A 230036-nucleotide genomic window follows, 5' to 3' on the forward strand; every position below is an offset into this window, starting at 1 on the left:
GGAGATGTAGGGACTTTGAGCAGCGCCGCGACCCGCACCACCGGCCAGGATCACCTCTGGTCGGTGGCCGACCACCTGGAGGACATCCTCACGACCGTCCGCCCCCTCGAACCCATCGAGCTGCAACTCCTCGACGCCCAGGGCTGTGTCCTGGTCGAGGACGTCACGGTGCCGGTCTCCCTGCCGCCGTTCGACAACAGCTCGATGGACGGGTACGCGGTCCGGGTCGCGGATGTGGCGGGCGCGAGCGAGGAATACCCGGCGGTCCTGACGGTCGTCGGCGATGTAGCGGCCGGCCAGGCCGAGCAACCCTACGTGGGCCCCGGCCAGGCCGCCCGCATCATGACCGGCGCCCCGCTGCCGCCCGGCGCCGAAGCCGTCGTCCCCGTCGAGTGGACGGACGGAGGCCTCGGCGAGGGCCCGGTCTCCAGGATGCGCGCGCACAGCGCGTCCCCCGAGGGCTCCTACGGACAGGTGCACGTCCACCGCCAGGCAGAGGCACGCGCGCACGTACGCGCGAAGGGCAGCGACGTGAAGGCGGGCGACCGCGCCCTCGAAGCGGGCACCGTCCTCGGCCCGCCCCAGATCGGCCTGCTCGCCGCGATCGGCCGCGGCACCGTACGGGTGCGCCCCCGCCCGCGCGTGGTCGTCCTGTCCACCGGCACCGAACTCGTCCAGCCCGAGGAGGAGTTGAGCACCGGCCAGATCTACGACTCCAACAGCTTCGCCCTGTGCGCGGCCGCCCGCGACGCGGGAGCCATCGCCTACCGGGTCGGCGCGGTCGCGGACGATGCCGAGACACTGCGCTCGACCATCGAGGACCAGCTCGTCCGCGCGGACCTGCTGGTCACGACCGGGGGAGTGAGCGTCGGCGCCTACGACGTCGTCAAGGAGGCGCTGTCCTCCGTCGGCGACGAGGACGAGGCGGGCGGCGGCATCGACTTCCGCACCCTCGCCATGCAGCCCGGCAAGCCCCAGGGCTTCGGCTCCATCGGCCCCGACCACACACCGCTGCTCGCGCTCCCGGGCAACCCCGTGTCGTCGTACGTCTCCTTCGAACTCTTCGTGCGTCCCGCGATCCGCACCCTGATGGGCCTGGAGGACGTCCACCGGCCCACGACCAGGGCGACCCTTTCCGCGGACAAGGCGCTGACCTCTCCGAGAGGCCGCCGGCAGTTCCTTCGCGGGACGTACACGGACGGCGCCGTGACGCCCGTCGGCGGCGCCGGATCCCACCTGGTCGCGGCCCTCGCGCATGCCGACGCGCTGATCGTCGTCCCCGAGGACGACACCTCGGTCGAGCCCGGCGCCGAGGTCGAGGTCGTACTGCTCGGCTGAGCCGCCGGGAGGGGGAGGACGCCCACCGCCCGACGCCCGGATCGCGCAAGGGGCGCACAGCTCCTTACGGAGGCGTAGCGGTGGACGGACGGGCGGTAACGTGTCGCGCACACCAGGCCCACGCGCCGCACCGCGACGGGCCCTGACCGGGAGCGCCCACGCACATGACTGTTCCGTCCCGGGGGGAGACCTCCGGACCCCCTGTGCAGGACCGACTGACGCACATCGACGAGGTCGGCGCCGCCCGCATGGTCGACGTGTCCGGGAAGGACGTGACCGCCCGCACCGCGCGCGCGAGCGGCCGTGTCCTGGTCTCGCCGCGTGTCGTGGAGCTGCTGCGCGGTGAAGGAGTCCCCAAGGGCGACGCCCTCGCCACCGCGCGCATCGCGGGGATCATGGGAGCCAAGCGCACCCCGGACCTGATCCCGCTGTGCCACCCCTTGTCGGTGTCCGGTGTCAAGATTGATCTGTCGGTCGCGGACGACGCCGTCGAGATCCTCGCCACCGTGAAGACGACCGACCGCACGGGTGTCGAGATGGAGGCCCTCACCGCGGTCAGCGTGGCGGCCCTCACCGTGATCGACATGGTCAAGGCTGTCGACAAGGGGGCGGTCATCACGGACGTACGGGTGGAAGAGAAGACAGGCGGAAAGTCGGGCCACTGGAGCCGGACATGAGCGGCGGCACCGTCACCGGCGAGGCCCTCCTGGCGCCCTACAGCGCCCTGGTGGTCACGGCCTCCAACCGCGCCGCCGCCGGCGTCTACGAGGACAAGGGCGGACCCCTGATCGCCGTGGGCCTCGCGGAGTTCGGCTTCGCGGTCGACGGGCCGTGGGTCGTCCCCGACGGAGACCCCGTGGAGGCGGCGCTGCGCGCCGGAGTCGAGGCGGGCTACGACGTCATCGTGACCACCGGCGGTACGGGGATCTCGCCCACCGACCGCACCCCCGAAGCGACGCTGCGGGTACTCGACCACGAGGTCCCGGGCATTCCGGAGGCCATCAGGGCGTTCGGAAGGGACAAGGTGCCGACGGCGGCGCTCTCGCGGGGGCTCGCCGGAGTCGCCGCAAGGACGCTGATCGTCAACCTGCCGGGCTCCACCGGCGGGGTGAAGGACGGACTGGCCGTTCTGGAACCCCTCCTGATCCACGCCGTCGACCAGATCCGCGGCGGCGACCACCCAAGACCCAGCGGCAGTGGGGGTGCGAGCTGAACAGCCCATCCTGGCCGGTCGAGCTGGTGGACGGCGATGTCGTCCTCCGGCCGATAAGGCTGCGCGACCAGCGGGCCTGGCGTGAGGTGAACCGGCGCAACCGTGACTGGCTGCGTCCCTGGGAGGCGACCATCCCGCCCCCCACCCCGAGCGGCCCGATCGCGCACCGGCCGACATACCGGCAGATGGTCCGCCACCTGCGCGCCGAGGCCAACGCGGGCCGGATGCTGCCCTTCGTGATCGAGTACCAGGGGCGGCTGGTCGGTCAGTTGACCGTGGCCGGGATCACCTGGGGCTCGATGTGCTCCGGGCACGTCGGCTACTGGGTGGACCAGTCGGTGGCGGGGCGCGGAGTGATGCCGACGGCCGTGGCGCTGGTGAGCGACCACTGCTTCCGTACCGTCGGACTGCACCGCATCGAAGTCTGTATTCGCCCCGAGAACGGACCCAGCCGCAGGGTCGTGGAAAAGCTCGGATTCCGCGAGGAAGGGCTGCGCCCGCGCTATCTCCACATCGACGGCGCCTGGCGGGACCATCTCGTCTTCGCGCTCACCGCGGAGGAAGTGCCCGAGGGGCTGCTCGCGCGCTGGCGCCGGAGGCGTTCGGCGCCGAACCGTTCGGGTCAGGTGGGATCGGAGCAGGCCGGCTCGCAGAACCCGAGCAAGCCCGGCAACAGTGGAAAATGAAATAGGTGTTCGAAAATGATCGGCAGGCGATCGCCTCAAGGCATTAAATTCGCGCTCGCGGCGCCCGGCTGATCGCATCGGTCACAAAAAAAGCTCGAAATATCAGCCGGATCGAGCGACACACCGACTCAATTGGCAGATGGCCTCACACAAACCCCTCTACCGTGTGAGGCGTGAGCAGCAGCGGCCTCATCTACGCAGTCATCGTCGGGGCCTGGGCCGCCTACTTGGTGCCGATGTGGCTCCGTAGGCAGGACGAGCTGAACGAAGCCCGTCCGACGGAACGCTTCAGCACTGCCATCCGGTTGCTGTCCGGACGGGCGGGCATGGAGCGTCGATACGCCAAGGACCTGCGCGCGCGCTCCACCGAGGAGGAGGAGCCCAGCGCCGACCCGGACGGCGTCACCGATTCGGTGGACGTCCGGGCCTTCGCCGTGCCTCCGGCCCGGCCCCAGGCGGCGGCCCAGCACCGTCCGCACGTACAGGAACGGGTTCAGGTGCCGGAGCCGGTCCAGGCGGAACAGAAGCCGGCCGTGCGAGCGGCCGGCAGGGAGAGCGGCACGTACGAGACCTCGGGCACCGCCCGGTCCGTACCGCACCAGTCGGGCACGTCCGCGTCCGCGCCGAGCCCCTCGGGCAAGTCCGTGCCCCAGCAGTCCGCGCCGTCCACGGTGGACCGCACGCCGGGCACGCGCCGGGCGGTCTCGGCGGAGGCTGCGGCGCGGGCCCGGCGTACGAAGGTCCTCGCGCGCCGTCGGCGTACGACGGTCCTGCTGTTCCTCGGCTTCACACTCGGCGCGGTCGTGGCGGCCGTCGGAGGGCTCGCGTTCCTGTGGGCGCCCGGCGTGCCGGCCGTGATGCTGAGCTCGTACATCGTGCACCTGCGCGCCCAGGAGCGACGCCGCTTCACCTACACCATGGACCGCCGCCGGGCCGAGGTCGCGGCGCAGCGGCTCCGGGAGCGACAGCCCCGCCGGCGTCCCTCCGTCGACCCCGGGGCGGACGAACAGGCGGAGGGCCACGGGTCCGACACCGATCCCGGCCTCTCGGCGCTCGCCGCCGACCGTCGCGCCCTCGTCGAGCAGACCGACCACGCCGAGTGGGTCGACCAGCAGCGCGAGCGGCAGTGCGGTCCCGCCCAGGGGGACAGCTGGGACCCGGTGCCGGTTCCCCTGCCGACCTATGTGACCGCACCGGTCGCGCCCCGGGCGACGTCCAGCGTCGATCTGGGGGCGCCGGACGCGTGGAGCTCCGCGCGGTCCAGCGCGGTCGAGCCGAGCGCGCCCGAGGCGGAGCCGGCCGACGAGGACCTCTCCGACGGTTCCGACAGCGCCGAGGCCGCGGACGATCCTCGCAGTGACGCCCGGCGTGCGGCGTCCGCGCGGCGCGCCCGTGAGCGCGGCCGTACGCCGTTGTTCGACCAGTACGAGGACGGGGAACGGCCGCGCGCGGCCAACGAGTGACGGGCGTGCCGACGGGTGCTCGCGAGGGCCTGGCTGACCAGCCCGGAACGGATTTCCAAGCACCTCGATCGGGATGCTAGAGTTTCACTCGTTGCAAGGGCCTGTGGCGCAGTCTGGTAGCGCACCTCGTTCGCATCGAGGGGGTCTGGGGTTCAAATCCCCACAGGTCCACCGCAGCCAAGAGGCCCGTTCCCACCCGTGGGAGCGGGCCTCTTGCCATGCCCTGGAGCCGACAGCGGCAACTCCCGTTGGCGGCCCCGGGGTCGGCGGTTCCTGCGGCCGCTGCCCGACGGCGAGCAAGCGCCCAGTGGGCTCCGCGGAGCCGCCCTGGCCGCCGGTGCGGGCCAGGGCCGGCGCGGCGGCGGCCAGTCCTCCCGCCGCCGTGCTCGCTCTCGGCCGTACGCTCCGCGAGGGTCGGGTCGTGGACATCGGTCGGCCTCCAGGCGCGCTCGGTCCGCCGGAGCGCTGCCGGATGGACACCGCCCAGATGGCTAGAGGGCTTTGGCGTAGCAGAGGCTCAGTTCGTGGAAGCGGTAGTAGCCGAATTTGACGCACGGTTCGTAGCCGCTCGACGTGTAGAGGGCTACCGCCTCGGGCTGCTTGGCGCCGGTCTCCAGGACCATGCGGACGCGGCCGGCCGCGCGGGCGTCGTCCTCCAGGGCGGCCAGGATGCGCCGGGCCAGGCCCAGACCGCGGGCCTCGGGTATCACGTACATGCGCTTGAGCTCGGCGTCGCCGTCCGAGTAGCCCTCGTCGTTCTGGTCCTGGGTGCGCCAGCCGCCCGTGGCCACCGGGCGGTCCCATTCGTCGTACGCGATCAGGTAGAGGCCGAGCGGCGGGGCGAACATCCGCGCGTCCAGATGCGTGGCGTCGCCGTCGTCGCCGTAGCGCACGGCGTATTCGGCCTGAACCTGGTCGTTGAGCTTGATGGCGTCGGGGTGGTCGAAGGGGACCGGACGGAAATTCATGCGATTTACCGTACATCTATGCGGTGAATGATCGAGTTCGGGCCGGAGGCACCGATTAAGTATTGTGCCCGGGTGCTGACTGTGACATCTGTGAATGTGAACGGGCTCCGGGCCGCCGCGAAGAAGGGTTTCGTGGAGTGGCTCGCGGAGACCTCCGCGGACGTGCTGTGCCTCCAGGAGGTGCGGGCCGAGCCGGACCAGCTCTCCGCGGAGGTGCGCGCGCCCGAGGGGTGGCATGTCGTGCACGCCCCCGCCGCCGCCAAGGGCCGCGCGGGTGTGTCCCTTTACACACGCCGCGAGCCCGACCGCGTCCGGATCGGCTTCGGCTCCGAGGAGTTCGACTCCGCCGGGCGGTACGTCGAGGCGGACCTGCCCGGTGTCACCGTCGCGAGCCTCTATCTGCCCTCGGGCGAGGTGGGGACCGAGCGGCAGGACGAGAAGATCCGCTTCATGGGGGAGTTCCTCGCCTACCTGAAGGGGCTCAGGGAGCGGGCCGCCGCGGACGGGCGTGAGGTCGTCGTCTGCGGCGACTGGAACATCGCCCACCAGGAGGCCGACCTCAAGAACTGGCGCGCCAACAAGAAGAACTCCGGCTTCCTGCCCGAGGAGCGCGAGTGGCTGGGGCGGGTCCTGGACGCGGACGACGGCGGGTACGTCGACGTCGTACGGGCGCTGCACCCGGACGCCGAGGGGCCGTACACGTGGTGGTCGTACCGGGGGCGGGCCTTCGACAATGATTCGGGATGGAGGATCGACCTTCAGATCGCCACGCCGGGGCTGGCGGGCAAGGCCGTCAAGGGATTCGTGGAGCGCGCGGCGACGCACGACGAGCGCTGGTCCGACCACGCACCGGTCACGGTGGTCTACGACCTCTGAGCAGCCCGTCGTTCACCACCACCTCCGGGAGACCCGGTCGCGGTGACGGGATTCCCTATGTCCGGGGGGCCTGGTGATCCCGGGGGTCCCGGAGCCTTCGGTCCAGGGCCATCGACAGTTCTGCCTCCACCACGCTCTTCGCGAGGGGGCGCAGGCGTTGGAGGTCTTCGGGGGTGCGGTTCTCGGTGAGGACCAGAGTGGTGAAGAGTTCGGCGAGTGCCTCGGTGTGGTCGCGTACGCGGCGGGCCGCCTTCAGGACGTCCGCGAGCGGTATGCCCTCGCGGACCAGGGCGGCCGAGACGTCGAGCAGGCGGCGGCTGATGTGCACGATCTCGCCGCCGTCCGTGCCGAGATAGCCGAGGTCGAGCGCCGCGGCGAGGTTCTCCGGGGTCGCCTGCCCGGCGAACACGTCGGCCAGTTCCTCGGGGGAGAGGCGGACCGGGGTCTCCTCGGTGGGTTCCCCCAGTCCGAGCAGTTCGCCCACGTCACGGCCGTGGTCGAAGGCCTCGGCCAGTTCGGCGATGCCGTTCAGGGTGTGGCCGCGTTCCAGCAGCGCCGAGATGGTGCGCAGGCGGGCCAGGTGGGTGTCGTCGTACCAGGCGATACGGCCCTCTCGCCGGGGCGGCGGTATGAGCTTGCGCTCCCGGTAGAAGCGCAGGGTGCGCACGGTGATGCCGGCTTCCTCGGCCAGTTCCTCCATGCGGTACTCGCGTCGGCCGGGCTCCGGCGTGGACCGGTCGGCGCTCGTGAGCGGGCCGGAGCCGGGCTCCCGGGCCTCGCGTATGCGCGCATCCGGCGGTCGCGTGCCGGTCCTTCGCGACTCGGCGCCCCGTGCTCGCGCTCCCGCGCCTCGCTTTCCTGATCCCTCGGCCACGTCCGCACCCTACGTCGTACCCCCGGTAACTTTCCCGGTCGCGACCCCTACCCATGAGTACGAAGCTGCTCTACCCTCCCGATTGTGCCAGTGTTCACTGGCAGGGTCGTGCGGGCTAGGGAGGCGTCGGGATGACCGAGCACGAGCATGTACGGGTGGCGGTGATCGGGTCCGGGTTCGGCGGGCTGGGGGCCGCTGCGCGGCTGCGCCGCGAAGGGATCACCGACTTCGTGGTCCTGGAGCGGGCCGGCAGTGTGGGCGGCACCTGGCGCGACAACAGCTATCCCGGGTGCGCCTGTGACGTCCCGTCGCACCTGTACTCGTTCTCGTTCGCGCCCAACCCCGAATGGCCGCGCACCTTTTCCGGGCAGGAGCACATCCGCGCGTACCTGGAGCATGTGGCGGACGTCTTCCGGCTGCGGCCGCATCTGCGGTTCGACTCCGAGGTCAGGATGATGACCTGGGACACGGAGAAGCTGCACTGGAGGATCGAGACCAGCAGCGGGTTCCTGACGGCGGATGTCGTGGTGTCCGCCACCGGGCCGCTCTCCGACCCCAAGATCCCGCGGATCCCGGGGATCGACACCTTCACCGGCAAGGTGTTCCACTCCGCCCGCTGGGACCACGACTACGACCTGCGCGGCAAGCGGGTGGCCATGGTCGGCACCGGGGCCTCGGCCATCCAGATCGTCCCGGAGATCCAGCCGGACGTCGCCCGGCTGACCCTCTTCCAGCGCACCCCGCCGTGGGTGATGCCACGGGTCGACCGGGCCATCGGCGGCGCAGAGCGGTGGGTGCACCGGCAGCTGCCGTTCACGACGCAGGCCAGGCGCGGGCTCCTGTGGGGCATCCGGGAACTCCAGGTGCAGGCGTTCACCAAGCGGCCCCATCAGCTGGGCGTGGTCGAGCGGCTGGCCAAGCGGAACATCGCGCGCGCCGTGAAGGATCCGGCGCTGCGGGAGAAGCTGACGCCCGACTACCGGATCGGCTGCAAGCGCATCCTGCTGTCGAACGCCTACTACCCGGCGCTCACCCGGCCGAACGTGGACGTGGTGGCCTCCGGACTCGCCGAGATCGACGGCTCCACGGTGGTCGCCGCCGACGGCACCAGGGCGGAGGTCGACGCGATCGTGTTCGGGACCGGCTTCCACGTCACCGACATGCCGATCGCCGATCGGGTCGTCGGGGCGGAGGGCAGGACGCTCGCGCAGGCGTGGGAGAACGGCATGAAGTCGCTCCGAGGCGCCACCGCGGCCGGCTTCCCCAACTGGATGACGATCATCGGACCGAACACCGGGCTCGGGAACTCCTCGATGATCCTGATGATCGAGTCCCAGCTGAACTACATGGCCGACTTCGTACGGCAGCTGGACGTCCTCGGGGGACGTGCGGCGCTCGACGCGCGACCCGCCGCCGTGGACGCCTGGAACGACCGGGTCCAGGAGCGCATGCAGCGCACGGTGTGGAACACCGGCGGCTGCACCAGCTGGTACCTCGACGCCAACGGCGTCAACACCACCGTGTGGCCCGGTACGACGACCGAGTTCCGGGGCGCCACACGTCGCGTCGACCTGGGGGAGTACGACGTGCTGCGCGCGCCGAAAACCGCACCCGGAGCTGAACCCGGAGCTGAACCCGGAGCTGAACCCGGAGCTGAACCCGGAGCTGAACCCGGAGCTGAGTCCGAGCCGCGTACGAAGGGCACCCGCAAGAAGAAGGTGGAGGCAGGAGCGTGAGCCGACTGACGCATGAGGCACACGGGGCTTACGCGCCTCCCGTGCCGGCGCGGGAACTGATCGCACACTCCGCCGACGGCGCGCGGCTGCACGTCGAGGTGCACGGCCCCGAGGACGCGCCCGCCGTCGTCCTCGCGCACGGCTGGACCTGCTCGACCGCCTTCTGGGCGGCCCAGATCCGGGACCTCGCCGCCGACCACCGGGTCATCGCGTACGACCAGCGCGGGCACGGGCGCAGTCCCGCGAGCGACACGTGCAGCACCGAGGCGCTCGCCGACGACCTGGAGGCGGTGCTCGCCGCCACCCTCGCGCCGGGCGAGAAGGCCGTGCTCGCGGGGCACTCCATGGGCGGTATGACATTGATGGCCGCCTCGACGCGACCCCGGTTCAGGGAGCACGCGGCGGCGGCGCTGTTGTGCAGCACGGGGAGCACGCGGCTGGTCGAGGAGTCGCGCGTGCTGCCGTTGCGCGCCGGGCGGCTCCGGACGCGTGTCACCGGGGCCGTGCTCGGCTCGCGCGCGCCGCTCGGGCCCGTCACGCCGGTCGCCAGGCGGATCCTCAAGTACGCGACCATGGGCCCCGGTTCGTCCCCGGTCATGGTGGAGGCGTGCGCGCGGATCGTGCACGCCTGTCCGCGGGCCGTGCGCCATGCCTGGTCGGCCGTGCTCGCCACCCTCGATCTCGAAGAGGGCGTCAGGGAGTTGCGGGTGCCGACGGCGGTGATCGCGGGCACCGTGGACCGGTTGACACCGGTCGTGCACGCGCGTGCTCTGGTGGCGGCACTGCCGAACTGCGTCGGCAGCACCGAGCTGCCGGGGCTCGGTCACATGACTCCGGTGGAAGCGCCGGAGCTGGTGACCGCCCGGATACGGGAACTCGTCTCCACGTACACGAGGACCGCCGAGACACAAAAGGCCGTAGAGAGCGGGGAGATCGTCGTAGAACACGCGGAGATCGCCGCAGTGACCGCAGAGATCGAGGAGGGCGCATGAGCAAGGTGAGCCTGGAAGGGCAGGTCGCCGTCGTCACGGGGGCCGCACGAGGTGTCGGCGAGCTCCTCGCGCGCAAGCTCTCCGCGCGCGGGGCGAAGGTCGCGCTGGTCGGGCTGGAGGCGGACGAGCTGAAGCGGGTCTCGGAGCGGCTGCACAGCGAGAGCGACCACTGGTACGCCGATGTCACCGACCACGAGGCGATGGCGCGGGTCGCCCAGGAGGTCAAGCAGCGGTTCGGCAAGGTGGACATCGTCGTCGCCAACGCCGGTGTCGCGAGCGGGGGGCCGTTCGTGGACTCCGACCCCGTCGCCTGGCGGCGGGTGATCGAGGTGAACCTGATCGGATCGGCGGTCACCGCGCGGGCGTTCCTGCCGGCGCTGATGGAGAGCCGGGGCTACCTGCTGCAGATCGCGTCGCTGGCCGCGATCACTCCCGCCCCCATGATGTCGGCCTACTGCGCCTCCAAGTCCGGTGTGGAGGCGTACGCGCACAGTCTGCGCGCCGAGGTCGGCCACCGGGGCGTACGGGTCGGCGTCGGGTATCTGTCGTGGACCGACACCGACATGGTGCGGGGCGCCGACCAGGACGAGGTGATGCGGGAGTTGCGGCAGCGGCTGCCGTGGCCGTCCAACAAGACGTATCCGCTGGGGCCGGCCGTCGACCGGATCGTGGCCGGGATCGAGCGCCGCTCCAGCCATGTGTACGCGCAGTGGTGGCTGCGCGGGATGCAGGGGATCCGCGGGTATCTGCCCGGGGTCATCGGGGCGGTCGGGCAGCGCGAGATGCGGCGGTTCGAACCGCGCCTCGGCGGTGTGCGGACGGGGCTGGTCGGGGCCGGCGGGGCGGCCGACGAGCAGGAGCGGAATTCGACGGCTCCGTGAGTCACCCGAGGTGTCTCTGACGCGTCCCAGGAGCGTCTCACCGGCGTGTCTCACGGTGAGTGACTGATCGAAATGCGTGCTCTGTCCCTGCGTGTAAGTCTGGTCGAGGCCCGAACCCCCTGGCTCGACAAGGGGGTCGAGGCCCGAATCCCTCACCCACTACGGGAGTGAATCGCATGAGCATGCAGGACCAGTTCAAGGACAAGGCCGAGCGGACGAAGCAGGGCAAGAAGAAGACGCGCCCCGAGGGCCGCCAGGACGAGGCGAGCCGCCGTGCCCCGGCCGGCCGCGACGGTGCCCCGGCCCGTGACGGTGCGATGCCGGACGCGGAGCGAGCTCAGCGGGAGGCTCAGGACCGCTTCGACCAGGACTACGACGCCTGATCGAAAGGCCTGCTCGGCCTGAACGGGGCGCCCTCTTCCGGGAGGGCGCCCCGTTCTCGTGCTCGTTTTCTTCCCGGAGGGCACCCTGTTCTCGTGCTCGTTTCCGGTCAGCCCGTTCTCGGGGGGAGCTTCGGTCGCGTTCTGTCCGGCACGTTCGAGTGGTCCGGTGGCGAGGCCGCGGGATGGCTGCGGAGCAGGTCCAGGGAGAGCTGGATGGCGTCGTCCAGCTGGGCGTGGCGGCCCTCCGCCCAGTCGAGCGGGGTGCGCAGGATCTCCAAGTCGGGGGCGACACCGTGGTTTTCGACGGACCAGCCGTACGCGTCGAACCACGCGGCGTTCATGGGCACCGTGATGACCGTGCCGTCGCCGAGACGATGGCGGCCGGTCATGCCGACCACACCGCCCCAGGTGCGCTGCCCCACCACCGGGCCCAGTTTGAGCAGTTTGAAGGCGGCGGTGATCATGTCGCCGTCGGACGACGTCGCCTCGTCGGCCAGGGCCACCACCGGGCCGCGCGGGGCGTTGGAGGCGTACGACACCGGCTGCGCGTCGCGGGTGAGGTCCCAGCCGAGAATCGTGCGCGTCAGCTTCTCGACGACCAGTTCGCTGATGTGGCCGCCCGCGTTGCCCCGCACGTCGACGATGAGGGCCGGACGTGAGACCTCCATCCGCAGGTCACGGTTGAACTGGGCCCATCCCGAGCCGCCCATGTCGGGGATGTGCAGATAGCCGCAGTGGCCGCCGCTCAACTCCCGTACGACCTGGCGGCGTTTGGCCACCCAGTCCTGGTAGCGCAGGGGGCGTTCGTCGATCAGCGGGACCACGGCCACCCGGCGCGAGCGGCCCTCGCCCTCCGCCGGGGTGAAGGTCAGCTCCACCGTCGTACCGCCCGCGCCCGCGAGCAGCGGATACGGGCCGGTGACCGGGTCCACCGGGCGCCCGTCGACATGGGTCAGGACCGCACCCTCGCGGATACCGGCGCCCGCCAGCGGTGAGCGCGCCTTGGAGTCGGACGAGTCGCCGGGCAGAATCCGCTTGAGCATCCAACTGTCTTCCCGGCAGACGAAGTTGGCACCCAGCAGGCCCTGCCAGCGCTGGTAGTGGGGCGGACCCTCGTTGCGGCGCGCGGCGGTGACGTACGCGTGCGAGGTGCCCAGTTCGCCGAGGACTTCGCGCAGCAGGTCCGCGAACTCGTCCGGGGAGGCGACCCGTTCGACCAGGGGACGGTACTGCTCCAGGATCGCGTCCCAGTCGAGACCGCACATGTTCGGGTCCCAGTAGTAGGCGCGGATGATGCGGCCGGCCTCCTCGTACGCCTGGCGCCATTCGGAGGGCGGGTCCACCTCGTGCAGGATGCGGCGCAGGTCGATCCAGACGGTCGAGTCGCTGTCGCCGGACTCGGTGGAGGGGACGGCGCGCAGGTCACCTTCGTCGACGACGACCAGCCGGGAACCGTCGCCGCTCACCGCGAACCAGTCCAGATGGTCGACGAGTTCGGACTTCTTCGCCTTGGTGATGTTGAAGAACTCCAGGGTCGGACGGCCGGTCGTGTCGTCCGGGTTGGCGAACGTCTCGCCCAGCGCGCCGGAGATCGGCCAGCGCAGCCAGACCAGGCCGCCGCCCGAGACCGGGCGCAGCGCCGAGTACTTGGAGGCGGTGACCGGGAAGGGCGTCACCCGGCTCTCCAGGCCTTCGAGTTCCACGGTCGTCGCGCTGCCGTCGCCAGGTCCCTCCTCGACCGGGTCGAGGCCGCCCGCGACCGGCCGCCCGTCCGGGTTCAGCGCGAAGGGGGAGGGGGTGGCGGAGGACAGCGGGACGAGGTAGGGGCGGCAGCCGAGGGGGAAGGACAGGTCCCCGGTGTGCACGTCGTACACCGGGTCGAAGCCGCGCCAGGACAGGAAGGCCAGATAGCGGCCGTCCCGCGTGAAGACCGGATTCTCGTCCTCGAAGCGGCCGTTGGTGACGTCGACGATCAGGCGGTCCTTTATGCGCGCCATCTTGATCTGCCGCAGGGAGCGTCCGATGCCGGGGTGCGACCACGCCAGCCAGGCGCCGTCCGGGGAGAAGGCGAGGTCCGTCACCGGGCCGTTGATGGAACGGATGAGCTCGGTGACCTCGCCCTCCCCGGACTCCGTTTCGGAGGTGTCCTCGGGCTCCACTTCGGAGGTGTCCCCAGGCTCCGTTTCGGAGGTGTCCCCGGACTCCGCGCCGGAGGTGTCCCCCGACTCCGCGCCGGAGGTGTCCCCGGACTCCGCGCCGGGGATGTCGGCGGACTCCTCCGTCGCGTCGAGCAGGAGCAACCGTCCGTCGTTGGAGGCGATGGCGAGACGTTCGCCCTGCGGGTCCGACACCAGTTCCTGTACGCGGCCCAGCCGGCCGGAGGCGAGGCGGCGCGGCTCGCGGGCGCCGGTCGCGCGCGGCAGGTAGGCGATCTCGACGGCGTCCTCGCCCTCGGCGTCGGTGACGTAGGCGACCTGTCCGCCCGAGCCGAGCATCTCCGGGAGCCGGACCCGCACGCCCGGGGTGTCCGCGATGGTGCGCGCGGGACCGTCGCGGTGGGTGAGCCAGTACAGGCTGCCGCGTACGACGACGGCGCTGGCCCGGCCCGTCTCGTCCACGGAGATGCTGTCGACGTGCTGGGCGGCGGGCACCGGGTACGTACGCCGTCCCGCGCGCGGACCGCCCAGGAGGACGTCGAGACGGCGTGGAACCGACTCGGGGGACAGGTTGTCGACGATCCACAGATCACCCGCGCACTGGTAGACGACCCGGGTGCCGTCCGAGGAGGCGTGCCGGGCGTAGAAGGCGTCGTGGTCGGTGTGCCGGCGCAGGTCGGAGCCGTCGTACGCGCACGAGTAGAGGTTCCCGACGCCCTCGTGGTCGGAGAGGAACGCGATTCGCCCGCCGACGAACATCGGGCAGGCCAGATGGCCTTCCAGGTCGGCGACCAGCTGTCGGCCGTGCAGCCAGATGCGGCCCATGGCCCCGCCCCGGTAGCGCTTCCAGGCTGCCGGTTCGTGCGGTGGGGTGCCGGTCAGCAGCAGGGTCTTTCGCTCGCCCTCGACGTCGGCGACGCCGATGTCCGAGACCGGGCCCCAGGGCAGCTTGCGGCCGGGGTCGCCGTCGGTGGCGACGTCGTAGGCCCAGGTGAAGTACGAGAACGGCTGGCCGTGCGAGGCGACGGCGAGGATGTCGCCGTCGGGGGACCAGCCGCACACCTGGGTGTCGGCGCTGCCCCAGTAGGTGAGCCGGCGGCCCGGTCCGCCGTCCACCGGTGCCAGATGGATCTCCGGGACGAAGCTGCGCCAGCTCGTGTACGCGATGTGCCGGCCGTCGGGGGAGAAGCGGGGGTGGCCGACCTTGGTGCGGTCGACGGTGAGCCGCCAGGCGCGCCCCCGGCCGTCGAGCGGGGCCAGCCACAGATCGTCCTCGGTGACGAAGCACAGCCGGTCGCCGCTCAGGTGCGGGAAACGCAGATAGCCGGGGGAGTTCTCGTCCGTGGTCGCGTTCTCGTACTCGTCGCTCACCTCCCCATGCTTTTCCGCTGGGCGGGCCCCGGCAACTTGTGGGACCGGGGGCGCGTTGTGGGGCGTGGGCGCGGGCGGGGATACGGGAGGTGCTCGCGGGGCGCGTTCGGGGATGTGTGCGCCCTGCATGTGCCGCCTGTCCCGGCCCTCGTCCAGCGACGTGACCCAACACACGTACGAAACGGTTTCGTTTCGCTGGAGCCGGGAGGTATCTTCAGAGGCATACGAATCCGTGTCGTTCGAAGCAGGAGAGGTGAGTGGGATGGCTGAAGCCGCAACGGTGCGTCGCAGTCGGATCACGCCCGAGCGCGAGGCCGAGCTGTACACGGCCGTGCTCGACCTGCTTCGGGAAGTCGGCTACGACGCCCTCACGATGGACGCCGTCGCGGCCCGTACCCGTTCCAGCAAGGCCACCCTCTACCGCCAGTGGGGCGGCAAGGCCGAGCTCGTCGTGAAAGCGCTGCGGCACCAGAAGCCGCTGAAGTTCTCCGACATGGACACCGGGAGCCTGCGGGGCGACTTCCACGCACTCGCCCTCCGGCAGGACGACTGCCAGATGGAACAGGACTCCGCGCTGATGCGGGGCCTGGCCATGGCGGCGCACGGGAACCCGGATTTGCTCAAGGCGTTCCGGGAGTGGCTGGTCGAGCCGGAGTTGGAAGAGCTGCGCCGGGTGCTCCAGCGTGGTGTCGACCGAGGTGAGATCCGTGCCGACAACCCGGCGATGCAGTACGTGATGCACATGCTCATCGGCGCCTTCGCGGCCCGCACCATGATCGACGAACTCCCGCCGACACAGGCCTTCCTGCATTCGTATGTCGACGCCGTGGTCCTCCCCGCTCTCGGCGCCTGACTTCCCACTCCCGCACCTCCTTCACCCCATACAGATCTCTGCAGTCGCACCTGACGCGCCGCTCACGTCGTCGGGCTGATCCCCCCTGCCCCCACTCGGGTGATCACACCAGCCCCTGCCCTTCCACGACCTGACCGGGAGTACGCCTTCGTGGCCACTTTCCTCTACAAACTCGGCCGACTCGCCTTCCGGCGACGGCACTTCGCCGCCCTGATCTGGGTGGCGCTGCTGACGCTCGCGGGCGTCGGCGCCGCCTCCGCACCCGTCGCGGGATCGTCCTCCTTCTCGATCCCCGGAACCGAGGCGCAGAAGGCCTTCGACCTGCTGGAGAACCGCTTCCCCGGTATGAGCGCCGACGGAGCGACCGCGCGGGTCGTCTTCAAGGCGCCCGCCGGCGAGAAGATGGCGGACAAGGACAACAAGGCGACGGTCAAGAACGCCGTCAAGGTGCTCGGCACCGGTTCCGAGGTCACCTCCGTCACCGACCCGTTCACGACCCACGCCGTGAGCAAGGACGGGTCGATCGCCTATGCCTCGGTGAAGTACGAGGTCTCCGGAATGGAGCTGAAGGACGCCTCGAAGGACGCCCTGAAGGCGGCCGCGCAGGACGCGCGGCACTCCGGACTGACCGTCGAGGTGGGTGGTGACGCGCTCCAGGCGACGCCCGAGACCGGTTCCAGCGAGGTCATCGGCATCGCGATAGCCGCGGTCGTCCTCGTCATCACCTTCGGATCCCTGATCGCGGCCGGGCTGCCACTGCTGACCGCGCTGGTCGGCGTCGGCATCGGCGTCTCGACGATCACCGCGCTCGCCAGCGTGCTCGACCTCGGCTCCACGACCTCCACCCTCGCGATGATGATCGGCCTCGCGGTCGGCATCGACTACGCCCTCTTCATCGTCTCCCGCTACCGGGCCGAGCTGGCCGAGGGCCGCGAACGTGAGGAAGCGGCCGGACGGGCCGTCGGCACGGCGGGCTCGGCGGTGGTCTTCGCCGGGCTGACCGTCGTGATCGCGCTGGTCGGACTGTCGGTCGTCAACATTCCGATGCTGACGAAGATGGGCGTCGCGGCGGCGGGCACGGTCGCCATCGCCGTACTCATCGCACTGACCATGATCCCCGCGCTGCTCGGATACGCGGGCCGCAGGGTCCAGCCGGCCGGCCAGAAGAGCAGGCTCCTCGGCGGCGGGCGCGCCGCGAAGAAGGCGGGCAAGCCGAACATGGGCACGCGCTGGGCGAGCTTCGTCGTCCGCCGCCCGCTCGCGGTCCTGCTGCTCGGCGTGGTCGGCCTCGGCGCGGCCGCTGTCCCGGCGGCCTCGCTCCAACTCGGCCTGCCCGACGACGGTTCGCAGCCGACGTCCACCACGCAGCGCCGCGCCTACGACCTGCTCTCCGACGGCTTCGGGCCCGGCTTCAACGGCCCGCTGATGGTCGTCGTCGACGCGAAGGCGAGCGACGCGCCCAAGACCGCGTTCAGCACGGTGCGCGACGAGATCAAGGATCTCAAGGGTGTCGTGAGCGTGAGCCCGGCGGTGCCCAACAAGGCCGGTGACACCGCGATGATCACGGTGATCCCCGACTCGAAGCCGTCCTCCGTCACGACCGAGGACCTGGTCCACACCATCCGCGGCGCGGGCGGCGGCATCAAGGCCGAGACGGACGCGACGGTGCTCGTCACCGGCTCCACGGCCATGAACATCGACTTCTCGCAGAAGCTCAACGACGCGCTGATCCCGTATCTCGCGCTCGTCGTCGGCCTCGCCTTCCTGCTGCTGATCGTGGTGTTCCGCTCGATCCTCGTCCCGCTGAAGGCGGCTCTCGGCTTCCTGCTCAGCGTGATGGCGGCCCTCGGCGCGGTCGTCGCGGTCTTCCAGTGGGGCTGGCTGTCCTCTCTGATGGGTGTCGAGGAGACCGGCCCGATCATGTCGATGATGCCGATCTTCATGGTGGGCGTCGTCTTCGGTCTGGCCATGGACTACGAGGTGTTCCTCGTGACGCGCATGCGGGAGGCCTACGTCCACGGGGAGAAGCCCGGTCAGGCGATCGTGACCGGGTTCAAGCACGGCGCACGGGTCGTCACGGCGGCCGCGGTGATCATGATCGCCGTGTTCTCCGGGTTCATCGGCTCCAGCGAGTCGATGATCAAGATGATCGGCTTCGGCCTCGCCATCGCCGTCTTCTTCGACGCGTTCGTCGTGCGGATGGCGCTCGTCCCGGCGGTGCTCGCGCTGCTGGGCAAGCGGGCCTGGTGGCTGCCGAAGTGGCTGGACCGCGCGCTGCCGAACGTGGACGTCGAGGGCGAGGGCCTGCGCGCGCTCGACGAGAAGCCGCGCGAAGGGAAGCACGACCGGGATCTCGCCGGCGTCTGAGCCCTGGCCCGGGCACCTTCGGGCCTCCGGGACACCTTCGGACCTCCGGGCCTTCAGGTCTCCGGGCCTCGGGGACCTACCTCGGAGGCCCGGAGTCGGAAGAGCCTCTACGAGGGCATCGGTGAGAGCCCGTCGGTCCCGTGGTGAGGTGCCACGAGCGATCAGTGAGCCACCGGGGTGGCGGCCGTGTACGTACGACGGAGAAAGCGCATGAGCGCCTTCGTGTCGAGCTGCACGACCGCCACCCCGTGCGTGGAGTGGAATTCCAGGACGGCCTGGACGCGGCCGCACGGCCAGATGCGGACGTCGCCGTTGCTGACGGGGACGCGCAGGCCCTGCTCGAGGAGTTCGCGGTCGAAGACCCACTCGTGGGGGCCGGGCAGCGTGATGTGCACCTGGCGGGGGTCGGTCTCCGGGTCGTATCGGAGGGCCACCGGGACGGCCCGGTGCTCGTCGTCGGCGGAGTCGGCGGTGTCGGTCACGATATGAGCGCGTGCGTATTGCTCGACGGCGTGCATGAACCGACTCCTTACGCTGCGTTACCTATGCGGAAGCTGTGAATTCCGTCACCATTCCAATGTCGCACATCTCGTGGAAACCGCTCTCCGGCCGCCTGCGACCACCTTCAGGGGACACCTGCCCAGTCGCGGCCGGTGCATGTGTGCGGCGATGGCCGTACCCGCCGCGAGCGCTTGACGCCGTCGCGTCCAGCGGCCTGCCCGCCGTCGCGCCCATGGGCTCGCTCGCCGCGAACGGTTCGCGCCGTCGCGTCCACCGGCTCGTCCCGGCGTGAACTGCTCGTGCGCTCACGCCTGTCGGGAGCTATTCGTGGGTATCTCGCTCTTGCAAGTCGTTCGCAACAAGGCATTATCATCGAACGGTGCATGTGCCTGACGGATTCATCAATGCCCCGGTCTCCGCCGCTACAGGCTTGGTCGCCGCCGGCGCCATCGCCGTGAGCCTGCGGGGTGCCCGCCGTGAACTCGACGAGCGGACCGCGCCGCTCGCCGGCCTGGTCGCCGCCTTCATCTTCGCCGTGCAGATGCTGAACTTCCCGGTCGCCGCCGGGACCAGCGGACATCTGCTCGGCGGTGCGCTGGCGGCCATCCTCGTCGGCCCCTACACAGGTGTCCTCTGCGTCTCCGTCGTCCTGCTCATGCAGGGCATCCTCTTCGCGGACGGCGGCCTCACCGCGCTCGGCGTGAACATCACCGACATGGCGATCGTCACCACGGTCGTCTCGTACGCCCTCTTCCGCGGGCTGGTGAAGGTGCTGCCCCGCAAGCGGCGCTCGGTCACCGTCGCGTCCTTCGTCGCCGCGCTGCTGTCCGTCCCGGCCGCGGCCGTCGCCTTCACCCTCATCTACGCGGTCGGCGGCACCACCGACGTCGCGGTCTCCAAGGTCGCCACGGCCATGGTCGGCGTCCATGTCCTCATCGGCATCGGCGAGGCGGTGATCACCGCGCTCACCGTCGGCGCCGTCATCGCCGTACGGCCCGATCTCGTGTACGGCGCCCGCGGCCTCCAGCAGCGGCTCAAGCTGCGGGTCGGCGGGGAACTGGTCGACGCCCCCGCGGTCGCCGTCCCGGTCGCGGCCCGCTCCTCGCACCGCAAGGTGTGGATCACCGGCCTGGTCACCTCCCTCGTCCTCGCCGGATTCGTCAGCTTCTACGCCTCCTCGAACCCCGACGGCCTGGAGAAGGTCGCCAAGGACAAGGGCATCGACACGCGGACCGGGAAGCATGCCACCGGGGACTCGCCGCTCGCCGGATACGGGGTCAGGGACATCTCCGACGCCCGTGTCTCCGGCGGTCTCGCGGGGGTGATCGGCGTCGGCGTCACCGTCGTCGCGGGCACCGGCGTCTTCTGGACGGTCCGCAGACGACGTACCTCCGACACCTCGCCCGCCTCCGTGCCGGAAGGCGTCTGACGTGGGGGCGGGGCACGCGCACCGGTTGTACCGCCACGGGCACTCGCCCGTGCACGCCCTTCCGCCGCACACCAAGCTCGCCGCGGCCTTCGCCTTCGTGGTCGTGGTCGTCTCCACCCCGCGCGAGGCGATGTGGGCGTTCGCGCTGTACGCCGTGCTGCTCGCGGTGGTCGCCCGTCAGGCCCGTGTACCGGCGGGTGTCCTGCTGAAGCGGCTGCTGATCGAGATCCCGTTCGTCGCGTTCGCGGTGCTGATGCCGTTCGTGGCGGAGGGCGAGCGGGTGGACGTGCTGGGACTGTCCCTGAGCGTCAACGGTCTGTGGGGCGCCTGGAACGTCCTCGCCAAGGGCACCCTCGGTGTCGCCGCCTCCGTCCTGCTCGCCTCCACCACCGAACTGCGGGAACTGCTCCTCGGCCTGCAACGGCTGAAGCTCCCGCCGCTCCTCGTGCAGATCGCCTCCTTCATGATCCGCTACGGCGATGTCATCACCGACGAGATGCGGCGCATGCGGATCGCGCGGGAGTCGCGCGGCTTCGAGGCGAGTGGAGTGCGGCACTGGGGAGTGCTCGCGAAGTCGGCGGGCGCGCTGTTCATCCGCTCCTACGAACGCGGGGAACGCGTGCATCTGGCCATGGTGAGCCGGGGGTACGCCGGTTCGATGCCCGTCATCGACGAGGTGACCGCGTCCCGGGCGCAGTGGTCGTACGCCCTCGCCCTTCCGTTCGCCGCCCTTGCCGTATGTCTGTTGGGATGGACGCTGTGATGCCTGCTGGAACGACCGGGGAGCTGTCTGTGGAGACGCCGGGAGGGAAGACCGGGGAGCTGTCTGCGGGGAAACACGGGGAGGCGACTGCGGGGGCGGCCGGCGGGACGGACGGCGTGCCGGTTTCGCTGGAGGTCTCCGGACTCGCGTTCGCCTACCCCGACGGGCACCAGGCCCTGTTCGGCGTCGACTTCGGCATCGGGCGCGGCGAGCGCGTCGCGCTGCTCGGCCCGAACGGCGCCGGCAAGACCACCCTCGTCCTGCACCTCAACGGCATCCTGACCGGCGGCGCCGGAACGGTGACGGTCGCCGGACTCCCGGTCGGCAAGCGGCACATGGCGGAGATCCGGCGCAAGGTCGGCATCGTCTTCCAGGACCCGGACGACCAGTTGTTCATGCCGACCGTGCGCGAGGACGTCGCCTTCGGCCCCGCCGCCGCGGGGATGAAGGGCGCCGAACTGGAGGAACGTGTCCATGCGGCGCTGGAGCAGGTCGGCATGGCAGCCTTCGCCGACCGTCCGCCGCACCACCTGTCCTTCGGGCAGCGGCGCCGGGTCGCCGTCGCGACGGTGCTGGCGATGGAGCCGGAGATCCTCGTCCTCGACGAGCCCTCCTCCAACCTCGACCCCGCCTCCCGGCGCGAACTCGCCGACATCCTGCGCTCGTTGGACGTCACCGTCCTGATGGTCACCCACGACCTGCCGTACGCCCTCGAACTGTGCCCCCGCTCCCTCGTCCTCAGCGACGGCGTGATCGTCGCCGACGGCCGCACCGGCGACCTCCTCTCCGACGAGGAGCTCATGCGCACCCACCGTCTGGAGCTGCCCTTCGGGTTCGACCCGCGCTCCGTGACAATGGGGGCGTGACGAAACAAGAGGACGTCGGGCCGCCGGCCGGATCGCTGCTGCTCGACGACCAGCTGTGCTTCGCGCTGTACGCCGCCCAGCGCGCCGTGACCGCCGCGTACCGCCCGCTGCTGGAGGAGCTCGGCCTCACCTACCCGCAGTACCTCGTCCTGCTGGTCCTCTGGGAGCGCGGCGAGACCACGGTCAAGGAACTGGGCACCGCCCTGCACCTCGACTACGGCACGATGTCGCCGCTGCTCAAGCGGCTGGAGGCGGCGGGGCTCGTACGCCGTGAGCGCTCGGCGCAGGACGAACGCTCGGTGCGCGTCGCCCTCACCGGGCGCGGCGAAGTGCTGAGGGATCGCGCGGAGGAGGTGCCGCAGGCGCTGCTGACGGCGACCGGCCTGAGCGAGGCCGACGTCACGCGCCTGCGCGAGGAACTGCGGCGGCTCACGGAGCGCGCGGAGGACGCGGCGGCACGGGGCCGCTGATCCTCGCCGAGGTCAGGGCCGCCGACCCCCGCCGCGGCCGGTTCGCCCGCGATTCCCACCCCTGGCATTCCGGGCTCCATACCACCCAGTACCTTGTGCACGATGTACTCGCACACTCCTGTGTTGCCCACCCTGGGGGAGGTCCTGCCGTGATCGACGGCGCCGTTGCCGACACCCGTCCGACGAAGATCATGTATGTCGCCGAGGCCACCGCGCACGGCGGCCGGAACGGCTATGTGACCAGCCAGGACGGGCAGCTCGAACTGAAGGTCGCGATGCCGCCGGCGCTCGGCGGCGACGGGAACGGGACGAACCCGGAGCAGCTGTTCGCGGCCGGGTACAGCGCCTGCTTCCACAACGCGCTGGTGCTGGTGGGCCGCCGCGCCGGCCTCGACCTCTCCGGCTCCACGGTCGCCGCGAAGGTCGGGATCGGCCCCAACAAACAGCGCGGCTACGGACTGGCGGTCGCCCTGAGCGTCTCGCTCCCCGTCGTCGACGAGGACGTGGCGACGAAGCTCGTGGACGCGGCGCACGAGGTCTGCCCGTACTCGAACGCCACCCGCGGCAACATCGAGGTCACGATCCTGCTGGGCTAGGAGACCTAGGAATCGAAGGCCGTGGATGCGTGTTGCACTCACTGCCGGAACTTTGGCAGCGGTGAGGCGACAGGGAGCGCGGGCGTGGACGTGAACGGCACAGTGGCCGAGGGCTTCGAGCCGGTCAGGGAGGCGTTCGCGGGCAACTTCGCGGCGCTCGGGGACCGGGGCGCCGCCGTCACCGTGTACCGCGACGGGCACAAGGTCGTCGACCTGTGGGGAGGCACCCGTGACGTCGACGGCACCGAGCCCTGGCAGCGCGGCACCGCGCAGGTCGTGCGCTCCGCGACGAAGGGTGTCGCCGCCGCCGTACTCCTGCTGCTCGCCCAGCGCGGCCACCTCGACCTGGACGCGCCCGTCGGCGCCTACTGGCCGGAGTACAAGGCGCACGGCAAGGAGCACACGCGGGTACGGCACCTGCTCGCGCACCGGGCCGGAGTGCCCGTCCTCGACCGTCCGCTCAGCCCCGCCGAGGCCGTGGACCTCGACCTCGCGGCCGCCGCGGTGGCCGCGCAGACGCCCGTGTGGCAGCCCGGGGCCGAGCACGGGTACCACGCGCAGACGTACAGCTGGCTGACGGGCGAGCTGGTCCGGCGGGTGACCGGGCGCACGATCGGCCGGTGGATCGCGGACGAGCTGGCCCGGCCGCTGGACCTGGACCTGTGGGTCGGGCTTCCGGAGGCGGTGGCCGGCCGGGTGGGGCGGGTCGCACAGGTCGAGGCGCCGTCGGCGCCCGGCGTCCTCAAGACCCGTCCGAAGCGGGCGGTCTCCGAGGCGTACGCCGACCCGGACAGCCTCACCCGGCGCGCCTTCGCCGCGATCACCCCGATGCCCGACGAGAACGATCCCGCCTACCGCGCGGCCGTCCTCCCCGCCTCGAACGGCATCGCCACGGCCGACGGCCTCGCCCGCTTCTACGCCGCGCTGATAGGGGAGGTGGACGGCGTACGGCTGTTCACGCCGGAGACGTTGTCGGCCGCGCGGACGGAACAGTCCGCGGGACCCGACCGGGTCCTGGTCGTCAACACCCGGTTCGGCCTCGGCTACATGCTCCACGGCGGAGCGTCGCCGCTGCTCTCCCCGGGCTCCTTCGGCCATCCCGGCCGCGGCGGTGCCCTCGGCTTCGCCGACCCCGAGTCGGGCATCGCGTTCGGATACGTCACCAACGGCTTCCGCAAGAGCGTGACGGCGGACGCGCGGGCGCAGGCGCTGGTACGAGCGGTACGGACGGCCGTCACCGCGTAACCGCCCGACCACGTCCGGCCGCCCGACCACGTCCGGCCGCTCAACCACGTCCGGCCGCCCACCGTCGGTCTGCCGCCCGGCCGCGGAAAGCCTTCTGCCGTGGACGGCCACCTCACCGCGGACCCGCTCGCCGTCCCCGTCCGCCGCGACGGCCTGCCCGGCCCCCGCCCGCAGCATCAGCCCGATCCCGACGAACGGGACATCCGGGGGGTGGACCGCGCCGCAGCCGAGGGGCCGCCCGTGTTCGCGGGTCCCGCCGTCGCGACGAGGATGGCACCGTTCTCGGGAGCGATGGACCGGGCCGAACGAGGGGCCTCCTGATGTCGTCGGCCCTCTCCCCGTCGTCTGCGTACCTGCCGTTCTTCTGCTCGGCCCCGGGCCGTGGTGATCCCTCGCAGGCCCAGGTCGGGGCTCAGGAGCAGAAGTCGGTGATGGTGGCGGCAAGGATGCTGGTGAGGCGGTCCAGCGAGGCGAGGCCGACGTACTCGGTTGCCGCGTGGGCACCTTCACCGTCGACACCGAAAAGCACGCAGGGGACACCCGCCCCTCCGGGTCGCCGAGCAGGTCAGCCTCGATCAGGCCCGCGAAGCCCGCCTGATCGCTGAAGAGGTCAGCGACCGCATCCGCGTTACGGCTCCGGCGGCCGGGTCGCCGGGGGAAGGCCGAGGACACGGCGAGGGTGGTTGTGACGGGAGCACAGTGGTCTGGCAGATGGCTGGAGGGCCCGGTCGGCTGCCGGCGTGAGGAAGCCGGTCGGGTCGCGCTCGGCACCGGCGAGCAGGTGGCGGAGCTCGGTGATCGACAGCTCGGTCACCGGACTGTCGCCCTGCTCGGCGTTGACAGTGAGCCGGACGGTTCGGCCGAGGCACTCCGCAACCGGTGACAACGGGTCGTGGCCGAATCCGAGCATGCTTTCGTCGTTGACGAACCGGTGCCGGTCGCGCCAGTCCTCCAGCCCGTCGCAGCAGGCGGGGAGGAAGGTGACGCCTGTGGACGTGTCGGTGACGCACAGGCCGTCGGCCGCGAAGAGGCTGTCGAAGGTCAGGGGTCCGTGAAGGAACGAGTCCGGTGCACCGGCCGGACAAGACGGGCGATCGCCGTCGCCGTCGACGCCGTTGCAGCCGGCGATGCGCGTCATCGCCCTACGACGGTTGGAAAGGCTGCAGGACAAACTGAGACGATCAGCTCTCGGAGCTTCTCGATATACAGACGTACGTTCTTGGAAGCGATGTCTGTGTCCGGGTGGCGGCATGCGATCCACAGTCCCTCGTGCAGCCGGTTGACCCAGGCGCACACCTGATCGCCGTACGACACACGGAGCAGCCCGTACGCTTTTTGTCCGCTCCAGCAGGCCGAACCAGGAGTGAGGCGGGCGTCCACATACGAGACGATCGAGTACAAGTCGGGTGATGTGGGGCGGAAGCCCTCGCCCAGGAGGCGTAGTACCCGGGCCAGAGGAATGCGCGCCAACGACCGATTGGCTTGCAACTGGGCCCGGACCGAGGCGAGCGCGGCGTCGAAGTCCAGTGCCGCAGGTACTTCGATCGGCGCGCCGCCGACATACCAGCCCACGGAGTCCGACCACGCGGACTTCAGCCGGGTGTGGAACGGCACGACCGTGCGGTAGACCGGTTGCCCGCCGAGTTCGTGGACGATCAGACTGGTTGCGGCCAGGACGCCCACCAGGCTGCCGCCGTAGGGCCGGCAGTACGTCTCGAACGCCGCGGCCGCGTCCGCATCGACGAGCGGCTCGCGCATGAGCTTTTGGACGGGCAGAGCGTCGCCGGGCTGCAGGCCCAGATCGACAGGGAACTCCGGAAGCCTTCCGTCGCACCGGCCGATGAACTCCCGCCAGCGCGTGACGATCGCGTGTGTGTCGTCGATGCCGTTCGCGTTCGCCCGCTCCTGCTCGCAGAAGTCCACATAGCTCGCGACCGGTGCGGCGGTGAGGGGCTGCCCTGCGACATGTGCCGTGTACAACTCCTGCACCTCGTACGGGATGCGCTGCAGCGAGTAGGCGTCGACGTTGGTGTGGTCAAATGCCAGATACACGCTGGTGGAGTCCTCGCGGACGACCGCCGCGTAGATGAGGTTGGGCCAGCCGAGAGCATCTGCCGCCTCGTCGAAACGGTCCTGCAAATGCTCGGCCAGCAGGTTCGCATCGGCGAAGTCGCCCACCACTTCGCGGTAGAGCGTGACATCGTCCTGGTCGAGAGTGAACCGGTGCATCTCGTCGCCCGCCCATCTGAACCCGCTGCGCAGCGTCTCGTGGCGCAGTGTCCAGCCGCGTAGGGCCTGTTCCAGCGCGTCGAGGTCGACTTGGCCGGGCAGGTCGAAAGCCGTACCGAGCCAGGTCGGCACGAACAGGCCCCCCTCGCGCACCGACCGCGCCGTTCTGATGTGCGACTCCTGGATGTACGCCGGCGGCCGCGGATCCGTCGGCAGCACCGTCGCGGCCGCGACGGTCGCAGGGCTGAACCCCCACTCCACAAGCCGTCCAGGCCGGACCTCGCAGCGCTGAATATCAGAAATTCGCACAGTGGCGTCTCCTTGTCGGAAAACACGGGCTTGATCAACGTGGAGTCACGTGCGAGCGCCGTCTGCCGTTTCGCCTGCAAATCAGCAGAAGGTGTGGCACGTCGAACGGTAAAGCGACCCGTCCATCGCCCCGCATTCAACGGCCGTTCATGCGCCTGCCTGTAGGGACTGCCGCGATGCCAGGGACGAGATGCTGCTGTCCGGCGCCGACCGGCTCGGGACCTGGCCTGCCGCGGCAACGGCTCGACGAGTGATCGCAGTTCGTCCGAGACGCCTCCACGGCCAACGGTCGCCTCTCCGCCGCGATCGGCATGACAAGAGCAACGAGCAACCAGACCGACAGTCACATGATCGACGGCATCTGTCGGGACCTTTTGGCCCAGCACGGCGACTTGGAAGGCGGCACGCCATAACCCCTGTTGCTTTTCCAGCGTTTGCAGATGTGCGGGTGAGTACCCGCAGTGATATTAGGAAGGTAAAGATCTATGAGACGGGCTACTCGAAACCGTGTGCTCGCTGTCGCCGCCGCATCCGGCGCGTTGGCCGTGGCTCTTCCCGCGTCCGCCGTCTTCGCAGCCGACGGTGCTGACGCCGGGGCTACGGCGGCCGGTTCACCCGGGGTGCTCTCCGGGAACAACATCCAGATTCCATTGTCCGGGGCGGTGAACCTCTGCGGCAACACGGTGGACGTCGTGGGGCTGCTCAACCCGGCCGTGGGCAACGTGTGCAAAAACAACAAGGACACGGCCAAGGCCGACGGTGCGGAAACCGACGGCGGATCGGACAGGTCAGGCGAAGCCTCGGCTGATGGCCGCGTCAAGGACTCGCCCGGGCTGATCTCAGGCAACGGTCTGCAGCTCCCGGTCGATCTGCCCGTGAACGTTTCTGGGAACAGTGTCAACGCGGTCGGCGTGGGTAACCCGGCGGTCGGCAACCAGTCGGTCAACGGCGGTGACCACTCTCACCGTCACGTCCCCCGAACAACTCCGGCCCCCAAGCCCTCGGCCCCGACGCCCCCAGCGTCGCGAGCCCCGGCCCCCCGGCATCAGGCCGTTCCGAACACCCCGGACACGGCGACGTCCACGCTGGCCCACACAGGAGCGGATCTGACTGTCCCAGCCCTCGCCGGCGGCGCCGTGTCCCTCTTTGCGGGTGCGGTCTTGTACCGCCGCTTCCGTCCAAGTCGCTGATACAGATGCCCGTACAGCCCCATCGAACGTGTTTGGTGGGGCCCAGGCGGGCTGCCGGTGCCTGTCCGCCCTCCGTGCCATGGCATCGACGTGAGCACCTCGCCACTGGAGCAGCTGGTGCCGCACGCAATGTGCGGTCGCTGCGGCTCCCTGACTGTTGATTGCCGGTCAGCTCGACCATCCCGGTCGGTTCGGCGGCCTCGGCGCCGGCGCGTAGCGAGCCGTCCTGGTCCGGAGCGGGATGCCGGCGATGGTCGGGCATGGCTCGGATCGCGTGGCGCACCGGCTCGGTGACCGCGTATCGGACCGAGAAGAAGGTGCGTCACGGACGTGGGTGAGGAGTGCCTCCGCGGATCCGGCCGCTGTCGGTGCGGACGAGGATGTCGGTGCCGTGCCGGTGTGTGTCGGGGATCTGCGCGAGATCGTCGTCCAGCACCGCTATGTGATCCGAGGCGATGTCGGCCTGGACCACCTGCCGACCCTTTCCGCCGGGGAGGAGATCGCCAGCCCCCGGTACGAGCGCCGTGACTGTACCCGGCTCGCAAGGCCCAGCGGGAGCTGTCCCACAAGGTCAGGGATGACGGAGTCAACCGGCCAAGGCGCGGTACAAGGTCGCCAGGGTCCACGCGAGGATCGCCGGCCGGCGCCGCGAGATGCTCCATCAGCCGACCACTCGGCTCGTGCGTGAAAATCAACGCTCGTGATCGAGGACGTGACCGTGCGCAGCATGGTCAAGAACGCGACCTGGGGCATGTTCCGCTCCATGCTGGAGTACAAAGCCCAGTGGTAGGGCGCGAGGTGATCGCCGTGGATCGGTGGTTCCCTCGTCCAGGCTGTGCTCCGTCTGCGGCACCGTCCAGGAGATGCCACTCAGTGTCCGCACCTGGACGTGCGCCTGCGGGGCCCATGACCGGGACGTGAACGCGGCGAAGATCCCTCTGGCCGCCGGGCCGGCGGAGTCTGTCCGTGGAGCTGGGGTAAGACCTCGACGGAGTTCTCCGGGCGGGCAGTCGGCGATGAAATAGGAAACCCCGAGGCGCGAGCCGTAGAAATCCCTCCCGCTCACGACGGGGAGGAAGCCAACCGCTGTTTCAGGTCGCGTGGGCTTCAGGCGTTCGGCGATCCGGCCAGGTTCGAAGCGGGCCCCGGGCATGGACGAGGCCGACGCGGTGAGTGAGTTCACGGCTCGCCATCGAGCCTGGGAGGACTGGCGAACTTCGGAGTGTGGGACACGGTCGGCGGGTCGGCGGCGGGCCCAAGGAAAACGGAGGCGGCGTGAACGCTTTATGCGTTCACGCCGCCTCCGTGCAAACCGATGCAGAGATGGCGCCGGCTAGATCGAAAAGGTATGCAGGTAAAAGACCTTGCGCCACGCGTAAAGCAGTGGCACTGCGCCGACGGGAACGGAGGGCGCGAGTGGGAGGCCGGTCAGAACGCCCGGCTGTTGCAACCCATGTCGGAACCGAGATGGCTCTTCTGCGCGCCCGCGGCCCCTTCTCCGTTCAGCAGGTTGCCGGCCAGGCCGGTGAGGGCGCCGACGCTGCCGAGCACCTCGATGTTCATGTCGTGCGAGCGGCACTCGACGCCCTGCGTGATGTCGATGCTGTCGGTGTCGTGGCCCTCGTCGCCGTATGCGAAAGCGGTGTTGGCACCAAAGGAGCCGACACTGCCGAGGAGGACGCTCAGAAGAACTACCTTGTGCAACTTGCGCATGTGAAGCTCCTTGGAGGAAGTGCGGGGATCCGACCTGTTGAGTCAGGACTGCGAATGTGCAGGGGGCGGGCTGTCAGCCGAGTCGGGGAAGTCCCAGTTGTCCGACGGGAGGGGCCGCGATCTGCCCGAGGGCGACCGGAGCCAGTTCCGGTGCGCTCGTGGGCGTGACCGTCGGGTCGACGAGCGGGTTCACCTGAGGGTTGAGCTGCGGGTTCACCTGGGGGGCGACCATCATCGGGCCCCCTGAGTCGAGTACCTGGGGTACCGCTACCTGCGGGGCCACTTGCGGCATGACCTGCGGCATGACCTGCGGCACGACCTGTGACGGTGCGGCCTGCGCCGGCTGTGCGGGTGCGGCCTGCGCGAACCGTGCGGGGGCGGCCTGTTGCGGGTTCGACGTGCTGGAGGCCTGGGCCGTTCCCTGTGATGAGGCCGAGGCCGAGGCGTATCCGGTCTGCTGTGGCCCCGACGGGGCGGCCTGTGGGGCTGGTTGGGGAGCCGCGGCCGGAGAGGCCGGCTGATCCGGAACCGATGCCGGGGTGGTACTGAGGCGCCCCTCCGGTGAGTCGGCATAGCTGCCGCTGGCGCCGATGCCGGCCAAACCACTGGCCGCCGCGACGACGAGCGCGGCCTTGTGAAGCTTCCGCATGAAACCCTCGGCCCTTCGTTACCTGAGATGTGAGTCCATTGCAATCAATGCGGTCACGCGTGCAGTTGGTGCGTCACTCGCATCGCGCCGGAGGCTACGGTTATCTCGAGGAGCACGCGGACTTCGTATCGGAGATGGCAGCGGATCCTCTACCTTTCAATGGTTTACGGTCGCTGCCCTCCCCTCCGAGGAACGAGATTTCGGCGCCGTGGTCACGGCACTCGACGGGCCGTCACCCATTTGCCGTCTGCCGGCCCGGGCGTCACGGCTCGCACGCCGCACCGAATGGGTGACCACACCCCCGCACCCGTTTCGAGCCCGTGTTTTTTTCGTTCCCCACGGGGCGATAGGGATGGCCCATCGCGGCCGAATGGAGCAGCGAGGACAGCGAAGACTGCGCTGCCGCATCGGCACATCAGCTTCCGTGTACAGGTCAATTGAAGAGCCGAGGAAACTCATGCGTATGCTTCACAAGATCGCGCTCGTCGCCGCAACAGCCGGCGGCCTGGCCGGCGTCGGCGCCGGCTCAAGCTTCGCCGTCACCCCGTCCGCACCCAACGGCGTTGCACCGCACCCGGTTTCGCAGCCCGACGCCCAGGCCGCATCGGCGTCCTCCGCTCAGGCGACCGCGCAGACCTATGGCTCGCCGGCTCCGCAACAGCTGGCACCGTCGCGTGGCACTCAGGTTTCCCCGCAGGTCAACCCGCAGCTGAATCCGCAGCTCAGCCCGCGGATCTCTCCTGAAGCGCCGCAGAAGCAACAGGGCGCTTCGGCGGGGCAGGCCAACCTGTTCCGTCCGTACCAGGAGTGCAGCCCGCAGACCCTGCTCGACGCGAACGTCCCGGTTGCCCTGCTCGCCTCATCCCAGACCCGGGGCGTCGAGTGCACCCAGGCCAACAGCCAGACGAACTCTTTCGCCAACGTGCAGCAGCACTGACGGACGATCACGTCGATGCCGGGCACGGGCGGCGGACGGACCGGGCTCGGCTCACCCTGCGATACGGATTTCGGTGCTTCCGTGGCGACATGAAGCCAGCGTGTCGTTGTCCATTTCAAGGCTTTTGTCGCTAATGTTCTGCCCTGTAACCGCGATCTACCCACAGATCGCAAAAACTCACCCCCACGGAGATGAAATGCGCAAGCTTCGCAACGTTGCCGTCCTGGTCGCTGCCATCGGCAGCATCGGACTCGTAGGCGGTACGGCCTACGCTGGCGGTCACGGCGAGGGCGGCGGCGACCAGTTCAGCGTCACGCAGAGCTCCAACTGCAAGTCGCACGACCTGAACCTCGACGTCCTCGGCCAGGTCGGCGTGCTGAACGGCCTGCTGGGCAACGCCCTCAACGGCGAAGGCAACCCGGGCGCCCAGTCCACCTCGCTCGGCTCCAGCATGGGCTGCAACAACAGCGCCTTCTGAAGTCCCCTCAGGCGTAAAGACGCCGAACCATGAACGGTCCCGGCACTGGGCCTCAGGCAAGTGCCGGGACCGTTCACGTGCGCCAAACCACTTCCGAGGCGGCGCAGCGTGGCGCTGGACGCTTCCGGGCACTCCGTTCTGGCGCCGTTGAACCCTTCGCGTCACATAGAGGCGATCCCTCGCGGATCGCATTTACCTCACTTCTTCTGGAGATGACATGCGCAAGCTCCGCACGGCCGCTGTCCTGATGGCCGTCCTCGGAAACGTCGGACTTCTGGGCGTCAGCGTCGCCCACGCAGATCAGGGCATGGGCGGCGGCGACCAGTTCAGCGTCACGCAGAGCAACACCTGTCAGTCGCACGACCTGAACCTCGACATCCTCGGTCAGGTCGGCATCGGCAACGGGCTGGGCGGCAACCTGCTGGGCGGCGAGGGCAGCCCGGGGGCCCAGAAGACGTCGCTGGGCTCAACCGTGGGCTGCAGCAACCATTTTGGCGGCTAAGAACTCACAGATGAACAACATGTGGGCGAGTGGCTCATCGACCTGCAAGGTCAAGTCCCGAAACCCACAGTTCAGCTGTCTGCAAGCCCTGAGCCCGGCGTTTCGGGCCTGCCGTCGAATCGGCCCCGAACATGCCGATGGGTTTGCCTGAGTTCCGAACACAGCAGCGGCCTTCGCCTGATCCTGTGCTCCGTCACGGAAGCATGGGATCAACGCGAAGGCCGTAGCTGTGTGGCTGTTGCACCAGGGCGTCCCGAGGGATGCGATTGCCGGACCGTCATGCTTTTCGACGAGACTCAGTGCCGGTCCGACCGGGCGGCGCGATGCGCTGTTCGAGCTGAGTGATGCCCTGCCATGTGCAGTCCGGTGAGGTCGTTGGCCGAGCCGTCGTCGGAGCCTGAGCACCCGCGCCTGCCCGCCGACTGGGGCGGAGACGGAAGTGCATGACTCGATCCGAACGCATCCGGCCCAGTAACTCCACGGGCAGGTCCGCGAGCAGGAAGACCAGGCGGGTCACGTCGTAGCCGGCATCAAAGACGACCAGGACGGGTGGATCGCCGATGTGCCACTGGCCTGCCCGTGCAACCGCTGGAGCGTCTCTGGGGCCTGGCCGGCCGTGACGGCATCCCGCCGCAGTCGGAGAACGTCCGGCACAGCCCTCCAGACGTCCGGCCCGGCTCCACAGCGGCAACGAAGCAGTAGGGCCTACCGGGGACGGGGAACTCCGGTCTGCTTCGGGTAGGAGACCTGCCTCTTCGAAAACGAAATGCTGGTCCGGGAACCCTTCCCCGGACCAGCATTTTCCGTGAGCGCTCAGATGCCGATGTGCGGCTTCTTGAACCCCTCAGGCAGCTTGGCCGTGTTGGAGCACTCCACAACCGGCCCCACTTTGGCAGGTTCGCTTCCCAGGAGTTGGTCCTGCTGCGTGACCACGTGCGGCCGGTCTGTTGTCGAGCACTGCTGGTCCTGCTTGATGACGTGCGTGCCGTCCTTGTCGACGTACGTCTCATTTTTCTGAACGCACACGACGTCCTTCTGTGCGCTGGTGGGGCAGGCGCCTGGATTTCCCTCGGCGTATGCATTAGTGCCGAGGCAGATGGCGGCGAGGCTTCCGGCGAATGCTGCGACGGCCGCAGTCTTCTGCGAAAAGAGCATGCGTTGCATTCCTTTGTGGTGAAGAATCGGACAGTCCTTTATTGGCCGGCGTTTCCTGCGCCGAGAAAGTAAAGCAATTAAATCTTTGTCCGCTGGCAGGATGGTTGTAGCCCGGACGCGAACTCAGCGTCCGGGCTACCTGCACCACGGGGTATCACTCAGCGCACCGCTCGGTCCGTATCCCCGACGCTGAGTGAGGCCGCGGCGGGCCTTGACTCGGAGCTCTGGCTCTTAGTCGTTGTCACCCTGCTCCTGCGGCTGGGCCGGAGCCTGCTCCTGCGCCGGAGCCTGGGCCTGGGCCTGCTCCTGCGCCGGAGCCTGCTCCTGGGCCTGCTCCTGCGGCTGGGCCGGAGCCTGCTCCTGCACCGGAGCCTGCGGCTGGGCCTGCTCCTGCGGCTGGGCCGGAGCCTGCTCCTGCGCCGGAGCCTGGGCCTGCTCCGGAGCCTGCTCCTGCGCCTGCGGCTGGGCCAGCTCCTGCGGCTGGGCCTGGGCCTGCTCCTGCACCGGAGCCTGCTCCTGCGCCTGGGCCAGCTCCTGCTTCTGCTCCTGCACCGGAGCCTGCGGCTGGACCTGCTCCTGCGGCTGGGCCTGGGCCTGCTCCTGCACCGGAGCCTGCTCCTGCGCCTGCGGCTGGGCCAGCTCCTGTGCCGGAGCCTGCTCCTGCGCCTGCGGCTGGGCCAGCTCCTGTGCCGGAGCCTGCTCCTGCGCCTGCGGCGGGAAGTAGTAACCGCCCCCGACGGCCACGGCGTTGACAGACGAGTTGGCGATGGCGGTGATCGGTACAGGCGCGCCGTCGTTGCCGTCGGCGAAGCTGATTCCGGCACCGAGGGCGGACAGCCCCGCAATGGCTGCCGCTACGACCATGGCGCGCTGAAACTTACGCATAGATGACCCTTTCCTGATCCAGGCCTACCCGCCTGGAATGACCACTTGCCGTAAACGTAAGCACGCTGGGTGTAATCAATCGGGGATTTATACCCCATGTCGCGCCGGAGCCCCGTATGGGGTAAAGCGACAAGTGAGGCCGTAGGGCGGGGTCAGCCGGCGTGCTCTCAGGGGAGGAGGCCGGGCAGTTCCCGCTTCCTGTCGATCGGGCGAGGTGCTCCGGACGTGGCAGGCGAACAGGTCACCCGAGGGCCGATTTGTGTCGTGCCGTTACCCATGGAGGAAGGCAGCGTTACGGACTGCACCGGCATGCAGGTCTCCTGATGAGGAATGGCGCCGCGCCCGGCGCTCTCACCTTCGATGTGCTGCACGGTCCCACCTTCGATGTGCTGCACACAGATGACGTCCCCCTGCGGGTTCCGAGTGCAAGATGCCGGGTCTCCCGCGGCGTGCGCATACGTGATGCCCGTGGACGCCACGGCGAGCCCGCCGATGAGCCCCGAGAGGGCTGCGATCTTTTTCCTGCTGAACATATGATGCGTGTCCTTAGTACGGGCGCCCCGGGCGCCGCTCCCTCACGATCGGCCGCGCCGCAGGCGTCGTCTGCGAAATTGAGCCTTTTCCAACTTTCCGCGTCGGCTGGACAGTTGGCCTGACAGGCGGATGAAGCTGCTGGTAATGGTGAACGGGCAGGGCGTCGACCCGAAAGGCCGTCTCCCCTGGGCTCCACCGGCCCTGGCCGGCGCCGTCATGACGCTGGGGCAGCACGTGAGCACGGCATCATCGACGCCCTCGCCAGGCCGGCATCACCTGCCGGTCGGACACGGGCACCACGGTGCGGGCGGCTCAGGCCATCTCCCCTTGCCGTGGTCGATGGGATGCTCTCTCGGCCGCTCGGCAGGCCGTCAACCGGTCCCGTGCGAGGCCCGGGCACTGGTCGAACGGGCCATCGCCACCCTCAAGTCCTGGCTTGCCTCTTTGCAGGCTCCGCTGCTCGACGACCGGGGTCACCGGCCTCGTCCAAGCGGTCCTCGCCCTCCATCCGGCCGGCTCGCACTGAGATCAAGGCAGCCGGCCGCCGGCATTCGATCCCTTCGGGTTAACCCGAAGGGATCCTGTACCGACCGTCGCGATGTTGACGTCGCTGACCTCAGCCGGTGAAGGCGCGGTTGTGCTGGCCGCAGGTGGTGTCCAGGGTCTGACCGAGACCGAGCACTCCGATCGGGATGTCGTTCTCCGACACCGTCTGCGGGCTGCACTCCTGGTAGGGGCGGTAAACGTCCACCGCCCGCGGTCCGTTGTCATGGGTGTCGGCGACAGCCGTTCCGGCACCGACGGCGGACAGGCCACCGGCCGCCGCCACTGCTGCGATCACGATCTGCTGAAACTTACGCATGGAACCCTCGGTTCTACATTGCTTGCACATGATGGCTAGTTGCCTAGCGTGACTGGATGAACACTAGCAGTAGCGTCTGGTGGGTCGGTACGCGGAGGTCGTACGTGTCCTACGGAGGAGCCGGACCCGGCGTGGACACCAACTGGCGCTACAGAAGGACGCTTTGCTGTTCGGCATACGGTATGGGCGCACCGCGGACGAGGGCCCGGCACGGGACCCCGTCGCATCAACCCAATTACCTGGAGCGAGAGTTACGGCTTGCAGGCTGTTAACTCGCTGTCTTGCATCTTTGGCGTCAGGGTGATGCCGAGGCGGGGGTTGCCAAACGAGCGGTGCAACTGGGGGTAGTTGGGGTTACTGACGGGCCGCTGAGAGGCGGCCGTCGAAAGTGATGTCGAAGGCGTTCAGCGCGGTCTTCCAGCGCATGGTCCAGCGAGCCCGGCCCTTGCCGGTGGGATCGCGCGACATGATCGCCATGTAGACACACTTCAACGCCGCTTGCTCGCTCGGAAAGTGCCCTCTGGCCCTGACCGCCCGGCGGATCCGCGCGTTCACCGACTCGATCGCGTTCATCGTGCGGACGATGCGGCGGATCGCGGTGTCGAACCGCAGGAACGGGGGTGAACTCTCCCCCGGACTCCGTCCGGAGGCACCCCCACCCGGGCGTTCTCCCAGAGTTTCACGATCGCCGGATACTTCCCGCTCCAGGCGTCGGCGAACTCGGCGAACCGGTCCAGGGCGGCCTCTTCGGTGGGGGAGGTGCAGACGGGTTTGAGAAGCTTGGCAATCTTGTCCCGGTCCTGGCGGGCGGCATAGCGGAACGAGTTCCGCAGCGGGTGGACCACGCAGGTCTGCACGATCGTCTGTGGCCAGACGGTCTCCACCGCCTCGGGCAGGGCCTTTCAGTGCTTTGTCGGTGATGGTGGAGATGGTCTGGCGGGAGACCTCGGCCAAGTGGGCCGGGACCTCGCCGGTGGTCAGGCCCTCGCGGCCGGCGAGATGGCGACCAGCGGAGCGGTGCCGCGCGCGACCGGATACGCCTGCCCGAAGTCCCCGGGCCGGAACGAGCGCATCAGCAGCACGTGGTACGCGATGTGCCCGAGGGCCGAGACGATCAGGTACGGCCACGCCCGGGGCGCCGGGAACGCCACGAACGGCACCATGGCCAGGCCGATCAGCGTGAAGCCGACGAGCTTGTCCTCGATGCGGTGCGCGAGCGCGTTCCGGCCGGTGTGGGTGACCGCGGCGAGCAGCACGGCCGCGGTGACGAGCGGTGTCACACGATCGGCTCGCGCACGTCCACCAGCGTGCCGTCCGCGTGGGCGATCAGGCTCTTCGGGTCCATCGGGAAGACGGTGTACGGGGTGCCCGCCGAGGTCCACACCGTGTCGTGGCCGAGCAGCGAACGGTCTACCAGGACGCGGGTCTTCGTACGGTGTCCGAAGGGCGGTACGGCGCCGGTCCCGTACCCGGTCGACTCCCGCACGAGGTGGGCCCCGGCCCGGGTGATCTTCTGGGCGCCCAGCTCCCGCCGTACGAGCTCCATGCCGACGTGTGCCGAGCCGTCCAGGAGCACCAGCACCGGGACCCCGTCCGCCGCGAAGAACAGCGACTTGCAGATCTGGCTCGGCTCGCAGCCGATCGCCGCGGCGGCCTCGGCGGTGGTGCGGGCCGTGTCGGGGAAGCGCCGGACCCGTCCGATCACCTCGTCGAGGCCCAGTTCCCGCAGGGCCTCGGCGAAACGGGGGTGGATGTCGTTCACGGCGGAGGACCGCTCCTCGCCGGTGTTCTCATCGGTGGCGTTCATGCACGGCACGCTAGCGGTCGGTGTAACCGCCACGCGACCGGGTACCCCCCCGGGGCCGCCCGGGGCCGGCCGTTCAGTCCCACCAGAAGCTCCACACCGGGGCGTCGATGAGGGAGGCCGCGTACCGGGGGAAGGGTGTCGTTGACGATGTTGTCGGCGGTGGTCAGGAGGTGTTCCAGGGCGACGAGGTCGGCCTGTTCCTGGGTCCGGGGCGGGCAGGCGACGGAGACGTACAGCGTCGCTCCGATCGCGGCGAGGACGCGCGCCCCGAAACGGTCCTCCCAGCTGCGCAGCAGCGCGCAGAACAGGGGGAGGGGCGCCTCCGCGCGCCAGCCGATGACGGCTGGGATGTCGGCGCTGCGCGCGGCGGCGGCGACGAGGCCGAGCGAGATTCCCGGCCAGCCTTCGCGCAGAAGGCGGGCGAAGGCTGCCCGGGCGGCCTCGTCCGGGTCGACGCCCGAGGCGGGGAGGGTGGCGGGGGCCAGTCCGGGCCAGCGGTCGTACGGTGCGCCGGGATCGTCCTCCCAGGGCTCGATGTCCTCGGGGCAGTCCATCGGTTCGGGCGGCGCCGCGAGCCAGGCGAGTTGGCGCTCGCGGTACTCGCGCCATCCCTGTTCGAGTTCGGCTTCGAGGTCGACGGCGGCTATCTCGGCGAGGTCGAGTGAGCGGGGGTGGTCGTCGTCCGCGTAGCAGAGGATCGGCCTGAGGCCGGTGGCGTCCTGCTGTCGCTGGGCGCGGGCCCACACGTCCAGCAGCGGGTCGTACGGGAGTCTGTCGGCGTACCACATGACCGGTGAGCCGGCGGGCACGCTGCGCCCGGACGGCAGACCTTCGGGAAGCGAGAACGTCATGCGCGGAGCGTAGAGGGACCCGCTGACATCGCCCGCGCGCCCCGACTCCCGCCCGCCCAGGGGCAGTTGTGGTGTCGGGAGTCGGGTTGGTCGGGTTCTCGGGAGCCGGGTGCGTGCCCGGGAGTCAGCTGCCGGCCTTCAGGAGGGCTGCCACGATCGGGCCCGCCGTGGTGCCGCCGTGGCCGCCCTCCTGGACTACACCCGCCCCGGCCAGGTCGCCCTTCCAGGCCGTGAACCAGCCGTTGGGCTGCTCCTGGTTGTCGACCTCGGCGGAGCCGGTCTTGGCGCCGAAGTCGGGGCCGAGGCCGGCCATGGCCGAGGCGGCGGTGCCGGCGGAGGCCGTGTACTGCATGACCTCGCGCAGCTGGGCGAGCGTGGTCGCGGACAGGGTGCGGGACGCCGTGGCCAGCGTGCGGTGGTCGACCGACGGGTCGACCAGGTACGGCTGGTGGAAGCTGCCGGACTGCACCGTGGAGGCGACGGACGCCATGTTCAGCGGGTTCATGCGGACCCCGCCCTGGCCCATCAGTGACGCGGCCATCTGCGCGGCGCTCTGTACCGGCACCGAACCGTCGAACGACGGAACACCGATGGCCCAGTTGTTCCGGCTCAGCCCGAAGACCTGCTGCGCCTGCTTGGTCAGGTCGTCGTTCTGCAGCTTCTTCGCCTGCGTGATGAAGGCCGTGTTGCAGGACCGCGCGAAGCTCGCCTTGAACGTGCCGTTCTTGATCTCGAAGTCGTCGTCGTTGTGGAACTTCCAGCCGCCGTACGTCACCGTCTTGGGGCAGGGGTGCGGCTTGTCGGGGGAGGCCAGGCCCTTTTCGAAGAGCATCGACGCCGTGATGACCTTCATGGTGGAGCCGGGCGCGAGGGAGCCCTGGAAGGCGGTGTTGAAGCCGTGGCTCGTGTTCGCGACGGCGATGATCTCGCCCGTCGAGGGCCGCATCAGGACCACCGACGCCTTCGGCTTGGCGGCCACCAGACGTTCGGCCTCCGCCTGGAGGGTCGGGCTGAGCGTCGTCTTCACGGTGCCCGGAGTACCCGCGCTGAGAGCCAGCAGGGTCTTGTCGGGGGTCTTCTGGGCCCCCTTCGCCGCGGCCTTGCGGACCACGCGCAGCTCGATGCCCGCCTTGCCGCCGGCCGTCTTGCCGTACTTCTCGCGCAGCCCGTCGAGGACCGTGCCCAGGGAGGGGTACTTGGCGGCGGTCAGCTCACCGCCGTGACGGTCGAGGGCGGTGATGGGCGGCGTCCCGGACTCGCCGGTCACCAGCCGGTCGCCGTCCTGGAGGTCCGGGTGGACGACCGAGGACTTCCAGCCGACCAGGGCCACGCCGTCCTTGGCCCTGCGTACGACCGTCATCTTCGACGTGTACGCCAGCGGCTTGGTCCTGTCCTTGTAGGTGACGGTGGCCTTGACGGTGAACGGGACGTCGGCGCCCGACGGCTTGCCGCGCGTCAGGGTGACGCCGCTGATGTGGGCGTCCTTGCCGAAGCCGGTCAGCGTGGTCGTGGCGGCCGCAGAGTCGTCCGTCGCCGCGGCCGCCCGGGTGACATCGCCGCTCTGCCAGGCGGTCAGGAAGGCGGTGGACGCCATGCTGACCTCGGCCGCCGACAACGGGCCCGTCTTGACGGCCTTGCGGGTGGTGGCCGTGGTGCCCTCGTCGGCCGCCGCGCCACTGCCGTAGAGGCTGTAGGCGCCGAACGCCCCGCCGACGACGGCCACGGCGATCACCCCGCCGAGGACGGCGGGCTGCTTGGTCTTCCGTCGCTCGGCGACGCGCCTTCTCTTGCCCACAGCTTCCTGTCCTCCGCCGTCCCCTGATGCCCCGTGATGCCCTCGCGCCTCTCGCTCCTCAACGAGGAGCACCACCCTAGGGTCCCGTTCTGTGAGGAGCGACTTCAGCCGCCCGTTCGTAGCACAGCTGCGACGATCGGGCCGGCGGCCTCTCCGCCGTGACCGCCCTCCTGGGTCATGGCGGCTGCCGCGATGTCGTTCCGGTATCCGGTGAACCAGCTGTTGGACCTGGCCTGGCCGTCGACCTCGGCGGAGCCGGTCTTGGCGCCGATCCTGCCGCCGAGCCCGGCCATCACCCGGGCCGCTGTGCCGCTGACGGCCGTGCGGTTCATCATCGAGCGGAGCTGCGCGACCGTACCGCCGGAGAGGCCCTTCGCGGTGGCCAGTTCACGGTCGTCGAGGGCGCGCGGCACGATGACCGGCTGCCGGAAGACGCCCGTCATCGCGGTCGCCGTCACCGACGCCATGTTCAGCGGGCTCATCTGGACCTGGCCCTGGCCGATCAGGTTGGCCGCCGTGTCCGGGCCGCCGGAGGCGGGCACCGAGCCGTCGAAGGACTCGATGCCGGTCTTCCAGTTGTTCTGCCCGAGCCCGAAGCGCTGCTGGGCCTCGTTGGTCAGCGAGTCGACCTTCACCGCGTCCGCGTACTTCACGAAGGCCGTGTTGCACGAGCGCGCGAAGCTGTCGGAGAGCGTGGCTTTCTCCTGCGGCTGCATGCCCGTGAGGTTGTGGAAGGTCTGGCTCTGCCAGACCGCGGTGGCCGTGCAGGGTGCGGGACCGTTCGCCGTCGTGATGCCGTTGTCGATGAGGGTCGCCGCGCTGATGATCTTCATCGTGGAACCGGGCGCGAGTTTGCCGAGGAAGGCCGCGTTGAAGCCGTCCGCGCGGTGGTTGGCGACGGCCAGCACCTCGCCGGTGCTCGGCTTCACCGCCACCACGGAGGACTCGGAGTACTGCGTGACCGCCTTCTCGGCGGCGGCCTGCGCGCTCGCGCTGAGTGTCGTACGGACCTTGCCCGTCCGCCCCTTGGCGAGGGTGACCAGGGTCGTGTCGCCGCTGCCCTCGCTGCCGTGCCGGATCGACAGCTCGATGCCGGGCGAGCCGCCCGCGGTGTCGCCGTACTTCTCGCGGAGCGCGTCCAGGATCGGCCCCAGGGACGGGTACTTCTCCTTCGTCAGGACAACGTTGTTCCGGTCCACGGCCTCGATCGCCGGGCTCGCCGACTCGCCAGTGACCAGGGTGTCCCCGTCCTTCAGGTCCGGGTGGACGACGGACGGCTTCCAGTCGACCAGGGCCTTCCCGGTGGTCTCCCCGCGGACGACGGTCAGTTCGGAGTCGTACGCGAAGGGCTTGCTCTTGCCGTCGTAGGACACCGTCGCCTTGACGGAGAACGGCACGGTCGCCCCGGACAGCGCGCCCGGCGTGATCTTCACGTCGGTCAGATGCGCGTCGTCGTGGTAGCCGGCGAGCAGCCCCTCGGCGTTCGACGCGTAGTTCGTGTACGAGGCCGCCTTGGCCGCGTCGCCCTTCTCCCAGGCCGCGAAGAACGCGCGGCTGGCTTCCTTGACCTCGGCGCCGCTCGGCGGCCCGGTCTTCACCGGAGCGGGTCCGGCGGCGCCGCCCCCGCCCCCGCCGTCCCCGCTGATCGAGGTCACCACGTTGTAGGCGCCGTACCCGGCACCGCCCACCATTACCGCGAAAACGCCGCCGATGACGGCAGCTCTTGCCCCCTTGCGCATCGCGCGAATCCCTCCCCGTGAACCCTCCTCCGAACTTCTGAACGCGTTCAGAAAAGCCGGTTCACCTCGCACTCTAGGCGCGGGTGGGGCTGATGGTGCAGACCTTCGCCGAATTGTTAGCCCCAAGCGACGAGACGCATCCATGAACAATGTTCATGGATGCGGACTTCGCAGCTCTATCAGCCCATCAGGTCGACGAGGAGATCGCAGTGCGGGTCGTCCGGGGCCGACCGGTGGTACTGCTCCTCCCCGAGGAGGGAGGGCACCGAAGCGATCAGCGCGGTGCGGGGCGTCTCGGCCAGGCGGAGGCCGACGCCGACGGGCCGGTCGGGACGTCGCACGTACAACCGCAACAGACCCTCGCCGTGCATCAGGAAGCCGATCAGGAAGGGGTCCTCGTCGCCCCCGGGGTCGGACAGGGCACGCCATGCCACTGGGCGGCGTGCCGGCCGCATCGGTACCCCGGGTCGGCTCGTTGCCGACCCGGGGTACCTCGTTTCAGTGGACGCGTCGCCGTGCGAGGGCGGACATGGCGGCGCCGACGGCCAGTGCCGCTCCCGCGGCGGCCGCGTACCAGGGCAGTGTGCCCGCGCCCGTGCCGGCCATGGAGCCGCCCTGCCTCTGAGAATGGAACGTCGAAGCCTGTCGAGCGCTCTGGCGGAACGGCTCGGCTGCTCCATCAAGTCCCTGAAGAAGAACCCCCGAAGCAGGGCGGGTAGCAGCGCCCCCCCCGCTCTGAGTAAGCCGAGCATGGGGGGTCTATGGACGAGACGTGGACGACGGTTGGCGACTCCGGTGCGGGCGCATCTGCTCCCGCAGGTCAGAGCCATTTATCTGCGTGTGATCACGGGGGACTGTAAAGCTGATGGCTGTCGGCGGAGACGGATCAGAACAGCGTGGCGGTCGGTTCGTGGCTCTCCCCGGCGCTGGGCGAGTCGGAGACCGCAGGCGGTGCACGACTGTCCATTGTTTCGCTGATCGGCACATGCTGAACTGGCTCACGTATGGACGCCGCAGAAGGGGCTGGCACATGACCGCGGTCCTCAGCACAGGGTGGGACAGCGTACGGCAGCGGGCCAAGTTGAGCGCCCAAGTGGCCGGCGCCGCCGCCCCAATGGAGCGGCTGACCGTGCTCGGGCGGGCGGAGCTGCTCGGGCGGCTGCGCTGGGAAGTCCTCCAGGGCGGCTCTCTGTTCCTGACCTATCCCCAACTGCTCGATGGCGCCGTCTTCGCTGCGCTCCGGCCCGCCGCACTCCTTGACGAGTTGGCGATCCGGGGGATCGGCGGTGGTGCCGTGTTACCGATCCGGGTGAACTCCCGGAACGCAGACCTGGCTGGGCAGCTGATTGCGATGCTCTCCACTGGGTTCCTCTTTTCTTCCCTTCCGATCCCCGATGACCAGTGCCTGCGACTCCAGCGGGAGCTGGCCGTGCGCGCAGACGTCGAGTCTGCGGTCGCGGCCCTGGCCACGGAGGGGCCGATCGGTATGGCGGACCGGTTGCTGGCGGCGACCGGTGTCCTTGAGATTCCGCTACGGCGGCGCACAGTTGCCCGGTGGGGTGACTGGCTGGAAGCCGCCGAGCGCGGCCTTTTGGACGTCAGCCCCCTGGTGCCGGCCGACTACGCGACCGCGTACGCGTTGCGGCCTCCGCCGCGCCCGGAGGATGCGGCCAGTGACGAGGGCCGGGCGGTGCTCGCTGCCTGGACCAGCGGGGAGTTCGACGTGAACGGGTTACCCAGCCGAAGCCGCCTGTACGAGAGGCTTGACCCCCTGCAGCGCTCCGGTGACCCCGCAGCGCACGCGGATGCGCAGATGCTGCGTGAGTCCTTCGACGAGACGTACTACAGAGCCATCGCAGCGAGCGAAGGTTGCCTGCTCGGGTTGGCTTCGCCTCGTCGCGGCATCCGGCGCCGAGAGGCAGCGACGCTGGGGGAGCAGACACCGGTCGTGATCTATCCGACCCGGTTCGAACTGCGGCTGGGCCTGATGAGCGGTGCTCAATGGCAGCGTTACACGGATGACGCCGCCGATGCCCTCACCAATTGGTGGCACCAGCGTGACCTTGCTGCTTTGCAGGAGGTGGGCGACCTGCTCGCGGAGCGTACGAAAGAGCCGCCGGCCGCTGACGTGGGCGAGGTGTCGGTGACCCGACTCCAGCGGTTCGCACCGAGCGCGCGTGGGGTCACTGCTCAGATGGTTGCGGGCGGTGGATTGAGCCTGGCGACCAGCCTGCTTGGCGAGGGGACGTCTGGAGTGTTCGCGGCTGGCGCAGGTGGAGCGCTCGCGCCGGTTGTCGTTGCGGCCGTAGCAGCGGGTGTGACCCGCTTGGGCGATTTCCGAGGGCGGTATGACGTGATAGAGCTCCCAGAGGTGCTGCGAGGAGGGCCTAATGGACACTGAGGCGCCACGTACGCACACCCACAAGGCCTACACCGATGCTGACGGCGGGCGATGGTGCGAGGTCTACCTGGACACCTATCGCCTGCCCTCCGGCACGGAGACCGTCCGGCACCGCATCCGCATTGGCGGTGGCCGTACAGGAGTCGTGGTGCTGGCACGACGAGGCGATGACATTCTGCTGGTCCACCAGTGGCGGCCGACGGTCGGTCGGTGGGCCTGGGAACTGCCACGCGGATTCGGCGAGACCGATCCTGTCTCGGACGCGCTGCGAGAACTGGTTGAGGAGGCGGGACTGGTGGGCTCCGCAGCGGTTGCAGTGGCGTACCTGGACATCGACTCTGGCTTGCTGGAGAACGAGGTTGCCGTCGTCGAGGTCTCGGTTCAGGGCGATGCCCCGCTGCGCCCCGGCACGGTTGACGACGGCGAGATCGCCGCCGCGCGCTGGTGGAGTCCACACGAAATCGCAAAGGCGATCCGTGCGGGAGAGCTACGGGATGGCTTCACCCTTGCCGCGCTTGGGGCAGTCGGCGCGGCCCGCGGCTAGGCGAGGTGCTGCTTAGCAGGCGTGGGTTCGTTCCCCCAGGCGTCGCCCGACAGGGCCAGGATTAAGGAATCCCGAAGGTTGCAGGGGGTAAGCCCGGCGCTTTCCCCCTGTGAGGGCCTTGCGGGGCAGGGGTGGGGCAAGATGCTGGCAACAATGCGTGTGTGCTGGTCAGGATGTTCCACGCGCGCGGTCTGCAAATCTCCCAGTGGGGCCGTCCTCGGGCCGTGCGAGGGCGACCCACGACGACCTCCAACGGCCAACAACGATCAAGAGGGCGCGACCGTCGGTCGCGCCCTCTTGATGTATTTACCCAGCTAGACCCAGGTGTCCAGCCACATCCGTGACCGCCACTGCTCGATCGGGATGGCGGTGCCGGTGTACAGGGGCCAGAAGTAGATGAAGTTCCAGACGATCAGGAGGACCAGGACGCCCGCTCCCGCCGCGCCGATGACGCGGCGGCGTTCTCCGGCGCCCGGTGGGCCGAGGATCGCGCCGATCATCATCGCGACGGCGAGGCAGAGGAACGGGACGAAGACGACGGCGTAGAAGAAGAAGATCGTCCGTTCCTGGTACATGAACCAGGGGAGGTAGCCGGCCGCGACGCCGCAGGCGATGGCGCCCGCCCGCCAGTCGCGGCGGAAGGCCCAGCGCCACAGCACGTAGGCGATCGCGAAGCAGGCGGCCCACCACAGCAGGGGCGTGCCGAGCGCCAGCACCTCACGGGCGCACTTGTCGCCCGCGTCGGCGGGGCAGCCGTCCTTGCCGGGCAGCGGGGACTCGTAGAAGTACGAGACCGGGCGGCCGAGGACGAGCCAGCTCCACGGGTTGGACTGGTAGGTGTGCGGCGAGGACAGCCCGACGTGGAACTTGTAGACCTCGTGCTCGTAGTGCCACAGGCTGCGGAGCCAGTCCGGGAGGAGGGTGAAGTTGCCGCCTCTGCCGTCCGTCACGGCCCAGTTGCGGAAGTAGCCGCCCTTGCCGTTGTCCGGCGACAGGATCCAGCCGGTCCAGGAGACCAGGTACACGGCCAGGGCGACCGGGACCGTCGCCAGGAACGTGATGCCCGTGTCGTGCTTGAGAGCCGCCAGGTAGGGCTGCCGGGCGCCCGCGACCCGGCGCGAGGCCGCGTCCCACAGGACCGCCATCACACAGAACGCGGCGAGGACGTACAGCCCGTTCCACTTGGTGCCGATGGCCAGGCCGAGCATCAGGCCCGCCGTCCAGCGCCAGGGCCGCCAGCCCAGACGGGTGGTCTCGGCGGCGTGCGCGTCGGGGTGGGCCATGCCGTCCGCGTCGACGGGCAGCGCCGCCGCCAGTCTCGCCCGCGCCTTGTCGCGGTCGACGACCAGGCAGCCGAAGGCCGCCAGCACGAAGAACATCAGCACCCCGTCGAGCAGCGAGGTGCGGCTCATCACGAAGTGCAGACCGTCCACCGCCATCAGCGTGCCCGCGAGGCAGCCGAGGAACGTCGAACGGAACAGCCGTCGCCCGATCCGGCACAGCAGCAGCACCGACAGCGTGCCGAGCAGCGCCGTCATGAAGCGCCAGCCGAAGGGGTTGAACCCGAACATCCATTCGCCGAGCCCGATGACGTACTTGCCGATCGGCGGGTGCACGACATAGGCGGCGTCGCTCGGCACCCGCACATGCCCGTTGCTCTGGAGGATCAGGTCGTTGGCGTCCTTGGCCCAGTTGACCTCGTAACCGCGGTGGAAGAGCGCCCAGGCGTCCTTCGCGTAATACGTCTCATCGAATATCACCGCCTTCGGGCTGCCCAGGTTCCAGAACCGCAGCAGTCCGGCGAGCAGGGTCACCAGGAGGGGGCCCACCCACCCCGACCAGCGGTTGAAACGGTCGGCGACCTCCTGACGCAGCCCGAGAGCGGCCCAGATTCCGGGGCCGGGCTCGGCGTACGGCGGTACGAGCCGGTCGCGCACATCACTTCTGGGCGGCGTCGTGTAGCCGAATCGGCGCAGCCGCTGCTGCCACGACGGCCGCTGCGCTGCGGCCTGGCCCTGCCGGGTGTCCGTGGAGGACGCGGTACTGGTCACCGCGCCATCGTAGGGAACAGGTCTGTGGGAGTCCCGTGCATGGGCCCCTTCCGGTCGGATGAGCTCGTCGGGCGGTGCCCCTGCGAGGATGGAACCGTGACAGGAATCCTTGTGTTGGCAGGTACCCCCATCGGCGACATCTCCGACGCGCCGCCACGGCTCGCCGCGGAACTGACCGGGGCCGATGTCGTCGCCGCCGAGGACACCCGCAGGCTGCGCAGGCTCACCCAGGCCCTCGGCGTCCAGACGACAGGGCGTGTCGTGTCGTACTTCGAGGGGAACGAGGCCGCCCGGACCCCGGAACTCGTCGAGGCGCTCGTCGGCGGGGCGCGGGTCCTGCTCGTGACCGACGCCGGGATGCCGTCCGTGTCGGACCCCGGCTACCGGCTGGTCGCGGCCGCGGTCGAGAAGGACATCAAGGTCACCGCGGTACCCGGCCCGTCCGCGGTGCTCACCGCGCTCGCGCTGTCCGGCCTGCCCGTCGACCGCTTCTGCTTCGAGGGTTTCCTGCCCAGGAAGGCGGGCGAGCGGCTGTCCCGGCTGCGGGAGGTCGCCGAGGAGCGCCGGACGCTGGTCTATTTCGAAGCGCCCCACCGGCTCGACGACACCCTCGCCGCCATGGCGGAGGTCTTCGGAACCCAGCGGCGCGCCGCCGTCTGCCGCGAACTGACCAAGACGTACGAGGAAGTCAAGCGCGGCCCGCTGGGCGAGCTGGCCGCCTGGGCCGCCGAGGGTGTCCGCGGCGAGATCACCGTCGTCGTCGAGGGTGCCCCCGAGAAGGGTGCCGAGGAACTGGACGCCGGCGAACTGGTGCGCAGGGTGCAGGTGCGCGAGGAGGCGGGGGAGCGGCGCAAGGAGGCCATCGCCGCCGTCGCCGCGGAGGCCGGAATTCCCAAGCGGGATGTCTTCGACGCGGTTGTCGCGGCGAAGAACGCCGCACGAAGCGGCCCATAGAAGGGCAAAGGACTATCGTCAAAAGCAAAGATCAGGCCGCGTAAAAGGAGCCTTGCGACAAGGAAAGGCCAAAACGCCTCCAACACTCGACAGGCCGGATGCGTTCGCGCCGGGAGAAGCGTCCACTGGACGAAGGGACGTACCCGTCCCTCGCCTTCGGCGATTCGATGGAATTCAGGGGGAATTCCGTCGACGGAGGTGCTTGTCCAGCGGACAAGAGGAGCTGGCATGAGTGAGATGGCAGGACGGACCGGCGGCATCGCCGCTGGTCAGGTCACCGAACAGACCGGGCATCGCGGGGCGGCGACGGCCGTGGTTCACGAATCCTATTCTTTCGCCTGCATGCGCTGCGGGCACGGCTGGGAACAGTCGTACGAGATCGAGCACCACCGCGACGCAGAGGGCGGCGAGTTCGTGATGTACGTGGCGAACGGCCACGTCGTGCCGTCGCCTCTCAGCCGGCCCACCTGCCTGAACTGCGACAGCCACGTGGTGCGCATCATGCGCGCCGGTCAGGTGTCCTCCGTTCTCGACTCCATGCACTCCATGACCCACCGCCAGCACCGCCAGCACCGTCCGGTGCCGCGACAGCCCGAGGACGGCCCGGAAGGGGAGATGCCGGGGGAGCCCTCCGACGCCCCGAAGGAACCGCACCACTGGCACCTGTCGGACCTGCTGCACCCGTTCCAGCACCGCCGGGCGGGCTGACCGGGCCGGGCGGGACCCACGGGACGGCCTCCCGGCTCCCCGCGAGGTGAGGCCGGGCATGCCCCCTTCGTAGGATCGGGGCATGCCTTCCTCCGCTTCCGGCGCCCCCGACAAGAACGCCGCGCCCCCGCTTCCCGAGCCCCTGCGCGTTCCCGTGGCCGACTCGCACACCCACCTCGACATGCAGTCCGGCACCGTCGAGGAGGGCCTCGCCAAGGCCGCGGCGGTCGGTGTGACGACGGTCGTCCAGGTCGGCTGTGACGTGAAGGGCTCGCGCTGGGCGGCCGAGACGGCGGCCGCGCACGACGCCGTCCACGCCACTGTCGCCCTGCACCCCAACGAAGCGCCCCGGATCGTGCACGGTGACCCCGACGGATGGTCCCGCCAGGGGGCCAGGCAGCCGGGCGGCGACGCCGCGCTGGACGAGGCACTCGCGGAGATCGACCGCCTCGCCGCCCTCCCGCACGTCAAGGGCGTCGGCGAGACCGGCCTGGACCACTTCCGCACCGGGCCCGAGGGCAAGGAGGCGCAGGAGCGCTCCTTCCGTGCCCACATCGAGATCGCCAAGCGGCACGGCAAGGCCCTGGTCATCCACGACCGCGACGCCCACGCCGACGTCCTGCGCATCCTCAAGGAGGAGGGCGCCCCGGAGCGGACCGTCTTCCACTGCTACTCCGGCGACGCCGACATGGCCGCGGTCTGCGCCCGCGCCGGCTACTTCATGTCCTTCGCCGGCAACATGACCTTCAAGAACGCCCAGCCGCTGCGCGACGCGCTGGCCGTGGCCCCGCTCGAACTCGTCCTCGTCGAGACCGACGCGCCCTTCCTGACCCCCGTCCCGTACCGCGGACGGCCCAACGCGCCGTATCTCATTCCGGTCACGGTGCGCGCCATGGCCGCGGTGCGTGGGATCGGCGAAGACACGCTGGCGACCTCGATCTCCGCCAATACGGCGCGCGCGTTCGATTACTGACCCATAACGGTCCCCGGGGTTTCCCCCGGCCGGACACGGGTCTTTCGCGAGGGAGTGTCGCGACACAGCGTAGTCGCGTTGCTTTGGAGAGTGACGACCGCTCCGCTAGGTTCTGGTCGCCCGATCCGGACCCTGGAGCGTGTCGTCGTGAGCAGCTCGCGGTACGAGCAGTACGAGACGTATGGACCGACCGGTGGCGACGAAGCCACCATCGTCGTCGTCGGCGTTGCCGGTGTCGCCGCCGCGGCCGGTGCGTCCGCCGCGGCGGACCCGCTCGGCGTGCATGGCGTGCCAGGTGTGCTCGGCATGTCCGGCGCGCCTGGCGTGTTCGACGTGCGTGACGCGTCCGAGGGGCCCGGCGCGGTCCGTGCGGCCGGTGCGCCCCACCCCGGCTACGAGGAGTACTCGGGCTCCGCGGAGTACCCGCGCTACGGGCCGTACGGCCAGGGCCGACCGGACCCTTACCGCCCGGCGTACGAGACGCGCGCGCCCGAGCCCGCGGCACCGAACGCGCCCCGTGTGCCCGGGGCGCCCGGGGTGCCCGGTGTGCCCGGGGTGCCTGGTGTACGGGGCGTATTCGGTGCGCCCGATGCGCCGACCGAGCCCAGCCTTCCGTGTCAGGCGGCGGACACCGTGGCCATCACGATCCCTGCGGCCCCTGTGACCCCTGCGGGCGGTACAGGCTGCACGGACGGCGCCGACGGGCGTGAGGGGGTGCGCGTGGCGGGTGGGCGGGCCGAGGCACGTCGCGCGGCCCGGCGCAGGCGCATCCCGGAACGCCCCGAATCCCTGCGCCGGCTGATCCCGCAGGCCCTGGTCGTGGCCTTCCTGGCCGGCGGCACCTCCGCGTTCGTCGCCGGCGACAAGGCGATCGACCTCAGCGTCGACGGCCGACCGCGCACCCTGCACACCTTCGCGGACGACGTGACGGAACTGCTCGCGGACGAAGGCGTGAAGGTCGGCGCGCACGACGTGGTCGCGCCCACCCCCGGCACCGGCCTCACCGACGGGGACGAGGTAGCGGTGCGCTACGGGCGCCCGGTGCACCTCACCCTCGACGGGGAGCGGCGCAGGGTGTGGACGACGGCGCACACCGTGGACGGGGCGCTCAGCCAGCTGGGGGTGCGCGCCGAGGGCGCGTACCTGTCGACCTCGCGCTCCCAGCGCATCGGGCGCCAGGGCCTCGCGCTCGACGTGCGGACCGAGCGCGCGGTCACGATCATGGCCGACGGCCGGGCACGGACGATCCGCACGAACGCCGCGAGCGTCGGGGAGGCCGTCCACGAGGCCGGGATCACCCTGCACGGACAGGACATGACCTCGGTGCCGGCCGGGAGCTTCCCGCGGGACGGGCAGACCGTCACGGTCCTGCGGGTCACCGGGGCCAAGGAGGTCCGCGAGGTACCGATTCCGTTCGATGTGCGGCGGGCGGACGACTCCTCGCTGTTCAAGGGCATCGAGGTCGTCGAACGTCCCGGTCGGTACGGAGCGCTGCGCGTCACGTACACCCTGCGCACCGTCAACGGCGTCAAGCAGAGGCCGCGCCCAGTCCGGTCCGAGGTGGTGCGGCAGCCGCAGAACCAGCTGGTCAGGGTCGGCACGAAGCCGCATCCCCCGTCCACCGGCGACGCCGACCACCTGAACTGGTCCGGCCTCGCAGCGTGCGAGTCCGGAGGCCGGCCCGGCGCCGTGGACCCGTCCGGCACCTACGGCGGCCTCTACCAGTTCGACACCCACACCTGGCACACGCTCGGCGGCAGGGGGCGCCCCCAGGACGCCCCGGCCGCGGAACAGACCCTCCGGGCGAAGAAGCTGTACGCGCGCCGGGGAACGAGTCCCTGGCCGCACTGCGGGCCACGGCTGCACGGCTGAGGCCGGAGCCCCCGTACCCTTGGCTCGTGACCAGCCCCACCTCCGACGCCCTCCTGGGCCCCGCCGAGATCCGCGAACTCGCGGCAGCCCTCGGCGTACGGCCCACCAAGCAGCGCGGCCAGAACTTCGTGATCGACGCCAACACGGTGCGCCGCATCGTGCGGACCGCCGAGGTGCGGCCCGACGACGTGGTCGTGGAGGTGGGTCCCGGCCTCGGTTCGCTGACGCTCGGCCTGCTGGAGACGGCGGACCGGGTCGTCGCCGTCGAGATCGACGACGTCCTCGCGGGCGCGCTCCCCGCGACGGTCGCGGCCCGCATGCCGGAGCGGGCCGACCGGTTCTCGCTGGTGCACTCGGACGCCATGCAGGTCCGGGAACTGCCGGGCCCGCCCCCGACCGCGCTGGTCGCGAACCTCCCGTACAACGTCGCCGTGCCCGTCCTGCTGCACATGCTCGACACCTTCCCGACGATCGAGCGCACGCTCGTGATGGTCCAGGCGGAGGTCGCCGACCGGCTCGCCGCCCCGCCCGGCTCGAAGGTGTACGGCGTGCCGTCCGTGAAGGCGAACTGGTACGCCGAGGTGAAGCGGGCCGGATCCATCGGACGCAATGTCTTCTGGCCGGCGCCCAACGTCGACAGCGGACTCGTGTCGCTCACCCGGCGTGCCGAGCCGATCTCCACGACCGCCCGGAAGAACGACGTGTTCGCGGCCGTCGACGCGGCCTTCGCGCAGCGACGCAAGACCCTGCGGGCCGCCCTCGCCGGATGGGCCGGTTCGGCCCCGGCCGCCGAGGCCGCGCTCGTCGCCGCCGGTGTCTCCCCGCAGGCCCGCGGCGAGTCCCTGACGGTCGAGGAGTTCGCCCGGATCGCGGAGAACCGCGGTGAGGCGAGCGGTGCGGACACCAGGAACGCCCGCCGCTACCGCCCCGAGAACGCCGAGAACGCCGAGAACGAGGAGTCGACCCAGCCGTGACGGAGACGGTGACGGTACGCGTCCCTGCCAAGGTCAACGTCCAGCTCGCGGTCGGCGGCGCACGCCCCGACGGCTTCCACGACCTGGCCAACGTGTTCCTCGCGGTCGGCCTGTACGACGAGGTGACGGTCACCGCCGCGGACGAACTGCGCGTCACCTGCGCGGGCCCGGACGCCGCACAGGTGCCCCTGGACCGCACGAACCTCGCGGCCCGCGCGGCCGTCGAACTCGCCCGCCGGTACGGCATCGACCCGGCCGTCCATCTCCACATCGACAAGGACATCCCCGTCGCCGGCGGCATGGCCGGCGGCAGCGCGGACGGAGCCGGCGCGCTGCTCGCCTGCGACGCGCTGTGGGGCACGAACGCCTCGCGCGACGAACTCCTCGGCATCTGCGCCGAGTTGGGCAGCGATGTGCCGTTCTCCCTGGTGGGCGGGGCGGCACTCGGCACCGGGCGCGGTGAGCAGTTGCGTGCACTGGAGGTCGGCGGGACCTTCCACTGGGTCTTCGCGATGGCCGAGCGCGGGCTGTCGACCCCGGCGGTCTTCCGGGAGTTCGACCGGATGAACCATGGCCTGCGCGTTCCGGAGCCGGTCGCCTCGCAGGACCTGCTGGACGCGCTGGCGAAGGGGGACGCCGGGGCGCTCGCGCGCACCGTCTCCAACGACCTCCAGCCCGCGGCCCTCTCCCTCTTCCCGGCCCTCGCCGACACCCTCGCGGCGGGCCGCGCGGCCGGTGCCCTGGCCGCGCTCGTCTCCGGCTCGGGCCCGACCACGGCCTTCCTCGCCCCCGACGCGGGGTCCGCGAAGACGATCGCCGGGGCCCTTCTCGCCTCGGGCACCTGCCGTTCGGCACGCGTCACCCAGAGCCCGGCGCCCGGCGCGACGGTGCTCTGACGTCCACCCGGGGTGCTCTGACGTCCACCCGGGGGTGGTCCGGCGTCGGCCCGGGGGTGGTCCGAGGTCGGTCCGACGGCGGCTCCGGAATCGGTCTGACGGCGCCACGGATCGGTCTGACGGCGTTCCGGAGGCGGCCCGTACGGCGGGGCTCGGACGGTGTGTGCGTCCTGCCGGACGGGGTGCGGCGGGCGGGCTGTCCCGCCCCCGGGAGGCGGGGCCGGGACGGGGCGGCGTACGGCACGGCTCGGCGCCCGCACCGCGCGGACTACTCTTGAGGGTCGATCGTCCCCCTTGTTCAGGAGAGAAATGGCCGTCAACCTGGTCAATGTCGAGTCCGTCAGCAAGGTGTACGGCACCCGTGCACTGCTCGACGGAGTCTCCCTCGGCGTCAGCGAGGGCGACCGGATCGGCGTGGTCGGCCGGAACGGGGACGGCAAGACCACCCTGATCCGCATGCTCGCCAAGCTGGAGGAGCCCGACACCGGCCGTGTCACCCACTCCGGCGGCCTGAATGTCGGCGTGCTCACCCAGCACGACTCGCTCGACCCCACGGCCACCGTCCGCCATGAGGTCATCCGTGACATGGCCGACCACGAGTGGGCGGGCAACGCCAAGATCAGGGACGTACTGACGGGGCTCTTCGGCGGTCTCGACCTGCCCGGGTTCCCGCAGGGGCTCGACACCGTGATCGCCCCGCTCTCCGGCGGTGAGCGGCGCCGTATCGCGCTGGCGAAGCTGCTCATCGAGGAGCAGGACCTGATCATCCTCGACGAGCCCACCAACCACCTCGACGTCGAGGGCATCGCCTGGCTCGCCAAGCACCTGCGCGAGCGCCGTTCCGCGCTGGTCTGCGTGACGCACGACCGGTGGTTCCTCGACCAGGTCTGCACCCAGATGTGGGACGTGCAGAAGGGCGCGGTGTACGAGTACGAGGGCGGCTACACCGACTACGTGTTCGCCCGGGCCGAACGCGAGCGCATCGCCGCGACCGAAGAGGTCAAGCGGCAGAACCTGGTCCGCAAGGAGCTGGCGTGGCTGCGGCGCGGAGCGCCCGCCCGTACCTCCAAGCCGCGCTTCCGCGTCGAGGCCGCCAACGAGCTGATCGCCGATGTGCCGCCGCCCCGCGACAAGAGCGAGCTCATGAAGTTCGCCAACTCGCGGCTCGGCAGGACCGTCTTCGAACTGGAGGACGTGACCGTGCAGGCCGGGCCCAAGGTGCTGCTCAAGCACCTGACCTGGCAGCTCGGCCCCGGTGACCGTGTCGGCCTGGTGGGTGTGAACGGCGCGGGCAAGACCTCCCTGCTGCGGGCCCTCGCCGAGGCCGCCCGCACCGAGGGCGAGAAGCAGCCCGCCGCCGGCCGGATCGTCACCGGCAAGACCGTCAAGCTCGCCTACCTCTCCCAGGAGGTCGGCGAACTCGACCCGAACTGGCGCGTGCTCCAGGCCGTCCAGGCCGTCCGCGACCGGGTCGACCTCGGCAAGGGCCGCGAGATGACCGCCGGGCAACTGTGCGAGACGTTCGGCTTCAACAAGGAGAAGCAGTGGACGCCGGTCGGGGACCTCAGCGGTGGTGAGCGCCGCCGGCTGCAGATCCTGCGCCTGCTGATGGACGAGCCCAACGTCCTCTTCCTCGACGAGCCGACGAACGACCTCGACATCGAGACCCTCACCCAGCTGGAGGACCTCCTCGACGGCTGGCCCGGCTCCATGATCGTGATCTCCCACGACCGCTTCTTCATCGAGCGCACCACGGACAACGTGTTCGCGCTCCTCGGCGACGCCACCCTGCGGATGCTCCCGCGCGGTATCGACGAGTACCTGGAGCGGCGCAAGAAGATCGAGGAGGTGGCCGCGGCCGCCGTGCTCGCCGCCGCCCCCGCCCCGGTCAAGGCAGCATCCGCCGCCGACGCCCGCGCCGCAAAGAAGGAACTCCAGAAGATCGAGCGCCAGCTGGACAAGATCTCCGAGAAGGAGACCAAGCTGCACGCCCAGATCGCCGACAACGCCACCGACTTCGGGAAGGTCGCCCAACTCGACTCCGAGCTGCGCGGGTTGGCGGGGGAGCGCGAGGAACTGGAGATGCGCTGGCTGGAGCTGGCCGAAGACGCGTGACACCGAGGGGCGCACGCCCTTCGGCGAGCTCGTGGTGCCTCCCGGGGCGCGGAGGCACCACGAGCAGGCGCGCTCGTCCGGCGTGCACAACCCGCCGATGGGCGTGGAATTCCCGTCAGGCGCCCCCGAGTTGCAGTATGCGCCCCTCCCCGCCGCGCCCCTCGCCCTCCTCGCTGTGCCCCTCGCGGCGTTGAACCCACCTTGCTCGCCCGGCGTGAAGGGCACGTGAAGGCGCGTAACGACGGCATCACAGCCCGGTTCTCCCTTGGGAACAGGGCGCGCACCGGCCCCCTGCCCGCGCCCCCCAAAGTGATAGAAAGAGCGGTCTGAGAACAGTCTGAGAACCACCGGACGAGGCGCGAATCCAGCGCCGCCGGTGGGGCGCCACATCAGTGAAGAGGGGGAAGCGCTGATGAGTCAGCCGCCGAGTCAGCCGCCGCAGGGTGGTTTCGGAGCACCGCAGGACCAGTCGCCGACGGGTGGGGCCGACGCTTCGCGGGACCCGCGGTCGCAGGGTGGTTTCGGTGCACCCCAGGGCGAACCGCAGGGCCCGCCGCACAGCGCACCGCAAGGTGCGCCGCAGGGCGTGTCACAGGACCCGCGTTCGCAGGGCGCGCCCCCCGGTCCGCCCGCCGCGCCACAGGGCACGCCCCCTCCCCCCGCGCAGCCGCCCCAGGCGCCCGCGCCCCAGTACGCTCCGCCGGCCGGGTCCCCGCAGCCCGGCTACGGATATCCCCAGCAGCCCGGCCCCCACACCCAGCCGGGCCCGTACGGCCAGCCCCAGCAGGCAGGTCCGTACGGCCAGCCTCAGCAGCCAGGTCCGTACGGCCAGCCCGGGCCCTACGGATACGGGCAGCAGCCGGGGTACGGGTACCCGCCCCAGGCGCCGTACCCGGGCGCGCCCGGCACCCCGCCGCCCGGTGGTCCGGGCGGGGGCTCGAAGAACCCGTTCAAGGGCAGGCCCGCGCTCGTCATCGCCGCCGCGGTGGCCGGGCTGCTCGTCGTCGGCGGCACCGTATGGGCCGTCGCCGCCGGTGGTGACGACGGGAAGAAGCCCGTCGCGCAGCAGAGCCCGAGCCACAGCCCGACCACGTCCGCGTCGGACGACCCGGTCAACCCCGGTGACGGCAGCGGCGACGGCGGCCAGGACGAGGACAACCTGAACGCGGGCCGCAAGGCGGGCGAGGCGAAGGTCCTCTGGTACAAGTCGGCACCCGACGCGCCCGGTTCGGGTGCCGACGCCCCAGGGATGTGGATCACCGGCAAGACGGCGGTGAAGGCGGCCTACAAGCAGCTCTTCGCGTTCAACGTCGGCGACGGCAAGCCCACTTGGGACGCGCTGACGTTCCCGCAGAAGATCTGCGCGGTCACCCCGCAGAAGACGGCCGACGACAAGGTCGTCATCGCCTACATGAGCGGTGCCGCCAGCAGCGCCAAGTGCAACCAGCTCCAGCAGATCGACCTGAACACCGGCGCCAAGGGCTGGAGCGGGAAGGTCGCGGACGGCACCCTTTTCGACAGCACGCTCACGGTCGAACTGTCCATCACCGGCCACACGTTGACGGTCGGCCGCTCGATGTCGGGAACGGCGTACGACGTCTCCAGCGGCAAGAAGCTGTGGGACAAGGAGAAGTACGGCGCCGGCTGCTACCCGGCGGGATTCGCGGGCGGCCCCAAGCTGCTCGCCGTCTCGTCCTGCGGGGCCGGCAGCGACACCGAACACGACGAGGTGCAGGAACTGGACCCGGCCACCGGCAAGGCCAGGTGGACGACGAAGATGCCCAAGGGCTGGCGGGTCCAACGCGCCTATTCCGTGGACCCGGTGGTGCTCTATCTGACCAACGACGCGAAGAAGACGGTGAACATCACCGTGCTGAAGGACAACGGCGATCTGCGCTCGCAGCTCAAGAGCGACGACGGCTTCGCGCCCGAGTGCGGCTTCGCGATCCTCAACCGCGACCTGACCGGCTGCTTCGGCGCCGTCGCCGACGCCGACACGCTCTATCTGCCGACCGAGGCGAAGAGCGGGCCCAACGAGGTCGTCGCGTTCAGCCTCGCGACCGGCAAGGAGAAGTGGCGCGTCAAGTCCCCGGCGGACGCGGCGATGATGCCGATGAAGACGGACGGTACGCATCTCATCGCCTACGTCGAGGCGTCGTACGACGGCGGCGGCCGCATCGTGTCGGTTCCGACGACCGGCGGCGGTCACGCCCTCACCGAGCTGCTCCGGAACCCGCAGGGCACCGCGAACATCGAGACCGGCTTCTACTCGAAGGCCGTCGACTACGTGGACGGACGCTTCTACATCTCCACCACCCGGCTGACGGGCAATGACCAGGCGAAGGAGAAGCTGATGCTGGCCTACGGCAAGTGACCGACGCCCACCCTCCGTTCCGTCGCGCCCCGCACGCGCACAGGCCCGCCGTCCCAACGCATCCCGAGGTACTCACGTCATGAGCCAGCCGCCCCCGCCACCGCCGAACGAGCCCCCGAAGGGCTTCGGCGCACCGCAGGACCCTTCCCCGGGCTCTCAGCAGAGTTCGAGCGGGGGAGACCCCGACCCCGGCGGCTTCGGCGCACCGCAGGACGCGCCGTCCGGCGGTTTCGGGGCCCCGCAGGACCCGCCTCCGGGCGGCTTCGGCGCGCCGACGCCTCCTCCGCCCGCCCCGGGCCCCGGCTACGGCTATCCGCAGACGGCGCCGCCCGCGGCCCCGCCGCAGCAGCCGTACGGCTACCCGCAGACGCAGCCCCCGGCCCAGCCGGGCTACGGCTACCCGGGCCAGCCGCAGCCCCCGTACGGCTACCCGGCCCAGCCGGGCTACGGCTACCCGCAGCCGCAGCCGCAGACCACGCCGATGCAGCCGCAGGTTCCGCAAGGGGGCGGCGGGCGGAAGGTCAACAGCCAGGTGGCCATCATCGTGGCGGCCGTGGTTGCCGTCGCACTGATCGTCGGCGGCGGCGTCCTGTACTCCCAGCACTCGAAGAGCGACAAGAACAACGCCGGGGGATCGAGCGGCGGCACCGGTGGCTCCGGCGGCAAGGGTGCCGACGGCAAGGGCGGCGACGCCAGCGGTTCCAACGGCAAGGAGAAGGCGTCGGCCGACACCGGCTCCACGCTGCTGTTCCAGATCCCCGCGCCGGCCGTGGCCAAGGACATCAACAGCGTGACCACGGCCGGCTCCTGGCTCACCGACAAGGTGTACGCCAAGACCGGCAACGCCGAGATCAACGGCTACGACCCGGACTCGGGCGCCAAGACCTGGACGATCAAGCTCCCCGGCCCGGTGTGCCAGGCCAGTCGGCACAGCACGGACGCCGACCGCACGGCGATCATCTACGAGCCGGCCATGCCCACCAAGGCCCAGCCCTCGCATGGATGCACTCAGCTCGCCGCCGTCGACCTCGACGCCGGCAAGAAGCTGTGGACCCGGACGATCAAGTCCGGTGACGAGTCGATCAACCTCGACAACGTGACGGTCAGCGGGAACACGGTCGCCGCGGGCAGCACCGGCGGTGGCGGCGCGTTCGACATCTCCACCGGCAAGGCCCTGTGGGCGCCGAAGTCCGGCGACAGCTGCTACGACTCGGGCTACGGCGGCGGCGACAAGCTGGTCGCGGTCCGCAAGTGCGGCGAGTACGGCAGTACGCGCCAGCTGCACATCCAGACCATCGACCCGAAGTCCGGGACGGTGATCTCCGAGTACAAGATGTCGCCCGGCATCGAGTACGCCAGTGTCGTCTCCACCGACCCGCTGGTGGTGGCCGCCGACGTCGGGGACTCCGCCGGTGACGGCAGCGGCATCTCGGACTTCTTCTCCATCGACAACAAGACCGGCAAGCTGCGGTCGAAGATCTCGGCGCCCGGCAAGTCGTACGCGGCCCGCTGCGACGGCATCACCAGGATCGAGTACTGCAACTCGCTCGCCGTAGGCAACGACAAGCTGTACATCCCGACGGAGGAGCACGACGGCACCAGCGACTACAGCCGGACCAACGAGATCGTCGCCTTCGACCTGGCGAACGGGAAGCAGACCGGACAGCGCGCGGACGCGGGCGACGGCTACACCATCACCCCGCTGCGCATGGACGGCACCAGCCTCCTCGCGTACAAGCGGCCGCCGTACGACAAGGGCGGGCAGATCGTCTCGGTCGACGGGACCTCCTTCAAGGAGACCGTGCTCATGGAGAACCCGGCGACCCAGGCGACGCGTGACGCGGAGTCGAGCATGCTCCCGGAGTACGCGGAGATCCTCTACCGTGACGGCCGGCTGTACATGTCCCAGGTCTACGCGAGCAAGCCGACCTCCTCGGACGACAAGGCGTACCTGGCGATCGCCTTCGGAACGAAGTAAGGCGATCATCTTCGAAAGAATGCGGTGATCGTTCTCCGAATGAATTCGTTCGGGCCGGAACATCGCGTGCGGCCCCGTCCCTGCTCAGGGGCGGGGCCGCACGCGTACCCCTCATCACTCCCTATTGGGAGGGATTTCGATATTCCGGGGCACTTCTCTCCAGTAGGGGAAGCGCAACGTCGAACAAGCGTGTAGCTTCCGGGGGATGGAGAGCCGGGGGGCTCCTAATCCACGGGGAACCAGTGGGGATGCTTGGGGGGACTGGGGGGTTGCCTGATGGGAGTCCGGCTCATGGTGGTCGACGACCACCGACTGCTCGCCGAGGCGTTGGCCTCGGCATTGAAGCTGCGCGGGCACCGGGTGCTCGCCGCGGCCGCGCCCGCCGCGGGGGCGGCGGAGCTGGTGATCACACGGGCACCCGAGGTGTGCCTGATCGGTACGGCGACACCCGCCGAGCCGGGGATCTTCGACCCGGTGGTGCGGATCAAACGGGAGCGCCCCCAGGTGGCGGTCCTGGTGCTCGGCCCGGTACCGAACCCGCGCGGGATCGCCGCCGCGTTCGCCGCCGGCGCCTCCGGCTACGTACGCCATGACGAACGCATAGAGGGCGTCGAGCGCGCGATCATGAAGGCGAGGGCGGGCGAGGCCGCCGTGGCCCCGCAACTGCTCCAGGGTGCCTTCAGTGAACTGCTCAACCCTGCCGCCCAGCCCGACGACGAGGGCCAGCGGCTGCTCCAGATGCTCACGCCCCGCGAGGTCGAGGTCCTGGTGCGGGTCGCCGACGGGGAGGACACCCGACTCATCGCGGCCGGCATGGGCATCGCGCCGTCCACGGCCCGCACCCATGTCCAGCGGGTCCTGATGAAACTGGGCGTGGGCTCCCGTCTAGAAGCGGCGGCACTCGCGGCCCGCACGGGACTCCTGGACCGGGCGGGCCCGCTCCCGCTCCCGGCACAGGCGCCGCACGGGGACATGGACAACTCCCCCTGAGGCGAAGGGGGTCAGCGGGGCCGCGAAGGGGCTACGAGGAGGGGGGCTTCCCCTCCTCGAAGCTCGCGAAGTACGCGGCGGCCATGTCCTCGTCCCCGTGGCCCAGGGCGCCGGCGCGGCCGAGGCGGTCGGCGGCGGCCTCGGCGACGTCCAGACGCACGCCGTGCCGCTGCCCCGCCCGCACGATCAGGCGGGCGTCCTTCTCGGCGGTGCTGACGGCGAAGCTCGCCGGGGACAGCCGGTCCTCCAGGACGAGGGCGGCCTTCGCGTGCAGATAGCCCATGTCGAGCGGGCCGCCGTCGATGAGGTCGAAGAAGTCCTGCGGGTCCACGCCGAGGCCCTTGGCCAGGGCGAGTGTCTCGCCGGTCGCGGCGGTGGCGGCGAGGACCCAGCTGTTGGCGACGAGCTTGAGCCGGGTGGCGCTGCCCGTCGAGCCGTCCTCGCCGGTCCACACGGTACGGGCGCCGACGGCGTCGAAGACGGGCGTCACGGTGTCCCGGGCCGCGCCCGGGCCGGCGGCGAGCACGGTCAGCTGCCCGGCCTCGGCGGGTGCGCGTGTTCCGAGGACGGGCGCGTCGAAGAAGACCAGCCCGTGCGCGTCGGCGAACCCGGTGAGCTCGCCGATCGCCTCGGTCCCGGCGGTCGTGGACTGAACCCAGACGGCCCCGGCGCGCAGCCCGGGTGCCGCCCGGCGCATGACGTCGAGGACCGCGGGGCCGTCGTGCAACATGGTCAGGACGACATCGGCGCCCCGCACGGCCTCCTCGGGGGTGTCCGCGATGTGCGCGCCGTCGGCGGCCAGCGGCTCGGCCTTGGCGCGGCTGCGGTTCCAGACGCGGACGCCGTGCCCGGCGCGCGCGAGGTTACGGGCCATCGCGGCCCCCATGATTCCGGTGCCGAGGACGCTGACGGTGAGTTTGTCGGTCATGACGTCAGCTTCCCCCTCCCGGTGAGGAGAACCCGGCATCACATGCGGACGTGGTGCTCGATGTCCTCCCTGAACTCGGTGAGCGCCTGGGCGGTGAGGGAGGGACGGGTGTCGGCGATGGCGGTGAGGTAGTCCTCGGTGTCGGCCGGTGCGCCCCGGCGGTCGGTGACTTCGCGTTCGAAGGCGGCCTGGGAGCCCTTGAGCGCGGCGAACTCGATGTCGGCGGGGGTGAACATCTCACTGGCCGCCACCAGCCGGCGCACCTCGACCCCGTCGGCGGCGGGGCCGAGGTAGCGCCGCCAGATCGCTTCCCTGGCGGCCGGATCTGGGGGACCGACCGGGATGACGTAGTCGAACCGGCCGGGGCGCAGGAACGCCGGATCGAGGGAGCGCACGGAGTTGGTGGCGCAGATCAGCAGGCGGTCGTCGTGATCGCGGAAGCCGGGGATCAGCTTGAGCAGTTCGTTGGTGACTCCGTGGCCCGGGTCGACGGCCACGCCGGACCGAACGCCGGCGATCTCCTCGACTTCGTCGATGAACAGGAGAACGGTCTCCAGTCCGGCCAGATCGGTGAACGTCTCCCGCAGTGAGGTGGCCAGGCTCCCGTCTCCCGCGGCGAGCCGGGACGGGAAGAGCTCCACGAACGGCCACTCCAGCCGGGAGGCGACGGCTCTGGCGAAGCTGGTCTTGCCGGTGCCCGGCGGGCCGAAGAGGATGACCGCCTTCGGTGGCCTCACCCCGTACCGGTCGGCCAGCGCGGGCTCGGCCAGCGGCAGCACGATCCGCCGCTCGATGGCTTCCTTCTCCCGCTCCATCCCGGCGAGGGAACCCCAGAGTCCCGGTGGCTGGACCCGCCCGCCGAGCTCCGCGAGGAGACCGGCGTCGCTCGCGCCGAGATGCTCGACCTTCTCGTAGAAGACCAGACCCTCGCGGGTCCGATAGCCGGAGTTCTCCAGGGCCGCGGTGCCGGTGGCCTCCGGGGCGAGCAGCGCGCCGATCCGGCGGATCCCCTGCTCGCGCAGCCGCCGCTCGAGCTCGGCGATCAGGGCGCTCCCGATCCCTCGGCTGCGCCAGTTCCCCGCGAGCGCCACCAGCGTGATCCAGGCCCGGTCGCCCTGGGCCTGCGCCACGGCCATGCCCACCAGGTCGTCACCGACGACCGCGACCACCGCGGGCCCGCCGGTCCGGGCGGCGGCCATGACCTCGGACACGGGGAAAACGGCAGGCGAATCGTCCCTCTGCCGGTCCTGGTCCCAGATCTGGATGGCACGGTCGAGATCGTCGTCGCGGAAGTCCCGCAGTCGCCACGTCGGCATCATCGCCACCTCGCCGAGTACCCATTCTCCGCGGAGATCGGATACGTGGCGACCGGACGGCCCGGTCGCCACCGGAGGCGTGATCAGCCTTGACTCCGCCGCTCAGACCACGGGTGCGTCGAGTCCGCCGGACTTTATGTGGTGGAGGAGTTGGGCGAGGGGGCCGGGAGCGGTCGAGAGGTGGGTCGCGGGGGTGTCGCTCTCGCGGAGTTGGACGGTGCGAGGGGTGGCGGCGACTTCGACGCAGTCGTTGCCCTCACCGCCGCCGGAGAAGGAGGACTTCTGCCAGTCGGCGGGGATGGTGGCGAGCTCGAGGCAAGCGTTGCCGTCACCGCTGCCGGAGAATGATGACTTCTGCCAGTTGAGGGTGGTGTTCATAACGCGCCTCGTAGCTCCTTCGCCAGCCTGTGGATGAAGTCGCGCGATCGTTCAGGGTCGAGTGACGCGGCCTCCATCCTACGGAAAAGTGTTCGAAATGTGCCGAGTTGGGCTTCGGAGTCGATGAAGCCCGCACCCTGAGGTGCGTCGCGTACGACTGTGTCCAGCTTGGGTACGGTGGCGCCCGCGTACACCATGGCGCTGTCGGCACCGGCGAATCCATCCAGGTCGAACGGGATGACCCGTACGGTCACATGGTCCGCTTCCGAGTACTCCAGGATGTGGGTGAGTTGAGCCCGTGCTGCGGAGCGGTCGCCGACCCGGATGCGGAGAGCCGACTCGTGAATCACGGCCTCGTACGGAGTTGGCTGCGAGCCTTCGAGGATGATGCGCCGTTCCAGTCGATGCTGGACACGCAGGTCGAGTTCGGTGTCGGGGAGTTCGGGCACCCGGTATCCGAGGATCCCGCGGGCGTAGTCCTCCGTCTGGAGCAGGCCCGGGATGTGCAGAAAGTCCACGTCCCATCGGTAGATGGAGTGGTGCTCCAGCTCGGACAGGTCCAGGAAGGACAGGGGCAGTAGACCTCGGTACTTCTCCCACCAGCCGCGCGTGCGATCGGCGGCCATCGCGACCAGTGCCTCGATCAACTCCTCGTCCGTGCAGGCGTAGTGAGCGGCCAGGCGACGTACGCGTGCCTCGCTCACACCCGCGATGGCGGACTCGATCTGGCTCATCTGGACGGAGTCGGCCCCAAGCAGCTCGGCGGCTTCTCGACTCTTCAAACCCGCCGCTTCGCGCAGTTTGCGCAGTTCAGAGCCCAGGCGTACCTGACGTGCGGTGGGCTGTCGCCGACGCGGCATCGCTTCCTCCTCGCCCCCAACTGCTGGGAGGCAGTGACTCGTTCAGGGGGAAGATTACGGCAACGGCTTGCATGGTCCTAATTTGAGGACCTACCGTCAGTGACGCGACGCATACGCTGCGGAACACCGGGACCCCGGAAGCGCACCACTCCGTCCTGCCATGACGGTCGTGGCATGCCACCGCCCGACGCCGCCGTGCGACCTCAACCTCTGACACCTGAACCGGAGTTCACGCATGCCCACAACCGAGCCCTGGAACTACGCGCTGCACATCCCCCAGGACGTCCGTGCAGTCACCGTCTGCCGCCGCACTGTCCGCCTGATCCTGACCCTGCACGGCCTGATCCGCCTCGCGGACGTCGCCGAGCTGCTGGCCGCGGAGCTGGTCTCAAATGCCGTACGGCATACGAAGGGGCCGGCGGCCCTGCGGCTGCACTGGCGGGCCGGGGTGCTGCGGATCGGTGCCTGGGACGCGAGCCCGGTGCCGCCGTACGACGTGGAGGCGGCCTCCGCCGAGGCGGAAGCGGGCCGGGGTCTCGTCCTCGTCCGGGCCTGCGCCGACGACTGGGGCTGGCATCCACTGCGCCAGGGCGGCGACACCGGCAAGTACGTGTGGTGCGACCTCGCTGCCGGTTAGGGGGCCTGTCGCTTGGATCAGGTCGGCCGCCCTCTCAGCCACGCCGCGATGCGCGGCGTGATCCGGACAACGGGTCCTGGGGTTTCCCAAGGGACTGATCCCGGAGAGCTGTTGCGCCGCACCTGTTGCAGGGGGTTGCCCGCGGCGGTACACAGCGGATGTGCGGGAGACCATCAGGATTCCATGGTTGGCGGCGGTGCAAGCGCTGGTGCTTCAGCTGCCGATGCTGGTGGGCATAGGGGGTTTCGAGTATGCGCCAGGGGTGATCAGACCGTGGCTGGACGGGGCCCTGATGGCAGGCACGGCGTTGCTGACCTGGCGGACCGCCGTGGCGCGGCTCCAGGTGTCCCCTGAAGGCATTCGCAGTCACGGGACATGGCGCACGCGGTTCGTGCCGTGGGAGGACCTTGTCTGGGTGAGCGTTGTCCCGTCGGGCGACCTGTGGGAGTTCCCCGTCGCCATCCTCTCGGATGGGCGTGAAGTGCCGCTCACCGGCGTGTACGGCTTGCGCAGCGACGTTGAGTCACGCGTGGACCGGATCGCGGAGCGACTCATCATGCTGAGCGACCAGGCCTGAGCGACCGGGTCGGGGAGGCGGACCGAACGCCTCGAAGAGCCGGAGTTCCCTGAGGAACCCCGGCCCCGGGTGCGGGTGTTACTCCGCCGTCGGCGGAGCGTGCTCCTCGGCCGGGGATTCCGGCATCGTCGGCGGCAGCGGCCGCAGCCACAGCCACGCCAGGAAGAACAGGCCGAGGGCGAGCATGCCGAGGCCGGTCCAGAGGTTGATGTTGATGCCGCCCGCCTTGTCGAGGTCGGCGTCGGAGGCCGTGATCCCGGCGATGGTGACGATGATGCCGTAGATCACGAACAGGCCGCCGATGATGCGGCGGATGTCGAACAGGCGAGCGGCGGTCGCGGACTTCTTCTCGAGTTCCGAGACCTCGCGCTGCGCGTCGCGTTCCGAATAGTCGGACATGGTTTCTTGATTCTCCCTCGTCGGAACGGGTCGGGACTCGTCAGAACGAGAACGGGATGTAGCAGGCGGTCGCCAGGATCAGCGCGCCCCAGCCCAGCAGAGCGGGCCTGCGGTACCAGGCGTCGTCGCCGGGGGCCGGCGGCTCGGCCATGCCGGGGGACACGGTGCCGTAGACCAGGCCCTGGAGCTCCTCCGCCGGCTTCGGGGCGGTGAAGAGCGAGACCCCCACCATCACCACGCCACCGGCCACGAAGGCGACGATCGCGGAGACGAAGTTGGCGCCCTGGTCGGAGGGGAAGCCGATCACGTCCTGCTTGTAGAGGACGAAGTAGTTCACCATCGCGGCCGTCGTGCCGGCCAGCAGCCCCCAGAAGCCCGACTTCACCGACGCCCGCTTCCAGAACATGCCGACGATGAAGACCGCGAACATCGGCACGTTGAAGAAGGAGAAGAGCGTCTGGAGGTAGCTCATGATGTTGGAGAAGGACGAGGCCAGGAAGGCCGTACCGATCGACGCCAGGACGCCGACGACCGTGATCAGGCGGCCGAAGCGCACGTAGTAGGAGTCCTCGCGGTCCGTCACCACGTACCTCGCCCAGATGTCGGTCGTGAAGACCGTGTTGAAGGACGAGACGTTGGCGGCCATGCCCGCCATGAAGGCGGCCAGCAGACCGGTCACCGCGATGCCGAGCACACCGTTCGGCAGCAACTCCTGCATCAGGTACGGGATCGCGTCGTTGTACTGGAGATCCGAGCCGCTCGTGCCGATCTTCGGGACCAGGACAGCCGCCACCAGACCCGGGATCATCACCAGGAAGACGATGAAGATCTTCGGGTAGGCCGCGATGAGCGGGGTGCGCTGGGCCGCGGAGAGGTTCTTCGCCGACAGCGCGCGCTGCACCTCGGCGAAGTTCGTCGTCCAGTAGCCGAAGGACAGCACGAAGCCGAGACCGAGCACGATGGTCAGCCAGTTGGCGCCGAGCGGGTTGTCGCTGCCGATGCCCGTGCCGCCCCAGGCCGTCGTGAAGTCGGCGCCGTGGGTCTTGTCGAGGGAGTCCGTCAGCCCTCCCCAGCCGCCCACCCGGTTCAGGCCGAGCACGGTGATCGGGATCAGTGCCGCCAGGATCACGAAGAACTGGAGCACCTCGTTGTAGATCGCGGAGGAGAGACCGCCGAGGGTGATGTAGGCGAGGACGAAGAAGCCGGCGACCACGATCGCCACCCACTGCGGCCAGCCGAGCAGGGCCTCGACGACGATCGCGAGCGAGTAGAGGTTGACGCCGGCGATGAGGACGGCGGCGAAGGCGAACAGGATCGAACTCAGCAGGTGCGCCCATTTGTCGAAACGCAGCAGCAGGAACTCGGGCACCGAGCGGACCTTGGAGCCGTAGTAGAACGGCATCATCACCAGGCCCAGGAAGACCATCGCCGGGATGGCGCCGATCCAGTACCAGTGCACGGTGTAGACGCCGTACTGCGCGCTGTTGGCGGCCATGCCGAGGATCTCGGTGGCGCCCAGGTTGGCCGAGATGAAGGCCAGGCCGGTGATCCAGGCGGGCAGTGAGCGCCCGGACAGGAAGAAGTCGAGGCTCGTCCTCACCGAGCGGCGGGCCGCGAAGCCGATGCCCAGGACGACCACGAAATAGATGCCGAGGATTGTGTAGTCGAGTGCGTTCGTGGGGAGTCGCAGCTCGGCGGCGAGCAGGGTGCCCGGTTGGGGCGGATATGTGGGGGACTGCATCAGAACTCGCTTCGTCTCATGAACCTATCGGACCGGAACCTATGCCTCCGCATGCAGGAAATGCACCTTCGGGTGGTGTCCTTTGTTTGATTGTGACGTTGACTGTGGTGGTGGCTTGTGGTTTGTTGTGTTCGGTTATGTTTGAAGGTTTGATCGGGTGCTGATGGGGAGTCCGACTGTGAAGAAGACCTCGACCCGGCTCGCCGACGGTCGTGAGCTCATCTATTACGACGCGGGCGACGACAAGGTGCGCGACGCGGTGGACCGGCGCCCGCTCGACCCGACGGTCACCACCTCGGAGGTGCGCCGCGACCCGCTGCTCGGCGACTCGGTGGCGATCGCCTCGCACCGCCAGGGGCGCATCTACCACCCGCCGGCGAACGAGTGCCCGCTGTGCCCGTCCTCCGGTGACCGGCTGAGCGAGATTCCCGACTCCTCGTACGACGTCGTGGTGTTCGAGAATCGTTTCCCCTCGCTGGCCGGCGACTCCGGCCGCTGCGAGGTCGTCTGTTTCACCTCCGACCACGACGCGTCCTTCGCGGATCTGACGGAGGCGCAGGCCGGCCTCGTCCTGGAGGCGTGGACGGACCGCACCGCCGAACTGTCGCATCTGCCCTCCGTCGAACAGGTCTTCTGCTTCGAGAACCGTGGCGCCGAGATCGGTGTGACACTCGGTCACCCGCACGGGCAGATCTACGGCTACCCCTTCACCACCCCTCGTACCGCACTGATGCTGCGCTCGCTCGCCGCGCACAAGGAGGCGACCGGCGGCGCGAACCTGTTCGACGAGGTCCTCGCACGGGAACTGGCGGACGGCTCACGGATCGTCCTGTCGGGCGAGCACTGGGTCGCCTTCGTCCCGTACGCCGCCCACTGGCCGTACGAGGTCCACCTCTACCCGCGCCGCCGTGTGCCGGACCTGCTCGGCCTCGACGAGGACGCGCGCACAGAGTTCCCCCAGGTCTATCTGGAACTCTTGAGGCGCTTCGACCGGATCTTCGACGGACCGGACGGTGGGAAGGAAGGGGCGGGCGAGCCGCAGACGCCGTACATCGCGGCGTGGCACCAGGCTCCCTTCGGCCCGCTGGAGGAGTTCGAAGGAGTCAACCGGGACGACTTCGCGCTCCACCTCGAGCTTTTCACCATCCGCCGCACTTCCGGCAAGCTGAAGTTCCTCGCGGGCTCCGAGTCCGGCATGAACGTGTTCATCAACGACGTGCCGCCGGAGACCGCGGCTCAGCGACTGCGAGAGGTAGCGAGTTCATGAGTGGGAAGTACCTGGTCACCGGTGGAGCCGGCTATGTGGGCAGCGTGGTCGCGCGCCACCTGCTCGAAGCGGGCCACGAGGTCACCGTTCTCGACAACCTCTCGACGGGATTCCGCGAGGGCGTTCCCGCCGGTGCCGCGTTCATCGAGGGCGACATCCGCGACGCCGCCAAGTGGCTGGACCGCTCGTACGACGCCGTCCTGCACTTCGCCGCGTTCTCGCAGGTCGGCGAGTCCGTGGTCAAGCCCGAGAAGTACTGGGACAACAACGTCGGCGGCACCATGGCGCTGCTCGCCGCGATGCGCGAGGCCGGCGTGCGCAAGCTGGTCTTCTCCTCCACGGCCGCGACGTACGGCGAGCCCGAGACCACCCCGATCGTCGAGTCCGCGCCCACCCGGCCCACCAACCCCTACGGCGCATCCAAGCTCGCCGTCGACCACATGATCACCGGTGAGGCCGCGGCGCACGGACTCGGTGCCGTCTCCCTGCGGTACTTCAACGTGGCCGGCGCGTACGGCGACAGCGGCGAGCGGCACGACCCCGAGTCGCACCTCATCCCGCTCGTCCTCCAGGTCGCGCAGGGCCGCCGCGACGCGATCTCCGTCTACGGCGACGACTACCCGACGCCGGACGGCACCTGCATCCGCGACTACATCCATGTCGCGGACCTCGCCGAGGCGCACCTGCTGGCGGTCGCCGCCGCCTCGCCCGGCGAGCACCTGATCTGCAACCTCGGCAACGGCAACGGCTTCTCGGTCCGCGAGGTCATCGAGACGGTGCGCCAGGTGACCGGGCACCCGATCCCCGAGGTCATGGCACCGCGCCGCGGCGGGGACCCGGCGGTCCTGGTCGCCTCGGCGGACACCGCCCGGGAACGGCTCGGATGGAACCCGTCCCGCGCGGATCTCGCGGGGATCGTCGCGGACGCGTGGGAGTTCGCACAGAACGTAGCGAAGGGGTAGCAGTGGACCAGGTGGGGGTACGTGAAGGCTTCGAGGAGCTGTACGGTGCCGCGCCCGAGGGCGTCTGGGCGGCGCCGGGCCGGGTCAACCTGATCGGCGAGTACACGGACTTCAACGAGGGGTTCGTGATGCCGCTCGCGCTGCCGCACACGGCGGTCGCGGCGGTGTCCCGCCGGTCCGACGGGGTGCTGCGGCTGCACTCGGCGGACATCGACGGACCGGTCGTCGAACTGCGCGTCGACGAACTGGTGCCCCGGTCGGACACCGGCTGGGCCGCGTATCCGGCGGGAGTGGTGTGGGCGCTGCGCGAGGCGGGCCACGACGTCGGTGGCGCGGACATCCATCTGGCGTCCACGGTCCCCACCGGCGCGGGGCTGTCCTCCTCGGCGGCCCTGGAGGTCGTCACGGCCCTCGCCCTCGACGACCTCTACGGACTCGGGCTCACCCGCCCCGAGCTGGCACTCCTCGCACAGCGCGCCGAGAACGACTTCGTCGGCGTGCCGTGCGGGGTGATGGACCAGACGGCGTCGGCGTGCTGCACCGAGGGCCACGCCCTGCACCTCGACTGCCGCGACCTGTCGATCCGCCAGGTCCCCTTCGACCTCGCCTCCCAGGGACTCGAACTCCTGGTCGTCGACACCCGGGTGAAGCACGCGCTCGGGGACGGGGCGTACGCCGAACGGCGCGCGGGCTGCGAGGAGGGGGCACGGCAGCTGGGCGTCTCCCATCTGCGTGATGTCGCCTACGAGGAGCTCGACGCGGCCCTCGCCCGTCTCTCCGACGAACGCGTCCGCCGCTATGTCCGCCACGTCGTCTCCGACGACCACCGGGTGGACCGGGTCATCGCCCTGCTGGACGCGGGCGACGTGCGGGCGATCGGGCCGGTCCTGACGGACGGTCACGCCTCGCTGCGCGACGATCTGCGGATCTCCTGCGCCGAGCTGGACCTCACGGTCTCCACCGCGAACGCCGCGGGTGCGCTGGGCGCCCGGATGACGGGCGGCGGCTTCGGCGGCTCCGCCGTCGTACTGGTGGAGTCCACCGACGTGGACAGCGTCACCAAGGCGGTCATGGAGGCCTTCGCCGCGGCGGGCTTCACGGCCCCCCGGGTGTTCCCGGCGGTCCCTTCGGCGGGCGCCCGCCGGCTGAGCTGACCCCTCGGACCGGACAGGGACTCGGGCACGCGTCACGCGCGCTCCCGGGCCCGCCGGAGTATCCGCCTCCGCGCGCCGCCGCCTCTCCGCCCGGCTGCCCCGCCGCCTCTCCGCCTCTGCGCCGAGCGGCGGGGCAGCGGCTGTGCGAGGAGTGCGCGGCGGTCCGGTGACGGCCGGACCCGACGCGGCGTCAGCCCCAGTGCTTCGTCAGGGTGTACTCCGTGGTGCCCGGCGGATAGTCGGGAATCACGCACACCACCTCGTACCCCTGCTTCCGGTAGAAGTCCGGGGCCTGGAAGTCCCAGGTCTCCAGGCGGGCGGCGCGGCAGCCGCGTCCGGTGGCGGCCGCTTCGGCCTCGGCGAGGAGCCGGCTGCCGAGGCCCGTGCCCCGGTACCGGTCGTCGACCCACAGATAGGTGACGTGCAGCCAGGTCGTCCAGGTGTGACCGGCCAGACCGCCGGCCAGGTCCCCGGCCTCGTCCATGGCCCAGACCTGGAGCGGGAATTCACGTTCGGCCGGGGTTCCGCGCAGAGCGCGCAGCACAGGGGACGCCGCCGTGTTCGTGTCCAGCAGTCGCCTGCGGAGCAGATCCCGACGGTCTTTGTCGTCTCCTGTCTCGATACGAAACATACGGCTCACCATAAACGGGCCGGCCAACCAGTTCTGCAAATTGCCTTCCGCTCCCCGCCCCCAGCCGTACCCTGATGAACAGTGCCGGTGGGGGCCGGTGCTGATCAGGGGGCGAGACAGTCGGGTACGACGCCCGAAGTGGGGGTAGCACTTCCAGCACGGCGGCGGCCGTGCGGCGGCGGCACCTCGTTTCGGGTCGCAAGCGGGCTCGGAATCTCTTCGGGCGCCGTACCCGTACGGACCGTCCCCCGACAGTGGGGGTTTCTGTGGTTCGCATCCGAGTACTGGTCGTCGACGACCATCGCATCTTCGCCGAGTCGCTCGCCGCCGCTCTCGCGGCCGAGCCCGATGTCGACGTGTCCGCGGCGGGCAGCGGTCCCGCCGCGCTGCGCTGCCTCGAGCGCGCGGCGGCGGAGGGCCGCCGCTTCGACGTGCTGCTCGTCGACGCGGACCTGGGCGGCAACCTGCCCGGCATGCGTCCGGCGGTGCCCGTCCAGGAGAGCAACGAGGACGGTCTGGTGGACGGCATCTCGCTCGTCGCCGGGGTGCGCTCCGGACAGCCGAGCGTACGGATCGTCGTGCTGGCCGAGAAGGACGATCCGCGCCGGGCCGCGCTCGCCCTGCAGGCCGGGGCCTCGGGGTGGGTCGCCAAGGACTGTTCGCTGTCACGGCTGCTCACCGTCATACGGGGTGTGCTGCGCGACGAGACGCATCTGCCGCCCGCCCTGCTCACCGGGGTGCTCCGGGAGCTCACCGCCGCGCGCAAGCACCGGACCGAGAGCGAGCGGCTCGTCGAGTCGCTGACGCCCCGGGAGCGCGAGGTGCTGCGGTGCATGGTCGCGGGGCTCGGGCGCAAGGCGGTGGCGGAGCGGCTCTTCCTCTCACCGCACACCGTCCGCACGCACATGCAGAACGTTCTCGGGAAGCTCGGTGTGCACTCCACCCTCGCCGCCGTGGCCCTGGCCAGGCGCGCCGGGGTCGGACCCGTCGACCTAACCGGGGATGTTGTCGAACGGGGCGGTCAACTGGCGTAGCAGTCCGGCCAGTTCACCGCGCTGCGCCCTGCTCAGCTCGGCGAGGATCGCGCGCTCCTGGTCGAGCAGACCGGCCAGTGCCTGGTCGGCGCGGTCGCACCCCTCGTCCGTGAGGCGGACGAGCACACCCCTGCGGTCGCTCGGGTCCGGGAGGCGCTCCACCAGACCCTTCTTGGTCAGACGGTCGATGCGGTTCGTCATCGTGCCCGAGGTGACGAGTGTCTGGGTGAGCAGCTGCCCGGGGGAGAGCTGATACGGGGACCCCGCGCGCCGCAGCGCCGTCAGGACGTCGAACTCCCAGGGCTCCAGGCTGTGCTCGGCGAACGCCAGCCGGCGCGCACGGTCCAGGTGCCGGGCCAGCCTGCTCACCCGGCTGAGCACCTCGAGCGGTTCCACGTCGAGGTCCGGGCGCTCCCGGCGCCACGCAGCGACCAGCCGATCGACCTCGTCCTCCATGACGATCAGTGTAGTGGTTGTGTCGACATGAAGTCTCTTGATGTGGAGTCTCTTGATGTAAAGCTTCTCGATATAGAGCCTCTTGTAGTGAAGTCTCTTGACGTCGAGAGACTTTTCCTGTGAGGCTGGAGGCCGAACGGTCCGGCCACCGCGGTCCCCTTCCGCTGTCCCCTTCCGCGGTCCGCGACCCCTGCGGCGACTTTCGAGGAGGCCACCCATGACTGCCCCCACCACCCCCGGCTGGGATCCGGGCCAGTATCTGCGCCACTCCCGGCATCGAGCCCGCCCCTTCGCCGACCTCCTCGCCCAGGTCCCGGCGATCCCCGGCGACCCGGCCCGCATCGCCGACCTCGGCTGCGGCCCCGGCAACGTCACCGTCCAGCTCACCGACCGCTGGCCCACCGCCCACGTCACCGGGTACGACAACTCGGCCGAGATGCTCGCCAGGACCGAGGAGCACGCCGGTCCCGTTCCCGGCGGCGGTCGGCTCGACTTCGCCCACGCCGACCTCACCGACTGGGTGCCCACCGAGACGTACGGCCTGATCACCTCGAACGCCGCACTCCAGTGGGTGCCGGGACACCTGGAGTCGTTCCCCGGCTGGCTCGACGCGCTCGCGCCCGGCGGCACCCTCGCCTTCCAGATGCCCCACAACACCGACGCCCCGCTGCACGTCCTGCTGCGCGGACTCGCCTCCTCCCCCCGCTGGAAGAGCCGCCTCGGCGACACCCCGCGTCCCACGGACTCGGTCCACGACCCGCTCGTCTACCTGGACCGCCTGGAAAGCCTCGGTTGTCGGACGGACGTCTGGGAGACGACGTACCTGCAACTGCTGACCGGGCCGGACCCGGTGCTCGACTGGGCGAAGGGGACCGCGCTGCGGCCCGTGCTGACCGCCCTCGCGGACGATCCCGAGGCCCTGGACGCCTTCGTCACCGCATACCGGGACCTGCTGCGCGACGCCTATCCCGCGCGGCCCTACGGCACGGTGCTGCCGTTTCGCCGGCTGTTCGCCGTGGCCCGGAAGGAGGCCTGATGCTCGCCGCCCTCGACCACGTCCAGCTCGCCGCCCCGCCGGGCTCCGAGGACCGCCTGCGCGCGTACTACGTCGACGCGCTCGGCATGGCCGAGATCCCCAAACCGCCCGTCCTCGCCGCCCGCGGGGGCTGCTGGTTCCAGGCGGGGGCCGTCCACCTGCACCTCGGGATCGAGGACCCCTTCCGTCCCGCGAAGAAGGCCCACCCCGGACTGCGCGTCACCGGCATCGACGCGTACGCCGCACGGATCGCGGCCACGGGCGCCCCCGTCACCTGGGACGAGGACCTGCCCGGCCACCGGCGCTTCTTCTCCGAGGACCCCGTCGGCAACCGCCTCGAATTCCTGGAACCGCTCGTCCGCACATGACGAGAGGCCCCCGGAGAGCTCAGCTCTCCGGGGGCCTCTCGTCGCCCTCGCGCGGGTCCGGAGCCGAGCCGGGAGAGTGCTCCCCGACTCCGCTCACCGGCCGCGCGCTAGGCCTTGCGATGCCCTATCAACCGCGGCTTCGGCTCCAGGCCGTCCAGACCGTGCCACGCCAGATTCACCAGATGCGCGGCCACCTCCGCCTTGCGCGGCTTGCGGACGTCCAGCCACCACTGGCCCGTCAGCGCGACCATGCCGACCAGGGCCTGGGCGTACAGGGGTGCCAGCTTCGAGTCGAAGCCGCGGCTCTTGAACTCGCGGCCCAGGATGTCCTCCACCTGGGTGGCGATGTCCGAGATCAGCGACGCGAACGATCCCGTCGACTGCGGAATGGGGGAGTCACGGACAAGGATGCGGAAGCCGTCCGTGTACTCCTCGATGTAGTCCAGGAGGGCGAACGCGGCCTGCTCGCACAGCTCGCGCGGATGGCCCGCCGTCAGCGAACTGGTCACCATGTCCAGCAGCCGGCGCATCTCGCGGTCCACCACCACCGCGTACAGGCCCTCCTTGCCGCCGAAGTGCTCATAGACCACCGGTTTGGAGACACCGGCCTTCGCCGCGATCTCCTCCACCGACGTGCCCTCGAAGCCCTTGGCCGCGAACAGGGTGCGGCCGATCTCCAGCAGCTGCTGACGGCGCTCGGCACCGGTCATGCGGGTGCGGCGCGCACGCCGCGGCTTTTCATTGCTGCTCGGGGTGCTGCTGGAGTCGGTCGCCACGCCGTCAATCATGCCGCTTCAGCGGTTTCCGTCTTGCGTCGGGAGCTGTTCCCGTCGTCGCTGCGGCGGGAATCGATACGCGAGCGTGACGGCCAGCGCACGTCGTACGCCCAGCCGAGCTGCTCGCACCAGCGGATGATCCGGGCCGAGGAGTCGACCTGGCCGCGGTCCACACCGTGCCGGGCGGATGTCGGTTCTGCATGGTGCAGGTTGTGCCAGGACTCGCCGCACGAAAGCACCGCCAGCCACCACACGTTGCCCGAGCGGTCACGCGACTTGAAGGGGCGCTTGCCGACCGCGTGGCAGATCGAGTTGATCGACCAGGTCACGTGGTGCAGCAGCGCCACCCGGACGAGGGAGCCCCAGAAGAATCCGGTGAACGCGCCCCACCACGACATCGTCGCCAGGCCGCCGATCAGCGGCGGCAGGCCCAGCGAAAGCAGGGTCCAGAGGAGGAACTGACGCGAGATCGCCCGGATCACCGGGTCCTTGACCAGATCCGGAGCGTACTTCTCCTGAGAAGTCCGCTCCTCGTCGAACATCCATCCGATGTGTGCCCACCACAGGCCCTTCATCAGCGCCGGAACCGTCTCGCCGTAACGCCACGGCGAGTGCGGGTCACCTTCCGCGTCGGAGAACTTGTGGTGCTTGCGGTGGTCGGCGACCCAGCGCACGAGAGGGCCCTCGACCGCCATGGATCCCGCGATCGCGATCGCGATCCGCAAGGGACGCTTCGCCTTGAAAGAGCCATGCGTGAAATAGCGGTGGTAACCGATCGTGACGCCGTGGCATCCCAGGTAGTAGAAGAAGACCATCAGGCCGAGATCCAGCCAGCTCACCCCCCACCCCCAGACCAGCGGCACCGCCGCGAGCAGCGCGAGGAACGGGACGGTGATGAAGAGAAGAAGGGTGATCTGTTCGAGTGACCCCTTCTTCTCGCCGCCGAGGGTGGCGGCGGGGAGCGAGGTGTCGTCGTTGTCCGCCTGCGGGGCGTCGTCGATCACATCGGAACTCGTGGTCATGGGGCGTCCCCTGTGGGGTTCGAGGGTGAGGAACGGCGGGGAAGGGTGTCCGGGTGTGAACCCAGGGTCCCCCCGTCGTCCGACGGGAATACCTACGGGTCCGTAACCTACGGCGTCGTAAGTATGTCAGCGCGTAGCCCGGCGGCAAGAGCCCGTGAGCCTGCGCGTCCGAGAGGACACCTATCCTTGGAGTCGGTCGGACAGCGCGGTCCGTTCTGATTTCTTCCCGGATGCCACCTCCCTAAGCGGCACCCGCCGCGCGCGGTCGCCACCCGGGTTCCCTCCCAGACGAGCTTCAGACGAGATTCCCCACTCTTCAGACGAGCTTCAACACTGCAAGGAGCCGCACCTGTGAGCAGTGCCGACGACCAGACCACGACGACCAGCAGCGAACTGCGCGCCGACATCCGCCGCCTGGGCGATCTGCTCGGCGAGACCCTCGTACGGCAGGAGGGCCCCGAGCTCCTGGAACTGGTCGAGAAGGTCCGCCGCCTGACCCGCGAGGACGGCGAGGCCGCCGCCGAGCTGCTGCGCGGCACCGAACTGGAGACCGCCGCCAAGCTGGTCCGCGCCTTCTCGACCTACTTCCACCTCGCCAACGTCACCGAGCAGGTGCACCGCGGCCGGGAGCTGCGCGCCAAGCGCGCCGCCGAGGGCGGCCTCCTCGCCCGTACGGCCGACCGGCTCAAGGACGCCGACCCCGAGCACCTGCGCCAGACGGTCAAGAACCTCAACGTGCGCCCGGTGTTCACCGCCCACCCCACGGAAGCGGCCCGGCGCTCGGTCCTCAACAAGCTGCGGCGCATCGCCGCGCTCCTGGAGACCCCGGTCATCGAGGCCGACCGCCGCCGCTACGACACCCGCCTCGCCGAGAACATCGACCTGGTCTGGCAGACGGACGAGCTCCGGGTCGTCCGCCCCGAGCCCGCCGACGAGGCACGCAACGCCATCTACTACCTGGACGAGCTGCACGCCGGCGCCGTCGGCGACGTCCTGGAGGACCTCACCGCCGAACTGGAGCGCGTCGGCGTCGTCCTCCCGGACGAGACCCGGCCCCTCACCTTCGGCACCTGGATCGGCGGCGACCGCGACGGCAACCCGAACGTCACCCCCGACGTCACCTGGGACGTCCTGATCCTCCAGCACGAGCACGGCATCAACGACGCCCTGGAACTCATCGACGAGCTCCGGGGCTTCCTGTCGAACTCCATCCGCTACACGGGCGCGACCGAGGAACTGCTGGAATCCCTCCAGACCGACCTGGAGCGCCTGCCGGAGATCAGCCCCCGCTACAAGCGCCTCAACGCCGAGGAGCCGTACCGCCTCAAGGCCACCTGCGTCCGGCAGAAGCTGGAGAACACCAAGCTCCGCCTGGCCAAGGGCACGCCCCACGAGGACGGCCGCGACTACCTCGGCACCGCCGAGCTGCTGCGCGACCTCAAGCTCGTCCAGACCTCGCTGCGCGAGCACCGCGGCGGCCTGATCGCCGACGGCCGCATGAACCGCACCATCCGCACACTGGCCGCCTTCGGCCTCCAGCTCGCCACCATGGACGTACGCGAGCACGCCGACGCCCACCACCACGCCCTCGGCCAGCTCTTCGACCGCCTCGGCGAGGAGTCCTGGCGCTATGTGGACATGCCGCGCGACTACCGCACCAAGCTCCTCGCCAAGGAGCTGCGGTCCCGGCGCCCGCTCGCCCCGACCCCCGCGCCGCTGGACGCCGCCGGCCACAAGACGCTCGGCGTCTTCGAGACCGTCAAGAGGGCCCTGAAGATCTTCGGGCCCGAGGTCATCGAGTCGTACATCATCTCGATGTGCCAGGGCGCCGACGACGTCTTCGCCGCCGCCGTCCTCGCCCGCGAGGCCGGACTGCTCGACCTGCACGCCGGCTGGGCCAAGATCGGCATCGTGCCGCTCCTGGAGACCACCGACGAGCTCAAGGCCGCGGACACGATCCTGGAGGACATGCTCTCCGACCCCTCGTACCGCCGTCTGGTGGCGCTGCGCGGGGACGTCCAGGAGGTCATGCTCGGCTACTCCGACTCCTCCAAGTTCGGCGGCATCACCACCTCGCAGTGGGAGATCCACCGCGCCCAGCGCCGGCTGCGCGACGTCGCCCACCGCTACGGCGTACGCCTGCGGCTCTTCCACGGCCGCGGCGGCACCGTCGGCCGCGGTGGCGGCCCCTCGCACGACGCGATCCTCGCGCAGCCCTGGGGCACCCTGGAGGGCGAGATCAAGGTGACCGAGCAGGGCGAGGTCATCTCCGACAAGTACCTGGTCCCCTCGCTGGCCCGCGAGAACCTCGAACTGACGGTCGCCGCCACCCTGCAGGCCTCCGCCCTGCACACCTCGCCCCGCCAGTCCGACGAGGCGCTGGCCCGCTGGGACGCGGCGATGGACGTCGTCTCCGACGCCGCCCACTCCGCCTACCGGCGGCTCGTCGAGGACCCGGACCTGCCGACGTACTTCCTCGCCTCCACGCCGGTCGACCAGCTCGCCGACCTGCACCTGGGCTCGCGGCCCTCCCGCCGCCCCGGCTCGGGCGTCTCGCTCGACGGACTGCGCGCCATCCCGTGGGTCTTCGGCTGGACCCAGTCCCGGCAGATCGTGCCCGGCTGGTTCGGCGTCGGCTCCGGTCTCAAGGCGCTTCGCGAGGCGGGCCTGGGCACCGTGCTCGACGAGATGCACGAGCAGTGGCACTTCTTCCAGAACTTCCTCTCGAACGTCGAGATGACCCTCGCGAAGACCGACCTGCGGATCGCCCGCCACTACGTCGACACCCTCGTCCCCGACGAGCTCAAGCACGTGTTCGACGTCATCGAGGCCGAACACGAGCTGACCGTGCGCGAGGTGCTGCGGGTCACCGGCGGGAAGGAACTGCTCGACACCAACCCGGTGCTCCAGCAGACCTTCGCCATCCGTGATGCCTACCTGGACCCGATCTCCTACCTCCAGGTCGCGCTCCTCAAGCGCCAGCGCGACGAGGCGACGGCGGGGCAGCACCCGGACCCGCTGCTCTCGCGGGCCCTGCTGCTGACGGTCAACGGTGTGGCGGCGGGACTGCGCAACACCGGCTGACCGGGCCACACCGGCTGGACCGGCCACACCGGCCGAGCAGACGAGAAGGCGCCCTCCGCGCTCGTACACGTACGAGCGCGGAGGGCGCCTTCATGTGTCCGCGTGGGCGGGGGGGGGTGTCCACAACAAGACCGGAAGACCGGTGAGGACGTGCCTACAGGACCAGGAACGTGGCCGTCAGCAGCGCGATCCCCGTGCCCGCCATCAGCCAGGCCACGCGGGTCAGCCGCAGACCGCCCGCGACCACCACCGAGGCGAGCAGCAGGGCGCCCGCCAGGGGTATCCAGGCGTAGAGCAGACCGGCCGGACCGCTGCGGACGACCTCATCGCTGCCGGGCTTCACCGTGACCGTGTACGTCCGGCCCTTCTTCACCGCCACCGACTGGTCGATGACGACGCGGGCCCGCGCCCGTGAACCCGGCGACACCGGCGTGTACGGCCCCGAGCACACCTCGCCCGAGCACGTCCGCACGGCGATCGTGCCCTGCTCCCGGCCCTTGCTCAGCATCACGTGCTGCGCGGTGCCCCAGGAGGCCCAGACACCCGCGATCAGGATGAGCCCGGTGACCACGCCCATCGCCGCGAGCTGCCCGATCCGCAGCGCCGCGTACGCGCTCTGACTGGAGGTGACGGCACGCATGGCGGGGATCATTGGCCATGGCCGCGCGCTCGGTCAACTCCGGTGGGGGACAAGTCGGCAGTTGTGCGAGTACATCGACCACCCGGCCGTCCCCCGCGGTCTCACCCAGCCGTCCCCCGCGGTCTCTCCCGGCCGTCCCCCCGCGGTTTCTTCCGGCCGTCCCCTCGGGTCTCTCTCCCGGCCGACCCCCACGGTTCCGTTCCGACCCGCGGTCTCTCCCGGCCGTCCGTCAGGAGTTGTACGTGCCCTGGGCCCGCTCCAGGCCCTCGATCACCAGACACTCCGCCGCGTCCGCCGCCCGGTCCACGAAGTAGTCCAGCTCCTTGCGCTCGGCCGACGAGAAGTCCTTCAGCACGAAGTCCGCGACCTGCATACGGCCCGGAGGGCGCCCGATGCCGAACCGCACCCGGTGATAGTCCGAGCCCATCGCCTTCGTCATGGACTTCAGCCCGTTGTGGCCGTTGTCCCCGCCGCCCAGCTTCAGCCGCAGCACGCCGTAGTCGATGTCCAGCTCGTCATGGACCGCCACGATGTTCGCCGTCGGAACCTTGTAGAAGTCCCGCAGCGCGGTCACCGGGCCACCCGACAGGTTCATGTACGACATCGGCTTGGCCAGGATCACCCGGCGGTTCGCCGGACCGGGCGGCCCGATCCGTCCCTCGATCACCTGGGCCTGCGCCTTGCCCGCCCGCTTGAACTTCCCGCCGATCCGCTCGGCCAGTAGATCGGCCACCATGAAGCCCACGTTGTGCCGGTTCATGGCGTACTCGGGGCCCGGGTTGCCGAGGCCCACGATCAGCCAGGGCGCGTTGGCGTCGGTCGTCACGTCCGTGTCTCCCATGTGTCCTTGATACGCGGCAGCCGCCGCTCCCGACAGGAGCGGCGGCTGACACAGATGAAGATTCCCGGGGGGATCAGGCCTCGGCGGCCGCGGTCTCGCTCTCGGCGGCCGGCTCCTCGGCCTGCGCCGACAGGACCTGGATGACGACCGCGTCCTCGTCGATCGCCAGCGTGGTGCCCTTGGGGAGCTTGATGTCCTTGGCGTGGATGGAGGCGCCGGCCTCCAGGCCCGCGATGGAGACGGTGACCGACTCCGGGATGTGGGTGGCCTCGGCCTCGACCGTCAGGGTGTTCAGCACGTTCTCGACGAGGAAGCTGCCCGGGGCCAGCTCGCCCTCGGTGTGCACGAAGACCTCGACGGTGACCTTCTCGCCGCGCTTCACGAGGATCAGGTCGACGTGGTCGAGGCTGCCCTTGATGGCGTCACGCTGGACGGCCTTCGGGATCGCGAGCTCGGTCTTGCCCTCGATGTCCAGGGTGAGCAGGACGTTCGGGGTACGCAGGGCGAGCTGCAGCGCGTGGCCCGGCAGCGTGATGTGGACCGGCTCGGTGCCGTGGCCGTAGACGACCGCGGGAACCTTGGCCTCACGGCGGATGCGGCGGGCGGCGCCCTTGCCGAACTCGGTGCGGGTCTCGGCGGCGAGCTTGATCTCGGACATGTCCACTCCTCGTAGATCTTGGGGAAAGAGGTCACCCGGCCAAACATCGGCCTGCTACGAAGAGCGCGTCGATAACGGACCGCCGTACCCGCTTCTGCAAGCGGTACGGCCTCCCTCGCCGAGCAACTGTGACAGCTTACGGGGCGGGGAGGCCGTACATGAAATCGATCTAGGCGACCGGTGGAGCCGAGGGTCAGTGCTCCTCGAACAGGCTCGTCACCGAGCCGTCCTCGAAGACCTCACGCACCGCGTTCGCGATCGTCGGCGCGATCGACAGCACCGTGATCTTGTCGAGCTCCAGCTCGCCCGGGGTCGGCAGGGTGTCCGTGAAGATGAACTCGCTGACCTTGGAGTTCTTCAGACGGTCGGCCGCCGGACCGGAGAGCACGCCGTGCGTGGCCGTCACGATGACGTCCTCCGCGCCGTGCGCGAACAGCGCGTCCGCCGCGGCGCAGATGGTGCCGCCCGTGTCGATCATGTCGTCGACGAGCACGCAGACGCGGCCCTTCACGTCACCGACCACCTCGTGGACGGTGACCTGGTTGGCGACGTCCTTGTCGCGGCGCTTGTGCACGATGGCCAGCGGAGCGTCGAGACGGTCGCACCAGCGGTCGGCCACCCGCACGCGGCCGGCGTCCGGGGAGACGACGGTGAGCTTGGACTTGTCGACCTTGGCGCCCACGTAGTCCGCGAGGATCGGCAGCGCGAACAGGTGGTCCACCGGGCCGTCGAAGAAGCCCTGGATCTGGTCCGTGTGCAGATCGACCGTGAGGATGCGGTCCGCGCCGGCCGTCGCCATCAGGTCGGCGATCAGACGCGCCGAGATCGGTTCACGTCCGCGGTGCTTCTTGTCCTGACGGGCGTAACCGTAGAAGGGCACGATCACGGTGATGCTCCGGGCGGAGGCCCGCTTGAGAGCGTCGATCATGATCAGCTGTTCCATGATCCACTTGTTGATGGGAGCCGTGTGGCTCTGCATCAGGAAGCAGTCGGCGCCGCGGGCGGACTCCTGGTAGCGGATGTAGATCTCGCCGTTCGCGAAGTCGAAGGCCTTCGTCGGGACGACCCCGACACCCAGCTTGTGGGCGACCTCCTGGGCAAGCTCGGGGTGGGCGCGGCCGGAGAAGAACATCATCTTCTTCTCGCCGGTCGTCGTCTTGATCCCGGTCACAGCACTGTCTCCTCAGAGGTCATCTCAGTGGGCGTGAGAGGCCTTCTCAGCTGGGTTGCGAGAGGGCTTCTCAGCAGGGGTGCGGGTGTGCACTTATCACGGTACGCCGTCCCGGACGTGCCGTTTTCCGGTCAGCCTTCGCCTTCCGGTTCCCGGGAGGCGGTCTCCGCGGCCTTCGCGGCGGCGCTTCCGGGACGCTTGCGAGCCACCCAGCCCTCGATATTGCGCTGCTGGCCACGGGCCACGGCCAGCGAACCGGGCGGCACGTCCTTGGTGATGACGGAGCCCGCCGCGGTGTACGCGCCGTCCCCGACCGTGACAGGAGCCACAAACATGTTGTCCGAACCCGTACGGCAGTGTGAGCCGATCGTCGTGTGGTGCTTGTCCTGCCCGTCGTAGTTCACGAACACACTCGCGGCACCGATGTTCGAGTACTCGCCGATCGTCGCGTCACCCACGTAGGACAGGTGCGGGATCTTCGTGCCTTCGCCGATCGTCGCGTTCTTCGTCTCGACGTACGTGCCGACCTTGGCCTTCAGGCCGATCCGCGTCCCCGGACGGAGATACGCGTACGGTCCCACGCTCGCCTGCGGACCCACCTCGGCGCTGACGGCCACGGTGTTGTCGACGCGGGCACCGGCGCCCACCCGGGTGTCCTTCAGGCGGCAGTTGGGCCCCACCTCGGCGCCTTCGGCGACATGCGTGGCGCCCTGGAGCTGCGTCCCGGGGTGCACGATCGCGTCCTGCTCGAAGGTGACCGTCACATCGACCCACGTCGTCGCGGGATCGATGACGCTGACGCCGGCCAGCATGGCCCCGGTGAGCAGCCGGTCGTTCAGGATGCGGCGCGCCTCGGCGAGCTGCACGCGGTTGTTGATGCCGGCGATCTCGCGGTGGTCGGCGGCGACGGCCGCGCCGACGCGGTGCCCGGCCTCGCGGAGGATCCCGAGGACGTCCGTCAGGTACTCCTCGCCCTGGCTGTTGTCCGTCCGCACCTTGCCGAGCGCGTCGGCGAGCAGCTGTCCGTCGAAGGCGAAGACGCCCGAGTTGATCTCACGGATCGCGCGCTGCGATTCGCTCGCGTCCTTGTGCTCGACGATCGCGGTGACCGCGCCGCTGGCGCCGTCCCGCACGATGCGGCCGTAGCCGGTGGCGTCGGGGACCTCGGCGGTCAGCACGGTGACGGCGTTGCCGTCGGCGCTGTGGGTCGAGGCGAGCGCGAGCAGGGTCTCGCCGCTGAGCAGGGGGGTGTCGCCGCAGACCACGACGACCGTGCCGTCCACGCCCTCGCCGAGCTCTTCGAGGCCCATCCGTACGGCGTGCCCGGTGCCGTTCTGCTCGGCCTGCACCGCGGTCCGGACGCCCGGGTCGATCTCCGCGAGGTGCGCGACGACCTTCTCGCGGGCGTGCCCCACGACGACGACCAGGTTCTCGGGATCCAACTCGCGTGCGGCAGCGAGCACATGGCCGACGAGGGAGCGTCCGCAGATGTCGTGCAGGACCTTGGGTGTGGCCGATTTCATACGGGTGCCCTCACCCGCTGCGAGAACGACGACGGCTGCCGGGCGATTGGCGCTCACGGGGTTGCCCTTCGGCTTCGGATGACTGGGGTGTGGACATCCGCAGGATACCGGGGCGAATCAGGAGGGATGTGGGAGAGGGCCCTGACAGAGCTGCCAGGGCCCTCTCCCGGAAGGCTCCCGGGGAAGGAATCGAACCCTCATTCAATGGACCAAAACCATTTGTCCTGCCATTAGACGACCCGGGATGGTCTATGCGCTATGTCCGATTTGATGGATCGGAGCTCTGCGCGGACAACACTATGCCGTACCAGGCGCCTTCAATGCGACGGTACAACTCTGCGCTCTGGCGAACTTTGATCGCCAGGCAACCCCGGTAGGACTCGCCCACGTTCTTGCGGACGGTCTTGGGATTGTGGCGTTTGAGCGTCGTCTTGTAGAACGCGGCGCGGTTGGAGCCGACCAGGTCCGCCCAGTACCTTTCGGCCTCCGCCACGTCGGCGGTTTCGTGGATCATGACGGTGAAACGCAGGCGACCGCGCTCCACCCCGAGCAGGTCGAGCCAGCGCAGGAAGACTTCGATCATCCCTGGATCGCTGTTGACGAAGGTGACGCACTCCCGGCGGTCGTACTTTTTGTCCTTGCTGCCCTCGGCCCAGTACAGGCCGACGCCCAACAGGAACAGCTCGCGATCGGACAGGGCGCCGATCGTCGCAGCCGCGGCCGCTTTGGTGCACTGCCGCTCGATGTCGCGTTGGGCCAGTTCGTGATCCCACCGCTTCCGTCCCGCGAGCTTCGCCTGCTCCGAAGCCGGGCGCGGCTCCGGCTTCGGCAGATCTCGGACCCAAAGCGAGATCGAACTCTTCGAGCAGCCCAGTTCCACCTGGATCTGGTCGTAGGTCCAGCCCTGGAGGCGCAGCTCACGGGCCCGGTCACGGAGTTCGTCCTTCGCGTTCGGGCGCCTCGTCCAGTCCGGAGGCGGCTCGCCCTCCAAGAGGCGGTTGAGGATGTCGTTGTTGTCGATGTGCAGTCGGTCACGGATCCGGCGGCGGCTGAGTCCCGCCCTGCGCAGAGAGATCGCCTGCTCTCGTAGCACTTCGAAATCCGCGTACTTGCTCAGTGAATGTGCCATAGGCATACCATCGCGCCGGAATGCAGGCCTCCGAGGTCGAATGGTGATCGATTCGGCAGTTCGAGGGATATCGGTCGGTTTCGCTTCTGTTCGATGGTGGGGTGTGGTGTAGGCCAGTAGCCAAAACTCACCGGAAATGGGCAGGGGGGCGACCGTAGGCTGGAGGCATGACCACGACGGGGGAAGAGCACACCGCGGCCGGGACCGGGCCGTGGTGGTGGGTCGGATGGCGTAGTGCGGTGTTGGACGCGGGGCTCGCTCTGGCGTCCGCGGTCGAGTGCGGCGGCGAGGGGGTCCGCTTCGCGCACGACGCGGGGCTGCCCGCTCCGGTGGGTGTCGCCTTCGGGGGGATCGCCGGGTCGGTGCTGCTGGTGCGGCGGAAGTGGCCGATCGCGGTCGTCCTGGTGTCCATCGCGATCACGCCCGCCCAGATGGGCTACCTGATGGGACTCGTCGGGCTGTACACGCTCGCCGCGTCCGAGCTCCCGCGGCGCATCATCGCGGCGCTGGCGGGGATGTCCTTCGCCGGCATGCTGATCGTCACGTTCGTCCGGGCGCACCAGGGTGTGGTGCGAGGGGACGTGGCGATGGGGGACTGGTTCGTCCCGTTCGCCTCCCTCACGACGGCGATCGGGATGACCGCGCCACCCGTGCTGCTCGGGCTGTACATGGGGGCCAGGCGGCGGCTGATGGAGAGCCTGCGGGAGCGGGCGGACTCGCTGGAGCGGGAGCTGCAGCTGCTGGCGGAGCGGGCCGAGGAGCGGGCGGAGTGGGCGCGCAACGAGGAGCGCACCCGGATCGCGCGTGAGATGCACGACGTGGTCGCGCATCGGGTCTCGCTGATGGTCGTGCACGCGGCGGCCCTTCAGGCGATCGCCCGGAAGGATCCCGAGAAGGCCGTGAAGAACGCCGCCCTGGTGGGGGACATGGGGCGTCAGGCGCTCACGGAGCTGCGGGAGATGCTGGGCGTGCTGCGTACGGGGAACGGGCTGGACGCGCGGGTGCCGTCGGTCCCGCTGGCGGCGGTGGGTGCAGCGGCGGCCGCCGCCGCGTCGCGGGCGGCGGACGACTCCGGGGCCGGCGAGGGGCCGAGTCTGGCCGAGATCGACGAGCTGATCGGGCAGTCGGCGGCGGCGGGGATGGTCGTGGCCCTGTCGGTCGAGGGGGACCTGCGTGCGTACGCCCGGGAGATCGAGCAGACCGCCTACCGGGTGGTGCAGGAGGCGTTGACGAACGTCCACAAGCACGCGGCGGGGGCGAAGACGTACGTCCGGCTGGCGCATCGGGTGTCCGAGATCGCGATGCAGGTGGAGAACGAGTGTCCGCCGGAGGTGGGGGTGGGATCGTCCGTGCGGTTGCCCAGCGGCGGGAACGGGTTGCTGGGCATGAAGGAGCGGGTGGCCGCCCTGGGGGGCGTGTTCGTGTCGGGGCCCACGGACGCGGGTGGGTTCCGGGTGTCGGCGGTGATCCCGGCGTAGCCCTCCGGGTGGTCACCGGGGTCGGGTGCGGTCCGGTGGGTGGGTCGGGGCCGTGCCGGTACATCCGCCCGCATCCGGACGGATCCCAGCGGTGTTTCGAGGTGTGGGTGGGTGCTGATCCGTCCGGTCTGCGGGCATTCGGTGTACCGGCACGTCCCCTCCCGCGCGCTCCCGGCTGCGGGTGCGCGGTGGCTTGGGTGCAGCCCCTCACGCGCGTGAAAATCCAGCCCCTCCGGTGTTTGAGGAGCGGGGTCCGGGGCGGAGCCCCAGCTTCGGGCCGGGTAGGGGCGGAGGGGGCGAAAAGACTGGCCGGGTCAGGTCGTGGTGAGGCGGGGTGGGGCTGTGCCGGTGAGGAGGGTGGTGAGGGCGGCGTCGATGTGGGGGCCTAGGTACCAGTCGCCGGTGTGGTCGAGGGTGTAGACCCGGCCCTCGGCGTCGATGGCGAGCAGGGCGTGGGAGTCGGACTCCTCGCCGAGGGGGCAGACCTCGGTGTCGAGCGCGCGGCCGAGGTCGCCGAGGGTGCGGGCCATGTGCAGCCCGTGCAGGGGGTCGAGATGGAGCAGGGCGGGGGCGAGTTGGCGCCCGGGTCCCTTGGCGCCGACGCGCAGACCTCCGAACTCCGCCCATGCCTCGACCGCCGCGGGAAACACGGCGTGCCGGTGTCCGGCCGGCGACGCGTGTCCGCGCAGCTCGTCGGCCCAGTACTCGGCCTGCTTTATGTCCCAGCGTCCCGGCTGCCATCCCGCCGAGCGCAGTGCGGCGTCCACGGGCCCGGGGAAACGCGATGAGGGTCCCCCCTGTCCGGGAGGGGAGAAGAGGCTGGAGGAGGAGCGGTCGGAGTGCATCTGCCCTTCGTTCGTCGAGGGATGGGACATCGGCGTCGCGGGACGCCGTCATGAGTACGTGTGCGGGAAATACGTGTGCGGGAGTGGGGGAGTTCAGGCGTCCGGTGCCGCCGGGTCGACGACGCGTACGCCGAAGTGGTCGCTGAGCGCCGTGCAGGAGCGGCAGGGCGCGGCGAAACTGCCGTGCAGCGGGTCGCCGTCCTCGCGGATGCGGCGCGCGGTGAGCTTGGCCCCCTTGAGGACCTTGCGGGCCTCGCCGTTGGTCATCGGCTTGCGGGTGGCTCGCCTGCTGCGTTCGGCGTCGGCGGATGCGATGTGCCGGGAGATCAGGATGGCCTCGGCGCAGCGGCCGGTGAAGCGGTCGCGTTGTGCGTTCGTGAGGGTGTCGAGGAAGTCCTGGACCAGCGGGTGAAGAGCGGGTGGCTGGTCGCCGCGGGCGGCCGTGCCGGTGAGGGTGGCGCCGCGCACGGAGAGAGCGGCGGCGACGGTGGGCAGTATGCCGTCGCGGCGGTAGAGCAGAGTGGGGGTGTGCAGTGCCTCGGCGCTGCTCCACCCGACCCGGGGATCCCCGGACGTGCCCGTATGCGTCGCATTCATGATCGTTTTTCCCTCCCGTGCATCCCCCGGTGCGGAGACAGACTGCCAAATGCGGTGGCGGGAGCGGTAGCTGGGGCGCCGCGACACGCCAGGTCTTCGGTTTACGGTCACGGCGAGGTGACGGCTGGTCACGGAACCGGAGGCCCGGTGACCGGTGTCGTACAACCGAATAGGCTGTCGACATCCGCGCTCCATCCAGCTACTGAGAACGCCGCAGGGGGCAACCGCCATGACGACAGGTCGGCTCGGGCAACAAGCCGCGCCGCCGAACGCGGCCTACGCCGGGCAAGTCGTGCACTTCCCGGATCCGGTCCGGGCCGCACGCCATCCCAGAGGTGTGCGGATCGACGAGCGCGGCTATCCCGACTTCTCGCTCTACGCGCGCGGCGCGGTGGAGATCGCCGAGCCCCCGGAGGGTTTCGGAGTCGACGAGTTGAGGCTGACGGACTACGTCTCCGCGAACGCCGCGCTCGCCGCGTCGGGCCACGATCTGTGGGACACGATTCCGTCGGTGGCGACGCCGCACGGCTGGACGTGGCATCACGTGGCGGGCACCCGGCGGCTGGAGTTGGTGCCTGTCGAGGTGAAGGCGCTGCTGCGGCATCACGGTGGTGTCGCGACCACGGCTGTCGACCATTCCAAGCGGGGGACGCGGCCGTTGCAGGAGACGCGGCCCGTGCACTTCGGGCTGCCGAAGTCGTCGGTCGCGGTGACCGAGCAGCAGGTACTGGGGGTCGAGGAGGACCTCGGCTACCGGCTGCCCGGCGCCTACCGGTCGTTCCTGAAGGCGGCGGGCGGGTGCGCGCCGGTCGGCGCCGCGCTCGACGCCGAGCTCGGACTGCTGGTGGACCAGCCGTTCTTCACCGTCCGCGACGAGGCCGCCGTCAATGACCTCGTGTATGTCAACAAGTGTCTGCGCGACCATCTGACCAAGGACTACCTGGGTGTCGGGTTCGTGCAGGGCGGTCTGCTGGCCGTGAAGGTGAAGGGCGACCGGATCGGTTCGGTCTGGTTCTGCGCGTTCGACGACGCCCGGGACCAGGATGCCTGGCCGCCGGCCGAGCGGGTGCAGCGGCTGCTGCTGCCGTGCGGTGACGACTTCGACCAGTTCCTGTCCCGGCTGGCCGGTGATCCGCCGGAGCTGGAGACGGTGGCGAATCTGATGGTGGACGGCGGTTTCGCGTACGCCGTGCCCGTCTCTTCGGTGTCTTCGGCGTCTTCGGTGGGGGAGTGACGTTGCGATGGTGACCTTTGCGCAGGCGCAGGAGCGCGCGGAAGAGTGGATCAACGGGGACGTGCCCGGATACCAGCACCGCGAGGTGCGGGTACGCGAGTTCGAACTCGGGTTTGTCGTATGGGCGGAGGACCGCGCCGAGGGTCCGCGTTCCGACGGGGGCGCGCAGCGGCTCGTCATCGCGCGGGACAGCGGGGAGGCCACGCTGTGGCCCGCGCTGCCGGTGGGTGAGGTCATCCGCCGGTACGAGGAGGAGTACGGGGCGCCGGACGCGTCCCCCGAACCGGCGCCGGCGCCCGCGGCCCGGGTCGACCTGAATCAGACGTCGTTCCTGCTGAGTCCCCCGGAGTGGCTGCAGGAGGCCGCGGACAGGATGGGGATTCCGGACCGGCGCACGGGGTCGGGATCGTCGGCCTCCGACGGGGCGGGGTCGCGTACGGCCGCCGCCGCGGGGGACGGGTCCATGAACGGGGCTTCCGGGGGCGGGAGTTCGCTGCCGGGTGCGCCGGGAGACTCCGGGGCGCACGGGGTGCCGGCCACGCCGGGAGGGCGTGCGGCTTCCTCGGCCGGGCCGCCTGGTTCGCCGTCCTCGCCCTACTCGGTTCCTCCCACCACGCCTGGCGTGCCGCCGGTTCCCGGTGGGGCTACGCCCTGGCCGGCCGCCGCGACCGACGACGAGGAGGTCCCCGCTCCGCAGGACGCGAGGCCGGACATTCCCGCCGACGCGACCCCGTGGGCGGGGACGGACACGAACGCCGATCCCGGGGAGGACCGTTCCGTACCGTTGCCGGCGACCGTGTTCGCGCCGCCGCTTTCCGATGTCGACGACTCCCGCACCCCGCCGCCCGCCGCGGCGTACGACCGGACCGCCATGATGTCCGGGGGCAGCCAACTTCCGCGTACGACACTGGCACCCGTGGCCGGCGACCCGAACTCCCCCGCGCCGTCCGGTTCTTCACCGGGCCATGGCGCGCCCGGCGGTCCGCCGCCCGGGGCGTCGTCGTACGGGTATCCGCAGGGGCCCGGGGCGCAGGGTCCGCCTCCCGGCGCCTCCGCGTACGGCTATCCGCAGGGCCCGGGGACCGGCCCGGGCACGCCGCCGCCCGGCGCCCCCGTCCCCGGTGGTCCGCAGGGGACGCCTCCGCCGGGTGCGCCCGCGTACGGCTTCCCCCAGGGTCCGGGCACACCGCCGCCCGGCACCCCGCCCGCTCCGGGCGCCGTCGGCACACCGCCGCCCGCCGCGCCGCCGCGACCGCTGCCTCCGAACGCCGGTGACATCGCCGACGCCGCGACCAGCAAGGCGCAGGCGCCGCCCCGCGGGGCGCGCGGTGGCGGGGCGAGCGCTCCGCATCCGCCGAGCGCCCCCGGGATGCCGGGTGCGCGGCCGGGCGGCACGCCTCCGCCGTCCGGGCCGGGCGCTCCGGGAGCGCCCGCGGGCGGGTATGTGCCGACGCAGCTTGTTTCGCAGCTCGGGCCGGACGGGCCCGAGATGGCTCCGGGGGCGCCCGGTGCGCCCCAGCCGCCCGGCGCCACGCCTCCGGGCGGTGGAGTCCACCATGCCGCGACGATGCTGGCGGGGCCCGCGGTGGGCGGGCCCGGGGCGCCGCAGCCTCCGGGTGCCCCTGGTGCGCCCGGAGTACCGGGCGCACCCTGGCAGCAGGCCGGTCCCGGTGTGCCGAACCCGCCGGGCGCCACGCCTCCGGGTGAAGTGCACCACGCCGCGACGATGCTGGCCGGGCCTCCGGTGGGCGGACCGGGTGCGCCGCCGCCACCCGGCGCCCCTGGTGCGCCCGGTGCGCCCGGTGCGCCCCAGCCTCACGGGGGCACGCCTCCCGGTGGGGTGCACCATGCCGCGACCATGTTCACCGGGCCTCCTGTCGGGGGCCCGGGTGCGCCGCCGCCTCCGCAGGCCCCCGGTATGCCGCAGGGTGTCCCTCAGCCGCTGCCCGGACAGCAGCCCATGCCGGGACAGCCGATGCCGGGGCAGCAGCCGCCCGCGTACGGCTATCCGCAGGCGGGGCAGCCGACCGTCGGGCCCGGCTATCAGGCCGTGCTGCGGTATCGGGCGCACGACGGGTCGGAGCAGCAGCTGATCCGGCGGTCCGCGCCGGGTACACCGCATCCGGAGTGGCAGATCCTGCACGAGTTGCGCGCGATGAACGTGCCGCCGCAGCAGGTGCTGGAGCTGCACACGGAGTTGGAGTCCTGTGAGCTGCCGGGCGCGTACTGCGCGCGGATGATCAGGGAGACCTTCCCGCAGGCGCGGATCACGAGCATCGCGCCGTACGGCACGGATCACGCGAGCCGGCAGCAGGGGATGCACCAACTCCTCGCGCATCAGGGCGAGTTGCATCAGGTCGCGGACGGACCGGCGCGGCCTGCGCCGGTACGGGCGCCGATTCCGCCGGTGCAGCCCGCGCCGCCGATCCCGCCGGAGGCGATCGGTCAGGAGCTGGCGGCGGCGTTCGGGCCGGGGATGTTCCGGTTCGACCAGGCGGCCGTGTCGCGGCAGGGCGTGCCCAACATCGTGGCGCACACCCTGGTCGTGGCCGGACTGCCGGTCGACATGGGGCCGTTCTTCTGGGCGCAGGCCCAGCCGGGCCGTCCGGTGCCGACACTCGCCGAACTGGCGCAGGAGCGCGGGGTGGCGGCGTCCCCGGACGCGGGCTCGTACCTCGTCATGGGCAGCGACTTCGGCAAGGCGATCTGCGTCCAGTACGGCACGGCGAACATCGTCGCCGTGCCGGTGGAGGCCGGTCCCGGGGGCGCTCCGGTGCCGCCGCAGTTCGTGAACACCGGTCTGCCCGAGTTCGCGCGCTGCCTCGCGCTGCTCGGCCGGATGTGGCGGCTGCGGTTCGGTCTCAACCAGGAGCAGGCGGGCCGCTGGACCGTCGACTTCCAGGCGCAGCTCGCCTCGCTCGACCCGGCGGCACTCGCCTCCCCGGAGAGCTGGTGGTCGGTCCTGCTGGAGGAGATGTGGGACGGACTGCTGTAGCCGCGGCCCGATAGGAGAGCGGCGGCACCACCAGGACAAAGGCAGTTACGGCAGTACGGATGAGGCGCTCGACCCGTGTGACGGGTCGGGCGCCTCATCCGTTCGTACGGGTGGTGCGCCGGCTCCGTACGGCGGGTGGAAGGCGTCGGCGCGTGGGGCCGTGCGAGGGCCGAACCGCTCGTCTTCGGGCGTCGTGCCGACGGCACGCCTCGGGCCGCTGACCTCAAATGACACGGGTGTGACCCGTCTCGGGCCGAATGGACGGGCGGAGTGTCGCGTTATGAACACTTCCGTGCGATCCATCAAGATGTGCGCGAAATCGTCTTTTCGTGTGTGTCGGGCGGAGAGGGGTCCAAGGATGAGCAGCACATCGGTGTCGCCGCACGGCTTCGTGGCCGTACGGGGACGTGGCTACCGTCCCGAACAGGTCGACGCGTACGCCGCGGCGCTCTCCCGGGGCCGCGACGCCGCGTGGGAGCGGGCCGCCCGGCTCACCGTGCTGGCGAAGGACATGGAGGCCGAGGCGGAGCGGATGCGGGAGGCCGTGACGCGGCTCGCCCCGCAGACGTACGAGGAGCTCGGCGAGCGGGCGCGGCGGATCTTCCAGCTCGCCGAGGAGGAGGCCGGGGCCCTGCGGGAGGAGGCACGGCGCGAAGCCCTGTCGGAGGCCGAGGAGGCCGAGGCCGCGGGGCGTGAAGTGCGGGAGGCCGCACAGGCGTACGCCGAAGAGGTGCGCGTCGAGGCGGAGGAGTGGGCTCTGCGGCGGCTCCTCGACGCGCGTGCCGAGGCCGACGAGGTGAGGATCTCCGCCCGGCGGGACGTCAAGGAGAACCGGGGGGAGATGCTGACCGTGCTGCGCGAGGTGCGCCGGCGGGCGGAGGTCCTGGTGACCGGGCAGGACGCGGAGCAGACCGCGCGGTGGGCGGAGGCCGAGCGGGCCGACGCCGAGCGCCAGGCCGCGTTCGAGGCGCACCACGTCGAACGCGCGGCGCGCGCCGAGGAGTCGCTCGCCCGGGCCACCCGGGCCCTGGCCGAGGCGGAGGAGTCGGACCGGCACCGGCAGGAGGACGCGGCGGCGCGGGCCGCCGAGCTGCTCGCCGAGGCCCGGGTCAGGGAGGAACGGATCGCCCGGGAGACCGACCGGGTGCTGCGCGAGCACGGGGAGCGGTGGGATCACGTACGGGCCCATATGGACCACGTACAGAGCAGTCTCACGTCCCTCACGGGGCGGGCTCCGGCGGAGTAGCCCCGTTGGGGCCTGTCTGACAATTCCCGCCGGGCCCGCGGCGCTCCCCCAGCTACCGCTGGGAGGTGCCCCCAGGCACCGCACTGCCCCGAGCTCTTCGAGCAGGGGGACCCCCACGCCGCGTTGTCGGGCACGCCCGAGTACGCCCGGTACGAGGGCCACCCTCCGCCTTGCGATGCACGGCACCGGACGCCGCGGTCCGATCCGACGTGAATTGTCAGACAGGCCCTAGGCGGGGGCCGGTCCCTCACGGGGCTCCCCAGCCGCTTCGCGGCCCTGGCGCTTTCCCCCGCTGCGCGGTGCCTCTCCGTCGCGCCGCGGCCCGGCCCTTCTCCGCTCCGCGGGGGGTCTCCACCGTCGCTACGCGGCGGTTTCCTAACCGGCCGCCCGTCTAGCCCGGTGGGGAAGGCGCCCCCTCGCACTCCCTCGCCCCCTGCCGTTCCCTCACCGCCCCCTCCGTATCGCCCCCGCCAGAATCCATCCCTCCACCGCCTCGTACTGCCTCCGCTGCTCCTCCGCCTTCCGGCGCCCCGAGGCCACCGTTCCGATCCACCCGTAGGCGAAGCCCAGCGGGATCGACACGAGGCCGGTCGTGGTGAACGGGAACCAGTTGAAGTCGGCGTCCGGGAACGCGGCGGTGGGGGAGCCGGAGACGAGGTTGGTGCCGGGCATGAGGACGAGGACGGTGAGGGTGCCGCCGATGAGGGTGGCGAGGAGGCCGGTGCGGGTGTAGCGGCGCCAGAAGAGGCTGTAGACCAGCGCGGGCGCGATCGCGGAGGCGCCGATGCAGAAGGACAGGGTGACCAGCGGCTGCAGACTGCGGTGCTGGGCGAGGGTGGCGAGCAGGATGGCCGGTGCCCCCACCGCCAGCGCCGAGATACGGGCGAGGAGCATCTCGCGGCGCGGGGAGAGTTCGTCGTCGTGGCGACGGCCCCGGAAGAGCCTGCTGTGCGCGAACACGTCGTGGGCGAGGGAGTTGGCGCAGGCCAGGATCATGCCGGCGACGGAGGCGAGCAGCGTCAGGAAGATCGCTGTCGTCACGGTGGTGAACAGGAGCGTCTCGGCGGTGGAGACGGATGTGCCGAAGACGGCTCTGGAGCCCAGCAGGTAGGCCGTGTTGCCCTGTGGATCGGCCCCGGCGATCACATCGCGGCCGATCATGGCCGTGGCGCCGAAGCCGATGACGCTGACGATCAGCACGAACAGGGCCACGCACGGCACCGCCCAGGACAGCGACCGGCGCACCTGACGGGCACTGTCCGCCGTGTACATGCGCATGGTGATGTGGGGGAGGCAGGCGCCGCCGAGGACGACCGTCAGCTCCGAGGTGATCATGTCCACGCGGGGGCTGGCGCCGCCGGTGAACTGGAGGCCGGAGTGCAGGAAGGCGTCGCCCACGCCGCTGTTCCCGGCGGCGGCGGCCAGCAGCGTGCCGGGGTTCCAGTCGAAGCGCTGCAGGACGAGTACGGCGACGACCGCGCCCGAGCCGAGCAGCATCACGATCTTCAGGATCTGGATGAGGGCGGTGCCCTTCATGCCGCCGATCGCCGCGTAGCTGATCATCAGCGCGCCGAGGCCGATGACGCAGCCGGTCTTGAGGGAGTCGCCGGAGAAGCCGAGGACGAACGCCAGCAGGTCGCCCGCGCCGGCCAGTTGGACCAGCATCAGGGGCAGCAGTGCCACGATGGTCACCGCGCAGGCCGTGTTGCGGACGGCACGGCCCGGCGTCCGGCGCGCGAGCGCGTCGCCCATGGTGAACCGGCCCGCGTTGCGCAGCGGTTCGGCCAGCAGGAACATCAGCAGCATCAGGGAGAGGGCCGTGCTCAGGGCGAGGACGACCCCGTCGTAGCCGGCCAGCGCGATGACGCCGCCGGTGCCGAGCACGCTCGCCGCGGAGATGTAGTCCCCGGCGATGGCGAGGCCGTTGCGCATCGGTGAGAGCGATCCGTAGCCGGTGTAGAACTCGTCCAGGTCGTCGCGGTCCGGGCCGGTCATCACGCACAGCAGCAGGGTGATCGTGGCGACGGCCGTGAACGCCACGAGCGACATGGCCTGCGCGGAACTGGTGAACCCCGTCATCGTGCCGCCTCCCGTTTCGCGTCCAGTTCGGTCTGCTTGCGGATCCGGTCCGCGATCGGGTCGACGCGTCGGCGCGCGGAGTGCTCGTACAGCCAGATGGCCAGGCAGGTGACGGGGACTTGGAGCAGGCCGAGCAGCAGGCCGGTCGACAGTCCGCCGGACACCGTGCTCGTCATCAGCGACGGAGCGAAGGCCGACAGGAGGAGGAAGAGGGTGAAGTAGCCGAGCGCGGTGAGGGTCGCGACACGCCGCTGCCGGCGGTAGGCGCCGCGCAGGAGCCTGATGTCGCTGTGCTGTCCGAGCGGCTGGTGGCGGGGCATCCGCCGCGGAGGGGGCTCGGGAGGCCGGGACTGTGGCTGCCAGGGGTAGGTCAGCTGGGCGGGAGCGGGAGCGGGAGCGGAAGTGGGGTCGGGGTCGGACACCGGATATCCGGAGTGCCGGGGCTGCTGAGGTTGCTGGGGTTGCTCGTCGTACGGCGGATACGGCTGGTACGGCTGTTGATACGGGGGGTTCCGTGGTGGCTGGGGCGGTGGGTACTGCCGTTGGTGCGGGCGCTGCTGACGTGGCCTTGGGTGCTCGGGGGACGAGAACGCGTCTGGCATCCCGGTTCTCCTTGCGTGGCTCGGGTCCGGTGCGGGACCGCAGGGAGCTGGGGGGTGAGCAGCGCACGCTACTCGTAGGTAGCGCGAGCGCGCGACCGTTTCACCGAACTGGTCGGTCGGTATGCGCTTACCGCGGCCGTGCCCGCCGAAGTGGTTCGAACCAGGCATCTCCTACCGGCCGATCGAGGAGACGCTGCCGGGCGCTACGAGGCATGGCGCCGTCTGCGGGAGCCGTGACACGGGGGCGCGGCGAGGCCGGCGCGGACCGTCAGGGCGAAACGCCCCGGCGGAGGCTCCGGCGGGGACCGTGCCCGTCCCATCGGGATCCGAACCCGACCAAAGCATTGCTGTTCATGTGTTCGACCCGTCCGGGATCATGATCTTCATGCCTCACACCTCTCGAAGAAGACTTCTCGCCGTTCTCGCGGCCTCCGCCGCCTCCGTGCCGCTCGCCGGAGCGGCGGCGGCACCGGCCCGTGCCGCCGGAGCGGCCGTTCCCGTTGATCCGTTCGCGGGTCCGGCCGGCCTCTCCTCGGCCCGCTCCTCGGTGACTCTGCCGCCGTTGGACGCCTCCTACTTCAGCTCGGTGACACTCGGCGCCCCGCTCACCGCGACCGTGCTGGCGGGAACCCCGGTGCGCACCGAGATCACCTCCGGCGGCCGGCGCGTCGCGTTGCTGACCCATGGGGCGCGGACTGTCGTGGTGCCGGGGCCGCAGCGCAGGTTCGCGGAGAACAAGCGGCCCTTCGTGGACGACTTCCAGCGCACCCTGCCCGACCCTTCGCTCGACCCGGCGGACCGGGCCTACTGGGGTACGTCTCCCGGTGGCGGCAGTTGGTCGACGCTCGGGCCGGTGGACACCGACTACTCCGTCGTGCCGGGCGGTGGCGTCGTCAGTCTCACCACCGAGAACTACAGCCGGCACGCCAGCCTGCGAGACGACGAGATCACGGACGTCGATGCCCGCTGCACGGCACGGTTCGACAAGATACCCACCGGTCAGGCGTGTTCGTTCGGGCTGACGTTCGGCTACCAGAGCACGCACAGCAACTACCGGGCCCGGTTGTCGTTCCTGACGTCGGGCGCGGTCGAGCTGCGCGTCGAGAAGGAGGTCGACGACACGGTGACGCAGTTGGCCGCCACCCTCACCCTCTCCACGAGTGTGCCCGCGGGAACCGACTGGACGATCCGGGTGCGCCGGGAGGGCACCCGGATCCAGGCCAAGGCATGGCGGTCGGCGTCGGCCGAGCCGTCCGCGTGGGCCGTCGACGTCACCGACTCCACCTTCGCCAAGGGCCGCGTGGGCCTGCGCGCCCTGGCCAACAAGGGCTGTACGAACCTGCCGGTCGCCCTGTCCGTCAGCCGCTACGAGGTGGACGCCGCGAACTGGCAGACCCCGCCCACCGTCACGCACGGCGACTGGGTGCGGGTGCTGCCCGAGCCGTTCGACGGGACCTGGACGCCCCAGCTGGAGCAGACGATCCGCGGCTGGGCCGGCTCCACGGTCCCCGATGTCCTCGCGTATGCCGCCATGTTCCTCGCGGACGCTCCGGCCGTGACGGCCGGAGCCGGGCCTGCCCAGGGCAAACAGGTGCTGGGCGAGGCCGGTTACGGCTATCTCGACCCGCAGGGCTACCGCTACGAGGGCGCCGACTTCCACGAGTACATGAACGTGGGCTGGACCTTCCCCGACGGGACCTACACCGGGCCGAGCAGCAAGCAGGTCGGCAACCTCGACTGCTCGGGTTACACACGGATGGTCTACGGCTATCACATGGGGGTGCCACTGGCCGCGGGGGAGGACACGTCCGGGAACCGGATTCCGCGCAAGTCGCGGGACATCGCCGACCACGCGCCCGGGGTTCTCGTCGACCGCACCGACGGCACCGCCCCGCCCGTCGCGGCCTTGCTCCAGCCCGGCGATCTGGTGCTGTTCAACGCGGACTCGAGCGACGACGGCACGGGTTCCGGCACCGTGACCGTCGACCATGTCGGTATCTACCTGGGCCAGGACGCGGCCGGCAAGCGGCGTTTCCTCTCCAGCCGTAAGACGGTCGACGGGCCCACCATGTCCGACCTGGGCGGGGCGTCGCTGCTCGACGGCACGGGCACGTACGCGACGAAGCTGCACACCGTGCGCCGTATCTGAACCCGCTGCTCTGAACCCGCCGCCCGGAAGCGGTCGCGCGGTTCCCGGCGGAGCTCGGTAGACGTCCCGGAGATACCGGCGGGTGTGGATCCCGAAGCACGGGAAGGACCGCACCTGCCGGACTCCGTCGATCGGTCCGACGACGTCGACGAAGTCCAGGGGTCCTTCGGACCGGGGGTGACCACCTCGGCGAACAGGTGGGGGGACGAGCCGTCGCGCCGCGGTCAGCCCGTGGAATCCGTGGGGTCCGTGGGGTCCGTGAGCACCGGGAAGCGGCGCGGCGCGACGAACAGCAGGACCAGGAAGGCGAGGGCGGCGGCACCGGCGGCGCCCAGATAGACGGCGTGGACCGCGTCGGCGACCGCGTGGCGCAGCTGTCCGGCCGGCGCGCCCGAGTCCAGTGCCCGGGTCACCGCGTCGAGATCCCCGGCGCCGCCGAGCCGCGCGGTCAGCACTCCGTTGGCGACGGCGCCGAACAGGGCGGCGCCCAGGGTCTGTCCGGTCTGCCGGCAGAAGAGGACGGAGGCGGTGGTCGTCCCGCGCTCGGCCCACCCGACGGTGGACTGGACGCCGATGATCAGGGGGAGCTGGAAGAGCCCGAGCGCGCCGCCCAGCAGCAGCATCAGCAGGGCGGGCTGCCACGGCTCGCCCGGATAGGGCAGGAAGGGGAAGGCGAGCAGGAGCAGGCTCGCCGTGCCGATGCCGAGCATCGCGGTGTTGCGGAAGCCGATGCGGCGGTAGACGTGCTGACTGAGCGCGGCGGACACCGGCCAGCTCAACGTCCATACGGAGAGCACGAATCCGGCGGCGACCGGGGCGAGGCCGAGGACCGCCTGCGCGTAGGTGGGCAGGAAGACCGTCGGCGCGACCATGAGCAGGCCCAGCGCCCCGAGCGCCAGGTTGACCGCGGCGATCGTCCGGCGGCGCCACACCCAGCCCGGGATGATCGGTTCGGCGGCCCGCCGTTCGACGGCCACGACGACCGCGACCAGACAGAGGCCCGTGCCGAACAGGGTGATCGAGGGAGCCGAGAGCCAGTCCCAGGCGACACCGCCCTGCACCAGCGCGGTCAGCAGGACACCGCCGCAGGCGAACACCGCGAGGGCGCCCGCCCAGTCGATCCGGGGCCGACGGGCCGGCTGCGCCCGCTGCGGTTCGTGCAGATGACGGACGATCAGCCACAGGGCGAGGGCGCCGATCGGCAGGTTGACGAGGAAGATCCACCGCCAGTCGGCGTACGCCGCGAGGACTCCGCCCAGGGCGGGACCCGCGATGGCCGAAGTCGCCCACACGGTGGACAGCTTGGCCTGGATCTTCGGGCGTTCCCTGAGCGGGTACAGATCGGCGGCGAGTGTCTGCACGGTGCCCTGGAGGGCGCCGCCGCCCAGACCCTGCACGACGCGGAAGGCGATGAGCGCGGCCATGTTCCAGGCGGTGGCGCAGAGCAGTGAGCCGAGGAGGAAGACGGCGGCGCCCGCCACGAGGACCGGCTTGCGGCCGAAGGTGTCGGAGAGTTTGCCGTAGACGGGCAGCGTGACCGTGACGGCCAGCAGATAGCCCGAGAACAGCCAGGAGAAGACGGAGAATCCGCCGAGGTCGCCGACGATCTGCGGAACGGCGGTCGACACGATGGTGGAGTCGAGCGCGGCAAGAGCCATCGCCAGCATGAGCGCGGCGACGACGGCGCGCCGCCGCCGGGTCCCGGCGCGGGTCGTGCGGGGAGGGCGCTCCCGTACGACCGGTATCTCGGTGTCGCCCTTGCCCACGGGATTCCTTCCCCCTGCATCTATCGGCCGGGACCAGCTTCCCACTTGAGCCTCACGCCGGGGGAGGGTGGAGGCTGTGTGGGCCCGGGGGTGGAACCGACCCCGAGGAGTTGTCCACCGACGGGTGGAGGACCCCTAGGGGGATCTCCGTACCAGGGGTCGGGGAGGGTTCGTCCCGCCGGAGGACGAGACGGGGCCATGGGCGTCCTTAACCTGGCTTTACGCCGTCGAGGGCGCGTTCAGGTCGTACGGACCGCACCCACGGGGGTGGGGTTTTCCCCAGCAGAAGACGGGGTCGTGCACCAGCGCGGCCGACCCCCTCCCGGCACCAGACTTACGGACGTGGCCGGCGCACCGCCTCTCGGTGGCGCGGACCTCCGCGGCCGTCGCACCCGCTCGCAGACTTTCGCAGCCCAGCAGTTTCCCCTGCTGGCCGACTTAGGAGACATACCGTGACATCGGCTGTAAGCATTCCCAGGCACGAGGGCACTGGAGGGCGTACGGCCGTCGCCGCGCGGGCGCGGCAGGTCGTCAAGGCGTACGGGTCGGGGGAGACCCGAGTCGTCGCCCTCGACCATGTCGACGTGGACATCGCGCGGGGCCGGTTCACCGCGATCATGGGACCCTCGGGCTCCGGAAAATCCACTCTGATGCACTGCCTCGCCGGACTGGACACCGTCACCTCCGGCCAGATCTTCCTCGACGAGACCGAGATCACCGGGCTCAAGGACAAGAAGCTGACGCAGCTGCGCCGGGACCGGATCGGCTTCATCTTCCAGGCGTTCAACCTGCTGCCGACGCTGAACGCCCTGGAGAACATCACGCTCCCGATGGACATCGCGGGCCGCAAGCCCGACAAGCGCTGGCTGGACCAGGTCGTGGAGACCGTCGGGCTCGCGGACCGGCTCAAGCACCGCCCGAACCAGCTCTCCGGCGGCCAGCAGCAGCGTGTCGCGGTGGCGCGGGCGCTGGCGGCCCGCCCCGAGATCATCTTCGGCGACGAACCGACCGGAAACCTCGACTCCCGGGCCGGCGCCGAGGTCCTGGGCTTCCTGCGCCGCTCGGTGGACGATCTGGGCCAGACCATCGTGATGGTCACGCACGACCCGGTGGCGGCCTCGTACGCGGACCGCGTGCTGTATCTCGCGGACGGCAGGATCGTCGACGAGATGCACCAGCCGACGGCCGACCAGGTCCTGGACCGCATGAAGGACTTCGACTCCCGCGGGCGGACGTCATGACCGTCCTCAAGACCTCGATGCGCAACTTCTTCGCGCACAAGGGGCGCATGGCCCTGTCCGCCGTGGCGGTCCTGCTGTCGGTGGCCTTCGTCTGCGGCACGCTCGTGTTCACCGACACGATGAACACGACGTTCGACAAACTCTTCGCGGCCACCTCCTCCGATGTGACGGTGCTGCCGAAGGCCGCCAAGAGCGACGACACCCCGCAGAACGGCAAGCCCGAGTCGGTGCCGGCCTCCGTGCTGGCGCGGGCGAAGCAGACGGACGGTGTCAAGTCCGCCGAGGGCGCGGTCAATTCGATGAACGTGACCGTCGTCGACAGCCACAACAAGAACATGGGCTCCACCACCGGCGCCCCGACCATCGCCGGCAACTGGACGCGCAACGACCTCCGTTCCACGGAGATCACCTCCGGCCGCGCCCCGCGCGGACCCACCGAGGCGATGGTCGACGTCGACACCGCGGACAAGCACCATCTCAAGATGGGCGACGAGCTGCGCACCATCGCGGTCACCGGTGACTTCAAGGCCAGGATCGTCGGGATCGCCACCTTCAAGGTGACCAACCCCGGTGCAGCCGTCGTCTGGTTCGACACCGCCACCGCCCAGCGTGAACTGCTCGGCTCCACCGGCCGGTTCACCCAGATCAACGTCACCGCCGCGTCGGGCGTCTCCGACGCGCGCCTCAAGCAGAACGTCTCCGCCGCGCTCCACGGGTCGTACAAGATCCAGACGCAGAAGGAGAACGCCGACGAGAGCCGCAAGGGCGTCGGCCAGTTCATGAACGTCATCAAGTACGCCATGCTCGGCTTCGCCGGGATCGCGTTCCTGGTCGGCATCTTCCTGATCATCAACACCTTCTCGATGCTGGTCGCCCAGCGCACCCGCGAGATCGGTCTGATGCGCGCCATCGGCTCCTCCCGCAAGCAGGTCAACCGCTCGGTGCTGGTCGAGGCGCTGCTGCTCGGCTTCGTCGGCTCGGTCCTCGGCGTCGCCGCGGGCGTCGGCCTCGCGGTCGGCCTGATGAAACTCATGTCGTCCATGGGCATGGACCTCTCCACCCGTGACCTGACCGTCAAGGCGGCCACCCCGGTCATCGGCATGATCCTCGGCGTCGTCGTCACGGTCCTGGCCGCCTATCTGCCCGCCCGGCGCGCCGGGAAGGTCTCCCCGATGGCAGCCCTGCGTGACGCCGGCACCCCGGCGGACGGCAGGGCGGGTCTCGTCCGAGGTCTGATCGGTCTGGCCCTGACGGGTGCCGGAGCGTTCGCGCTCTACACGGCGGCCACCGCCGACAAGGCGAGCGACGGCTCACTGGTCCTCGGCGCGGGCATCGTCCTCACCCTGATCGGCTTCGTGATCGTCGGCCCGCTGCTGGCGGGCGGTGTGGTCCGGGTGATCAGCGCCGTGCTGCTGCGGATGTTCGGACCCGTAGGCCGGCTCGCCGAGCGCAACGCGCTGCGCAACCCGCGCCGCACCGGTGCCACCGGCGCGGCCCTGATGATCGGCCTGGCGCTGGTCGCCTGCCTGTCGGTGGTCGGCTCCTCCATGGTGGCCTCGGCGACCGACGAGCTCGACAAGTCGGTCGGCGCGGACTTCATCGTCCAGGGCCAGCAGCGGATCGTCCCGCAGGCCGAGCAGGCCATGGAGAAGACCCCGGGCCTGGAACACGTCACCCGCTACAAGGACATCGAGGCGAAGACGACCTCGCCGGACGGCAAGGTCGACGACTCCGGCATCACCGCCGCCGACCCGTCCTACGCCCAGGACCTGCGGCGCAAGACGACCGCCGGTGACCTGGCGGCCGCCTACGGCAAGAACGCCATGTCGGTGGGCTCCAAGTACGCCGAGAAGCACGGCGTGCGGGTCGGCGACACCCTGAGCGTCGCCTTCAAGGGCGGTGCCACGGCCAAGCTCAAGGTCGCGGCCATCACGGACGACGACGTCGCCATCGACCACGAGGTCCGGTACACGAGCATCGAGACGATGAAGAAGTACCTGCCCGCGAACAGGATCCCGCCGAACGAGATCATGTTCGCCAAGGCCGAGCCCGGCCAGGAGAAGCAGGCGTACGCGGCCCTGAAGAAGTCCATGGAGCCGTACCCGCAGTACCAGGTCCGCGACCAGACGGACTACAAGCAGGAACTGAAGGACCAGGTGGGCCAGCTCCTGAACATGGTCTACGGCCTGCTGGGTCTGGCGATCGTGGTGGCGATCCTCGGGGTGGTGAACACCCTTGCGCTGTCGGTCGTCGAGCGCACCCGCGAGATCGGCCTGATGCGCGCCATCGGGCTCTCCCGCCGCCAGCTGCGCCGCATGATCCGCCTGGAGTCGGTCGTCATCGCCCTCTTCGGCGCCCTCCTCGGCCTGGGCCTCGGGATGAGCTGGGGCGCCACCGCCCAGAAACTCCTCGCCCTGGAGGGCCTGAAGGTTCTGGAGATCCCCTGGCCGACCATCATCGGGGTCTTCATCGGCTCGGCCTTCGTGGGCCTGTTCGCCGCCCTGATCCCGGCGTTCCGGGCGGGCCGGATGAACGTACTGAACGCGATCGCCACCGACTAGCCACCGGCGGACGGTCGAACCGAGCCACCGCGTACGGGGGTTGCGGGGGACGGGCCCGGCCCCGAGGGAGTCACTTCCTCGGGACCGGGCCCACGGCGTGTCCGGGACCGTTCCCGGAGCGCGCAGTTCCGGTCGGCGGCGGGCCGCCGAAGGGCGGTGGAACGGCGCCGGGGACGCGGCAGACCGGCGACGGGCCGGGCCGCCGACGTGTGCGGCGGGCTGCGCAGCGGGCAGGGCCCCTCGGTGGACGGTCACGCGCGAGCGGGCGCGGAGTCGTAGGCTGGTTACCCCCGGCCCGTCCCACGTGTCGGGCGTCTCGCGTTGCCCACTCCCCGGGATGGAAGCCCTTCATGAGCCTGCACGGTCTGCTCGACGCCGTCGTCAAGGACGCCGCCCTCACAGAGGCGGTGAAGGCAGCCGCCGACGGCAACCGGATGCACATCGACCTGGTCGGCCCACCGGCGGCGCGCCCGTTCGCCGTCGCCGCGCTCGCCCGCGAGAGCGGCCGTACGGTGCTGGCGGTGACGGCCACGGGCCGTGAGGCCGAGGACCTGGCCGCGGCCCTGCGCACCCTGCTCCCGCCGGACGGCGTCGCGGAGTACCCGTCGTGGGAGACGCTGCCGCACGAGCGGCTCTCGCCCAGGTCGGACACCGTCGGACGGCGCCTCGCCGTCCTGCGGCGCCTTTCCCACCCACGCCCCGACGACCCCGAGACCGGTCCGGTGTCCGTCGTCGTGGCTCCCATCCGCTCGGTCCTTCAGCCGCAGGTCAAGGGCCTGGGCGACCTGGAGCCCGTCATCCTGCGCACCGGCCTGACGGCCGACCTGGGCGACACCGTCGCGGCGCTCGCGGCAGCCGCGTACTCCCGCGTCGAACTGGTCGAGAAGCGCGGCGAGTTCGCCGTCCGCGGCGGCATCCTGGACGTCTTCCCGCCCACCGAGGAGCACCCGCTGCGGGTGGAGTTCTGGGGCGACGACATCGAGGAGATCCGCTACTTCAAGATCGCGGACCAGCGCTCCCTGGAGGTCGCCGAACACGGCCTGTGGGCTCCGCCCTGCCGCGAACTGCTGCTCACCGAGGACGTGCGGGCGAGGGCCGCGGCCCTCGCCGAGGCGCACCCGGAGCTGGGCGAACTCCTCGGCAAGATCGCCGAGGGTATCGCCGTCGAGGGCATGGAATCGCTCGCCCCGGTCCTCGTCGACGACATGGAACTGCTGCTCGACGTCCTGCCCGAGGGCGCGATGACCGTCGTGTGCGATCCGGAGCGGGTACGGACGCGGGCCACGGACCTGGTGGCGACCTCGCAGGAATTCCTGCAGGCGTCCTGGGCGGCCACGGCCGGGGGCGGCGAGGCGCCCATCGACGTCGGCGCGGCCTCCCTGTGGTCCATCGCGGACGTACGGGACCGGGCCCGCGAGCTGGACATGATGTGGTGGTCGGTGTCGCCCTTCGCCGCCGACGGGGAGCTCACGGACGCCTTCGCCGGCGGGGTGGGGGACACCCTCAAGCTGGGCATGCACGCCCCCGAGACCTACCGCGGCGACACCGCCCGCGCGCTCGCCGACACCAAGGGCTGGCTGGCCGACGGCTGGCACACGGTCTACGTCACCGAGGCGCACGGCCCGGCGGCACGCACCGTCGAGGTGCTGGGCGGAGAGGGCATCGCCGCCCGTCTGGACACCGACCTCACCGGGATCGGTCCCTCCGTCGTGCACGTGGCGTGCGGCTCCATCGACTACGGCTTCGTCGATCCGGCGCTGCGGCTCGCCGTCCTGACGGAGACCGACCTCTCCGGCCAGAAGGCGGCCGGCAAGGACGGCGCCCGGATGCCGGCTCGCCGACGCAAGACGATCGACCCGCTGACCCTGGAGACCGGCGACTACATCGTCCACGAACAGCACGGTGTCGGCCGCTACATCGAGATGGTGCAGCGCACGGTCCAGACCGCGACCCGCGAGTACCTGGTCGTCGAGTACGCCCCCGCCAAGCGCGGCCAGCCCGGCGACCGCCTCTACATCCCCACCGACCAGCTGGAGCAGATCACCAAGTACGTCGGCGGCGAGGCCCCGACGATGCACCGCCTGGGCGGCGCCGACTGGACCAAGACCAAGGCGCGCGCCAAGAAGGCGGTCAAGGAGATCGCCGCGGACCTGATCAAGCTGTACTCGGCGCGGATGGCGGCCCCGGGCCACGCCTTCGGCGCCGACACGCCCTGGCAGCGCGAGCTGGAGGACGCCTTCCCGTACGCGGAGACGCCCGACCAGCTGACGACGATCGCCGAGGTCAAGGAGGACATGGAGAAGACGGTCCCGATGGACCGCCTGATCTGCGGCGACGTCGGCTACGGCAAGACGGAGATCGCCGTCCGTGCCGCGTTCAAGGCGGTGCAGGACGGCAAGCAGGTGGCGGTCCTGGTCCCCACGACCCTGCTGGTGCAGCAGCACTTCGGCACGTTCTCCGAGCGCTACTCGCAGTTCCCGGTGAACGTCCGCGCCCTGTCCCGCTTCCAGACGGACACCGAGGCCAAGGCAGTCCTGGAGGGGCTGCGCGAGGGCTCGGTGGACCTCGTCATCGGCACCCACCGCCTGTTCTCCGCCGAGACCAGGTTCAAGGACCTGGGCCTGGTCATCGTCGACGAGGAGCAGCGCTTCGGCGTCGAGCACAAGGAGCAGCTGAAGAAGCTCCGCGCCAACGTCGACGTCCTCACGATGTCCGCGACCCCCATTCCCCGTACGCTCGAAATGGCGGTGACGGGCATCCGCGAGATGTCCACGATCACCACTCCGCCGGAGGAGCGGCACCCGGTACTGACCTTCGTCGGCCCGTACGAGGAGAAGCAGATCGGCGCGGCGATCCGCCGTGAACTCCTGCGCGAGGGCCAGGTCTTCTACATCCACAACCGGGTCGAGTCCATCGACCGGGCGGCCGCCCGCCTCAGGGAGATCGTGCCGGAGGCGCGGATCGCCACGGCCCACGGACAGATGGGGGAGCAGGCCCTGGAGCAGGTGGTCGTCGACTTCTGGGAGAAGAGGTTCGACGTGCTGGTCTCCACGACGATCGTCGAGTCCGGCATCGACATCTCGAACGCGAACACGCTGATCGTGGAGCGCGGCGACAACTTCGGCCTGTCGCAGCTGCACCAGCTGCGCGGCCGGGTCGGCCGCGGCCGGGAACGCGGCTACGCCTACTTCCTGTATCCGCCGGAGAAGCCCCTCACGGAGACGGCCCACGAGCGGCTCGCGACGATCGCCCAGCACACCGAGATGGGTGCGGGCATGTACGTGGCGATGAAGGACCTGGAGATCCGCGGCGCGGGCAATCTGCTCGGCGGTGAACAGTCGGGCCACATCGCCGGCGTCGGCTTCGACCTGTACGTACGCATGGTGGGCGAGGCGGTCGCGGACTACCGCGCCTCCCTGGAGGGCGGTGTGGAGGAGGAGCCGCCGCTGGAGGTCAAGATCGAGCTGCCGGTCGACGCGCACGTCCCGCACGAGTACGCGCCGGGCGAGCGGCTGCGCCTCGCCGCGTACCGGTCCATCGCCTCCGCGAACACGGAGGAGGACGTCAAGGCTGTACGCGAGGAACTCGTCGACCGCTACGGCAAGCTCCCGGAGCCGGTCGAGAACCTGCTCCTCGTGGCGGGCCTGCGGATGCTCGCGCGCGCCTGCGGGGTCGGCGAGATCGTCCTCCAGGGCAACAACATCCGTTTCGCGCCCGTGGAGTTGAGGGAGTCCCAGGAGCTGCGCCTGACGCGCCTGTATCCGGGCACCGTCATCAAGCCGACCGCCCACCAGGTCCTCGTCCCCCGCCCGAAGACGGCGAAGGTCGGCGGAAGGCCGCTGGTGGGACGGGAGTTGCTCGGCTGGACCGGGGAGTTCCTGGCTTCGATCCTGGGGTCTTAGCGGTACCGCGCACAGCAAACGGGCCGCCGGAGACTCCGGCGGCCCGTTTGCTGTGCGCGGCACATGACCGGCTCCGTGTTCGGCTCAGGACCGGATCAGGCATCCGGCTCAGGATCGGATCAGGGCTGCTGGGGGCGGAACAGCATTCCCGTCAGGGCGTGGAAGACCTCGTCGGGGTCCTCGTCGCCCACCTGACCGTCCAGGTTGTGGCTGATCAGGAGCGTGGCGAAGCCGTGGGCGAGGGACCAGGCCGCGATGCCGGCGAGGCGGGTGTCGGGGCCGCGGCCCTCCGAGGGGAGCGCGGAGACGGCGGCGCGCAGCCGCACGCCCGCGAGCGTCCGGGCCGTCGTGAGCTCCAGGTCGTTCTCGCGGAGCAGCTCCGGGGAGAACATGACCTGGAAGTGGGCGGGATTCTCCCGCGCGAAACGTACGTAGCGCACGCCCGCGTCGCGCAGGTCGTCGGCGGCGTCCAGTGCGGTCGCCAGGAGCCCGAAACCCTCCGCCGCGATGGCTGTGAGCAGGCCGACGCGGTCCTTGAAGTGGTGTGCCGGGGCGGCGTGCGAGACGCCCGCGCGGCGGGCCAGATCGCGCAGGCTCACCGCGGAGGGCCCCTCGGCGGCGATGACGTCGAGAGCGGCGCCGAGGATGGCGCGGCGCAGGTCCCCGTGGTGATAGGGGCGCTCGGAGCCGCTGGTCTTCGCGGGATTCATGACAGAAGCGTACGCCGGATCTAGGCATTGCCAAGTTCGGCGGCCAGGGGAGGCCGGGGCGGTCGGGGGTGGCCTGGGGCGGCGGGGGTCGGCAAAGGTCGCTCGGGGGGAGGGGCTGCCCGGGGCGGGCCGGGATCGGCCGGGATCGGTGAGGGCGGCCGAGAGGAATCTAGTCGTTGACAAGTTTGGCCGGCTCGGGCAATCTTGTCAGTGTCAAGTTGTGGAGCGTGTCGATACGTGACGAGGGGTGGAGTCATGTCCGGGAACGTGAGCGGGACGAGTGGGGCGGGCGAGGCGGGGGTCGCGGAGGAAGGGGTGCCGGAGGAGGGCGCGGGCGTCGACCTCGGCCGGGTGCGCCAGCTCTGGCATCTGCTGGAGCCCCTGCACGCCGTGCTGTACTACGCGCCGGAGGCCTTCGAGGAGGCGTCGGCGCTCGGATACGGGATCGAGGAGCGCTGGCCGAGCTACTTCCCCTACCGTGCGGCGCCGTTGGGGGCTGTCGGCAGTCGGCGAGCGGCCTCCGCCTTCTACAGTTTCAGCCCGCGCATGGTGGACGAGCACATCAAGTCGGCCTGGCGGACAGCGAGTCCGGAGCAGGTGCTTGCCGCGCGGGAGCGGGCCGTCGACCGGGCGTACCGCGCGATACTCGGCGACAGCGTCACCGGTCCCGAGCTCGCCGAAGCCGCCGCGCTGGCCCGCCGCGCCGCCGAGGCCGCGAACACCGCGGGGCGCCAACTCGCTGCGGCAAACGCCGAGTTGACCTGGCCCGAGGCGCCGCACCTCCAGCTGTGGCATGCGGCGACGATCCTGCGCGAGCACCGCGGCGACGGCCACCTCGCGGCCCTGCTCGTCGCCGGCCTCGACCCGGTCGAGTCGCTGGTCTCGTTCGCTGCGATAGGGGCGGCCTCCGTGGAGCGGTTCGAGAGTCGGGGCTGGAGCCCCGAGGAGTGGACCGCGGCCAGGGACCGTCTGATCGTCCGGGGTCTTGTGGACAAGGACGGCATCGCCACGGACGCCGGCCGTGAGCTGCGCCGCCAGGTCGAGCACCACACCGACCGCCTCGCCGCCGATCCCTGGCGGTCACTCGGCCCGGACGCCGTCACCCGCCTCGCCGACCTGCTCGGAGAGTTCTGGGTGGCGGTGCTGAGCTCCGGACTGCTGCCGTCGGAGACGACGCTGGGGATCGGAAAGGTCTGAAGCCCGCGACGGCGACCGGTACCTACCGGCAGGCGTAACGGTGCGGGGAAGGTGCGTCGGTCGGGAAGGGGTGTCAGCCGGGTAGGCGCGTCGGTCGGGAAGGTGCGTCGGCCGGGGAAGGCGCATCAGGGGAGGCGTGCCGGCCGGGAAGGTGCGTCGGTCGGGGAGGCGCGTCGGTCCAGAGGCGACGGTGTGGGGGCGACGGCGTGGGGTTCGGTCGCATCGGAACGACCCCGGCCCCACCCGGCGGGGGCGCCGCGATGGGGCTGGAAGGGGAAATGGTTCTCGAATCGCTCCGGCTACGACTGTCCTGGCCGGTCACGGTTGCGGTCCATACCCATCGCGCCTTCGGCCTTCTGTTGCGCGTCGTCGACCTTGTCCGTGTACTTGTCGCCGGTCTTCTTGTTGACCTGCTTCTCGGCGGCATCGGACATGTCCGCTGCTTTGTCCTGTGCCGCCCGGTTGCTCTTGAACCTGTCGAAGATGCCCATCCAGAGCTCCTTCCGGGGTGACTCACGATCGACGATACGCCCGGCGTGCGCCCATTGCCCATCGATGCCCGGTATGGCCGAGGAATGGTGGCCGTTACCGTGGGCAGACGGGAATCACGTCCGATCTGGGCGGACCCGGGGAGGCGAAGGGGAGGGCGTTGTGCTGCGTCTGAGGGGTGCGGCGGCGGCTGCCGCGTTGGTGGTGTTCGTCATCGGTGCCGGAGTCAGCGGCTGCAAGAAGGACGCCCTGGGTTCGGCGGAACCGCAGGAGACGGCGACCGGCGGCGGTGGCGCCGCTTACGCCGCCGTGGACTCGCTGGCCGTCAAGGGGCGCGCGCCCAAGACCGGGTACAGCAGGGAGCGGTTCGGTACGGCCTGGGCCGACACCGACGCGAATTCGTGCGACACCCGTGACGACATCCTCAAGCGGGACCTGAAAGAGGTGAAGTTCAGCGACGGCAGGTGCAGGGTGTCCCGCGGGGTCCTCGAACCCGATCCGTACGGCGGCGAGGACGTCACCTTCGTGCGCGGGCGCAGCCTGGTCGACATCGACCACCTCGTCGCGCTCTCGGACGCCTGGCAGACCGGCGCGAAGTACTGGGACGCGAGCAAGCGAATAGCGCTGGCCAACGATCCGCTCAATCTCCGTGCCGTCGGCGCGAGCGCCAACCGCAGCAAGGGCGACGGCGACACGGCGACCTGGCTCCCGCCCAACAAGGCGTACCGCTGCACATATGTCGCCGCGCAGGTGGCGGTGAAGAAGAAGTACGGACTGTGGGTCACCGGCGCCGAGAAGGCGGCCATGAAGAAGGTCCTGGGCGGATGCCCCGGCCAGAAACTTCCCGCGGGCGGCAATCCGACCGAGGCGCCGAAGAGGTTCCACGCGAATTGATGTGAAGGGGCGTCGGTTTGCCGGAGACAGGCCCATGACCGCCCCCTTCGTCCCGCGGCGGGACGGAAACGGAAGGGGCGGGCCGCCACCCGCCCCCTTGCGGCCGTCAGGCGGCCGGGTTGACCACCACCTCGGCCGAGTTGTTCGTGGTGTCCGGGTCGAAGGCCAGGTACGTGCCGCCGGAGTACGACCGTGCGACGACGCGTCCCGTCGGGGACGACCCGGTCGATGCGCAGCTGGAACGGGAAGCAGGCATCCAGGTCGGGCGTGGTCCAGGTCGGCAGGGTGCAGACGTAGTGGACGGCGTTCGGGGCGTCGCCCGGTGTCGTGGCGGTTCGGCAGGTGCGGGGCACGGACGTGGCGGTGGTGCCTTCCGGGAGATAGAAGTCGATCGCGACGAGCGGGTCGCCGGAGGTGACGTCGCCGACCAGGCCGGGCCGTTGTTGACGAAGTGGAAGGCGGTGGTGACGGTGTCACCGGCCGCGCCGCTCACCTTGGTGCCCTTCACGCTGAAGTCGGCTGTGTTGTCGGCGTTGATATGCCACGAGCGGCTGTTGTCCGAGCTGTCGAGGTCGGTGGCGTCGTCGGCGGGCTCGACGCCGTAGTCGAACCGCTCGTACAGCGCGTGGCCGGTGACGGCGAGCCGCAACGGCTCCGGCAGTTCCACGGTGGCGCCGGGCGGGACGTCGGTGTCGAAGGAGCAGGCCACGTACGTGAACCTGCTGTTGTCCGGTCCGGTGTAGGTGCACTGCGGTTGACATGCTCCTCGCTCTGAAGGGCGAGGATTCCGGCCTTCCTTGACTGGTTGCTGTGCCGCTACGCGGCACGGTTCCCGGTCGGGATTCCGTGGCTTCCTGTTTCTTCGCGCTGTGCCGGGATTGCTCCTGGTCTTACCGGCGCTCCGCAGGCCGTTGCCGCCAGTCCGGCGGCCGTCTTCACGTTGATCGCGGCGTTGTGGTCCCGGTCATGGGTGGTGTCGCAGGTGGCGCAGGTCCATTCCCGGACGTTGAGGGGTTTGGGTCCGTCCACGGTGCCGCAGGTGGAGCAGGTCTGGGAGGTCGGTGTGAACCGGCCGATCCTGACCAGGGTGCGTCCGTACCGTTCTGCTTTGTACTCCAGCATGCCGATGAACGATGCCCAGCCCGCGTCATGGACACTCTTGGCCAGCCTGGTACGCGCCAGTCCCTTGACCGCCAGGTCCTCCACGGCGATCGCTTGGTTGTCGCGGATCAGCTTGGTGGAGAGCTGGTGGTGGAACTCGCGGCGCGCGTCGGCGACCTTGGCGTGGGCGCGGGCGATCTTCAGGCGGGCCTTGGCGCGGTTGTTGCTTCCCTTCTGTTTGCGGGACAGCTCCCGCTGGGTCTTCTTCAGTTTCTTCTCCGCGCGGCGCAGGAAGCGCGGGGAGTCGATCTTCGTGCCGTCGGAGAGGACCGCGAAGTGGGTGAGGCCGAGGTCGATGCCGATGGCCTGATCGGTGTCGGGCATCCGGGCGGCATCGACGGCCTGGTCGGTATCGATGACGAAGGAGGCGAAGTACCGTCCGGCCGCGTCCTTGACCACGGTGACCGATGAGGGCTGTCCGGGCAGGGTGCGGGACCACTTCACCTTTACCGCGCCGATCTTCGGCAGGTTCAGCCGCCCGCCGCCGGTGATGTTCCAGCGGGCGTTGGCGGTGAACCGGATCGACTGACGGCTGTCTTTAAGGGACTTGAAGCGTGGTGCTCCTGCCTTCGGTCCCTTGCGGGTGCCTTTGAGGGAGGCGAAGAAGTTGCGGTAGGCAGCCTCGGCATCCCGCAGGGACTGCTGGAGCACCACTGCGGAGACCTCGCCCAGCCAGGACCGCTCGGGTGTCCGCTTGGCCTGGGTGATCAGGCGTGTGGACAGCTGGCCGGCCGTCGGGAACGGCTGCTGGGCCTTGCGGGCGTCCTCACGGGCGCGGACCGCGTCGTTGAACACGACACGGGCGCACCCGAATGCCCTGGCCAGCGCGGTCTGCTGAGCGGCATCGGGGTACAGCCTGAAGGCGTACCGGAGCTGCATGACGATCACCCTAGGTAAGTCGAACCCACATCGTCACCGGGAACATGTGAGCGACCCGTCACCGGTATGAAGCAGGGTCCGGCTCCGCCGGAACGCCACTGCGACGCTCCGCGTCGCGAACACAGGATCCGCTTCACCCCCGGTTTGAAGGCCGGAGCACTGCGAATGATCACCGGTAGCGGTTCGGCACGTCTCCGGTGTCGCACGGTGACGGTGCCGGAGTCGTCCGGTGTGCAGTTGTCGGGCCAGGCCACCTCGGCGACCCCGGTGAGCCCGGAGACGTCGACGGTCAGCCGCCCCTCGGTCACGGTGGTCTCGCGGTTGTAGTGGATCAGACCGATGGCCGGCGACCGGTACTGCGCCGTACCGCCCTCAGGAGCGGCGGTGACCGTCGCGTCCTGTGGTGCCTGGAGTCCCAGCCCGTCGCTCTGCGCCGCACTGTCGGTGAAGGCGACCCCACTCCCGAGCCCGGCGAGGACCGACGCCCCCACGGCTCCGGCACATAGCCCGCGACGCAGTACACGACCGACGGAGAGAGAATTCATTGCATCCCCCAGATGGGCAGAGGTGACCCCGGCGAAGTGATCATTTCCGGACGTCAGTTGGGCTCTCTGGTGAGGTGGAAGGTTGCGGAGGAGAGGGGTGGGGCGTGAGTTTTTCCGTCCCCTCGCTCTCAGCCGAGTCCGGCTGCGACTGATTCGTACCGGGCGGCCTGCTTCGGGGTGAGGTAGCGGGAGACGCGTACGAGTGCCGAGCCGTGGACGTAGTCGTACTCGGTGAAGGCCGGGGAGGACTTGGCGATGCCGCGGATGTACTCCGCGCGCGCCCTGGCGTCTGACGCGTCGGCGAACGCCTCGACGGCTCTGCCGCGCTCGACGACGCCGGGGTCCGCGCCGGTTACCTGGGAGGCCTGCACCCAACTGTCCGAGAACGTGACCTTGGACGTGTACTCGCCCGGGCGGCCGAGGAGGTGGTTCGGATCGTTCTCCGCGATGACGGTTCCTGTCAGGGCCGCCGTCCCGACCTGTGCGGACATGGTCCGGAACGCGGTGCTCGCGGTGGGCCGGGCGTCCGTGCGCGTGCTCGTCCTCGCCGGTTCGTGTGCGTCGGCCCGGGAGGTCGGGTGCGGCAGGACGGCGGAACCGGCAAGACTCCCGTGCCGGTGAGTTGGGGTGTCGGGCACCTCACCCGGTGGCACAGGAGCCTCGTCCGTTGCCGGCCCGGCCGGCGTCAACTGATCGAGGGCCGCCCGAAAAGACGTCGGTGAGCCGTGGGATGTGCTCAGGGCTGTCGGCGCCTGCGGGCCGTGGTGAACAGGACCGTGCCGACACCCGCGGTGAGGACGCCCGTCGTTCCGGCGATCCACGGGGTAGCTCCCGCTCCCGTGCTCGCCATGGATCCGGTCTGCCCGGAGGTGGACGATGTGTCGTGTGCACCCCAGGCGGACCCGGACCCGCCGCCGGAACCCGAGCCGGACGAGCCGCCCGCCGTTCCTCCGGAAGAGCCGTTTCCGCCGCCGGAGCCACCGGTGCCACCCGTCGAGCCCGGTACCTTCACGGTGATGGCGGCGGTGTCGTTCCTCGTGTTGCTGTCACTTTCGCGCAGCACCTCCAGCGACACCTTGCCGGGCTTGAGGGCCGACACCTTGTCGACGCGCAGGCCGAAGGACCACACGAGACGCTCGCCGGAACCGACCCACCAGTCGTTGCTCTCACCTCTGCAGGAGTAGACGCGGCCACCGGGCCCCTTCTTGCCGCCGTTTTCCGTCCAGCACCGCTCCGGAACTTTCACCGCGGTCGTGCCCGGGGGAATCGTGACCGTCGTCTCGACCGAGGGATCTTCGAGGGGCTCACCGCCCGTCCAGGTGGGCACGCCGCCGGGACCGTTGTTGCGGTACCCGACCTGCACCGTGACCACGTCACCCGGTCGTCCCTCCGCCGAGGCGCCGAGGGCTTCGGCGTCCGCCGTGGTGTCGACCGTGTAGCCCCCTCCGCGACTGGTGATCTGCGGCTCCCCCTGGGGTGCGCTGTCCGGGCGCGGCACGAGCTTCAGCTCGGGGCCCCCGCCGGGGTGGACGTCGGTCATCTCCTTCAACTGGTCCGCGCCGCCCAGCCGGCTGTACCACACCATGCGGCGCGCGTCGTCGTCGATCCTGAGCGGGCCCGGGGACACGTCGAAGGAGTCACCCACCTCGATCGTGTTGTCGAAGTGACAGACCGCCGCCGGGAACGCCAGGTCGGTGAGCTGCCCACTCGGATCGTCGTCCATGTGGATGGGCAGCTTGCCGTACTTGCAGTTGCTGAACTCCTGCTTGAACGAGCCGTGCGACGCATACATGGAGAAGTCGGTGCCCTTGAGCGTGTTCGCGCCGAAGTAGGTGAAGCCCGCCCCGGGATGCACCTCGACTTCGGGCTTCACCTTGCCCTTCACCGCTCCCGTCGCGACGTCCTGGACGAACCCCTTGTCCTTGATGTCGACCTTCCACACCCGTTCGGTGATCGCGGCTCCGTCGGCCTGTCCGCTGACCCGGATCTCGCCGGTGGTCCCGCCCCGCGCACCCTTCAGGCTCCGCACCCGGAAGCCGCCGAGCCGGGTCGTTCTGCCGGGTGCGGGAGCGTCCTTGCCCTGGCAGACCAGGACGCCCTCGGTCTTCTTCGCGCATCCGGAGAAGGGGGCGGCGACGTCCATGAATTTGCCGAGCGAGCTGTAGTCGACGGTGAGCGTGTACGACGTGATCCTCGTCGTACCCGTGTTGGCCAGCGTCACGTAATTCACCGAGTTCGGGTCCATGTCCGTATAGGGCATGGCCTCCAGGGTGTAGCCGCCGTAACCCGCGGCGGCGACCTCCAGTCCCGACCCGGCGGCGACGGCACGCTCGGACGGCACACCCACAGTCGCGGCGGCCACCGCCAGCACCCCGGCCGCGGCCCACACTCCTCGCGGCACCTGGCTCACCCTCATGGAACCCTTCCCAAGGCCAAGAAATACGCGCCGTGAACAACGCGATAACAATGACCTTCCAGACAGGGCGAGGCGTCGAAAGGTTGTACGGGCTTCGAGCTGCAGCGACGCGGGCCGAGGCCGCGGAGCGATTGGCCGGTGAGGTCGGGCAGGGCGGATCCGGTCAGCCGATCATGAGCAGCATCCTTGACAGCGTGCGGAGTTCGTCGTCCGGGTGGTCATTGCCCGAGAAGGGTGAGTCGGGGAGCAGGCGCTTCGGGGAGGAGACGTAGGAGCGGAGGGCGGGGTGGAGCTCCTTCGGGGAACGGCCCGTCGTGGCGAGGGCCTTGAGGGCACTGATGCCGACCGGGCTGGGGCCGACCAGGCCGGCGAGGACGGGGACCGCGCGGTCGGGGGATCCGGTGATCCAGTGGTGGGCCTCGGCGGCCGCCTTGCGAGTCCAGTCGTAGCCGGCTTCCAGCAGGGGCTCGATGAGAGGGAGCAGCGGAGCGGCGGCGCTGCCCATCGGCTCCAGGCCGCTCAGGTACCAGTGGGTCTGGCCCTTGGACGAGAGCAGTTCCTCGTAGGTGCGAAGCGCCGCAGCGGGGTCATCGGTCAACCGGTGGTGGGCCACGGCCGCCGCGGCCCTCAGCGAGAGGTCGCTGCTCTGTGTGGCGTCGAGCAGCAGGTCGGTGATCTCCGGCGTGCGTACGCCGATGGAGCCCAGTTGGCGGGCGGCGACGATGGCCGCGCGACGGGTCCTCAGGCAGTCGATCAGTTCGGGCCGGGTGGCGACGGCCGCGGCGGTGCCGAACGGGGTCAGGGCCTGGACCAGGGCGATGCCGTCGTTCCCGGTGGCGCCCGCGGCCAGCTCGTGGCGGATCACGGGGATCAGCCGGTCGGCCGCCTCCGGGAAGTGCCGGGCCGCCGCTTCGACCAGCCGGGCGGTGGGGCGCTTGAGTACCAGCCACAAGGCGCGGGGATCGCGGGAGTTCACCAGGGCGAGGAGTGCCGGTTCGGCGGTCTCGTCGTCGGCGCCGGCGTACCGGTGGAGCGTGTCCCGGAGGTCGGCTTCCGGGTCGGGCAGGTGGCCGATCCAGTGGCCGATCGTGCGGAGCAGGGCGGCGGGTTTGTCCTGGTGGGGCAGTGCGGCCAGCGACAGGTCCAGGACCTCGCACTCGCGGTCGCGCCACTTCTCGGCTATCCCCCCGGCCAGCCACGAACCGCGTGAGCCGATGTCCCCCGCCGCGATCCAGCGGGCGGCCACGGTGAGGGCGACGTCCGGCTCCTGGGCGAGCAGTTCGGTGAGCCGCTGCTCCTGGGTGGTGGTGTCCGACCACGGGAAGTCGTCCTCCCCGGGGTCCGGTTCGGCGCCGTCCTCGGCGAAGACCTCCACGAGCTCGGGCGCGTACGGCGGCCCGGACCGTTCGGCGGCCAGCTGGGCCGCGGCGAGCCTCACCTCGGGCAGCGGGCTGTCCAGGGGTTCCAGCACCCGGCCGAAACGGTTCAGGACGACCAGCGCGTCCGCCCGTACGGCCGGGACGGGATCGTCGGCGTAGAGCGCGTCGACCTGCTCGACGGCCAGAGCCCGCAACTCGTCCGGGAGCAGGTCGGCCACGGCCGCGACCGTCCGCAGCACCGCGCGGCGCACCCCGCGCTCGGGGTCCCCGAGACACGGCAGCAGCTCCGGGAGCACCTCGCAGAGTTCCGCGCAGATCGCGGCGATGTCGCTGCCGGGCCAGTGCGGTGATTCGACGAAGTCGGGGCTGTGATCGGCGAGGACGGCGAGCAGCATCAGCAGGTCCTCGCGCTTGCGCCGCGCGTGCAGCACGGCGTGGGCGAGGAAGGGGACGGCGGGGGCCGAGGCCTGGTAGATCGTGCCCTGGTGGTGGATGTTGCCGTAGAGCTCGTAGACCGCCTCGTCGGCGGCTTCCTCGTCGTCCTCGTAGAGCGCCCTGATCAGCTCGGGTACGTCCTCGGCGGGGCCGTAGGCGTGGGCCAGGTCGGACCACCGGACGTCGTCCAGCTCGGCCGGAGATCTCATGCGCACGCTCCTCGACTGATCAGGTGCGCCGACCATATCCACCGCCTCTGACAACGGTGTGGTGGAAGGAATCCGGCGACGGAACTCCTCCGGTTCGGAGCTGTTCCGTCGCCGGGCCGGTGGCCGACCCGCCCTCATCTCAGTGAGTCGCGGGACGTGTTCAGGACTGTCGGCGCCTGCGGGCCGTGGTGAACAGGACCGTGCCGAGGCCCGCGGCGAGGACGCCCGCCGCCCCGGCGATCCACGGAGTACCACCGGTGCCGCCCGTCGTGCCCGGTACCTTCACGGTGATGGCGGCGGTGTCGTTCTTCGGGTTGCTGTCATGCTCCGAGAGCACCTTCAGCGAGACCCTGCCGGGCTTGAGGGCGGATGCCTTGTCGATGCGCAGGCCGAAGGACCACACGAGGCGCTCTTTGGGGTCGACCCACCAGTCGTTGACCTTGTTCGTGCAGCTGTAGCTGTGGACGTCGGGATGCCTGCCGTCGTCGAACGACCGGCACTCTCTCGGCACCTTCACCGCGGTCGTGCCCGGGGGAACGATGAACGTCGTCCTCACTGAAAGCTCTTCGAGGGGCTCGCTGCCGTTCCAGGTGGTCATTCCGCCGGGACCGTTGTTGCGGTACCCGACGTCCACCGTGACCACGTCACCCGGCCGTCCCTTTGCCGAGGCGCCGAGGGCTTCGATGTCCGCCGTGTTGTCGACCTCGTAGCTCACTCCGAGACCGGAATCCTGCGGCTCCCCCTGGGGTGCGCTGTCCGGGCGCGGCACGAGCTTCAGTTCCGGGCCCTTGCCGGGGTGGACGTCGGTCAGCTTCTCCCGGTCGACCACGGGGTTCCTGGTGCCCAGTTGGGCGTGCCAGGACGCGCCGCGTGCGTCTTTGTTGATCTTGAGCGGGCCCGGGGGCACGTCGAAGGAGTCGCCTGCCTCGATCGTGTTGTCGAAGTGACAGATCGCCGCCGGGAACGTCAAGTCGGTGAGCTGCCCGTTGCCGTACACGTACTCCGGCATCGTGCCGTAGTCGCAGTTGCTGTACTCCTGCTCGAACGACGCGCCCCCGGCATGCATGGAGAACTCGGTGCCCTTGAGCGTGCTCGTGCCGAGGTAGGTGAAGCCTGCGCCGGGACGCACCTCGGCTCCGGGCTTCACCTTGCCCTTCACCTCTCCCGTCGCCCGGTCCTGGACGAACCCCTTGTCCAGGATGTCGACCTTCCACACCCGCTCGGTGATCGCGGCTCCGTCGGCCTGTCCGCTGACCCGGATCTCGCCGGTGGTCCCGCCCCGCGCACCCTTCAGGCTCTGCAGCTGGAAGTTGGTGAACCGGGTCGTCCCGCCGGGGGCGGGAGCGTCGTTGCCGTGACAGACCAGGACGCCCTCGGTCTTCTTCTTGCATCCGGGGAAGGGAGCGGTGACGTCCACGACTTTGCCGAGCGAGCTGTAGTCGACGGTGAGTGTGTAGGACGTGATGTCCGTCGTACCCGTGTTGGTCAGCGTCATGGAACCGCCCGAGGTCAGGTCGTAGTTCGCATAGGGATCGACCTCCAGGGTGTAGTCGCCGGAACCCGAGGCGACCTCCAGCCCCGCCCCGACAGCGACCGCGCGCTCGGACGGCACACCCACCGCCGCCGCGGCCACCGCCAGCACCCCGGCCGCGGCCCACACCCCTCGAGGCACCTGTCTCACCCTCATGGAACCCCTCCCAAGACCAAAAACACGTGCCATGAACAGCGCGAGAACAATGACCTTCCAGACAGGGCGAGGCATCGAAAGGTTGTACGGCTTCGACCTTCAACGGTGCGGGCCGGTGCCTGCGTCGGCTGCGTGGATCGCCGAGGAGAGACGGACTGTCCGCCGCCAGTACGACACACCTCCGGCGGAGCGTGTGTCGCAAGGGCACCCCGGAGCTCTTGCACGGCACGGCCGAAGTCCTGGCGGATCTTCCCCCAGGGCCCGTATCGGCCCCAACCGCACGACCGTCGTCGCCAAGGCTGTCCGCCCCGTGGGCCGGCCCTTCACACGGTCCCAAGTACCCTCCGGTCATGACCGGTGCCTTGGTGATCCCGGAGTACTACGAAGACGTCGAGCTGGTTGCCGGTGAGCAGCTCGCGGGCGACCCCGCATTTTGGCTCGCCCACGTTCTGCTGACCATGGGGGACCAGGGAGAGCAGCCGGACCGCTACGGCGTGGCGTCCTCGGCCTACGACGCCATGGAGGACCGCCTCGGGGACACCGAGCAGCCGTGGCCCGTCCTGCGCGTGCCCTTCGATGGCGGGCACACGGCCTACGTCGTGTACGCCAACTCCGAGGACATGAGCGACATCGAGTTCTTCGTCCGCCATCCCGCGTGGGGGCGGCTCGGATTCCTCGGGGACTGCGGCGGCGACCATGCCGGTCCCGGGCTGTCCTGGAACGAACTCACCACCCTCGCCGCGAGCACATCGGACGGCGGTGAAGGTCTCTCCGACCCCTCTCGGCGTCTGCTGCTCCTGCTTCCGATGCTCGGCGACGCCGACATGCCCGAGGAAGCGACCGACGTGGTGGCGCGGGCGCTGGTCCACTGCGGGATACGCGCCGACGCGGCCCACGAGTTGGCCGCCGCCGTGCTGCCCGATCCCGGTCAAGAGCCCCGGTGGACCGTCACCGACGACAGCCCGATCGCCGTCTGCTCGGCGCCCTACAGCGCCCGCCGTGTGCCGATCGCCCTGGGTATCACCTCCGAGCAGACCCAGGCCCTGGCCGATGCCCTCAGCGGATCCGGCCGCGGAGCTGCTGCCCTGTGAGGCCGGACATGACGAACCCGGTGGTGCGGCCCTTCGCCGGCTTCGGACCGCTCGACTTCGGTATGTCGCGGGCGGCGAGTCACGCGATTCTCGGACCGCCGGCACACCGTTATCGGAGGTCGGCGTGGGTCGGTCAACTCGCGGACGTCTACACGGAGCTCGGCCTGACCCTTGACTACGGCGACGACGGAAACCTCGAAGCGGTGGAGGCCATTTCTCCGGCTCGGCCCATCGTCGAAGCCATGGACGTGCTCGGTCGGCCGTCGAGCGCTGTGGTGGAGGGCTTGGCGGAGAAGTCCTGCGCATCGGATTGGGAACTCGGACTGCTCAGCGTTCCCCGCCTCGGCATTGCTCTCTTCACGCCTTCCGGGCAGGCTTCCAGTGGACCATTTCTGAGTATGTCCGCGTTCTGGCGAGGTGTGTCCGGCCACGAGGTTTTTGCGGGAAGCGGCCAGGAACGTCTCGCGGGTTCTCTGGAAGACCCTCTCGTGGTCGAGCCCGACCGTCTCGGGCCGGCCAGGCTCGGGATGACCGTTGACCAGTTGCGTCGGCTCCTCGGAGAAGGGATGTCGACGGTCTACTTCGGTCGACCGACGGACATCTTCTTCGGTGTGGGAATTGTTGCGCAGTACGACGCCGGAGTTGTCTGCCGGCTCGTAGCTGTTTCCCGGTCGAAGGCGACCGTCGGCGGATTGCCGACTCTTGGAGTGCCGTTCGGGGAATTCGTGACGGCTGCCGCAGGAGCGGGCCTGCAGTTCGAGGTGTCGGAAGGTGAAGTCCAGCTTCATCAAGGCCGTGTCAGGGTCTGGTCCTCCAGGCCGGAGAGTCCCGAACTTCGGGTGTCAGGTGTGTCCGTGACGGCTGGGAGCGCCGGCACCACGCCGGGCTGGGTGCGGCGCTGAATCTTGCGACGACAGCATGCGGTGCGGAACTTCTGGCGCGGGTCAGGCACTGACCTCGAAGGACGCGTACTCCTCGATGCCGAGATCGGTCAGGACGGCCCGGAGTCGTTCCGTCGCCGCTCCGGGGGCGACGCCGGCCTCGATCTCCAGGTCGAGATGGCAGCGGCCCATCCCGCTGCCCGCGCCTGTGATCTCGCCGTCGGGGCCGAACGCGGCCTCCAGTGCTTCCTCGACCTCGTCGCGGTCGATCGGCAGGCCCGTGAAGACGATTTCGATGAACATTCCGGTCTCCGCTCCGAGACGCTAGCGGCGCGTCGGTCGCAAGGCGGCTATTAGAGCGCCGAGTTGGCGCGGCCCGGTGGCGAGGATCGTTTCCGGGGCGTCGCTTTCGCGGAGGAGGATCGTTCCGGTGGGGGTGGTGGCCACGTAGACGCAGGAGGAGGCCTCCTGGCTGTACGTGGACTTCTGCCAGTTCAGTTCGGGCATCGAAGGCTCCTTCAGAGGTCGTTGGCGAGTTGGGTGATGAACTCGCGAGACTTGTCCTGGGGAAGTGCGGCTTGCTGCACGCGGTCCAGAACCAGGTGGTAGCACTCCAACTGAGCTGGAGAGTCGATGAGTTCGGCACCGTGATCGGTGTCCAGCTGGACGGTGTCGAGCTGGTGGACCGGGCCGTGGAAGTAGTCGATCCCCTGGCCGGACGTGTGGAACGCGCCGCTGGCGAAGGGGATGACGGCGATCGTGACGTGGTCGAGTCGTTGGCCTCGGAGCTCGTCACAAATGCCTACCGGTACTCCGGCGGGGCCGCCACGCTCCGGCTCCGGGCTCTCGACGGTGGCCGGCTGCGGATCAGTGTCCGGGACGCCGACCCGAACATCCCGCCCCGTTCGACAGGAGGCACGGCACACTGCGGCCCGTGCCGGCCGAGGCGGACGGCGGGCGCGGGCTCTTCCTCGTGTGCCATTACGCGGACGCCTGGGGCGGGTATCCGCTCGGTGACGAACTGTTCGGCCGGAACGGGGAGGTGCTGTGGTGCGAGGTGGGGCCGCCGCGGGAGGCGGCCCCGGCGTACGTCAGTGCGTGACCGGCAGGGCCCCGGCGAACACGTGGCCGTCGGCACGGGTCTGGACCGGGAAGTCGACCTTGAGGGCACCCTCTTGGCCCTCGATGCTCAGGTGGGTGACCGTCTTCAGGCCGAGGAAGGCCTTCTTGGCCGCGGTGGCGGTGACGTACGGACGTGCGATGTTCATCAGCAACTCGCCCGGCTTGCCGCCTCGGTTGCCGTCGAAGAACAGGATCCGCTGGTTCGTCAGGACGACGTAGACCGCACGCGGCCTGACCGTCGCCATCACCATGCCCAGGGTGAGGACGCCGACCACGATCGCGGTGAGGGCCTGCTTGCGCACCGAGACCGTGCCGATGGTGGCCAGACTGGTGAGTTCGACCTGCTCGCCCGGGAGCAGCAAGGGGGCCGTGGCCTCCAGCAGTTGTCTGTTGCGGCGGGCGTTGATGGCCATGGAAGGGCTCCTGGGATGGATCGGGGATGAGCGGGGCGGTGGGTGTGGTGGCGTCGGCTGCCGGCATGGCCGTCGGTCGGTCCCCCGCCCGTCGGCTCTCCCGCCCATCTCCCTCTCACTTGCCCGGGGATTGTTTCAAGCCACTGGAAAAGTTGAATGGTCACTTTTCGCAAGACGAACTCAAGTTCGAGTCATGGGTAGGTCAAGATCGTTCATCGGGGGGTCAAGCGGGCTTCCGCATGCGGCATTTGGGGCGACTTGTTCCCCTGAAGTCTCGGCTTCTCCGAGGTCGCGCCGCCCGGCGGGGACGGAGTCCGCGGCACCCGGCGGCGACGAACCACCCGGTGCCTCGGTCCCGACGTGCTGCCGAGTGTCAGCGCAGATAGGGGTTGGCTGCCCCCTGGCCCGGCCAGGGGGCAGGGACCGCGCCGTTCATGGCGTTCCGCGGAGTGGGTTTGTCGAACAGCGGGCCCGCCAGCAGCCACACGGCCATGGACAGGGTGGCGAGGACGACCAGGCCCAAGGCCGCCTCGCCCTTGCCCGTCGGGAGGTTCGCCAACGACAGTGACCCCACCTCGTACAGCGCGAACGAGAGGAAGGCGCCCCAGTCGGATCCTCGTCCCCGGCGGATCGCCACGTACAGGAAAGGCACCCACACCAGCAGACCGAACGACCCGACCGCCAGAACCGACCACACCAGCCGCTGGAACCAGCCGGCTTCCAAGCGCTTGTCCATCACACCCCCGAAGACCCTGTGCCCCAGAGAAGACTCCCGGGCTCCCGAGAAACCACTCGGGGGCGTCATGCTCCCATCCGAGCGGTCACGCGTGCGCGTGTTCGCCCTTCAGTGACGTCACGATCCGGTCGACCAGCTTCTTCGCCGTGGCCGCGCCGTTGTCCTTTCCGTCGGTGGACATCACCGTGACGACGTCCGTTCCGGCGCGCGCGGCGATGAGGGTCGAGCCGTTCACCCAGGCGCTGTTGGTCAGCGTGATCGTGTACGCGGCGTCGCCGAGGCCGGACGTGTCGGCGCCGGTGACCTTGACCTTGGTGTGCGTGTCCGAGTCGGTGTAGCTCGCACACGAGGCGACGACCTTCTTCAGGTCGGCCAGCACGGTCTCCGCGGTCGTGCCGCGGTAGGTGTCGACCTCCTGCGCGATGTCCTCGGACGTGTTCTTGCTGACGTAGTCGTTCTGGGCGAAGGAGACGCCCGAGTCGCCGGTGATCTCTATCCAGCCGGTGCCGCCGAGAAGCGCGCAGTCGGGCTTCGCCGCGGGGGAGGAGCTCGGCGCGGTGTACGTGGTGCCGGAGTCCCGCACGCCGCTCGGGTCCACCGCGAAACCGGCGGCGAAGAAGGAGGCGGGTGCCAGCGCCTTCTTGAGCTGCGCACCCGTCAGCAGACCGGCGTTGGGGTCCTTGGGCTTGTTCGCCGTGGCGGACGAGGACGAGGTGCCGGTCGCGGAGGAACAGGCCGTCAGGGCCAGCGGGAGCACGGCGGCGGCGAGCAGCGCCTTGGCGGCACGGGAGGGATGACGCATCGGATCTGTCCTTCGAAGGTGAGGTCGGAACGGGCCGGGTGCCCGTGGGGCAGGGCTATGGGTTGCGGGACTCTGGACACGCAGACCGGGCAGAGTCGAAGTGGTGCGGTGCGGTGCGATGTACTGCGGCGCGTATGGCGGGTGGGACGGTGTGACGGTGTGACGGGCGGAGTGTACGGCGCAGGTCAGCGAGTCTTTTCGTCAGCACCGGCCGAACCGGTGTGCTGTGGGGCGCGGGGCTGTGGGGCGGGGGGCTGTGAGGCGTGGGGCTGTGGGGTCGTGGACACCGAGCCCTTGTCGGCGCCGTCCGGGTGGCCAAGTCCGTGGCTGCCGGCGTTCGCCGAGACGACACCGATGACGACGAGGCCCACGGTGGCACTCAGTGCGGCCCTGCCCTTCATGCCCACGACTGTTCCCTTTCCCGGCGGACGCCTCGATGGCAGCCGCTCGTTCGCTGGGTCAATAAGACCAGGGCCTGTGAACCGAGTCAACACGATTCACTAAGTATCTTGCGTGCACAGTGTGAACGGGTGGATCTTTCCTACGTCGGTATGCTCGACACCACACAGGGACGAGTCGGGACGAGAGGAGCGGAGCGAGTGCAGGACAACGCGACCGAGGTGACCGCCGCCGGAATCGCACGGCTGGCCGGCGTCGGCCGCGCGGCCGTGAGCAACTGGCGCCGTCGCCACGCCGACTTCCCCAAGCCCGTCGGCGGTACGGAGACCAGCCCGTCGTTCGCGCTCGCCGAGGTCGAGACCTGGCTGCGTCACCAGGGCAAACTCGCCGAAGTACCTTTGCGGGAACGCGTGTGGCAGCAACTCGCCGGCCACCCCGAGGGCCCGGCCGCCGCACTCGCCCACGTCGGCTGCGTGCTGCTGCTCATCCATGACCGGCCGACGGTCTGGCTCGAGGTGAGCGCCGGTTCCGACGAGCGCCTTGCCGCGCTGCTGCCGGCCGCGCTGGAGCAGGTGACCGTCCCACGGTTCGGCTGGGTGCAAGCTGAACGTGGTGTTCACGCCGAGGTGGGCGCGGAGCCGCCGTCGACTGTGAATCGACCGGTTGCTGTGAACACCCAAACGGTGAACACTCCGGATGTCGCTTCAGGAGGGTCGGCAGCCCCGCACACCCCAGCCGCCCCTGCCACCCCTGCCGCCCCTGCCGCCCTCGCCGTGCCCCTCCTCACCGGCCCCCAGCTGCTCCCCTCCACCCCCCTCCTGCGCGGCGCGGCCGAGCTCGCCGCCGAACTGGGCGCCCGCCAGACCTTCGAGTTCCTGCTCGGTCGGCACCTCGACGCCAACCCGCGCCAGTTCACGACCACTCCCACCGAGCTCGCCCGCCTCATGGCCGACCTCGCCGGTCCCTCCCGCACCGTCCTCGACCCGGCCTGTGGCACCGGCGCCCTGCTGCGCGCTCTCGACGCCCGCCCCGGCCAGGAGCTCCACGCCCAGGACAGCGCCCCCGAACTCGCCGTGCTCACCGCTCTCCGGCTCGCCCTGCACGGGCGGGCCACCGTGCGAGCGGCCGCCGGCGACAGCCTGCGCGCCGACGCGTTTCCGTGGCTGCGCGCCGACGCGGTCCTGTGCCACCCCCCGTTCAACGAACGCAACTGGGGGCATGACGAACTGGCCTACGACCCCCGTTGGGAGTACGGCTTCCCGGCCCGCGCCGAGTCCGAGCTGGCCTGGGTGCAGCACGCGCTGGCCCGGCTGCGGGACGGCGGCACCGCCGTCCTGCTCATGCCGCCCGCCACCGCTTCCCGCCGTTCCGGGCGCCGTATCCGCGCCGACCTGCTGCGCCGCGGCGCGCTGCGGGCCGTCGTCGCCCTGCCGGTCGGCGCGGCACCCCCGTACAACATCCCCCTGCACCTGTGGGTGCTGCGCCGGCCCGAGAAGGCGCCCGGCCAGCCCGAGGTGCTGCTCGCCGACGCCGGGCAGTTCGCCGGCGAGGGGCGTGGCGGTCCCGACTGGCAGGCCGTCAGAGACATCGTGCTCGACGCCTGGCGGGCCCACGACCGGGACGGCACCCTCCCGGAGCGGCCCGGTCTGGCGCGTTCCGTTCCCGTCATCGAACTCCTCGACGACGACGTCGACCTCGCCCCGGCACGCCATCTCCCGCCCCCGGCGGCGGCCGACGGCGCCGAGCAACTCGCGGCCGTGCGCGAGTGCCTCGACGAGACGCTGCGCCTGACCACCGGTCTCACCCCGTCCCCCGCCATGACGGAGCGGCCCGCCCGCTGGCCGCTCACCACCGTCGGCGAACTCGCCCGCGGGAGCGCCCTGGTGATGCGTACGGGCGGAAACGGCGGTCACGCGCGTGTGCCCGTCCTCACCGACCACGACGTGCTCGCAGGCACCGGCCCCTCGGGGACGCTGCCCGAGACCGACGAGGAAGCCGTGCTGACGGAGGCGGGCGACGTGATCGTGCCGGTGCTCGGCGGCGGCTCGGTGGTCCGCGTGGTCGACGGCACGACGGTGGGCGCCGTCCTGGGGCGCAACCTCGTGCTTTTGCACCCCGATCCCGCGGCGCTCGACCCGTGGTTCCTCGCCGGGTTCCTGCGGGGCACCGCCAACAACCGCCAGGCCAGCAGTTATGCGTCCACCGCCACCCGACTCGACGTGCGCCGGCTGCAACTGCCCCGGCTCCCGCTGGACGAACAGCGGCGCTACGGCACCCGGTTCCGCGCGCTCGACGAGTTCGAGCGGGCGCTCAGGCACGCGGGTCGGCTGGGGGACCAGCTCGTACGCGGCATGTACGACGGGCTGACGGACGGGACGGTGCCCCCGGGCTGAGGCTCCGCGCGCTCCGCCCGCGCCCCCGGGAGCCGCGGGCCCGCGACCCGACGTCACCTGCGGTGTCGTACGAGGTGATCAGCATGACAACGGTTCCGTACAACCCGGGACCGGTCGTCCGTGTCGGCCTATACGCTCGAACTCCGATATCGAACCCAGGCCCGGGAGCAGTCATGTACGGCCACGACGGGGCGCCACCCACCCGCAGCGCGGGAACCGTCATCACCTTGCGCGTGCTGTTCGCCGTCGCCGGGGTCCTGTCGTGCGGTCTGCTCGCCTGTGTTCCGCTGTTCCGGGTCGCGCTCCAGCGCGGGCGGTGGTTCGACTGGACGGCGGCCTGGGTGTCGCTGCCGGTGTCCATCGGCGCGCTCGTGATCGTCGGCACGGTGCCGGAGAGCGACGTCAGAGGCGATGTCGCGCTGGCCGTGGCGCTGACCCTCGGCGCCGGCAGCGTCGCGTACTACCTGGTCAGCGACATCCGTTTCCACAACGCGGGGCAGCGGTTCACGGGCTACGCGCCGCCCCATGCACAGACCGCCCGCGAGCCGTACGGCTATCCGCAGCCCACGCCGCCCGCCCCTTCGTACCCGGGCACTCCCGTATCGCAGCCGCAGCCGCCCGTACCGCAGGCGTACCTGCCGAACACGCCGATGCCTCAGCCCTCGATGCCCCAGACTCCGTCGCGGCGGGCCACACCCGCCCGTATCGACCAGGTGCGCGCCGAGCTCGACGAGCTCAGCGACTATCTGCGCAAGCATGAGGACCAGCGGGACGGCGAACACGAGGGCGGACGGTGACCGCGGCGGCCGGACGTGTCGTCGCCGGCCGGTACGAACTGGCCACGCTCATCGGACAGGGAGGCATGGGCCAGGTCTGGACGGCCTACGACCAACGGCTCGACCGGCGCGTCGCGGTGAAGCTGCTGCGCCCCGACAAGGTCGTCGGCCAGGAGGCCGACGAACTGCGCCGCCGCTTCGCACGCGAGTGCCGGGTGACCGCCCAGGTCGACCACCCCGGCCTGGTCACCGTGCACGACGCGGGCAGCGAGGGCGAGGAGCTGTTCCTCGTCATGCAGTACGTCGACGGCGCAGACCTCTCCGATCACCTCGCCGAACACGACCCCTACCCGTGGCAGTGGGCGGTCGCGATCGCCGCGCAGCTGTGCGCCGTACTGAGCGCCGTGCACGCCGTGCCGATCGTCCACCGTGACCTCAAGCCGCGCAATGTGATGGTGAAGCAGGACGGCACGGTGACCGTCCTCGACCTCGGCGTCGCCTCCGTCATGGACACCGACACCACCCGCCTCACGCACACCGGCTCCCCCATCGGCTCGCCCGCCTACATGGCGCCCGAGCAGGCGATGGGCGGCGCGGTCGGCCCGTACACCGACCTGTACGCGCTCGGTGTGCTGATACACGAACTCCTCAGCGGCGACGTGCCGTTCACGGGCTCGACGGCGCTCGGTGTGCTGCACCGGCACCTGTACGAGCCGCCGCTGCCCGTACGCCGGCTGCGCCCCGAGATCCCGGAGGCGCTGGAGAACCTGGTCCTGCGCCTGCTCGCGAAGGACCCGCAGCACCGGCCCGCCTCCGCGCAGGAGGTGTACGAGCATCTGGCGCCGCTCCTGCCCGCGCGCGGAACCCCCACCGGGGCACCACTCGACCCCACACGCCCCTTCCTGCGCCCGCACGCCCCCTGGCCGGACCGTGCGCGCACACCCGCGCCCCGGCCCGCCCCTGTCGTGCGGGCCGCCGACAAGCCCGATGTCGCCGGCGCCGTCGACGAGGTGAAGCGCCTTCTGGGCGAGGGCCGCATCACCCAGGCCGTCGACGTCCTCGGCGCGATCCTGCCCACCGCCGCACAGCAGCACGGCGAGCACTCCCCGGTCGTACGCACCCTGCGCAAGCAGTACGCGGCCACGCTCATGGACGACGGCCAGTACCGGCGCGCGCTGCCCGAACTGCGCCGCCTCGCCGACGAACGCGCCGCCGAGGCCGGCACCGCCGACCCCCAGTCCCTGCGCTATCGCTACGAGTCCGCCCAGTGTCTGGAGCAGTTGGGCGACCCGGCGGCGGCGCTCGCCGAGTACCGCGCGCTGCTGCCGTACTACGAGAACCAGTACGCGGCCGACGACCCGGAACTCGCCTTCGACGTCCGCCGCCGCATCGGTCACCTGCTGCTGGCGCTCGGCGACCGCGCAGCCGCCCGCGACACACTGGCCCGGCTGCTGCACGAGGTGGAGCGGCTGCACGGTCCCGGACACCCGCTCGCGGCCGAGATCCGGCGGACGTTGCAATGGCTGGGGCAGGTGCGTGGCTAGATTTTGCCGTGCCCTGAGAGAATCTTGTGAGGTTCCAGGAGCTTTCTTTCCCGAACGGGAATGCGCATCCAGTTAAGTTGCGCTCTGTTTCGTGCCGTGCGCGCCTCCTTGTGCGCCGCGTGCGCCGTCATCGCACAACCGGCCGGTACCACCGGCACAATCAGGGGTGGGTTTACATGTCCGACCATCGTCAGTCGAGGAAGCGCAGGTATGTCGCGTGGGGGGTGGCCGGGGCCGCCGTCGTCGCCGGCGCCTGCGCCGGCATCGCCGCGCAGACCTCCATGGCAGCCACGACCTGGCCCGCCCAGAAGACCTTCACGGGCCGCGCCTTCGACACCTGCACAGCGCCCTCGCTGAACGCGATGAAGGCCTGGAACAACGGCTTCTACGGTGCGGCCGCCGTCTACGTCGGCGGCAAGAACCGCGGGTGCAACCAGCCCAACCTGACCGCGTCCTGGGTGAAGTCGGTCAGCGCGCTGGGCTGGAAGCTCATACCGCTGTACGTCGGCGCCCAGCCGTCCTGCCAGACCGGCAGCAGCCCCGAGAAGCTCACCGCCTCGACCGCCGCGTCCATGGGGGCGACCGACGGCGCGGACGCGGTCGCCAAGGCCGCCGCCCTCGGTATGAAGGCCGGCAGCCCGGTCTACCTGGACATGGAGTCGTACGACATCACCAACAAGGCGTGCAACGACGCCGTGCTGACGTACGTGCGCGCCTTCGACAAGGCCCTGCACGCCAAGACGTACCGCACCGGGTACTACGGCTTCACCAGCTCCAGCGCCAAGGCCATCGCGACCGCGACCGACAAGACGGATCTGCCGGGCAACCTCTGGTACGCGCTGTGGGACAAGACGAACACCACGACCACCGACTGGCCGTTCGGTGCCACCCAGTACCCCGGCCACAGCCGCGCCCACCAGTACATGGTCAACAGCAAGGAGACCCGCGGCGGTTACACGATCACCGTGGACCGCGACGCCTGGGATGCGCCGGTCGCCATCACCGGCTGACGTACGCACGGTCGTACGAGCGGACCGCGGCGTCCCGATCACCCCGTGATCCATGGCTGATCGACCCGGTGATCACCCGGTGATCGACCGGGCGTGGTCACTCTTATGGGCGGACCGTGGTCGTTCCGCGAGGCGAGGTTCGCGCGACGGTGCCTGAAGTCGTGGTGAATCGTTGGTCGAATGGCTGGCCGAGAGGCGGGCCACTGCCTACCATCGATCACCGCAAGACTTTGTGCACCGCCGCACAATCTCCTCGGGAGGCTTCCTTGCACCGCCGCCGTCGCACCGCGCTCGTCCTCTCCGCCGCGATCGTCGCCGCGGCCCCTCTGCTCACCGGCTGTGGCAGCGACGCCCATCCGGGCGCCGCGGCCGTCGTCGACGGCCGGCGGATCACCGTCGCGCAGCTCGAGGGCCGGGTGAACGAGGTGCGTTCGGCGCAGCGGGCCGCCAGCAAGGACGACGCCCAGTACGAGCAGGTCATCGCCAACAGCGGCACCCTCACCCGCGACACCCTGCACGGCATGGTCCTGGACCGGGTTCTGGACCGGGCGGCCAAGAACGCCGGTGTGACCGTCACCCGCAAGGACTCCCAGCAGATGCGGTCGGCCCTCGAACAGCAGGCGGGCGGCTCGAAGGCCCTGGAGACGGCCTGGCTGGCGAACTACGGCGTGGCGCCCAAGCGGCTCGACGACAGCCTGCGCACCGAGATCGAGGCCCGGAAACTCGCCGCCGCACTGGGTGTCGACATGAACACCACTGACGGCAAGGCCACCTTCTGGAAGGCGATGTCCACCGCCTCCAAGCAGCTTCACGTCGACCTGAACCCGCGCTACGGCGCCTGGGACGTCCAGAAGAGCAGCCGCGTCGACGCGAAGACGCCGTGGCTGCGGGACGTCTCGTCGGTGGGGACCCAGCAGCAGCCCGCGTAACCGTCCCCCGGCCGGCCGGCTCGATGGATGGCGGCTGGCCGGTCGGCTTGCGCGCCGGCCGGGGCGGGGCTGTGGACAAAGGGTCCGGCGGGACGGCTCGCCGATAGAGTGGTACGGCCGTCGGCCTGCTGCTCACCGCCCGGCCGCACAGGTGGATCGACGGCGTACCCCGGGCCCTGTGGACAACTTCGGGGGTGTCGGTGGCGTGGGTTACGTTCGAGGGGTGAACGCAACCAGTGAACCGACGGGGGCCGCTCCGGGCAGTGAGCGGACCGCTGCCGACGCGACGGCAGCCGATGTGACCGCCCTCGGCGCGACCACCGTCGGCGCGACCGCTGCCGACCCCGGCCGTATCGTCCTGCTCACCACCAGCCACCGCGTCGCTCCCGGTCTGTTGTCCTGGCCGGCCTGGCAGGCGCTGCACGGCGCCGACCAGGTGCTGTGCGCCGACCCCGCGCACCCGCAGGTGCCGTATCTGCGCGAGGCCGGCATCAGAGTCGACGAGGAGTCCCCGACCGCGCAGCAGCTGGTCGACGCCTGCGCGGGCGGACGCTCGCTGGTCGTCGTCGCCCGCGGGGAGGGCGAGCCCCGCCTCACCGACGCTCTGGCCCGGATGGCGGGCTCCGGCCGCATACGGATGCCGGACCTGGAGCTGCTCCCCGCCTCGTACGACCTGCCGGGCGCCCGCCTGCTCGACCTCGTCCAGGTGATGGACCGCATCCGCGCCGAGTGCCCCTGGTCGTCCCAGCAGACACACAAGGGCCTGGCGAAGTACGGCATCGAGGAGGCGTACGAGCTCGTCGAGGCCATCGAGGAAGGCGACCGGGACGAGCTGCGCGAGGAGCTCGGCGACGTCCTGCTCCAGGTCGTGTTCCACTCCCGGATCGCCGAGGACCACGAGGAGGCCCCCTTCTCGATCGACGACGTGGCCGGCGGCATCGTCGCCAAGCTGATCCACCGCCACCCCCATGTCTTCGGCGACGAGACGGCCACGACGCCCGAGGAGGTCAAGGCGCACTGGCTGCGGACCAAGGCCGAGGAGAAGCGGCGCACCTCCGTCACCGAGGGTGTCCCGCTCGGCCAGCCGGGCCTGGCTCTGTCGGCCAAGCTGTCGTCCCGGGTGCGTACGGCGGGACTTGAGGTCGCGTTGCCCGCGGGGGAGGGCGTGGGGTACGAGCTGCTGGCGATGGCCGTCCGCGCCGAGGCCGAGGGTGTGGACCCGGAGGCGGCGCTGCGGGCGGCGGCACGGACGTACCGGGACGCGATCCGCGGGGCGGAGGGCTTCGTGGAGACCGACGACGAGGCCGAGCGCGGGGACGACCGTGAGGACGACCGCTAAGACGGCAACGAGCACGACAGCGAGTAAGACGACAACGAGCACGACAACGGGGGAGAGGACGGGGATGTGGGTGGGGAAGGGGGAGCGGAGAGCTGATCGCGGGCGGTGTCACGCCCTCGGGGCGCGGCCTGTCGGGTTGTGCCAGGTCGCCGGGGGGCGGTCGAGCAGCCACTCCGCCGCGCCCACCGGGCGGGGGCGGCTCTCTCCGGTCGGCGGCAGCGGATCGTGGAAGACGCGGTCGGCCGGTGTGCCGAGGGAGGGGAGGGTCTCGCCGACCTCCTCGACGAGATCGGGCGGACCGGCGACATAGACGTCGTGCCGGGTCCATCCGGCCCGGTTGCCCAGCGCGGTGAGCAGCCGTTCGGTCGCCTGGGCCTTGGGACGGCCGGGCGCGGGGGTGATGAAGGTGACGGCGAGCTTGGGGAGCCCGGCCCGCAGGCGTTCGACGGCGGGCCGGTCGTAGAGGTACGCGATGTCGCGGGCGACGAGGAACAGGCGGGCCTCGTGGGCGGGGTCGAGCTGTTCCAGCAGGGCCTTCACCGGCGCCCAGCCCGTGCCGGCCGCGATGAGCGTGAGGGGCCGGTCGGCCGGCGTCCGCAGGGTGAGGCCGCCGCCGGGTGCGCCCAGCCGCAGCACGTCGCCCACGTGGGTCCGCCGGACGAGAGCGGTGGAGAGCGTGCCGTCCTCGACGCGGCTGATGTGCAGGTCGACGGTGCGGTCGGCGCGGGGCGCGTTGGCGAGGGAGTAGGGGCGCCAGACGCACGGCAGGTGGGGCACGCTGACGCTGACGTACTGACCGGGGGAGTAGGTGAGCCGTTGCCGTGGCCGCAGGGTGAGGACGACGAGGTCGTCGCCGTGCCGGGTGCGGGAGATGACCTCGGCGTCCCACCAGGGGGGCTCGCCGTGGTGCTGGGCCTCTCCGGCGCCCTGGAGCATGAGCTGGGCGATCGACCCGTACGCCTCGGCCCAGGCCTTCTCGGCCTCGGCGCTCCAGGCCGAGCCCGCGACGAACGCGAACGCCGCGATCAGACTCGCCCCCACGGCCGCGTAGTGCTCCGGCTGGGTCAGGTACTTCCGGTGGTCGCGTCCGAGATCCCGTAGATACCGGGGCAGGTCCGGGTCCTCCAGTCCGTCCATGACGAACGTGAGCGCCGCGAAGAGCCGGTCCCGCTGCCGCTCCATGTCCTGCGGGAGGTCCGCCGGAAACAGCGCGCGGAGCTCCGGGTTGTGCCGGAAGAGATGCGAGTAGAAGTACTTGACCGCGAACTCGGCCCGTCTTTCCACGACCGCGAAGCTGGATCTGAGTATTTCGGGGTCCACTGCGTGAATGTAGGGAGGTGCCGAGAGGCCGAGTCAAACAGTCGGCCATGTCCGGACAGCCTGGGGCGAAGCGGGCAGGGGCGGTCTCCGCCGCCGTCGTGCACCCCAGGTGCCGCCCGTGGTGCGGCCCGGTCGCCGGTCGGCCGGAGGGTCTCCGCCTCCTGCGGATACGGTCGAGGAGTGACCGAGCACGAAGCCTCCGCCAGCGCCGCCCCCGAACTCTTCACCTGGGAGTTCGCCACCGATCCCTACCCGGCCTATGCCTGGCTCAGGGAGCACGCTCCCGTGCACCGCACGCGGCTGCCCAGTGGTGTGGAGGCCTGGCTCGTCACGCGGTACGCCGACGCCAAGCAGACGCTCGCCGACCAGCGGCTGTCCAAGAATCCCGCGCATCACGACGAGCCCGCGCACGCGAAGGGCAGGACCGGGATCCCCGGGGAGCGCAAGGCCGAGCTGATGACGCATCTGCTGAACATCGATCCGCCGGACCACACCCGGCTGCGGCGGCTCGTCAGCAAGGCCTTCACACCCCGGCGCGTCGCCGAATTCGCTCCACGGGTGCAGGAGCTGACGGATCAGCTCATCGACGACTTCGCGGCCAGGGGCTCGGCGGACCTCATTCACGAGTTCGCCTTCCCGCTCCCCATCTACGCGATCTGCGACCTGCTCGGCGTCCCCCGCGAGGACCAGGACGACTTCCGGGACTGGGCGGGGATGATGATCCGGCACGGCGGCGGGCCGAGGGGCGGGGTCGCCCGGTCCGTCAAGAAGATGCGCGGATATCTCGCCGAGCTCATCCACCGCAAGCGCGAGGCGCTGACCGCGGAGCCCGCACCGGGCGAGGACCTCATCTCCGGGCTCATCCGCGCCTCCGACCACGGCGAACACCTCACCGAGAACGAGGCCGCCGCCATGGCCTTCATCCTGCTCTTCGCCGGGTTCGAGACCACGGTCAATCTCATCGGGAACGGGATGCACGCCCTTCTCACCCACCCCGGGCAGCGGGAGCGCCTGCAGGCCTCCCTGGCGGCTGGGGAGAGCGGGCTGCTCGAAACGGGTGTCGAGGAACTCCTGCGCTACGACGGACCCGTGGAGCTGGCCACCTGGCGGTTCGCGACCGAGGCCGTGCGGATCGGCGGACAGGACATCGCGGCCGGCGACCCCGTGCTCGTGGTCCTCGCCGCCGCGGACCGCGACCCGGAGCGGTTCGAACAGCCGGACACGCTCGATCTCGCACGACGTGACCTTCAGCACTTGGGTTACGGCCACGGCATCCACTACTGCCTGGGCGCGCCGCTCGCCCGTCTGGAGGGGCAGATCGCGCTCGGTACGCTCCTCAACCGCCTTCCCGACCTCCAACTCGCTGGAGAATCAGCCGATTTGCGTTGGCGTGGAGGGCTCATTATGCGTGGATTGCGTACGCTTCCTGTGGAGTTCACCCCGGTCAAATAGTCCTTGATCGGTTCATCGGCGACCCTTCGGAACCCCGGTCGGCGGGGTTCTTCCGCATATCGGAAAGGACGCCCTTCCGGCCACCGGAACGTGACGATCCATCAAATCTGTGATCTTCACGTGATCTGTACTGCATCGACTTGTAACCAGCGTTCGAGTGCGGCTACCTTCACCCATCAACGCGGCACCTGCGCTTCTTACTTCACAGGAGCCGCGGTACTCCCCCGTTGTCACGTGAAAGGCTTCCGCATGCTCTCCGGGAACGGCCGTCACCGTCGCCCTCGTCAGGCCCCAGCCCTCATCGTCGCCGCAGGGGTGACCGGATCGGCCATCGCCATCCCGTTGCTCGCCGCGGCGAGTGCGAGCGCGGCCGACGGAACCACCTGGGACCGGGTGGCGCAGTGCGAGAGCGGCGGCGCGTGGAGCTCCGACCAGGGCAACGGGTTCTACGGCGGGCTCCAGCTCGGCCAGGAGGACTGGGAGGCGTACGGCGGTCTCGACTACGCCCCCAGAGCCGATCAGGCCAGCCGCTCGCAGCAGATAGCCGTCGCCGAGAAGCTGCTCGACGACCGGGGGCTCGCCGCCTGGCCGACCTGTGGACCGCTCTCCGGGCTCAGCAAGGGCTCGGCCGGGGTTCAGGTCGACACGGGCGTGGCCGACGACTCGTCGAGCGCCGAGAGTGACGCCGGTTCATACGGCTCATCCGGTTTGTCTACTTCGCCCAGTTCATCCCCTTCGTCGGATCTGCTTGGTTCGATCGATTCGGGTGACTCCTCGGGCGCGACCGACGGTGCCGCGAAGCCCGACGCCTCGCCGAGCCCCAGCGCCTCGGGCGCGACCGGCAAGGGTGACGAGTCGGGCAAGTCCGGGCAGAAGGGCGCTTCTTCGAGCGCCTCCGACGCTGCGAGCACCGGCACCGGGCGGCACCGCGGCGGAGACGCCGCGGAGAGCGCGACCGGCAGCCCTGCCGACAGCGCCACCGGGCGGCATGCATCGAGCGCTCCGAGCGCCCCGAGCGTCACCGTCGACAACTCGTATGTCGCGGACGTCGGCACGAATCTCTGGAACGTTTCCGACGTCCTCGGCCTCGAAGGCGGATCGGGCGACCTGTCTGCCTCGTACGGCGCGGCGGCCGACGACGGTCCCGGCCTCATCGTCCCCGGTCGGAGCATTGCCGCCGCTGCCGAAACGGTGCAGAACTAGCGGGAGTTCGCGTCATGATTCGCTGTGGAATGTCCGGTTTGGTGCAAGTGAGACATGAGTCTCAGAAGCCCTGATCGTCTTTGAAATTCCGCCGATCGACTGCTTACGGTCGTCATCGCTCGCCACAGCGGGCCCCGACGGTCACAACGCCGAATCCTGCCAGCGGCCGTACGGGAACAGTCGTCGCGTCATGCGCCGTAGGCAGGAGCGGGGGACCCAAGGTAAGCGCCGCGTCCGGGAGTTGAGAGACACCCGGGAACGGCTTGGGGTTAAGTCGCGTGCCGGACGTCCTGGAGACAGGACCGAAGGTGCGCGGCCGGGCAACTCAACCGGCCCGAACCCGACAGCTCACCTCGCAGGCGTCGGTGAGGGGATCACTCCATGCTGTTTTCCAGCAAGGGCAAGCACCGCCGTCCGAACAAGGCCACCCGCGTCGCCACGCTCGCCGGTGTCACCGGTGTCGCCATCGCCGCTCCGCTGATGGCGGCCGGCAGCGCCTCCGCCGCCACCGCCTCCGAGTGGGACGCCGTCGCCCAGTGCGAGGCCGGCGGCAACTGGTCGATCAACACCGGCAACGGCTACTACGGCGGCCTGCAGTTCTCCGCCTCCACCTGGGCCGCGTACGGCGGCACCGCCTACGCCTCCACCGCCGACCAGGCCTCGAAGTCGCAGCAGATCACCATCGGCGAGAAGGTCCTCGCCGCCCAGGGCAAGGGCGCCTGGCCGACCTGCGGCACCGGCCTGTCGAGCGCCGCGTACAGCGGTGGCGCCTCGGCCCCGTCGACCTCCTCCGGCTCCTCCTCGTCGAGCGGCTCGCAGAGCGCCACCACCACCCGTACGACGGAGCAGCCCGCCTCCCGTTCCGCGGAGCGCCCGGCCGCCCAGAAGACCGTCACCACGCCGACCGGCAAGAAGGTCAAGAAGGGCGACGGCGAGTACAAGGTCGTCAAGGGTGACACCCTCAGCTCGATCGCTGAGAAGAAGCACGTCAAGGGCGGCTGGCAGAAGCTGTTCAAGCTGAACAAGGACATCGTCGCCGACGCCGACTTCATCTACCCGGGCCAGCAGCTGCACCTCCGCTGAGCGCGGCCGCACGCCGGCCCGACGGGGTCGCCTTCGGCGGAGGGCGACCGTGGTCCCGGCCGTGCGCAGCATCGCCCCAGCTGAACAGCAGCTCCCTCGCAGGCCGGGCCTTCGTGCCGAAGGCCTGGTGAGGCCCCCCGTCCCCACGGGCTCCCCGCTCCGGTGCTTGTTCCCCCGCATGCACCGGAGCGGGGTTTTTCATTTCTTTTTTTGTTCCGTTCAGGAACAATATGTACCCTCGGTTCTGCTCAAGGGGTGGTCGATCGGCTGGCCGATCCCCCCGGGCCGGTTAGGCTCATCCCGCAGGGCTGCCAAGCCCCGCGTATCCGCGTCACATCCCAGAAGGAGATGCTCGTGCCGTCCATCGACGTCGTCGTAGCCCGGGAAATCCTGGACTCCCGAGGCAACCCCACGGTCGAGGTCGAGGTCGGCCTCGACGACGGCAGCACGGGTCGTGCCGCCGTTCCGTCCGGCGCCTCCACCGGAGCGTTCGAGGCCATCGAGCTTCGCGACGGTGACCCCAACCGCTACCAGGGCAAGGGTGTCGAGAAGGCCGTCCTCGCCGTCATCGAGCAGATCGGCCCGGAGCTCGTCGGTTACGACGCCACCGAGCAGCGCCTGATCGACCAGGCGATGTTCGACCTGGACGCCACCGACAACAAGGGCTCGCTCGGCGCCAACGCCATCCTCGGCGTCTCGCTCGCCGTCGCGCACGCCGCTTCCGAGGCGTCCGACCTGCCGCTCTTCCGCTACCTGGGCGGCCCGAACGCGCACCTGCTGCCCGTTCCGATGATGAACATCCTGAACGGCGGGTCGCACGCCGACTCGAACGTGGACATCCAGGAGTTCATGATCGCCCCGATCGGCGCGGAGTCCTTCTCCGAGGCCCTGCGCTGGGGCACCGAGGTCTACCACACCCTCAAGTCCGTCCTGAAGTCCAAGGGCCTGTCCACCGGCCTCGGCGACGAGGGCGGCTTCGCCCCGAACCTGGACTCCAACCGTGCCGCGCTCGACCTCATCCTCGAGGCCATCAAGCAGGCCGGTTACGTTCCCGGCGAGCAGGTCGCGCTCGCGCTCGACGTCGCCGCGTCCGAGTTCTACAAGGACGGCAAGTACGAGTTCGAGGGCAAGTCCCGCTCGGCCGCCGAGATGACCGAGTACTACGAGGAGCTCGTGGCGGCCTACCCGCTCGTCTCCATCGAGGACCCGCTCTTCGAGGACGACTGGGCCGGCTGGAAGGTCCTCACCGACCGCCTCGGCGACAAGGTCCAGATCGTCGGCGACGACCTGTTCGTCACCAACCCGGAGCGCCTCGCCCGCGGCATCGAGGAGGGCACCGCCAACGCGCTGCTCGTCAAGGTCAACCAGATCGGTTCGCTGACCGAGACCCTGGACGCCGTCGAGCTGGCCCAGCGCAGCGGTTACAAGTGCATGATGTCCCACCGCTCCGGCGAGACCGAGGACGTCACCATCGCCGACCTGGCCGTCGCCACCAACTGCGGTCAGATCAAGACCGGCGCCCCGGCCCGCTCCGAGCGCGTCGCCAAGTACAACCAGCTGCTGCGCATCGAGGAGATCCTCGACGACGCCGCGGTGTACGCCGGCCGCTCGGCGTTCCCCCGCTTCAAGGACTGACCCCGCAAGGCTCAGGAAGCGTCCTCCGTACGTCCCCGTACCCGGTCCCGTACCGTGTGCGGGGACGTACGCGCGTGACGGGCCCCTACCGACGGGCCGTACTGGGGAGGCGGGACTCATGGCCGTGAAGGACCGGGACCGGTTCTCCACCTCGACCAGGCTGAAGCTGCTCGGCGAGCAGACGGCGGCCCGGGTCTACCGCTCCCAGACCAAACGGCAGGCGCGCCGCTCCCGGCTGACCGGCCGGGCCGCGCTGCTCGCCCTGGTCCTGTGCTCCCTGATCGTCGCCCTCGCGTACCCGATGCGGCAGTACGTCTCCCAGCGTGCCCAGGTCGCCGACCTGGAGCGGCAGCGGGAGCAGGCCCGGCAACGGGTCGAGCAGCTGCGCGACCTCAAGGCACGCTGGCAGGACGACGCGTACGCGAAGCAGCAGATCCGGCAGCGGCTGCACTATGTGATGCCGGGCGAGACCGGCTACGTCGTGATCGACCCGGACGCGGCGAAGCAGGCCCGCGCCGAACGGGGCACCGCAGACCGCCCCTGGTACACCAATGTCTGGGACGGCGTGGACAAGTCCGACGCCGTCGACCAGTGACGACCCATGAACTGACCAGAAAGACACGTGACTCACGGCATGGAAACGCCTCCGCCGACCACCCCGCGCACCGAGCCCACCGACGCCGACGTCGAGGCCTTCAAGCAGCAGCTCGGCCGGCCGCCGCGCGGGCTGCGCGCGATCGTGCACCGCTGCCCCTGCGGTCAGCCGGACGTCGTGGAGACGGCGCCCCGCCTCCCCGACGGGACGCCGTTCCCGACCACGTACTACCTGACGTGCCCGCGGGCCGCGTCCGCGATCGGGACGCTGGAGGCCAACGGGGTCATGAAGGAGATGACCGACCGGCTGGCCACCGACCCCGAACTGGCCGCGGCCTACCGCGCCGCCCACGAGGACTACATCGCGCGACGGGACGCCATCGAGGTGCTGGCGGGCTTCCCGAGCGCGGGCGGAATGCCGGACCGGGTGAAGTGCCTGCACGTCCTGGTCGCCCACTCGCTGGCCGCGGGGCCCGGCGTGAACCCGCTCGGCGACGAGGCCATCGCGATGCTGCCCGAGTGGTGGCGCAAGGGTGCGTGCGTGACGCTGCCCGGACCGCCCACCGGTGAGGGGTGGCAGGTGGAGACAACCGGAGAGGGCGCCGATGCCGGCCACTTCGCCTTCAAGCCCGTCGAGTCGGATGAACCCGGCGCGTCGGGTGAGTCCGCCGCGTCCGGCGAGGACGAGCGGTGACCCGCGTCGCCGCCGTCGACTGCGGTACGAACTCCATCCGGCTCCTGGTGGCCGACGCCGACCCGCGGACGGGTGAACTCGTCGACCTGGACCGGCGGATGACCATCGTGAGGCTGGGCCAGGGCGTCGACCGTACCGGCCGGCTCGCCCCCGAGGCGCTGGAGCGGACCTTCGCCGCCTGCCGCGACTACGCGGCCGCCATCAAGGAGCACGGTGCCGAGCGGCTCCGCTTCGTCGCCACCTCCGCCTCCCGGGACGCCGAGAACCGGGACGAGTTCGTGCGCGGGGTGCTGGACATCCTCGGCGTCGAGCCGGAGGTCATCACCGGGGACCAGGAGGCGGAGTTCTCCTTCACCGGCGCGACCAGGGAACTGGCCGGGCGCGACGACCTCGCCACGCCCTACCTGGTCGTGGACATCGGCGGCGGTTCGACCGAGTTCGTCGTCGGCGCCGACCACGTGCACGCGGCACGCTCCGTGGACATCGGCTGCGTACGGATGACGGAACGTCACCTCGTGCACGACGGCGTCGTGACCGACCCGCCCACCGCCGAGCAGGTCGCGGCCATGCGCGCCGACATCGAGGCAGCCCTGGACCTCGCCGAGGAGACGGTCCCGCTGCGCGAGGCGCGCACCCTGGTGGGGCTGGCCGGCTCGGTCACCACGGTCGCTGCGATCGCGCTGGGCCTCGAGGAGTACGACTCCGAGAGGATCCATCACTCGCGGGTCTCCCTCGCCCGCGTCCGCGAGATCACCCAGTGGCTGCTGCGCTCCACGCACGCCGAGCGCGCGGCGATCGGCTCGATGCACCCGGGCCGGGTGGACGTGATCGGCGCGGGCGCCCTCGTGCTGCTCTCGATCATGGAGCGGACCGGGGCGGAGGAGGTCGTGGTCAGCGAGCACGACATCCTCGACGGCATCGCCTTCAAGGTGGCGGAGGACGCCGAAGCGGGCAGGCAGGGCGACTGACACGCGCTGACGCGTCGAGAGCGGACGTGGACGGCCCCGGCACCTCTTCCCGAGGGGCGCCGGGGCCGCCGTCCTTCCGGGGTTCGCAGAAGGCCGCAGGGAGCGCCGGACACGATGCCCGGAGGTGTCGCGCGGGCGTGGTTCAGGTCTCGTTCACTACTGATCGGTAGCCTCGGCTGAGCGTGTCGGATAACGTATGAGCGCACCCGAAGGGGTCCCGGAACCCCTCCGGCGAGGCCCCGTCGAGAAAGTTCGTGAAGTTCTTCACAAGGAAAAAGACCTTGCTGGGCGAGGAAGGGGCCACTTGGGCCCTTCCGTAGGGCTCAGGCGGTCGGGCAGCATGCTCGATGGAGCGTTGCGGCCGTGTTTCCGGGTGGTGAAACAGGGGTGTGGTCCGCTGGGCCGAATGGCTTGGAGTGCAGCTCACGCGGTGTTGACAACGGTACGAACCGTACGGTGGTTCCCCCGGGCCGCCATGACCTCGATCACGTGGGCGGCGGAGTGTAGCAGAGCCCCTGCCCAAGCTTGTGAAGGGGCGCACGAGCGACCCCCCTGAAGCGGGTGGATACTCGATGGCATGAGCACCACGGAGCGTCCCAGGATCCTCGTAGTAGGCGGTGGGTACGTAGGCCTGTACGCAGCTCGGCGCATCCTCAAGCAGATGCGCTACGGAGAGGCGACCGTCACGGTCGTCGATCCCCGGTCGTACATGACCTACCAGCCCTTCCTCCCCGAAGCCGCCGCCGGCAGCATCTCCCCGCGGCACGTCGTCGTCCCGCTGCGACGTGTACTTCCCAAGGCGGAGGTCCTCACCGGCCGGGTCACCACCATCGACCAGGACCGCAAGGTCGCCACGGTCGCCCCCCTCGTGGGCGAGGCGTACGAGCTGCCTTTCGACTACCTCGTCATCGCGATGGGCGCGGTCTCCCGCACCTTCCCGATCCCCGGCCTCGCCGAACAGGGCATCGGTATGAAGGGCATCGAGGAGGCCATCGGCCTGCGCAACCACGTTCTCGAGCAGCTCGACAAGGCCGACTCCACCACGGACGAGGACGTCCGCCGCAAGGCGCTGACCTTCGTCTTCGTGGGTGGCGGCTTCGCCGGCGCCGAGACCATCGGTGAAGTCGAGGACATGGCCCGCGATGCGGCCAAGTACTACAGCAGCGTGTCCCGCGAGGACATGCGCTTCATCCTCGTCGACGCCGCGGACAAGATCCTTCCCGAGGTCGGCCCCAAGCTCGGCCAGTACGGCAAGGAGCACCTGGAGAGCCGAGGTGTGGAGATCTACCTCTCCACCTCCATGGACTCCTGCGTCGACGGCCACGTGGTGCTGAAGAACGGCCTCGAGGTCGACTCCAACACGATCGTCTGGACGGCCGGCGTCAAGCCGAACCCCGTTCTCTCCCGCTTCGGTCTGCCGCTCGGCCCGCGTGGCCACGTGGACACCCAGACCACCCTCCAGGTGCAGGGCACGGACTACATCTGGGCCGCGGGCGACAACGCCCAGGTGCCGGACGTCGCCGCCCGCAAGGCCGGCGTCGAGAACGCCTGGTGCCCGCCGAACGCCCAGCACGCGCTGCGTCAGGCCAAGATCCTCGGCGACAACGTGATCTCCGGGATGCGGGGCTTCCCGCAGAAGGAGTACGCGCACGCCAACAAGGGTGCCGTGGCCGGTCTCGGTCTCCACAAGGGCGTCGCGATGATCGTCCTGGGCAAGACGAAGATCAAGCTCAAGGGCCGTCTCGCCTGGTACATGCACCGTGGCTACCACGGTCTGGCCATGCCGACCTGGAACCGCAAGATCCGCGTCTTCGCCGACTGGACGCTCGCGATGTTCCTCAAGCGCGAGGTCGTCTCCCTCGGCGCCATGGAGACTCCTCGCGAGGAGTTCTACGAGGCCGCCAAGCCGGCTCCGGCCGTGGCTGCCCCGGCGCCCGCCGCCAAGACCGAGGCGAAGGCCAAGGCCTCCTGACCTCCGGTCACCGAACGCCCCGAAGGGGCCGCCCGCCATCCGTGGTGCGGGCGGCCCCTTCGGTGTTTCCCCGGCGCGCCCGGCACGCTTGGAGCACCCGGCGCGGCGCGTGAAACCCGGGGTGTGAACCCGGCGCGCAAAGCATGGCGCGTACACGCATTTTGCGAATCTGTGACGCGGAAGGGGGACTGCGCGCTGAGCGGGTAGATGTTTACGTGGTGTCGGAGCGTTCGGGTGTTGTCTCGGAGGTGTACGCCATGCAGGACGCCGCCCCGCGGCTGAAGAGCCTTGTCGAACAGATGCTGGGAGTTCCGCTCCCCTTGCGCATCCGCGCCTGGGACGGTTCGGAAGCGGGCCCGCCCGGGGCTCCGGCGCTCGTCGTCCACAACCGGCGGGCCCTGCGCCGTCTGCTGTGGAAACCGGGCGAGTTGGGACTCGCCCGCGCCTGGGTCTCCGGTGACCTGGGTGTCGAGGGCGACCTGTACACCGCCCTGGACCTGATCTCCGGGCTCGTCTGGGAGCGCAGCGAGGACACGCGCGGGCTCATGGAGGCGCTGCGCGACCCCGAGGTGCGCGCCGCGGTGCGCGGGCTGGTGAAGATGGCCGGGCCGCCGCTGCCGCCCGCCCCGCCCGCCGAGGAGGTGCGCAGACGCCACCACCTGCACACCAAGCACAGCGACCGACGGGCCATCAGCCACCACTACGACGTCGGCAACGACTTCTACGAGATCGTCCTCGGCCCGTCCATGGTCTACTCGTGCGCCTACTGGGAGGGGGGCGGCACCCTGGAGGAGGCCCAGCGCGACAAGCTGGAACTCATCGCCGGGAAGCTGGGTCTGAAGCCCGGTCAGCGGCTCCTCGACGTCGGCTGCGGCTGGGGCTCGATGGCCATCCACGCCGCCCGCGAGCACGGCGCGACCGTGGTCGGGGTGACGCTGTCGCGGGAACAGGCCGCGTACGCCCGTAAGAGGGTCGCCGACGAGGGCCTGACCGACAAGGTGGAGATCCGGGTGCAGGACTACCGGGACGTCACCGACGGGCCCTACGACGCGATCTCTTCCATCGGTATGGCCGAACACGTCGGCGCCGAGCGCTACCTGGAGTACGCCGAGGTGCTGAACAGCCTCCTCAAGCCCGGTGGGCGGTTGCTCAACCACCAGATCGCGCGGCGGCCGCAGCGCGACGAATCGACGTACTCCGTCGACGAGTTCATCGACGCCTATGTCTTCCCCGACGGCGAACTCGCGCCCCTCGGGACGACCGTGACGCAGCTCGAACGGGCCGGGTTCGAGGTGCGTGACGTCGAGGCCATCCGCGAGCACTACGCGCTCACCCTGCGCCGCTGGGTCGCCAACCTGGAGGCCGGCTGGTCCCGTGCCGTCCGGCTCACCAGTGTCGGCCGGGCGCGTGTCTGGCGCCTGTACATGGCGGCCAGCGCGGTCGCCTTCGAACGCAACCAGATCGGCGTCAACCAGGTCCTGGCGATCAAGACCCCGGACGGAACCGGCTCGTCCGGGATGCCGCTGCGGGCGAGAACCTGGAACTGACGCGGGGCGGAGGCGCAACGCACGGGGAGGGGGTCCCGTTCCGACGGAACGGGACCCCCTCCCCGTGCGTTGCGCGGGCAGCCGCTCCGGCCCCGCTCCGTCACTCCGACTTGATCGCCGTCAGCATGTTCAGGCGGGCCGCCCGGCGGGCCGGCCACAGCGCCGCGAGGACGCCGACGGCCGCCGCGAGGAGAAGGAAGACCGCCATCCGACCCCAGGGCAGGACCAGTTCGTACGTCGACATCCTGCTGCCCAGCAGTTCGCCGGCCGCCCAGCCGAAGAACACGCCGAGGCCGATGCCGAGGACGCCGCCGAAGAGCGAGATGACCAGGGACTCCAGACGGACCATCCGCTTGATGCCCTTGCGGTCCAGGCCGATCGCGCGGAGCATCCCGATCTCCTGCGAGCGCTCGAACACCGACATCGCGAGGGTGTTGATGACACCGAGGACGGCGACGATCACCGCCATCGCCAGCAGGCCGTAGAGCATGTTGAGCATCAGCGTGAACATCTTCGCGATGTCGTTGGAGATGTCCTGCCTGTCCTGGACCTTGACGGCGGGGTTGTCGCCGAGGGCCTTCTCCAGCCTGTCCTTGGTCGCGGCCGACGCCCCGCCCGCCGTCTTCACCATGACCTGCATGTCGGCGGCGTCGCGCTGGTGCGAGGAGAGCGTGGCGTTGTCGAGGATGATGCCCCGGATCACCTCGTTGGCCTCGTACACCCCGGCGACGGTCAGGCGCTCCTTCCTGCCGTCCTCGTAGGAGACCTGGAAGTCCGAACCAGCCTTCCAGCCATGGGCCTTGGCGATGTCCGAGTCGACCACGACCCGTGTGCCGCCGACCCGGAACGAGCCGTCGGTGACGGCGAGGTCGGTGAGTTCGCCGATGGCCGCGCCGTTGACACCGGTCAGGAACTCGGTCTGCCGGTCGATACGGGAGGGCGCGTTGCGCAGCGAGCTGGTGGCGGTGACCCCGTCGACCGCGGCGAGCTTCTTCTCGACGTCCGGGGAGAGGGAGTTCCCGTTCGCCATCGACACGACGTAGTCCGCCTCGATCGCCGAACTGGCCATCTTGTCGATCGACTTCTGCAGGCTGCCCGCCATCACCGTCATGCCGGTGATGAGGGTGAGGCCGATCATCAGCGCCGAGGCGGTGGCGGCCGTACGGCGCGGATTGCGCACCGAGTTCTGCCGGGCCAGCTTGCCGGAGATGCCGAAGACCCGCAGGACCGGAGCCGCCGCGGCGATCATCGGGCGGGACAGCAGCGGCGTGAGGACGAAGACGCCGATGATGAGCAGCACCGCGCCGAGACCCATCGGGGCCTGGCCGTCCGAGCCGTCCATCGTCGTCGCGTAGAGGACCACGGCGACACCCGCGGCCGCGAACAGGGCGCCGATCGTGTTCCGCAGGACCAGGGACTTCGTCGTCGCCTTCGCGTGGACGCTGCTCATCGCGGCGACCGGCGGGATCTTCGCGGCGCGGCGGCCCGGCAGCCACGCGGCCAGCATCGTGATGAGGACGCCGACGAGCAGCGCCGTGGCGACCGTGCCGGGCGAGACGACCAGCGGGCCGTCCGGCACCGTGGCGCCGAGCGTGCCCATCAGGGAGCGCATTCCGGCGCCGATGCCGACGCCCGCGGCGAGCCCGCCGACGGCGGCGACCGCGCCGACCACGAACGCCTCGATCAGCACCGACCGGGTGACCTGGCGGCGGGAGGCGCCGACGGCGCGCAGGAGAGCCAGCTCCTTGGTGCGCTGGGCGACCAGCATGGTGAAGGTGTTGGCGATGATGAACGTGCCGACGAACAGCGCGATGCCGGCGAAGACCAGCAGGCCCGTCTTCATGCCGCTCATCGCCGAGGCGATCTGCTCGGCCTGGTCGTCGGCGAGCTTCCGGCCGGTCGTGGTGGAGGCGACGTTCTTCGGTACGACGTTGTCGAGCGCGTCGCGCAGCGCGGACTGGCTGGTGCCCGGCGCGGCCTTCACGTCGATCTCGTCGTAGGAGCCGACGGAGTGGAACAGCCGCTGCGCGGTCGCCGTGTCGAACAGGGCGAGGCTGCCGCCCGCGGCCACATTGCCGTCGTCGGTGGTGAAGATGCCGGTCACGACGGGCTTGAGGACGGGGCCGTCGACGGACAGCCGTACGGTGTCGCCGACCTGGTAGCCGGCCCGCTTCGCGGTCTGCGCGTCGATCGCGACCTCGCCCGTGCCGTGGGGTGCGTGCCCGGCCGTGAGCGGGTAGCGGGGGTCCTTCCCGCCGTCCTTCCCGCTCCAGTAGTTGCCGCCCTGCGACTGGAAGCCGCCGCCGATCAGCTTGCCGTCCTTGTCGGCGATGGCGGTGAAGCCGTTGACGACACCGGTCGCGGAGGCCGCTCCCGGTACCCCGGCCGCCTTGTCGAGCAGCGGCTGGGTCAGCTTGTGCCTCTTGCCGAGGGTGTCGCCGGTGTCGGCCGCGCTCTCCGGGTGGATGGCGACGTCGACCTGGTCGAAGCCCTTGGCGGAGCTCTTCTGGTAGGCGTCCGAGATGGTGTTGGTGAAGACCAGGGTCCCCGACACGAACGCGACGCCCAGCAGGACGGCGAGCACGGTCATCAGGAGCCTGGCCTTGTGCGCGAACACGTTGCGCAAGGCGGTACGGAACATGGGTCTTCTCAGTCCAGGAGTCGCGGGAGGGCGCGGGAAGCCGCGGGCCGGTGCGCGGAGGGCGCGGGAGGCCACGGGCGGGCACGGGGACCGTGCGGGAAGGTACGGAAGTCGGTGCTCAGTGCTCAGTGCTCAGTGCGCGGGTCCGGTGTCGGGGTCCGGTGCTCTGTGGTCGGGGTCCGGTGCTCAGTGCTCGGGGTGCGTGACCCGGTGCCGGTGCCGGTGTCTGTGCTCTGTGTTCGGGGTGCGGGGCCGGGGTGAGCGGTCCGGCGGTGTCAGCTCGTGCGGCCCTTGCCGTCGAACTGCTTCATGCGGTCCAGGACGGAGTCGGCGGTCGGCTCGTAGACCTCGTCGACGATCCGTCCGTCGGCGAGGAAGACGACCCGGTCCGCGTAGGCGGCGGCCACCGGGTCGTGGGTCACCATCACCACGGTCTGGCCCAGCTCCCGTACGGAGTTGCGCAGGAAACCGAGGACCTCGGCGCCGGAGCGGGAGTCGAGGTTTCCGGTCGGCTCGTCGCCGAAGATGATGTCGGGGCGGGAGGCGAGGGCGCGGGCGACGGCGACGCGCTGCTGCTGGCCGCCGGAGAGCTGGGAGGGACGGTGGCTCAGCCGGTCGGCGAGGCCGATCATCTTGATGACCTTGTCCAGCCACTCCTTGTCGGGCTTGCGGCCCGCGATGTCCATCGGGAGGGTGATGTTCTCCAGCGCCGTCAGGGTCGGCAGCAGGTTGAACGCCTGGAAGATGAAGCCGATCTTGTCCCGGCGCAACTTGGTGAGCTGCTTGTCCTTCAGGGAGCCGAGCTCGGTGTCGCCGATGCGCACCGAGCCGGAGGAGAAGGTGTCCAGTCCCGCCACACAGTGCATCAGCGTGGACTTTCCGGATCCCGAGGGGCCCATGATCGCGGTGAACTCGGCCTGCCGGAAGTCGACGCTGACCCGGTCGAGGGCGATCACCTGGGTCTCGCCCTGCCCGTAGACCTTCGACAGTTCCGTGGCGCGGGCTGCGACCGCGGTGCTTGTGCCGGCGAGGGGAGTGGTGGTCACGGGAGGGTGCTCCTGTCGGGACGACGACGTTGATGGGGACGTGTTCCATCGTCCGTGCCGATCCGCGGGATGTAGTCAGCCGCTGTTCCGGTTCCGAGGGCAGACTCCGGGCGGACCGGGAGTGGTTGTGTCATACCTGGGGATGACGGGGCTCCCCTGAGGGCCGTCGGGGTCGGCGCGCCGCGAGGACCCCTGGGAACCCCTCGGTGAACGCGCCGCGAGGACGCTCGGGGACCGTTCGGGCCGGCCGTCGCGAAGATCCCCGGGAACCCGTCGGGAAGGGCGTTGCGAAGGCTCGGGGAGCGTACGTCGCGGGGTCGCTCTTCGCGGAGTCCGCCCGGGACCGCGTCCGAGGCGCGTTGCGATCGTGTTCGGACGGTGAAATTCCGTCAATCCGCGTACGCGGGCTCGGAGCGTCCGAAAGGCTGTTGGCAAGTGCTGACGGCCTGTACCGCGTGCTGATGCACCCTCAGGCGTCAATAAAATAAGACAACATCGGTCCGCACGCCCGCTGTTCGGGTTACGCGTCCCGATAGGCTCGGAACCTCAATGCGGAGCCCATTGTCTGCCCGGATGGTGGAATGCAGACACGGCGAGCTTAAACCTCGCTGCCCCTCGCGGGCGTACCGGTTCAAGTCCGGTTCCGGGCACATATCCCTACCCGGTGACTCTCCGGGTGAGGCTTCCCCGGAAGCGTCAGCGCCCCGCAATCCGTCCGGTTGCAGGTGCAGTTGCTCTTCCCCGCAGTGCGCCATCGACGGGCCCGCCGGTCTGGGCGAGCGTGTTGGCGAGCCGAAGCCGGCGCCGGACTCGGACTCTGTGGAGGAGCTGCGCGAGGACATCGCGGAGCTGCGGCGTTCGGCGGCCGTCGGGAACGGATCCGACGGTGTGAACTGGGACGGCAAGAACAACCTCGCCACCACCGTCTACCCCGACGGCACCGCCTCGCTCACCTTCACCTGCGGCATCCCGGTCGCCGACTCCTCGACCGGCATCCCCAATGTCGCCACGGCGACCCGCTCGATGCGACCAGCGAGACTCTGCAGTCCACGGGGGGGCAGTGTGAAGAGCGTCGCCTACGCCGACGGCTTGAGCCGCGAAGAAGAAGTCGGGGAAGAAGCGCGACGGAACGGACGGTCAGAAGGAACACCTCGTCGACACCGGTGAGGTGGACACCCCGATCTGTGACGGCCCGTGCGTGTGGTGGGACGGCCAGAAGGCGCGGGACGGCGTCACCCCGTACGCCGACCTGATCATCGCCTGCATCGCGTCGCTTCCGCCCGACACCGCGAGGCCGGACGCCTGCGAGGACGACTTCAAGTGCGGACTGATCGAGAACCTCGAGATCTGCGGCGGTCTCTCGGCCGGCTGGAACACCGCTCGCATGGACGAGCAGGACTTCCAGGTGGTGGGAGGCACCTTGGCGGCGGGGCCCGGGATCAACGGGGGGCCGGGCAACGGAAGAACGGCAACGGCCAGTACTGCTTCGTCGGCCCCTCCTACGGCGAGGGCGCGTCCGTACAGAGCGGGGCGCTGAACTACGTGGACATCACCGCGAACGGTTTCACCTACCGTTTCGGGAACCACGGCCAGGCGACGAGGCTCGCGTGCCGCGTGCAGCGCCGACCCCCGCCGTGCCGGTCGTGCCGGCACGGTCGGGGGTTCCCGCCGGATCGTCGGCCGGGCCGCCGCGAGCGGCGCGGCCCCGTCGGTCCGACCGGCCCATCTCCGGTGGCCCGCCGCGATCGCCGCGGCGGGCCACCGCCCGTTGACAGTGGTTCCGTGGCGGCGGAGACTCGCACGAGTGAGTTGGTGAAGGAAAGTTCACTTAGCGAACGTCGAGGGAAAGTGTGGGCATGTCGATGCGGACCACTGTGGGGATCGTCGGAGCCGGGCCGGCCGGGTTGCTGCTGGCCCGGCTGCTGCACCGTGCCGGGATCGAGTCCGTGGTCCTGGAGAGCCGGGACCGGGCGTACGTGGAGCAGCGGCAGCGGGCCGGGATTCTGGAGCAGGGGACCGTGGACGTGCTGCGGGCCGCCGGGGCCGGGGAACGGATGGACCGGGAGGGGCTGCGGCACGACGGGATCGAGCTGCGTTACCGGGGGGAGCGGCACCGGATCGACTTCCCGGAGCTCACCGGCGGGCGCTCCGTGATGGTGTACGCGCAGACCGAGGTGTGCAAGGACCTCATCGCGCTGCAGCTCAAGGAGGGCGGGCCGCTGCTCTTCGAGGCCGAGGCGCTGGCCGTCGAGGGGGCCGAGGAGGACCGGGCCCGCGTGCGGTTCCGGCACGAGGGGCGCGAGGACGTACTGGAGTGCGACTACGTCGTCGGGTGCGACGGCTTCTGGGGTGTCGCCCGCAAGGCCGTGCCCGCCGCGCTCTCCCGCACCTTCGAGCGCTCGTACCCCTTCGGCTGGCTCGGCATCCTGGCCGACGTCCCGCCCTCGCACGACGAACTCGTCTACGCCCGCCACGACCGCGGCTTCGCCCTGCTCAGCATGCGTTCGCCCACCGTGTCCCGCCTCTACCTCCAGGTGCCCGAGGGAACGGACGCCCGGGCGTGGAGCGACGGGGAGATCTGGGACGAGCTGGAACGGCGCCTGGAGACCGCCGACGACTGGCGGCTGCGGCGGGGCCCCATCACCTCCAAGTCCGTCACGCCGATGAGGAGTTACGTCCATGAGCCGATGCGGCACGGCCGGCTCTTCCTGGCCGGCGACGCGGCCCACATCGTGCCGCCGACCGGAGCCAAGGGCCTCAACCTCGCCGTCGGCGATGTCGTCACCTTCGTCCGCGCCCTGATCCACCTCGGGAACACCGGATCGGCCGAGCGGCTCGACTCCTACTCCGAGACCTGTCTGCGCAGGGTCTGGCAGGCCGAACGGTTCTCGTACGACATGACGGCCCTGCTGCATCGCGACCCCGCCGCGACCCCCTTCGAGGACCGCGTCCAGTTGGCCCGCCTGGAGCGGATCGCGAGCTCACGCGCTGCCGCGGCGGACCTCGCGGAGGGTTACACGGGCTTTCCTCTCGGTGAACGGGAGCGGGCGGGGGCGGGGCCGCGGGAACAAGACGGGATCAAGGTCGCTTGAGAGGGCACCAGTGCTCCACGAGGCCGGTGTCACGGCTTCGTACCAGTGCGGGCGTGACGGGGGGCACACGCGTACGGTGGCACAACGAGGGAAAGATCCTCCCCAAGCACTAGGGTCATTCCTTTGCCTACCTATTACTCTTGAGCCAAGGCCACGAGGGTGGCCATGGAGGAGCGAAATGAGGAGCAGTAACCCGGTCTTCTCGCGACGGGGGTTCAGCCGCGACAACGGCTACGCGGGCTTCAACGCGGCGCCGCAGGCCGGGGGACCCGCTGTCGGCACGCAGGGGAACCCGTACGCCCAGCAGGGCGGCAACCCGTACGCGCAGAACCCCTACGCACAGCAGGGCCTTCAGCAGGGCGCTCCGCCGCAGGCCCCGGTCACCACCGGCCGGATGACGATGGACGACGTCGTCATGCGTTCGGCCATGACGCTCGGCACCGTCGTCCTCGGCGCCGTCCTGGCCTGGGCGCTGCTGCCGGTCTCCGCCACGAGCTACGGCCTGGCCATCGGCTCCGCGCTGGTCGCCTTCGTGCTCGCGATGGTGCAGTCCTTCAAGCGCACCGCCTCGCCCGCGCTGATCATCGGGTACGCCGCCTTCGAAGGCGTCTTCCTCGGGGTCATCAGCGAGATGTACAACTCGCAGTGGCACGGGGCCCCGTTCCAGGCGGTGCTCGGCACCATGGCGGTCACCGGCGCCACCCTGCTCGTCTACAAGGCGGGCTGGATCCGGGTGACCGCGCGGTACGCGCGCATCGGCATGACCATCGCCATCGCCTTCGTCGTCGTCATGGCGGTCAACCTGCTGCTGGTCGCCTTCGGTGTCGCCCCGGACGGCGGACTGCGCAGCAGCGGCCCGCTCGGCGCGATCGTCGGCATCCTGGCGATCCTGATCGGCGCGTTCTTCCTGACCCTCGACTTCAAGCAGATCGAGGACGGCATCACCTACGGTGCGCCGAAGGAAGAGGCCTGGCTGGCCGCGTTCGGCCTGACCATGACCCTCGTGTGGATCTACATCGAGATGCTGCGACTGGTCGCCATCTTCAGCGGCGACGACTAGACGAGCCGACGGCCGGACAGGCCGTCAGGTGACCTGAAGGGCCCGCGAACCACCGGTTCGCGGGCCCTTCGTCGTCGGGTGCCTGTCGTGTCGGTGGTGCGCGCTCACAGCAGTTTGCGCGCGGCCCTCCTCAGGTCGTACTCGTGAATGATCGCTTTGGCGTGGCCGTACGCGAGGTCGTGCTCGGCGCGGAGCCAGCTGACCTTCTCCTCGAAGCGGAAGAGGGCGGGGCCTTCGTCGACGGTGCGAAGCCAGTCGGAGATCTCACGACCGGTGCAATGGGGGATGCGGGCGAGCAGGTTGCGGTGGGTCTCCTCGGAGAAGACTTGGGACATCGGCGCCTCCGAACGCAAAGGGGATGTAAGCCGGTCCTTCACGCCACCGTGCCTGAGGGTTGGGTTGTTGGCAACAGTCCCGCAGCTGCGCGTAGTCTCGCGGCGTGCTGGATACGACGCCGTTGACCCGTGCCGTGGACCATTTCGCCGACCGGTTGCGGGCCGCACCGCAGAGCCGCCTGCAACGGGGCGCCGCCGCTGAGGCACTGGGGCTGGCCAGGGAGTTCGCGCTGCGCACCCAGCGGGTCGAGGACCCGTCGGGAGAGCCCAGGGAGATGCCCGACGCCGGGATGTTCGCCGCCGCCGACCAAATCACGGTCGCCGCGCACGACTTGGCCCTCGTACTGAAGAACGAGGAGGAACTGGCGGAAGCGGTCACGCTCGTGGCGGAGGCACAGAAACGCGCCGGGGTCTGATCCGTTGACCGACTCCGGCGCGGTTGCCCGGCACTCCTCGGCGTGTCGGCCCCCCCGCTTCGGGGGGAAGGGCGGCCACCGTGAGGCCGTGCGGTTCACAGGGGCGCTACGCGGTTCGCAGAGGCGCCCGTGCGGTGACCGTGACGCCTTGCGGGTCACTGTGACGCCTGTTTCCGTGACGCCCTGCGGGTGACCGTGACGTCTGGCGGATCACAGTGAGGCTATGACGCGGTCCGCCAGGATGTAGACGTTCTCGTCGCCGAAGGCGAAGGTCAGGGCGTACGCGCCCGAGACACCGGAGCCGCCGAGCAGGACCGGGGTCTCACCGGCCTGCAGAGCCGAGGCGAGCCGCTGCGCGGTCTCGCGGTGGCCCGGGGTCATGCACAGGGTCGTACCGTCGGCGAAGACGTAGACATCGAGGGTGCCGAGCGGGCCGGGGCGGACGTCCGCCAGCTCCGTACGGGACTCGGCGAGCTCCTCCAGGCAGGCCACCGTGCGTTCGTGGTCGTTGACCACGGGTGACTGGACGGGAACGAAGTCCGGGTGCGAGGGGTGGCGGCGGCGGGCCGCGGCGAGTTCGGGGGAGTCGCCGGCGGTGCCGGTCTGGGGGAACTCCTCGAGGTCCGTGCCGGTCTCGGCCACCGGCTCCAGGTGCTCCAGGCCCACGAAGTCCGAGTGGCGCGGCAGGAACAGTTCGCTGTCCGGCAGGCCGAGCAGCGAGGGCGCGTCGGAGGCGTCACGCGCCTCCTGGGCGGCCCAGAAGGCGCGCGCCTCGGCGAGCTCCCGCTCCCGCTCGTCGGCGAGCGCCTCGGCCACGGCCATGCGTATCTCGTCCGCGTCGGCGGCTCCGCGCGCGGCGGGTACGAGACCTCGCGCGGCACCGGCGCGGCTCTCGGCGAGTTCATTGTGCAGGGCTGCGACCTGCCGACGCAGACTCTGCAGCGTGTGCAGAACGGCGACGCCCACGGCCGCGGTGGCGGCGGTGGTGAGCAGCAAAGCAATCGGCATGGCGCTCACTGACGTACTCCCGGTTCAAAGTCGGCCCCCGACTTCCTACATCAGCTTGAAGGGAGAACCACCAAACTGTCAGTGCGTAACGTCACGAATAGGACAGGACTTTGGGCCTCGGGTTTAGCTGTGCAATGCCTCTGACCTGCGGTAATACCCATCCGAAGGGACATAGGTCACATCTTGGGGGGGATTGGATCACAAATCGGCCCAGAGTCCCGGTGGTTACGGGCTTCTGGGCCGATTCGTTCACGCTGGGTTCAACTCCCGTTACGGGAACGGGTCACCGCGGTCAGCTGAGACGCTCGATGACCATCGCCATGCCCTGGCCGCCACCGACGCACATGGTCTCCAGACCGAACTGCTTGTCGTGGAACTGGAGGCTGTTGATGAGCGTGCCGGTGATGCGGGCGCCGGTCATGCCGAAGGGGTGGCCGACGGCGATGGCGCCGCCGTTCACGTTCAGCTTGTCCAGCGGGATGTTCAGGTCGCGGTAGCTCGGGATCACCTGGGCGGCGAAGGCCTCGTTGATCTCGAACAGGTCGATGTCGTCGACGGTGAGGCCTGCGCGGCGGAGCGCCTGCTTGCTGGCCTCCACCGGGCCGAGGCCCATGATCTCGGGGGAGAGGCCGGTGACACCGGTCGAGACGATGCGGGCGAGCGGGGTCAGACCGAGCTCGCGGGCCTTCGTGTCGGACATGATCACGAGGGCGGCGGCGCCGTCGTTCAGCGGGCAGCAGTTGGCCGCGGTGACCATGCCGTCGGGACGGAAGACCGGCTTCAGGCCCTGGACGCCCTCCAGGGTCACGCCCGCGCGGGGGCCGTCGTCCTTGCTGACGACCGTGCCGTCCGGGGTCGTGATCGGGGTGATCTCGCGCTCCCAGAAGCCGTTCTTGACGGCTTCCTCGGCGAGGTTCTGCGAGCGCACGCCGAACTCGTCCATGTCCTGGCGGGTGACGCCCTTGAGGCGGGCCAGGTTCTCGGCGGTCTGGCCCATCGCGATGTACGCGTCCGGGATCAGGCCGTCCTCGCGCGGGTCGTGCCAGGTCGAACCCTCCGACTGCGCGACCTCGGCCGTGCGGGCCTCGGCGTCGGCGAAGAGGGGGTTGTGGGTGTCGGGCATGCCGTCGGAGGTGCCCTTGACGGACCGCGACACCATCTCGACGCCCGCCGAGATGAAGACATCGCCCTCGCCCGCCTTGATGGCGTGCAGGGCCATGCGGGAGGTCTGCAGGGAGGAGGAACAGTAACGGGTGATGGTGCAGCCCGGGAGGTGGTCCATGCCCATCTGCACGGCCACGATGCGGCCGAGGTTGTGGCCCTGCTCGCCGCCGGGGAGGCCGCAGCCGAGCATCAGGTCGTCGATGAGCTTCGGGTCCAGCTCGGGGACCTTGGCGAGGGCCGCCTCGATGATCGTGGCGGTCAGGTCGTCGGGGCGCACGTCCTTCAGGGAGCCCTTGAAGGCGCGGCCGATCGGGGAGCGGGTGGCTGAGACGATCACGGCTTCGGGCATCACGGCTCCATTGGCGTACGGGAAGTGTGCAGGGCTGGTTGGGAAGTTACCCGTACGTACCGTCGAGGTCACCGGTCTTGGTGTGTGACACCGGACGCACTTTTCTAAGCGCTTGCTTTTCTCGGGCGGGGGCGCCTTTTGCGGTGGGGCCGTTGCACGGGGGCTTGGTGAGGGGTGGGCCCCCTCTGGGGCCGGCCTTTCTGGGGCTCTGCCCCAGGCCCCGCTCCTCAAACGCCGGAGGGGCTGAAAGCGGGCTCTGCCCAGACCCCGCTCCTCAAGTGCCGGGGGGCTGAAAGCGGGCTCTGCCCAGACCCCGCTTCTCAAGTGCCGGGGGGCTGAAAGCGGGCTCTGCCCTGGTCCCGCTTCTCAAGTGCCGGGGGGCTGAAAGCGGGCCCTGCCCTGGTCCTGCTTCTCAAGTGCCGGAGGGGTTGGATTCGGGGTCTGCCCTGGCTCCGCTCGCCGATGGCGAGGACTGGATTTCGGCGGAGCTGGGCTCTTGGTACCGGCCCGGGTGGCAGGGGTAGGGGCGCGGGGAACTGCGCGGCCGGCTCCCGCGCGCCCGCACCCGGGAACGCGCCGCGGAGCCCTTCCCCTCCCGGGACCCGGAGGGTCAGGGGGACGGGGTCGGGGTCGGGGCGGGGTCCGTGGCGGGGAGGCGCTGGCGGCGGCGGCGTTTGAGGAGGGCCCAGGGGCCCCGGGGGCCGGTGGGCATGGCGGCGGTGACCTCGGTGCCGGGCTCGGAGGCGGCCTCCGCCGCCGCCCGGGCGACCGGCAGGAATCCCTCGTGGCGCGAGACGTCCGGACGCTCCTCCTCGGCCGGCCAGAGGCCGAGCGCCGCGCAGACCGTGGGCAGGAGCGCCATGGCGGCCGTGGCGTACCCCTCCGCCGAGGGGTGGTAGTGGTCCGGGCCGAACAGTTCGCGCGGGTTCGCCTCGAACTCCGGGCCCAGCAGGTCACCCAGCGACACCGTACGGCCGCCCTGCTCGACCGTCCCGATCGTCTGCGCGGCGGCCAGCTGACGGGACGCGCGCCGGGCCAGCCAGCGCAGCGGCTGCTGGACCTGCTCGACCGTGCCCAGGTCGGGACAGGTGCCGACGACCACCTCCGCACCGGCCGTGCGCAGCCGGCGTACCGCCGCGGACAGATGACGTACGGAGCGCGTCGGCGGCATCCGGTGCGTCACGTCGTTCGCCCCGATCATGATCACGCAGATGTCGGGCAGCCGTGAGGTGTCCGTGAGGGCGAGCGCGACCTGGCGGTCCAGGTCGTCCGACTGGGCGCCGGGCAGCGCCACATTGGACAGCTCCACCGGCCGCTCGGCCACCGCCGCGAGCCCGGAGGACAGCAGCGCGCCCGGCGTCTGGCGGGCCCGGCGCACCCCCTGTCCGGCGGCCGTCGAGTCGCCGAGCATCGTCAGGCGCAGCGGGGGTTCGTCAGCGGAGGCACCGGCGTAGTCGTACCCGTAGAGACCGTCCGCGCGCGGGGCGTAGGGAGCGTGCCCGTTGCCCACATGCCGCTTCGCCAGCTGCACCTCGGCCAGCACCAGACCGACGGCCGCCGCACCCACCAGTCCGACCCCGCCCCCGCCGTACGCCGCGCCCGCAGCGATCCGCCGGGCCACCCTCGCCCTCGACAAGCTCGACATCCGTCGCCGCCACCTCCTTGTAGCCGTACAACCACTGCTTGCCCAGAACAGCGGGTGGGCCAATCTCAACGGCGCGTGAACGGCTGTTCAGGGCCGTAGGCTGGCGGGACCATTCCTGTTGAAAACGCAGCTCCGGAGACAACGGTGCAATTCCACGACTCGATGATCAGTCTCGTCGGCAACACCCCGCTGGTGAGGCTCAACAACGTGACCGCGGGCATCCAGGCGACCGTCCTGGCGAAGGTTGAGTACTTCAACCCCGGCGGATCCGTGAAGGACCGCATCGCCATGCGCATGATCGAGGCCGCGGAGGAGAGCGGCGACCTCAAGCCCGGCGGCACGATCGTCGAGCCGACCAGTGGCAACACCGGTGTGGGGCTCGCCATCGTGGCGCAGCAGAAGGGGTACAAGTGCATCTTCGTGTGCCCCGACAAGGTCTCCACCGACAAGATCAACGTGATGCGCGCATACGGGGCCGAGGTCGTGGTCTGCCCCACCGCGGTCGACCCGGAGCACCCGGACTCGTACTACAACGTCTCCGACCGGCTGGTGCGGGAGACCCCGGGGGCCTGGAAGCCCGACCAGTACTCCAACCCGAACAACCCCCTCTCGCACTATCACTCGACCGGCCCCGAGCTGTGGGAGCAGACGGAGGGGAAGATCACCCACTTCGTCGCGGGCGTGGGGACCGGCGGCACGATCTCCGGTACCGGCCGGTATCTGAAGGACGCCAGTGACGGCAAGGTACAGGTCGTCGGCGCAGACCCCGAGGGGTCCGTGTACTCCGGCGGCTCGGGCCGGCCCTACCTCGTCGAGGGCGTCGGGGAGGACTTCTGGCCGACCGCGTACGACCGTTCGGTCGCGGACGAGATCGTTGCCGTGTCCGACAAGGACTCCTTCCAGATGACGCGCCGGCTGGCCAAGGAGGAGGGGCTGCTCGTCGGCGGCTCCTGCGGCATGGCCGTGGTCGCCGCGCTGCGGGTCGCCGAGCGCCTCGGCCCCGACGACGTCGTGGTCGTGCTGCTCCCCGACAGCGGGCGCGGCTATCTCAGCAAGATCTTCAACGACGAGTGGATGGCGGACTACGGCTTCCTGGAGGACACCGGGCCGAGCGCCCGTGTCGCCGACGTGCTGAACGACAAGGCGGGCGCCACGATCCCCTCGCTCGTCCACATGCACCCGGAGGAGACCGTCGGCGAGGCCATCGAGGTGCTGCGCGAGTACGGCGTCTCGCAGATGCCGATCGTCAAGCCGGGCGCCGGTCACCCGGACGTGATGGCCGCCGAGGTCATCGGGTCGGTCGTGGAGCGCGAGCTGCTCGACGCGCTGTTCACCAAGCGGGCCTCCCTGGAGGACCCGCTGGAGAAGCACATGTCGTCGCCGCTGCCCCAGGTCGGTTCCGGCGAGCCGGTCGCCGACCTGATGTCCGTGCTCGGTCGCGCCGACGCCGCGATCGTGCTCGTCGAGGGCAAGCCCACCGGTGTCGTCAGCCGGCAGGACCTCCTTTCCTTCCTGGCCAAGGGCGGCACCCGGGCGTGACTGCCGCGTGACTGCCGGGGCCCGCGGGAAAGCGCCGGGGCCACGGGGCGGCACCCGGGTGGGCGACGGGCAGTGGCCCGGGGCGCACGGGTGGCGGTCAGAGATGGTGCCGGGCGTACAACGTTCGGTCGTCCGAGGTCGGCGCAGGAAATTTGTTCGAAGTGTCGGATCCGTGTGGATCTTCAGGCTCCGGCCGAGGTGAACTTCGCGGAAGTGGTACGAGCGCGTCACGTCCGCGCAGCACCCGCTTAACACGGGTCCGGCACATTAGTGGGTGTCGGCAGGGCGGGAGCGGCTCCCCGCTCCGGCCGACGACAGAACGGCGCCAAGGAACCTCCGGAGCGGCTCCCGGACCTCCATGGACGCCTAGGACGCGTAAGCCCGGTCCTGACCCGGCCCGCGTCCCTCGCGGGGACCGCCGTCGTCCCGCCCCCCGGTATCGGGGGTGCGGCGGTCCCCGCGCAACTCGTCGAAGGGCCCGGCACTCGTCTCGAGTGCCGGGCCCTTTCGTGCGCGATGCGGGGCTCAGGGGCGCCGGTTTCCCGGCGGCTACTCCTCCCAGTCCGACTCCGACCGGGGCTTGCGGCGGCCGAAGAAGCCCGGGGAGAGGCGCGCTGCCTGGACCACGTTCACTCCGACGATGCCGACCCAGGCGACGAACAGCCCGGGCAGGTGCGCGACTCCGCCGCCGATCGCGGACAGCGGGATCGCGAGGACGAGCGAGACGATCCCGAAGCCGAAACGCTCGCCCCAGGAGTCGGACGACCGGGGTGAACGCGAGCCGCGCGCCACCACCATCTGCTGTTCGGCGAGCTGGCGCCGCACCCTGCGGTCGACGGCGCCGTCGAGGCGCTGCTCGACCTTCTCCAGGAACGAGTCGACCAGCGCGGACTCGTACTCGTCGCCGAGTTCCCTGCGCGCGTGCAGGGTGGCGTTGAGTTCCTTCTTCAGTTCCGCGTCGTCATGGCGGGCTTCCATACCGGTCATGTCTTTCACGTTAGGCAGCCGAGGTCCGCGTGGCACTGGGGATAGCCCCCCTGTTGGGGCTGGGCCGGGCCCCCGGAAGGTGCCCCTTGCCCGGTCTGCATATCGTCATGCAGAGTTCTCGGTACCTGAATAGAAGGGTGTGGGCGTGGTGTCGTCTCGGATCGTGGACATGTCGTGTGCGGTGACGCCTTCGGCGGACGTCGCGCTCGTGGTCCTGGACGGTCGCGGCACCGGTGTCGACGACGTCGTACGGCTCGCCGACGGGGCAGCGCGACCGGTCCCCGGCTCGGATGCGATGAAGCGGGTCGAGGAGTCCTGGTGCGCCGCCCGGCAGATCGCGGCCACCGGCCGCGTCTACGGCCGCTCCACCGGGGTCGGCGCGAACCGGAACGAGGACGTGCCCTCCGAGGCCGCCGCCGGCCACGGCCTGCGCCTGCTGCGCAGCCATGCCGGCGCCATCGGCGAGGAGCTGCCCGCCCGGCAGGTCCGCGCGATGCTCGCCGTCCGCGCGAACCAGCTCCTCGCGGGCGGCGCGGGACTGCGGCCCACCGTCGTGACGGCGCTGTGCGAGGCGCTGGAGAGCGGCGCGTACCCGGTGGTCAACGAGTTCGGCTCGGTCGGCACCGGGGACATCGCCGCCCTGGCCCAGGTGGGCCTGGCCCTCGCGGGGGAGCATCCGTGGAGGGGGCCGGACGGTTCGTTCGCGCGGTCCGGTGGGGTGGACGCGGACGGGGTGGTTGTCGGGGTCCCGGGGGCCGGGGTCCCGGGGACCGGGGGCCCACCGGCACGGGAGTGCTCCCGGCGGGGTGCGGACGCCTCGGTGATGCCGGGTGGTGAGGGGTCGGGTGCGCGGTCCGGCCGGGGTGCGGCGCCCGAGCCGCAGGTGCTCGACAACAACGACGCGCTCGCGCTCATCAGCAGCAACGCGCTCACTCTCGGGCAGGCCGCGCTCGCGCTGCACGAACTGCGCGGGCTGATCGGCGCCACCCAGGTCGTCGCGGCCCTGTCGCTGCTGGCGGTCGACGGCTCCCACGAGGCGTACGCGGCGCCCGTGCACGCCGCCCGGCCGCACCGGGGGTCCGTCGAAGTGGCGCGCCGGATGAGGGAGTTGATCGGCGCCGCGGACCGGCCCACGCCACCGCTCGGGCGGATCCAGGACCCGTACGGCTTCCGCTGCCTCCCGCAGATCCACGGTCCCGCGCACGACGCGGCGGGCGCGCTGGAGGGGGTCCTCGCGGTGGAGATCAACGCCGCCGCGGAGAACCCCCTCATCTCGCCCGAGGACATGGCCGCCTACCACCACGGCGGCTTCTACCAGGCCCAGCTCGCCCTCGCCCTGGACCACTTCAGACTCGCCGTCACCCAGGTGGCGCGGCTGTCCACCTCCCGCCTGTCCACCCTCAACGAACCCGCCTACACCCGGCTGCGCCCGTTCCTCGCCGACCACGAACCGGCGTCCTCCGGCGTGATGATCCTGGAGTACGCCGCCGGTGCCGCACTCGGTGACCTGCGGGCCTTCTCCGCGCCCGCCTCGCTCGGCCACGCTGTACTCTCCCGGGGCGTCGAGGAACAGGCGAGCTTCGCCTCGCTCGCTGCACGCCAGACGCTGCGGGCGTGCGGTGCGTACCGTCTCGTCGTCGGCTGCGAACTTGTCGCCGCGGTACGGGCGCTGCGCCAGCGCGATCTGCGGCCCGACCCGGAGCTGCCGACCGGGCGGGCACTGGAGCTGGCCGAGGCGGTGCTCGACGCGGAGCAGGCCGACCGGCCGCTCACGGAGGATGTGACGGCGGCCGCCGCACTGCTCGACCGGTTCACGGACATCTGGAGGGGGAGCACGTCATGAGCACGGGCAGCGACAGCGCCGGGGGCAGCGACAGGAACGGGGACGGCGAGGCGATGGGGGACGGCGGCGTGGAGAGCGACACGGGTGTGAGCGACAGCCCCGCCGGGCGGCTCCAGGCTCTCTTCGAGGGGCGCCGCCTCACGCCCACCCAGCGACGCATCGCCCACAGCATGGTGCGGCGCGCGGCCGACGTGCCGTTCCTGTCCAGCGTCGAACTCGCCGAACTCGCCGGCGTCAGCCAGCCCTCCGTCACCCGCTTCGCGGTCGCCCTCGGCTTCGACGGCTACCCCGCGCTGCGCAAGCACCTGCGCGAGGTCGCGCCCGCCGAACCGGCCGCCGACACCGCCTCGTACAACGAGTACCAGCAGGCCGTCGAGGCCGAGATCGAGAACCTGCGCCACCTCGCCGCGGTGCTCGCCGATCCGCGCCCGGTCGCGAGGGCGGGCCGCCTGCTGGCCGCGTCCCGTCCGCTGCCCGTCCTCGGGCTGCGCGCCGCCGCCTCCCAGGCCTACGGCTTCGCCTACTTCGCCGCCAAGGTGCACCCCGACGTACGGCTGCTGGACGAGGGCGGCACGATGCTCCAGGACCGCATCGACGCGGCCGTCCGGGCCGGGGCCACGGCCCTGCTGTGTTTCGCGCTGCCCCGGCACCCGCGCGAGGTCGTCGACGCCCTCGGCCACGCGAAGGAGGCCGGGCTGACCGTCGTCACGGTCGCGGACTCCGCGTTCGCGCCGGTGGCGAAGGTGTCCGACCTGCTGCTCCCCGCCGCCGTCGGCACCGGCCTCGCCTTCGACACGGCGTGCGCCCCGATGCTGCTGGGCCGCGTTCTCCTGGAGGCCATGTGCGACGACCTGCCGGACGCGCAGGCGCGGCTGGAGCAGTTCGACGCGCGGGCAGCGGTGCGGGGACTGTTCGTCGAGTAGGCGCCGGAGCATCAATTCGGGCGTTTCTCAGACTCGTCTCACCTTCCGTGGCTAGCCTGCGCGCCCAGAGACACACGGGCGCGGCGGCGGTCGGCGACGTACCCGTGGGCGTGCAGGCGCTGAGACGGGAGGCAGATGGTGGCGCGCGGAGGACAGGGGTTGGCCCGGATGGCCGTCGTGGTGCGGGCGGGAGCCGCACCACTGTGGTGGTGCGGGGTGGTGGCCGCCGGAATCGGGGTGGTGCTGCCCGGACTGACCGGGCGCAGGATCGGCGTCATGGCGGGGGCCGCGCTGTTCCTCGTCGCAGCGGCCGTGGTGCCGTACTGGCGAAGGAAGAGGTACGCCGCTCTGGTGCGCTCCGCCGTCCGTGCCGGCAAGCACGACGTGCTCCAGGACCGTGCCGTGACGGTTCGCAACTGGCGCCGGGGCCACCGCTGGTGGCTGCTCCTCGCCTTCGCGGCGGCGCTGGGCAGCTCGTTCGCCGTGCCCGCGGCGGGCGGCATGCTGCTCGCCGGCGCGGGCGTCGGACTGTGGCTGAAGGCCGGCCGGCTCGGTCACCTGGAGCGGGCCGAGCAGGCGCTGATCTGGGTGCGTGTCGACTGGCTGGGACCGCGCGCCGGTGCCCCTGTGGGCAAGCCGGTCCGGGCCGTCCGGGCCACCGGGGTGGCGGCGGGCGACGCCGCGCCCGGTGGGGCGCGGCGTCGCTGACCCGAACGGGCTTCGCCTGGTGGGTACTAGACCTCGAGATCGGTCTCGATCCGCTTGAGCTGGTGCCTGGCCATCGCCAGGTTGGCCCGCTTCTGGTCGAGGACCAGGTACAGGAACAGACCGTTCCCGCCGCGGCCCTTCATCAGCCGGATCAGGTGGTACTGGTCGGACAGTGTGATCAGGATGTCCTCGATGTCGCCCTTCAGGCCCAGGTGTTCCATCGTGCGCAGCTTGGCGCGGACGACGTCGGTGTTGCCGGCGGCCGCGACCGTGAGGTCGAAGCTCTTGCTGCCACCGATGGTGCCCAGCGCCATGCCGCTGGTGTAGTCGACGAGGGCGGCGCCGGTCGCGCCCTCGATGGACGCCAGAGCCTCTTTGAGGGCGGTCTCGGTGTTCGTCATGATGTGGTACTCCTTCAACTCTCTGATGTTCTCGGGTGGTTGGTCGCAGGGGTAGAAGTGGGGCGCGTGGCGGTGGTGCCGCGCGCCGTGCGAGTGCGCGACGTGCCCGACGAGGGCTTCGCGGATGTCTTGGGCGGGTCGACGGTCAGCTCGCCGCGCGCGGTGGCGGCGTCGACGAGCTCCCCGATCCGGGTGCCGGAACGCCGCCCCTCCAGGTGCAGCCGGCCGACATTGACCCGGTCCTGGGCCAGCAGCGTCAGGACGGCGGAGCCGCCTGCCGCGTAGGTCGCCACATAGCCGTGCACGCCGCGGACCATCAGTTCACGCAGGTCGCCGTGCCCGGTGGCCTCAGCCATCCGAATGGCGACCCCGAGCGCGGCCGCGGTGAGCGCGGCCAGGCCGTCCGGCTCCACGCCGGGCGTGTCGTGGGCGAGGACGAGACCGTCGGCGCTGGCCGCGAGGGCTCCGGTCAGCTGGGGCACACGGGCCCTCAACCGATGGAGTTCGTCGAGGACTTCGGGTTCCGCCGCCATCAGCAGTCTCCTCTCGGCACGCTGTCGTAGCGCGCGGATCACAAGGCCTCCCGCGGGTTGGGACTCACAAGGCCTCCAGCGCGTCTCTGAGTCGTCGCAGCAACGCGACGTCGGGATCGGTGGAGGTCTGGGTGAGCACGCTGGGCGGGGGGAGCGGCTGCGGTGCCGGAGCGGCCGTCACGAGTCCGGCGGCGGCGAGTCGGCGCAGGTCGACGAGCGTGTGGAAGGCGGGCCGCCCCAGCGCGAGGGACACGTCCGCCGCCGTGCGGACGCCGTCCACCCGGCCGAGGACGGCCTCCTGGCGCAGCGGCACCGTCGGCCCCGCTGCGAGCAGGGCGCGCCGGATCGGCGCGGTGTCGGTCGCCGGGTCGGGCCATATGCGGTGCAGCAGTTCGCGCCGGCGCACCGTCTCGCGCTCCAGCGCGGCCACGGGGACGGGGCGGAGCGGGCCGAACCAGTGCGCGGCGCCGTAGCGGAAGCGGCTCGGGGTGCTGCTCGGCCCGAGTACGAAGTACGCCGCGTCGTACAGGGAGCCGAGGTGGCACAGCTCCAGCGCGCCCTCCGCGATCCGCCCGCTGTCGATCAGGAACCGGCCGACCCGGCGGCGCGCCCCGGCCGCGGCGACCGCCTCCCGCCACACCTCGGCGTCCAGCACGCCGCGGACGGAGAACAGCACGTCGAGCCCTGGAGTGGCCGGGCTCTCGGCGTGCACCACCTCGCCGTCGGCGAGGTAGAGGGTGCCGCGCTCGCGGATGAGGACGCCGGTGGCCCGCTCCTCGGCGAGCCGGCTGAGCATCGGCGAGGCGCCGGCTGCGGCGCTCGGTGCCCTGTCCCGCACCGGGAGCCGGGGCGGAGGAGGTGTCCTGACAGTGGTCATACGAGCACCAGCCGTCCGGCCATCTCGCCGAGCCGGATGCGTGCCAGGGCGAGATTGCCGTCCGAGCGGCCCAGCCACAGGTGCAGGAACACGCTGCTGTCGAAGGTGGTCCGGACGAAACGCAGGACGTGGTAGCTGTCGCGGTTGCTGATGATCAAGTCTTCGATCGGGGTCTCCTGGTCGGACCACTCGGACCAGTCGGAGCCGTCCTTGGGGGCGAACGAGCGGTTCTCCGCGGCGAGCCGGGCCAGCTCGGCGGCCTCCGCCGCGGTCGTCTCGTGGTCGTCGCCCGGCGCGTCACCCACCGTGCCCAGGGCCAGGCCGCTGGTCCAGTCGACCACCGAGGCACCCCGCGCACCGGGCAGTGTCATGGCTTCCAGCAGGCACTCGTCGATTCCGGGCACCGTGTCTCCCCTCCCGCCAAGGGTTCGGCCGAGTGACGCCGAAGTTACGCACTGTGTGCACGGGAAGGGAGTGATCGGGCATTTTCCTGTGGAACATGCCCACGATGACTAAGGTGGGTCAACTGACCACATTCTCCGGCGCGCCGACATCGCCTGTGGGCGGTTTGTGCTGCCCCGGGGGGGGAGTGCCAGGGGTGCTCGCGAGTGCGAGCGGGCTCACGCGGTATCGAATGCGCCCCGGGGCCGGAACCTGCCGGCGTGCGGACCCCGGCCGTCCTGCGGATCCCGTCGGTCGAGGTGTGCTCCGGGGTCCGCCGGTGTGTGCCGCCCGTCCCCGGAGTTCGTGCCGCAGTCACCGGAGCGCGGGCGTTGGCTAGAGCGTGGTGAGCGACGGCCCGTGCGCGCCGCCCGACTCCGCGACGATCTCGTCGAGGCTCTGCGGCTCCCGTACGACCGCGAAGCGCATGCCACCCGCGTTGCCCGCGCCACTCGTACTGCCTGCGTCGCCCGCGTTGCCCGTGCTGCTCCTGCCGTCCGTGCGGCCTGTGGCGTCGCCGGACGGTGCGAAGCCGTAGATGCCGGGACGGGCGAGGGAGTTGTACGCGTAGTGGTGGGCGAAGTAGTACGCGCCGGTGTCCAGCGCGGCCACGTGGTCGCCCTGTTCGAGCAGCGGCAGCGCGCGCTCCTCGGCCAGCAGGTCGCCGGCGAAGCAGGCGGGGCCCGCGACGTCCTGGACGACGTCCGGTCCCGTCTTGGGCCGGCCCTTCGCGTCGTACGCGGCGATCCGCAGCGGCCAGGCCCCCGGCGCGTAGACCGTACGGGTCGCCACCTGCACCCCGGCGTGGGTGACCGCGACGGCCCGGCCCCCGGCGGACTTCGTGTACTCGACCCGGGTCAGTACCGTCCCGTGCTTGGCCAGCAGTGACCGCCCGAACTCCGTGATCAGTCCGTACCGCCCGCCGAACAGTCCCGGCACCACCTCGGCGAGCAGCCGCGCGTACTGCGCGTACGTCGGTGCCGTGGTGTCGGAGCCGAAGTCGACCGGCAGTCCGCCGCCGATGTCGATCGTGTCGACCTGCCGCCGCCCTACGTGCCGGTTGATCTCCTCCGCCAGCGCGTACGTCTCCGCCACGCCCTGCGCCATGAGGGAGAGCGGCATGCCCTGTGAGCCCGAGTGCGCGTGAAGTCGGGTCAGCCAGGGGCGGTCGGCGTACGCCCGCACGATCCACGCGCGGGCCCCCTCGTCCCGCAGCGCCACCCCGAACTTGGAGGTCGCCGTCGCCGTGGACAGCGCCTCGATCGAACCCCCGCCGATCTGCGGGTTCACCCGGAGCCCGATGGGGGAGCCGGTGGCCGCCGAGCGGACGATCGCGTCGATGCGGTCCAGTTCCTGCGGGCTGTCCGCGTTGACCGCGATGCCCAGTGTCAGCGCCTCGCGCAGTTCGGCGAGTGTCTTGGCCGGTGAGTCGAGCACGGTCCGCGCGGGCGGGATTCCGGCCGTCCGGGCGAGCGCGAGCTCTCCGGGGCTCGCCACCTCCGCGCCGATGCCCTGCTCGCGCAGCAGCCGCAGTACCGGCACGAGGGGCGCCGCCTTCACCGCGAAGGCGTGCAGCACGGGAGTGCCGGGAGCGGTCACCGCGTCGAAGGCGGCGCGCAGCGCGGCGGCCGAGGCCCGGATGCCGGGGACGTCGAGGAGCGCGACGATGGGGTGGGCCGGTGTGAGGAGGCCCTGTTCCACGGCGGCACGCACGGCGTCGTCCCGCCGGGAGACCCGCTCCGAGTCCGGCTCGGAGACCCGCTCCGAGTCCGGATCCGAGATTCGCTCCGAGTCCGGCTCGGACCCCGGCTTGGAGTCCGGCCTGCCCTCGCCCCTGCCTTTGTTCTCGTCCGCCGTCCGGTCCTGGCCGGTCGTCCGGCTCCCGTCCGTCGTCCCGCCGCCGTCCGTCCTCCTGTCCCCGTCCGTCGTCCCGCCCCCATTCGCCGTCGTGCCGCCCGAAGGCGTCCTCGAAGTCCCCGTCGGGGACATCGCAGCCCCATTCGCCCCGCCGCCCGCCGGATCCCCTGCCCTGTCCATGTCTGCGCCCATGCGTCCCAGCCAAACATCCGCGGGAAGGGTGTGCGGGGCCGGGCATCTATTGACTAGTCCTATTCAAAGAGTCAGGATATGAATATCTACAGCAACAGTTCGCTAGGAGGCAGACCATGTCAGGACCCCGCCCCGTCCGAGCGCCGCGCGGTACGGAACTGAGCGCCCTGGGATGGCAGCAGGAAGCCGCCCTGCGGATGCTGCAGAACAACCTCGACCCCGAGGTCGCCGAGCACCCCGACAAGCTCGTCGTCTACGGCGGCACCGGCAAGGCCGCCCGCGACTGGCGCTCCTTCGACGCCATGGTCCGCACGCTCCGCACGCTCAAGCAGGACGAGACGATGCTCGTCCAGTCCGGCCGCCCCGTCGGAGTCATGCAGACCCACGAGTGGGCCCCGCGCGTCCTCATCGCCAACTCCAACCTGGTCGGCGACTGGGCGAACTGGGAGGAGTTCCGGCGCCTGGAGGCCCTCGGCCTCACCATGTACGGCCAGATGACCGCCGGTTCCTGGATCTACATCGGCACCCAGGGCATCCTCCAGGGCACCTACGAGACCTTCTCCGCCGTCGCCGCGAAGAAGTTCAACGGCACCCTCGCCGGCACCATCACGCTGACCGCCGGTCTCGGCGGCATGGGCGGCGCCCAGCCGCTCGCCGTGACGATGAACGACGGCGTCGCGATCTGTATCGACGTCGACCCGCGCGCCATCGAGCGCCGCATCGAGCACCGCTACCTGGACGTGAAGGCCGACTCCCTGGAGCACGCCCTCCAGCTCGCCGTCGAGGCCCGCGACCAGCGCAAGCCGCTCTCCATCGGCCTGCTCGGCAACGCCGCCGACCTGCTGCCGCGGATGCTCGCCGAGGGCGCCCCCATCGACATCGTGACCGACCAGACCTCGGCCCACGACCCGCTCGCCTACCTCCCCGTGGGCATGGACTTCGACGACATGGCCGACGCGGCCGCCAAGGACCCGGCGGGCTTCACCACCCGCGCCCGCGAGTCCATGGCGAAGCACGTCGAGGCCATGGTCGGCTTCATGGACGCCGGCGCCGAGGTCTTCGACTACGGCAACTCCATCCGCGGCGAGGCCCAGCTCGCCGGGTACGACCGCGCCTTCGCCTTCCCCGGCTTCGTCCCCGCCTACATCCGCCCGCTGTTCTCCGAGGGCAAGGGCCCCTTCCGCTGGGCGGCCCTGTCCGGCGAGGCCTCCGACATCCACAAGACGGACAAGGCGATCCTCGACCTCTTCCCGGAGAACGAGTCCCTGCACCGCTGGATCAAGCTGGCCGGCGAGCGTGTCCACTTCCAGGGCCTGCCCGCCCGTATCTGCTGGCTCGGCTACGGCGAGCGCGACAAGGCCGGCGAGCGCTTCAACGACATGGTGGCGTCCGGCGAACTCGCCGCTCCCCTCGCCATCGGCCGCGACCACCTCGACTGCGGCTCCGTCGCCTCCCCGTACCGCGAGACCGAGGCCATGCTCGACGGCTCCGACGCGATCGCCGACTGGCCGCTGCTGAACGCCATGGTGAACGTGGCCTCCGGCGCCTCCTGGGTCTCCATCCACCACGGCGGCGGTGTCGGCATGGGCCGCTCCATCCACGCCGGCCAGGTCTCCGTCGCCGACGGCACCAAGCTCGCCGGCGAGAAGATCCGCCGCGTCCTGACGAACGACCCCGGCATGGGCGTCATCCGCCATGTCGACGCCGGCTACGACATCGCCGAGTCCGTCGCGGAAGAGCGCGGTGTGCGCATCCCGATGCGCGAAGGCCACGAGGGTGGCACCGCGTGACGTTCCACAGCATGTGGGCGGAGCTGCTGCCGATCGGCCGCAGCTCCGCCTCCGGCGGCTACCGCCGGTTCGCCTGGACCGGGGCCGACACCGAGTGCCGCGCCTGGTTCCGGCAGCAGGCCGAGTCCCGCGGGCTCACCTACGAGCTCGACCGCAACGGCAACCAGTGGGCCTGGCTCGGCGACCCCGCCGACGGTGACGCCGTGGTCACCGGGTCCCACCTGGACTCCGTGCCCGACGGCGGCGCCTTCGACGGCCCCCTCGGTGTCGTCTCCTCCTTCGCCGCGCTCGACGAACTCCGCGCCCGCGGCGCGGAGTTCACCAAGCCCCTCGCCATCGTCAACTTCGGCGACGAGGAGGGTGCCCGGTTCGGCCTCGCCTGTGTCGGCTCCCGGCTGGCCGCCGGCCGGCTCACCGTCGAGCAGGCGCACCGGCTGACCGACGCCGACGGCATCACCCTGCCGCAGGCCATGGAGCGGGCCGGATACGACGTCGGCGCCATCGGCCCCGACCCCGAGCGGCTCGGCCGGATCGGCGCCTTCGTCGAGCTGCACGTCGAGCAGGGCCGCGCCCTCGACCTCAGCGGCGACCAGGTCGGCATCGCCAGCGCCATCTGGCCGCACGGCCGCTGGCGCTTCGACTTCCGGGGCGAGGCCAACCATGCCGGCACGACCCGGCTCGTGGACCGCCACGACCCGATGCTGCCGTACGCCGAGACCGTCCTCGCCGCCCGCCGCGAGGCCCGACTCGCGGGTGCCGTCGCCACGTTCGGCAAGATCGCCGTCGAGCCCAACGGCGTGAACGCCATCCCCTCCCTGGTACGCGGCTGGCTCGACTCCCGCGCCGCCGACCAGGCGACCCTCGACACGGTCGTCACCGGCGTCGAGAAGGCGGCCCGCGAGTACGCGGACGCGCAGGGCGTCGAACTCGACGTGGTCCGCGAGTCGTTCACCCCCGTCGTCGAGTTCGAGCACGCCCTGCGTGACGAACTCGCCCGCATCCTGGGCAAGGAGCGGGACGCCGTCCTGAGCGTCCCCGTACTGGGAACGGGCGCCGGACACGACGCCGGAATCCTCTCCGGCACCGTCCCGACCGCCATGCTGTTCGTACGCAACCCCACGGGTGTCTCGCACTCCCCGGCCGAGTACGCCGCCGAGGACGACTGCGTGGCCGGGGTGACCGCACTCGCCGACGTACTCGAAGGGCTGGCCTGCAGGTGACGCAGACGTACTGGCTGGAACACGCCTGGCTCGACACGAACGTCGAGCCGGGCGTCGCCGTGACCGTGTCGGCCGGCGGCTCCGAGGCTGGTGCCGACGGCCGTGTCACCGACGTCCGCACCGGCGTCGACACCCCGCCGCCGGGCGCCGAGATCCTGCGCGGACTCACCCTCCCCGGCCTCGCCAACGCCCACTCGCACGCCTTCCACCGCGCCCTGCGCGGCACCGTCCAGGTCGGCTCCGGCACCTTCTGGACCTGGCGCGAGCTCATGTACTCCTTCGCGGACCGGCTGACCCCGGACACGTACCACGCGCTGGCCCGCGCGGTGTACGCGGAGATGGCGCTCGCCGGAGTCACCGCCGTGGGCGAGTTCCACTACGTGCACCACGCCCACGACGGCACCCCGTACGCCGACCCCAACGCCATGGGCGAGGCGCTCATCGCCGCCGCCGCGGACGCCGGGATCCGCATCACCCTGCTCGACACGGCCTACCTCTCCTCCGGCTTCGGGCAGCCGCCCAACCCGCACCAGCGGCGCTTCTCCGACGGCACCGCCGACGCCTGGGCGGAACGCTCTTCACTTCTCAAGGATCAAGATCACGCACGGATCGGTGCGGCGATCCACTCCGTACGGGCCGTGCCCGCCGGACAGCTCGCCACCGTGGCGCGCTGGGCCGAGGAGCGGCGCGCCCCGCTCCATGTGCACCTGTCCGAGCAGACGGCGGAGAACGAGGCCTGCCACGCCGCGCACGGCTGCACGCCCACCCGACTGCTCGCCGACCACGGGGTCCTCGGCCCGCGCACCACCGGCGTCCACAACACACACCTCACGGACGAGGACATCGCCCTGCTCGGCGACTCCGGCACCGGCACCTGCATGTGCCCGACCACCGAACGCGACCTCGCCGACGGCATCGGCCCCGCCGTCGCCCTCCAGCGCGCCGGCTCGCCCCTCTCGCTCGGCTCCGACAGCCACGCCGTCATCGACCTCCTCGAAGAGGCACGCGCGATGGAGCTGAACGAGCGGCTGCGCACCCGCACCCGCGGTCACTGGACCGCCGCCGCCCTGCTGCGCGCCGCCTCCGCCGACGGCCACACGGCACTCGGCTGGGAGGACGCGGGCAGCATCGAGACGGGCGCGCTCGCCGACTTCACGACGATCGCCCTCGACTCGGTCAGAACAGCGGGACCGGTGCCACGCCTCGGCGCCGAGACTGCCGTATTCGCGGCCACGTCCGCCGATGTCCGGCACACGGTCGTGGCGGGCCGGCATGTCGTACGCGACGGCGCGCACACCCTCGTACCGGATGTGCCGGCAGCTCTCGCGGACGCCGTCGAAGCCCTGCGCGCCTGACACCCGGACACGGGCGCGGCCTCGCGCGCCCGACGCCCCCCACCAGCAGTCCCGCCACCCCTGAGGACGCCATGAGCAGCACGACCGTCATCACCAACATCGCCAGTCTGGTCACCAACGATCCCTCCCTCGGCGACAACTCTCCCCTCGGTCTGATCCAGGACGCGGCGCTCGTCATCGACGGCGACCGCATCGCGTGGACCGGTGAATCAAGCAAAGCACCCGCCACTGACAACCGGGTCGACGCCGGTGGCCGCGCGGTGATCCCGGGTTTCGTCGACTCCCACTCGCACCTGGTCTTCGCCGGTGACCGCACCCAGGAGTTCAACGCCCGGATGTCGGGCCGCGCGTACAGCGCGGGCGGCATCCGTACGACTGTCGCCGCCACCCGCGCCGCCTCCGACGAGGAGCTGGAACGCAACCTCACGCGCTACCTGCGCGAGGCCCTCCGCCAGGGCACCACGACCTTCGAGACCAAGTCGGGCTACGGCCTGACCGTCGAGGACGAGGCCCGCGCGCTGCGCATCGCCGCGTCGCACACCGACGAGGTCACCTACCTCGGCGCGCACATCGTCCCGCCCGACTACGCCGACGACCCGGCCGGCTATGTCGCCCTGGTGACCGGCGAGATGCTCGACGCCTGTGCCCCGTACGCCCGTTGGGTGGACGTCTTCTGCGAGAAGGGCGCCTTCGACGGCGACCAGGCGCGGGCGATCCTCACGGCCGGCAAGGCGAAGGGCCTGCACCCTCGCGTGCACGCCAACCAGCTCTCGTACGGCCCCGGCGTCCAGCTCGCCGTCGAGCTGGACGCGGCGAGCGCCGACCACTGCACCCACCTGACGGACGCGGACGTCGACGCCCTCGCGAGCGGCGACACCGTGGCGACCCTGCTCCCCGGCGCCGAGTTCTCCACCCGCGCCGAGTGGCCGGACGCCCGCCGGCTGATCGACGCGGGCGTCACGGTCGCGCTGTCCACCGACTGCAACCCCGGCTCGTCCTTCACGTCGTCCGTGCCCTTCTGCGTCGCGCTCGCGGTGCGGGACATGCGGATGACCCCGGACGAGGCCGTGTGGTCGGCGACCGCGGGCGGAGCGAAGGCCCTGCGCCGGGACGATGTCGGCCGTCTCACGCCGGGCGCGTACGCGGACCTGGCCCTGCTGGACGCTCCCAGCCACGTCCACCTCGCCTACCGTCCGGGCGTCCCGCTCGTCACCGGCGTCTGGCGGCGCGGCGTCCGCCAGGTCTGAGGATCCGGCGGTCCGTGGGGCCGCGGCCTGACGGGCGGCGGGCCGAACGGGCGAGGGTGTGGGTCCAGCGGGCCTGAGGGTGCGGGTCCTGCTGGTCTGAGGGTGTGGGTCCAGCGGGCCCGAGGGTGGGATCGGCTGGTCTGAGGGTGTGGGTCCAGCGGGCCCGAGGGCGCGGCCTGCCGGTCCGAGGGTGCGGGTCCTGCCGGTCCGATTGCGAGGACTCGGCTGGTCCGAGGGTGCGGGTCCTGCCGGTCTGAGGGTGTGGGATCAGCGGGTCCGAGAGTGCGGGCTCGGCCGGTTCGAGGGGTGTGGGCCGACGGGATCCGGACGGGATCCGGAGGGTCCGTCAGGTGGTGCCCGCGCGCCAGCGCTGGCCGGTGCCCCCGTTCAGCGGCACCAGGGACAGTCCGTCGTCGCCGTCCGGCGTGACCGCCGTCTCGATGGCCACGGCCGGGCGGATGACGCCGTCCCGGTCGACGGTGAACCGCAGGTTGTCGGCGTGGTCTCCGTCGAGCGAGGAGCACTCCCATATGCCCACGCCCTTGTCGACGGAACCGCGGCTGTCCAGGCAGAAGCTGTCGTCGGCGGCGGACCGGAGCGAACCGCTGTCGGTGTCGACGTGCCAGCGCTGGGTGGAGGAGGAGGTGCACGGCGCCGTGACGACGTCCGTGCCCTTCGTCAGATCGCCGTCGCGGATGTCCAGGCACAGGCCGGAGGCGACGTTCACCACCTGGGCGTAGGCGCTGCCCGGCGGGCGGAACGTGACCGTCGGGGTCGGCTTCGGGCTCGGAGACTTCGGCGGCGCGGAAGTGCGGGTCGGGGAGGGTGCCGCGGAGGTCGCCGAGGGCGAGGACGAGGGCGTGGGGGCCGACGGGGTGACCGGGACCGTGGCCGTGACGGTCACCGGAGGCGGGTCCGAGGGTGTGGAGACCGAGCCCGCCGCGTCCGCGGAGGGTGTGCCGCCCGAGGAGAGCAGCAGGAACAGGACCGGCGCCAGGGCCACGCCGAGCGCCGCCGCCGAGGTCAGGACGAACCGGCGGGACGGCGGCCAGGGCAGCACCGACGCCCTTGAGCCGGTGGGGGGTTCGGGCGGGACGGGCCCCGCCCCGGACACGTCGTTCGTGACGTACGCCGTACCCGCCCACGGCAGCAGGCCCTCGGCCAGCGCGGAGCGCGGATGGTCGCGAAGGGCGGTCAGTTCCCCGTACGCCGTCGAGCAGTGCGGGCAGCGCGCCATGTGAGTGTTCAGGTCGTTGCTGGAGCGGGGGTTGTCGGGCCGCACCGACTCCTCGATCAGCCGGCGGAAGTCTCCGCAGCGCGGATCGTCGGAGGCGGCCAGCCGGGACTTCAGACAGGCCTGGCCCAGGGACTGGAGCGCCTGGTCCGTGCCGTAGGTGATGTCCTCGGGGCTGAGGCCGAGCAGGACCGCCGTCCGTTCCGTGGGCTCGCGCTCCACGACGGCGTACCAGATGAGTCCCTGGGCGCGGGACGGGAGGGACTGGAAGGCGGGGAGCAGGGACGGGACGGGACCGTCGGGGCCCGCCGTGCTGAGGACGAGGAGCAGACCGGGGTCGAGGCCCGCGGCCCGCTGGTCCCGGGCCCACGAGGCGGCCACCCGCCCGGTCAGCAGCAGGAGTTGGTGCCGCCAAGGGACGTTCGGGTCGATGCCGCGCGCTGTCTCGCGGGCCGCCAGGGTGAACGTCTGCGCCGCGAGCTGCCCGGCCCCGGACTCACCGGTGGTGCACAGCCGGGCGTAGCCGAGCACCGAGGCGCGGTGGCGTCCGCGGAGTTCCTGGAGGGCGGCGTACGCGGTCGAGGTGCCGCCGCGCAGCAGCTCGGTCAGCCGTGCGTCGGACGCTCCCGCGGGCAGCCCGTTGCCCTCGGCCGCGGTTTCTCTGTCGGCCGGGTCGCCCTGCGCCATGTTCGTCCGCCTCCTTGCACCTGGTGCTTCACTCGCCCAGTCCTGACGTACCAGCCAGTTTGGGATGCCCATAGTGGCGGGGATGGCCCTGTGGGGAAAGAGTTGAAGGGTGGATTTCCACGTGGAGCGGCACCGAACTTCCTTGTGTGACACAGAAGTTGCCTGAGGCGGCAGAAAAGCCTTCTGTGCGGCACGGGAATTCTCCGGAAACCGGGGAGGCCGGAACGGAGACCGGGGCGGGCTGCCTGAAGGGAGACCGGTATGGGCGGTACGGAGAACGGGCCGGACTGTCCGAAGCGCGGCCGTTGCCCGGGCTGTCTGAAAGGAGGCCGGGCCGGGTGCGCGGAGGCCGGGCCGGGAGGCCGGAACGGAGACCGGGGTGGGTGGTGAAAGGCGGAGCGGTCCGGTGCCGTCGGCTCCGGACCGCTCGGATGCGCGGCCCCGGGGGCCGCGAAGCCCTGTCACTCCTCGACGGTCAAGCCCTTCCGGAGTCGCACGAGGGTGCGCGACAGCAGCCGGGAGACATGCATCTGGGAGATGCCGAGTTCGTCGCCGATCTCGGACTGGGTCATGTTCGCCACGAACCGCAGCGAGAGGATCTGCCGGTCGCGCTGCGGGAGTTCAGCGATCAGCGGCTTGAGGGACTCCACGTACTCGATGCCCTCGAGTCCGTTGTCCTCGTAGCCGATGCGGTCCGCGAGCGCGCCCTCGGAGTCGTCCTCCTCGGGCTGGGCGTCCAGCGAACTGGCCGTGTAGGCGTTCGACGCGGCCATGCCCTCGACGACCTCGTCGTTGCTGATGCCGAGGCGTTCCGCCAGCTCACCCACGGTCGGGGCGCGGTCGAGGCGCTGGGCCAGTTCGTCGCCGGCCTTGGCCAGGTCGAGGCGGAGTTCCTGGAGCCGGCGGGGTACCCGCACCGACCAGGAGGTGTCGCGGAAGAAGCGCTTGATCTCGCCGATGATCGTCGGCATCGCGAAGGTGGGGAACTCGACGCCGCGGCTCAGCTCGAACCGGTCGATCGCCTTGATCAGGCCGATGGTGCCGACCTGGATGATGTCCTCCATCGGCTCGCTGCGGGAGCGGAAGCGGGAGGCGGCGAACTTCACCAGCGCGAGGTTGAGTTCGACGAGGGTGTTGCGGACGTACGCGTAGTCGTGGGTGCCCTCTTCGAGGGACTCCAGCCGTGCGAAGAGTGTCTTGGACAGAGCCCGTGCGTCCACCGGCCCCACCTCGTCGTACGGGGGGATCTCCGGAAGTCCGGCGAGTCCGGTGAGTCCGTCGACTCCGTCGGTTCCGGTTCCGTCGACGCGCTCCAGGGATTCCGGAGAAGGTGTCGACGTCGCCGTCCGGGTCTGCGATGCGTCGAGCCGGGGTGACATGGTGTCCTCCATCGTTCTCGGCATATGGCCGCCGATGCCAATACGTGCACTGCGGTGTGCGGCGCCTCCAAAGCCGGCCGGGTCGGATAGCTGTCTCTACTAGCCCTACCCGGTTTCCCGAACTCGCCGCAAGTGCCCTCTGTGGCGAAATGTCCATTTCCGGGGGGTTGTTCGGGTGTCGGGTGACGTGGAGAAGGCGTAGTGTTCGAGTGCGTACATCAGTAGTCGCGACGCTCGGGAGAGAGACGGCATGGACCGCGGGACAGTCGGCAGCGCACAGTCTGGCCGGCTTCTTGTCGAGGTGCGGGAAGAGGGCGCAAGTGCCGTCGTGACCCCCGCGGGTGAGCTCGATCACCACACGGCCGATTTGTTGCGTGAGCCACTCGAGGAGTGCCTCGAAAAGGGGTGCGCGCGACTTGTCATCGACTGCTCCCGTCTGGAGTTCTGCGACTCCACCGGGCTCAATGTGCTGCTCGGTGCCCGGCTGAAGGCCGAGGCCGCGGGTGGTGGGGTCCACTTGGCGGCGATGCAGCCGGTGGTGGCCCGGGTCTTCGAGATCACCGGGGCGGAGGCCGTCTTCACCGTTCACGACACGCTCGAGGCGGCCCTGTCCGGCTGATCCGGCGACCTTCGATCATGGCGCCGTCGATGTCCCGGACGTCCCTGCGTGATCGGCGCATTACTCGCGTCACAGGTTCCGTGCCGAATAAGTGGGTGTTCGGACGGTTCCGTCGGGCAGGAGACATCCTGGATGCATCGGTGGCGCATATGTCGGCTGTCGGTGCGGCGGAAGTCGTTGATCCACAAATGGCGAAAGCCGTTGATCCATCCGTACTGAGCACTGCTTACTGGGTACTGCGTACTGAGTCTTGAGAGTCTTGAATCGTGAACCGGTGAATCGGTGAGGTGAAGCGCTGATGAGCACCACCCGGCCTTGCTCGCCGGGCGACCGCGGCCCGGAGTCGGGCGACGGCGGCGCTTCCGCGGTGTCCGCGCGGAGCGTGGCGCCCGTGGACGGCGCGACGCCCGTCGACGGCGCCGCCCCGGCCGACGCGGCCCCCGCGTCCGTCGGCCGCCAGGCCCGCAGACTGAGCCTCGAGGGCGAGAGCGGCGTCGTGCCGCTCGCCCGTGACTTCGCCCGGCAGGCGCTGTACGCGTGGGGCTGGCTGCCCGCCGCGAGCGCCGACCGGCGGGCGGCCGCCGAGGACGTCCTGCTGGTCGTCTCCGAGCTGGTCACCAACGCCTGTCTGCACGCCGAGGGCCCGGACGAACTCCGGATCTCCTGCGACAACAAGGTGCTGCGCATCGAGGTCTCCGACCGGGGGGCCGGCCAGCCCGCACCGCGCACCCCGCATCGCGCCGGCCGCCCCGGCGGCCACGGCATGTTCATCGTGCAGCGGCTCTGCCTGGACTGGGGGGTCGTGCGGATGCCCGGAGTCGCGGGCAAGACGGTGTGGGCGGAGCTCGGGGCCCCGGCGTAGCCCGCTCGCCCTGACCTCGCCCTCACCGAGCGGGCCTGCCCACTCGGCCCGCTCGGCCCACTCGGCCCGGCCGGCCCGGCTGGTTCGCCCGCCCGCCCGGCCCGCTCGCCCGGCCTACTCGCTCTGACCGAGCGGCCCGCCCGCTCGGCCCACTAGGTCCGGCCGGCTGGTTCGCCCGCCCGGCCTACTAGCCCGGCCCGTCCGGTTTGTGTGCCGAGTCGGTTCGCCTCGGCCGTCCGGCCTGCCTGCTGGTTTCCCTCGCCCTGGTCAAGTGGCCTGCCTTTTCGGCTCACTCGACTTGGCCGACTTGGCCGACTTGGCCGGCTGGTTCGGCTGGTTCGGTCGGTTCGCGCCGGTGCGTCCTCCCGGGCGGTGTTCGCGAACTGCCCACCCGGCAGCCGCCTTTGGTTGCCCGCGGTTCGAACCCTTCTTCGTACGTCACCCGGTGCGCGCCCGATCCCCACGGATCCGGCGCGCACTTTGTCTTCCCTCCGCAAGTCCCCGGGCGTACCTTGACGGCCGATCTGATGTTCCGTCAGAAAAATGCCAAGGATGCCGTCAGGAATGAGGGGCAGGCCCGTGTCGTACCGGACGTACCAGAAACGAACCGCCGCGCTCGCGTTCGCCGCGGCCCTGGCCGGCTCGGCGGTGCTGATGGCCGCCCCCGCAGCCCAGGCCGACGTGGTGGACGTCAACTACCAGTGCAAGACGCCGATCGGCGACAAGAGCGCCGTCTCGCCCATCGACATCAAGGGCGTCAAGAGCGGCAGCGCCTACAAGCTCACCATGTCCTGGCAGAAGGGTGTCTCCTCCAGCCCCGTCGAACTCGGCAAGGGTGCGATGACACCGAGCGCCGTCATCAAGCTGGGCGGAGCGGACAGCGGCACGGTGGCGGTCAGCGGACCGGCCAACGCGGCCGCCATCCCCGCCAACACCCCCATCAAGATCAATGACTTGAGCGGCACCTACACGCCGAAGAAGTCCGGCAAGGTCACCTTCACCGCGGGCGTTCTCACCATCAAGGCCCTCGGCACCACGACCACGTGCACGCCCTCGAACAGCCCGGGACCCTCGCTGACCCTCGACGTCACGGCCACCGGCGGTTCGGGCTCGTCGACTTCGGGTTCGGGTTCCTCGGGTTCCAGCGGTGCCCAGAGCGGCACCGACTCCGGCGGGTCCCTCCCGCAGACCGGTCCCGAGGACTCGATGATCGCGCTCGGCACCCTCGGCGGCACGGTCCTGCTCGCGGGCGCGGCGGGCGCGCTGTGGCTGACGCGCAGGCATCAGGCGGTACGCCGCTGACCTTCCCGCACCGCGACCTGGAGCCGCCGCATGTCATACGCACTCCCCGCTGCCCGCGTGCTGGGCCTGACCCTGGTGCTGCTGAGCGCGGCACCGACGGCCCTGGCCGCCGAGGGCTGGTCCGTCGTGCCGGCCGCGGGCGGCGCGGCCGACGGACGGCCATCCGTCTACGCGGAGGGCGCGCCCGGCACGGTTCTTCAGGATTCCGTGTCCGTGCTCAACCCGGGCGCGCGGCCCCTCACCGTCACGTTGCGCGGCGCCGACGCGGACAACACCGCCGGCGGGGCCTTCACCGTGCGCGAACGGCCGACGGACACGGGCGCGTGGATCGCGTTCGCCGGACACGCGGGCGGCCGCAGGACCGCGGTGCGGGACCTGTCCGTACGGGTGCCGGCGCACACCCGCGCCGACGTCCCGTTCACCGTCGCCGTCCCGGCCGGCGCGGCGCCCGGCGACCATCCCGGCGCGATCGTCGCGAGCGGCGGCGGCCGCACCTCGGCGGTCCGGGTCCAACTCCGCGTGGGGGGACCGACGTTGTCGGCACTGACGGTCGAGCACGTCAGGGTGGGCGGCGGACGGATCTCGTACGAGCTGGTCAACCGCGGCACCACGGTCCTCGCTCCGCGGCTCGCCGTGCGGGCCGACGGTGTGTTCGCCACCCTGCTCGACCGCGCCCCGCGCGCCCTGCCCGTCGAACTCCTGCCGGGCCGCCGCGTGACGCTCCACGAGCCGTGGACCGGTCCTCCGGCGCTCGACGCGGCCGACGTGCGGCTGACGGTGACGGCGGCGGGCGGCGTGCGCTCCACCGCGACCGTGTCGGTCCGGTTCGTGCCGTGGGGGGCGGCGGCCGGGGCCGGAGGCGTCCTGGCGGCGCTGGGTGCCCTCTTCGTCGTACGGCGTCGGGGACGGCCCGGGGTACGGGGGCCATGGCGTCGCGGGCACCGGGCGGGGGCGACGGGGCAAGTGAACAGCCCCGCACCGAAGTCGAGTTGACGGGAGCGGTGTCGTGAGCGTCCTGGGCGGCAAGATGCGGACGGCGGCACTGGGGGCGGTGCTGGCTCTCGTCCTGGTCCCGCTGGCGGGGGCGGCCTCGGTGTTCCCCGCGTCCGCGGCCGGAAAACCGAGCGTGACGTTGTCCAGGTCGGAGGCGGGGGCCGGTGGTTCGGTCACGGTGACCGGCAGCGGATGGCGGCCCGGGGTGCTGCTGATGATGCTGGTCTGCGGGCAGTCAGTGCCCTCGCGCGGGGTGATCGGCGGCACCAACTCCTGCGCCAACGCCGACGGACGGGCCGTCACCACCGACGCCAAGGGCGGCTTCAGCAAGAAGCTGCCGGTCGCCGAGCCGCCCAAGCCGTGCCCCTGCGTGGTGCATGTCGCCACGGTCACCGGCGAGAAGGCGGAGGCGGACGCCATCTTCATGGTGGCCGGCCACGCGGTCGAGCCGCTGCCGAAGGAGGAGGGCGGCGGCCGGCTCTCGGTGCTGACCGACACCCGGCTCGACGGGTCGAGCGGTCTGCTGACCTGGTTCGGATCGCCTCCCTCGCGCACCCTCGTTTTCACGGTCGGCAACGTCGGCACCGCCACGGTGAAGAACCCCGTCTTCCAAGTCGGCACCTCCCACGGGGTGTTCGCCCCGCAGTGGGAGGAACAGCAGTGGCGCGGCAGCATCGCGCCCGGCCACAAGGCACAGATCGAGCTCCCGGTCGAACTGTCGGCCGGGGCGCACGGCGACTACACGATCTCGCTGAAGTACGGCGGGAAGGTGCTCGCCGAGCAGCCGTGGGGCGTGGGCCGCCCCTGGGGCGTCACCGTCTTCTGGATCCTGCTCTGCGTGGTCGTCCCGGCCGCGGTCTTCCGTGCCGGCATGGCCGTGGTGGACCGGGTGCGCCCGCGCAGGTCGACCGGGCGGACCGGCCGGCACCGGGGTCTGAGGCTGCCCGAACTCACGCTGCGCCTGCCCAGGGTGGGCCCCACCCCGCAGACACCGGCGGACGCTTCGGCGTCCCCGGCCCCGGCCCTGCCGTGGTTCACCCCGGACAACGATCCGGGGACCGCGGCGAACGGTCAGCTCTCCGCACCGCAAGAGAACGGTCCGACGACACAGACGAGAAAGGGACCCACGTGAGCACGCAACGGAGAGTGGTACCGGCCGCAGGCCGCAGAGCGGGCGCGGCCGGGGTCGCGCTGATGCTCGGCGGTGCGGGCATCCTGCTGGGAGTGGCCGCCGCCCCGGCGCAGGCCGCCGAGGTGTCGTACAAGACGGAATGCGTTCCGCCCGCGATCTCCGGGCTGCCTCCGGTGGAGGGCACCACGAAGGTGGAGATCACCGCGCCCGCCGAGGCGAAGGTGGGCGACGAGGTCACCATCACCTGGAAGTTCACCCAGGCCGCCTCGAAGAACCCCGATGTCCTCGACCTCGACAAGGACACCGTCAAGCCCACCGGCACGCTGAAGGCGGCCGGCGCCCAGACGGCGGCCGTCGCGATGGAGGGGCCGCGGCAGAACCCCGCGATCCCCAAGAACAGCGACATGAAGCTGTCCGACATGACGGGCAAGCTGAAGCTGACGGCGGCGGGCGATGTCACGCTCACCCCGGACGCGTACAACATCAACGTCAGCAAGCCGATATCCACCGACACCAAGTGCACGCCAAAGGAGACGGTCAACCCCTCCGCGACCATCAAGGTGACGAGCGGCGGAGGGACGGGCGGCACCCCGACCCCGACCCCGACTCCGACCCCCACCCCGACGGCGCCGACCGGGTCGGCCACCCCGTCGCCGAGCGGCAGCGGGACCGACGGGGGCGCCGACACCGGCGGTTCCGGCGGGCAGACCGACTTCACGGGCAAGGAGGTCTCCGTCCCGTACGCGTGCAAGACGCCCATCGGAGACAAGAACGCCACCTCGGCCGTCCAGATCAACGCCAAGAAGAACGGCGGGAGTTTCGGCCTCACCGTGCAGTTCAAGGCGTCGGTGATGGACAGCCCGGCGGACATCCCCGCGGATTCCGTGAAGCCTTCGATGGAGGTGGTCCTGGGCGGCGCCGACAAGGGCACGGTGCATGTGGAGGGGCCGACGAACTCCGCGCCCATCAAGTCCGGCGACCCGATCGAGATCCCCGATCTGACGGGCACCTACAAGCCGGGCGCGACCGGTAGTTCGACCCTGTCCCCCGGAGTGCTGACGGTGATGGCCCTGGGCACGACGACGACCTGCACCCCGACCAAGTCGGAGGTCTCCCTGACCCTGGACACCTCGCAGCAGGCGAGCGGCGCCTCGGGCGGCGGGTCCACCTCGTCCGGCTCCGGTTCCGCCGGTACGTCGTCCAGCGGTGGCCTGGCGGAGACGGGTTCCGGCAGCCACGGCGCGCTCAAGGCGCTCGGACTGGTGGCGGGCACGGTCATCCTGCTGGGCGGCGCGGTCTTCACCTTCATGCCGGGACGCCGGACGCGCTGATCCCGGCCCGCGCTCTTCGATCCGGTCCTCGCCGCGGCAGCCGGCCGGCCTCGGAAACGGCGAGGGGCCGCCGCACCGAACGGTGCGGCGGCCCCTCGCCGTGTCGTGGGACCGACGTCAGTGGACGTCGCCCATGAGCGCCTTGACCTTCTTGCGGTACATCCACACCGCGACACCGGCGATCACGGCGAGCGTGGCCTCCAGGGCGACGATGCCCGTCTTGTTGAGGTCGACCTCGGCGATGGAGAGCAGACCGGTCGTGGCGTCACCGGCGGTGACGGCCAGGAACCAGACACCCATCATCTGGGAGGCGTACTTCGCCGGAGCCATCTTCGTGGTGACGGAGAGGCCGACCGGGGAGAGCAGCAGTTCACCGACGGTCTGGACGAAGTAGATCGCCACCAGCCACATCGCGGCCGCCTTGTGACCGCCCTCGGCGATCGTCAGCGGGGCCAGGAAGAGGAAGAACGACGCGCCGATCAGGATCAGACCCGAGGCGAACTTCGTCGCCGTGCTCGGCTCCTTGCCGCGCTTGTTCAGCCACAGCCACGCCCAGGCGAAGACCGGCGCGAGCGCCATGATCATGACCGGGTTGACGGACTGGTACCAGGAGACCGGGAACTCCCAGCCGAAGATCGTGTTCTTCGCGGACTCGTCGGCGAAGATCGACATCGTCGAGCCGCCCTGGTCGTAGATCATCCAGAAGACGGCCGCGGCGACGAAGAACCAGATGTACGCGGACATCTTCGACTGGTCGGCACGGTTCAGCGACTTGTCCCGCTTGATGCGCCCGATGACCATGACCGGGATGACCAGACCGGCGATCGTGATCGGGACCAGCAGCCAGTTCAGCGTGTAGTGGCCCGAGAAGCCGACGATCGCGTAGAAGACGACGGCGACAGCGGCCCACAGCGCTGACTTGCGCAGCGTCGCCTTCTTCTCCTCGGCCGTCAGAGGCGTGGGGACCTCGTGCGAGCGGGCGCTGAGGTGACGGCCGCCGAGCAGGTACTGGACGAGGCCCAGTGCCATGCCGAGCGCGGCGAGGGCGAAGCCCAGGTGCCAGTTCACGTTCTCACCGACGGTGCCGATGATCAGCGGAGCGGCGAAGGCGCCGAGGTTGATGCCGACGTAGAACAGCGTGAAACCACCGTCACGGCGAGCGTCGTCCGGGCCCTCGTAGAGGTGGCCCACCATCGTGGAGATGTTGGCCTTCAGCAGACCGGAACCGATCGCCACGAGGCCGAGGCCGCCGTAGAAGGTGCCGGAGGAGGGCAGAGCCAGCGTGAGGTGGCCCAGCATGATGATCACGCCCGCGACGGCGACCGTCTTGCGGGGACCGAGGACACGGTCGGCGAACCAGCCGCCCGGCAGGGCGAGCAGGTACACCAGGGAGAGGTACACCGAGTAGATCGCGGTCGCGGTGGCCGCGCTGAGGTGCAGACCGCCCGGTGCCACCAGGTACAGCGGGAGCAGTGCCTTCATGCCGTAGTAGGAGAAACGCTCCCACATCTCGGTCATGAAGAGAGTGGCCAGTCCGCGGGGGTGGCCGAAGAAGGTCTTCTCGGAACCGGGGGTTCCCGGAGTCACCGAGTCCTTCGTCAGGCTGGACGCCATGGTCGTTCCTTGCTGGTCTGGGACGCGCGGTTGGGGGGTCCCCCGTGCTCCGGTGGAACCGGGAGCTCGGGAGGGTTGCGCGCCCATGAGGGACGGCCGGCACCGGCGGGAGTTCGGCGTCCGTCCCCACGCCCACGGGGAGTCCGCTCCGGATTGCGAAGCGGCGGACGGCGACCACCGGGATCCACGCCCGTAACGCATCAGTGCGTCCGGGCCCGGCCACAGGTCTTTCCTTCAAGGCTGGCTGACACCAGCCCGCACACAGAAGAGACCTTCAGCAACAAGTGCGCGCCAAAGGTCCCGATGCAGTGCTTGAGGCGTCTGGTCACCATACGACATGGCAATGCGGCATATGGAAGGACTTGAGACATGGATCACAGGCGATCATGGAACCGCAGTCGATCATTCGAAGGTGTTCTTCAGGATCGCATCCCATACCCACAGGTAAGAAACACCCGGGTGGCGGGTGTGAATCACGGAGGCGGATCACTGCCCGGGCGCCGTCCGCGGCGGACTACCATCACCCCATGACCCGTGTACTGCTCGCCGAGGACGACGCGTCCATCTCGGAGCCGCTGGCCCGTGCCCTGCGCCGGGAGGGTTACGAGGTCGAAGTCCGCGAGGACGGACCCACCGCGCTCGACGCCGGAATGCAGGGCGGTGTCGACCTGGTCGTCCTGGACCTCGGACTGCCCGGCATGGACGGCCTGGAAGTCGCCCGCAGGCTCCGCGCCGAGGGCCACACCGTGCCCATCCTCATCCTGACCGCGCGCGCCGACGAGGTGGACACCGTCGTCGGCCTCGACGCGGGCGCCGACGACTACGTCACCAAGCCGTTCCGGCTCGCGGAGCTCCTCGCCCGGGTACGGGCGCTGCTCCGGCGCGGCGCGGCCGAGCCCCAGCAGCCGCCCGCCACCCACGGCGTGCGCATCGACGTCGAGTCGCACCGCGCCTGGATGGGCGACGAGGAACTCCAGCTCACGGCCAAGGAGTTCGACCTCCTGCGGGTCCTGGTCCGGGACGCCGGCCGCGTGGTCACCCGCGACCAGCTCATGCGCGAGGTCTGGGACACCACGTGGTGGTCCTCCACCAAGACTCTCGACATGCACATCTCCTGGCTGCGCAAGAAGCTCGGCGACGACGCGGCGAACCCCCGCTACATCGCGACGGTACGAGGGGTCGGCTTCCGCTTCGAGAAGAGCTGAGGCTTCGCCGGACCGGGCGGGCCTTCCGGAATCCCCGGGCCCGACGGTGTCCGGGCCGGCCGAGAACCCCGGAGTCCGCGGTGTGCGGGCCCGCCGGAGGGCTTCGGCCTCTCGGGCGGGGCCGGCCTTCGCGGCAGGTACCCGTCTTCCCGGCAGGTGCCGGTATCGCGGCAGGTACCCGCCACAGCGGAGGCCGCTGCTCCGGCCGGCCCGACGCGGAGCCCCGCGGAAGGTGTCAGGCGGGCTGCGACGGTGAACCCGGCCCGCTGCCCCGCGTGCGGGGCGCGACACGAAGGCCCCGGCTCCGTTCCGGGGCCGCCTGTGCGGGTCTCGGGGCGGGAGGCGACGGAAAACCCGAGCCCCGGCTCGGCACCCTGCTCGGGCCGGCGCGGCGAACGTGCACACTGGTCCCGGTACAGCCATCTGCCCGGAGGGCCCCGTGCGTCGCCGTCTGATCCAGTCCACCCTCGCCGTCGTGCTCGTGGTGATCGCCGTCTTCGGCGTCTCCCTCGTCATCGTCGAGACCCGCACGATCAGCAACAGCGCACAGGAGCGCGTGGACTCCGAGGCGCTGCGCCTGGCCAGCATCGTGGACAGCCGCATCCTCGGCGACGAGAACATCACCGGCACCACGTTCAAGAACCAGGTCACCGACCGGCGCTACGCCGTGATCAGGATTCCGGGCCGCGATCCCATCGAGGTCGGCAGCGAACCCACCGGCGACGTCATCCAGTACACCGCCAGGGGCGAGTCGGGCGAGACGATCACCGTCCAGGAGCCCCGCTCCTCGGTGACCAAGGAAGTCGGCCGTACGCTCCTGGTCATCGGCGCCGTCGCCCTGCTCGCGATCGTCGCCGCCGTCCTCCTCGCCGTACGCCAGGCCAACCGCCTCGCCTCCCCGCTCACCGACCTCGCCGAGACGGCGGAACGGCTGGGATCCGGCGACCCGCGCCCGCGCCACAAGCGGTACGGCGTCCCCGAGCTGGACCGGGTCGCCGACGTCCTGGACGGCAGCGCCGAGCGCATCGCCCGGATGCTCACCGCCGAGCGCCGCCTCGCCGCCGACGCCTCCCACCAGCTCCGGACACCTCTGACGGCGCTCTCCATGCGCCTGGAGGAGATCACCCTCACCGACGACCCCGACACGGTGAAGGAGGAGGCGACGATCGCGCTGACGCAGGTGGAACGACTCACGGACGTGGTCGAGCGCCTGCTCACCAACGCCCGCGACCCGCGGACCGGCTCCGCCGTCTCCTTCGACCTCGACGAGGTCATCAAGCAGCAGCTGGAGGAATGGCGCCCGGCCTACCGCAGCGCCGGCCGCGCGATCGTCAGCTCCGGCAAACGCCATCTGCAGGCGGTGGGCACCCCCGGCGCGGTCGCCCAGGTGCTCGCGGCACTGATCGAGAACTCCCTCATGCACGGCGGCGGCACGGTCGCGCTGCGCACCCGCGTCACCGGCAACCAGGCCGTCGTCGAGGTCACCGACGAGGGCCCCGGCGTTCCCACCGACCTCGGCGCCCGCATCTTCGAGCGCACCATCAGCGGCCGCAACTCCACCGGCATCGGTCTCGCCGTCGCCCGCGACCTCGCGGAGGCCGACGGCGGCCGCCTGGAGATGCTCCAGGCCCAGCCCCCGGTCTTCGGCCTCTTCCTGTCCCGCACCCCGCTGAAGCGGCTCCCGCGGCTCCCGGAGGACGACGACGAGCGGACGGTCAGGTAGGGAGGGCCCGCCCGCTCAGTTCACGCGGGCCCGCGGGCGTCGCGCCTCGGGCTCGGCGTCCTCGTCCAGGAACGATTCGGCACTGGACACCGCCTCCCGGGCCGGAAGCGCCCGGAACACCCAGGTGCGGTACGACCAGAAGCGGAAGAGGGTCGCGACGGCGATGCCGAGGAACTTGAAGACGTTGCTCTGCAGCGGGCTGTCCCAGCCGAAGCCGTACGTCGCCGCGTACAGCACACCGTTCTCGATGACCAGTCCCACCAGGCTGAACAGCAGGAAGAGCGTCAGCTCCTTGGTGCGGCCACCCTTGTCGCGGTCACGGTAGGTGAAGTAGCGGAACCCGATGTAGTTGAAGACGATCGAGACGACCGTAGCGATGACACTGGCCCGCACGACCTGCAGGCCCGTGAGGTGACGTACGAGGTTGAACACGATCAGGTTGACGAGCAGCCCCGCACCACCCACCGCGCCGAACTTGGCGACCTCACGAAAGAGCAGGTCGAAGCGGCGGCGAACCGCGCTGCGAGGCCCCACTTGAGGCCCCGATGAAGCACTGCCCATGGTGTCGCCAGCCCCCGTCGGTGGGTCATGTCGTCTGCTGCGTCGGTGGAAGTCGGTGGAATACGCCAACCAGCCCATGCTAACCAGCGCCCCTGCGCAGTGCCTGTGCATGAGCTCACAGGTAAGAAAAGACGCAGTCACCAGCAGGGAAAATCGGGCGTATCGCCGCGGAAACCGGCCATCGTGGCGCGGCCGATACTCTTGGAGCGTGACGTTCCCGGTAGTCGGCATGGTCGGCGGGGGTCAGCTCGCTCGTATGACACACGAGGCGGGCATCCCGCTCGGCATCAAGTTCAAGCTCCTCAGTGACACTCCCCAGGATTCCGCGGCGCAGGTCGTCGGTGATGTCGTCGTCGGCGACTACCGCGACCTCGACACGCTGCGTGACTTCGCGCGGGGCTGTGACGTGATCACCTTCGATCACGAACACGTCCCGACCGAGCACCTGCGGGCCCTGGAGGCGGACGGCATTCCCGTCCGCCCCGGCCCGGACGCGCTCGTGCACGCCCAGGACAAGGGCGTGATGCGCGCGAAGCTCGACGAGATCGGTGTGCCGTGCCCGCGGCACCGCATCGTGACCGATGTCGAGGACGTCGCCGCGTTCGCGGCGGAGGGCCTCGCCGAAGGGGCCGAGGGCGACGGTTTCCCGATCATCCTGAAGACCGTCCGCGGCGGCTACGACGGCAAGGGCGTCTGGTTCGTCCGCTCCCTGGAGGAGGCCGCCGACCCGTTCCGCGCGGGCGTCCCCGTCCTCGCCGAGGAGAAGGTCGACTTCGCACGGGAGCTCGCGGCGAACGTCGTCCGCTCCCCGCACGGCCAGGCCGTCGCGTACCCCGTCGTCGAGTCCCAGCAGGTCGACGGCGTCTGCGACACCGTGATCGCCCCGGCGCCCGGCATCGCCGAGGAGCTGGCCCTGGAGGCACAGGAACTGGCGCTGCGCATCGCCAAGGAGCTCGGCGTCGTCGGGCACCTGGCCGTCGAGCTCTTCGAGACCCACGACGGACGCATCCTCGTCAACGAACTGGCCATGCGCCCGCACAACTCGGGCCACTGGACCCAGGACGGCGCGATCACCTCCCAGTTCGCCAACCACGTCCGCGCGGTCCTCGACCTCCCGCTCGGGGACCCGCGTCCGCGCGCCAGGTGGACGGTCATGGCGAACGTCCTCGGCGGCGACTACCCCGACATGTACTCCGCGTACCTGCACTGCATGGCACGCGACCCGCAACTGAAGATCCACATGTACGGCAAGGACGTGAAGCCCGGCCGTAAGGTCGGCCACGTCAACACCTACGGCGACGACCTGGACGACGTCCTCGATCGCGCCCGGCACGCAGCCGGTTACCTGAGAGGCACGATCACAGAATGAGCCCCGTTGTAGGCATCGTCATGGGTTCGGACTCCGACTGGCCGGTCATGGAGGCCGCGGCCCAGGCGCTGGACGAGTTCGAGATCCCCTACGAGGTGGATGTCGTCTCCGCGCACCGCATGCCGCACGAGATGATCGCGTACGGCGAGCAGGCCGCGGAGCGCGGCCTCAAGGCGATCATCGCGGGCGCCGGCGGCGCGGCCCATCTGCCGGGGATGCTGGCGTCCGTCACCCCGCTGCCCGTCATCGGTGTGCCCGTCCCGCTCAAGTACCTCGACGGCATGGACTCGCTGCTCTCCATCGTGCAGATGCCGGCCGGTGTGCCCGTCGCGACCGTCTCCGTCGCCGGCGCCCGCAACGCCGGTCTGCTGGCCGCCCGGATGCTCGCCGCCCACGACGAGGAACTCCTCGGCCGGATGCGGGAGTTCCAGCAGGAGCTGAACGACCAGGCCACCGAGAAGGGCAAGCGGCTGCGCGCCAAGGTCGAGGGCGCCGCCGGCGGCTTCGGCTTCGGGAAGTGACGCGGATGTCCTCTCCCTCCTCGTCCTCCCTGCCCTCGCTCGACCGTGCCCGCGCCCTGCTCGACGAGTTCCCCGTCGTCGACGGGCACAACGACCTGCCCTACGCTCTGCGCGAGCAGGTCCGCTACGACCTCGACGCCCGTGACATCGCCGTCGACCAGAGCGCCCACCTGCACACGGACCTGGCCCGGCTGCGGGCCGGCGGCGTCGGCGCCCAGTACTGGTCGGTGTACGTCCGCTCGGACCTGCCCGGCGCGCTCACCGCGACGCTCGAACAGATCGACTGCGTAAAGCAGTTGATCGGCCGTCACCCGACGGACCTGCGTGCCGCGCTGACCGCCGCCGACATGGAGGCGGCGCGCGCCGAGGGCCGTATCGCCTCCCTCATGGGTGCGGAGGGCGGTCACTCGATCGACAACTCCCTCGCCGCCCTGCGCGGGCTGTACGCGCTCGGCGTCCGTTACATGACCCTCACCCACAACGACAACATCGCGTGGGCGGACTCGGCGACGGACGTTCCCGTGGTGGGCGGCCTGTCGTCCTTCGGCCGTGAGGTCGTACGGGAGATGAACCGCGAGGGCATGCTCGTGGACCTCTCGCATGTGGCCGCGACGACCATGCGCGACGCGCTCGACACCTCCGTCGCGCCGGTGATCTTCTCCCACTCCTCGGCGCGCGCGGTGTGCGACCACCCGCGCAACATCCCGGACGACGTGCTGGAGCGGCTGCCCGCCAACGGGGGAGTGGCGATGGTGACGTTCGTGCCGAAGTTCGTCCTCCAGGCGGCGGTCGACTGGACGGCCGCGGCCGACGAGAACATGCGGGCGAACGGCTTCCACCACCTCGACACCACCGCCGAGGGCATGAAGATCCACCGTGCCTTCGAGGAGGACAACCCGCGCCCCATCGCCACGGTGTCGACGGTCGCCGACCACCTCGACCACATGCGCGAGGTCGCCGGCATCGACCACCTCGGCATCGGCGGCGACTACGACGGCACGGCGTTCACCCCGGACGGGCTGGACGACGTCTCCGGCTATCCGAACCTGATCGCCGAACTCCTCGACCGCGGCTGGTCGTCCACGGACGTGGCCAAGCTGACCTGGCAGAACTCCGTGCGCGTGCTGGGCGCGGCGGAGGACGTGGCCCGCGACCTCCAGTCCCGTCGAGCGCCGTCGAACGCGACGCTGGAGCACTTGGACTGCTGACGGCCTACAGCCGACGGCTTACGGCTTACGGAGCTTCGGGCTTCAGGGCTTCCGAAGGCGTCCGGGCTGACTGCCCGGGCGCCTTCGACGTGCGCCCGGGATCGGCGCCGGGTAGCTTCGGGCCCGCGCCCGCTCCGACCGTACGGGCGCTCCGGGCACCCCGAACGGAGCTCATCACCCGCGGCTGGTCCGCGTCCGACCTCGCCCTGCTCACCTGGGGCAACGCCCAACGCGTCCTGCGCGGCGCGGACTTCACGGCCCGCGCGGCCCAGCAGTGCCGGCAGCCGTCCTCCGCGAGGATCGCCGATCCGGACGGCCGACCGCCGCCGGTGACGCCGCGGGAGCGGGCCGGTCCGGCGGAGGCGCAGGCGATCCTCCCTCGGGTGCGCTCAGCCGGCGCAGAGACAGAACGGGTGCCCCGCCGGGTCGGCGTACACCCGGAACGTACGCGCCCTGTCCTCGGTGTCCAGCGGCGTCGCGCCGAGCGCCAGCACCCCCTTCTCCGCCACGTCCAGGTCCTCGACCTTCAGGTCCAGATGGAACTGCTGCGAGCCGTCGGGCGAGGGCCATCGCGGCGGTACGTGTCCGGGGGCGGCCTGGAACGCCAGCTGCTGACCGCCGGGCACCTCCAGGTCGATCCAGTCGGCCTGGTCCGTGACGGTGCCGCCGAGCACTCCGGCGTAGAACTCGGCCAGCGCGCGCGGGTCGGGACAGTCCAGGACGACGACGTCCAGTTTGGCGAGAGCCATGACTTCCTCCGTGGGATCTCCAGCGACACCGATGAACGGTGAGTTACCTGTAAACCGCTTCAAGAAGTAACGGTTACTGCATGCTCCCGCATAAGAGGTAACGTCGCAAGCATGAATGACCGAGCGCCCGCACCCGGCGGTCTGGCCCTGATCCAGGACCTGGTGAACACCCTGGACATCGAGTCGGGCGCCGACTCCCTGGACACGGCCGAGGGGCTGGCGCGCTTCGGCCTGGCGGCGGGCGAGGCGGAGGGGGCGCGCGAACTGCGCGAGTCGCTGCGGGCGGTGTGCCTGGCGCACGCGGGCCATCCGGCACACCGGAAGGTGGCCCCCCTCGGGGAACTCCTCGCCCGCGCTCCCCTGCGCGTGACGGTCGACGAGGACGGCGGTGCCGCGCGCCTGGTCCCCGCCACCGGGGGGACCTCCCGCGTCTCCTGGGCGGCCTCTCCGTCCTCGCCGGCGCCCCTGGCCTTCCGGGTCGCCGCCGCTGTCGCCGAGTCGCTGGTCGAGGGCACATGGCCGCGACTGAAGGCGTGCGAGGCCCCCACCTGTCATTGGGCGTACTACGACCGCTCGCCGGCGGGACGCGGCCGCTGGTGCTCGATGTCGGTGTGCGGGGCGCGGGCCAAGATGCGCCGTTACCGCGCCAAGTAGGCGTCGGCCGCGGAAGGCCTGGCGGGACGCCGGACCGGGGACCTGACCGGAGCGGACCTGAAAGCCGCAGGAAAGGCGTACCGAAGGTCGTACCGAAGGTGCACCGAAAAGGAGCCGAAGGCGCCCCGGAGGCGCATCGAAAGGCGCCCCGGAGTCCCGGCCGGGAGCCGGACCGGCGGCAGGGCGGGAAAGCCGGACGAAGTCCGGAGGTCTCCGGCCACCGCACAGCGAAGTGGTGCAGAATGCAACCGACGCCGGTCCGGCCGACTGAGCCTCGGCCGGACCGGCGTCGTCCGCGACAGACCCCGACGGGCGCCCTGAAGGCGCCCGTCGGCGTTGGTCTCAGGCGGTGGGCCGCCCCATCGCCCGGTACGTCCAGCCGGCCCGGCGCCACGTCTCCGGGTCCAGCGCGTTCCGCCCGTCCAGCAGCACCCGGGACGTGGCCGCCTCGCCCAGCACCGCCGGGTCCAGCTCGCGGAACTCGCGCCACTCCGTCAGGTGCAGGACGACATCGGCGCCCCGGACGGCCTCCACGGCCGTGTCGGCGTACCCGAGCGTCGGGAAGAGCCGCTTGGCGTTCGCCATGCCCTTCGGGTCGTAGACGGTGACCTGGCCGCCCTGGAGGTGGATCTGCCCGGCGACGTTCAGGGCCGGGGAGTCGCGTACGTCGTCCGAGTCGGGCTTGAAGGTCGCGCCGAGCACGGCGACCCGCTTGCCGAGGAACGAGCCGCCGCCGAGCGCCTCGCGGGCCATCTCCACCATCTGACCGCGGCGCCGCATGTTGATGGTGTCGACCTCGCGCAGGAAGGTCAGCGCCTGGTCGGCGCCCAGCTCACCGGCGCGCGCCATGAAGGCGCGGATGTCCTTGGGCAGACAGCCGCCGCCGAAGCCGATCCCGGCACGCAGGAACTTCTTCCCGATCCGCTCGTCGTGCCCTATGGCTTCGGCCAGCTTGGCCACGTCACCGTCGGCGGCCTCGCACACCTCGGCCATGGCGTTGATGAAGGAGATCTTGGTGGCGAGGAAGGAGTTCGCGGAGGTCTTCACCAGTTCGGCGGTCGGGAAGTCGGTCACGACGAAGGGCGAGCCGTCGGCGACCGGCGTCACGTAGACCTCGCGCAGCAGCTTCTCGGCGCGCTCGCTGCGTACGCCCACCACGATCCGGTCGGGGTGCAGCGTGTCGTTCACCGCGAAGCCCTCACGCAGGAACTCCGGGTTCCAGGCCAGCTCGGCGTCCTCACCGGCGGGCGCGAGCTCGGCGAGCCGGACGGCCAGCCGCGCCGCCGAGCCGACCGGCACGGTGGACTTGCCGACGACGAGCGCAGGACCGCGCAGATGCGGCGCCAGCGACTCGAAGGCCGCGTCGACGTACGACATGTCGCAGGCGTACTCGCCGTGCTTCTGGGGCGTGTTCACGCAGACGAAGTGGACGTCGCCGAAGGCTCCGACCTCGGCCCAGTCCATGGTGAAGCGGAGCCGGCCCGTGGAGCCCTCGATCCCGGCCACGTGCTTGCGCAGCAGCTCTTCGAGACCGGGCTCGAACATCGGGACCTCGCCCCGCTGGAGCATCTCGATCTTCTCCGGCACCACGTCGAGCCCGAGGACCTCGAAGCCGAGCTCGGCCATGGCCGCGGCGTGGGTGGCGCCGAGGTAGCCGGTGCCGATCACGGTGATCTTGAGGGCCATGGGTGCTCCTGAGGTGTGCGGCGTCGGTGCGCGCCCGAGCATAGTCGGGGCGTGGGGGAGCGCTTTCACGGGCGGTTTTTCCCCCTGTCGCCAAGCTCACGTATCCGTCTGGCGGGCAGGCCCTTAAAATTTGTGTTACTTAACGGTAGTTAGCGCAGCCAGCACAGCATCACTTGGAGCGTGAGAGACCTTGGCCGGATCGGCTGATTTCGACCTGTACCGCCCGTCCGAGGAGCACGACATGCTCCGGGACGCGATCCGTTCGCTGGCCGAGGCGAAGATCGCGCCGTACGCAGCAGCGGTTGACGAGGAGGCCCGCTTCCCGCAGGAGGCGCTGGACGCCCTGGTCGCCAGCGATCTGCACGCGGTGCACGTCCCCGAGGAGTACGGCGGCGCGGGCGCCGACGCCCTCGCGACGGTCATCGTGATCGAGGAGGTGGCCCGCGTCTGCGTGTCCTCCTCCCTGATCCCCGCGGTGAACAAGCTGGGCTCGCTGCCGGTGATCCTCTCCGGCTCCGAGGAGCTGAAGAAGAAGTACCTGGGCCCGCTCGCCAAGGGCGACGGAATGTTCTCGTACTGCCTCTCCGAGCCGGACGCCGGTTCGGACGCGGCCGGCATGAAGACGAAGGCCGTCCGCGACGGCGACTTCTGGGTCCTGAACGGCGTCAAGCGCTGGATCACCAACGCGGGCGTCTCCGAGTACTACACGGTCATGGCGGTGACCGACCCGACGAAGCGCTCCAAGGGCATCAGCGCGTTCGTCGTCGAGAAGTCCGACGAGGGCGTCTCCTTCGGCGCCCCGGAGCGCAAGCTCGGTATCAAGGGCAGCCCGACCCGCGAGGTCTACCTCGACAACGTCCGCATCCCCGCCGACCGCATGATCGGCGCGGAGGGCACCGGCTTCGCGACCGCCATGAAGACGCTGGACCACACCCGCGTCACCATCGCGGCCCAGGCCCTCGGTGTCGCCCAGGGCGCCCTCGACTACGCCAAGGGCTATGTCCAGGAGCGCAAGCAGTTCGGCAAGCCGATCGCCGACTTCCAGGGCATCCAGTTCATGCTCGCCGACATGGCCATGAAGATCGAGGCCGCCCGCCAGCTGACGTACGCGGCCGCCGCCAAGTCGGAGCGCGGCGACAAGGACCTGACTTTCCAGGGCGCCGCCGCCAAGTGCTTCGCCTCGGACGTCGCCATGGAGGTCACCACGGACGCCGTCCAGCTCCTCGGCGGCTACGGCTACACCCGCGACTACCCGGTGGAGCGCATGATGCGCGACGCGAAGATCACTCAGATTTACGAAGGCACGAACCAGGTCCAGCGCATCGTGATGGCGCGCAACCTGCCGTAGTACGCCACCCGCCGGCAGCGGATCTCCGGCAGTCGTCGTCGGGTCGCCGGCAGGATTCGCAGGCAGTCGTCGGCCCGCCGGTATCTTCCGATGCCGGTGATCCGGGGTCGTCGGGTCACCGGGAGATCGTCGGCGGGTCGGCAGCGGGTCGGCAGCGGGTCGGCAGCGGATCGCCGGCGGATCGCCGGCAGAGGTGAGAGGCACGGGTGCGTGCCTCTCACCTTTCGCTTTTCCGGCTGTGGCCCGCCCCGCTCCGACCCGCTGTGCACCGGGCCGCCGCACGGCATCGGCGTGAGTCAGCCCTTCCTCATCCGCACCCAGGAGAGGCCGAAACCGTAGGCGCTGTCCATCTGCTCCTGGACCGACCGCCGCAGGGTGCCGGTGAACCAGCGGACCTCACGGCCGACCACGAGGCCGCCCTCCTCGGGCGTGGCCAGGGCGATGGCGCAGCCCGTGGCCCCCTCGGGGGAGTCGTCGAGGGCGATGCGGAAACCGCCGGACGGGGCGGTCACGGTGGCCGTGGCACCCAGGCTCCGGAAATCCACGGCGCCGCTGTACACGTAGACGTGGAAGAGCAGTTGCCGGAAGAGTTCGCGCCGCTCCAGGTCCACCCGGACCGTCTCCCCGTCCGAGGAGGCCCCGGTGCGGTCGTCCTGGTCGAGTTCCATGTACGGCCACCGCGTCAGTGAACCGAAGTTGTTTCCCAGCGGCTGTACGGCCGCGGCCGTGCCGTCCGTGAACGCGGCCATGCAGCCGAGGTCGAGGTCGGCCCCGGTTCCCGGCGGCCGGTTGAGGTTCACCTGAAGGACGCCGCGCCCCGTGATGCGGGCCTGCGGTGCCGACCTGGTCAGCACCGTGTCGGCGCGCCCGGCGGGAAGTCGCCGCACTTCACGGGGCGTCGGCGCCGCTCGCTGCGGGCCGGTCCGGGGCTGGGTGCCGGGCGCGGGCCGCAGGCGGATGGTCGCTCGTGGACGTTCGTCGTTGCTCAATTGTTCCCCCTCGCGCCGCCGTTGGGGAGAGTGGCGGGTGTCGGGAGTTTATGCGCGGAGCGTGTCGACTGGAGTACTCTCTGTGCCCTCGGTCGCGCGTCTGGTGCGTGTGAACCGGCGGGGGCGCGGGGGCACGTGACACGGGTGGGGATCCATGGTCGCCGTCAACGCATCCCCGCGTCCGTCGCGTTGTGGGGGTGGGCATGCCGTCAGGCGCCCTGATGGACCGTCATGTGATCGCACAGAGCATCAAGGATCTCGCGGAGCGGCCGGCGCTCGGAACCCGGAAGGAAGAGCTGACCGCCCTCGCGGCGGCGCTCCGGGACCAGGACGTCACCGCGCTCGACCCCTGGTCCGAACTCGACCTCCTCACCGCCTACGCCCGTCCCGAGAGCCTCCGGACTGCCGGGGGTCAGGGCGGGGAACGCGTGGTCTGGTCCTACGCCGAAGGGGTGCTGGGCGCGCTGGTCTTCGTGCCGCTGATGCTCACCTGGTACGGACTGACCCGGGCGTCGAGTGCGTACGGAGCGCTGACCGGCGCTGATCCGAAGGCCGCCTCCCGGCCCTTCCTCCAGTTGTGGCAGTCCGGTTTCGAGGGGCACCTCACCGGCGCCTTCACCTTCGGCCATGTGGCGATGAGCGCCACCGTCGCCATCGCGGTGCTCTTCGCCCTGGTGCTCGTGCACGGTCTGCGGCGGTCCGCCGTCGCCCGCCGGGAGGAGGACGCCGACCGCGGTTCCGAGGAGCTGATGGCGGCGCTCGTCCCGGCGCTGACCCGCGCCCAGCTCGTGCTGAACCAGCAGCGGTCGAGTTCCCCGCAGCGCTTCGCGGCCGAGCTCACCGAGTCCGCCGCGACGCTCAGGCGGCTCGGCGACAAGGCGGTCCGGGTCCAGAAGGAGCTGACGGCGGCGGCCTCGACGGTCGGCGAGGCGGTGCAGGGCGCGGAACGCGCGCTGGCCGGGGTCGACACCTCCGTCAAGCCCCTGGAGATCGCGGTGGGGCGTGTCGAGGCCGCCGTCAGCGACGGCGGGGCGCAGGTCCGCAAGGCGCTCGACGACGTGCGCGAGGCGAGCGGTGAGGTGCGGCTCGCCGTGCACGGCGCCGGCGACCGTGTCGAGGACTCCGTCACCGTGCTGGCCGCGTCCCAGCGTGCCTACACCACCGGCATCGAGGTTGCTTCGGACATCTCCGCCCAACTCCTCGGCCGATTCGGTGAGGTGGCGGAGGGGACGGCCCTCGCGGTCGAGGAGTCCCAGCACGCGGTGCGTGAACTGAACGCCCAGAGCGGTGCGTTGCGGGCGGTCGCCGACGAGTTCGCCCGGCTGGTGGCCGAGTTGAGGGCGGGCGGCCCCGCGCACTTCGGCCCTCCGGGCCACGCGGACCGGGCGGGGCAGGCAGGCCAGGCGGGGGCCTGGTCGGCCGGTGGCCAGACCCACGGGCATGTCCGATCCCCCGACGCGGGCCGGGCCTCCTCCGCCGACGCGGGCCACGCTCCCTCGGACCGGTTCGGGTCGCCGGTGGAGCAGGCCGACGCTCCCGTCGGCCGATTCGGGCCCCCCTCCGGTGACCCGGGCCACCCCGGCCCTTCGCGACCCGACCCCCGTCGTCAGCCCCCGCCGCTGCCTCCCGCGCCCCTGACCGAGGCCCGATGAGTCCGATGAAGCGCGGTGGAAGGTTCCAGCCGCTGCACATGGCGGGCTGGCTGTTCGCGGACATGCTGCTCGTCCTCGCCCTGGTGGCCATGGGGGACCAGGGCGACCCGCAGGCCGCCGACCGACGCCCAGCCGCTTCGGCCGCCTCTTCGGCCGCCGGAAAGCAGTCCCGGCACACCGGCCCGCGGGCGGTGGTCCGCACACCGGTCAAGGTGGCCGTCGACGCGCCCGAGGGCGACGACGAAGGCATCGTCCGCGCACTGCGCGGGGCGACCGCGCGCTACCAGGGCCGACGCGCCGCCTTCGTGCTGACCTTCGGACGTCACACCGACCCGGGCGCCGGGGGCCGCTATGCCCACGAGGTCAACGCCCTGCTGGAGAAGGCCCGTCCGGACATGTTCCGCGCCGCCACCACCCGCGACTTCTGGAAGGGCGGAGCCTTTCCGGGCCACGCCGACATCGAGATCTACTTCTACACGTACTGACCCGGAGGTACGAGACCTTGCAGATCCTGCCCTTCTACCTGCTGTGCGACGAGTCCGGGTCGATGATCGGAGAGCCGATCGACGCCATCAACGGCGCGCTCCCGGACCTGCACCACGAGATCAGCACCAATCCGACCGTCGCCGACAAGACCCGCTTCTGCCTCATCGGCTTCTCCGACACCGCCACCGTGCTGCAACCGCTCGTCGACCTCAGCGACATCGACTCGGTCCCCGCGCTCGCCGCGGGCGGGCTCACCTCGTACGGCGACGCGTTCCGTACCCTGCTGCGCTGCGTCGAGGCCGATGTGGCGGGGCTGAAGGCGGAGGGCCACGAGGTGTACCGCCCCGTCGTCTTCTTCCTCTCCGACGGCATTCCCACCGACCCGGACTGGGACCAGGCGTACAAGGAGATCACCCAGTCACGGTTCTGCCCGAAGATCATCGCCTTCGGTATCGGCGAGGCGCAGGAGTCGACGATCGCGCGCGTCGCCAATTTCCGGGCGTTCATGCAGCAGGACTCCTCGGTGTCACCGGCTCAGGCACTGCGCGAATTCGCCTCCAGCCTCACGCGGTCGATCGTCCGGTCCGCCGGGAGCATCGGCGCGGACGGCGGAAACGGGTTCACGCTGGCCGTGGACGACACCGTGCCCGGCTTCTCCATCGTCTCTCTCGACAAGTTGTGAGGTCGCACCGATGGGGAACGACATGAACGCCACCGGACCGTCCCGGACCAGCCCACGCAACCCCGACATGCGCAACCCCGACATGTGCGAGCACGACATGCGCGAGCCCGAGGTATGGGAGCCGGACGGGAGCCAGGCACATGGGAGCCAGGCACATGGGAATCCGGCACATGGGAATCCGGCACATGGGAGCCAGGCGCACGCGGGCCAGGCGGACGTGCGGCAACCGGACGTGCGGCAACCGGACGTGCGGCAGACGGAGTTCCGCTGGCCCGACGCGCAGCAGCCCGACCCGCTGGACGCGACCTGGCAGAGCGTCGACCAGGTCTTCAAGGACCAGCCGGAGCCCGACACGGCCGTCACCGCGCCCGCACCCGTATCGGTGTCCGAGGGGTCCGCCACGCGAGGCGGGCCCGTCCCGACGCTCGGCGCGCCGTTCCACTCCGGCCCCAAGCCACCGCTGTACGCGCCGGAGCCCAGGGAGCTTCCCTCGGTGCGGCAGGACCCGACCGCGGCGCTGACGCCCGACATGGTGGTGGACGGTGCCGGGTACGGCGCTCTGACGGTGCGGGCGGCGTCCGTGCGCGGCGACTCGCACCGCTATCAGGGCGAGCCGCGCCAGGACTCCCTGGCCGTGGTGCGCCTCGGGGCGCCCGGCGCCGACGGGTTGCTGATGCTCGCGGTGGCGGACGGCGTGGGATCGGCGGCCCGTTCGCACATCGGCTCCCAGGAGGCCTGCCGGCTCGCCGCGATGGAGCTGGACAGCGTGTCCGCGGATCTCTCCGAGACCCTGCGCGCGGGCGACGAGACCGGGTTCGCCGTACTGGTGGACATCGCGGTGGGCCGGACCGCGACCCTGCTCGCGCACCGCGCCCGCGAGCACGGCGACGACCCGGCCGCGTACGCCACCACCCTGCGTGCCCTGCTCGTCCCGCTCGACCCGCGCGTGCGCACCCGCGGCTTCCTGGCCGTCGGCGACGGCGGCACGGCGCTGTTGCGCGCCGGCGAGTGGAACCTGTCCCTCACGGACCCCGAGCACGACGGCGACGGAATGATCGACACCCGCACCGCCGCCCTGCCGCACGGGCACCGCGCCCGCGCCTGTCTCCTCGCCCCGGCCCTGCCCGGCGACGTCCTCGTGCTGTGCACGGACGGCCTGTCCACGCCGCTGGCCGGGGACGCCGGGATGCGGGACTTCCTGGGGTCCGGGTGGGGGAAGGGGGCCGCGCCGGCACCGGCCGACTTCCTGTGGCAGTTGCAGTACCGGGTGAAGTCGTACGACGACGACCGCACCGCCGTCGTCCTGTGGGAGGCCGTGCCGTGAGCGCCGACGACGGCGCCGACGTGTCCCTCGGCTCGCTCACCCCCGGAGTGCGCGTCGGCGACGGCGGCCAGGGCGAGGTGTTCGAGGTCGCCGGCCCCGGCCGGCTGCTGTACAAGAGCTATCGCGAGCCGGGGAAGGCCGACGGCCGGGAACTCGCGGCACTCGTCGCCCTGCGCCAGGGGCTCGCCCCGGCCGACCGGGACCGGCTGGACCGGGAGGCGGCGTGGCCGCTGTGCCGGGTCATGGACGGCGGCAGGGCGACGGGCTTCCTGATGCGCCGCGCGCCGGACTCGATGACCTGGCGGACCTCGCGCGGCGAGGCCCGGCTGACCGACCTGTCCTATCTGCTCCGGGCGCCGAGGCCGGCCTGGCAGGCCGTCGCGCAGCCCTCGCCGGCCGAGCGGTACGCGCTGGTGGTCGGCTTCCTCGGGCTCTTCCGCTCGCTGCACACCCTGGGGCTGGTCGTCGGTGACGTGTCCCATGCGAACGTGCTGTGGACCGTCCGGCCCGGACCCGCCCCGTATCTCCTGGACTGCGACGGCGTACGCATGGCCGGCCGGCCCCCGGTCCTGGAACAGGCGGACACCCCCGACTGGCAGGACCCGCTGGCCGCCGCCGGCACCGCCACGGTGGACAGCGACCGCTACAAGGCGGCGCTGGTGGTGGGCCGTGTCCTGAGCCAGGACGCGTATGTGGCCCCCGGCAAGCCTCTGGAGCCGTTGTCCGGAGTCCTCGACGACCGGCGGGCCGACACGGTCCGCGCGCTGTGGGAGCAGGCCTCCGGTCCCCGCGGCAGCCGTCCCCACCTGGCCCAGTGGTGCACCGCCCTGGCGGGCCGCGACACCATCCGCCTCATGGCCGCGGAACCGGCCCCGAGGCCCGTCGTCGACCGTTCCAAATTCGACGGTCCCCGTACGCGGGGCCGCATCACCCTGCGCAACTGACCCACCGACACCGGCCGGACGGCGGTGTCGGTGGGTCAGCCGGCCGACGACCCCATGTGACAGTGGGCCGGCCGAACGGCAACGGCGTGTGGAGACGGGTCAGTTGCCCGACACCGTGACCGTCTGGTCGTTCTTGAGCTCGTTCACCAGCGTCTTCATCTTCGCCTCGTCCCAGACGAGGTTGCCGCCGGAGGAACCGGAGATCGGCATGTTCATGGACTTGCCGTCGCCGCCGGTGACGCCCTTCATGGCCCAGAACATGTCGGCCAGGTCCCACAGGCTCATGTCCTTGTCGACGACCAGCGAGTCGAGGCCCGCGCCCATCGTCGGGTAGAGCTTGAAGGGGTTCAGGACCGTGGACGGGGTGGCGACCTGGTGGGCCAGGGCGGCCAGGAACTTCTGCTGGTTCTTGGTGCGCTGCAGGTCCGAGGCGGCGAAGGCGTGCCGGGTACGGACGAAGGCGAGGGCCTGTTCGCCGTTCAGCGTCTGCTTGCCGGCCTTGAAGTCGGCGCCGGAGTACTTGTCCTTGAAGCCCTGGTCGAGGTTCATCTCGACACCGCCGACCGCGTCGACGATGCCCGCGAACCCGGCGAAGCCGATCTCCACGTAGTGGTCGATGTGCAGGCCGGTCTTGGCCTCGATCGTGCGGACCAGCAGGGTCGGCCCGTCCTTGGCGTACGCCGCGTTCAGTTTCACGTGCTGGCTCGAGGCCGGGTAGGTCTTGCCGGACTCGGAGCCCTTGAACGTCGGTATCACCACGTCCGAGTCACGCGGCAGCGACAACAGCGTGGAGCCGTTGCTGCCGGTGTGCAGGATCATCATCGAGTCGGTGCGCTTGCCCTCGGCGGAGCCGGTGTGCAGCTTCTTCTTGTCCTCGGAGGTCAGGCCGGCGCGGCTGTCGGAACCGACGATCAGATAGTTCGTTCCCTCGCCGGTCTCCGGCCGGTCTATGACCTTGGAGAGATCCACGTCACGGTGGAGCTTGGAGTCCGCCCAGAAGTACGTGCCGACGGAGACCACGACCAGCGCGGTGACCAGCGTGATCGCGGTCCACTTGATCCGGCGCCGCCAGTTCGGCGCGGGGCGCTGCGGGTACGCGCCGCCACCGCCCGGGCCCTGCGGACCACCGGGTCCGTTGGGGTTCCCGTACACCTGGCCGGTGTTGTAGCCGTTGTCGTACCCGTTGTCGTAGCCCTGACCGTCGACGTACGAGGGCTGTCGGGGCACACCGCCGCCGTACGGCGGCGCGTCCTGGCCCGGAGCGGGTGCGGCCGGCCCACGGCGGACCTGTCGCATGACGCGGGCGCTCTCAGGCTGTGCGCCTGCGCTGCCGCGTCCGTAGCGGTTGCCGCCGTTGCTGCGGTTGTCGTCGGGCCACCCGCCCCCGCCCTCGGACTCGCTCGGACGGGAGGTGCCCCCAGGCCAATCGTTCATGCCGACCAGTGTGCAGCTCTCCACCATGTGTCTTACAAGAGAGCCGGGAGATCTGGGTCACGCCTGTTGCAGAGCTGATGCAAAGCGGTGGTCGCGCGCCCCGGCATAAGGTGGAGGACATGACAGACCAGGCTCCCAACCCGGAATCAGATATACCGGGCAAGCCGACCTCAGCGTCCCGGACCACACTCAGCCACATCATGACCCACAACGACACGAACCTTCTGGGCTCCGTGCACGGTGGAGTGATCATGAAGCTGGTCGACGACGCGGCGGGCGCGGTGGCCGGGCGGCACTCCGGCGGACCCGCCGTGACCGCCTCGATGGACGAGATGGCCTTCCTGGAGCCCGTCCGCGTCGGTGACCTGGTCCATGTGAAGGCCCAGGTCAACTGGACCGGACGTACCTCGATGGAGGTCGGTGTCCGGGTCCTCGCCGAGCGCTGGAACGAGTCGACGCCGCCCCAGCAGGTCGGCTCGGCCTATCTCGTCTTCGCCGCCGTCGACGCCGACGGCAAGCCCCGCAGGGTCCCGCCGGTCATCGCCGAGACCGAGCGCGACGAGCGCCGCTACCAGGAGGCGCAGATCCGCCGCACCCACCGGCTGGCCCGCCGCCGCGCGATCATGGAACTCCGCGAGAAGCGCGCCGCGGAAGGCCTCGACGACTAAGGGCTGTCCCGTAATCCCCGGTGGATCAGCGCGCGGCGTCAGATGCTGGGGGCCCCTCCCACGCCTTTCGGGCTGTGGGGGAGCATCGCAAGGCGGAGGGTCGTCCTCATACTGGGCGTATTCGGGCGATCCGACAACGCGGCGTGGGGGTCCCCCCTGCTCGAAGAGCTTGGGGGAGTGCCGTAGCTGTCGTCGTGCGCCCGCCGGGGATTACGGGACAGCCCTTAGGTGCGGACGAGATGACGAGGCCGGTCCCGGCCGGGCCTCCTCGGGTCAGGGACAGACGACCTGGTCTCCCGTCACCACCCCGGACTCCCCCTGAGAGGGATCATCCGCCCGTACCCGCGTGACCTGCTTGAAGTTCGCACCGGCGGTCACCTTCAGCAGCGGTCCCTGCCCGGGGACCACGCGCAGCTCGGAGCCGGGCAGCGCGGCCGCGAGCGACTTCGCCGAGCGGTCCCAGCGGGGGTCGTACGCGACGACGGTGCGCCGGACCGTGCGGTCCGCGGCCGTCGCGGGCCGGCCCGTCGTCCGGAAACCGGTGGCGGCGAGCGCGCCGTCGACCCGCTTGCCGAGACCCACGGTGGCCGTCCCGTTCTCGACCTGGACCCGGATCTGCTGCGGGGCCACCGCGACCCGGACGGCCCCCGGCCGCGGGGCCCGGGGCGCCGAGAGCGGCTCGTCGTCGCGCAGCGCCTCGAAGAGCTTCCTGGACTTCGGCTCGTCCCATTTCAGGGTCGAGCCGATGCCCTTGACGACATAGGCCATCTGCCCGATCGGCACGGTCGTGAACTCGGACGAGGACGGGGAGAAGTTCCGCATCGCCCGGCCAAGATCCAGCAGCTCGTCCGTGCCGAAGCCCTTGTCGGCCCGTACCGAGCCCAGCACCGCCCGTGTCACGTCACGGAACTTCATCGGGTTCAGCAGTACCCCGGACGACGTGGCCTGGCCGACGAGCGCCGCCAGGAAGCGCTGCTGGCGCTTCATCCGGCCGAGGTCGGAGGAGCCGTCGGTGTGCCGGGACCGTACGTACTGAAGGGCCTGTCCGCCGCCCAGCAGATGCGAGCCGGCCGTCAGGTCGAGGCCGGTGTACCTGTCCTTCAGCGGCTGCGCGATGCAGACACGGACGCCGCCGAGCACGTCCACCGTCTTCATGAAACTGGTGAAGTCGACCTCCAGATAGTGGTCGATCTTCACGTGGGTCATGTTCTCGACGGTCCGCACGGTCAGGGTCGGGCCGCCCTCCGCGTACGCCGCGTTCAGTTTGAGGGGGTGGGCGCCGTGCCGTTCGCCGGTGACCGCGTCGGTGTGCGCGGGTGCCTCGGCGTAGGAGTCGCGCGGCAGGCTGACGATGCTGGCGCGCTCCCGGTCCTCCGAGATGTGCACGATCATGACCGTGTCGGTGCAGTGGCAGGGCGCGCCGCCGAGCCGGTACTTCCGCCGGTCCGCCTCGGTGATCTTCTCCCGGCCGTCGGTGCCGACCAGCAGCAGGTTCATGCCGTGGCCGGCCTCGGGCCTGTTCTTCATGTCCTTGAACGGGTCGACCCGGGCGATGTCCGCGTCCAGGCTGTTCAGCACCGCGTGCCCGATGCCCGCCGAGGCGAGGACCACCACGGAGACGGTGGTCACCGCCCGCATGGCCCAGCGCGGCTTCTTGCGCCGCACGGGGCGCACAGGGCGCACGGGGCGGCCGTCGGACCGTCGGCCGGGACGCCGTGCGGGAGGCGGCTGCGGGAGGCGCTGAGGGCGGACGGGGGAGCGGGGCGGTGTGGGCAAGAGGGACACCTCCGCGAGGCTGGACGGGGGAGGGATGCGTTCCGCGGGGCCGGCCGGAGCCGCGTTCCGCTCGGCGTGGGGATCCGTGAGCACGGTAGGCCCATACGATCTGCGGCCCGGTCCTTACGCCGGGCGGCGCGCGACCGTGTCCCCCGTTCGCGGTAACGTGAGCTCCGATGAGCGAGAAGCCTGACGTGCGGTCCCCCGCCGTTTCTGTGATCATGCCCGTCCTCAACGAGGAGCGGCATCTGCGCGGGGCCGTCCAAGCGATCCTGGCCCAGCGGTACGACGGCGAGATGGAGGTCGTGATCGCCATCGGTCCCTCCACGGACCGGACGGACGAGATCGCCGCCGAACTCGTCCGTGAGGACCCGAGGGTCCACACCGTGCCGAACCCGACCGGCCGGACGCCCGCGGCGCTGAACGCCGCGATCAAGGCGTCCCGGCACCCTGTCGTCGTGCGCGTCGACGGGCACGGCATCCTCTCCCCGAACTACATCGCCAACGCCGTACGGCTCCTGGAGGAGACCGGCGCGCAGAACGTCGGCGGCATCATGCACGCCGAGGGCGAGAACGACTGGGAGCACGCCGTCGCCGCCGCCATGACGTCGAAGATCGGCGTGGGCAACGCGGCCTTCCACACCGGTGGTGAGGCGGGCCCGGCCGAGACCGTGTATCTCGGGGTGTTCCGGCGCGAGGCCCTGGAGCGGCAGGGCGGCTACAACGAGGAGTTCATCCGCGCCCAGGACTGGGAGCTGAACTTCCGGATCCGGGAGGCGGGCGGACTCATCTGGTTCTCGCCCGAGCTGAAGGTGTCCTACCGGCCGCGGCCGTCCGTCAAGGCGCTCGCCAAGCAGTACAAGGACTACGGCCGCTGGCGGCACGTCGTCGCCCGCTACCACGAGGGCTCCATCAACCTGCGCTACCTCGCCCCGCCGACCGCTGTCTGCGCGATCGTGGCGGGTGTGGTGGTCGGTGCGGTGCTGACGCCCTGGGGTTTCGTCGTCCCGGCCGGCTATCTCGCGGCGATAGGGATCGGCTCGCTGCCCGCGGGCAAGGGACTGCCGGCGAAGGCCCGGCTCCAGATCCCGGTCGCCCTCGCGACGATGCACATGTCGTGGGGCTGGGGCTTCCTCACCAGCCCGAAGGCGCTGGCCAGGAAGGTCATCGCGTCCCGGCGTCCCGCGGTCCTCAGCGGCTCCGACTGAGCCCGTCCGGCTGCGGATGAGTCCGCTTCCGGATCCGACTGGGCGCGTTCATGCATGAGTTGGGCCCCTCTCGACTTCGAGAGGGGCCCAACTGCCGTTCGCGGCCCGGCCCTACGACCAGGTGTAGTCCGGGTTGACGTGCATGCAGGCGCTGGTGTCCGAGCCCTTGTCCAGCTTCGCCGACGCGGGCGTCGAGTCGTCGTCCGCGGGTGCCTTGTACGCCGTGCCGTCCCGCCAGTCGGCGCCGACGACCAGCGTGACCCCGGAGACGTCCGCCGACTTCTCCACCGCGTGCGTCGATATTCCGAGGGCCTTGGCGACCCGCAGGGCGTCACCCTCCAGATCGGCGCTCGGATAGCGGATCACCGTGGTCGCCTCGGCGGTCGACGCCGACGGGTCGGCCTTCGACTGGGCGAAGCCCTTGCCGACGAGCAGTGCGGTCACCGCGCTCGCGCGTCCGGGCACGGGCGCCAGCACGCTGGTGCGTGTGCCGTTCTGCACCTGCACCGCGATCTTGTCGTCCGCCGCGGCCGGATCCGAGGACGTCTTCTCGGCGGGGGTCTTCTTGTCCTTGCCGTCCAGCGAGATGTCCTCGCGCAGCAGCCGCCAGACCTGGTCCGCGTCCGTCGGCTTGGGAAGCACCCGGTTGCCGTCGGCGGAGTACACCCACGGCATGGTGGTCATGGTGATGCGCTTGGTCGGGACCTTCTTCAGCTCGTTGCTGAGGTCGTAGAGCTTGGTCACCGTGCCCAGGCCCTTGTCCACGGTCAGCGCGCTGGTGGCCGTCTCCGCGAGGCTCCGCAGCTTGCCCGGGTTGCTCAGCGTGGCGTTCTCGCGCATCTGGCGCACCATCGAGTTCATGTACTGGTGCTGGGCCTTGGTCCGGTAGATGTCGCTGCCGTCCTCGAAGCCGTACCGCGTCCGCAGCCACTGCAGGGCCTGCTTGCCCTTGACGGACGTCGTGCCCGCCTCGAGCTTCAGACCGGAGCCGTGACCGGTGGAGGTGTGCGAGTAGATGTTGGCGTCCACGCAGACGGGGACGCCGCCGATCGCGTCGGCCATCGACACCACGCCCGCGAAGTCGACCATGATGAAGTGGTCGATGTGGATGTCGGTCAGCTTCTCCCAGGTGGCGACCGTGCAGCCGGGGCCGCCGCGGCCCAGCGAGTCGTTCGTCATCGTGAGCGACGTGCTCGCGGCGTACGTCTTCCCGGTGTTGGGGTCGGTGCAGTTGGGTATCTGGAGCAGTGTGTCGCGCGGCATGCTCACGACCGACATGTTGCTGCGGTCCGCCGACAGGTGCAGCAGCATCTGGACGTCCGCGCGGGCCGGTGTGTCGAACGTGTCCTTCGCGCCCCCGAGCTTCTGGTTCTCGGTGGTGTTCCGGGCGTCCGAACCGATCAGGAGAATGTTCAGCGGGGTCTGGCCCGCCGCGTTCGGCTTCGACTCGGCGGCGCGGTCCTTCGCGTCGCCGATGTTCAGGTCGTCCTTCTTGAGATTGCCGTTCAGGTGCTGGTAGTAGAGATAACCGGCGCCGGCCGTGCCGAGTATCAGGACCGCCAGGACCATCGCCGACCAGCGCAGTATTCGACGTCTGCGACGGGGGCGGCCCTCGTTTCCGTGCCGCCCTCCGCCGTCGCCCCCGTCGTGCCGGCCCAGTCCCTGCGGGCTGAGCGGCATGGTGTCGTCGGCCGGGCGAACGCCGTTGCCCTCGCCGTCGGGCCGGGTGCGGTCGTCGTCCGCCGTACGGACGGGCTCGCCGCCCTCCTCGTACATGCTGTCGTCCCAGCCCAGTTCGCCGGCCTGCGGGACACGGGGTCGTGCTCCCTCCCCACGCACACTGCTTTGCGCCATCTCTCAGCCTCTCCCCACCCTGCGCCTGACAAACGGGTCCGTCGTACGCCCTGGCCGGACGCTTCCACGCCCCGGCCGGACGCTTCTCGCGTCCTGTAGGACGCTCGACGGACCCGTTAGGTCACTTCGCGCACACCGTTTTGTCCGCCGTGGACTTCTCCACGTCCGGCGCCTTCGTCGGAGCGCTCAAAGGCACGCCGGCGCCCTTGAAGTCCTTGCCCAGGGTCAGCACGATCGCGGGCAGCCCCTGCGAGTTCTTCTCGCTCTTGCCGGGCTTCAACGCGGAACCGGACAGCCCCATCAGATCCGCCAGCTTGCGTGCCTGGTCGGCCTGGTCGGGAGAGTACTCCAGGGTTGTCTTGCTCAGTGTTTCCGGAGCGTTGCCCAACTGGCTGGACTTGAGCACGCCCTCAGTGTTCTGCAGCCAGTTAAGAGTTTCCTGTGCCGAGCCCGCCTGGGCGCCGCCGTTGTAGATGTCGACGCGGACGGCGGACGCGGCGGAACGGGAGCCCTTGAGGCGGGCGGCCACCGCGGCCGCCTCCTTCTTCTCCTTCTGCTTCACGGCGGTGAAGGAGACGTCGTCCTTGATCGCGTCGAAGACGGCGGGGGCTGTGGTCGGATTGACGATGACCGTCTTGTGGACCACGCCGTCCGCCGGGTTGTCTATCACCGGAACCGTGGTGAAGGTGATGTTCTTCGTCGGCACCTTCTTCAGCTCCAGGGCCATGTCCTTGAGCGTGCTCACCTTGCCGATGCCGGTGTCCACGGTGAGCGCCTTGGTGGCGGCCTCGGCCAGTGAGATCAGCTTGGTGGGGCTGGTGAGGGTGTCGCTCGAACTCATCTTGCGCATCAGGGAGCCCAGGAACTGCTGCTGCACCTTGATGCGGTCGAGGTCGCCCGCGTTGCCGAAGCTGTGCCGGGTGCGGACGAAGGCGAGGGCCTGCTCACCCTCGATGACGTGCTTGCCCGCGGAGAGCTTGAGGTGCGAGTTCTCGTCGTCGACGTTCTTCGCGAGACAGACCTCGACGCCGCCCACCGCGCTGGTCAGCGTCTTCACCGCGTTGAAGTCGGCCATCATGAAGTGGTCGACCGTGATGCCGGTGACCGCCTTGACGGTGTCCATCGTGCAGCCCGGGTTGCGGTCGTCCTGGCCGAGGCTCGTGTTGAAGCGGACGTTGTCCGTGCCCTGGATGACCTTCTCGGTGCCGTCCGCCTGCTTCGTCCTGCACTCGGGGATGTCGACGATGAGGTCGCGCGGAATGCTCAGCGCGGTCGCGTTCGTCCGGTCCTTGGAGACGTGCAGCAGGATGTTCGTGTCGGCGTGCCCGACGCTGTTCTTGTCGCCGTAGCCCGTGTTGCCCGCACCGGTGCGCTTGTCGGTGCCGATGATGAGGAGGTTGAAGGCCTCGTCCTTGCTGAAGCCGCTCTTGCCCGAACTGCCGACGTCCGTCGTGCTGACGTTGCCCTCGAGGTGCTTGAGGTAGGCGTAGGCGGCACCCGAGACGGCCACCAGGACCAGCGCCATCGTGCCGCCGGTCCAGAGCAGTATCTTCTTCGCCTTCGACTTCTTGGGCGGCTTGTTGCGCCCGCGCCGCCGCCCCGGAAGGGGTTCCGGCGGCTCCGCGCGCCGTCGGCGCGGCCCCGGCACGTCGGTGCCGGGCGCGTCACGTTCCCGTCCCGGCGCGTCACGGTCCCTGCCCGGTGCCGCGCGATCCCTGGCCGGAGCGCTTCGGGTGCGCGTCGCCGCGGAGGGTGTACCTCTCCGCGGTCGCGGCACTCCCGGCTGCGCTCCGGAAGGGGTCAGTCGCAGTTCGTATTCACCGGTGTTCGGGTTGAGTACCCACTGGTCTGCGGGGTCGATGTTGTCCGCCCGCCCACGGCCTTGCGCGTCCACGGTTGTCTGAATCCTCCGTCGGGGCCACGCGGCGCCCTTTCCCCCTCAAAAAGGCGCTCGGGTCTCGGTCAAGCAGTGCGCGACCCCCAGGAAGGACCTCGTGGTCGGGTGCACCGGATCGCTCACACTATCCGCCAAGTTCGGCGCCGAGCGACGGCCGTGACAAATTCAACGTCCCTACAACCGGGCAATCCGCCCCATTTTCCGAGACTTCTTAGCTCAGCTGTTCCCCACCTTGGCGCGCGCTTTACCCGCAGGCGTCCTGAGCCGCGGTGTTACCCCGGAAAGTCGGTGTCGGATCGGGTGTCCCGGTGAGACCGGCAACCCCTATTGCCATCGACATTCCGTCGTCGTGCGACTCCTCTTCGTAGTCACGGAAGGAGTTGCCGTACAGACTTACGGAATGCGGTGATTGGCCTTGGGCGAGCCTGTGCGGCGGTTCCTTCGCGACCGCCACCGGCCGGTCCGCGCGCAGCCGCGCGAAGAGCCGGGCCGCCTCGGGCTCCACGAGCTGATCACGGTTGGCGTTGAGTACATAGGACGTCCGGGGGACCGTCAGGAACTGCATGCTTTTCGTGGGGATGTCGCGCATTCCGCGCACCAGGTCGTACAGGCCGCGCAGACTCGCGAGCCCCGGGTCGGTGGTCAGCGACGAGGTGGCCGCGTCCAGCACCGGATACAACTTCGCCGGGTTGAGCAGGACATCGTCGCTGCGCACCTTGTTGACCAACGCGCCGAGGAACTGTTGCTGGCGGTCCATGCGGTCGGTGTCGCTGCCGTTGCCGATGCTCTTGCGGGCGCGGACGTAGCCGAGCGCCTGCTCGCCGTTGAGCACGACCTTGCCCGCGGGCAGCCTCAGCTTCGCGGCCTTGTCGTTGATCGGCTTCCTCAGGCACACCTCGACGCCGTCCACCGCGTCGACCATGTCCTTGAAGCCGTGGAAGTCCACCACCATGTGATGGTCGACACGGATATTCGTGAGCTTTTCGACGGTACGGATCGTGCAGGCCGAACCGCCCACCTGGAAGGCGTAGTTGAACATCGCGAACATGGGCTCTGTCCGGGTGCCGTCCGGGCGGCGGCAGCCCGGCACGTCCACCATCAGGTCGCGGGGCAGCGACATGGCGGTCGCACTGTGCCGGTTCGCCGAGAGGTGCAGCAGGATCGTGGTGTCGGACCGTTCCGTCCCGGAGTCGCGGCCGTACTTCTTGTTGCCCGCCCCCGAGCGCGAGTCCGACCCGATCAGCAGGATGTTCTGCGCGTCGCGCACCAGCGCAGTGGGCCGTTCCCTCCCGTACCGGGCGAGCTCGGCGGCCGCGTCGTTGTCCGCCGTGATGTTCCCGTTCAGCTTCTCGTACGCGGCCCAGCCGACCCCCACGGCGCCGAGGACCACCACGGCCACCCCGGTCGCCGTGTAGCGCAGCCAGCGCCGCCGCCGGCGTTTGGCCCCGGCTCCGGTGGGCGACGCTCCGAGCCCCGGCCCCTCCGGGCGTCCGGAGGGAGTGCCTGCGGTGTCGGTCACGTCGGAACCACCACCCCTCACGGCGTACGAGCGTGTCTGGCTGCTCCTACGACCATGTCCCGATGCGGCAGGTGAGGGGGGCCGGTGATGGGCCGAACGGGGGACGCGCCCCGCACGGCCGGCGCCCCCTGGAGGGCCTCTGTCAGGGGCGGCGCCCCCCGCTCGCCCGCCGGGGTGACAGCCACTGGTGAGCCGTCGGGGTCACCCCTACGGCCACTGATGAGCCGTCGGGTCAGCCCTGCAGCCCCTGGCGAGCCGTCGCGGTCACCCGCTCGCTCTCGATCCGCCGGGCGAGCGAGTCGTCGCCCAACTGGTCGAGGTTGCGGCACAGCACCACGGACCCGCCGGTGGCGAGCGGCGCGTAGAGCCCCGCGGCCAGGCCCGCCCAGGTGTCGTACGAGAGCGCCGACAGGATGCGTGAACCGGGCCCCGTCAGATCCAGCCCGGGGGCATCGGCGCGGGCCTGCTCCACGACCTCCGCGCCCGTGTACGCGGCCCCGGCGACGATCAGCGCCTGCTCCTCCGGATCGACCGGCGCGTACGGCGCGAACCGGTCGCCCTGGCTCGGTACCTCCACGGCGTAGTCGGCGTAGCCCACGGGCGGTGTCTGGAAACGGCGGCCGAGCGGCGCGAGCGAGAGGGCGACGCGCTCACCGGAACAGGCGAGCCCGGCCTCGAACCGCCCGGGGCCCGCGACGACGTGGTCGGCGGCGGCCGGGTCGCCCCCGACGTCCGCGACGACGCCCACCGAGGAGCAGGCGAGCAGCCACACCGCCGTCTGCCAGTGCGCGGGCAGCAGCAGCGCGACCCGCTCGCCGGGCTCGGCGGACAGCTCGCCCTGGAGCAGGTTGGCGGTCTTGGCCACCCAATTGGCGAAGGTGGCCACGGACAATTCGACCCGTTCGCCCGTCGCGTCGTCGTAGAAGGTCACCAGAGGACGCGCCGGGTCCTCGGAGAGCGCGGATCGCAGCAGGTCGGCGGGGGTGCGGTCGGTGGCTTTCACGCGCGCAAGCGTACGCGGGGGCGCCGCGCGGCACGGACCGAGCGCGCCACCGGTTCGGCGGAGCGCGTCCGACGGTCCGTCAATTCCGCGATGGACAGATATGTATGACTATGTCCAGGATCAGGAGCATGCGTGGATTCCTTGCTTCCTCGGTCGGCGTCACCTGCGCGGCCGCTCTCGCCCTTCCGCTCGCCCTGCCCGCCTCCCCGGCACAGGCCGGGCCGTCGGCGGTGACATCCGAGGCCGCCGCCCCCGGCAGCACCCAGTCCCTGCCCCTCGTCCCGCTCGCCGGTGAACGGGCCCTCGGCCCAGCCACACCCGAACAGGGCCTCGCCCGCCGGAGCGTACGGCCGTTCTCCCTGGTCGGAGTCGTCTGGGACGACCCGAACACTGAACTGAACGGCCGTGTCCAGGTCCGCACCCGGGAGACAGGCACCGGCCACTGGTCGGGCTGGCAGGACGTCGAGACCCACAACGACGAGCACGCCGCAGACCCGGACACCCCCGAAGGCGCGTCGCGCCGGGTGCACGGCTCCACCGCCCCCCTGTGGGTGGGCGACTCGGACGGCGTCGAAGTACGCGTCGACGCGGAGCAGGCGGTGCGAGAAGCCGCGGACAGCCCTGAGGAGGGCGCGCGGGAGAGCCCGGGGGAGGAACGCGTGGCCGCCCCGGCGCACTCCCCGCTGCCCGGCGGCCTGCACCTCGAACTGGTCGATCCCGGCGGGGATCCCCCGCACCCGGACGCCCGGACGGCCGGGCGGGCCGGGGGCGCGCCCTCGGGTGTGCGCGCGAAGGGCGTGCACGCGGGCGCGCCGGACGGCGACATGGGTGCGGGCGCCACCGAGATCACCGCGCTCTCCCGGGAGGAGACGGAACGCGCGTACTTCCCCGACGACATGGCCGAGCAGCGCGCGATGCCGTACATCGGCCCTCGTCCCCGCATCATCACGCGCCGCGGCTGGGGCGCGAACGAGAACCTGCGCGAGCGCGGATTCCTCTACACGAAGTCGGTCAAGGCGGCCTTCGTGCACCACACGGCGTCGGGCAACAAGTACAGCTGTTCGCAGGTCCCTTCGATCATCCGCAGTATCTACCGCTACCACGTGGTGAGCAGCGGCTGGCGTGACATCGGCTACAACTTCCTCGTCGACAGGTGCGGAAACATCTACGAAGGCCGGGCCGGAGGCGTCGCCAAGGCGGTCATGGGCGCCCACACCCGCGGGTTCAACACGAACAGCATGGGGATCGCCGTGATCGGCACTTTCGGCAGCACGAAGCCGACCGACGCCGCGCTCAAGGCCATCTCCCGGCTCACGGCGTGGAAACTCGGCCTCTACGGTGCCAATCCGCGTGGCAAGACATACCTGAAGTCGGCCGGTGGCAATCTCTACCGAAAGGGAAAGAACGTACGACTGAATGTGATCTCCGGCCATCGGGACGGGTTCGCCACGGAGTGCCCCGGACGGCTCCTCTACGGCAAGCTCGGCTCGGCCAGGACGACGGCGGCCCGCTACCAGGGCCGGTAGGCAGGACCCGGAACAGGCCCGGCCGGCACGGCGCGGGCCGGGCCGGTTCCGGCAGGGATCACCTGAAGTCACGACGAAGGCCCGTCGAAGGACACCGCACGGCCATCGAAGGCGCCATCGAACGGTCTGCATACACTGGCCGGCCGAAAGACAGTTCGGCCGGTCCCGGCAGGAAGCAGAGACGACAGGTGACAGAAGCGATCCTCCTGGTCGGCGGCAGAGGCACCCGGCTGCGCCCTCTCACGGTGCACACACCCAAGCCGATGGTCCCGGCGGCCGGGGTCCCCTTCCTCACGCACCAGCTGGCGCGGGCGCGCGCGGCGGGCGTCCAGCACATCGTGCTGGCGACCTCCTACCTCGCCGAGGTCTTCGAGCCGTACTTCGGTGACGGTTCCTCGCTGGGCCTGCACATCGAGTACGTCACCGAGGACGAGCCGCTCGGCACGGGCGGCGCCATCCGCAACGTGGCGTCCCGGCTGCGCTCGGGCCCCGACGACCCGGTCCTGATCTTCAACGGCGACATCCTCACGGGCCTGGACATCCCGGCGCTGGTGGCGACCCACGAGACGACGGGTGCGGATGTCTCCCTCCACCTCACCCGGGTGGAGGACCCGCGCGCGTTCGGCCTGGTCCCCACCGACGCCACCGGGCGCGTCACGGCCTTCCTCGAAAAGCCGCAGACCCCCGAGGAGATCGTCACCGACCAGATCAACGCGGGGGCGTACGTCTTCCGCCGTTCGGTCATCGACACGATCCCCGAGGGCCGCCCGGTCTCGGTCGAGCGTGAGACCTTCCCGGAGCTCCTGGCCACCGGCGCCCACCTCCAGGGCATGGTGGACTCCACCTACTGGCTGGACCTGGGCACCCCTCAGGCCTTCGTCCGCGGCTCGGCCGACCTGGTGCTGGGCCGCGCTCCGTCCCCGGCCGTCCCCGGCCGCTGCGGTGACCGTCTGGTCCTGCCCACGGCCACGGTGGCCCCCGACGCCAAGCTCACCGGCGGCACGGTGGTCGGAGAGGGCGCCCGCATCGGCGAAGGCGCCCGGATCACCGGCAGCACCGTTCTGGCCGGCGCCGTCGTCGAGCCCGGCGCAATCATCACCGACTCCTTCATCGGCGTCGGTGCCCGTATCGGCGAACGCACCGTCCTCACCGGCACGGTCATCGGCGACGGCGCGGTCGTCGGCCCCGACAACGAACTCCGCGAGGGAGTCCGCGTCTGGTGCGACGCCCGCATCCCGGGAGCGACCCTGCGCTTCTCGTCGGACCAGTAGAAGACCTGTGCGCTGACCCCGGTGGGGCTGAAACACGGTTCCAGCCCCACCGGCGCACTTCCAGCCCCTCCCGCACGCTTTCCGGCTGCTAGGGGCACGCTTCGGCTGCTTCCCAGACGCATTTTCTGCCACGGAGGCAAGATCCAGCCCCTCCGGCGTTTGAGGAGCGGGGTCTGGGGCGGAGCCCCAGGGACGGGTAGGGGCGGAGGGGGCGAGAATCCGCTTGGCCGGGGGGCTCAGCCTCAGGAGGCGGCGGACGCCCCTGGAGATGCCGGACGGCCTTGGAGTTGGCGGACGGCCGACGGAGTTGGCGCGGCCGACGGCGACGCCAGAAGCCGGGTCCGTCTAGAGCCGCCCGATGTCCCCGCGAGGCATCTTCGGCGAACGCCGCGGCGGCGTACGCCCAGCCAGCAGAATCAGCCGAGCGGCCCGATGCCGCTGCCCGGCATAGGGCTCCAGAAGCTCCAGCATGACGGAGTCGTCCGCGTCCCGGTCCCCCGCCAGTGCGTACCCGACGATCCCCGGCAGATGCAGATCCCCCACGGTCACGGAATCCGCCGCGCCATGACTGCGCTGCACCACTTCCGCGGACGTCCACGGCCCGATCCCGGACACCAGCTCCAGCCGCTGCTGCGCCCGTACGGGATCGAGCCCGACGGCCTCCTCCAGCCGCGCGGCGACCCGTACGGCCCGCAGAATCGTGGAGGCCCGCTTGTTGTCGACCCCGGCCCGGTGCCACTCCCAGGACGGGATCAAGGCCCAGGTCCGGGGTGCCGGCATGACGTACATCCGCTCGGGCGCGGGCCCCGGCGCGGGCTCGCCGAACTTGCGGACGAGCAACCGCCACGCCCGGTACGCCTCGTCGGTGGTGACCTTCTGCTCCAGGACGGACGGGATCAGCGACTCCATCACGAGCCCGGTCCGCACCAGCCGCAGGCCGGGCCGCCGGTGCCGGGCGAGCGCGACCAGCCGGTGCCGTGGCTCGAAGGCGTCGGGATCGTCCGCGGCGCCGAGCAGGTCGGGGAGCCGGTCGAGCAGCCAATCGGCGCCCGGCCCCCAGGCCCGGCCCCGGACCGCCCCGCCGTGCAGCGCGACCCGCAGTGTCCCGGGCCCGGCGGGCGTACGAGCGGTCCGCCACACGGAGCCGTCGGGTGTCGTCCGGAACGTCGGATCGCCGGGTCCGCGTCGCAGCGGTCCGAGCACGAGCCCGAGATCGAGCGGTCCGTCCGGCGTCCATGACCGAGTGCGTCCGGGCTCGGCCGTCTGGCGGGGCACTCCACCGGGCACGCCGCCCGGTGCCCCGCCGGGCACCACGACATGCCCGCCGCGCACGGTCGTACGCGTAGGCCGGGGAGCGAAACGTCCAGACACGAATGAGGTCCTAGAGATACTCGGCGCGTCCTACGAGAGTAGGCGCTCACCCCACACCAAGGACGCCGGACACCCGCCGAACCACCCCGGACCGACGCCCTCGGCGGGTCAGCGGACTCCGCCGAGTCGGCCGAGGATGTCAGCGGCTGGTCAGTGAACCGCCCTGGGCTGACCGGAGCAGCGCTCTCGGCGGGTCAGCGGGCCTCGCCGAGCCGGCCGGGAGCGCTCTTGGCGGGTCAGCGGACTTCGCCGGGCCGGCCGGGGGCGTCCTTGGCGGGTCAGCGGACTTCGCCGAGTCGGCCGGGGCGTCCTCGGCGGGTCAAGCGGGCCTCGCCGAGCCGGCCGGGAGCGGCCCCGACCGGTCAGCGGACCTCGACGAAGTCGGCAGAGTCCCGCTCGGGCCGGGCCCTCGGCTCCTCCGCCGCGTGGCCGACGGCCACGGCCCCCATCGGGTCCCAGCCCTCCGGAAGCTCCAGCACCTCGCGTACGACGTCACGGCAGAACATCGTCGACGACACCCACGCGGAGCCCAGCCGCTCCCCGGCCAGCGCGACCAGGAAGTTCTGCACGCCCGCCCCGGTGGCGACCACGAACATCTCGCGCTCGGCGCCGTCCCGTCGTGCATCGCCGTACGTGTGCGACCCGTCCATGACCAGGCACGGCACCACGAGATACGGCGCCCTGCGCAGCACGTCGCCGCGGCGGACCCGCTTGGCGATGGACTCCTCGCTCTTCGCGTCCCCACGCAGATCCGCGATCCACGCGTCGCGCATGGCGTCGAGCAGCCGCGTCCGCGACTCCTCGGACTCCAGGAGCACGAACCGCCAGGGCGTGGTGTGGTGCGGCGCGGGAGCGGTCACCGCCGCGGCGACCGCACGGCGTACGGCACCGGGGTCGACGGGCTCGTCGGTGAAGGCCCGGACGGTACGCCGCTGGGTCACCGCCTCCCGTACCGCCTCCGAGGTGCCCAGCCGGAACATGTCGTCACGCGCGTCACGCACCATCGCCCGCGCCCCCGCGCCGTCCCCCTCGGTCACCAGGTGCGCGAGCCCGCGCAGGACGGCGACCGGCAGCCCGGAGGACTTGCCCTTGACCAGGTCACCGGCGGCGGCGAGCTCGTCGGCCGTGGCGACGACGGTCGCGCTGAGCGGATTGCCGTGCGTGTCGGTGCCGCCGCGCAGGTCGTCGAGCACGTGGACGCCCGCGGCGCCGATGGCGACATCAGTGAGTCCGGTGCGCCAGGGTCGCCCGAAGGTGTCCGTGATCACGACGCCGACGTCGACCCCCAGGGTGTCCCGCAGTCCCGCACGGATCGCGTCCGCGGAGGCATCAGGGTCCTCGGGCAGCAACAGCACTGTCCCGGAAGGGGTGTTGGAAGCGTCGACCCCGGCGGCGGCCATCACCAGGCCCTGTCGGTTCTCGACGATCCGCAGCGCGCCGCGCCGTGCCACGACGCGGACGGTCTCGGCATCGATGGCAGCCTCGCGGTCGGCGGCCTCGACCATCCGGCCCTCGGCCTTCGACACGATCTTGGAGGTGACGAGGAGCACATCCCCGTCGACGAGCCCGGGCTCGGCCGCCGCGATGAGCTTCGCCAGGTCGTCCCCCTGGCGCACCTCGGGAAGTCCGCCCAGCGCCCAGACCCGGTAGCCCGCGTCGGAGGGCCGTCCGGGGTGTTCCCCGTCGGTGTGCCGTCCCGAGCGCCCTCCGTCGGAGGACATCGCTCCGTCCACGGTGTTCACGACGCCCGTACCTCCTCCGCCAGAGTCAGCGCCTCACGTGCCATCCGCGCCGTCGCGTCGAGGTCGGACATCATCAGCGGTACGGCCCGGCAGCGGATGCCGGCCGCCTCGACACGCTCCACGGCGGAGGCGTCGACCGTGTCGACGAGCCAGCCGTCGAGGAGGCCGGAGCCGTAGTGCTCGGCCACCGCGGCGGCGGTGGACTCGACGCCCACCGCGGCCAGTACCTTGTCGGCCATGCCGCGCACCGGCGCGTCGCCGACAATGGGGGAGAGGCCGACGACGGGCACGCCCGCCTCGGCGATGGCCTCGCGGATGCCGGGCACGGCGAGGATCGTGCCGACGGAGACGACGGGGTTGGACGGCGGGAAGAGGATGACGTCCGCCTCGGCGATGGCTTCCAGCACTCCGGGCGCGGGCTTCGCCTGCTCGGCGCCGACCGGCACGATCGCCTCGGCCGGCACGGCGGCCCGCAGCCGCACCCAGTACTCCTGGAAGTGGATCGCCTTGCGCTCGCCGGCGGCCCCCGCCGGGTCGCCCTCCGGCAGCGTCACGGCGACATGGGTCTCGACGCGGTCGTCGGACATGGGGATGAGACGCACGCCCGGCTTCCACCGGTCGCACAGGGCCGCAGTGACGGCGCTGAGCGGATAGCCCGCGCCCAGCATCTGCGTCCGCACGATGTGCGTCGCGAAGTCGCGGTCGCCGAGCCCGAACCACTCGGGTCCGACCCCGTACGCCGCGAGTTCCTCTTTCAGATGGAAGGTCTCGTCGGCCCGTCCCCAGCCCTGCTCCTCGTTGATGCCGCCGCCGAGCGTGTACATCACCGTGTCGAGGTCCGGGCAGACCTTCAGCCCGAAGAGGTGGATGTCGTCGCCGGTGTTGCCGATGACCGTGATGTCCGCGTCCGGCACGGCCCGCTGGAGACCACGCAGGAACCGGGCACCACCGATACCGCCTGCCAGAACCACAATGCGCATGGGGTTCAGTCTCGCAGGCGGGTACGACAACGCGTCAGCCGGTTACGAGTCCCGGGTGCCGGCGGCCCCGTGGTCCGGCGCGAACGCGTCACACGGCTTCGGCGACCGCGCAACGCGCCGCGTGCATCGGCATCTCGGTGAGACCCGGGTAATAGACGTGCAGACTGACGGCCGGTTCGAGCGAGTCGTTGACGACCTCGTGGACATACCCGGGCGCGAACACACGCTGCGCGCCGGAGCTCAGGGCGCAAATGCCGCGCTCGGTGCGTTCGGTCAGCGCGCCGTCCAGGACGGTCAGCACGCCGGAGGAACCGCCGTGGTCGTGCAGCCCGCTGCCCTGTCCGGGCACCCAGGACAGGAGCCACACCTCGTAGCCGGGCCCCGTGCGCAGCCGGTGGTACCAGCGCGAGGCGGCGTCGTAGCGGACGAGGTGTTCCCACTGGGAGCGGTCGGCGGCGATGGAGCGCGCCAGGCCGACGAACTCGGCCACGGTGGAGGGGTGTTCGCGCGGCGGCTGGAGCAGGTGCGGAACTTCGAGGATGTCGCCGGCGATCTGGAGGTCGCTGTCGCTGTTCATGGATGCGGTGGTTCCTCGGCGGAAGAGTGCTGGGGTGTCGCTGGCCGTTCCCGCTCTGGTCAGGGGCGGGGATTCCGCCCGGGTCACGAGCGGGGAGGAGGCCCTGGTGCGGGCAGTGGCCCCGGTGGGGGCGGGGATTCGCCTCAGTGGCGGCGAGGCAGCCGGAGCGCGGTAGGGCTCAACAGCTGAAACAGCAACAACAGCTACAGCGAACGTGGGCAGCACCGAGGGACCCGGCGGTGCGGGTCGAGGTGAGTGCCGAGTTCGCGAGCATGCCCACAAGGACACCGGTTCACACCTCGACTGTCAACTGCATGTCCGGTATGTGGGAGATGTTTCACCTCATCCGGTTCATCTGGCAGGCGAAAGGTTTGTTCAGGAGCCTCCCCGGACACATGGCGCACAACCGGGTGAACAAACCTCGCCGCGGCCCCGTGATCCAAATGTGATCAGATTCGCTTCGGGGTCCGCGCCGGAACGGGATCGAACTCCTGGACGTCCTCCTCTGTGAGGAAGAGGGCGTCTGACCTGGACCTCTTGGGCTGTCAGGGTTTATGCCGATTTGAACACTTTCCGCAAAGCCTTGGTTCCGGAGAGTGAATAAGGGGCCCAATAGCAGATCTCGGCTTGACTGGCCCGGATCGGCACACTTGTAATTTCACTCGTGTCGTTCAGCCGAAATCGGTAACGGCAGCATCACGGGGACGCGAAAGACAGACGAGGGGCGCACATGACCGAGCTGGTGCAGCAACTGCTGGTCGACGACGCGGACGAGGAACTCGGCTGGCAGGAGCGCGCGCTGTGCGCCCAGACCGACCCCGAGTCCTTCTTTCCCGAGAAGGGCGGCTCCACCCGCGAGGCCAAGAAGGTCTGCCTCGCCTGTGAGGTCCGCTCCGAGTGCCTCGAATACGCGCTCGCCAACGACGAGCGGTTCGGCATCTGGGGCGGTCTGTCCGAGCGGGAGCGGCGTCGTCTGAAGAAGGCCGCCGTCTGAGAACAGTCGTACGGAAAAGCGGACGCGAAACAGTAGTCCACACACGTGGGTGCCGCAGACCAAACGGCACACACTCTTACGTAAGGAACGGCCCGTCGCAGGTGGGTTATCCACAGGCGGCGGGCCGCCGTCTTGCTCAGCCGTTAGTGTGGGCCCTCGTCCGAGACGTCCCGCTGTCCCCGCCGGACACAGACGTCCACCGCAGTCCATCGAACCGGGGCCCGTACCTCGATGTCCGTGTACAGCCATTCGGCAGCCCGTAACGACGCCGCTGCCGCCCCTGAGTTCCCGCGCCACGTCGTGACCGCGGTGCTCGTCTCCCACGACGGCGCCCGCTGGCTGCCCGAGGCGCTCGCCGGGCTGCTCGGCCAGGACCGCCCCGTGCAGAACGCGGTGGCGGCCGACACCGGCAGCGCGGACGAATCCGCACAGCTGCTCACCGAAGCGCTCGGCGCCGACCGCGTGCTGCACCTGGCGCGGCGCACCGGCTTCGGCCAGGCCGTCGAGGAGGTGTCCCGCACCGCCGGTGAACTGACCCCGGACGACCTGCCCTACCTCAAGCGTCCGAGCGGCTGGGACCCCGTCACCCGCAGCTGGCGCGACGAGGCCTACGACATGCCGGACCTCCCGCACGGCGAGCCCGAGCAGTGGCTCTGGCTGCTGCACGACGACAGCGCCCCGGAGCCCGAGGCCCTGGCCCAACTGCTGCGTGTCGTGGAGAACGAGCAGGAGCTCGGCCATGACGTGGCCATCGTCGGCCCCAAGCTCCGCGGCTGGTACGACCGCAGGCAGCTCCTCGAAGTCGGCGTCACCATCGCCAACTCGGGCCGCCGCTGGACCGGACTCGACCGCCGCGAGCAGGACCAGGGACAGCACGACCACGTCCACCCCGTGCTGTCCGTGTCCACCGCCGGAATGCTGATCCGGCGCGATGTCTTCGAGGAACTCGGCGGCTTCGACCGCAGGCTCCCCCTGATGCGCGACGACGTCGACCTGTGCTGGCGCGCCCAGGCCGCCGGCCACCGTGTGCTCGTCGCCCCGGAAGCCGTCGTACGGCACGCCGAGGCGGCCTCCCGCGAGCGCCGTGCCGTCGACTGCGTGGGCCGCACCTCCGCGTCCCCGCACAAGGTCGACAAAGCGGGCGCCGTCTACACCCTCCTCGTCAACGCCCGCACCGCGCAGCTCCCCTGGATCCTGATCCGGCTCGTCCTCGGCACCCTGCTGCGCACGGTCGCCTACCTCGTGGGCAAGGTCCCCGGACAGGCCGTCGACGAGATCCGCGGCCTCCTGGGCACCCTGCTGCGCCCTGAGCGGATCATCGCCGGGCGGCGCAGGCGCGGCCGCCCACAGGTGGACAAGGGCGAGCTGCGGGCCCTGTTCCCGCCGCCGGGCGCCACCGTCAGGGCCACCCTCGAGCAGGCCGCCGGCAACCTGACGAGCCGCTCCGAGGCCGACGTCACCACTGGTGCCGGACGGCACGGAGGCGCCGTCGAGTCCGGACCGGGCGGCGACGACGGAGACTTCCTGGAGATCGAGCAGTTCGCCCGGATCAAGCGCATCGCGCGCAACCCCGGCCCGATGCTCTTCCTGGTGCTCCTGTTCGTCTCGCTCCTCGCGTGCCGCCAACTGATCGGCGGCGGGGCCCTCGCGGGCGGTGCGCTGCTGCCCGCCCCCGCGGACGCCTCCGAACTGTGGGCGCGCTACCTCGACGGCTGGCATCCGGTCGGCGCGGGCTCCACCCAGTCCGCTCCGCCCTACCTCGCGCTCGTCGCGCTGCTGGCCTCCGTGCTCCTCGGCTCCACCGGGCTCGCGGTCACCGTGCTTCTCGTGGGATCCGTGCCGCTCGCCGGCTTCGCCGCGTACTTCGCCTCGCGCCCGCTCGTCGAGTCGCGCCTGCTGCGCGCCTGGGCGTCCGTCGCGTACGCCTTCCTGCCCGCCGCCACCGGCGCGCTCGCGGGCGGCCGCATCGGCACCGCCGTCCTCGCGATCCTGCTGCCGCTGATCGCGCGCGCGGGCATCGCGGCGAGCGGTCTCGCACACGCCTCCCGGGCGCGCGGCAGCTGGCGCGCGACCTGGGCGTACGCTCTGCTGCTGACGTTCACGACGGCGTTCACCCCCATCGTGTGGCCCATCGCGCTGGTCCTCGGCATCGCACTCCTCGTGGTGCGCCGCGGGGAGATCGCCGCCTACGGACTGCGTTTCCTGGCCCAGCTCGGCACCCCGCTGCTGGTCCTCGCCCCCTGGTCACTGACCCTGCTGCCGTTCGGCTTCTTCAAGCAAGCCGGCCTGGACTACGGCGCCGGCGCGGCCTCCCCGCTCGACCTGCTCAGCGCCAGCCCCGGCGGACCGGGCACCGTCAGCGGGCTGATGCTCTTCGGCATCGTGCTCGCCGCGCTGGCCGCCCTGCTGCGCTCCGAGCACCAGGCGGGGATCCGGACGGCCTGGGTCATCGCCGTCGTGGCACTCGTCTTCGCGGTCCTGTCGAACCGTTCCACCTGGGCCGGACCCGCGACCCTCGTCTACGGCCTGGCCCTGCTCGCCGCCGCCGCCGTCGGCTCCGACGGGGCACGCGCTCGCGTGGCCGAACAGAGCTTCGGCTGGCGCCAGCCGGTGGCCGCGCTCATCGCCTTCGCCTGCGCCGCGGGCCCGCTCCTCGTCGCCGCCGGGTGGATCATCAGCGGCGCCGACGGACCCGTGGAGCGCCGCGACCCGGTGCAGGTTCCCGCGTTCGTCGCCGAGGAGAGCGGCACCCGCGACCAGGCCCGCACCCTCGTCCTCGACAGCAGCTCGGCCGCCAGGGTCGGCTACGTCCTCGTCCGCGGCTCCGGCGCCCGCCTCGGCGACGCCGAACTCGCCTCGGCGGACAGCGAGAACAAGAAGCTCGACAAGGTCGTCGCCAACCTCGTGGCGGGCTCCGGCGCCGACCAGGCCGACGAACTCGGCGACTTCGCCGTGCGCTACGTCCTGGTCCGCAAGGGCGCGCCGCGCGAGGTGAGCCGCGTCCTGGACGCCACCACGGGCCTGAGCCGGCTGAGCCAGCAGGACGGCAGCGCCCTGTGGCGCGTCGACCAGCAGGTCTCGCGCGCCGCGATCGTCCCCGCGTCCGGCGACCCGGAGTCCATCGCCGCCGGACCGGTCGAGGTGCACACCACGATCCCCGCCGGAGCCGACGGCCGCGTCCTGCGCCTGGCGGACAGCGCCGAAGCGGGTTGGACGGCGACCCTGGACGGCAAGCCGCTCACCCGCACCACGGTCGACGGCTGGGCCCAGGGCTTCCAACTGCCCGCCGGCGGCGGCAGGCTGGACGTCACCTTCGACGCCCCGCTGAGCCACACCGCCTGGCTGTGGGCCCAGGGCGCGCTCGCCCTCGTCCTCGTGGTGCTCGCCCTCCCCGGGCGGCGCCGGGACGTCGACGACGACCTCCCCGAGGAACAGCCGGTGCCGGCCCAGGACATGACGGGCGACGGCCGCCGTGCCCGCCGCCTGCGCGCCCAGGCCGAGGCGGAGGCGGAGTCCGAGCAGTCGGACGAGGACCTCGACGGTGAGTTTCCCGCGGACGCGGACGAGGACGCGGACGAGGAGGTCCCGGCCGCCGCCGTCCCGCACCAACAGGCGTACGGCGAATGGGACAGCCCGAGCTACGCGAACGCCGAGTACGACACCTACGGCGGCGAACAGTACGAAGGGCAGCAGCAGTACCCGGCGGGCACCTACGAGCAGCCGTACCAGGCGGACCCCTACCAGGGCGGCCAGTACGACCCGTACGCCTATGGGGGCACGGCGGCCTACGACCAGACCTACGGCCAGGGCTACGACGCGAACGGCCAGGCCTTCGATCCCCGGGGCCAGGGCTACGACACGGGGGAGCAGGGCTACGACCCGGCGTACGACCCCACGCAGCCCTCGCACGGCACCGACAATGAGCGCCCCGACGGGAGCCATCAGTGAACCGCACCACCCTGTCCCTGATCGCCGCGGCGACCGCGCTCGCCGCCGTCACCGGCTTCGCGACCCTCGAGTCGCCCGGCGCGTCCGGCGACAGCGCGGCGGGCACGGCCGCGCGGCTGCCCGTGGAGCGCACCAGCCTGCTCTGCCCGCAGCCGAGCACCTCCGACATCGCCGACACCGCGTACACGTCCTTCACGCCCGTCGTGGAGGGTGCGAGCGGCAGCGGCAAGGCCCAACTCCAGGCCGCCACGGAGGAGTCGGCGGACTCCACCGCCGGCAAGAAGGGCGGCGGCAAGCCCGCCAAGCCCGTCGTCCAGCCCAAGGAGCCCGGTAAGCCGGTCGCCGGCGACACCTCGGGTGCCGACGCGCCCGCCCTCGTCGGCATCGCGTCGGGCAAGTTCGCGCCCGGCTGGACGGTTCAGGAGACCACCGAGGTCGCCGCGGGCAATGGGCGTGGCCTGCTCGGCACCAACTGCACCGCCCCCGACACCGAGTTCTGGTTCCCGGGCGCCAGCACCACCGCGGCGCGCACCGACTATGTGCACCTGACGAACCCGGACGACTCCGCGGCCGTCGTCGACATCGACCTGTACGGCAAGGACGGCACGCTCAAGTCCACGGTGGCCGACGGGATCACGGTGCAGCCGCACGCCAGCGAGCCGATCCTGCTGAACACGCTGACCGGCGATCCGCAGACCGACCTCACCGTGCATGTGTCGGTCCGCAGCGGTCGCGTCGGAGCCGCCGTGCAGGCCCTGGACGACAAGTCCGGCGGCGACTGGCTGGCAGCCTCCACCGACCCCGCGGGCAGCCTCGTCATGCCGGGCATCCCCAAGGACGCCACGTCCGTGCGCCTGGTCGCCTTCGCGCCCGGCGACACGGACGCCGACCTGAAGGTGCGCCTCGCCTCGCCCTCGGGGCTGATCACCCCGGCGGGCAACGAGACGCTGCACGTGAAGGCCGGCATGACCTCCGCGGTCGACCTCGGGGACGTCACCCGTGGCGAAGCGGGCTCCCTGGTGCTCACGCCCACCGGCTCGTCCGTGCCGGTCGTCGCCGCCCTGCGGGTGGTGCGCGGCAAGGGCGCCGACCAGGAGACCGCGTTCATTCCGGCCACCGCCCCGGTCGCCGCGCGCGCGACGGTCGCCGACAACAGCGCCAAGGGGTCCACGCTCGCCGTGACCGCCCCCGGCGGGGGAGCCCGGATCAAGGTCACCGCGTCCGCGGGCAGTGCGGGCGGTACGGCCGTCTCGAAGACGTTCACCATCAAGGGCGGGACCACGCAGAACGTCGCGGCACCCGTCCCGAGCGGCCTCAAGGGCACGTACGCCCTCACCGTCGAGCGGGTCTCCGGAGGCCCGGTCTACGCCTCCCGGATGCTCGCGGCGACCCGGGAAGGCGTTCCCGGCTTCACCATCCAGAACCTCCCGGACGACCGCGGAACGGTCTCGGTGCCGGAAGCGGAGCAGGACCTCTCGGTGCTGCTCAAGCAGTGACGAAGGACCGGTGATCCGCCCGGGGCCGGGCGGCACGAGTTGGGCAGGCCCCGGGTCTGATCCCCCGTCCCCCGGGACTGATCCCCCGCGGGACCGATCGGTCCGGGTCCGATCGTCCCGCGGTTCGAATGGTCCGGGGTTCGAACGGTCCGGGTCCGATCGTCCCGAGTCTGATCGGTCCGGTCCGAATGGTCCGGGTCCGGCCGGTCCGGGTCCGAGCGACCGGTCCCGGTCCGTCCTCAGTCCTCGCCGTACCGCGGATCGACCGTCTCCGGTGTCAGGCCCAGCAGTTCCGCGACCTGTTCCACGACGACCTCGTGCACCAGGGCGGCGCGCTCGTCACGCCCCTTGGTGCGGATCTCGACCGGACGGCGGTAGACGACCACGCGCGCGGGATGTCCCTCGCGCGCCGGGATCGTGCCGCCCAGGGGCACCGCCTCGTCGCTCCAGCCCTCGCCCGAGCCCTCCAGACGGGGGACTTCGAGGACCATGAAGTCGATGTCCGCGAGCTGCGGCCAGCGTCGCTCCAGCCGCTCCACGGAGTCCTGCACCAGGTCCGCGAAGACTTCGGCACGGCTCGCCGCGAGCGGTACCTGGGGCGGCGCCACGGGGCCGCGCATGCCCCTGCCATGGCGGTCACGACGTCGGGGACCGGCTGCTGCGGTACGGGGCGGTACGGGGTTGTCCATCACTGACGAAGAGTAGTCCCCGCCCGGCCCGGCCGCCCGGTCCCGCGCGCCGGTCACCGACGGGCGGGCGGACCGACGGTCCCAGGCCCGGCATGGGTTCCGGATGACGCCCGATGACCATTCAGGCCAAGAATGGGCTCGATTCCGTATCCCTCCAAGACCGTCTCTGACATGGCAATTGACATGATTCGCACCAAGTGGTGACCGGATTCAGGTCTGTTCGGCATCCCGACACGTGATGTCGCCCCAGGTCAGGGTCTGATGCCCGGAAAAAGATGTGGGCCGTCTCACAACACGACACGGTGGGATGACCTGGGGAGAGTCGTCGCGGCCCGCTCAAGAGTGCGGTACCGTCCAACGTCGTGAGCCTTGTACGTCGCTGTTCGCGCACCGCTTGCGGCCGTCCCGCCGTCGCGACGCTGACGTACGTCTACGCCGACTCGACCGCGGTCCTCGGCCCGCTCGCCACCTACGCCGAACCCCACTGCTACGACCTGTGCGCCGAGCACTCCGAGCGTCTCACCGCGCCGCGCGGCTGGGAGGTCGTCCGGCTCGCCGACTCCTCCGGTCCCTCGCGCCCCAGCGGTGACGACCTGGAGGCACTGGCGAACGCGGTGCGCGAGGCGGCCCGCCCGCAGAAGCGCGCGGCGGAGGCCGGTGGCGGCAGCGCCCGCTCGGTGGACCCGATGGAGGTCGCGCGCCGCGGCCACCTGCGGATCCTGCGCTCACCCGACAACTGAGCAGCGTTCCTCGCGACCGCACTCCGTTCTCCTCGCCCTGCAGCGCTCCGCGCCGAGCTCTCCTCGCCGCATCCCGCATCCCCTCCGTGGGTGGCCGTCCCGCTGTGAGCCCGTCGCCCTTCCTGGACGCCGATTCCACTGAGTGACGCACGCCCATTGACGTGAAGTTGTCGCGGACACGACGATTCCGGTTGCCGTGAGAAATCGCTTTCCGCATCACGGAAACCGGGGAGGCGTCCATGTACGTCCAGGAGCTGCAACCCGTCGCCGACTCGCTCGGCCTGTCCGCGCTCGTGGCCGCGCTTCCCCTCGTCGTCGTGCTGATCCTGCTCGGCGGCGTCCGGCTGAAGGCCCACCTGGCGGGCCTGGCGGGCCTTCTGGCGGCCTCGCTGGTCGCCTGGCTCGCGTACGGCATGCCGGTGGGCCAGACGCTCTCCAGCGCAGCTCAGGGCGCCGTGTTCGGCCTCTTCCCCATCCTGTGGATCGTCGTCAACGCCCTGTGGGTGTACCGGATGACCGTCCGCACCCGGCATTTCGATATTTTGCGCCGCTCGTTCGGGCGGCTGTCCGACGATCCGCGCATCCAGGCACTCGTGGTCGCCTTCTGCTTCGGCGCGCTGCTGGAGGCACTCGCCGGGTTCGGCGCACCCGTCGCGATCTGCTCGGTGATGCTGGTCGCCCTCGGTTTCGACCCCGTGCGCGCGGCGGTCGTCGCCCTCGTCGCCAACACCGCGCCGGTCG

198 protein-coding genes, 3 tRNA genes, 5 pseudogenes and 1 riboswitch (1 of these 207 running past the window's edge) are annotated in these 230036 nt (G+C 70.7%); of the genes and pseudogenes, 117 read left to right on the forward strand and 89 right to left on the reverse strand.

Annotated elements, in window-relative coordinates; genetic code table 11:
- Positions 1-15 precede the first annotated feature (15 nt).
- The 6 genes from glp (at position 16) to N4G66_RS11280 (ending at position 4871) form a co-directional block, all read left to right on the forward strand.
- A complete protein-coding gene (gene glp, locus N4G66_RS11255; RefSeq protein WP_261704067.1) occupies positions 16-1338 on the forward strand; it encodes a molybdotransferase-like divisome protein Glp in 1323 nt (440 codons plus the stop codon).
- A gap of 164 nt (positions 1339-1502) precedes the next feature.
- Positions 1503-2015, forward strand: a complete 513-nt coding sequence (moaC, locus tag N4G66_RS11260) for a cyclic pyranopterin monophosphate synthase MoaC (RefSeq protein WP_261703887.1) — start codon at positions 1503-1505, stop codon at positions 2013-2015.
- Positions 2012-2551, forward strand: coding sequence for a MogA/MoaB family molybdenum cofactor biosynthesis protein (locus tag N4G66_RS11265; RefSeq protein WP_261703888.1), 540 nt, complete (start codon positions 2012-2014; stop codon positions 2549-2551). Before moaC ends, N4G66_RS11265 begins: the two co-directional genes overlap by 4 nt.
- 26 nt (positions 2552-2577) lie before the next feature.
- On the forward strand, positions 2578-3237 hold the full coding sequence (locus N4G66_RS11270; RefSeq protein WP_261703889.1) for a GNAT family N-acetyltransferase: 660 nt from the start codon (positions 2578-2580) through the stop codon (positions 3235-3237).
- Positions 3238-3410: 173 nt separating this feature from the next.
- Positions 3411-4700 (forward strand): divisome protein SepX/GlpR, encoded by a 1290-nt coding sequence (gene sepX / locus N4G66_RS11275; protein WP_261703890.1) that lies wholly within the window; start codon positions 3411-3413, stop codon positions 4698-4700.
- A gap of 97 nt (positions 4701-4797) precedes the next feature.
- Positions 4798-4871, forward strand: a tRNA-Ala gene (locus N4G66_RS11280).
- Between the two features lie 320 nt (positions 4872-5191).
- Here the strand turns inward: N4G66_RS11280 and N4G66_RS11285 are convergent.
- Complete coding sequence (locus N4G66_RS11285; protein WP_261703891.1) at positions 5192-5668, reverse strand: GNAT family N-acetyltransferase; 477 nt, start codon at positions 5666-5668, stop codon at positions 5192-5194.
- A gap of 72 nt (positions 5669-5740) precedes the next feature.
- Here N4G66_RS11285 and N4G66_RS11290 point away from each other — a divergent pair, with 72 nt between their 5' ends.
- Positions 5741-6544, forward strand: a complete 804-nt coding sequence (locus N4G66_RS11290) for an exodeoxyribonuclease III (protein ID WP_261703892.1) — start codon at positions 5741-5743, stop codon at positions 6542-6544.
- 55 nt (positions 6545-6599) lie between these two features.
- Here N4G66_RS11290 and N4G66_RS11295 read toward each other — a convergent pair whose 3' ends face one another.
- Positions 6600-7244 (reverse strand): MerR family transcriptional regulator, encoded by a 645-nt coding sequence (locus tag N4G66_RS11295; protein ID WP_261704068.1) that lies wholly within the window; start codon positions 7242-7244, stop codon positions 6600-6602.
- Between the two features lie 305 nt (positions 7245-7549).
- Between N4G66_RS11295 and N4G66_RS11300 the strand changes: the two genes are divergently transcribed.
- From N4G66_RS11300 to N4G66_RS11315, 4 genes are all read left to right on the forward strand, one after another.
- Positions 7550-9154 (forward strand): flavin-containing monooxygenase, encoded by a 1605-nt coding sequence (locus N4G66_RS11300; RefSeq protein ID WP_261703893.1) that lies wholly within the window; start codon positions 7550-7552, stop codon positions 9152-9154.
- Complete coding sequence (locus N4G66_RS11305; RefSeq protein WP_261703894.1) at positions 9151-10146, forward strand: alpha/beta fold hydrolase; 996 nt, start codon at positions 9151-9153, stop codon at positions 10144-10146. Before N4G66_RS11300 ends, N4G66_RS11305 begins: the two co-directional genes overlap by 4 nt.
- Positions 10143-11027, forward strand: coding sequence for an SDR family oxidoreductase (locus N4G66_RS11310; protein WP_261703895.1), 885 nt, complete (start codon positions 10143-10145; stop codon positions 11025-11027). The genes N4G66_RS11305 and N4G66_RS11310 overlap by 4 nt, the downstream gene beginning before the upstream one ends.
- A gap of 176 nt (positions 11028-11203) precedes the next feature.
- The gene (locus tag N4G66_RS11315; RefSeq protein WP_261703896.1) at positions 11204-11410 is read left to right on the forward strand and encodes a hypothetical protein; all 207 of its coding nucleotides are present in this window, start codon (positions 11204-11206) and stop codon (positions 11408-11410) included.
- Positions 11411-11517: 107 nt separating this feature from the next.
- Here the strand turns inward: N4G66_RS11315 and N4G66_RS11320 are convergent, their stop codons facing one another.
- A complete protein-coding gene (locus N4G66_RS11320) occupies positions 11518-14937 on the reverse strand; it encodes a S41 family peptidase (RefSeq protein WP_261703897.1) in 3420 nt (1139 codons plus the stop codon).
- 262 nt (positions 14938-15199) lie between these two features.
- Here N4G66_RS11320 and N4G66_RS11325 point away from each other — a divergent pair, with 262 nt between their 5' ends.
- The gene (locus N4G66_RS11325) at positions 15200-15790 is read left to right on the forward strand and encodes a TetR/AcrR family transcriptional regulator (RefSeq protein ID WP_261703898.1); all 591 of its coding nucleotides are present in this window, start codon (positions 15200-15202) and stop codon (positions 15788-15790) included.
- A 150-nt stretch (positions 15791-15940) separates the two neighbouring features.
- A complete protein-coding gene (locus N4G66_RS11330) occupies positions 15941-18157 on the forward strand; it encodes an MMPL family transporter (RefSeq protein ID WP_261703899.1) in 2217 nt (738 codons plus the stop codon).
- Between the two features lie 161 nt (positions 18158-18318).
- Here the strand turns inward: N4G66_RS11330 and N4G66_RS11335 are convergent, their stop codons facing one another.
- Positions 18319-18675: an SsgA family sporulation/cell division regulator gene (locus tag N4G66_RS11335; RefSeq protein WP_261703900.1), complete on the reverse strand. Its 357-nt coding sequence runs from the start codon at positions 18673-18675 to the stop codon at positions 18319-18321.
- A 362-nt stretch (positions 18676-19037) separates the two neighbouring features.
- On the opposite strand from N4G66_RS11335, the gene N4G66_RS11340 reads away from it, so the two are divergent.
- From N4G66_RS11340 to N4G66_RS11370, 7 genes are all read left to right on the forward strand, one after another.
- Complete coding sequence (locus N4G66_RS11340) at positions 19038-20087, forward strand: energy-coupling factor ABC transporter permease (protein WP_261703901.1); 1050 nt, start codon at positions 19038-19040, stop codon at positions 20085-20087.
- A gap of 1 nt (position 20088) precedes the next feature.
- Entirely contained in the window at positions 20089-20850 is a 762-nt protein-coding gene (gene cbiQ, locus N4G66_RS11345) for a cobalt ECF transporter T component CbiQ (protein ID WP_261703902.1), read from the forward strand.
- Between the two features lie 116 nt (positions 20851-20966).
- Positions 20967-21716: an energy-coupling factor ABC transporter ATP-binding protein gene (locus N4G66_RS11350; protein ID WP_261703903.1), complete on the forward strand. Its 750-nt coding sequence runs from the start codon at positions 20967-20969 to the stop codon at positions 21714-21716.
- Positions 21713-22186 (forward strand): MarR family winged helix-turn-helix transcriptional regulator, encoded by a 474-nt coding sequence (locus N4G66_RS11355; RefSeq protein ID WP_261703904.1) that lies wholly within the window; start codon positions 21713-21715, stop codon positions 22184-22186. The genes N4G66_RS11350 and N4G66_RS11355 overlap by 4 nt, the downstream gene beginning before the upstream one ends.
- A 191-nt stretch (positions 22187-22377) precedes the next feature.
- A complete protein-coding gene (locus tag N4G66_RS11360; protein WP_261704069.1) occupies positions 22378-22782 on the forward strand; it encodes an organic hydroperoxide resistance protein in 405 nt (134 codons plus the stop codon).
- A gap of 84 nt (positions 22783-22866) precedes the next feature.
- Positions 22867-24027 carry a serine hydrolase domain-containing protein gene (locus tag N4G66_RS11365; protein ID WP_261703905.1) on the forward strand — a complete coding sequence of 387 codons (1161 nt, stop codon included), beginning with the start codon at positions 22867-22869 and terminating at the stop codon, positions 24025-24027.
- 99 nt (positions 24028-24126) lie between these two features.
- Positions 24127-24348, forward strand: a complete 222-nt coding sequence (locus tag N4G66_RS11370; RefSeq protein ID WP_261703906.1) for a hypothetical protein — start codon at positions 24127-24129, stop codon at positions 24346-24348.
- A gap of 307 nt (positions 24349-24655) precedes the next feature.
- Here N4G66_RS11370 and N4G66_RS11375 read toward each other — a convergent pair whose 3' ends face one another.
- Both N4G66_RS11375 and N4G66_RS11380 read right to left on the reverse strand, forming a co-directional pair.
- Entirely contained in the window at positions 24656-25165 is a 510-nt protein-coding gene (locus N4G66_RS11375; RefSeq protein ID WP_261703907.1) for a hypothetical protein, read from the reverse strand.
- Positions 25162-26565, reverse strand: a complete 1404-nt coding sequence (locus N4G66_RS11380; protein ID WP_261703908.1) for a condensation domain-containing protein — start codon at positions 26563-26565, stop codon at positions 25162-25164. The genes N4G66_RS11375 and N4G66_RS11380 overlap by 4 nt, the downstream gene beginning before the upstream one ends.
- A gap of 485 nt (positions 26566-27050) precedes the next feature.
- Here N4G66_RS11380 and N4G66_RS11385 point away from each other — a divergent pair, with 485 nt between their 5' ends.
- Positions 27051-27755, forward strand: coding sequence for a chaplin family protein (locus N4G66_RS11385; RefSeq protein ID WP_261703909.1), 705 nt, complete (start codon positions 27051-27053; stop codon positions 27753-27755).
- Between the two features lie 322 nt (positions 27756-28077).
- Here N4G66_RS11385 and N4G66_RS11390 read toward each other — a convergent pair whose 3' ends face one another.
- Positions 28078-28227, reverse strand: coding sequence for a hypothetical protein (locus tag N4G66_RS11390; protein ID WP_261704087.1), 150 nt, complete (start codon positions 28225-28227; stop codon positions 28078-28080).
- Between N4G66_RS11390 and N4G66_RS11395 the strand changes: the two are divergent.
- Positions 28210-28780, forward strand: a pseudogene (locus N4G66_RS11395) (RNA-guided endonuclease InsQ/TnpB family protein); the annotation flags it as partial. The gene N4G66_RS11390 and the pseudogene N4G66_RS11395 sit on opposite strands and share 18 nt — an antisense overlap.
- Positions 28781-29183: 403 nt before the next feature.
- On the opposite strand, the gene N4G66_RS11400 reads toward N4G66_RS11395, so the two are convergent.
- Positions 29184-29468 (reverse strand): hypothetical protein, encoded by a 285-nt coding sequence (locus N4G66_RS11400; RefSeq protein WP_261703910.1) that lies wholly within the window; start codon positions 29466-29468, stop codon positions 29184-29186.
- Positions 29469-29541: 73 nt separating this feature from the next.
- The gene (locus tag N4G66_RS11405) at positions 29542-30117 is read right to left on the reverse strand and encodes a hypothetical protein (protein WP_261703911.1); all 576 of its coding nucleotides are present in this window, start codon (positions 30115-30117) and stop codon (positions 29542-29544) included.
- A gap of 463 nt (positions 30118-30580) precedes the next feature.
- Here N4G66_RS11405 and N4G66_RS11410 point away from each other — a divergent pair, with 463 nt between their 5' ends.
- The 3 genes from N4G66_RS11410 to N4G66_RS11420 all read left to right on the forward strand — a co-directional run bounded on the left by N4G66_RS11410 (position 30581) and on the right by N4G66_RS11420 (position 32034).
- Positions 30581-31054: a hypothetical protein gene (locus tag N4G66_RS11410; protein ID WP_315903634.1), complete on the forward strand. Its 474-nt coding sequence runs from the start codon at positions 30581-30583 to the stop codon at positions 31052-31054.
- Between the two features lie 196 nt (positions 31055-31250).
- On the forward strand, positions 31251-31532 hold the full coding sequence (locus N4G66_RS11415; RefSeq protein ID WP_261703913.1) for a hypothetical protein: 282 nt from the start codon (positions 31251-31253) through the stop codon (positions 31530-31532).
- Positions 31533-31749: 217 nt separating this feature from the next.
- Positions 31750-32034, forward strand: a complete 285-nt coding sequence (locus N4G66_RS11420; protein ID WP_261703914.1) for a hypothetical protein — start codon at positions 31750-31752, stop codon at positions 32032-32034.
- A gap of 277 nt (positions 32035-32311) precedes the next feature.
- Here N4G66_RS11420 and N4G66_RS11425 read toward each other — a convergent pair whose 3' ends face one another.
- From N4G66_RS11425 to N4G66_RS11435, 3 genes are all read right to left on the reverse strand, one after another.
- The gene (locus N4G66_RS11425; protein WP_261703915.1) at positions 32312-32725 is read right to left on the reverse strand and encodes a transposase; all 414 of its coding nucleotides are present in this window, start codon (positions 32723-32725) and stop codon (positions 32312-32314) included.
- Between the two features lie 122 nt (positions 32726-32847).
- The gene (locus N4G66_RS11430) at positions 32848-33189 is read right to left on the reverse strand and encodes a hypothetical protein (RefSeq protein ID WP_261703916.1); all 342 of its coding nucleotides are present in this window, start codon (positions 33187-33189) and stop codon (positions 32848-32850) included.
- A gap of 231 nt (positions 33190-33420) precedes the next feature.
- Entirely contained in the window at positions 33421-34074 is a 654-nt protein-coding gene (locus N4G66_RS11435; protein WP_261703917.1) for a hypothetical protein, read from the reverse strand.
- Positions 34075-34773: 699 nt separating this feature from the next.
- Here N4G66_RS11435 and N4G66_RS11440 point away from each other — a divergent pair.
- Positions 34774-35134 (forward strand): annotated as a pseudogene (locus tag N4G66_RS11440) (transposase family protein); the annotation flags it as partial.
- Positions 35135-35224: 90 nt separating this feature from the next.
- Here the strand turns inward: N4G66_RS11440 and N4G66_RS11445 are convergent.
- From N4G66_RS11445 to N4G66_RS11480, 8 genes and pseudogenes are all read right to left on the reverse strand, one after another.
- Positions 35225-35470 carry a hypothetical protein gene (locus N4G66_RS11445; protein ID WP_261703918.1) on the reverse strand — a complete coding sequence of 82 codons (246 nt, stop codon included), beginning with the start codon at positions 35468-35470 and terminating at the stop codon, positions 35225-35227.
- A gap of 354 nt (positions 35471-35824) precedes the next feature.
- Positions 35825-36372 (reverse strand): annotated as a pseudogene (locus tag N4G66_RS11450) (transposase); the annotation flags it as partial.
- A gap of 84 nt (positions 36373-36456) precedes the next feature.
- A pseudogene (locus tag N4G66_RS11455) lies at positions 36457-36750 on the reverse strand (EamA family transporter); the annotation flags it as partial.
- Positions 36747-37277: a YbaK/EbsC family protein gene (locus N4G66_RS11460; RefSeq protein ID WP_261703919.1), complete on the reverse strand. Its 531-nt coding sequence runs from the start codon at positions 37275-37277 to the stop codon at positions 36747-36749. The gene N4G66_RS11460 and the pseudogene N4G66_RS11455, both read right to left, overlap by 4 nt.
- Positions 37274-38128, reverse strand: coding sequence for a DUF4253 domain-containing protein (locus N4G66_RS11465; protein WP_261703920.1), 855 nt, complete (start codon positions 38126-38128; stop codon positions 37274-37276). Before N4G66_RS11465 ends, N4G66_RS11460 begins: the two co-directional genes overlap by 4 nt.
- Positions 38129-38252: 124 nt before the next feature.
- On the reverse strand, positions 38253-39923 hold the full coding sequence (locus tag N4G66_RS11470; RefSeq protein ID WP_261703921.1) for a penicillin-binding transpeptidase domain-containing protein: 1671 nt from the start codon (positions 39921-39923) through the stop codon (positions 38253-38255).
- Between the two features lie 104 nt (positions 39924-40027).
- Positions 40028-41662 carry a penicillin-binding transpeptidase domain-containing protein gene (locus N4G66_RS11475; RefSeq protein ID WP_261703922.1) on the reverse strand — a complete coding sequence of 545 codons (1635 nt, stop codon included), beginning with the start codon at positions 41660-41662 and terminating at the stop codon, positions 40028-40030.
- A gap of 179 nt (positions 41663-41841) precedes the next feature.
- The gene (locus N4G66_RS11480; protein WP_261703923.1) at positions 41842-42096 is read right to left on the reverse strand and encodes a hypothetical protein; all 255 of its coding nucleotides are present in this window, start codon (positions 42094-42096) and stop codon (positions 41842-41844) included.
- 596 nt (positions 42097-42692) lie between these two features.
- On the opposite strand from N4G66_RS11480, the gene N4G66_RS11485 reads away from it, so the two are divergent.
- Together N4G66_RS11485 and N4G66_RS11490 are read left to right on the forward strand one after the other, a co-directional pair.
- Complete coding sequence (locus N4G66_RS11485; protein WP_261703924.1) at positions 42693-44063, forward strand: hypothetical protein; 1371 nt, start codon at positions 42693-42695, stop codon at positions 44061-44063.
- The gene (locus N4G66_RS11490) at positions 44053-44607 is read left to right on the forward strand and encodes an NUDIX hydrolase (RefSeq protein ID WP_261703925.1); all 555 of its coding nucleotides are present in this window, start codon (positions 44053-44055) and stop codon (positions 44605-44607) included. The genes N4G66_RS11485 and N4G66_RS11490 overlap by 11 nt, the downstream gene beginning before the upstream one ends.
- Before the next feature lie 314 nt (positions 44608-44921).
- On the opposite strand, the gene N4G66_RS11495 is transcribed toward N4G66_RS11490, so the two are convergent.
- Positions 44922-46658, reverse strand: coding sequence for a dolichyl-phosphate-mannose--protein mannosyltransferase (locus N4G66_RS11495; RefSeq protein WP_261703926.1), 1737 nt, complete (start codon positions 46656-46658; stop codon positions 44922-44924).
- Between the two features lie 96 nt (positions 46659-46754).
- On the opposite strand from N4G66_RS11495, the gene rsmI reads away from it, so the two are divergent.
- From rsmI to N4G66_RS11545, 10 genes are all read left to right on the forward strand, one after another.
- Complete coding sequence (gene rsmI, locus N4G66_RS11500) at positions 46755-47612, forward strand: 16S rRNA (cytidine(1402)-2'-O)-methyltransferase (RefSeq protein ID WP_261703927.1); 858 nt, start codon at positions 46755-46757, stop codon at positions 47610-47612.
- A gap of 228 nt (positions 47613-47840) precedes the next feature.
- Positions 47841-48320: a hypothetical protein gene (locus N4G66_RS11505; protein WP_261703928.1), complete on the forward strand. Its 480-nt coding sequence runs from the start codon at positions 47841-47843 to the stop codon at positions 48318-48320.
- Positions 48321-48402: 82 nt separating this feature from the next.
- Complete coding sequence (locus tag N4G66_RS11510; protein ID WP_261703929.1) at positions 48403-49293, forward strand: TatD family hydrolase; 891 nt, start codon at positions 48403-48405, stop codon at positions 49291-49293.
- A gap of 306 nt (positions 49294-49599) precedes the next feature.
- Positions 49600-51165: a ubiquitin-like domain-containing protein gene (locus tag N4G66_RS45635; RefSeq protein WP_391858802.1), complete on the forward strand. Its 1566-nt coding sequence runs from the start codon at positions 49600-49602 to the stop codon at positions 51163-51165.
- Between the two features lie 26 nt (positions 51166-51191).
- Complete coding sequence (rsmA, locus tag N4G66_RS11520) at positions 51192-52139, forward strand: 16S rRNA (adenine(1518)-N(6)/adenine(1519)-N(6))-dimethyltransferase RsmA (RefSeq protein ID WP_261703930.1); 948 nt, start codon at positions 51192-51194, stop codon at positions 52137-52139.
- Positions 52136-53035, forward strand: coding sequence for a 4-(cytidine 5'-diphospho)-2-C-methyl-D-erythritol kinase (locus tag N4G66_RS11525; protein ID WP_261703931.1), 900 nt, complete (start codon positions 52136-52138; stop codon positions 53033-53035). The genes rsmA and N4G66_RS11525 overlap by 4 nt, the downstream gene beginning before the upstream one ends.
- 309 nt (positions 53036-53344) lie before the next feature.
- A complete protein-coding gene (locus tag N4G66_RS11530) occupies positions 53345-55150 on the forward strand; it encodes an ABC-F family ATP-binding cassette domain-containing protein (protein ID WP_261703932.1) in 1806 nt (601 codons plus the stop codon).
- Positions 55151-55562: 412 nt separating this feature from the next.
- Complete coding sequence (locus N4G66_RS11535) at positions 55563-57524, forward strand: outer membrane protein assembly factor BamB family protein (RefSeq protein ID WP_261703933.1); 1962 nt, start codon at positions 55563-55565, stop codon at positions 57522-57524.
- Between the two features lie 79 nt (positions 57525-57603).
- Positions 57604-59502: an outer membrane protein assembly factor BamB family protein gene (locus N4G66_RS11540; RefSeq protein ID WP_261703934.1), complete on the forward strand. Its 1899-nt coding sequence runs from the start codon at positions 57604-57606 to the stop codon at positions 59500-59502.
- 276 nt (positions 59503-59778) lie between these two features.
- Positions 59779-60492, forward strand: coding sequence for a helix-turn-helix transcriptional regulator (locus N4G66_RS11545; protein ID WP_261703935.1), 714 nt, complete (start codon positions 59779-59781; stop codon positions 60490-60492).
- A 31-nt stretch (positions 60493-60523) separates the two neighbouring features.
- Here the strand turns inward: N4G66_RS11545 and N4G66_RS11550 are convergent, their stop codons facing one another.
- The 4 genes from N4G66_RS11550 to N4G66_RS11565 all read right to left on the reverse strand — a co-directional run bounded on the left by N4G66_RS11550 (position 60524) and on the right by N4G66_RS11565 (position 63974).
- The gene (locus tag N4G66_RS11550; protein ID WP_261703936.1) at positions 60524-61420 is read right to left on the reverse strand and encodes an NAD(P)-dependent oxidoreductase; all 897 of its coding nucleotides are present in this window, start codon (positions 61418-61420) and stop codon (positions 60524-60526) included.
- A 38-nt stretch (positions 61421-61458) separates the two neighbouring features.
- On the reverse strand, positions 61459-62736 hold the full coding sequence (locus tag N4G66_RS11555) for an ATP-binding protein (RefSeq protein WP_261703937.1): 1278 nt from the start codon (positions 62734-62736) through the stop codon (positions 61459-61461).
- A 102-nt stretch (positions 62737-62838) separates the two neighbouring features.
- On the reverse strand, positions 62839-63114 hold the full coding sequence (locus N4G66_RS11560) for a DUF397 domain-containing protein (protein ID WP_261703938.1): 276 nt from the start codon (positions 63112-63114) through the stop codon (positions 62839-62841).
- Positions 63111-63974 carry a helix-turn-helix domain-containing protein gene (locus N4G66_RS11565; protein ID WP_261703939.1) on the reverse strand — a complete coding sequence of 288 codons (864 nt, stop codon included), beginning with the start codon at positions 63972-63974 and terminating at the stop codon, positions 63111-63113. The genes N4G66_RS11560 and N4G66_RS11565 overlap by 4 nt, the downstream gene beginning before the upstream one ends.
- Before the next feature lie 235 nt (positions 63975-64209).
- Between N4G66_RS11565 and N4G66_RS11570 the strand changes: the two genes are divergently transcribed.
- Both N4G66_RS11570 and N4G66_RS11575 read left to right on the forward strand, forming a co-directional pair.
- On the forward strand, positions 64210-64611 hold the full coding sequence (locus N4G66_RS11570; protein ID WP_261703940.1) for an ATP-binding protein: 402 nt from the start codon (positions 64210-64212) through the stop codon (positions 64609-64611).
- Between the two features lie 160 nt (positions 64612-64771).
- Positions 64772-65188 (forward strand): PH domain-containing protein, encoded by a 417-nt coding sequence (locus N4G66_RS11575; RefSeq protein ID WP_261703941.1) that lies wholly within the window; start codon positions 64772-64774, stop codon positions 65186-65188.
- 78 nt (positions 65189-65266) lie between these two features.
- Here N4G66_RS11575 and N4G66_RS11580 read toward each other — a convergent pair whose 3' ends face one another.
- Positions 65267-65587 carry a hypothetical protein gene (locus tag N4G66_RS11580; protein WP_261703942.1) on the reverse strand — a complete coding sequence of 107 codons (321 nt, stop codon included), beginning with the start codon at positions 65585-65587 and terminating at the stop codon, positions 65267-65269.
- 40 nt (positions 65588-65627) lie between these two features.
- Positions 65628-67328 carry a sodium:solute symporter family protein gene (locus tag N4G66_RS11585; RefSeq protein WP_261703943.1) on the reverse strand — a complete coding sequence of 567 codons (1701 nt, stop codon included), beginning with the start codon at positions 67326-67328 and terminating at the stop codon, positions 65628-65630.
- Positions 67329-67506: 178 nt separating this feature from the next.
- On the opposite strand from N4G66_RS11585, the gene galT reads away from it, so the two are divergent.
- Genes galT through galK form a run of 3 tightly spaced genes read left to right on the forward strand, consistent with a single transcriptional unit; the run spans position 67507 to position 70711 of the window.
- Positions 67507-68595: a galactose-1-phosphate uridylyltransferase gene (gene galT, locus N4G66_RS11590; protein WP_261703944.1), complete on the forward strand. Its 1089-nt coding sequence runs from the start codon at positions 67507-67509 to the stop codon at positions 68593-68595.
- On the forward strand, positions 68592-69557 hold the full coding sequence (gene galE, locus N4G66_RS11595; RefSeq protein ID WP_261703945.1) for a UDP-glucose 4-epimerase GalE: 966 nt from the start codon (positions 68592-68594) through the stop codon (positions 69555-69557). The genes galT and galE overlap by 4 nt, the downstream gene beginning before the upstream one ends.
- A gap of 11 nt (positions 69558-69568) precedes the next feature.
- The gene (galK, locus tag N4G66_RS11600) at positions 69569-70711 is read left to right on the forward strand and encodes a galactokinase (RefSeq protein WP_261704070.1); all 1143 of its coding nucleotides are present in this window, start codon (positions 69569-69571) and stop codon (positions 70709-70711) included.
- A gap of 190 nt (positions 70712-70901) precedes the next feature.
- On the opposite strand, the gene N4G66_RS11605 is transcribed toward galK, so the two are convergent.
- Entirely contained in the window at positions 70902-71342 is a 441-nt protein-coding gene (locus N4G66_RS11605) for a GNAT family N-acetyltransferase (protein WP_261703946.1), read from the reverse strand.
- Between the two features lie 266 nt (positions 71343-71608).
- Between N4G66_RS11605 and N4G66_RS11610 the strand changes: the two genes are divergently transcribed.
- Positions 71609-72376 (forward strand): LuxR C-terminal-related transcriptional regulator, encoded by a 768-nt coding sequence (locus N4G66_RS11610; RefSeq protein ID WP_261703947.1) that lies wholly within the window; start codon positions 71609-71611, stop codon positions 72374-72376.
- Here N4G66_RS11610 and N4G66_RS11615 read toward each other — a convergent pair.
- Positions 72335-72832 carry a MarR family winged helix-turn-helix transcriptional regulator gene (locus N4G66_RS11615; RefSeq protein WP_261703948.1) on the reverse strand — a complete coding sequence of 166 codons (498 nt, stop codon included), beginning with the start codon at positions 72830-72832 and terminating at the stop codon, positions 72335-72337. The genes N4G66_RS11610 and N4G66_RS11615 overlap by 42 nt on opposite strands.
- A gap of 217 nt (positions 72833-73049) precedes the next feature.
- Between N4G66_RS11615 and N4G66_RS11620 the strand changes: the two genes are divergently transcribed.
- Entirely contained in the window at positions 73050-73868 is an 819-nt protein-coding gene (locus N4G66_RS11620; protein ID WP_261703949.1) for a trans-aconitate 2-methyltransferase, read from the forward strand.
- Entirely contained in the window at positions 73868-74236 is a 369-nt protein-coding gene (locus N4G66_RS11625; RefSeq protein ID WP_261703950.1) for a VOC family protein, read from the forward strand. Before N4G66_RS11620 ends, N4G66_RS11625 begins: the two co-directional genes overlap by 1 nt.
- A 107-nt stretch (positions 74237-74343) precedes the next feature.
- Here the strand turns inward: N4G66_RS11625 and N4G66_RS11630 are convergent, their stop codons facing one another.
- Positions 74344-75024, reverse strand: a complete 681-nt coding sequence (locus N4G66_RS11630) for a TetR/AcrR family transcriptional regulator (protein WP_261703951.1) — start codon at positions 75022-75024, stop codon at positions 74344-74346.
- Positions 75021-76034: an acyl-CoA desaturase gene (locus N4G66_RS11635; RefSeq protein ID WP_261703952.1), complete on the reverse strand. Its 1014-nt coding sequence runs from the start codon at positions 76032-76034 to the stop codon at positions 75021-75023. The genes N4G66_RS11630 and N4G66_RS11635 overlap by 4 nt, the downstream gene beginning before the upstream one ends.
- Positions 76035-76385: 351 nt before the next feature.
- On the opposite strand from N4G66_RS11635, the gene ppc reads away from it, so the two are divergent.
- On the forward strand, positions 76386-79118 hold the full coding sequence (gene ppc, locus N4G66_RS11640) for a phosphoenolpyruvate carboxylase (protein ID WP_261703953.1): 2733 nt from the start codon (positions 76386-76388) through the stop codon (positions 79116-79118).
- A gap of 154 nt (positions 79119-79272) precedes the next feature.
- On the opposite strand, the gene N4G66_RS11645 is transcribed toward ppc, so the two are convergent.
- The 7 genes from N4G66_RS11645 to N4G66_RS11675 form a co-directional block, all read right to left on the reverse strand.
- Entirely contained in the window at positions 79273-79770 is a 498-nt protein-coding gene (locus tag N4G66_RS11645) for a hypothetical protein (RefSeq protein ID WP_261703954.1), read from the reverse strand.
- 217 nt (positions 79771-79987) lie between these two features.
- Entirely contained in the window at positions 79988-80599 is a 612-nt protein-coding gene (gene pth, locus N4G66_RS11650) for an aminoacyl-tRNA hydrolase (protein ID WP_261703955.1), read from the reverse strand.
- A gap of 73 nt (positions 80600-80672) precedes the next feature.
- Positions 80673-81257 (reverse strand): 50S ribosomal protein L25/general stress protein Ctc, encoded by a 585-nt coding sequence (locus tag N4G66_RS11655; protein ID WP_261703956.1) that lies wholly within the window; start codon positions 81255-81257, stop codon positions 80673-80675.
- Between the two features lie 193 nt (positions 81258-81450).
- Positions 81451-82428, reverse strand: coding sequence for a ribose-phosphate diphosphokinase (locus tag N4G66_RS11660; protein ID WP_261703957.1), 978 nt, complete (start codon positions 82426-82428; stop codon positions 81451-81453).
- A 131-nt stretch (positions 82429-82559) separates the two neighbouring features.
- Positions 82560-84008, reverse strand: a complete 1449-nt coding sequence (glmU, locus tag N4G66_RS11665) for a bifunctional UDP-N-acetylglucosamine diphosphorylase/glucosamine-1-phosphate N-acetyltransferase GlmU (RefSeq protein WP_261703958.1) — start codon at positions 84006-84008, stop codon at positions 82560-82562.
- 117 nt (positions 84009-84125) lie between these two features.
- Positions 84126-84196, reverse strand: a tRNA-Gln gene (locus tag N4G66_RS11670).
- 11 nt (positions 84197-84207) lie between these two features.
- A complete protein-coding gene (locus N4G66_RS11675; RefSeq protein WP_261703959.1) occupies positions 84208-85080 on the reverse strand; it encodes a hypothetical protein in 873 nt (290 codons plus the stop codon).
- Positions 85081-85247: 167 nt separating this feature from the next.
- Between N4G66_RS11675 and N4G66_RS11680 the strand changes: the two genes are divergently transcribed.
- Entirely contained in the window at positions 85248-86558 is a 1311-nt protein-coding gene (locus N4G66_RS11680; RefSeq protein WP_261703960.1) for a sensor histidine kinase, read from the forward strand.
- 314 nt (positions 86559-86872) lie between these two features.
- On the opposite strand, the gene N4G66_RS11685 is transcribed toward N4G66_RS11680, so the two are convergent.
- Positions 86873-87403, reverse strand: a complete 531-nt coding sequence (locus tag N4G66_RS11685) for an SUKH-3 domain-containing protein (protein ID WP_261703961.1) — start codon at positions 87401-87403, stop codon at positions 86873-86875.
- 93 nt (positions 87404-87496) lie between these two features.
- On the reverse strand, positions 87497-88000 hold the full coding sequence (locus N4G66_RS11690; protein ID WP_261703962.1) for a YwqJ-related putative deaminase: 504 nt from the start codon (positions 87998-88000) through the stop codon (positions 87497-87499).
- A 229-nt stretch (positions 88001-88229) separates the two neighbouring features.
- Here N4G66_RS11690 and N4G66_RS11695 point away from each other — a divergent pair, with 229 nt between their 5' ends.
- The 3 genes from N4G66_RS11695 to N4G66_RS11705 all read left to right on the forward strand — a co-directional run bounded on the left by N4G66_RS11695 (position 88230) and on the right by N4G66_RS11705 (position 93475).
- Positions 88230-89234, forward strand: a complete 1005-nt coding sequence (locus N4G66_RS11695) for an SMI1/KNR4 family protein (RefSeq protein ID WP_261703963.1) — start codon at positions 88230-88232, stop codon at positions 89232-89234.
- A 7-nt stretch (positions 89235-89241) separates the two neighbouring features.
- Positions 89242-92229 (forward strand): SUKH-4 family immunity protein, encoded by a 2988-nt coding sequence (locus tag N4G66_RS11700; protein ID WP_261703964.1) that lies wholly within the window; start codon positions 89242-89244, stop codon positions 92227-92229.
- 358 nt (positions 92230-92587) lie between these two features.
- Entirely contained in the window at positions 92588-93475 is an 888-nt protein-coding gene (locus N4G66_RS11705; protein ID WP_261703965.1) for a cellulose-binding protein, read from the forward strand.
- A 444-nt stretch (positions 93476-93919) separates the two neighbouring features.
- Here the strand turns inward: N4G66_RS11705 and N4G66_RS11710 are convergent, their stop codons facing one another.
- Both N4G66_RS11710 and N4G66_RS11715 read right to left on the reverse strand, forming a co-directional pair.
- The gene (locus tag N4G66_RS11710; protein WP_261703966.1) at positions 93920-95554 is read right to left on the reverse strand and encodes a sodium/solute symporter; all 1635 of its coding nucleotides are present in this window, start codon (positions 95552-95554) and stop codon (positions 93920-93922) included.
- Positions 95551-96156, reverse strand: a complete 606-nt coding sequence (locus N4G66_RS11715) for a DUF485 domain-containing protein (protein WP_315903636.1) — start codon at positions 96154-96156, stop codon at positions 95551-95553. Before N4G66_RS11715 ends, N4G66_RS11710 begins: the two co-directional genes overlap by 4 nt.
- Positions 96157-96541: 385 nt before the next feature.
- Here N4G66_RS11715 and N4G66_RS11720 point away from each other — a divergent pair, with 385 nt between their 5' ends.
- Positions 96542-98305, forward strand: a complete 1764-nt coding sequence (locus N4G66_RS11720; protein WP_261703967.1) for a C40 family peptidase — start codon at positions 96542-96544, stop codon at positions 98303-98305.
- Between the two features lie 224 nt (positions 98306-98529).
- Here the strand turns inward: N4G66_RS11720 and N4G66_RS11725 are convergent, their stop codons facing one another.
- Positions 98530-100071 (reverse strand): MFS transporter, encoded by a 1542-nt coding sequence (locus N4G66_RS11725; RefSeq protein ID WP_391858797.1) that lies wholly within the window; start codon positions 100069-100071, stop codon positions 98530-98532.
- A 452-nt stretch (positions 100072-100523) separates the two neighbouring features.
- Between N4G66_RS11725 and N4G66_RS11730 the strand changes: the two genes are divergently transcribed.
- The 3 genes from N4G66_RS11730 to mfd all read left to right on the forward strand — a co-directional run bounded on the left by N4G66_RS11730 (position 100524) and on the right by mfd (position 107775).
- Positions 100524-101312, forward strand: coding sequence for an ABC transporter ATP-binding protein (locus N4G66_RS11730; RefSeq protein ID WP_261703968.1), 789 nt, complete (start codon positions 100524-100526; stop codon positions 101310-101312).
- A complete protein-coding gene (locus N4G66_RS11735) occupies positions 101309-103873 on the forward strand; it encodes an ABC transporter permease (RefSeq protein WP_261703969.1) in 2565 nt (854 codons plus the stop codon). Before N4G66_RS11730 ends, N4G66_RS11735 begins: the two co-directional genes overlap by 4 nt.
- 350 nt (positions 103874-104223) lie before the next feature.
- Positions 104224-107775 (forward strand): transcription-repair coupling factor, encoded by a 3552-nt coding sequence (gene mfd / locus N4G66_RS11740; protein ID WP_261703970.1) that lies wholly within the window; start codon positions 104224-104226, stop codon positions 107773-107775.
- 119 nt (positions 107776-107894) lie between these two features.
- Here mfd and N4G66_RS11745 read toward each other — a convergent pair whose 3' ends face one another.
- A complete protein-coding gene (locus tag N4G66_RS11745; RefSeq protein ID WP_261703971.1) occupies positions 107895-108485 on the reverse strand; it encodes a TetR/AcrR family transcriptional regulator in 591 nt (196 codons plus the stop codon).
- Positions 108486-108740: 255 nt separating this feature from the next.
- On the opposite strand from N4G66_RS11745, the gene N4G66_RS11750 reads away from it, so the two are divergent.
- Positions 108741-109682, forward strand: a complete 942-nt coding sequence (locus tag N4G66_RS11750; RefSeq protein ID WP_261703972.1) for an SCO6745 family protein — start codon at positions 108741-108743, stop codon at positions 109680-109682.
- A gap of 299 nt (positions 109683-109981) precedes the next feature.
- Here N4G66_RS11750 and N4G66_RS11755 read toward each other — a convergent pair whose 3' ends face one another.
- Positions 109982-110173, reverse strand: a complete 192-nt coding sequence (locus N4G66_RS11755) for an antitoxin (protein WP_261703973.1) — start codon at positions 110171-110173, stop codon at positions 109982-109984.
- Positions 110174-110333: 160 nt separating this feature from the next.
- Between N4G66_RS11755 and N4G66_RS11760 the strand changes: the two genes are divergently transcribed.
- A complete protein-coding gene (locus N4G66_RS11760; protein WP_261703974.1) occupies positions 110334-111065 on the forward strand; it encodes an HNH endonuclease family protein in 732 nt (243 codons plus the stop codon).
- 106 nt (positions 111066-111171) lie between these two features.
- Here the strand turns inward: N4G66_RS11760 and N4G66_RS11765 are convergent, their stop codons facing one another.
- The 7 genes from N4G66_RS11765 to N4G66_RS11795 form a co-directional block, all read right to left on the reverse strand.
- A complete protein-coding gene (locus tag N4G66_RS11765) occupies positions 111172-111774 on the reverse strand; it encodes a hypothetical protein (protein WP_261703975.1) in 603 nt (200 codons plus the stop codon).
- A gap of 107 nt (positions 111775-111881) precedes the next feature.
- Positions 111882-113105, reverse strand: coding sequence for an RNA-guided endonuclease InsQ/TnpB family protein (locus N4G66_RS11770; RefSeq protein WP_261703976.1), 1224 nt, complete (start codon positions 113103-113105; stop codon positions 111882-111884).
- Positions 113106-113110: 5 nt separating this feature from the next.
- Positions 113111-113596, reverse strand: a complete 486-nt coding sequence (locus N4G66_RS11775) for a hypothetical protein (protein ID WP_261703977.1) — start codon at positions 113594-113596, stop codon at positions 113111-113113.
- A 182-nt stretch (positions 113597-113778) separates the two neighbouring features.
- A complete protein-coding gene (locus N4G66_RS11780; RefSeq protein WP_261703978.1) occupies positions 113779-114141 on the reverse strand; it encodes a hypothetical protein in 363 nt (120 codons plus the stop codon).
- 245 nt (positions 114142-114386) lie between these two features.
- On the reverse strand, positions 114387-116066 hold the full coding sequence (locus N4G66_RS11785) for a hypothetical protein (RefSeq protein ID WP_261703979.1): 1680 nt from the start codon (positions 116064-116066) through the stop codon (positions 114387-114389).
- Positions 116067-116229: 163 nt separating this feature from the next.
- Positions 116230-118089: a hypothetical protein gene (locus N4G66_RS11790; RefSeq protein WP_261703980.1), complete on the reverse strand. Its 1860-nt coding sequence runs from the start codon at positions 118087-118089 to the stop codon at positions 116230-116232.
- Positions 118090-118249: 160 nt separating this feature from the next.
- Positions 118250-119761 (reverse strand): hypothetical protein, encoded by a 1512-nt coding sequence (locus N4G66_RS11795; RefSeq protein ID WP_261703981.1) that lies wholly within the window; start codon positions 119759-119761, stop codon positions 118250-118252.
- A gap of 365 nt (positions 119762-120126) precedes the next feature.
- Here N4G66_RS11795 and N4G66_RS11800 point away from each other — a divergent pair, with 365 nt between their 5' ends.
- Positions 120127-120867 (forward strand): hypothetical protein, encoded by a 741-nt coding sequence (locus N4G66_RS11800; protein ID WP_261703982.1) that lies wholly within the window; start codon positions 120127-120129, stop codon positions 120865-120867.
- An 8-nt stretch (positions 120868-120875) separates the two neighbouring features.
- Positions 120876-121769, forward strand: a complete 894-nt coding sequence (locus tag N4G66_RS11805; RefSeq protein ID WP_261703983.1) for a hypothetical protein — start codon at positions 120876-120878, stop codon at positions 121767-121769.
- Positions 121770-121811: 42 nt separating this feature from the next.
- Here the strand turns inward: N4G66_RS11805 and N4G66_RS11810 are convergent, their stop codons facing one another.
- The 3 genes from N4G66_RS11810 to N4G66_RS11820 are packed head-to-tail and all read right to left on the reverse strand — an operon-like array spanning position 121812 to position 122674.
- Positions 121812-122051 carry a hypothetical protein gene (locus N4G66_RS11810; RefSeq protein WP_261703984.1) on the reverse strand — a complete coding sequence of 80 codons (240 nt, stop codon included), beginning with the start codon at positions 122049-122051 and terminating at the stop codon, positions 121812-121814.
- 21 nt (positions 122052-122072) lie between these two features.
- Complete coding sequence (locus N4G66_RS11815) at positions 122073-122255, reverse strand: DUF397 domain-containing protein (RefSeq protein ID WP_261703985.1); 183 nt, start codon at positions 122253-122255, stop codon at positions 122073-122075.
- Positions 122256-122266: 11 nt separating this feature from the next.
- On the reverse strand, positions 122267-122674 hold the full coding sequence (locus N4G66_RS11820) for a Scr1 family TA system antitoxin-like transcriptional regulator (RefSeq protein WP_261703986.1): 408 nt from the start codon (positions 122672-122674) through the stop codon (positions 122267-122269).
- An 8-nt stretch (positions 122675-122682) separates the two neighbouring features.
- On the opposite strand from N4G66_RS11820, the gene N4G66_RS11825 reads away from it, so the two are divergent.
- Positions 122683-122850: a hypothetical protein gene (locus tag N4G66_RS11825; protein ID WP_261703987.1), complete on the forward strand. Its 168-nt coding sequence runs from the start codon at positions 122683-122685 to the stop codon at positions 122848-122850.
- Here the strand turns inward: N4G66_RS11825 and N4G66_RS11830 are convergent.
- The 3 genes from N4G66_RS11830 to N4G66_RS11840 form a co-directional block, all read right to left on the reverse strand.
- Positions 122840-123283 carry a hypothetical protein gene (locus N4G66_RS11830; RefSeq protein ID WP_261703988.1) on the reverse strand — a complete coding sequence of 148 codons (444 nt, stop codon included), beginning with the start codon at positions 123281-123283 and terminating at the stop codon, positions 122840-122842. The two genes, N4G66_RS11825 and N4G66_RS11830, sit on opposite strands and share 11 nt — an antisense overlap.
- A 373-nt stretch (positions 123284-123656) precedes the next feature.
- Positions 123657-124019: a hypothetical protein gene (locus tag N4G66_RS11835; protein ID WP_261703989.1), complete on the reverse strand. Its 363-nt coding sequence runs from the start codon at positions 124017-124019 to the stop codon at positions 123657-123659.
- 85 nt (positions 124020-124104) lie between these two features.
- Positions 124105-124821: a hypothetical protein gene (locus N4G66_RS11840; protein ID WP_261703990.1), complete on the reverse strand. Its 717-nt coding sequence runs from the start codon at positions 124819-124821 to the stop codon at positions 124105-124107.
- 599 nt (positions 124822-125420) lie between these two features.
- Between N4G66_RS11840 and N4G66_RS11845 the strand changes: the two genes are divergently transcribed.
- The 6 genes from N4G66_RS11845 (at position 125421) to N4G66_RS11870 (ending at position 133211) form a co-directional block, all read left to right on the forward strand.
- A complete protein-coding gene (locus tag N4G66_RS11845; RefSeq protein ID WP_261703991.1) occupies positions 125421-127613 on the forward strand; it encodes an N-6 DNA methylase in 2193 nt (730 codons plus the stop codon).
- A gap of 173 nt (positions 127614-127786) precedes the next feature.
- Positions 127787-128410, forward strand: coding sequence for a hypothetical protein (locus N4G66_RS11850; RefSeq protein WP_261703992.1), 624 nt, complete (start codon positions 127787-127789; stop codon positions 128408-128410).
- Between the two features lie 38 nt (positions 128411-128448).
- On the forward strand, positions 128449-129933 hold the full coding sequence (locus N4G66_RS11855) for a protein kinase domain-containing protein (protein ID WP_391858803.1): 1485 nt from the start codon (positions 128449-128451) through the stop codon (positions 129931-129933).
- A 176-nt stretch (positions 129934-130109) separates the two neighbouring features.
- On the forward strand, positions 130110-130943 hold the full coding sequence (locus tag N4G66_RS11860; RefSeq protein ID WP_261703993.1) for a glycoside hydrolase domain-containing protein: 834 nt from the start codon (positions 130110-130112) through the stop codon (positions 130941-130943).
- A 266-nt stretch (positions 130944-131209) separates the two neighbouring features.
- On the forward strand, positions 131210-131872 hold the full coding sequence (locus N4G66_RS11865; RefSeq protein WP_261703994.1) for a SurA N-terminal domain-containing protein: 663 nt from the start codon (positions 131210-131212) through the stop codon (positions 131870-131872).
- Between the two features lie 298 nt (positions 131873-132170).
- Complete coding sequence (locus tag N4G66_RS11870; protein WP_261704073.1) at positions 132171-133211, forward strand: nucleoside triphosphate pyrophosphohydrolase; 1041 nt, start codon at positions 132171-132173, stop codon at positions 133209-133211.
- A gap of 108 nt (positions 133212-133319) precedes the next feature.
- Here the strand turns inward: N4G66_RS11870 and N4G66_RS11875 are convergent, their stop codons facing one another.
- Positions 133320-134531: a globin domain-containing protein gene (locus tag N4G66_RS11875; RefSeq protein WP_261703995.1), complete on the reverse strand. Its 1212-nt coding sequence runs from the start codon at positions 134529-134531 to the stop codon at positions 133320-133322.
- Positions 134532-134711: 180 nt separating this feature from the next.
- Between N4G66_RS11875 and N4G66_RS11880 the strand changes: the two genes are divergently transcribed.
- The 9 genes from N4G66_RS11880 to N4G66_RS11920 all read left to right on the forward strand — a co-directional run bounded on the left by N4G66_RS11880 (position 134712) and on the right by N4G66_RS11920 (position 145679).
- Positions 134712-135983: a cytochrome P450 family protein gene (locus tag N4G66_RS11880; RefSeq protein WP_261703996.1), complete on the forward strand. Its 1272-nt coding sequence runs from the start codon at positions 134712-134714 to the stop codon at positions 135981-135983.
- Positions 135984-136298: 315 nt separating this feature from the next.
- The gene (locus N4G66_RS11885; RefSeq protein ID WP_315903637.1) at positions 136299-137186 is read left to right on the forward strand and encodes a transglycosylase family protein; all 888 of its coding nucleotides are present in this window, start codon (positions 136299-136301) and stop codon (positions 137184-137186) included.
- Between the two features lie 183 nt (positions 137187-137369).
- A riboswitch (cyclic di-AMP (ydaO/yuaA leader) is annotated at positions 137370-137563 on the forward strand.
- A gap of 4 nt (positions 137564-137567) precedes the next feature.
- A complete protein-coding gene (locus N4G66_RS11890) occupies positions 137568-138269 on the forward strand; it encodes a LysM peptidoglycan-binding domain-containing protein (protein WP_261703998.1) in 702 nt (233 codons plus the stop codon).
- A 348-nt stretch (positions 138270-138617) separates the two neighbouring features.
- On the forward strand, positions 138618-139904 hold the full coding sequence (gene eno / locus N4G66_RS11895; RefSeq protein ID WP_261703999.1) for a phosphopyruvate hydratase: 1287 nt from the start codon (positions 138618-138620) through the stop codon (positions 139902-139904).
- A gap of 118 nt (positions 139905-140022) precedes the next feature.
- Positions 140023-140499: an FtsB family cell division protein gene (locus tag N4G66_RS11900; protein WP_261704000.1), complete on the forward strand. Its 477-nt coding sequence runs from the start codon at positions 140023-140025 to the stop codon at positions 140497-140499.
- 39 nt (positions 140500-140538) lie between these two features.
- Complete coding sequence (locus tag N4G66_RS11905; protein WP_261704001.1) at positions 140539-141192, forward strand: DUF501 domain-containing protein; 654 nt, start codon at positions 140539-140541, stop codon at positions 141190-141192.
- On the forward strand, positions 141189-142160 hold the full coding sequence (locus N4G66_RS11910) for a Ppx/GppA phosphatase family protein (protein ID WP_261704002.1): 972 nt from the start codon (positions 141189-141191) through the stop codon (positions 142158-142160). The genes N4G66_RS11905 and N4G66_RS11910 overlap by 4 nt, the downstream gene beginning before the upstream one ends.
- 577 nt (positions 142161-142737) lie before the next feature.
- Entirely contained in the window at positions 142738-144132 is a 1395-nt protein-coding gene (locus N4G66_RS11915; protein ID WP_261704003.1) for an NAD(P)/FAD-dependent oxidoreductase, read from the forward strand.
- Positions 144133-144389: 257 nt separating this feature from the next.
- Positions 144390-145679, forward strand: coding sequence for an SAM-dependent methyltransferase (locus tag N4G66_RS11920; protein ID WP_261704004.1), 1290 nt, complete (start codon positions 144390-144392; stop codon positions 145677-145679).
- A gap of 100 nt (positions 145680-145779) precedes the next feature.
- Here N4G66_RS11920 and N4G66_RS11925 read toward each other — a convergent pair whose 3' ends face one another.
- On the reverse strand, positions 145780-148320 hold the full coding sequence (locus N4G66_RS11925) for an ABC transporter permease (RefSeq protein WP_261704005.1): 2541 nt from the start codon (positions 148318-148320) through the stop codon (positions 145780-145782).
- A 275-nt stretch (positions 148321-148595) separates the two neighbouring features.
- Complete coding sequence (locus tag N4G66_RS11930; RefSeq protein ID WP_261704006.1) at positions 148596-149366, reverse strand: ABC transporter ATP-binding protein; 771 nt, start codon at positions 149364-149366, stop codon at positions 148596-148598.
- Between the two features lie 567 nt (positions 149367-149933).
- Here N4G66_RS11930 and N4G66_RS11935 point away from each other — a divergent pair.
- The 5 genes from N4G66_RS11935 (at position 149934) to N4G66_RS11955 (ending at position 153518) form a co-directional block, all read left to right on the forward strand.
- Positions 149934-150016: transfer RNA gene (locus tag N4G66_RS11935), tRNA-Leu, on the forward strand.
- A gap of 169 nt (positions 150017-150185) precedes the next feature.
- Positions 150186-150533, forward strand: coding sequence for a hypothetical protein (locus N4G66_RS11940; RefSeq protein WP_261704007.1), 348 nt, complete (start codon positions 150186-150188; stop codon positions 150531-150533).
- A gap of 1 nt (position 150534) precedes the next feature.
- Positions 150535-150903 (forward strand): hypothetical protein, encoded by a 369-nt coding sequence (locus N4G66_RS11945; RefSeq protein ID WP_261704008.1) that lies wholly within the window; start codon positions 150535-150537, stop codon positions 150901-150903.
- A gap of 325 nt (positions 150904-151228) precedes the next feature.
- On the forward strand, positions 151229-152458 hold the full coding sequence (locus N4G66_RS11950) for a 4-hydroxybenzoate 3-monooxygenase (protein ID WP_261704074.1): 1230 nt from the start codon (positions 151229-151231) through the stop codon (positions 152456-152458).
- A gap of 178 nt (positions 152459-152636) precedes the next feature.
- Positions 152637-153518, forward strand: a complete 882-nt coding sequence (locus N4G66_RS11955) for a Bax inhibitor-1/YccA family protein (protein WP_261704009.1) — start codon at positions 152637-152639, stop codon at positions 153516-153518.
- 104 nt (positions 153519-153622) lie between these two features.
- On the opposite strand, the gene N4G66_RS11960 is transcribed toward N4G66_RS11955, so the two are convergent.
- Positions 153623-153853: a DUF4287 domain-containing protein gene (locus N4G66_RS11960; RefSeq protein WP_103550712.1), complete on the reverse strand. Its 231-nt coding sequence runs from the start codon at positions 153851-153853 to the stop codon at positions 153623-153625.
- A 104-nt stretch (positions 153854-153957) separates the two neighbouring features.
- Between N4G66_RS11960 and N4G66_RS11965 the strand changes: the two genes are divergently transcribed.
- Positions 153958-154269 carry a hypothetical protein gene (locus N4G66_RS11965; protein WP_261704010.1) on the forward strand — a complete coding sequence of 104 codons (312 nt, stop codon included), beginning with the start codon at positions 153958-153960 and terminating at the stop codon, positions 154267-154269.
- 210 nt (positions 154270-154479) lie between these two features.
- Here the strand turns inward: N4G66_RS11965 and N4G66_RS11970 are convergent, their stop codons facing one another.
- From N4G66_RS11970 to N4G66_RS11980, 3 genes are all read right to left on the reverse strand, one after another.
- Positions 154480-155277, reverse strand: coding sequence for a hypothetical protein (locus N4G66_RS11970; RefSeq protein WP_261704011.1), 798 nt, complete (start codon positions 155275-155277; stop codon positions 154480-154482).
- Positions 155278-155569: 292 nt separating this feature from the next.
- Positions 155570-156790 carry an acetyl-CoA C-acetyltransferase gene (locus N4G66_RS11975; RefSeq protein ID WP_261704012.1) on the reverse strand — a complete coding sequence of 407 codons (1221 nt, stop codon included), beginning with the start codon at positions 156788-156790 and terminating at the stop codon, positions 155570-155572.
- Between the two features lie 610 nt (positions 156791-157400).
- On the reverse strand, positions 157401-158435 hold the full coding sequence (locus N4G66_RS11980; protein WP_261704013.1) for an SGNH/GDSL hydrolase family protein: 1035 nt from the start codon (positions 158433-158435) through the stop codon (positions 157401-157403).
- A 144-nt stretch (positions 158436-158579) separates the two neighbouring features.
- Here N4G66_RS11980 and N4G66_RS11985 point away from each other — a divergent pair, with 144 nt between their 5' ends.
- Positions 158580-159974, forward strand: coding sequence for a cystathionine beta-synthase (locus N4G66_RS11985; protein ID WP_261704014.1), 1395 nt, complete (start codon positions 158580-158582; stop codon positions 159972-159974).
- Positions 159975-160523: 549 nt separating this feature from the next.
- On the opposite strand, the gene N4G66_RS11990 is transcribed toward N4G66_RS11985, so the two are convergent.
- Positions 160524-160961, reverse strand: a complete 438-nt coding sequence (locus N4G66_RS11990; RefSeq protein WP_391858798.1) for a hypothetical protein — start codon at positions 160959-160961, stop codon at positions 160524-160526.
- A gap of 169 nt (positions 160962-161130) precedes the next feature.
- On the opposite strand from N4G66_RS11990, the gene N4G66_RS11995 reads away from it, so the two are divergent.
- The 3 genes from N4G66_RS11995 (at position 161131) to N4G66_RS12005 (ending at position 164435) form a co-directional block, all read left to right on the forward strand.
- Positions 161131-162804 carry an aromatic amino acid ammonia-lyase gene (locus tag N4G66_RS11995; RefSeq protein ID WP_261704076.1) on the forward strand — a complete coding sequence of 558 codons (1674 nt, stop codon included), beginning with the start codon at positions 161131-161133 and terminating at the stop codon, positions 162802-162804.
- A 53-nt stretch (positions 162805-162857) separates the two neighbouring features.
- Entirely contained in the window at positions 162858-163727 is an 870-nt protein-coding gene (locus N4G66_RS12000) for a MurR/RpiR family transcriptional regulator (protein ID WP_261704077.1), read from the forward strand.
- Between the two features lie 168 nt (positions 163728-163895).
- Positions 163896-164435, forward strand: a complete 540-nt coding sequence (locus N4G66_RS12005; RefSeq protein ID WP_261704078.1) for a hypothetical protein — start codon at positions 163896-163898, stop codon at positions 164433-164435.
- A gap of 26 nt (positions 164436-164461) precedes the next feature.
- On the opposite strand, the gene N4G66_RS12010 is transcribed toward N4G66_RS12005, so the two are convergent.
- From N4G66_RS12010 to N4G66_RS12030, 5 genes are all read right to left on the reverse strand, one after another.
- Positions 164462-164836: a hypothetical protein gene (locus tag N4G66_RS12010; RefSeq protein WP_261704015.1), complete on the reverse strand. Its 375-nt coding sequence runs from the start codon at positions 164834-164836 to the stop codon at positions 164462-164464.
- Between the two features lie 14 nt (positions 164837-164850).
- Entirely contained in the window at positions 164851-165369 is a 519-nt protein-coding gene (locus N4G66_RS12015; RefSeq protein ID WP_261704016.1) for a roadblock/LC7 domain-containing protein, read from the reverse strand.
- 64 nt (positions 165370-165433) lie between these two features.
- Positions 165434-166246, reverse strand: coding sequence for a transcriptional regulator (locus N4G66_RS12020; RefSeq protein WP_261704017.1), 813 nt, complete (start codon positions 166244-166246; stop codon positions 165434-165436).
- On the reverse strand, positions 166243-166650 hold the full coding sequence (locus N4G66_RS12025) for a hypothetical protein (protein WP_261704018.1): 408 nt from the start codon (positions 166648-166650) through the stop codon (positions 166243-166245). Before N4G66_RS12025 ends, N4G66_RS12020 begins: the two co-directional genes overlap by 4 nt.
- Positions 166651-167023: 373 nt before the next feature.
- Entirely contained in the window at positions 167024-168676 is a 1653-nt protein-coding gene (locus N4G66_RS12030; protein WP_261704019.1) for a diaminopimelate decarboxylase, read from the reverse strand.
- 176 nt (positions 168677-168852) lie between these two features.
- On the opposite strand from N4G66_RS12030, the gene hutU reads away from it, so the two are divergent.
- The 4 genes from hutU (at position 168853) to hutI (ending at position 174348) form a co-directional block, all read left to right on the forward strand.
- Positions 168853-170526 carry a urocanate hydratase gene (gene hutU / locus N4G66_RS12035; protein ID WP_261704020.1) on the forward strand — a complete coding sequence of 558 codons (1674 nt, stop codon included), beginning with the start codon at positions 168853-168855 and terminating at the stop codon, positions 170524-170526.
- Positions 170523-171746: an allantoate amidohydrolase gene (locus N4G66_RS12040; RefSeq protein WP_261704021.1), complete on the forward strand. Its 1224-nt coding sequence runs from the start codon at positions 170523-170525 to the stop codon at positions 171744-171746. Before hutU ends, N4G66_RS12040 begins: the two co-directional genes overlap by 4 nt.
- Positions 171743-173101 carry a formimidoylglutamate deiminase gene (locus N4G66_RS12045; protein ID WP_261704022.1) on the forward strand — a complete coding sequence of 453 codons (1359 nt, stop codon included), beginning with the start codon at positions 171743-171745 and terminating at the stop codon, positions 173099-173101. The genes N4G66_RS12040 and N4G66_RS12045 overlap by 4 nt, the downstream gene beginning before the upstream one ends.
- Positions 173102-173172: 71 nt before the next feature.
- The gene (hutI, locus tag N4G66_RS12050) at positions 173173-174348 is read left to right on the forward strand and encodes an imidazolonepropionase (RefSeq protein WP_261704023.1); all 1176 of its coding nucleotides are present in this window, start codon (positions 173173-173175) and stop codon (positions 174346-174348) included.
- 346 nt (positions 174349-174694) lie between these two features.
- Here the strand turns inward: hutI and N4G66_RS12055 are convergent, their stop codons facing one another.
- Entirely contained in the window at positions 174695-176269 is a 1575-nt protein-coding gene (locus N4G66_RS12055; RefSeq protein WP_261704024.1) for an RICIN domain-containing protein, read from the reverse strand.
- A 461-nt stretch (positions 176270-176730) separates the two neighbouring features.
- Positions 176731-177660, reverse strand: coding sequence for an RNA polymerase sigma factor SigF (locus tag N4G66_RS12060; RefSeq protein WP_261704025.1), 930 nt, complete (start codon positions 177658-177660; stop codon positions 176731-176733).
- 238 nt (positions 177661-177898) lie between these two features.
- Between N4G66_RS12060 and N4G66_RS12065 the strand changes: the two genes are divergently transcribed.
- The 6 genes from N4G66_RS12065 (at position 177899) to N4G66_RS12090 (ending at position 183887) form a co-directional block, all read left to right on the forward strand.
- Positions 177899-178267, forward strand: coding sequence for an STAS domain-containing protein (locus N4G66_RS12065; protein WP_261704026.1), 369 nt, complete (start codon positions 177899-177901; stop codon positions 178265-178267).
- A 298-nt stretch (positions 178268-178565) separates the two neighbouring features.
- Positions 178566-179129 (forward strand): ATP-binding protein, encoded by a 564-nt coding sequence (locus N4G66_RS12070; RefSeq protein WP_261704027.1) that lies wholly within the window; start codon positions 178566-178568, stop codon positions 179127-179129.
- Positions 179130-179693: 564 nt separating this feature from the next.
- On the forward strand, positions 179694-180431 hold the full coding sequence (locus tag N4G66_RS12075; protein ID WP_261704028.1) for an LPXTG cell wall anchor domain-containing protein: 738 nt from the start codon (positions 179694-179696) through the stop codon (positions 180429-180431).
- A 30-nt stretch (positions 180432-180461) separates the two neighbouring features.
- Entirely contained in the window at positions 180462-181424 is a 963-nt protein-coding gene (locus N4G66_RS12080; RefSeq protein ID WP_261704029.1) for a COG1470 family protein, read from the forward strand.
- A gap of 34 nt (positions 181425-181458) precedes the next feature.
- On the forward strand, positions 181459-182556 hold the full coding sequence (locus tag N4G66_RS12085; RefSeq protein ID WP_391858804.1) for a hypothetical protein: 1098 nt from the start codon (positions 181459-181461) through the stop codon (positions 182554-182556).
- A gap of 62 nt (positions 182557-182618) precedes the next feature.
- Positions 182619-183887, forward strand: a complete 1269-nt coding sequence (locus tag N4G66_RS12090) for a hypothetical protein (protein WP_261704080.1) — start codon at positions 182619-182621, stop codon at positions 183885-183887.
- 117 nt (positions 183888-184004) lie between these two features.
- Here the strand turns inward: N4G66_RS12090 and N4G66_RS12095 are convergent, their stop codons facing one another.
- On the reverse strand, positions 184005-185501 hold the full coding sequence (locus N4G66_RS12095) for an oligopeptide:H+ symporter (RefSeq protein ID WP_261704030.1): 1497 nt from the start codon (positions 185499-185501) through the stop codon (positions 184005-184007).
- Between the two features lie 527 nt (positions 185502-186028).
- On the opposite strand from N4G66_RS12095, the gene N4G66_RS12100 reads away from it, so the two are divergent.
- Both N4G66_RS12100 and N4G66_RS12105 read left to right on the forward strand, forming a co-directional pair.
- Positions 186029-186706, forward strand: coding sequence for a response regulator transcription factor (locus N4G66_RS12100; protein ID WP_018566970.1), 678 nt, complete (start codon positions 186029-186031; stop codon positions 186704-186706).
- A 439-nt stretch (positions 186707-187145) separates the two neighbouring features.
- Complete coding sequence (locus tag N4G66_RS12105) at positions 187146-188429, forward strand: ATP-binding protein (RefSeq protein WP_261704031.1); 1284 nt, start codon at positions 187146-187148, stop codon at positions 188427-188429.
- A gap of 15 nt (positions 188430-188444) precedes the next feature.
- On the opposite strand, the gene N4G66_RS12110 is transcribed toward N4G66_RS12105, so the two are convergent.
- Complete coding sequence (locus N4G66_RS12110) at positions 188445-188990, reverse strand: GtrA family protein (protein WP_261704032.1); 546 nt, start codon at positions 188988-188990, stop codon at positions 188445-188447.
- Between the two features lie 208 nt (positions 188991-189198).
- Between N4G66_RS12110 and N4G66_RS12115 the strand changes: the two genes are divergently transcribed.
- The 4 genes and pseudogenes from N4G66_RS12115 to N4G66_RS12130 form a co-directional block, all read left to right on the forward strand.
- Complete coding sequence (locus N4G66_RS12115; RefSeq protein WP_391858799.1) at positions 189199-190359, forward strand: 5-(carboxyamino)imidazole ribonucleotide synthase; 1161 nt, start codon at positions 189199-189201, stop codon at positions 190357-190359.
- On the forward strand, positions 190356-190880 hold the full coding sequence (gene purE, locus N4G66_RS12120) for a 5-(carboxyamino)imidazole ribonucleotide mutase (RefSeq protein WP_261704033.1): 525 nt from the start codon (positions 190356-190358) through the stop codon (positions 190878-190880). The genes N4G66_RS12115 and purE overlap by 4 nt, the downstream gene beginning before the upstream one ends.
- 5 nt (positions 190881-190885) lie before the next feature.
- Positions 190886-192088: a dipeptidase gene (locus tag N4G66_RS12125; protein WP_261704034.1), complete on the forward strand. Its 1203-nt coding sequence runs from the start codon at positions 190886-190888 to the stop codon at positions 192086-192088.
- A 167-nt stretch (positions 192089-192255) separates the two neighbouring features.
- Positions 192256-192405 (forward strand): annotated as a pseudogene (locus N4G66_RS12130) (membrane dipeptidase); the annotation flags it as partial.
- 72 nt (positions 192406-192477) lie between these two features.
- On the opposite strand, the gene N4G66_RS12135 reads toward N4G66_RS12130, so the two are convergent.
- On the reverse strand, positions 192478-192837 hold the full coding sequence (locus N4G66_RS12135; protein WP_261704035.1) for a VOC family protein: 360 nt from the start codon (positions 192835-192837) through the stop codon (positions 192478-192480).
- Positions 192838-192948: 111 nt separating this feature from the next.
- Between N4G66_RS12135 and N4G66_RS12140 the strand changes: the two genes are divergently transcribed.
- Entirely contained in the window at positions 192949-193491 is a 543-nt protein-coding gene (locus N4G66_RS12140) for a CGNR zinc finger domain-containing protein (RefSeq protein ID WP_261704036.1), read from the forward strand.
- 342 nt (positions 193492-193833) lie between these two features.
- Here the strand turns inward: N4G66_RS12140 and N4G66_RS12145 are convergent, their stop codons facing one another.
- Complete coding sequence (locus tag N4G66_RS12145; RefSeq protein WP_261704037.1) at positions 193834-195177, reverse strand: UDP-glucose dehydrogenase family protein; 1344 nt, start codon at positions 195175-195177, stop codon at positions 193834-193836.
- Positions 195178-195367: 190 nt separating this feature from the next.
- Between N4G66_RS12145 and N4G66_RS12150 the strand changes: the two genes are divergently transcribed.
- Positions 195368-196525, forward strand: a complete 1158-nt coding sequence (locus tag N4G66_RS12150) for an acyl-CoA dehydrogenase family protein (protein ID WP_261704038.1) — start codon at positions 195368-195370, stop codon at positions 196523-196525.
- A gap of 296 nt (positions 196526-196821) precedes the next feature.
- Here the strand turns inward: N4G66_RS12150 and N4G66_RS12155 are convergent, their stop codons facing one another.
- Complete coding sequence (locus N4G66_RS12155; RefSeq protein ID WP_261704039.1) at positions 196822-197514, reverse strand: tellurium resistance protein; 693 nt, start codon at positions 197512-197514, stop codon at positions 196822-196824.
- Between the two features lie 203 nt (positions 197515-197717).
- On the opposite strand from N4G66_RS12155, the gene N4G66_RS12160 reads away from it, so the two are divergent.
- Genes N4G66_RS12160 through N4G66_RS12180 form a run of 5 tightly spaced genes read left to right on the forward strand, consistent with a single transcriptional unit; the run spans position 197718 to position 202602 of the window.
- Positions 197718-199166 carry a methyl-accepting chemotaxis protein gene (locus N4G66_RS12160; RefSeq protein WP_261704040.1) on the forward strand — a complete coding sequence of 483 codons (1449 nt, stop codon included), beginning with the start codon at positions 197718-197720 and terminating at the stop codon, positions 199164-199166.
- Positions 199163-199651: a hypothetical protein gene (locus tag N4G66_RS12165; protein WP_261704041.1), complete on the forward strand. Its 489-nt coding sequence runs from the start codon at positions 199163-199165 to the stop codon at positions 199649-199651. Before N4G66_RS12160 ends, N4G66_RS12165 begins: the two co-directional genes overlap by 4 nt.
- A 17-nt stretch (positions 199652-199668) precedes the next feature.
- On the forward strand, positions 199669-200334 hold the full coding sequence (locus N4G66_RS12170) for a vWA domain-containing protein (RefSeq protein ID WP_261704042.1): 666 nt from the start codon (positions 199669-199671) through the stop codon (positions 200332-200334).
- A gap of 10 nt (positions 200335-200344) precedes the next feature.
- Positions 200345-201658: a protein phosphatase 2C domain-containing protein gene (locus N4G66_RS12175; RefSeq protein ID WP_261704043.1), complete on the forward strand. Its 1314-nt coding sequence runs from the start codon at positions 200345-200347 to the stop codon at positions 201656-201658.
- On the forward strand, positions 201655-202602 hold the full coding sequence (locus N4G66_RS12180; RefSeq protein ID WP_261704044.1) for a hypothetical protein: 948 nt from the start codon (positions 201655-201657) through the stop codon (positions 202600-202602). Before N4G66_RS12175 ends, N4G66_RS12180 begins: the two co-directional genes overlap by 4 nt.
- Positions 202603-202701: 99 nt before the next feature.
- Here the strand turns inward: N4G66_RS12180 and N4G66_RS12185 are convergent, their stop codons facing one another.
- Positions 202702-204036, reverse strand: a complete 1335-nt coding sequence (locus tag N4G66_RS12185; RefSeq protein WP_391858800.1) for an LCP family protein — start codon at positions 204034-204036, stop codon at positions 202702-202704.
- A gap of 77 nt (positions 204037-204113) precedes the next feature.
- Here N4G66_RS12185 and N4G66_RS12190 point away from each other — a divergent pair, with 77 nt between their 5' ends.
- On the forward strand, positions 204114-204704 hold the full coding sequence (locus N4G66_RS12190) for an acyl-CoA thioesterase (RefSeq protein WP_391858801.1): 591 nt from the start codon (positions 204114-204116) through the stop codon (positions 204702-204704).
- A gap of 273 nt (positions 204705-204977) precedes the next feature.
- On the opposite strand, the gene N4G66_RS12195 is transcribed toward N4G66_RS12190, so the two are convergent.
- Positions 204978-206480 carry an LCP family protein gene (locus N4G66_RS12195; protein WP_449343313.1) on the reverse strand — a complete coding sequence of 501 codons (1503 nt, stop codon included), beginning with the start codon at positions 206478-206480 and terminating at the stop codon, positions 204978-204980.
- 176 nt (positions 206481-206656) lie between these two features.
- On the opposite strand from N4G66_RS12195, the gene N4G66_RS12200 reads away from it, so the two are divergent.
- Positions 206657-207688 carry a glycosyltransferase family 2 protein gene (locus N4G66_RS12200; protein ID WP_261704046.1) on the forward strand — a complete coding sequence of 344 codons (1032 nt, stop codon included), beginning with the start codon at positions 206657-206659 and terminating at the stop codon, positions 207686-207688.
- Between the two features lie 111 nt (positions 207689-207799).
- On the opposite strand, the gene N4G66_RS12205 is transcribed toward N4G66_RS12200, so the two are convergent.
- From N4G66_RS12205 to N4G66_RS12220, 4 genes are all read right to left on the reverse strand, one after another.
- Complete coding sequence (locus N4G66_RS12205; RefSeq protein WP_261704047.1) at positions 207800-209542, reverse strand: LCP family protein; 1743 nt, start codon at positions 209540-209542, stop codon at positions 207800-207802.
- 121 nt (positions 209543-209663) lie between these two features.
- Entirely contained in the window at positions 209664-211436 is a 1773-nt protein-coding gene (locus tag N4G66_RS12210; protein ID WP_261704048.1) for an LCP family protein, read from the reverse strand.
- 247 nt (positions 211437-211683) lie between these two features.
- Positions 211684-212958 (reverse strand): LCP family protein, encoded by a 1275-nt coding sequence (locus N4G66_RS12215; RefSeq protein ID WP_261704049.1) that lies wholly within the window; start codon positions 212956-212958, stop codon positions 211684-211686.
- A 232-nt stretch (positions 212959-213190) separates the two neighbouring features.
- A complete protein-coding gene (locus N4G66_RS12220) occupies positions 213191-213961 on the reverse strand; it encodes a TIGR03089 family protein (protein WP_261704050.1) in 771 nt (256 codons plus the stop codon).
- 110 nt (positions 213962-214071) lie between these two features.
- On the opposite strand from N4G66_RS12220, the gene N4G66_RS12225 reads away from it, so the two are divergent.
- Positions 214072-215487, forward strand: coding sequence for an N-acetylmuramoyl-L-alanine amidase (locus N4G66_RS12225; protein WP_391858805.1), 1416 nt, complete (start codon positions 214072-214074; stop codon positions 215485-215487).
- A gap of 188 nt (positions 215488-215675) precedes the next feature.
- Positions 215676-216758 carry an NDP-sugar synthase gene (locus N4G66_RS12230; protein ID WP_261704052.1) on the forward strand — a complete coding sequence of 361 codons (1083 nt, stop codon included), beginning with the start codon at positions 215676-215678 and terminating at the stop codon, positions 216756-216758.
- 345 nt (positions 216759-217103) lie between these two features.
- On the opposite strand, the gene N4G66_RS12235 is transcribed toward N4G66_RS12230, so the two are convergent.
- From N4G66_RS12235 to N4G66_RS12250, 4 genes are all read right to left on the reverse strand, one after another.
- Positions 217104-218129 carry a DNA-3-methyladenine glycosylase family protein gene (locus N4G66_RS12235; protein ID WP_261704053.1) on the reverse strand — a complete coding sequence of 342 codons (1026 nt, stop codon included), beginning with the start codon at positions 218127-218129 and terminating at the stop codon, positions 217104-217106.
- A 362-nt stretch (positions 218130-218491) separates the two neighbouring features.
- Positions 218492-219850 (reverse strand): coenzyme F420-0:L-glutamate ligase, encoded by a 1359-nt coding sequence (locus N4G66_RS12240; protein WP_261704084.1) that lies wholly within the window; start codon positions 219848-219850, stop codon positions 218492-218494.
- A 17-nt stretch (positions 219851-219867) separates the two neighbouring features.
- A complete protein-coding gene (gene cofD, locus N4G66_RS12245; protein WP_261704054.1) occupies positions 219868-220851 on the reverse strand; it encodes a 2-phospho-L-lactate transferase in 984 nt (327 codons plus the stop codon).
- Between the two features lie 88 nt (positions 220852-220939).
- A complete protein-coding gene (locus N4G66_RS12250) occupies positions 220940-221428 on the reverse strand; it encodes a cysteine dioxygenase (protein ID WP_261704055.1) in 489 nt (162 codons plus the stop codon).
- Positions 221429-222158: 730 nt separating this feature from the next.
- Between N4G66_RS12250 and N4G66_RS12255 the strand changes: the two genes are divergently transcribed.
- From N4G66_RS12255 to N4G66_RS12265, 3 genes are all read left to right on the forward strand, one after another.
- Positions 222159-222422: a WhiB family transcriptional regulator gene (locus N4G66_RS12255; RefSeq protein WP_003975777.1), complete on the forward strand. Its 264-nt coding sequence runs from the start codon at positions 222159-222161 to the stop codon at positions 222420-222422.
- Positions 222423-222653: 231 nt separating this feature from the next.
- Positions 222654-226370: a glycosyltransferase family 2 protein gene (locus N4G66_RS12260; protein ID WP_261704056.1), complete on the forward strand. Its 3717-nt coding sequence runs from the start codon at positions 222654-222656 to the stop codon at positions 226368-226370.
- Positions 226367-227866 (forward strand): DUF5719 family protein, encoded by a 1500-nt coding sequence (locus N4G66_RS12265; protein WP_261704057.1) that lies wholly within the window; start codon positions 226367-226369, stop codon positions 227864-227866. The genes N4G66_RS12260 and N4G66_RS12265 overlap by 4 nt, the downstream gene beginning before the upstream one ends.
- Before the next feature lie 239 nt (positions 227867-228105).
- Here N4G66_RS12265 and N4G66_RS12270 read toward each other — a convergent pair whose 3' ends face one another.
- Complete coding sequence (locus N4G66_RS12270; protein WP_261704085.1) at positions 228106-228555, reverse strand: metallopeptidase family protein; 450 nt, start codon at positions 228553-228555, stop codon at positions 228106-228108.
- A 362-nt stretch (positions 228556-228917) separates the two neighbouring features.
- Here N4G66_RS12270 and N4G66_RS12275 point away from each other — a divergent pair, with 362 nt between their 5' ends.
- Both N4G66_RS12275 and N4G66_RS12280 read left to right on the forward strand, forming a co-directional pair.
- Positions 228918-229295, forward strand: coding sequence for a DUF3499 domain-containing protein (locus N4G66_RS12275; RefSeq protein ID WP_261704058.1), 378 nt, complete (start codon positions 228918-228920; stop codon positions 229293-229295).
- Positions 229296-229534: 239 nt separating this feature from the next.
- Positions 229535-230036: the 5' end (the start) of an L-lactate permease gene (locus tag N4G66_RS12280; protein WP_261704059.1), read on the forward strand. It continues 1115 nt past the right edge of the window; 502 of the gene's 1617 nt are visible here — the first part of the coding sequence; its start codon is at positions 229535-229537; its stop codon lies off the right edge, out of view.

This window comes from Streptomyces rhizosphaerihabitans (assembly GCF_025399795.1).
Classification (GTDB): Bacteria; Actinomycetota; Actinomycetes; order Streptomycetales; family Streptomycetaceae; genus Streptomyces; species Streptomyces rhizosphaerihabitans.

Excerpts from the sequence above, each read along its gene's own strand:
- N4G66_RS11550 (WP_261703936.1), bottom strand. The coding sequence starts at position 61,420 with ATGACCGACAAACTCACCGTCAGCGTCCTCGGCACCGGAATCATGGGG.
- N4G66_RS11800 (WP_261703982.1), top strand. The coding sequence starts at position 120,127 with ATGACCGGTGCCTTGGTGATCCCGGAGTACTACGAAGACGTCGAGCTG.
- N4G66_RS11560 (WP_261703938.1), bottom strand. The coding sequence starts at position 63,114 with ATGAACACCACCCTCAACTGGCAGAAGTCATCATTCTCCGGCAGCGGT.
- N4G66_RS11295 (WP_261704068.1), bottom strand. The coding sequence starts at position 7,244 with ATGGAGGAACTGGCCGAGGAAGCCGGCATCACCGTGCGCACCCTGCGC.
- N4G66_RS11810 (WP_261703984.1), bottom strand. The coding sequence starts at position 122,051 with ATGTTCATCGAAATCGTCTTCACGGGCCTGCCGATCGACCGCGACGAG.
- N4G66_RS11970 (WP_261704011.1), bottom strand. The coding sequence starts at position 155,277 with ATGCCGATTGCTTTGCTGCTCACCACCGCCGCCACCGCGGCCGTGGGC.
- N4G66_RS45635 (WP_391858802.1), top strand. The coding sequence starts at position 49,600 with ATGTCCGGCGCGCCTGGCGTGTTCGACGTGCGTGACGCGTCCGAGGGG.
- N4G66_RS12065 (WP_261704026.1), top strand. The coding sequence starts at position 177,899 with ATGGACCGCGGGACAGTCGGCAGCGCACAGTCTGGCCGGCTTCTTGTC.
- N4G66_RS11995 (WP_261704076.1), top strand. The coding sequence starts at position 161,131 with ATGTCGTGTGCGGTGACGCCTTCGGCGGACGTCGCGCTCGTGGTCCTG.
- N4G66_RS11335 (WP_261703900.1), bottom strand. The coding sequence starts at position 18,675 with ATGCACGCCGTCGAGCAATACGCACGCGCTCATATCGTGACCGACACC.
- N4G66_RS11700 (WP_261703964.1), top strand. The coding sequence starts at position 89,242 with ATGGTGACCTTTGCGCAGGCGCAGGAGCGCGCGGAAGAGTGGATCAAC.
- N4G66_RS11830 (WP_261703988.1), bottom strand. The coding sequence starts at position 123,283 with ATGGCCATCAACGCCCGCCGCAACAGACAACTGCTGGAGGCCACGGCC.
- N4G66_RS11860 (WP_261703993.1), top strand. The coding sequence starts at position 130,110 with ATGTCCGACCATCGTCAGTCGAGGAAGCGCAGGTATGTCGCGTGGGGG.
- N4G66_RS11410 (WP_315903634.1), top strand. The coding sequence starts at position 30,581 with ATGCTTCACAAGATCGCGCTCGTCGCCGCAACAGCCGGCGGCCTGGCC.
- galE (WP_261703945.1), top strand. The coding sequence starts at position 68,592 with ATGAGTGGGAAGTACCTGGTCACCGGTGGAGCCGGCTATGTGGGCAGC.
- N4G66_RS11840 (WP_261703990.1), bottom strand. The coding sequence starts at position 124,821 with ATGCGTCATCCCTCCCGTGCCGCCAAGGCGCTGCTCGCCGCCGCCGTG.
- N4G66_RS11615 (WP_261703948.1), bottom strand. The coding sequence starts at position 72,832 with ATGGAGGACGAGGTCGATCGGCTGGTCGCTGCGTGGCGCCGGGAGCGC.
- N4G66_RS12190 (WP_391858801.1), top strand. The coding sequence starts at position 204,114 with ATGCAAAGCGGTGGTCGCGCGCCCCGGCATAAGGTGGAGGACATGACA.
- N4G66_RS11720 (WP_261703967.1), top strand. The coding sequence starts at position 96,542 with ATGCCTCACACCTCTCGAAGAAGACTTCTCGCCGTTCTCGCGGCCTCC.
- N4G66_RS11430 (WP_261703916.1), bottom strand. The coding sequence starts at position 33,189 with ATGCTCTTTTCGCAGAAGACTGCGGCCGTCGCAGCATTCGCCGGAAGC.
- N4G66_RS11315 (WP_261703896.1), top strand. The coding sequence starts at position 11,204 with ATGAGCATGCAGGACCAGTTCAAGGACAAGGCCGAGCGGACGAAGCAG.
- N4G66_RS11545 (WP_261703935.1), top strand. The coding sequence starts at position 59,779 with ATGGGAGTCCGGCTCATGGTGGTCGACGACCACCGACTGCTCGCCGAG.
- N4G66_RS11645 (WP_261703954.1), bottom strand. The coding sequence starts at position 79,770 with ATGATCCCCGCCATGCGTGCCGTCACCTCCAGTCAGAGCGCGTACGCG.
- N4G66_RS12165 (WP_261704041.1), top strand. The coding sequence starts at position 199,163 with ATGAGTCCGATGAAGCGCGGTGGAAGGTTCCAGCCGCTGCACATGGCG.
- N4G66_RS11570 (WP_261703940.1), top strand. The coding sequence starts at position 64,210 with ATGCCCACAACCGAGCCCTGGAACTACGCGCTGCACATCCCCCAGGAC.
- N4G66_RS11680 (WP_261703960.1), top strand. The coding sequence starts at position 85,248 with ATGACCACGACGGGGGAAGAGCACACCGCGGCCGGGACCGGGCCGTGG.
- N4G66_RS11685 (WP_261703961.1), bottom strand. The coding sequence starts at position 87,403 with ATGCACTCCGACCGCTCCTCCTCCAGCCTCTTCTCCCCTCCCGGACAG.
- N4G66_RS11980 (WP_261704013.1), bottom strand. The coding sequence starts at position 158,435 with ATGTCGAGCTTGTCGAGGGCGAGGGTGGCCCGGCGGATCGCTGCGGGC.
- N4G66_RS11360 (WP_261704069.1), top strand. The coding sequence starts at position 22,378 with ATGTATGTCGCCGAGGCCACCGCGCACGGCGGCCGGAACGGCTATGTG.
- cofD (WP_261704054.1), bottom strand. The coding sequence starts at position 220,851 with ATGCGCATTGTGGTTCTGGCAGGCGGTATCGGTGGTGCCCGGTTCCTG.
- N4G66_RS12255 (WP_003975777.1), top strand. The coding sequence starts at position 222,159 with ATGACCGAGCTGGTGCAGCAACTGCTGGTCGACGACGCGGACGAGGAA.
- N4G66_RS12225 (WP_391858805.1), top strand. The coding sequence starts at position 214,072 with ATGTCCAGGATCAGGAGCATGCGTGGATTCCTTGCTTCCTCGGTCGGC.
- N4G66_RS12030 (WP_261704019.1), bottom strand. The coding sequence starts at position 168,676 with ATGTCCCCGACGGGGACTTCGAGGACGCCTTCGGGCGGCACGACGGCG.
- N4G66_RS12270 (WP_261704085.1), bottom strand. The coding sequence starts at position 228,555 with ATGGACAACCCCGTACCGCCCCGTACCGCAGCAGCCGGTCCCCGACGT.
- N4G66_RS11490 (WP_261703925.1), top strand. The coding sequence starts at position 44,053 with ATGGACACTGAGGCGCCACGTACGCACACCCACAAGGCCTACACCGAT.
- N4G66_RS12200 (WP_261704046.1), top strand. The coding sequence starts at position 206,657 with ATGAGCGAGAAGCCTGACGTGCGGTCCCCCGCCGTTTCTGTGATCATG.
- N4G66_RS12125 (WP_261704034.1), top strand. The coding sequence starts at position 190,886 with ATGTCCTCTCCCTCCTCGTCCTCCCTGCCCTCGCTCGACCGTGCCCGC.
- N4G66_RS11375 (WP_261703907.1), bottom strand. The coding sequence starts at position 25,165 with ATGACGCGCATCGCCGGCTGCAACGGCGTCGACGGCGACGGCGATCGC.
- N4G66_RS11925 (WP_261704005.1), bottom strand. The coding sequence starts at position 148,320 with ATGTTCCGTACCGCCTTGCGCAACGTGTTCGCGCACAAGGCCAGGCTC.
- N4G66_RS11975 (WP_261704012.1), bottom strand. The coding sequence starts at position 156,790 with ATGCCCGAAGCCGTGATCGTCTCAGCCACCCGCTCCCCGATCGGCCGC.
- N4G66_RS11625 (WP_261703950.1), top strand. The coding sequence starts at position 73,868 with ATGCTCGCCGCCCTCGACCACGTCCAGCTCGCCGCCCCGCCGGGCTCC.
- N4G66_RS11675 (WP_261703959.1), bottom strand. The coding sequence starts at position 85,080 with ATGGCACATTCACTGAGCAAGTACGCGGATTTCGAAGTGCTACGAGAG.
- N4G66_RS11715 (WP_315903636.1), bottom strand. The coding sequence starts at position 96,156 with ATGCCAGACGCGTTCTCGTCCCCCGAGCACCCAAGGCCACGTCAGCAG.
- N4G66_RS11960 (WP_103550712.1), bottom strand. The coding sequence starts at position 153,853 with ATGTCCCAAGTCTTCTCCGAGGAGACCCACCGCAACCTGCTCGCCCGC.
- N4G66_RS11915 (WP_261704003.1), top strand. The coding sequence starts at position 142,738 with ATGAGCACCACGGAGCGTCCCAGGATCCTCGTAGTAGGCGGTGGGTAC.
- N4G66_RS11530 (WP_261703932.1), top strand. The coding sequence starts at position 53,345 with ATGGCCGTCAACCTGGTCAATGTCGAGTCCGTCAGCAAGGTGTACGGC.
- N4G66_RS12260 (WP_261704056.1), top strand. The coding sequence starts at position 222,654 with ATGTCCGTGTACAGCCATTCGGCAGCCCGTAACGACGCCGCTGCCGCC.
- N4G66_RS12110 (WP_261704032.1), bottom strand. The coding sequence starts at position 188,990 with ATGGGCAGTGCTTCATCGGGGCCTCAAGTGGGGCCTCGCAGCGCGGTT.
- N4G66_RS11770 (WP_261703976.1), bottom strand. The coding sequence starts at position 113,105 with ATGCAGCTCCGGTACGCCTTCAGGCTGTACCCCGATGCCGCTCAGCAG.
- N4G66_RS12175 (WP_261704043.1), top strand. The coding sequence starts at position 200,345 with ATGGGGAACGACATGAACGCCACCGGACCGTCCCGGACCAGCCCACGC.
- N4G66_RS11990 (WP_391858798.1), bottom strand. The coding sequence starts at position 160,961 with ATGACCGGTATGGAAGCCCGCCATGACGACGCGGAACTGAAGAAGGAA.
- N4G66_RS11620 (WP_261703949.1), top strand. The coding sequence starts at position 73,050 with ATGACTGCCCCCACCACCCCCGGCTGGGATCCGGGCCAGTATCTGCGC.
- purE (WP_261704033.1), top strand. The coding sequence starts at position 190,356 with ATGAGCCCCGTTGTAGGCATCGTCATGGGTTCGGACTCCGACTGGCCG.
- N4G66_RS12240 (WP_261704084.1), bottom strand. The coding sequence starts at position 219,850 with ATGTCCTCCGACGGAGGGCGCTCGGGACGGCACACCGACGGGGAACAC.
- N4G66_RS12010 (WP_261704015.1), bottom strand. The coding sequence starts at position 164,836 with ATGACGAACACCGAGACCGCCCTCAAAGAGGCTCTGGCGTCCATCGAG.
- N4G66_RS11285 (WP_261703891.1), bottom strand. The coding sequence starts at position 5,668 with ATGAATTTCCGTCCGGTCCCCTTCGACCACCCCGACGCCATCAAGCTC.
- N4G66_RS12205 (WP_261704047.1), bottom strand. The coding sequence starts at position 209,542 with ATGGCGCAAAGCAGTGTGCGTGGGGAGGGAGCACGACCCCGTGTCCCG.
- N4G66_RS11265 (WP_261703888.1), top strand. The coding sequence starts at position 2,012 with ATGAGCGGCGGCACCGTCACCGGCGAGGCCCTCCTGGCGCCCTACAGC.
- N4G66_RS11850 (WP_261703992.1), top strand. The coding sequence starts at position 127,787 with ATGTACGGCCACGACGGGGCGCCACCCACCCGCAGCGCGGGAACCGTC.
- N4G66_RS11710 (WP_261703966.1), bottom strand. The coding sequence starts at position 95,554 with ATGACGGGGTTCACCAGTTCCGCGCAGGCCATGTCGCTCGTGGCGTTC.
- N4G66_RS11755 (WP_261703973.1), bottom strand. The coding sequence starts at position 110,173 with ATGGGCATCTTCGACAGGTTCAAGAGCAACCGGGCGGCACAGGACAAA.
- N4G66_RS12250 (WP_261704055.1), bottom strand. The coding sequence starts at position 221,428 with ATGAACAGCGACAGCGACCTCCAGATCGCCGGCGACATCCTCGAAGTT.
- N4G66_RS12020 (WP_261704017.1), bottom strand. The coding sequence starts at position 166,246 with ATGACCACTGTCAGGACACCTCCTCCGCCCCGGCTCCCGGTGCGGGAC.
- N4G66_RS11400 (WP_261703910.1), bottom strand. The coding sequence starts at position 29,468 with ATGCGCAAGTTGCACAAGGTAGTTCTTCTGAGCGTCCTCCTCGGCAGT.
- N4G66_RS11905 (WP_261704001.1), top strand. The coding sequence starts at position 140,539 with ATGGAAACGCCTCCGCCGACCACCCCGCGCACCGAGCCCACCGACGCC.
- hutI (WP_261704023.1), top strand. The coding sequence starts at position 173,173 with ATGAGCAGCACGACCGTCATCACCAACATCGCCAGTCTGGTCACCAAC.
- N4G66_RS11900 (WP_261704000.1), top strand. The coding sequence starts at position 140,023 with ATGGCCGTGAAGGACCGGGACCGGTTCTCCACCTCGACCAGGCTGAAG.
- N4G66_RS11505 (WP_261703928.1), top strand. The coding sequence starts at position 47,841 with ATGAGTGAGATGGCAGGACGGACCGGCGGCATCGCCGCTGGTCAGGTC.
- N4G66_RS11805 (WP_261703983.1), top strand. The coding sequence starts at position 120,876 with ATGACGAACCCGGTGGTGCGGCCCTTCGCCGGCTTCGGACCGCTCGAC.
- N4G66_RS11460 (WP_261703919.1), bottom strand. The coding sequence starts at position 37,277 with ATGAACGCCACCGATGAGAACACCGGCGAGGAGCGGTCCTCCGCCGTG.
- N4G66_RS11385 (WP_261703909.1), top strand. The coding sequence starts at position 27,051 with ATGAGACGGGCTACTCGAAACCGTGTGCTCGCTGTCGCCGCCGCATCC.
- N4G66_RS11950 (WP_261704074.1), top strand. The coding sequence starts at position 151,229 with ATGCGGACCACTGTGGGGATCGTCGGAGCCGGGCCGGCCGGGTTGCTG.
- N4G66_RS12090 (WP_261704080.1), top strand. The coding sequence starts at position 182,619 with ATGCTCGGCGGTGCGGGCATCCTGCTGGGAGTGGCCGCCGCCCCGGCG.
- N4G66_RS12135 (WP_261704035.1), bottom strand. The coding sequence starts at position 192,837 with ATGGCTCTCGCCAAACTGGACGTCGTCGTCCTGGACTGTCCCGACCCG.
- N4G66_RS11435 (WP_261703917.1), bottom strand. The coding sequence starts at position 34,074 with ATGCGTAAGTTTCAGCGCGCCATGGTCGTAGCGGCAGCCATTGCGGGG.
- N4G66_RS12070 (WP_261704027.1), top strand. The coding sequence starts at position 178,566 with ATGAGCACCACCCGGCCTTGCTCGCCGGGCGACCGCGGCCCGGAGTCG.
- N4G66_RS11780 (WP_261703978.1), bottom strand. The coding sequence starts at position 114,141 with ATGTCCGCACAGGTCGGGACGGCGGCCCTGACAGGAACCGTCATCGCG.
- N4G66_RS11475 (WP_261703922.1), bottom strand. The coding sequence starts at position 41,662 with ATGCGCAAGGGGGCAAGAGCTGCCGTCATCGGCGGCGTTTTCGCGGTA.
- N4G66_RS12015 (WP_261704016.1), bottom strand. The coding sequence starts at position 165,369 with ATGGCGGCGGAACCCGAAGTCCTCGACGAACTCCATCGGTTGAGGGCC.
- N4G66_RS11920 (WP_261704004.1), top strand. The coding sequence starts at position 144,390 with ATGCAGGACGCCGCCCCGCGGCTGAAGAGCCTTGTCGAACAGATGCTG.
- N4G66_RS11635 (WP_261703952.1), bottom strand. The coding sequence starts at position 76,034 with ATGACCACGAGTTCCGATGTGATCGACGACGCCCCGCAGGCGGACAAC.
- N4G66_RS11405 (WP_261703911.1), bottom strand. The coding sequence starts at position 30,117 with ATGCGGAAGCTTCACAAGGCCGCGCTCGTCGTCGCGGCGGCCAGTGGT.
- N4G66_RS11695 (WP_261703963.1), top strand. The coding sequence starts at position 88,230 with ATGACGACAGGTCGGCTCGGGCAACAAGCCGCGCCGCCGAACGCGGCC.
- N4G66_RS12005 (WP_261704078.1), top strand. The coding sequence starts at position 163,896 with ATGGCCGTCGTGGTGCGGGCGGGAGCCGCACCACTGTGGTGGTGCGGG.
- N4G66_RS11310 (WP_261703895.1), top strand. The coding sequence starts at position 10,143 with ATGAGCAAGGTGAGCCTGGAAGGGCAGGTCGCCGTCGTCACGGGGGCC.
- eno (WP_261703999.1), top strand. The coding sequence starts at position 138,618 with ATGCTCGTGCCGTCCATCGACGTCGTCGTAGCCCGGGAAATCCTGGAC.
- N4G66_RS11630 (WP_261703951.1), bottom strand. The coding sequence starts at position 75,024 with ATGATTGACGGCGTGGCGACCGACTCCAGCAGCACCCCGAGCAGCAAT.
- N4G66_RS11790 (WP_261703980.1), bottom strand. The coding sequence starts at position 118,089 with ATGAGATCTCCGGCCGAGCTGGACGACGTCCGGTGGTCCGACCTGGCC.
- N4G66_RS12100 (WP_018566970.1), top strand. The coding sequence starts at position 186,029 with ATGACCCGTGTACTGCTCGCCGAGGACGACGCGTCCATCTCGGAGCCG.
- N4G66_RS12145 (WP_261704037.1), bottom strand. The coding sequence starts at position 195,177 with ATGGCCCTCAAGATCACCGTGATCGGCACCGGCTACCTCGGCGCCACC.
- N4G66_RS11420 (WP_261703914.1), top strand. The coding sequence starts at position 31,750 with ATGCGCAAGCTCCGCACGGCCGCTGTCCTGATGGCCGTCCTCGGAAAC.
- N4G66_RS11325 (WP_261703898.1), top strand. The coding sequence starts at position 15,200 with ATGGCTGAAGCCGCAACGGTGCGTCGCAGTCGGATCACGCCCGAGCGC.
- pth (WP_261703955.1), bottom strand. The coding sequence starts at position 80,599 with ATGGGAGACACGGACGTGACGACCGACGCCAACGCGCCCTGGCTGATC.
- N4G66_RS11815 (WP_261703985.1), bottom strand. The coding sequence starts at position 122,255 with ATGCCCGAACTGAACTGGCAGAAGTCCACGTACAGCCAGGAGGCCTCC.
- N4G66_RS11785 (WP_261703979.1), bottom strand. The coding sequence starts at position 116,066 with ATGAGGGTGAGCCAGGTGCCGCGAGGAGTGTGGGCCGCGGCCGGGGTG.
- N4G66_RS11705 (WP_261703965.1), top strand. The coding sequence starts at position 92,588 with ATGAGCAGCACATCGGTGTCGCCGCACGGCTTCGTGGCCGTACGGGGA.
- N4G66_RS12160 (WP_261704040.1), top strand. The coding sequence starts at position 197,718 with ATGCCGTCAGGCGCCCTGATGGACCGTCATGTGATCGCACAGAGCATC.
- N4G66_RS12140 (WP_261704036.1), top strand. The coding sequence starts at position 192,949 with ATGAATGACCGAGCGCCCGCACCCGGCGGTCTGGCCCTGATCCAGGAC.
- N4G66_RS11585 (WP_261703943.1), bottom strand. The coding sequence starts at position 67,328 with ATGCAGTCCCCCACATATCCGCCCCAACCGGGCACCCTGCTCGCCGCC.
- N4G66_RS12000 (WP_261704077.1), top strand. The coding sequence starts at position 162,858 with ATGGGGGACGGCGGCGTGGAGAGCGACACGGGTGTGAGCGACAGCCCC.
- mfd (WP_261703970.1), top strand. The coding sequence starts at position 104,224 with ATGAGCCTGCACGGTCTGCTCGACGCCGTCGTCAAGGACGCCGCCCTC.
- N4G66_RS11580 (WP_261703942.1), bottom strand. The coding sequence starts at position 65,587 with ATGTCCGACTATTCGGAACGCGACGCGCAGCGCGAGGTCTCGGAACTC.
- N4G66_RS11415 (WP_261703913.1), top strand. The coding sequence starts at position 31,251 with ATGCGCAAGCTTCGCAACGTTGCCGTCCTGGTCGCTGCCATCGGCAGC.
- moaC (WP_261703887.1), top strand. The coding sequence starts at position 1,503 with ATGACTGTTCCGTCCCGGGGGGAGACCTCCGGACCCCCTGTGCAGGAC.
- N4G66_RS11535 (WP_261703933.1), top strand. The coding sequence starts at position 55,563 with ATGAGTCAGCCGCCGAGTCAGCCGCCGCAGGGTGGTTTCGGAGCACCG.
- N4G66_RS12185 (WP_391858800.1), bottom strand. The coding sequence starts at position 204,036 with ATGAACGATTGGCCTGGGGGCACCTCCCGTCCGAGCGAGTCCGAGGGC.
- N4G66_RS12095 (WP_261704030.1), bottom strand. The coding sequence starts at position 185,501 with ATGGCGTCCAGCCTGACGAAGGACTCGGTGACTCCGGGAACCCCCGGT.
- N4G66_RS12085 (WP_391858804.1), top strand. The coding sequence starts at position 181,459 with ATGCGGACGGCGGCACTGGGGGCGGTGCTGGCTCTCGTCCTGGTCCCG.
- N4G66_RS11835 (WP_261703989.1), bottom strand. The coding sequence starts at position 124,019 with ATGGACAAGCGCTTGGAAGCCGGCTGGTTCCAGCGGCTGGTGTGGTCG.
- N4G66_RS11540 (WP_261703934.1), top strand. The coding sequence starts at position 57,604 with ATGAGCCAGCCGCCCCCGCCACCGCCGAACGAGCCCCCGAAGGGCTTC.
- N4G66_RS11445 (WP_261703918.1), bottom strand. The coding sequence starts at position 35,470 with ATGCGTAAGTTTCAGCAGATCGTGATCGCAGCAGTGGCGGCGGCCGGT.
- N4G66_RS11485 (WP_261703924.1), top strand. The coding sequence starts at position 42,693 with ATGACCGCGGTCCTCAGCACAGGGTGGGACAGCGTACGGCAGCGGGCC.
- N4G66_RS11555 (WP_261703937.1), bottom strand. The coding sequence starts at position 62,736 with ATGCCGACGTGGCGACTGCGGGACTTCCGCGACGACGATCTCGACCGT.
- N4G66_RS11955 (WP_261704009.1), top strand. The coding sequence starts at position 152,637 with ATGAGGAGCAGTAACCCGGTCTTCTCGCGACGGGGGTTCAGCCGCGAC.
- N4G66_RS11565 (WP_261703939.1), bottom strand. The coding sequence starts at position 63,974 with ATGCCGCGTCGGCGACAGCCCACCGCACGTCAGGTACGCCTGGGCTCT.
- N4G66_RS11465 (WP_261703920.1), bottom strand. The coding sequence starts at position 38,128 with ATGACGTTCTCGCTTCCCGAAGGTCTGCCGTCCGGGCGCAGCGTGCCC.
- N4G66_RS11890 (WP_261703998.1), top strand. The coding sequence starts at position 137,568 with ATGCTGTTTTCCAGCAAGGGCAAGCACCGCCGTCCGAACAAGGCCACC.
- N4G66_RS11655 (WP_261703956.1), bottom strand. The coding sequence starts at position 81,257 with ATGTCCGAGATCAAGCTCGCCGCCGAGACCCGCACCGAGTTCGGCAAG.
- N4G66_RS12075 (WP_261704028.1), top strand. The coding sequence starts at position 179,694 with ATGAGGGGCAGGCCCGTGTCGTACCGGACGTACCAGAAACGAACCGCC.
- N4G66_RS12080 (WP_261704029.1), top strand. The coding sequence starts at position 180,462 with ATGTCATACGCACTCCCCGCTGCCCGCGTGCTGGGCCTGACCCTGGTG.
- N4G66_RS11300 (WP_261703893.1), top strand. The coding sequence starts at position 7,550 with ATGACCGAGCACGAGCATGTACGGGTGGCGGTGATCGGGTCCGGGTTC.
- N4G66_RS11690 (WP_261703962.1), bottom strand. The coding sequence starts at position 88,000 with ATGAATGCGACGCATACGGGCACGTCCGGGGATCCCCGGGTCGGGTGG.
- N4G66_RS11745 (WP_261703971.1), bottom strand. The coding sequence starts at position 108,485 with ATGAATCCCGCGAAGACCAGCGGCTCCGAGCGCCCCTATCACCACGGG.
- N4G66_RS12060 (WP_261704025.1), bottom strand. The coding sequence starts at position 177,660 with ATGGAGGACACCATGTCACCCCGGCTCGACGCATCGCAGACCCGGACG.
- N4G66_RS11750 (WP_261703972.1), top strand. The coding sequence starts at position 108,741 with ATGTCCGGGAACGTGAGCGGGACGAGTGGGGCGGGCGAGGCGGGGGTC.
- N4G66_RS12055 (WP_261704024.1), bottom strand. The coding sequence starts at position 176,269 with ATGGCGCAGGGCGACCCGGCCGACAGAGAAACCGCGGCCGAGGGCAAC.
- N4G66_RS11510 (WP_261703929.1), top strand. The coding sequence starts at position 48,403 with ATGCCTTCCTCCGCTTCCGGCGCCCCCGACAAGAACGCCGCGCCCCCG.
- hutU (WP_261704020.1), top strand. The coding sequence starts at position 168,853 with ATGTCAGGACCCCGCCCCGTCCGAGCGCCGCGCGGTACGGAACTGAGC.
- N4G66_RS11735 (WP_261703969.1), top strand. The coding sequence starts at position 101,309 with ATGACCGTCCTCAAGACCTCGATGCGCAACTTCTTCGCGCACAAGGGG.
- N4G66_RS11605 (WP_261703946.1), bottom strand. The coding sequence starts at position 71,342 with ATGTTTCGTATCGAGACAGGAGACGACAAAGACCGTCGGGATCTGCTC.